The sequence below is a fragment of the Rhizomicrobium sp. genome, from assembly GCA_037200045.1.
GTDB lineage: Bacteria > Pseudomonadota > Alphaproteobacteria > Micropepsales > Micropepsaceae > Rhizomicrobium.
In genome coordinates, this window is the sequence record JBBCHM010000001.1 from 1 (window position 1) to 230,686 (window position 230,686).

The following is a 230,686-nucleotide window of genomic DNA, read 5'->3' on the forward strand; positions in this document are numbered from 1 at the left end:
ATGAAAAACACAAGACGGCCGCAACGGTCGTTCGGCCAGGGCCAGCGGCCCGCCAAATCGCAGCCGGCCGACAACGGCCGCAGATCGGACAACGATCAGGAACTTTGGCAGCGGCGCCGCCAGCACTATCTGACCCTCGCGGAAAGCACCGGCGCCGGCGACCGCGTCGACCGCGAGAACGCCTGGCAGCACGCCGAGCATTTTCACCGCCTGATCGCCGCCGCGGCGGCCTCGCGCCGCGACGCGAATGTCCCCGCGGCCGTCACGCCCAATCCTTAACCCGGCCGGCGCCATACTCGCCAGGCGCCGTGCTTTGCGCCGCGGCCGCAAGGAACAAGATGACCAGTGAAGCGTCCACCCAGTCCACCAAGCCGCCGACCGACAGCGGCGGGTCTCTCTCGCGCAGCGAGCGGGTGACGCTGGACGAACTCGTCGAAGTGCTGTCCGCCCGTCCCGGCGGATTGCGGCGCTGGTCGGTGATGCGCGCGATCCGCGCCAGCCGCACCCGGCGTGGGCGCGACATTCCGCAGAAGTTCGAAGACGAAGTGGAGCGGGCCTTCCGCCGCCATTGCGCCGACAGCGCCGAGATGCGTTCGGCGCCGCCGGGCCGCGTGCTTTTCTACCGGCCCAAGGAAACCGCCGGCGAGGTGTGGGCGGTCCTTCCGGCGCCACGGGACTGTCCCAAGCCGTCGGAATAACGGCGCGGCGGACGGCCTAATCGCAATGCAGCGGAGGATCGCCCCCCGCTCTCGCGCGACGATGACGTACTTCCCGAAACGGGAGTGCGTCTGTTGATTTCGAGAAGACCTTACGTCTCGGAGATTCCGAGCTGCGAAGGGCTCGGGCGACACAAGCCGTGGCATCCCTCTATTTGCGCGCGAGGGCTTCGCGAACGGATTCGATCAGCGTCTGGCCATCGAACGGCTTTGCCAGGAACGCGACCGCGCCGGCGGCAAGCGCGCGCCTTCGCGTCGCATCGTCGGGAAACGCGGTCAGGAAAATGAACGGCAGATCGTGCCGCTGGTCCAGCAGCCGCGCCTGCAGGTCGACGCCGCTCATGCCCGACATCCGCACATCCGTGATGACGCATTGCGTCGTCTCGGCTTGCGGCGAGGCCAGGAACTCCTCCGCCGACGAAAACGACGAGACCGAAAAGCCACGCAGGCGCAGCAGCCGCCGCGTTGCGTTCAGGACGGCCGGGTCGTCGTCGACGATCGAAATTGAGGGCGCGCCGGTCAGGGTGCCATTCCTTCTGCCATGCGCCGAACCGCTCCGACGCCAAACGTCCGCGTTACCTGCGCCGTCCGACCCTGCCTGGCAATTCATACAAAGGTTTGGATCACGGCTTGGGGCGGGAAATCCCCAGCGCCTCGGCCATCTTCACCAGATCGGCCAGCGATTTGGCGCCCATCTTCTTCATCACGCTGCCGCGATGGATCTTCACCGTGATCTCGCTGAGCCCAAGCTCATGGGCGACCTGCTTGTTCATCAGCCCGGCGGTGACGAACGCCATGACCTCGCGCTCGCGCGCGGTGAGCGAATCGAACAGCCCGCGCAAGCCCACCAGCTGCTCGTCGTGCTTGCGCCGGACCCGGTCCTTCTCGATCGCCGCCGCCACGGCGTCCAGCATGTCCTGGTCGCGGAACGGCTTGGAGAGAAAATCGATGGCGCCCGCCTTCATGGCGCGCACCGACATCGGGATGTCGCCATGCCCCGTCATGAAGACGATCGGCAGGCGGATATTGAGCTTCGCGAGATCGCCCTGAAGATCGAGGCCGCTGACGCCGGGCAGCCTCACGTCGAGCACCAGGCAGCCGGGCGCATTGGGCAGCGCGGCCTCCAGAAGCTCCGCGGCCGATCCGAACACTTCGGTCTGAAGGCCGACCGTGCGGAAAAGCCGTTTCAGGGAGTCGCGAAACGGGCGGTCGTCCTCGACGATGAAGACGACCGGTTCGTCGCTGGCGGCCTCGGTCTGCGTCGTCACGGATGCGCCCCCCGGTAAGGCGGCAGGGCGAACTGCAAGGTCGCGCCGCGGCCCGCATTGTTCGTCGCCCACAATCTGCCGCCATGACTTTCGATGATCGTGCGGCAGATGGCCAGCCCCATCCCCATGCCGTTCGGCTTGGTGGTGAAGAAGGCGTCGAACATCTGCCTGGTGTCCTCGTCCCTGAGCCCGGGCCCGCGGTCGACGATCTCGACGGCGGCCTCGCCGGACTCGTCCTGCCGCGAGCGGATCACCACCTCGCGGATATCGTCCGCGACGGGGGCCATGGCTTCCATGCCGTTGACGATCAGATTGATCAGAACCTGCTGCAGCTCGATGCGGTCTCCCCAGATGGGCCTGAGCCCGGGCGTCGGCTCCAGGCGCAGCGACAGCTGGTATTTCAGCGCCTCGCCCCGCAGCAGCGGGATGACTTCTTCGATGACCTCGTTGAGGTCGAGCGGGGACTTCTTGGTCCCCTCCTTGCGGGACAGCGCGCGCACGCGCGTGATGATCTCGCTGGCGCGGCGGCCGCTGGCGATGATGTCACGCGTCGCCTCGCGCAATTCCTCCTTGTCGGGCGGCTCCAGCTCCAGCAGGCGCAGGCACACTTCGCCGTTGGTGACGATGGCCGCTAGCGGCTGGTTGACCTCGTGCGCGATCGATGTCGTGAACTCTCCCAGCGTCGTCATGCGGGTCACATGGGTCAGCTCCGCCTGCGCCTTATGGAGGGCTGCCTCGGCGCGCTTGCGATCCTCGATGTCCATCGCCGCGACATAGCGGGCGACGACGTGCCCCTTGTCGTCGCGGACCGGAACGGTGCGGCTCGCCAGCCAGCGATAGTCGCCGTCGGCGCGCTGCAGGCGCATCTCGGATTCGTAGGCCTCGCCGGTCGCCAGCGATTGCGCGCGCTTCTCCGCGATCGCGGCACGGTCGTCCGGGTGCACCAGGGCGAGCCAGTCGGCCCGCAGATCCGTCTCGGAGAAGCCCTGGGCCCGCCAGCACGCGTTCATGAAGGCGACCGCGCCGTCCGGTCCCGTGCGCATCACGAGCGCCGGAATCGTGTCGAGCGTGGCGCGCAGTTCCGCCTCGGCGGCCCGCAGCCCGATTTGCGAAGTTTGATTGCGATAGGCCAGGAACCCGGTGATCCCGATGGCGGAAAGGCTCATCGCGAGCCGCGCGAACGGCGCGTCCAGCTTCAAGGGGCCGTGCTGCACCAGATAGCTGACCACGGCGAGCGCCGCGCATCCCGCCGCCACATAGAATGTTCCCTGGCGCGAAATGACGTTCGCGGACAGCAGGATGACGATCACATAAAGCACGGCCACTGCGACGCCGGAGGGCGTATAGGTGTCCACCGCATATATCGCGATGGCCAGGAGCGCGGCGACTACGGCAAGGCTCCAGGAGCCGGACGGGGTTTCCAAAGACGATTGCATCGCCGGCACGGCATCCTCATCCTGGCATCGCGCCACATAATTATATAGGGCCCGGCGGGCAAAAACACCGCTGAGGCGAAGGCCCGCAGCGTGCGGACCTTGTCGCGCCCGGCAATCGCATCTAGGTATGGGGCCGGCATACCAAGTCGGTAGGCCATCATACGCCGGTTCAATCGCGGCGCCTGCGCCGGTGTATAATCTCGCGGCATCGAGTTGGGCTTTCGGTATTCGAAAGCCGACAGGCGCAACAGGGAAATTGAGACATGACCGCCACAACGGCAAAGAACGCGATGTCCGCATCGCTGCGCACGCCCACCGATCTGGGAGCCAACGCCACGAAGGACATCGCGGCGGCGCTGAACCTGCTTCTGGCCGACGCCTTCGCGCTCTACCTCAAGACCAAGAATTTCCACTGGCACATGTCGGGTCCGCATTTCCGCGACTATCACCTGCTGCTCGACGAGCAGTCGGACCAGATCTTCGCGACGACCGATCCGATCGCCGAGCGCGTGCGCAAGCTCGGCGGCACGACCTTGCGGTCGATCGGCGAGATCGGCCGCCTGCAGCGGATTCTCGACAACGAAGCGGACTACGTCTCGCCGCTCGACATGCTCGCGGAGCTGCGCGACGACAACCGCCAGCTCATCGCCGCCATGCGCGGCGCGCACGCCACATGCGAGGAGCACGGCGACGTCGCGACCACGAGCCTGCTCGAAGTGTGGATCGACGAAGCCGAACGGCGCGCTTGGTTCCTGTACGAGTCCAGCCGCACGGCCGAGGCCGCGGGGCGCTGAACCCCGGCCGCGTCCACGCAAACGGCGGAGGACGGACGAATGCTGGATGCCGCGAGAACACTGCGACCGCGGGGGCTCTCGCGGCGTATCGGCCGCGCCGTAGTTGGCCTTGCCGCCCTCTGGGGCGCGACGGCGGCGGCGGGCGCGAGCCAGGACGCGCCCCCGCTGTCGGAGATAGCCGAGGCATCGCGGGTCGAACTGGGCTCGGCTGGCGTGCTGTATCTCTACACTGCGTATCTGCGAACGCGGGTGCTTCCCAACCGCGATGACGTGGTGTCGGCGCTGGTCGTGATCCACGGCTATCCGCGCGACGCCAATCGGACACTCGACGCCGGGGCCAGCGCGGCGAGGCGGGCGGGACACGCCTCCGACACCGTGGTGGTCGCGCCGCTGTTCCAGGTGGCGGCGCCCGCCGACAAACGCTGCCGATATTCCGGCAATCCCGCGGCGCAGCTGGGCGACGTCTTGTGGAGCTGCGCGTCCTGGCTCGATGGCGGCCTGGCCACGGGCGGCGGGACGACCTCGTTCCAGGCGCTGGACAAGGTCGTCGCGGGTCTGCGGGAACGCTGGCCCCGCTTGCGGACGATCACCGTGGCGGGCTTTTCCGCCGGCGCGCAATTCGTCCAGCGCTATGTCGGCTTCGCGCGGCCGCCGGCGGGCGTGCATTTGCGCTACGTGGTTTCCGATCCCGGGACGTGGCTCTATTTCGACCAGCACCGGCCGGCGCCCCAGGGCGGATGGACGGACTGCGATAGTGCCTCCTGCCGCTTCGCATGGCGCTTGGTGGGCGCGTCGGCCGACTGCCCCCGGCCCAACCAATGGAAGTACGGAACCGATGGGCTTCCCGCCGTTCTCGGATCCTCGGCCCGCGAGGCCCGGGCGCGCTACGCCGCCGCCGACCTGGCCTATCTCGAGGGCGAGTTGGACCAGGGCGACGGTCCCGGCACCTATTACGGGCTGCTCGACAAATCCTGCGCCGCCGAGCTGCAGGGACCCGATCGTCTGCGCCGCGGGCTCGCCTATGCCGCCTATGACGGGCGCTTCCTCTCCGCCGGTCGTCCGCTGACCATCGTCGGGGGATGCGCGCACGACGTCACTTGCGTGTTCCCATCGAAGGACGCGCGCCGGGCTTTGTTTCCCCGATAGGGCGAACGGTGCCGGTCGCCGTCGAGGGGCGCGGCGCCGCATTCGGTCCGGCGCAACGGGACACCGGCCTGGCGACCTAAACCAAGGTATCCCCCGGGCAAACCCAAAGGGGGGCCGCGCAGCCGCAAGTGCAATCGAAAGGCGGAGCGCCGCGTCTCATTCTCCTAGGCGTCACTTGTGTCCCCCAAGATCGCAAACCCAGGAGCCAGACCATGACGAAATCCAAAACCCGCTTGGCCATCGCCGCCGCCGCCCTCCTCGCCACCGCCGCGATTCCCGCGAGCGCCTCCCCGGTCAAGAACATCGTGCTGGTCCATGGCGCTTGGGTGGACGCGTCGGGCTGGAAGGCCGTCTACGACATCCTCACCAGACAGGGCTTCCACGTCGCCATGGTGCAGGAGCCCGAGACCTCGTTCGCCGACGACGTCACGGCGGCGCGCCGTGTCATCGACCAGCAGGACGGCCCCACGCTTCTCGTCGGGCACAGCTATGGCGGCTCGATCATCACCGAGGCCGGCGCCGACGCCAAAATCGTCGGCCTGGTCTATGTCGCCGCCCACGCGCCGAATGTCGGCGAAGACGAATCCGCCCTCGGAGCGAAGATGCCCAGCGTCCTCGCCAAGACGCCCGGCGCGGTCAAGAAGTCGGCGGACGGCTACACCTATCTCGACCAGGACACCTTCCTGAAGCATTTCGCGCCCGACCTGCCGCCGGCCGAGGCGAGGTTCATGGCCCGCTCGGAGGTCTTCGCCCAGGCCAGCGTCTTCGCGACCCCGCTCACCGCCGCCGCCTGGACCACCAAGCCGAGCTGGGGAATCGTCGCCGGCGGCGACCAGATCATCAACCCCGATCTGGAGCGCTGGTACTACACGCGCGCCAAGAGCCGGACGATCGAGATCAAGGGCGCCAGCCACTGCGTGTTCGCCTCCCATCCCGCCGAAGTCGCGGCGGTGATCGCGAAAGCCGCCCGTAGTTTCTAATCTCAAGCCGCCGGCATCGATTCGGGAGCAAACACGATGACCAATTGGCAACACGGCCGCGAGGCGCGCCGGGCCCGCGTCGAAGCCGGCGCGAGGCTGGCGAAGGGCAAGATTATCGAAGCGCGCGACGCCACGGCTCTGCTCGAAGCCGTCCTGCGGCCGGGCGACCGGGTTTGCCTGGAAGGCGACAACCAGAAACAGGCGGACACGCTGTGCGCCGCGCTGCTGGCCGTCGATCTCGCCAAGGTGCGCGACCTGCACATGGTGCAGTCCGGCGTCGTGCTGCCGGAGCATCTCGATTTGTTCGAGAAGGGCGTCGCCAGGAAGCTCGACTTCGCCTATTCCGGCCCGCAATCGGCGCGCATCGCGACCATGTTGTTCGGCGGCAAGATCGATCTCGGCGCCGTGCACACCTATCTCGAACTGTTCGCCCGCTACTTCATCGACCTGACGCCCAATGTCGCGCTGATCGCCGCGGTCAGCGCCGACCGCGACGGCAATCTCTACACCGGCCCGAACACCGAGGACACGCCGACCATCGTGGAGGCCACCGCCTTCAAGGACGGCGTCGTCATCGCCCAGGTGAACGAGATCGTCGACAAGGTGCCGCGCGTCGACATCCCGGCCGACCGGGTGCATTTCGTCGTCAAGGCCGACAAGCCGTTCTTCGTCGAGCCGCTGTTCACGCGCGATCCCGCCGCGATCACCGAAAGCCAGATCCTGACCGCGATGCTGGCGATCAAGGGCATCTACGCGCCCTATGGCGTCAAGCGGCTGAACCACGGCATCGGCTTCGACACCGCGGCGATCGAGCTTCTGCTGCCGACCTATGGCGAGAAGCTGGGCCTGAAGGGCAAGGTGGCGACGCGCTTCGCGCTCAATCCCCATCCCGCGCTGATCCCGGCGATCGAATCGGGCTGGGTCGAGCAGATCCATTCCTTCGGCTCGGAAGTCGGGATGGAGAACTACGTCCGCGCCCGGCCGGACATCTATTTCACCGGCCCGGACGGTTCGCTGCGCTCCAACCGCGCCTTCAGCCAGACGGCGGGCCTCTATGCCTGCGACATGTTCATCGGCTCGACCCTGCAGATCGACCTTCAAGGCAATTCCTCGACCGTCACGACCTCGCGCGTCTCCGGCTTCGGCGGCGCGCCGAACATGGGCGCGGATGCGCGCGGGCGGCGCCATCCGAGCGAACCCTGGCTGCTGGCCGGCAAGGAGGCCGATCCCGACGGCGCGCCGCTCTTGCGCCGTGGCCGCAAGCTGGTCGTGCAGATCGGCGAGACCTTCGGCGACAAGAACGTGCCGCTGTTCGTCGAGAAGCTCGATGCCCTCGAACTGGCGCGGAAGCTCAAGCTCGATCTCGCGCCGGTGATGATCTATGGCGACGACGTCACCCACATCGTCACCGAAGAAGGCATCGCCAATCTGCTGCTTTGCCGAAACGCGGAGGAGCGCGAACAGGCGATCCGGGGCGTCGCCGGCTACACCGCTATCGGCCGGGCCCGCGACGCGAAGATGGTGCAGCGCCTGCGCGAGCGGCGCGCGATCCTGCGGCCCGAGGACCTTGGCGTCGATCCGCTCGATGCCGACCGCGGCATGCTGGCGGCGCGTTCGATCAAGGATCTGGTCCACTGGTCCGGCGGGCTCTATGCGCCGCCCTCGCAATTCCGCAACTGGTGAGAGGGAGAATCCAGATGGAAGATCTCAGCATGCGCCACACCGGTTGCCGCCCGGCCGGCGGCACCCAGAAAATGGCGATCATCGGCGTGGTGGCCTCTGGCAATCTCGAAGTGCTCGCCGAACGCGTGCTGCCGCAGACCGAATGCGTCGTCGAGATCAAGACGGCGGCCGAAGGCTTCGGCGCGGTGTGGAACGCCGTGGTCGCCGATTTCGTGGAGCGCTATTCGCCGGGCGGGCTGAAGCTTTCCATCAACGACGGCGGCGCGCGTCCGGACACGGTAATGCTGCGCCTGGCCCAGGCGGTTCGTTTGATATCGGAGGACGGACAATGAGCGCGGCGACGACGAGCTGGTACGAGGCCTCGGCGCGCAAGCGCGTCCAGTTGCTCCTCGATGCGGACAGTTTCGAGGAATTCATCGGGCCGGAACAGCGTGAGGTCAGCCCGCATCTGAAAGTGTTCGATCTTCCCGAGGAATTCGACGACGGCATCGTCGTCGGGCGCGGCACGCTCGCCGGATCGCCGGTGTTCGTCGCGGCGCAGGAAGGCCGCTTCATGGGCGGCGCCTTCGGCGAGGTCCATGGCGCCAAGCTGACCGGCCTGTTGCGCGCCGCGCGCGAGATCAAATCGATCCCCGTCCTGATCCTGTTCGACACCGGCGGTGTGCGCCTGCAGGAGGCCAATGCCGGCGAACTCGCCATCGCCGAGATCATGCGCGCGGTGATCGAGGCGCGGCTCGCGGGCGTCAAGGTGGTCGGGCTGATCGGCGGCCGCGCCGGCTGCTATGGCGGCGGCGGATTGATCGCGGCCTGCTGTTCGGCGCTCGCCGTGTCCGAGCAGGGCCGCATCGCCGTCTCCGGTCCCGAGGTCATCGAGACCAATCGCGGCGTCGAGGAGTTCGACTCGCGCGACCGCGCCCTGGTCTGGCGCACCATGGGCGGCAAGCATCGCCGGCTGCTCGGCGGCGCCGATGCCTTCGCCGACGACACGGTGCAGAGCTTCCGCGATGCCGCGCTGGCGCTGCTCGGCCTGGCCGGCGGCTTCGGCCTCGACACGCTGCGCGCCGAACAGGCGCGCCTCGAAGATCGCTTGCAGCGTTTCGGCGCCTGCGCCGATGCGCTCGACATCTGGACGGCGGAAGGCATCGCCGATGCCGCCGCGATCCCGGGCATGCAAGCGGCGCAATTCATCTCAATCGCCGACACAGTGCGGAGGACCGGCCGTGACGCTCGATGACATTCTCGCCTCGCTGTTTCCCGGCGGCCACGACATCAAGAAGGATGGCGGCCTTGTGTTCGGCACCGGCGTGCTCAAATCCGGCGGCCGGGCCCTGGTGATCGGCGTCGCCGACCGCACGCCGCTCGGCGTGGACGACGCCATCCGCCTGTCCCGATATGTGCTCGACTCGGCCGCCGCCGGCCCGATTCTCGTCGTGGTCGACAGCGACAGCCAGCGCATGAGCAAGCGCGACGAGCTTCTCGGCCTCAACGAATTCCTTTCCCATCTCGCCAAGTCGCTCATCCTCGCGGACATCCAGGGCCGGCCGACCATCGGCATTCTGTACGGCCACACGGCAGCCGGCGCGTTCCTGGCGACCGCGATGGCGACGCGCGTGCTGGTGGGATTGCCGGGCGCCACCCCGGCGGTGATGGACCTGCCGTCGATGTCCAAGGTGACGAAGCTGTCGATCGAAGTCCTGGAGGCGAAGGCCAAGTCCACGCCGGTGTTCGCGCCGGGCCTGCGGAATCTCGCCCAGACCGGAGCGGTGCATCTGACATGGGACGTCACTGTCCCGCTGGCCGGCCAATTGGATGCGCTGCTGTCGAACATGCCCGACGCGCGCGACCGCCGCGGCGAGCTCGGCAAGCAGCGCGGCGGCCGGTTGAAGGCCCATGACATCGCGGAGCGCGTGCGTGAACTCGCCCTTCAAGCCCGTTGACCGGCCGATGCGGCGGCACGACCTGGTCTATCTCCGCCTGGCCGCCTGGCAGGCGCTGCTGGCGACGCGGCCCGACCTGGCCGCGGATCCGCTTGTTGCGTCCTGGGTCGGCAAGGGCTGGCCGCTGATCGGACGGCGCGCCGTGCAAGGCGAGAAGCCCGGCATTCCCCTGGGCCTGCCCTTGCCGCCCTTCGCCGGCAAGCGCCGGCTGTCCTTCGTCGCCGAGCCCGAACACATCGTCTCGGTCGCGCCGCCGCCGACCTTGAGCGCCGTCAGCCGGGCTGCGCCGCGCGCCTGGTGGCCCGCGCTCTACGATCTCGACGAACTTGCCGCCGACCACGGCGTGGACGCGCGCGTGTTCGGCAGCCTGGCCTGGCAGGCGCTCACCGGCCTGGACTATCTGACCTCCCGCTCCGACCTCGACCTTCTGCTGCACGTCCATCGCGACACCGATCTTGCCCGCCTCACCGCCGGCATCACGCGCATCGAGGAAACCGCGCCCATGCGGGTCGACGGCGAGTTGATCCGCGACGACGGCACCGCCGTGAACTGGCGCGAGATCCAGGCGGGTGCGCGCGAGATCCTGGTCAAGTCCGAAGGCGGCGTCGCCCTCGTCGAATCGAACCTGTTTCTTGGCGGGGGCATGCCGTCGTGACGACCGCTCTTGCACGCGGCACGCCGCGCGCGCGGCCTTCGGACACACCACGCATCTTCGAAGCCATCGCGGCGAGCGCCGTCGATTGCCTCCTGCTGGAGCTAGAAACCTGGCCGAAGCCCGGCCTGGTGAGTCATATCGATTCCGGCAGCCATGCCGACATGGACGCCGATACGTTCCGCCGCAGCGCTGCGGCTATCGCGCCATATTTCCGCGCCCTGGCCGAGGCCGGCGCCGATTGCGAAACAATGGGGCGTCTACGGATCATCGGTCTGCAAGCCGAAGCCGCGATGTTCACCGCGACCTCGGGGATCAACACGCACCGCGGCGCCATTTTCGGTCTGGGACTGCTTTGCGCCGCCGCCGGTGCCAAGGCCGCCGGGCGCATCGATCCCGCATCGTCGCTGGGCGACGCCGTCGCGCGGCTTTGGAGTGACGGTATCCTGGGCGGCCCCGTCCTGCTTCACAGCCATGGCAGCGGCGCGCGCCGCCGCTTCGGCGCCGGCGGCGCCCGGCTGGAGGCGGCCTTGGGATTTCCCACCGTATATAAAGTGGGCGTGCCCGCCCTGCGCCGGGGCGCCCGCAACGCGCCCGACGATTGCGAGGCCGCCCGCGTCGAAGCCTGCTTCGCGCTCATCGCGGTCCTGGAAGACACCAACCTGTTGCATCGCGGCGGTGCGTCCGGCCTTCGCTTTGCCCGCCGCGCGGCGCGGAGGTTTCTCGAAGAGGGCGGAGTCGGCCGGCCCGATTGGCGGGCGCGCGCCCGAGCGGTCCATGATAGTTTCGTCGCCCTGAGGCTCAGCCCGGGCGGCGCCGCCGATCTGCTGGCTATGTCCCTCTTCGTCCATGCAAATGAAAAGTCCTTGCCGCGATGACCGGCGCGATCCTGCTGGCATTGGCGCCGGTCTTTTTCGTGCTGCTGCTCGGCTACGGCGCCGGGCGCTATCGCGTCGTCGAGAACCATCACGTCGAAGGTCTCAATGCGCTCGTCATGAGCTTCGCCTTGCCGGCGTCGCTGTTCGTCGCGACGGCCTGCGCCCCGCGCCGCGAGATGCTCGAACAGGCGCCGCTCTTCGTCATTTTCGGCGGCATGATGCTGGCGGTGTTCGCCGCCTGGTATGCCTATGCGCGGGTCTATGCGAGCGCCTCCAAGGCGGATGCGTCGCTCCAGGCGCTGACCATCGCCTTTCCGAACCTCGCCGGCGTCGGCCTGCCGATCGCGGCGTCGGTGGTCGGACCGGGCGGCACGGTCCCGCTGGCGGTGGCGCTGGCCGCCGGCTCCATCATCATCAGCCCGCTCTCGCTGATCGTGGTCGAGATGAGCACCGGCAAGCCGGACGCCGCGGTCTCGCCGGCCAAGCGAATTTTCGGCGCGCTGCGGCGCGCGGTGACCAAGCCCATCGTGCTGGCGCCGGCGCTCGGCATCCTGTTCTCCCTGGCCGGCCTGAAGCTGGACCCCGTCGTGAAAGCGTGCCTCGTGCTGATCGGCCAAGCCGCGCCCGGCGTGGCGCTGTTCCTGACCGGCATCGTCCTGTCGTCGCAGCCGTTCCGGCTCGACTGGAACGTGGTCGGTGCCACGGGCCTCGCCAACATCGTGCGGCCGCTGCTGACGGCCGCCATCGTGTTCGCGCTCCCGGTGCCCATGGACGTCGCCAAGATCGCCATCCTGCTGGCCGCCGTGCCGTCGGGATTCTTCGGCATCCTGTTCGCCGTGAACTACCGCCTGGATTCCGCGCGGGCCGGATCGATGGTGACCGCCAGCACGATATTCAGCATCGTGACGATGGCGGTCGCGATCGGCGTGCTATACCCACGCTAAAGGCGGCGCCATGACGCTTGCGATCCTGTGTTCCGGACAAGGCCGGCAGCATCTCGGCATGTTCGCCCTGACCGGCGATGCGCCCGAGGCGGCCGGCCTCTTCGCGCGCGCGGCGGCGCTGCTCGGCGGCCGCGATCCGCGCGAGCTGGTCCGCACCGGCAGTCCCGACAGCCTGCATCACGATCGCATCGGTCAAATCCTCTGCACCGTTCAGGCGCTCGCGGCGATGGCGGCGCTGCGCGGCGCGATGCCGGACCGCCGCGTCGTCGCCGGCTACAGCGTCGGCGAGATGGCGGCCTGGGGCGTCGCGGGCCTCTTGGACCCCATCGACACGCTGGACCTCGTCGCGCGCCGCGCCGAAGCGATGGACGCGCATTCCCTGCCGGGAGACGGGATGTTGTTCGTGCGCGGCCTCTCCCGCGCCGCTGTCGACGATCTTTGCGTCCGGCACGGCGCGGCCGTCGCCATCATCAATCCGGGCGATGCATTCGTCATCGGCGGAAGCCGCGCCGCGCTGGACGGCCTCGCCGCCGAGGCGAAGGCGGCGAAAGCCGCGCGTGTCGTCGATATCGCGGTGGAGGTCGCATCCCACACCAAGCGCCTTGCCGCCGCCTCCGCCGAATTCCGCGAGATTTTGAGTCATGTTCCCGTAAAGCCCGCGCCGTTCGGCACGCGGCTGCTGAGCGGCATCGACGCCTCGTCGGTTCTCGACACGAAGACCGGTCTCGACAAGCTGGCGGCCCAGATCTCGCAAACCGTGCAATGGGCCGATTGCCTGGAGGGCTGCATCGAGGCCGGTGCGACGGCGTTCCTGGAACTCGGCCCGGGCCCGGCGCTGCGCGGCATGGCGGCCGAGGCCTATCGCGACGTTCCGGCGCGCAGCCTGGAGGATTTCAAGACGCTGCCGGGCGCCCGCGTCTGGCTGGCGTCGCTCACACGGAGCCGGTGATGTAGTTGAATACCGTGCGCACCGGCGCGCACCAGACGGGCAGGTGGCTCAGGCCTTCGAGGATTTCGCGATGCACCGCGACGCTGGTGTCGCCTTCGCCCCGGCGGCGGTCCACCACCTCGTGGAAGACGAGGATCGCCCAGTGCCCGTCGTTCACCGCCTTGCGGACATAGCGCAGCGCCATCTCGCGGTTGTCGATGTCGTAGGTCGGCTCATAGGCGTTCAGGAAATAGCGTTGCCGCAGGACGTTGCGCGGATCGTTGGGCGGCCCGTCGACGGTGCGCGCCGCCAGGAAGGTCGGGCTGAGCGCTTCGAGATATTCATGCACCCGCGCGCCGTTCGCCCCCCGGCCGAGGCCTTCGAATCCGCATGGATAGGCATAGCTGCGCGGCTTGGCGCCGCCGAAATGGGCGTCGAAATAGCGTTCCGCCGGCGCGATCTGTTCGCGCACGAACCGGCCGGCGGAATAATCCTTCAGCATGCAGGGATGCGTCAGCGTGTGGTTGCCGATCTCATGGCCTTTCCTGGACAGCGCAACCCAATCGTCGGCGCGCGCGTCGATGTTCTGCACGGTCAGGAAGAACGTCGCCTTGAACGCGAGCGCGTCCAGCAGCGGCGCGACGTTCTGGAGCTGGCTGTCATAGCCGTCATCATAGGTCAGGCTGACGGCCGCCCGCGCGCCTTGCGGCCAACCGAGCTTTGCGCTGGCGGGACCGGCGAAAGCGCTGGCAAGCACCGCCCCCGCACCGATCGTCAACCTCCGGCGCGTCAGCATGGGCCGTTCATCGTCGTCCTAGCGAGCCTTCGTTCTGGTGCGCTCGCCGAGCAGCCGGTCGAATTCCCTCTTCGACACGCCATAGCATTCGCAGGACAGCCGCTCCAGGCCGCGACGGTCGAGGATCGTGACGGTCCCGCGGCTGTAACGGATGAGGCCGGCGCGTTGCAGCGCGCCCGCCGCCGCCGTCACGCCGGTCCGCTGCACGCCCAGCATCATCGCGAGGAATTCCTGCGTGAGCAGGAACTCGTCGGTGTGCATGCGGTCATGCGTCATCAGCAGCCAGCGGCTGCAGCGCTGCTGCAGGGAATGGAAGTGATTGCACGCCGCCGACTGCGCGACCTGGTTGAAGAAGGCATGCGCGTAGCGCAGCATCACGGCGCGCAGCGAGGCGCTGCGCGCCATCTCCTCTCCGAACAACGCCGCCTTCATGCGCAAGCCGGAACCGGGAACCTGGACATAGACACTGGTCGGTGCCCGGTCGTCGCCCAGGAGCAGCGGCAGGCCCACGATGCCCTCATTGCCGATGGTTCCGACCTCGGCGGCATCGCCGTTCTTCATGGTGTTCACAAGCGAACCGACGCCGCTCTCGACGAAATAGACATAGTCCAGCGGCTTGTTCGCCCGGTAGAGCGATTGGCGGTACGCCAGCGCAACCGGCTGCAAATGCGGGCGAAGCCTGGCGCGGTCACGCGGCGGCAAGAGGGCGAGCAGGCGGTTGACAGCAGTCTGCGTGGCGCCGAGCGGGCGCGTATTGCTTTTGCTCGAACCGAGCTTTGACAGCGGCTTTTCCTCGTCTATCGCGAAATATGGGTGCCGGCGCGCCGTTCGCGCGTCCTTGGGCAAAACGCTGCGCCTTCGCAGCCGCAGTAGCAAGGACAATGTCCGATAGCCGACATTTTGCCGGGAACCGTCGTCTCGGCTGTATCTTACCGTCATGCCGCCGTGGTACGCGTAACCATCGCCGCGGTCTGACCGTCGGCGGCTGAGAGACATCAAGGGCCGCGAATGCGACGGCCCGCGCTCCCGACGCGACGGAGAGCCGATGCAGGCCTTCGATCACGTCACGCAATAGTTCCCCGCGCTTGATGCGGGTCAAATCACAAGCGCGCGTCCCGGGCGATAATCACATGGGCGATGTCGGATACCGGACACAAGGAGATCGTGATGAAACGTATAGTTCTGCCGGCCTTGTCGCTGGCCCTGCTGGCCGCAATGCCGGCGCAGGCATCGGCCCAGCCTTACATGCGGGTCGCCCAAAACGATGCCGATCGCGCGCATCGCGGCGACGTTCATCCGTCGCCTCCGACCCCTCCAGCGGGAGGCGCGCCGACTCCGTCCGCTCATGATCGGGTTCCTGGCGGCGGCCAGGCGGGCGGCGCGCATCCGGCCGCCGGCGGTGCGGGAGCAACGCACGGCGGTGGCAATGCGCATGCCGGCGGCGGCGCGCCGCCGGGCGGTGCGAACCCAACCGGTGGCGGACCGGCCGGCGGCGCAAATCATGGTGCGCCGATCGACAGAACGGCCGGCGGACTTCTCATCGGCGGACAGGGCGGTGCCAACCAGCCGGGAGGACGCACGCCGCCCGCCGGTCATCCGGGCGGAGCGCCAACCGGTACAGGCCATCCTGGCGGGCCGCCAGCCGGCGCCGGCCATCCCGGCGGCGCGGCAACGCCCGCTCGCGGGGGCAATTCGGCGTTCGGCACGCGTCCCTCCAACTGGAACCAGTTTCCCCGGACGTTCGATCGCGGCACCTATCAGCGCAATGTCACGGCATCGCGCCATTTCCATTGGCAGACCTACACGCAGCCGAGCGGCTGGTACTACCGCCGCTGGGTCTTCGGCCAGGTCTTCCCGAAGATCTTCTGGGCGCAGAACTACTGGCTGACCGATTATTGGATGTTCGATCTGCCGGTGCCGCCCTATGGCTATGTGTGGGTGCGCTATGGCGACGACGCGGTGCTGGTCAACAAGCAGACCGGCGTGGTCCTCCAGGTCGTTTACGGATTGTTCGACTGAGACCGCCGTTTCTGGAACCGGCGCTTTACAAAGGATACAGACATGAAAATCCTGATTGCTTCCGTTTTTGCACTGGGCCTGCTGGGCTCGACGGCGGCGAACGCCGAAGTCGGCGTCGGAGTCCACATCGGCGGCCTCGGCGCCGGCGTGCATCTGGGCATCGGCGACCGCCATCACCACGGCTATCGTCATCACCGGCGCTGCGTGAGCTGGGGCTATAGACACCACTGCCGCCGTTGGGGCTGGTAGATCGAACGCCATTCATAACGGCCGGGCATGTTGCCCGGCTCTTTCGTGGATCATACGACCAACAAAGAAGGAATGCTCCCATGGGACTCATACTGCTTATCGTCGTGCTGGTGCTGCTGTTCGGCGGCGGCGGCTATTACGGCTACAATCGCTTCGGCGGCGCCGGCCTTGGCGGCGTGCTCGGCACGCTGCTGATCATCCTGCTGATCCTCTGGCTGCTTGGCGTGCTGCCCGGCCTGCGCGTGTGACCGGCCGTCGCGCCGGCGTCAAATTCGTCGCATATAAAAGTTCCGCCTTGCCGGTGTGACGGGCAGCGAAGGCGCTATTCGGCGTTTTATTGCGGTCGTGCATCTTGCTGATGCACTTCGGCGATATGTCTGCTGCTAGACATTGCGCTCGACATGCCATGACTCGAAGCGTACGATAATCGCGGGTTGAGACGCTGCCATGGGCGGGTGCCAACCGTTTCGCTTCAATTCGAACCAGCGCAGCACTGGCGTGGGTCGCTTTCCGCCCGGAATTTTACCGAGGGATGGAGGTCGCGCGCGAGCGAGTGACGCTTCGTTTTCCGCGCCGGAGAAGCCCGGCAACGCGATGTTGATTACCGAAGGATCGTTTATCGCGCGTTGTCGGAGTCCGGAAGCGGTCATTGTTTGACCGGCATCAATCCGGCGCGGGCGCTCCGGCTACACTCTGCGTCGGCGGCTGGAGCGAGAATGGAATTTGCGGACCGAAGGGACGCGCGACATGAGCATGGAATCGCTGAAGAGCAGTCTCGATCCCGATCCGGAATTCGGATTGAAGGGCGTGCGCAGTGTCGCCAGTTACGAGCGCGAACTCTTCCAGATACGCACGACGGAGGCGCGGCTGCGCGAGGCGCTGGCGCGGGACGAGATGCTGCTCGGCCAGAAGGAGGCGCAGCTCCAGCAGCAGGCCCTGCTCAGCCGGGAATCCGATCACCGGCTGCTGAACGACCTGCAGATCATCGTGAGCCTTTTGTCGCTGCAAAGCCGGTCGGCCGGCAGCGCCGAAACCGCCGGCCAGTTGAGGGTCGCGGCCGACCGGGTCGCGATGATCGTGCGGGTTCACCAGCGTTTGCACTCCCATGACGGCGCGCAGACCGTCGCGTTCAAGCGCTATCTCGAGGAATTGTGCCGCGATTTCTCGGCGATGACCTCGGTGGGGGGGACCGTCGAAGTCGTCTTCGAAGACGCGACCGAAGTCGAATTGTCCGCCGAGATCGCGATCCCGCTCGGCTTCATCGTCAGCGAGCTTCTCACCAACGCCGCCAAGCACGGCAAGGGCCGGATCGCGGTGCGGTTCGGCGCCGATGCCGAGGGCGGTTATGTGCTGTCGGTCGCCAATGACGGCGTGCCGCTGGCCGAGGGCTTCGATCCCGCCGCCGGCAAGGGGCTCGGCATGAAGATCGTCAGGTCGTTCGTCGATCGGATCGGCGGCGAGTTGCGCTTTGGCCGCGGCGAGGGCAGCCAGGGCGCCCATTTCTCCGTGGCATTCTCCTGAGCCCACCGGCCTGGAACAACAAAGGTTCAAGCGATGTCGATCGGACTCGTTCTCGTCATTATACTGATCATTTTCCTGGTCGGCGGCTTCAGTGGGCGGTTCGGCGGCTACGGCTATGGCTACGGCCATGGCGGCATCGGCATCCTCGGCACGATCTTGATCGTTGTCATAATTCTCATGCTGCTTGGGCGGATATGATCGGTTCGCGTTGGCCGACGCCGGCCGTGAGCATCGCTTGAGATGACCGTGAACACGCCAAGTCTTCCCGCGATCGATGCATCGCTCCCCGCCGCCGTTCACGGCCGCTGGCTCCAATTGGTCGGCGCGGTGCGCGGCCACTATGTGATCGCGCTCGCCGTGCTGGCCGCGCTCATCCTGGCCGGTGTCGGCGCATGGTGGGTCATGGGATCGGGCGGGACCGCCACCTATGTCACGGCACCGCTGGCGCGGGGCGCCGTCACGCGCGCGGTGACGGCGACCGGCTCGGTCAATCCCGTCCTGACCATCACCGTCGGCAGCTACGTCTCCGGCGTGATCCAGGAGATCGATTGCGATTTCAACACCAAGGTCAAGAAGGGCCAGTTGTGCGCCAAGATCGACGCGCGGCCCTATCAGACGATCGTCGAGCAGAACCAGGCGAGCGTGGCGACGGCACGCGCGCAGCTCCTGAAGGACCAGGCCAATCTCGCCTATACGCAGGTCGCCGAGAAACGCTATGCCGGACTGATCGCGCAGAAGGCGACGTCGCAGGACAGCTACGACATCGCGGTCAACGCGCTCAACCAGGCGCGCGCCCAGGTCGCGGTGGACCAGGCGACGATCGGCCAGCACGAGGCCGAGCTCGATGCCGCGACCGTCAATCTCGGCTACACCAACATCGTCGCGCCGGTGGACGGGATCGTGGTCTCGCGCAACGTGACCATGGGCCAGACCGTCGCGGCAAGCTTTCAGACGCCGACCCTGTTCCTGATCGCCACCGATCTGTCCAAGATGGAAGTCGATACGAATGTCAGCGAAAGCGATGTCGGCGACGTGCATGTCGGCGACAAGGGGCGCTTCACGGTGGAGGCCTATCCCGACACGACATTCGAAGGCGTGGTAACCCAGGTCCGTCAGGCGCCGCAGACCGTCCAGAACGTCATCACCTATGATGTCGTCGTCACCGTGCCCAATCCGAAATTGCTCCTGATGCCCGGGATGACGGCGACCATGCGGGTGATCACGGCCGAGCGGCAGAACGTGTTGCGCGTTCCCGATACCGCGCTGCGCTATGTCCCGGGCGGACTTTCCGCCGCGAATGCGCAGGCCGAAGCGGCCGGGCCGGGCCTGTGGGTCATGCGCGACGGCCGGCCGACCCGCGTCGCCGTAACGACCGGCCTGGACGACGACACCAACACCGAAATCGTGGCGGGCGACCTCAAGGTGGGCGACAGCGTGATCGTCTCCGAGCGCGCCGGCACAGGCCGCAAATCGACGAGCGGCGGGCCGGCCATGCGTCTGCCGTGAGCACGCCTGGGCGCGAAGCCGTGATCCAGACGCGCGGTCTCGCGCGCACCTTCCATGTCGGGGACGTCGATGTGCGGGCGCTGCGCGGCGTCGATCTCACCGTCGCGCGCGGCGAGTTCGTCGCCATCATGGGTTCGTCGGGTTCGGGCAAGTCGACGCTCATGGCGCTTCTCGGCTGCCTGGACCGGCCCACCAGCGGGCAATATTTCCTCGAAGGCGTGGACGTCGCCGGCCTGCCGGAGACCGCGCTCGCCTCGGTGCGCAGCGAAAGGCTCGGCTTCGTCTTTCAGAGCTTCAACCTGCTGGCGCGGACCAGCGCCATCGAAAACGTCGAACTGCCGCTGATCTATGCGGCGTCGCCCTTGTCCGGCAGCGAGCGGGCGGCGCGCGCGCGCGAATCGCTGAAGCTGCTGGGGTTGGCGGAGCGCGAGAACAACACGCCCGGCCAGCTTTCCGGCGGCCAGCAGCAGCGCGTCGCCATCGCCCGCGCCCTGATCAATTCGCCCTCCATCCTCCTGGCCGACGAGCCGACCGGCAACCTCGACACCCGCACCTCACACGATATCATGAGCATACTGACGGCGCTCAATCGCGAGCGCGGCCTCACCATCGTGCTTGTGACCCATGAGCCCGACATCGCCGCCTATGCCGACCGCATCGTCACGATGAGCGACGGCCAGATCCTGTCGGACAAGCCCAATGAACGGCCGGCGTCCGTGGCGAAACTGGACGTCGGCACCGGCGGGCAGGCCAGTTCCGCGCGCCCCGACGGGGCGGTCAAGCTGGCCAGTTCCGCGGCCTTCGGGTTGATGATCGTCACCGCCGCCTTGCAGGCGATCTTCCGCAACAAGATGCGTTCGGCGCTGACCATGCTCGGCGTCTTCATCGGCGTCGCCGCGTTGATCGCGATGGTCGATGTCGGGCAGGGCGCTAACGACGCCGTCAAGAAGCAGATCGAAAGCCTGGGAACCAATCTGCTCGTCGTGCTGCCGGGCGCCACGACATCGGGCGGCGCCCGCGGCGGCTCGGGCAGCGCCTCGACGCTGACCGTGGTCGACGCCACGGCGATCCAGCGCGACGACAAAGCCGTCGGGCGGGTCAGCTATCTGATCCGCCAATCCGGGCAGATCCTCTACGGCAACCAGAACTGGACGACCAGCATCCAGGGCGTGACGCCGAACTATCCGCCCACCACCAACTGGACGATCGCCTATGGCCGCGGCATCTCCGACGCCGACGAGAACGACGCCGCCCTCGTCGTCCTGATCGGCCAGACCGTCTGGCACCAGCTGTTCGGCGAATACGCCAATCCGGTGGGCGCCATGCTGATCGTCAAGAACACGCCGCTGCGCGTCATCGGCGTGCTCGGCTCCAAGGGCCAGTCCAGCTTCGGCACCGACCAGGACGATCTCGTCATGATCCCCTTCACGACGGCGGAGCGCAAAGTGCTCGGCGCCGCGGCGCCCAGCCAGCAGAACGCGGCCAATGCGCTCTACGGCACGATCAGCAATCCCTACGGCATCCCGCCGCGCCTGACTGGCTACGTCAACCAGATCTATGTCCAGGCGGCGAGCCCCGACCTGGTGCAGCAGGCGGTCGCCGAGGTGACGCACACTTTGGCGCTGCGCCACCACATCCGCTCGGGCGACGCCAACGATTTCTCGGTGCGCAATCTCAGCCAGATCGCCAGTGCCGCCGAGGGCAGCAGCCAGACGATGTCCTATCTGCTCGCCGCCGTGGCCTCGATCTCGCTGCTGGTCGGCGGCATCGGGATCATGAACATCCTGCTCGTCTCGGTGACCGAGCGCACCCGCGAGATCGGGCTGCGCATGGCGATCGGCGCGCGCCGCGTCCACGTCCTGCTGCAATTCCTGACCGAAGCCGTGCTGCTCAGCGTCGTCGGCGGCATCGCCGGCATCATCGGCGGTCTCATAGCCTCGGAAGTGATTTCGCTCGTCGCGGGCTGGCCGACGCCGATCGTGTGGTCCGCCATCGCCGGCGGTTTCCTGTTCTCGGCGCTGGTCGGCATGTTCTTCGGCTACTATCCGGCGCGGAAGGCGGCGCATTTCGATCCGATCGAGGCGCTGCGCTATGAATAAGCCGCCCGCCGCGAACGAGCTTGCCGCCGAAGACGTTTGGAAACTGCCCGCGGCCGCGCTGCTTACGCGTCTCGCCGCCACGCCCACGGGCCTCACGGGCGCCGAGGCGCAAGCGCGGATCGCGACTTACGGTCCCAACACGGCGGCCGCGGCCAAGCACTCGCCGCTCTGGCTGCAATTCCTCGCCCGGTTCCGCAGCCCGCTGGTCATCATCCTGCTCGTCGCGAGCGCCCTGTCGGCGGCGACCGGCGACGTCGCGAGCTTCGTGATCGTGGTGAGCATCGTCACGATCAGCATGACGCTCGATTTCGTGCAGGAGGTCCGCGCCCAGAACGCGGTCGAGGCGCTGCGCCGCTCGGTCGCCGTCCAGGCCACGGTGCGGCGCGACGGCGCCAAGCTGTCGCTGCCGATCGACCAATTGGTCCCCGGCGACATCGTCGAGCTGATCGCCGGCGATCTCGTGCCGGCGGATTCGCGTTTGCTGGAAAGCCGCGATCTCTTCGTCAACCAGTCGCTGCTGACCGGCGAATCCTATCCGGCGGAGAAGCTGGCCGGCGATCTGGCCACCGGCGCCGAAAATCCCGCCGGTGCGTCGAACGCGGTGTTCGCCGGCACCTCGGTCGTCAGCGGCACCGCGACCATCGTCGTCTGCCGCACCGGCGGCCAGACCGCGCTCGGCGATCTCTCCACCAGCCTGGCGCAGAAGCCGCCGGCGACCGCCTTCGAGATCGGCATCCGCCGCTTCGGCATGCTGATCATGCGCTTCACGGTGCTGATGGTGCTGTTCGTCCTGGTCGTGAACATCTCCTTCCACCGGCCGGTGCTGGAGTCGCTGATGTTCGCGCTGGCGCTCGCCGTCGGGCTGACGCCCGAATTGCTGCCGATGATCGTGACGGTCACGCTCGCCCGCTCGGCGATGGAGCTGGCCAAGAAGAAGGTGATCGTGAAGCGGCTTTCCGCGATCCACGATCTCGGCGCCATGGACGTGCTGTGCACCGACAAGACCGGCACGCTGACCGAAGGCGCCATCCAGCTCGTCCACGTGATCGACGGCCACGGCGTCGAAAGCGCCCGCGCCTGCGCCAATGCCGTCATCAACAGCCGCTTCGAGAGCGGGATGAAGAGCCCGCTCGACGACGCGATCGTCGCGGCCCATCCCTTCGACATGACGGGCTGGAAGAAGATCGACGAAGTGCCGTTCGATTTCGAGCGGCGGCGCATCTCGGTCCTGGTCGAGCACGACGCCAAGCGCCGCCTCATCGTCAAGGGCGCGCCGGAGGATCTTCTGCGCCTGTCGGACCGCTATGAGGACGCGAGCGGCGAGGAACGCCCGCTCGATGCCGACACAAGGCGCGCCTTCGCCGCCACGCTGGACGGCCTCTGCGCGCAGGGCTTTCGTTCCCTGGGCATCGCCAGCCGGACGGCCGATGCCAGCCGGCAGACCGCCGCGATCGGCGACGAGGCGGATCTCGTCTTCTCCGGCTTCGCCGTCTTCCTCGATCCGCCCAAGGCAAGCGCCGGCGCCACCATCCAGGCGATGGCGGCGGCGGGCGTCCAGGTGAAAGTGCTGACCGGCGACAACGAGCTGGTGAGCCGGCACGTCTTCTCGCAGATCGGCATCCCGGTCACCGGCGTGATCACCGGCGACGTGCTCACCAATCTGTCGGACGGCGCGCTGATCGGGCAATTGCCGCAGGTCAATTTGTTCTGCCGCATCAATCCGCAGCAGAAGCACCGCATATTGCTGGCGCTGAAGCGGCTCGGCCATGTCGTCGGCTTCCTGGGCGACGGCATCAACGACGCGCCGGCGCTGCACGCCGCCGATGTCGGGATTTCGGTCGACGGCGCCGCCGATGTCGCGCGCGCGGCCGCCGATCTCATCCTTCTGGAGCACGACCTTGCCGTGGTGCACGACGCCGTGCTCGATGGCCGCGGCGCGGTGCAGAACGTGTCCAAATACGTCCTGATGGGATCGAGCTCGAATTTCGGCAACATGTTCTCCATGGCGGGCGCGGCGCTGTTCCTGCCCTTCCTGCCGATGCTGCCGATCCAGATCCTGCTGAACAACCTGCTCTACGACGTATCGGAGATCGCGATCCCGTTCGACCGGGTCGATCCCGAGGCGACCGCCAAGCCGGTGAAATGGGACATCAAGCTGATCGAGCGGTTCATGCTGGTGTTCGGGCCGGTCAGTTCGGTGTTCGATTTCCTGACCTTCTATGCGCTGCTCAACCTGTTCGGCGCCGGCCAGGCGCTGTTCCAGACCGGCTGGTTCATCGAGTCGATCACGACCCAGGTCCTGGTGGTCTTCGCCATCCGCACGCGGCGCCGGTTCTTTCGCAGCCGGCCGCGCGGCTTCCTCGTCGGCATGGCGTTCGCGGCGGTGGCTTTGGCGATCGCGCTGCCGCTGCTGCCTTTGGGCGGCTGGTTCGGCTTCGTGGCGCCGCCGCCCTGGTTCTTCGTCTACCTGATCGGCGCGACGGCGGGATATCTGGCGCTGGTGGAAGTGGTCAAGGGAATCTTCTACCGCTACGCGGCGCCGGGCGGCGTGTGATGCCGCGTTCGAAGAACATGCTCATCGCGGTCGGTGCTCCCTGCCATTGGCTTTCGGCGCCGAACAAGACGCCGCTCGCGGCGGCGCCTTCAGATTTGCGCCCAACCGCCGTCGGCCTGGATGTCGGCGCCATTGATGAGGCTGGAGGCGTCGGATGCCAGGAACGCCACCACTTTTCCGACCTCGTCGGCCGTGCCGAGCCGGCCGAGCGGCGTCTGGGACGCGATGTATGCCAGCCGGCGCTGAGCGGCATCCGCGTCGGGCGACGCGCCGAGTTGTCCCGGCGTCGCGATGGCGCCCGGGCTCATCACGTTGATCCGGATGCCGCGGCCCGCCAGATCGACGATCCAGCTGCGTGCGAGCGCCCGAATGGCCGCCTTCGTGGCCGCATAGATGCCGCGCCCAGCCAATCCCTTGTTGGCCAGGGTCGAGCCCGTAAGGATCACGGAACCACCCTCGCCCAGCAGGGAGAGCGCCTTCTGGACCGTGAAAACAATACCCTTCAGATTGGTCGACAGCATTGCATCGACCGCATCTTCCGTGATCTGGCCGAGCGGAGCCGGTATCAGAACGCCCGCATTGGCGAAGACGATATCGAGCTTGCCCTTGGTGTCCCGGATGGTCGCGTAAACGCGGTCGAGGTCGGCCGGAACCGACGAGTCCGCCTGAACGGCGACGACATCTGCGCCGACCTCGGCGACGGCCTTGTCCAATTCCGCCTGCCGGCGGCCCGTGATGAAGACGAAGGCCCCTTCGGCAACGAAACGTTTTGCCGTGGCGAGGCCGAGCCCGCTGCTGCCGCCGGTGATCACGGCGACTTTGCCCTGCAAGGATCCGCTCATGTGCGAAGGAACGCCAGCAGGTCGGCGTTGACCTGGCCCTTATGGGTCGTCGTCATGGCGTGCGGCGCTTTCGGATAGATCTTGAGCGTCGCGCCGCGGACGAGCTCGGCCGCGATATAGGCGTTCGCCACAGGGGCGATCTGATCGTCATCGCCGTGCAGGATCAGCGTGGGGACGTCGATCGTCTTGAGGTCTTCGGTGACGTCGGTCTCGGCGAACGCGGCGATTCCGAAATAGGCGGCCGGGAAGCCGGAGAGCATCGTCATGGCCCAGGTCTGGTCTAGATCGCTCTGCGGAACGGTCGACCCCGCGCGGTTGGTGGAGAAGTGCGCCGCGATCATCGCCTTGAAGTGCTGGCCGCGGTCCGTCAGGACCCTCTCCCGCAATCCGTCGAAATAGGCGGCCGGCGCTCCGTCCGGGTTTCCCGGCGTCTGCATGACCACGGGGACCGTTGCACCGATGAACACCGTCTTGGCGATGCGGCCGGTGCCGTACTTGCCGATATAGCGTCCGACGACCCCGCCGCCGGTGGAGTGGCCGACCAGGACGACATCGGTCAGGTCGAGGGCCTTCAGGAGTTCGTTGAGGTCATCGACATAGGTGTCGACATTGTTGCCGTCCCAGGGCTGGCCGGACCGTCCATGTCCGCGACGATCGTGCGCGACGACCCTGTAGCCCCTGGATGCGAGGAAGAACATCTGGTCCTCGAACGTGTCGGCGTTCAGGGCGTAGGCGTGGAGGAAGACGACGGGCTGTCCGGTTCCCCAATCCTTGACGTAAAGGTCGGTGCCGTCCTTGGTGGTGAAGTAGCTCATGGTTTCTCCACTTGGTGATCGTGAATGGCCCGGGGGTCAGCCGCGATGAAAAGAAGCCGCGGCGGTCAACGGAGGAAATCGAGCGTGGCCTTGCCGAACGCTTCGGAGTGCTGGAACAGAAAGGCGTGGCCGGCATCGCCGTAGAACAGCGCCGTCGCGTTCTTCATGCGCCGCACCATGGCGAAGGAATCGCCCGCATCCACCATTATGTCGTGGGCGCCGTTGGCAACGAGCACGGGAATAGCGATCTCTTCCAGGCGATCCCATGCGGAACCATCGCCGCGGGCCCATTTCATGATCGCCTGCAACTGCCGGCCCCAGGCGTCCGCGCTGACTTCGGCGTGCGACTTCGACAGACGCGGCTCGAGCCGCTTCAGCGATTCCTTGCCGACGCGCTGGCTCGCGTCATCAAGACCGAAGAAGAGATAGAGGAAGTCCGCCTCGGTGCTGACCGGAGCGGTCATCGTCTTGGCGACCTTCGGATCGAGCGCGGGCGAACCCGGCACGCCGCCCGGACCGCTTCCCACAACGAGCAGGCGCCGGACCAAGCCCGGATGATTCAACGCAACCATCTGACTGACGAACCCGCCGATCGACCAGCCGAGCAGGTCGACCTGCGTCAGGCCGAGCGCGGCGATGAAATCGACCGTGGTTTCCGCCATCTCCGCAAAGCTCGTTGCGACGTCACCCGTGCTCTCGCTGACACCCGCATTGTCGAAGATGATCACACGACGCTCGGCGGCGAGAACATCCAGGAACGCGGGATCCCAGTGATCCATGGTTCCCCGAAAGCGCGTGAGCAGCACCAGGGGCGGGCCGGCATTCGCGACGCCGAAGTCGCGATAGGCATAGATCGCCGACTTTCCTTGGATATGGCGGGTATCGACTGCGTCTGAGGCAAATCCCATCGCAACTCTCCTTTGACGGAAGTGGATTGGAAAAGACAACCCAAATGGTCAGACCACGTTGCGGATGTCGCGTCAATGGGTTGGGATTGCCAATCCACTAATCAGGCGATAAAAGACAAAAATGAGAGCTCCACGCATCGCCAACCCCCGAGTCTGTTCCATCGATGCCGCCATGAAGGTAATCGGCGAGAAATGGGCGCTGCTGGCTCTTCGCGAGATCGTCCTTGGCCAGCACCGCTTCGACGACATCGCGTTCAACACCGGTGCGCCGCGCGACGTCCTGGCCGCCCGGCTGAAATCGCTGGAGGCCGCCGGCATCGTGCGGCGGACGCTCTATCAGAAGCGGCCCGCCCGGCATGCGTATCATCTCACGGAGGCGGGCGAGCAGCTTTTCGCCGTCCTGCATGCGATCCGCGATTGGGGTGACCGGTTCATGCGCGACGATCCGGAAAACGTCGTCGTCTTCCGCCATTCCTGCGGCGCCGAGCTGCGCACGCAGATGTGCTGCGCCGCCTGCGGCGAGGTGGTTGCTCCGGAAGACGTGGCAGGCGACCGGGTGGTGCGTCGGTCGGACATTGTCCGCACCGAAGCCTGATCGGGCTTCCGTTTGTCTCTGTACCGCTTCAAGCCTAAGCGGGAACGCGGTAGCCAAGGCCGATGAAGGCATCTTCGCTCCAATGTCGCTTAGATTTCCCATCGACAAGCGGAGCGGATCATCATCACTTTTCGCTATGTCTATGACGATCAGGTATTCGCTTTGATACGGATTTGTGTGCCGAGTTCTGCCTTTGTATGCCTTTTCACGCCGAGAAGAACGAAATGAAACAGCAGGCAAACCCCTATTCTACCAGGATATAGATGGTGGGCGCGACAGGGATTGAACCTGTGACCCCTCCCGTGTGAAGGGAAGAAAGAATTCTCCTTGTTCAACGGCTTAGGGTCATTTTCGGCTTTTTTCCACGTCTTTTCCACGGATCCAAACGTTGCGACAAACGTCATAGGCTAGAACGTCGACCGTCTGCTTTCAGATGCTATGTCGATGATGAGGCGCGGCAGTGATCGGGCGAATTCGACCAATGCGACACGGCATTCACGCGATGCCGTGGAACCGCGCATATTAAGGGCTCTGGACGCCTTCAAGCTTTGAGGCTGAGATAAGCTCGGTTTGTAAGGGGGATCGGGATGTCGAGTGGCGTCACTGTGGACGATGTCCGGCGGGAGCTTAAGGACAGACCTCTTTTGGCATCGAATCGCGGTCTCCCTTGGATGGGCGTCGCGGTGGACGAGTTTGACGGCTATTTTGCGAATGACGTTCTGGCGCCGCCGCGCGACCACAACGCCATAACCATAAATCTCGGCGTGTCGCCATTGATCATCCAGCACCGCTGCGGGCGCAGCTTTCGTAGCCCGTCGCAAATCGGCGAGGCTTCCATCATACCGGCCGGCCATGAATCCCGCTGGCAAGGACGCGTGCCCGCCAACATATGTTTGCGATTCGCTCCGGAGATTTTGCGCCAAGCGGGTTACGACGCGCGCGCGACCGGCGAACCGAGGGTGAGGATGGCGAACGGCTTTCGCCTTCGCGACCCCATGCTGGCGCACTATGGCACGCTTTTCCGCCACGAGCTGACGAGGCCGGCGCATCCGACTCAAATTCTCTTGATCGAAAGCCTGACGACGACGCTGTTGATGCACCTGCTGCGCGGCTACACCGATGCGGTGGGCGTCGACGACCGGTGGACGACGTCGTCGCACAGCGCGGCCATTCGGCGCGTGCTTCGCTATATCGACGACCAGCCCAACTCTCGCATCGCTCTTGAGGAACTCGCCGATGTTGCGGGGGTGAGCCGCTTCCATTTCTGCCGCGTCTTCAAACGCGAATTGGGCATGACCCCGGCGAGCTATGTCGAGCGCGCGCGAATCGAACGGGCCAAGACTTTGATTCGCAGCGGCCAGTGGTCCCTGGCCGAAGTGGCGCATGAAATCGGATTCTCCGACCAGAGCCATTTCACACGCCGTTTCCAGAGTCACGAACGGTGCACCCCGGCTGCGTATGCGCGCGAATACGGACGGCGGTCGCCATCCCGGCGCAATTAAGCCGGTGGCCGAGCAATATCCGTCCAAGCGGCGCATGGCGCGGCAATCTTTCCAAGAGTTCAGCGGTCAATATGGCCACGTAACCGTTTTGAAAGGCTGGTTCTCATGAAGAATACGATCGCGGCGGCGCTCGCTTGTACCGCGCTCTTGGCGTTTGCACCGACACAGGCGGCACCTGTCAAGAATATCGTTCTCGTCCACGGCGCGTGGGCTGACGGGTCGGGCTGGAAGGGCGTCTACGACATCCTCAGGAAGGACGGCTACAACGTCAGCGTCGTCGCCAATCCCGATACCGGCCTCGCAGACGATATTGCCGCCACAGAGCGGGTGCTCGCGCGCCTTGACGGCCCCATCATTCTTGTCGGCCACTCCTACGGCGGCGTCGTGATCTCGAATGCCGGCCTGAATCCGAAAGTGGTGGGCCTTGTCTATATCGCGGCCTTCGCGCCCGATATCGGCGAGTCCGCGGCGCAGTTTCTCCCGAAGGGACCGCTTCCGGGTACGCCGACGAAGGATGGGCTTCTGTTCATGAAGCGGGATATCTACCTCAATGCGTTTGCGCCGGACGTGCCGCAGGATGTGAAGGAGTTCATGGCCGACAGCCAGGTTCCGATTCAACTCAGCGGCGTCACGGCGAAGGCCACCAAGGCGGCGTGGAGGAGCAAGCCCACCTGGTATCTCGTATCGAAGGATGACGCGATCATCCCGCCCGACAACGAGCGGATGTTCGCACGTCGCATGAAAGCGACGACCGAAGAAGTCGCGGGAAGCCATGTCGCGTTCATTTCCCATCCGGACGTCGCCGCGGCCCTGATCGAAAAAGCGGCGATGGGTGCTGCGAAGTAGCCTTGAACGCGCCCGGCTTTCGAAAGGCCAGCCGTGCTTCGCCCGATAAACGGGAGCGAGGAGCCTCTTGGACCCCAGTTATATTTCCGCCTTGTCAGGATTGGCCGGGGCGGCGATCGGCGGCTTCACCTCCATCTCGACGGCATGGGTCTCCCAATTCGCGCAATTTCGCGAGCGAACGCTCGCTGGCGAGCGCGCAAAGCGAGAGAAATTGTTCGGAGATTTCGTAACCGAAGCCAGCCGCCTCTACGGAGATGCGCTCACGCACGAACGGGACGACATCAAGAATCTGGTCGAACTCTATGCGATGGTTTCAAAAATGCGCCTGCTGGCATCGGAAGCCGTCGTTGCATCCGCAGAGCGGACGATGGACATCATCGTCGAGACCTATTTGTCCCCAAACCGGGGTCTTCAGGAGTTCCGCGATGCCGGAAAGAAAGGCGAACTGAATTTTCTGCGTGATTTCGCCGACCTTTGTCGAGCGGAACTCAATTTAATTCGGCCCAGGCGGCATCGACGCGCATGAAACATGTCGTTGGCCCTCGCTATGCCTCTCGACCCAGCCTCACGTGTCGAGCATTTTGCGGACCTTGCTCGTGAGTGCGGACAGCGCGAAAGGTTTGGTGAGCACTTCCATTCCGTGCCCGAGACGGCCGCTGCTGACCGTGGCGTTTTCCGCGTAGCCGGTGATGAAAAGGACCTTGAGGTCCTTGCGCTCCATGCAGACCGCGTCGGCCAGCTGACGCCCGTTCATTCCGCCGGGCAGCCCGACATCGGTGATCAGCAGCGCGATGGAAGGTTGGGACTGCGCGACGGCGAGAGCGGATGCGGCATCGCTTGCTTCCAATACGTTGTAACCGTTCTCCGTCAGCACCTCAGCCACAAGCATTCTCACGGTCGGCTCGTCATCGACGATGAGGATGGTCTCGCCTGAGCCGGGATGCGTCCGCTCGGCGGCCGCGCCGGTGGTTTCGTCGGGCGTCCCGACATGGCGCGGAAGATAGAGGCACGTGGTCGTGCCTTTCCCGACCTCGGTATAGATGCGGACCTGCCCGCCCGACTGGCGCACGAAGCCGTAGATCATGGACAGGCCCAGGCCGGTACCCTGGCCCAGCGGCTTGGTCGTATAGAACGGGTCGAAGGCGCGGGCCGCCACGTCGGGCGTCATGCCCGTGCCGGTGTCGGAGACGCACAGCGAGATATATTGTCCCGCGGGTAGTTCGCGCTCCCCTGCCGTGCGCTCGTCGAGCCATCGGTTGGCGGTCTCGATGATCAGCTTGCCGCCGTCCGGCATGGCATCGCGCGCGTTGATGCACAGATTGAGCAGCGCGCTTTCGAGCTGGGGCGCATCGACCCGCGTCGGCCACAACCCGCCAGCACCCACGACCTCGACGGCGATGTTGGGACCGACCGTGCGGCGGACGAGATCCTCCATGCCGGCGATAAGCCGGTTCACGTCGGTGGGCCGGGGATCGAGCGTCTGCCGCCGCGAGAAGGCCAGCAGGCGATGGGTCAGCGCCGCCGCCCGGTTGGCGGATTCGAGCGCGGCGTTGAGAAAGCGGTCTGCGTCGCCGGCGCGGCCTTCGGCTATGCGGTGCTGGGCGCGGTCCAGCGCGCCGGTGATGCCTTGCAGGATATTGTTGAAGTCGTGCGCCAGCCCGCCGGTCAGCTGTCCGACGGCTTCCATCTTCTGCGCCTGGCGGAGCTGCTCTTCGAGATTCTGGCGATCGGTGATGTCGCGTGCGGTGACCGCAAGACGGCGCTTCTGTCCGGCCTCCGCCGGGATTGGAGTCGCGACCGCCTCGATCGCGGAGTTTCCCTGCCGCCGGGAGTATCTATACGGCATATCCTGCCGCAACGCTTTCGCCAGATGCGCATTCAGGGTGGCGGCGCCGTCCGATGGCAAGACCTCATCGACCGTCCGCCCAATCACTTCTTCTCGCGCCATACCGTAGAGATTGAGCGTGGCGGGATTGATCTCGGCATATTCGAACCTGCCGTCCTCGCGCAGCGCAAGGATCGCATGGCACTCGGACGAGTGCAGGTAGAAAGTTCTGATGTTCTCGAGCTCCGCCGTGCGTTCTGCGACGCGGCTCTCGAGGGTTTCGTTCGCGATCTGAAGCGCGATCTCCATTTTCTTGTGCTCGGTCACGTCGACGCCTTGCACGAAAATGCCGATCACCGCGCCTTGGCTGTCCAGGATGGGCTGATAGACGAAATCGACATAGCGCTCGTCGACCGGTCCGTCCCGCGTCTCCTGTCGCAGATATTTGGAGCCGACTGCCGAATAGGCTTTTGCGTCGCGAAAGACGGCGTCCAGAAGCTCGAGATAGCCTTGGGCGACTGCATCGGGCAAAGCCTCGGCGATGGTTCGCCCGAGCACCGGCCGATGGCCCACCAGTTCGAGATAGCGCGGATTGACCAGCTCGATGACGTGTTCGGGCCCGCGCAGCATGGCCATGAAGGTCGGCGCCTGTTCGAACAGGAGGGCCAGCCTCTGCTGCTCCGATGCCAGGACTCGATTGGCGAGGACCTGGTCGGTGATCTCGATGCAGACGCCGAACAAGCCGGCGACGGTCCCATCGTCGCGCCGCGCCGGCGTATAGGAGAAGGCGAAATGCGCTTCCTCCAGCTTGCCGCGCCGGTCCAGCGCCAGCGAGATGTCGTCCATATGGATGGGCTGCCCGGCCCATACCTGGTCGAACAGCGGCTTCAGGTCGGTCCACGCCTCGGCCCAGACTTCGCTGGCCGGCATTCCGAGACAGTCGGGATGCTTGCGCCCCGCGATGGGGATGAAGGCGTCGTTGTAGAGCCAGGTCCTGTCGGGTCCCCAAGCGACGATCGGGATTTATCGCGCGTTGATCGCGCAGGGGCCGGCATCGCCGGAGGTCCATCTTTGGCTGGGCCATGCGCTCAGGGCGATCGGAAGAAGCGAGGAGTCCATCGAAGCCTATCGCGCCGCGACCGCAATGCGTGGCGATTTCGGGGATGCCTATTGGAGCCTCGCCAACCTGAAGACCTATCGGTTCGCAGACGAAGAGATCGCGCGGATGCGCCACGAAGAGGCCGCACCCGAGACGTCGCCGGTCGACCGCGCCCATCTGTGCTTCGCCCTCGGCAAGGCGTTGGAAGACCGCGATGAGATTGCCGCGTCCTGGGATTTTTATGCGCGCGGCAACGCGCTGATGCGAGCCCGCAACAGCCACCGGCCGCACGCGACGGAAGCGGCCGCGGCGGCGCAGATGAAAATCTGCAATCGCGAATTCTTCGCTCGCCGGAGCGGCTGGGGAAGCGCGCGTCCGGATCCGATCTTTATCGTCGGCCTGCCAAGATCGGGCTCAACCTTGTTGGAGCAGATCCTCGCGTCCCATTCCCAGGTCGATGGTACGCAGGAATTGCCGGACATTCCGCGCATCGTTCGAGGCCTTCAGGCGCACGGCTCCTATCCGGCGGTGATGGAGCGCCTGACTGAAACCGACATCGCCGCGCTGGCCGAGAAATATCTGACGGACACGGCAGTCCACCGCAGGGGACGGGCGTTCTTCATCGACAAGATGCCGAACAATTTCCGCCACATCGGTCTGATCCAACTCATGCTGCCCAATGCGCGCATCATCGATGCCCGGCGGGAGCCGATGGCGTGCTGCTTCGGCAATCTCAAGCAATTGTTCGGCGACGGTCAGGAATTTGCGTACGGCCAGGAAGACATTGCCCGCTATTATCGCAGCTACCTCGCTCTGATGCGCCATTGGGACGAGGTTCTGCCGGCGCGCATCCTGCGCGTCCATTACGAAGACGTCGTCACCGATTTGGAAGGCAGCGTGCGCCGCCTGCTCGCGTATTGCGGTCTCGCCTTCGAACCGGCCTGCCTCGAATTTCACCGTGCCCGCCGCAGCATTGCCACCCCAAGCTCGGAACAGGTGCGTCGTCCGATTTCGCGCGGCAGCCTCGACGCCTGGAAGAAATACGAGACTTGGCTATCGCCGTTGAAAACCGCTCTGGGGGACGCGATCTTGCGCTATCGCGACTGACGAGAAGCGGCGGACGACCGGGGAAGCGGCGGCAGACGCAATTTGCGCGGAGCCGCCGGGGCCGGCGCATCCTGCAGCGGAGCCAGTGGGACGGTGGGCTCGTTCTTGGCGACATGCACCGCAAACGCCGTCTTGACGGTCTCGACATTCGGAGCGGTCAGGAGGGACCGGGTGACGAAGGCCTGAAGTTCGGTCAAATCCCTGGCGACGCATTTGAGCAGGAAGTCGGTCTCGCCCGAGAGGGCGCAACATTCGCGCACCGTGGACCAGCCCTGCACGCGTTTCTCGAACGCCTTAACCTCGCGATCGGATTGGGACTTGAGCCCGACGGACACGAAGGCCAACACCGCAAAGCCGAGCTTCTGAGCATCCAGCACCGCATGATAGCCGCGGATGTATCCTCGTTCTTCCAGAAGATGGGTGCGCCGAAGGGCGGGGGGCGGCGTGACGCCGGCATATTCCGCCAGCTGCACATTTGTGGCGCGGCCATTTATTTGCAGGGCATGCAGGATGTGGAGATCGACGCCGTCGAGGCCGGGGGTGCCCTGGACCATCCGCTTTCCGGCGGCAGCCGCCTCGTCCGATCCCGCTTCGTGCTGCGCCATGCTTGAAGGACCTGACCAGTGCAGATGGAAAGGACCGCCGCATTCTTGCGAGATGCAGCGGTCAAGTCTTGGGGTTCCGTTCCGTGCCGAGGCAGGAACACAGCGCTCTTTGACTCAGCGCCGCACCTCTTAAGACGATGGGCGGGGGAATTTCCCTATGGAGAAGCTCGGTGATCGGCGCATGGGTGCCCCGCGCGCCCGAACAGGTGGGCGCGATCGGCGCCGCCCGCAGCCGAGGGCGGGGCATTCCCCGCCGTGAGGGCCGGATTGCCCAAATAATCGATTTCGATCAAGATCGGTATTAATCGCGCACCGCCAGGGCGTGCGAGCGGGGCTGGAATCTGGAATCATGAGCAAGGCACGACGCATCCTAGCCGTCATCTTCGGCTGCCTGGTGGCCCTTGCGGTCGTGCTGTTCCTGACCTGGGAACTGGCGGGCGACCGGTTGCTGGACATGGCTGTGCATCGCCTATTGGCCGACCGCTTCGACGGCATGCCGCCGGTGCGCAACGACATGCAGGCGATGCAATCGGTCAAAGTCCGCATGCGCGACGGCGTCAATCTCGCGACGCATATCTATCTGCCGGAGGGCAAGGGCCCCTGGCCGGCGATCCTGGTGCGCGACCCTTACGGGGTCACGCAATATATCTCTTGCCGGATTTTCGTCCGCTACGGCTATGCCTGCGTGCATCAGGATGTCCGCGGTCGTTTCGGCTCCGGCGGCGCTTGGTACCCGCTCGTCAACGAGCGCAATGACGGGATCGATACGATCGCCTGGATCCTCAAACAGCCCTGGCAGGACCGCAAGCTCGCGCTGTGGGGCGAGTCCTATCTCGGCCTTGTGCAATGGGCGATGGCGGACAAGCTGCCGCCCGAAGTGAAGACCTTCGTCGCCGGTGTTTCGCACGGCGATTTCTATCAGATGATCTATCACAACGGCATGTTCGTTCAGGGCATCGTCGGCGTGTGGTCGTCGGGGCTGTCGCAACCCCTGTTGAAAGCCCTGTCGTCGCAGGATCGCTGGAAGGACCATATCGCCGGGGCGATCCCCGCCGCCGGCGTCGATCCGGACGGCTTTCTCGCCGCCTGGCCGTCCTATCGCGACTATCTCCTGCATCCCGAACCCGACGATCCCTATTGGCATTCGCCGATCTACGATGCGATCCGCAATTCGTTTGCGGGCGTGCATGTGCCGGTAATGATGATCGGGCGCAGCTACGATTTCTTCCTGCCCGGCATGCTTCAGACCTTCCGCCGCCTGCCGACCCATGCGCAAAGCGTTCTCTTTCTCGGCCCCGGCGAACATGGCGGCGCGCCCGGCGATCTCAAGGTCGATCACCCGAACCGGCGCTATTTCGCCGACACGCTCGCATGGTTCGATCACTTCCTGAGGGGCAAGCCGCTGCCGGCGTCCCTGGCGCCCGGCTACGACGTCTACATCAACGGCGCCGATCGTTGGCAGCACTATGCCGAGTGGCCCGGGGCGACGCGGCCGCTCACGCTTCACCTCGGCGACCTCGCCCATTCGCATGGCTGCGAGCGCGGCCGGCTGACGCCGCAGCCGCCGGCCGTGCCGAGTGTCGCTCGGTATCGCTACGATCCGCGTCATCCGGTGCCGACACGCGGCTCGTCCTATTCCCTGTCGACCAGTCTGGTGCCCTCCGCTGTGGCGGAACAGAAGAACGATCTGTGCGGCCGGCCGGATGTGTTGTCCTTCTCCTCCGCGCCGTTCGCCAAGGCGCGGATGATCGCCGGCGGGATGCGCGTCAAGCTCCTGGTTTCCAGCGACGCGCCGGACACTGCGTTCACGGTCAAGGTCTCCGAACATTTCGCCGATGGCCGCGTCTACAACATCCGCGACGACATCAGCACGCTCGGCCTGCGCAACGGCGCCCGGCGGCGCCTTGCCTATCGCCCCGGCGACCAGGTGGAGGTCGATCTCGATCTCACGCCGGTCGCCTGGCAGATCCAGAAGGGATCGCATCTGCGCTTCGACGTCTCGTCGTCGAATTTCCCCGTGTTCAACGCCCACCCCAATCGTGCCGGCCTGTGGAGTACGGCGCCGTCGCCGGTTGTCGCGACGCAGACGCTCTACGGCGGTTCGCTCGAAATTCCGTTCGCGGATTGAGCGGCAGCCGAACCTCTGTGAAGGAGATCCCGATATGCGACGAACCCGAGCGTTTTTGGCCGGCCTCGGTTGTGCCCTGATCCTTGCCGTCGGCGGTGCCGGCTGCTCGGCTTCGGAAGGATCGAACGCCGTCACGGTCGATTCCGTCAAAAGCGACTCCGCCGCGCCACAGGAATTCGCGATCTGGCCGGGCACCGCGCCGGGCTCCGAGAAGTGGACGCAGCAGCCCAACGACTTTTCCCTGTTCGGCGCGCACGCCGTCTACAACCTCGTTCGTCCGACCCTGACCGCGTATTTTCCCGATCCCGGGAAAGCGACGGGCATAGCGGTGATCGTCGCGCCGGGCGGCGGTTTCCGCTTTCTCAACATCGACGTCGAAGGCACCAATATCGCGCGCTGGCTGGCGGCCCATGGCATCGCGACCTTCGTGCTCAAATACCGAACCGCCCAGATGCCCGACAGCACGCCGGGCTTTCTGATTGCGCTGACGCAATATCTGGGTCGCCTGAAGGACGCGTCGGAGCGCGCCGCCAAGGGCGAGATATCGCTGGCCGGCGGGCCGGACAAGTCGGGTTCCGACACGCCTCCCAACATGTTCGACTGGCCGGCCTATGCCGTGGCCGATGGCGTTCGCGCGATGAAACTGGTTCGCGGCCACGCGGCAGCGTGGGGCATTGCGCCCGACAAGATCGGCTTCATGGGCTTTTCCGCCGGATCGATGGTGACCTATGGCGTGCTGACCTCCGCGCCGCCGGAAGACATGCCGAGCTTTGCCGCGCCTCTCTACTATTCGCTGTCGCCGGCAGTGCCATTGCCGGCCAAGGCGCCGCCTCTGTTTCTCGCCGCGGCGAGCGACGATCCGATTTCCTGGGGCATGCCGCAAACCTATGCGCGCTGGATCGCGGCGGGGCACGCCGCCGAGATTCACATGTGGGCCAAGGGCGGCCATGGCCTCGGCATGACGCAGGACAGCCTCGGCGCGTCCAACTGGATCGGCTTGTTCGACGCCTGGCTGGGGACGGAGGGCTTCCGCGATCCCAAGACGCATTGATCGATTCTGATTATAACTATTGACATTATGACGCCTGTTGAGAGGATGCTTCGCCGCTGGGCATAAAGCGGCCACCGCCGATGGCGGATGGAAGGGGAAACGTGATGGATCGATGGTTCCGCAAGGGCGCGGCGATGCTTGCCGTCGTATCGGCCGTTTTTGCCGCTGCTTCGGCCGAGGGCCCCGCGACACCGCCGCTTCGCGATGTGATCCCGCCCGACGTCTCGCCGGAGGCACGCGCGATCTATGAAAAGCTGCTTCCTCCCGTCATCGCGCGCCGCAAGGACCTGAAGATCCCGCACACCCTTGCCGAGTTCGACGCGCGCAATGCCGCGATCGTCGCCGGCTGCACGCCTGGCGCAGACGCCACCATCAAGGCGATGGGTGTCGCGACGGCCGAACGTCGCTTGGGCGGTGTCGGCGTGTTCGAGACCACGCCGGCGCAATTCAAGGACGACGGCACCGTCCTGATCCGCGTCCATGGCGGCGGCTTCATCCAGGGCTCGGCGCATTCCTCGGCGGCGATGGATGCGGTCATGGCGAAGGCGCTGGGGCGGCGGATCTTGTCCGTGGACTATACGCTGGCGCCGCGCGGCAAATGGAACACCGTCACCGATCAGGTCATCGCGGTCTACAAGGCGGTGCTCGCGCAGGGCTACAAGCCCGAGAATATCGGCATGTTCGGCGACTCGGCCGGCGCCAATATCGTTCCGGCCTCCGTGCTCAAATTGCGCGATCAAGGTCTGCCGATGCCGGCGGCCGTCCTGCTGCTGTCGCCCTGTGTCGACTTCACCCGCAACAGCGACACCGAGGCCACGTTGCGCGATGCCGATCCCGTGCTGTGGAACCAGGACGACATGGTGGCCGGGCTCAGCGCCTATGCCGATCCGGCCGATTGGAAGAATCCCTATGTCTCGCCGATCTATGGCGACTTCACGAAGGGATTTCCGCCCGTCCTGCTCCAGGTCGGCACGCGCGAAATCCTCCTCAGCGATTCGATCCGCTTCTACCAGGCGATCAAGATGGCCGGCGGCGACGCCGAGCTCGACGTCTATGAAGGCATGGCGCACGTCTTTCAGTCCTACATGATGGGCACGCCGGAGCAGAAGGAAGCCTTCGCCGAGATGGGGCGCTTCTGGTCGCGGCATCTGCAGCCGCGCAAGCCGTGATCCGGGCCACCCGACATTCGAATCGAAGGGGCAATTGAACATGAAGACCTTTGCAGCCGCTGCCGCCGCCATGCTGGTCGTTGCTTTCGCGCCCGTGCGAGGCGAAGACGTTGCCGCGGTGCGTCCCTGGATGAACACGGCGCTGTCGCCCGATGCGCGGGCCGATCTCGTCATCGCGGCCATGACCCAGGACGAAAAGCTTCTCCTGGTGAACGGTTATTTCGGCGCCGCGCTTCCCGGTCTTCCGATGCCGCCCGGCGTCGCGGCGGCCGACCTGCCGACGGTATCGGGCTACATCCCCGGCATAGCGCGGCTGGGAATTCCCGCGATCACGGAAAGCGACGCGGGCATCGGCATCGCCAATCAGCTCCATCTGCGCAAGGGCGACCAGGCAACGGCGTTGCCGTCGGGGCTTCTCACCGCCGCGACGTGGAATACCGATATCGCCTTTGCTGCCGGCGCCGTGCTGGGCGAAGAGGCGCGCGATCGCGGCTATGATGTCGTGCTCGGCGGCGCGATGAACCTTGCGCGCGAGCCGCGCTCCGGGCGTACCTTCGAATATGCCGGCGAGGACCCGCTGCTGGCGGGCACCATCGTGGGCGAGGAAATCCGCGGCATCCAGGCGCAAGGCGTGATCACGACCGCCAAGCATTACGCCCTCAACGATCAGGAGACCGCGCGCACCTCGCTGAGCGCCAATATCGATTGGGCGGCGGCGCGCGAATCCGATCTGCTCGCCTTCGAGATCGCGCTGGAGCACGGTCATCCCGGCGCCATCATGTGCTCCTACAACAAGATCAACGGGGTCTATGGCTGCGAGAACCCTTACATCCTGACCAAAGCCCTGAAGCAGGATTGGAGCTATGCCGGCTGGGTGATGTCCGATTGGGGCGCGACCCACAGCACGGTGGCTGCAGCCAATGCCGGTCTCGACCAGGAGTCGGCCTGGATCGCCGACGGCACGGATTTCTTCGGCCCGCCGCTCAAGGCGGCGCTGGCAAACGGCACGGTGGCGCCGGCCCGGCTCGACGACATGGTGCATCGCTATCTGCGCAGCCTGTTTGCCGCCGGCCTGGTCGATCATCCGCTGACGGTCAAGCCGACGGACCTCGCCGCCCATGCCGCGACGGTGCAGGCGGATGCGGAGCAGGGCATCGTGCTCCTGAAGAACGACGGCGTGCTTCCGCTCGCGGCCAAGGCGCGGCGCATCGCGGTGATCGGCGGCTATGCCGATCGCGGCGTGATGTCCGGCGGCGGCTCGTCGCAAGTCGTTCCGGTCGGCAACACGCCCGACACGGAGATCCCGATCAGCGGCGCCGCCCATCCTTTCCCGGGCCTGGGCTATATCCGCATGGCCGCCATCACGCTCAGCCCGCCCGCGCCGCTGGCGCGGATTGCCGCGCTGGCGCCCAAGGCGCGCGTTGGCTTTGCTGCGGGCGACGATGTGGCAAAAGCAGTCGCCCTCGCGCGCAATTCCGATGTCGTCGTCGTGTTCGCGGTGCAGTGGATGACCGAGAGCGAGGATGTGCGCGACCTGTCGCTGCCGGATCGCCAGGACGAACTGATCGCGGCGCTGGCCGCGGCCAACAAGCATGTCGTGGTCGTGTTGGAGACCGGCGGGCCGGTGCTGATGCCCTGGCTGCCGAAAGTCGGCGCGGTCGTGGAAGCCTGGTACGCCGGCAACAGCGGCAGCGCAGCGATCGCGAATGTTCTGTTTGGCAAAGCCGATGCCGCGGGTCGCCTGCCGATCACCTTCCCCGCCGGCGAGGATCAATTGCCGCGGCCGCAAATTCCCGGCGCCGGCATCGTCTCCGACCCGTTCCAGCCGAGCCGGCCGCCGGAAGCGGTCGCCGTCGACTACCGCGAAGGCGCCGATATCGGCTATCGCTGGTTCGCCAAGCAGAGCGAGCAGCCGCTGTTTCCGTTCGGCTACGGCCTCTCCTACACGAGCTTCGCGTTCAGCGGTCTTTCCGCTTCCGGCGGCACCGCGCTCACCGCGCATGTCACGGTCGCGAACACCGGCAAGCGCACCGGTTGGGAGACGGCGCAGTTCTATGTCACGCCGCCGGCACCGGGCGCCGTGGCGCGGCTGGTTGGCTGGCGCAAGGTCCAGCTCAAACCCGGCGAGAAGCGCGATGTCGTGGTGACGGCCGATCTGCGGACGATCGCGCATTTCGACGATGCCGCGGATGTGTGGCGCATAGCGCCGGGCAGTTATCGCGTCGCGGCGGGCGGCTCCTCGGCCGACCTTCCCTTGGCGACGACGGTCACTCTCGACGCCGCGACGCTGAAGCCTTGAGGGCGTTCAATCGTCGGCGGCGATGATCACTTTGACGTTCGCCTTCTCAAGCATCTTCACATGCTTGTCGCCGATGGCGCTGTCCGTGATCAGGATATCGATATCCTGAAGGCCGCAGACCGCGTGGCCCGTCGGCGCGTCGAACTTGCTGCTGTCGATCAGCGCCACGACCTCGTCCGCGCGGTCGAGCAGACGCCGCTCCACCTGCACCAGCAAAACGTCGGTCTGCATCAGGCCGTGCTGCCCGATCGCCGCGGCACTCATGAACAGCTTGGAGGCATGGAACCGCTCCATCCCGTCGTCCTCGATGGGCGACAGGATGATGTTCTGCTCGCGGAAGATCGTGCCGGCCGGCACCGAAACCTGGGTTCCGGCCTGCGCCAGGAGCGCGCTCACGATGTGCAGCGAATTGGTCAGCACCTGCAGGCCGAGCGGCTCCAGCAGATGGCACATCTGCAGCGTCGTCGAGCCGCCATCGATGATCACCGACTCGCCCGGCTTGCACAGCGTCGCGGCGGCGCGGCCGATGATTTCCTTCTGCTTGCGGTTCTTGCCGATATTCTCCTGGAAGGGGACGCCGGCCAGGCCCGGCCGCGTTCCGTGCTCGCTCCCGATCAGCCGCGCCCCGCCGCGCAGCCGGGTGATCTTTCCGTCCTTCTCCAGCCGGTGCAGGTCGCGGCGCAACGTCGCCGGCGATCCCTGGATGCGCCGGTCGAGCTCCTCGAAGCGGATGAAGCCGCGCTGGCGCAGGAGCTCCAATATCAGTTGTTCGCGTTCGGCAGCGTGCATGAGTGAACTCGGTCGGGAGGCAACAGAGATTCGCTAGCATTCAAGCATAACCGCTCACGACGCAAGCCCGACAGCCGCTCAGACGATACCCGCGGCGGTGCTCGCAGCCTTGCGCTCCTGCGCCTTGCGGGCGCGCCAGCCGCTGGCGCGGTAGACGGCGAGCGGATCGATCGCGCCGCCGGCCTCGAGCCGGCACATCGCCACCAGCGGCGAGACGTCCGTCGCATAGGCCCGCCGCAGCGCCTGGAACGCCATCATCGCGTCGTTGGCGTCCTGGGCGGCATGCAGCGCCGCGCGGTCGACCAGGAGCGCCTTGGCATAGGCGCCGGCGATTGCCTCGGCCGAGGACAGAAGGCTCTCGATCGGATCGGTCACGTTGTGCGACTGGTCGATCATGTAGGCCGGCGCGAATTCGCCCTCGGCGCGGGCCTCGGCTTCCACCAGTTCGTTGAACACCAGGAACAGCTGATGCGGATTGATCGAGCCGCTGTCGAGATCGTCGTCGCCGTATTTGCTGTCGTTGAAGTGGAAACCGCCGAGCTTGCCGGCGCGGTCCAGCCGCGCCACGATCTGCTCGATGTTCACGTTCGGCGCGTGATGGCCGAGATCGACCAGGCAACGCGCCTTCGGCCCCAGCGCCTGCGCCGCCAGCAGCGACGAACCCCAATCCGAGATCACGGTGGAATAGAAGGCCGGCTCATAGAGCTTGTGCTCGAGCAGCATGTGCCAGCCATCGGGAAGGGCCGCGTGAATCTGCGACGCGCTTTCGAGATAGCGGTCGAAGGCGCGGTTGAAATCCTGCTGTCCCGGAAAGTTCGAGCCGTCGCCGATCCAAACCGTCAGCGCCGAGGAGCCGAGCGCGACGCCGGCTTCGATGCATTCGATGTTGTGCGCCACGGCCTGCGCCCGCGCACCGGCATCGGTCGAAGCCAGGCTCCCATTGCGGTAGGAGTGGGCTTGGCCTTTCTGGTCCTGGAAGGTGTTGGAGTTCACCGCGTCGAAGCCCAGGCCCAGCGCGCCGGCCTCTTCACGCAGCGCGCGATAATCGCTCACCCGGTCCCAGGGAAAATGCGGCGAGACGCGCGGCGCAACGCGGCAAAGCTGCTGTACGAGTGCGCAGTCCTCCAGCTTTTCGTGGATATTGGTCGGCTCGCCGGGAATCGGAAACTTCGCAAAGCGCGTGCCGCCGACACCGCTGCCCCAGGTCGGGGTCGCGACCGAGAAGCGGGCGAGCTTCGCCTTGATCGTCTCGATGTCCGTGCCGCGGCGGCGCAAGCTGCGGCCGAGGCCGCCATAGTCGTCCTCCAGCGCAGCCATCTGCGCCGCATTGCTGGCGGCGATCTGGTCGAACGAAAGAGGCGGGGCGGACGGCATAGGGCGATTGTCCCCCCGATCAGCGCGGAAATGCCAACGGAACGCCGGCGTCCACATTGAGGATGTTGCCGGTCGATTTCGCGGAGGCGTCGCTCGCGAAGAAATACACCGCTTCGGCGACATCCGCCGGCAGCACATGGCGCTTCAGCATCGAGCGGTCGCGATAAAAGTCTTCCAGTTCCTCGCCCTCGTCGATGCCGTAGGCGCCCGCGCGTTGCTTGCGCCAATCGCCGTTCCAGATGCGCGAGCCTTTGATCACCGCGTCGGGATTGACCACGTTGACCCTGATCCCGCTCCCGGCGCCTTCCAGCGCCAGGCAGCGCGCCAGGTGCAGCGCGGCCGCTTTTGCCGAGGCGTAGGCCGAGGCGTTGGGTGTGGCGGCGAGGGCATTCTTCGAGCCGATGAAGACGATCGCGCCGCCGCGCTGCTGCCGCTTCATCAGGCGGAAGGCGCCGCGCGCGGTCAGGAAATAGCCCTGTGCCAGCACGTCGTAATTGTGATTCCACATCTCGACCGTGGTGTCCTCGATCGCCGCGGAGGATGCGATACCGGCATTGGCGACGACGATGTCGATGCCGCCGAAGGCCAAGGCGCAGGCGCTGAACGCCGCGTCGAGCTGGTCTTCCTTGGTCACGTCACCGACGGCGCTCCGCACCAGATCCTTGCCGTAGCTCTTCTTGAGGCGCTCTTCGACCTCGGCCAGGGCGCCGGCTTCGCGGTCGGTCAGCATCACGCAGCAGCCTTCCGACAAAAGGCGTTCCGCCGTCGCCGCGCCGATGCCGCCGGCCGCGCCGGTGATCAGCGCGATGCGCCCGGCCAGCGATTTCGCCTTGGGCAGGCGCTGCAGCTTCAGGTCTTCGAGGATCCAGTACTCGATGCCATAGGCTTCTTTCTCCGGCAGGCCGACATAGCTGCCGATCGTCTCGGCGCCGCGCATCACGTTGATGGCGTTGGTGTAGAATTCGCCGGCCAGCCGCGCCGTCGTCTTGTCGGCGCCGAAGCTCATGCAGCCCACGCCCGGCAGCAGCACCACCGCCGGATTGGCATCGCGGATCTTGGGATCGTTCTGGACCGCGCAGCGCGCGTAATAGGCGGCATAGCCCTGCCGATAGGTCTCGAGCGCCTCGGACAGATAGGCGGCATCGTCGATGCGCGCCGGATCCAGCGCCAGCGGCGCGATCTTGGTGCGCAGGAAATGGTCGGGGCAGGAGGTCCCGATCGGTGCCAGCCTTGCGAAATCGCGGCTGCCGACGAATTCGAGGACTTCCGGCGCATCGGAGAAGTGCCCGACCCGGTGGCGCTCGCCCGTCATCAATCCCCGGAGCACCGGTATCAGGCGCGCGGCGATCGCGGCGCGTGCATCTGAAGCCAAGGGCGCGACCAGCGGCCCGCCGAATGCCGGACCCTGGGCGAGGCGGTCATTGAGGTACCGAGCAACATCGGCGATCAGGCCGATCGTGTTCTCGTAGCATTCCTTGGCGGTGTGGCCCCAGCAGATCAGGCCGTGATTGGCCAGCACCGCGCCGCGCGCATCGGGATTGCGGGCCGCGAAGTCGCGGATCTTGAGACCGAGATCGAAGCCCGGCCGCTGCCAGCCGATCCAGCCGACCGCGCCGTCCCAGATCTTCTTCGTGATCGCCTCGCCTTCCGACGACGCGGCGAGCGCGGTGACGGAATCGGGATGCACGTGATCGACATGGGCAAAGGGAAGGTAGGCATGCAGCGGTGTGTCGATCGAGGCCGCGCGCGGATTGAGATTGAAGGTGCAGTGCGGCAGATAGCCGACCATCTCGTCTTCCTGGGCGCGTCCGCGATAGATCGCCTCGAGACCGAGGAGCTTGTCCATATAAAGCGAGGCGAGACCATCGCGGGTCATCGTCCCGATGTCGCCGCCCGAACCCTTGACCCAGAGCACCTTCACCGCCTGGCCGGTAAGCGGATCGATCTCCGACGATTTCGCCGAGGTGTTGCCGCCGCCATAATTCGTGACCGTCAGGTCGGCGCCGAGCTGGTGCGAGCGGTAGAGCAGCAGCTCGACCTCCGACAGTCCGGCAGCGTCGGCATCGACCCACCGCGCGGCCGGAACCGCAAAGGGCAGCGCCCTGACCGCGAATGACGCATTCCCCATGCCGAACGTCTCCGATGAATAACTAATTGCTCGCAATTTATCGCGAGCTATGCCCTAATACAATCAAGATCGATAGAAATCGATCAAAATACATCGTCTGGAGGGATGCGTGACGGCCGGCTCCATCGCCGTCCTCGATATCGGGAAAACGCTGTCGAAGCTGACGCTGTGGGAAGTAAACGGGGCGCTGGTCGAACGGCGCACGCGGCGCAACCCGCAGGTCTTCCACGACGGCTGGGCGGTGCTCGACACCGCCGGCATAGAGGCCTGGCTCGCCAACACGCTGCGCGACTTCGCGCGCCTGTCGGAGGTCGTGGCGATCATTCCCGTGGGTCATGGCGCGGCCGCGGCCCTGGTGCGCGATGGTGCCCTTGTCGTTCCGCCGCTCGACTATGAGCAGACGCTGCCGCGCGGCGACTATGACCGCCAGCGCGACGATTTCGGCTTTACCGGTTCGCCGCTGCTCCCCGGTGGGCTCAATGTCGGGGCGCAGCTTCATGCGCTGGAGGCCAAGGATGGCTCTCTCTTCGCGGGCGCCACGATCCTGCCCTGGGCGCAATATTGGTCCTGGCGACTGTCCGGCATCGCCGCCTCGGAGGTCAGCAGCCTCGGCTGCCATACCGATCTGTGGAATCCGGCACGCAATGCGCCGTCGGCGCTGGCGGTCCGCCGCGGCTGGGCGGCGCGGTTGGCGCCGATCCGGCATGCCGGGGATGTGCTCGGTCCGATCGCGGCGCAATGGGCGGAGCGCACCGGTCTCAGCCCCAAGGTCCGGATCTATTGCGGCCTGCACGATTCCAATGCGGCGCTCCTGGCGGCGCGCGGTTTTGCCGAGATCGCCGACCGGGAGGCGACGGTCCTGTCGACCGGCACCTGGTTCGTCGCCATGCGCTCGCCGGCCGCCGACAGCGCTCGACCTTCCTTGTCGCCGGCGCGCGATTGCCTGATCAATGTCGATGTGAACAGCAGGCCGATCCCCTCCGCGCGCTGGATGGGCGGCCGCGAGGCCGAAGTGCTGCTGAGAATCGACACGCGCGACGCAGACCTCGCGGCGGATGGTTGCGCCGTCCTGGAGGCGCTGCCGCGCCTGCTGCGCGAAGACCTGTCGCTGCTGCCGAGTTTTGCGCCGGGGTCCGGCCCCTACGCCGACAGGAGCGGCCGCTGGTGCAATGCCGAGCCGCTCGATCCCGTGCTGCGCCGCGCCGCCGTTCAGCTTTATCTGGCGTTGGTGACCGATGTCTCCCTCGGGCTGATCGGCACGCGGGAACGGCTTTTGATCGAAGGACGGTTCGCCGGATCCGAATTGTTCGTCCGCGCCTTGGCGTCGCTGCGACCCGACCTGACGATCTACACCGCGAGCGCCCACAACGACGTGTCCTATGGCGCACGGCGGTTGCTGATGCCCGATCTGCTACCGCCCTCGGCGCTCGCGATCGTGCAGCCGCTCGAACAGGACATTTCCGCCTATCGGGACGAATGGCGGCGCGCGGTCAGCCGCGCGGGGTTCGGCGCATGATCGCGGCGTCGGTATCCGACTACCGCGAAAGCGCGCGGCGCAGGCTGCCGCATTTTCTGTTCGAATATCTCGATGGCGGTTCCCATGAGGAGCACACGCTGCGCCGCAATGTCGACGATTTGGCGCGGATCACCCTGCGTCAGCGCGTGCTGCGCGACGTTTCCGCGATCGATCTGTCCACGACCCTGTTCGGCCGGCGCTTCGCCATGCCGGTGGCGCTGGGCCCGATCGGCCTGGCCGGGATGAATGCGCGCCGCGGCGAGGTCCAGGCGGCCCGTGCGGCCGAAGCGGCGGGCGTGCCGTTCTGTCTATCGACGGTCTCGGCCTGTCCGTTGGAAGAAGTCGCGGCCGGCGTCGGTGCGCCGTTCTGGTTTCAGCTCTACATGATCCGCGATCGCGGCTTCATGTCCGAGCTTCTGGCGCGCGCCAAATCCGCCGGCTGCACCGCACTGGTGTTCACGGTGGACATGCCCGTCCCGGGAACGCGCTATCGCGATCTGCGCTCGGGCCTTGCCGGCGCGCCGGGATGGCGCGGTGCCGTGCGGCGTGGACTGCAAGCGGCGCTGCGGCCGGCCTGGGCTTGGGATGTCGGTCTGCACGGCCGGCCCCACAGTCTTGGCAATATCGCGCCGGCGCTCGGCCGCAATAGCGGGCTCGAAGACTTTTTCGCCTGGATGCGCGGCAATTTCGATCCAAGCGTGAGCTGGCGCGACATGGACTGGATCCGGCAAAGCTGGGACGGACCGCTGATCGTCAAAGGCATCCTGGATGTCGAGGACGCCGTCCAAGCCGCGGCGCTCGGCGTTGAGGGGATCGTCGTATCGAACCATGGCGGCCGCCAGCTCGACGGCGTGCTATCGACCGCGCGCGCCTTGCCGCCCATCGCCGATGCCGTCGGCGATCGCGTCACCGTGCTCGCCGATGGCGGCGTGCGTTCCGGTCTCGACGTGGTGAAGCTGCTCGCGCTGGGCGCGCGCGGCGTGCTGCTCGGCCGTGCCTGGGCGTTCGCCCTCGCCGGGGCAGGGGGCGCCGGGGTGGCGCATGTGCTGCGCCTGATCGAGGCGGAGATGCGCGTTGCCATGGCGCTCACCGGCACGACAAACGTCGCTGCGATCGGTCGCGATATTCTCGCGGAAACGAATGAGGCGGACCGCCGATGACACCCAATCCGCTGCTTGGCGTCTTCTTTCATTGGCTGGGCGGTCTGTCCTCGGCGAGCTTCTATGTCCCCTACAAGCGGGTGCGGCGCTGGTCGTGGGAGATCTTCTGGCTCACCGGCGGCATCTTCAGCTGGATCCTCGCGCCCTGGATCTTCGCCGCGCTGCGCACCAACGATCTGCTCGGCGTGCTGTCGGCCGCGCCGCAGGCAACGCTCGCCTGGTGCTATTTCTGGGGCGCGATGTGGGGTTTCGGCGGCCTGACCTTCGGCCTCACCATGCGCTATCTCGGCATGTCGCTGGGCATGGCGGTTGCGCTCGGTCTGACCACCGTGATCGGCACGATGGGACCGCCCATCTTTCACGGCACGCTCGGTGCGCTTGCCGCGACGTCCAGCGGCAAGATGACGTTGGCGGGCATCGCCGTGGCGATTATCGGCATCCTCGTGGTGGCGCAGGCCGGCCGTGCGCGCGAGCGCGAATTGACCGGCGAGCAGGCGCGGTCCGCGATCGCCGAATTCGATTTGCGCAAGGGTCTGCTGGTCGCCGTCTTCTCCGGCATCATGTCGAGCTGCTTCGCCTTCGGTCTCGATGCCGGCGGGCCGATCCGTGCCTTGACCCTGGCCGCGGGCACCGGCGTGCTGAGCCAGGGCCTGCCCGTCCTCTGCGTCGTGCTGGCGGGCGGCTTCACGACGAACTTCCTGTGGTGCGTGGTTCTGATCTGGCGCAACGGTTCCGCCGGCGAATTCATCGGCCGCAGCGGTCCCGCACCGGACGCGGATGGCGCGCGTCCGCCGCTGCTCGCCAATTATCTGCTCTGCGCGCTGGGCGGCACGCTGTGGTACTTCCAATTCTTCTTCTACACGATGGGCGAGAGCCAGATGGGCCGCTTCGGCTTCTCGAGCTGGACGCTGCACATGGCGAGCATCATCCTGTTCAGCACGCTGTGGGGCTTTGCCTTGCGCGAATGGAACGGCACCAGCGGTCGCACGCGGGGCCTGGCCTGGGGCGGCATCGCGATCCTGGTGGGATCCACCGTCGTCATCGGCATCGGCAATTATCTCGCTGCACCTGCGTAAGCGCCTTGTACAATTGAAGTCAGTATTGATCATTTCAAATCATGATCGCTATAGTCGAAACCGCTGACCTCTGCGAAGGATGCGTTAAGTGCCCAGTCTCTTGATGCGCCTAAGCACTGCCCTCGCCGCCTTATTGGTCTTCGGTCCGGCGGTCTCGGCGCCGCAGCCCAGCGCCCCGGTCGTCGCCGTCGATACGGGAAGACTCGCCGGGGAAGCCAATGGCGATATCGAAATCTTTCGTGGCATTCCGTATGCCTTGCCGCCGGTCGGCGCGCTGCGCTGGCATCCCCCGGTTCGCGCCGCGCATTGGAGCGGGGTGCGCGACGCGACCGCGTTCGGGCCGTCCTGTCCGCAAGGCGCCTCCGGCGACAAAAGCAACATCCTCACCTATGGCGGCGCGCCGGAGCCGACCAGAGAGGATTGTCTGACGCTCAATGTCTGGGCGCCGGCGCATGTCGCCAAGCGGGCGCCGGTGATGGTGTGGTTCCACGGCGGGGCAGGGCGCATCGGCGCCGGCTCGCTGCCCTATTACGACGGCGCGTCCTTCGCGCGCGACGGCGTCGTGCTGGTGACGCTCAATTATCGTCTCGGCCATCTCGGCAGCTTCGCCTATCCGGGCCTGGCCGAGGAGGCGGCGCGCAAGGGCCTCCATGTCGGCGCCTATGCCATGCTCGATCAGATCGCGGCGCTCGAATGGGTGAAGCGCAACATCGCGGCGTTCGGCGGCGATCCGGACAATGTGACGATTTTCGGCGAATCCTCCGGCGGCATCAGCGTGTTCTCCATGCTGGTGACGCCTGCGACCTGGGGGCTGTTCCACAAGGCCATCGTCGAATCCGGCGGTGGCTGGTTCGGACCGCCCAGCAGCCGCGCCGACGCGGAAAAGCGAGGCCTTGCGATCGCCGCTGCCGCCGGCGCGCCGCCCAGCGCGTCGCTCGACCAACTCCGCGCCATGCCGGCCGCGGCTTTCGCGCATGTTCCTGGCGACACGGCGCTCCAACCCGATCCCGATCTTGTGCCCAGCGGCATCACGCTCGCGATCGCGGCCGGGCGGGTTGCGCCGGTGCCCCTCATGATCGGCATCAACGACGGCGAGGATTCGCTCATCGATCGCGCCGTTGCGAAGGCGACGGGCCAAATCGACGACGACACGCTGTCCAAGTTGCGCGAACTCTACGGCATGCCGCTGGATCGCGAGATGGCGGCGCGGCTGCAATTCCGCGACGCGCTGGCGACGGCGCCGGCGCGCTGGGTCGTCGCGCGGTGGCCGGCGCCCGCCTATCTGTACCGTTTCGAGCACGTGACGGAGTCCTATCGCCCCGCCCGCCCGCGTGCGCATCACGGCGCGGAGATTTTCTATGTGTTCAAGACGCTGGGACACGAGCCCGACGTGACATCGCATCCGACGCCTGCCGATGAACGGCTTGCCGACGAGATGCATGCCCGCTGGGTCGCGTTCGCGCGCTCCGGCGCTCCCAATCCGCAGGGGCAGGCGAATTGGCCCGCCTATTCCGCCGGCGACGACCGCTGGATGGTCTTCGGCCAGCAGCACAGCTCGGTGCAGGCCCATGTGATGGCGAAACAGCTCGACTATTACGACGGAAAATTCGTCCCGCTGATCTGGCTTCTGCGCGTGAAGGACTTCTTCGCGCGCCTGTTCGCCTGGTTCTAGTTGCGTCAATAAAAGAAGGGGAGTCGAACCGTGAGACGTTCAGGGATATTCATCGCGATTGCCGGCCTGCTCGCCGCGAACGCCGGCCTGGCCGCGGATCTGCCGCCCGCGCCGCCGAACTTTCGGACGTTCGTGCCGGACTCGGTGTCGCCGGAGGCACGCGCGATCCTCGAAAAATTCGCGCCGATGGCCGCCGCGGCCATGGCATCAACGCCGCCGCTGCTGACGGACGCCGACATCATCGCGTTCCACGACAAGATGGAGGCCGTGCAGCTTCCCGGCGCGGAAGCGCAAGTCAAAGCGCTCGGCGTGACCTCCGTCTATTCGCAGATGGGCGGTGTCGGCGTCCTGACGACCGAGCCGCCGAACTTCGTCGATGACGGCACGATCCTCATTCGCGTTCACGGCGGCGGCTGGATCCTCGGCACGGCACGCTCGACCGCCGGCGCGGACGCCAAGATGGCGGTGGCGACGGGTCACCGCATCGTCTCCGTCGATTACACGGCGGCGCCGCGCGGCCGCTGGCCCCTGATCACCGATCAGGTGGTCGCGGTATACAAGGCGCTGCTGGCCAAGGGCTATAAGCCCCAGAACATCGGCATCTTCGGAGATTCCGCCGGCGCCAATATCGTGCCGGGCGCGATGTTGAAGGCGCGCGACGAAGGCTTGCCCATGCCGGCCGCGATGTTGCTGCTTTCGCCCTGCGCCGATCTGCATCTGAACGGCGATTCCGAAACCACCCTGCGCTACGCCGATCCGATTCTCGACATCCCGCCGGTGATCGCGGCGCTGAAGGCCTATGCCGGACCGCAGGACTGGAGCAATCCCTACGTCTCCCCGCTCTATGGCGATTTCAGCAAAGGCTTTCCGCCCGTGCTGATCCAGGTCGGCACCAAGGAAATGCTGCTGAGCGATTCCGTGCGCCTCTATCACGCGATCAAGGCTGGCGGCGTGGAGGCCGAGCTCGACGTCTACGAAGGCATGCCGCACGTCTTCCAGGGCTACATGAACGGAACGCCCGAGCAAAAGCAGGCATTCGACGAGATCAGCCGCTTCTGGAAAAGCCACCTCGTCCCCGCGAAACCCTAACCGCCGCGGGCGGCCGTGGTGACCGGAAAGCCACACAAATTATCGATTTTGATCGAAAATGCTTGGAAACTTGACTTTATTGTCGGTTTTGCGAACATGACGCCAAGAACGAACAACATGGCCAGGCCACCGGCCCGGCTGAGGAAACCTAGGGGAGTCATAGACATGCAGGGTCATGCGTTGGGCCGAGCAAGGACGCGTTGGATGCAGGGCGTCGCCCTGGGTGCGGTGACGCTGGCCTGGGCCGTGCCGGCCCTCGCCGAAAGCACGCAGATCGAAACCGTGGTGGTGACCGCCGAACGGCGCTCCACCGACCTGCAGAAGACCGCGCTGTCGGCCACGGTGCTGACCGGCGAGGATCTCAAGGCGCGCGGAATCGACTCGCTCGATCAGCTCCAGTTCTCCACGCCCTCGCTGACCGTCCAGGATTCGGGCTCCAACGTCCTCGTCAACATGCGCGGCATCGGCAAGAACGACGGCGGCATCCAGGTCTCGTCCGGCGTTCTCACCTATCGCGACGGCGTCTCGACCTCGTTCAACGGCTTTCTCGCCGACGAGCCCTATTACGACATCAGCAACGTCCAGGTGCTGCGCGGCCCGCAAGGCACCTTCGCCGGCCAGAACGCGACCGGCGGCGCCATCTTCATCACCGAGGCCGATCCCAATTTCGACGGCGTCAACGGCTTCGCGGAATTCCAATACGGCAGCTACAACGACGTCCGCCTGCAGGGTGCGATCAACATCCCGCTGTCCGACGATCTCGCCATCCGCATCGCCACCGACGACGAGAACCGTGACAGTTTCTTCCACATGTCCGGTCCGTTCACCGGCAATGCCGCCAATTTGCACACCACGAACTGGCGCGTGAGCACGCTGTGGAAGCCGACAGAGGCGTTCACCGCCGAGCTCAAGCTCGACTACAACTACATCGATCATGGCGCGCCGCTGGCGGCCCCTTTCACCGGCTCGACCAAGAACATCTTCGACGTCGGCTCGGACGCGCATCTGATGGGCGTCGATCAGCAGGGACGCGCCGTGCTGCGCATGACCTACCAGCTCGACAGCGGTATCCAGATCCGCTCGATCTCGGGCTATCAGTACGGCCGCATCTCCTATGCGCTCGACATGGACGGAACCGATCAGACCATCTTCTCGACTCCGCCGGTCGCCGGGCCCGAGGCGTTCTTCGCCCAGGCCAAGGACCAGGTCGTCTCGCAAGAGATCAACATCGTGTCGCCCGACACCGGTCCGTTCACCTGGATTTTCGGCGGCGTCTATCAGGACGATCTGCTGAACGTGCCGCAGTTCATCGTCTCGCTGGCACCGGGCGGCGGTCCCACGACCGGCCTCGCGCTCACCGCGCTGCACGACACCGCCATCCGCCAGAGCTGGGGCGTGTTCGGCCAGGGCAGCTATGCGTTGACCGACGCGCTGAAGCTGCAGGTCGGCTTGCGCTATTCGGAAACCAGCTTCAGGCAGCGCATTCAGGAAGGCGAGTTGCTCAACGGAACGGTCGTCGTGGCGCTCCCGCTCAGCAACAAGACACAGCGCGACGCGCGCCTGACCGGCAAGATCGACCTCGATTGGACGATCAACGAGAACAACTTCCTCTACGCCTTTGTCGCCACCGGCCATAAGGGCGGCGGCATCAACGGCGACGGCACGATCTTCGGGCCGGAAAACGTCACCGATTACGAAGTCGGCTGGAAAGGCACGATGCTGGACGGCCATCTTCTGACGCAGCTGGACGGCTTCTACGACGAGTACAAGAACTTCCAGATGTCCTTCTACGATCCGTCGAACTTCGGCGGCGAGGATCAGAACTCTCCGGGCACGACGAAGATCGACGGCATCGAAGGTCAGATCCAGGCGGTATTCGGCGGGCTGTCCGCCAACCTCGGCGCCTCTTACATCAACTCGCAGGTTGGGACCTTCTACGCGGTCGACAGCCGGCTCGCCGTGCCGCCCGGCACGGTCTGCAATTCGGCGACCGGGCCCGCGACAGCCTTCTGCGAGAATGTCACCGGCCGGCCGTTGCCCAACTCGCCGAAATGGACGGCGCAACTCGGCCTGCAATATGCGTTCGATCTGGGCAACGACCAGACGCTGACCCCGCGCATCGACTACGGCCTGACCGGCGCGCGCTGGGCCACGGTGTTCGAGGACGATCCGGTGGACCGCCTCGCCGCGCAAAACCTGTTCAACGCGCAGCTCACCTACACTCCGGACGACACCTGGCGCGTGACGGCTTACGGCACCAATATCTTCAACCTGCACTACGTCTCGACGCAGCTTCTGGGCAATCTCGGATTCCCCGGTCCGCCGGCACAATATGGCATCCGCGTGTCGAAGAGCTTCTAAGCCTGCCTGCGGGATGTGTCTCCCGTAAGCCAATGAAGGGAACATTCGGGCGCTGGCCTGGGTGTTCCCTTTTTTCTAGAAGAGCCGAAACCGGTCGACGGGAGGAATGAACGATGCGGCGTATGCGGACAGCATTGCACTTCGGCGCCGCGGTGGCGGCGCTAACGGCCGGTTGGGTCGCATTCTCCGCGAGCGGGGCCGGCGCCGGTCACGCTGCGCCTTCCGATCCGCTCGTCCAGGGGTTCGAGGCGCCGCCGCAATCGGCCAGGCCGCGCGTCTGGTGGCACTGGATGAACGGCAACATCTCCAAGGATGGCATTCGCAAGGATCTGGAATGGATGAAGCGTGTAGGCATCGGCGGCATCAATGCCATCGATGCCTCGCTGGCGACGCCGCAGGTCGTCGACAGGCGCCTCATCTACATGACGCCGGAATGGCGCGATGCGTTCCGCTACGCAGCCGGCCTGGCCGACAAGATGGGCCTGGAGATGTCGATCGATTCCTCGCCCGGCTGGAGCGAGACGGGCGCGCCCTGGGTCACGCCGCAGGACGCGATGAAGAAAGCGGTCTGGAGCGCCACGTCGATCGAAGGTGGCCATGCCTTCCATGGCCTGCTGCCGCAGCCGCCCGCGACCACGGGTCCGATCCAGAACGCGCCCATGCAGTGGGGTCTGCTCGATCCCAAGCCCAAAAGCGCCTCGCTGTCGTTCTATCGCGACACGGTGGTGGTGGCCTATCGCGAGCCGACGGTTCCGGCGCCGGTCGCGGCGGCGACGTCCGATGCCGGGGCGCTGGACGCCGCCGCACTCACCGACGGCGATCTGACCGATGGTCCGATCCTCACGCCGGCCGAAGGCAGCAAACAGGTTCAGATCCGCATCGCCTATGCCAAGCCGACGCCGGTGCAGGCGATCACCCTGTCGATCTCCGCCGATGGTGCGTTCGGCGCCGCCGTCACGTTGGAATCCAGCGACGACGGCAAGATATGGCAGCACGTCGCTGACATCGCCGCCACGAAAGTGCCGCTCCACACCGTGTCTTTTGCGCCCATCACGGCGCGCTATTTCCGCGCGACCTTGTCGCCGGCGCCATCGCCGATCCCTCCGGGAATCTTCTCCAACTTCGCTCCCGGCGCGGCGGCCCGCAGTCTGCTGGCGATGGTCTCGCCGTCGCCGGCGGCGCTGCGCTATCACGTCCATGAACTCGTCCTGCACGGCGACGCGCGGGTCAATGAGGCCGAGATCAAGGCCGATTACGGCATCGTGCCGGATTACTACGCTCTCGCAGCGCCGCCCGCCGCACCCGATACGGCGATCGCGCCCACCGACGTCGTGGTGCTCACCGACCGTATGAAGCCCGACGGCACGCTCGATTGGACGCCGCCGCCGGGACGCTGGACCGTGCTGCGCATGGGCTATTCGCTGCTCGGCACCGAGAACCATCCGGCGCCCGCCGAAGCGACCGGCCTGGAAGTCGACAAGCTCAACCGCGAGCATGTGCAAGCCTATATGCAGGGCTATTTCGATCTCTATAAGCAGGTGACCGGCCCCGGGCTTTTCGGCTCCCATGGCGTGACCGCGCTGACCGTCGACAGCACCGAAGTCGGCATGCAGAACTGGACCGAGACCATCCTCGCCGATTTCAAGGCGCTTCGCGGCTACGATGCGACGCCCTGGCTGCCCGTCCTCACCGGTGTGGTGATCCAGAGTCCCGAGGCGAGCGACAAATTCCTCTGGGACTATCGCCGCACGATCAATCAGCTCGTCGCCAAGAACCACTATGGCGAGATCGCCACGCTCGCAAAGGCGCAAGGCCTCGCCAATTACACCGAAGCGCTCGAGGATCATCGCCCGACCTTCGGCGACGATATGGAAATGCGCCAATACGCCTCCGTGCCGATGGCGGCGATGTGGACCTATGGCAAGCGACGCGAATCCTTCCCGACTTACGTCGCCGACATCCGCGGCGCCGCGTCGGTGTCGCATATCTACGGCCAGAATCTCGTCGCGGCGGAATCGCTGACCTCGGCGGTGCAGCCTTGGGCCTATGCGCCGCGCCAGCTCAAGCCGATCGCCGATCTCGAATTCGCGCTGGGCGTCAATCGCATCGTGGTGCACACCTCGGTGCATCAGCCGGTCGACAGGCCGCCGGGCCTGTCGCTCTTCGTCTTCGGCCAGTTCTTCAATCGTCTGGAGAGTTGGGCGGATTATGCGCAGCCCTGGGTCACCTATCTCTCGCGCTGCTCCTACCTGCTGCAGCAGGGACACTACGCGGCCGATATTGCTTATTTCTATGGCGAGGAAGCGCCCATCACCGGCCTGTTCGGCGAAAAGGACATCGGCGTGCCGGCCGGCTACGGCTTCGACTTCGTCAATTCGAGCGTCCTGCTCGATCAGACGTCGGTCGATGGCCATGAACTGGCGACCCGCTCCGGCATGCATTACCGCGTACTTTATCTGGGCGGCTCCAGCCGCTACATGACCCTTCCGGTGCTGAAGCGCATACGCGACCTGGTCTCGCAAGGTGTCGTGCTGGTCGGCGACGGACCGCTCGGCTCTCCGAGCCTGTCGGACGATCCGGCGCAGATGAAGGCCGTGGCCGACGATCTCTTCGGCGGCACGCCCGATCACGCCTATGGCAAGGGCCGGGTGATGTCCGGCATGCCGCTCGATGCCGCCCTCGCGGCGCTGAACGTCGCGCCCGACTTCCAGTACAGCAAGCCCGAAGCCGACGCGGAGCTGCTCGAGATCCATCGCAAGCTCGACCGCGGCGATCTCTATTTCGTCACCAACCGCCTCGACCGCGCCGAGCACGTGACCGCGACCTTCCGCGTCGCCGGTTTTGCGCCGGAGTTCTGGAACGCGGTGACCGGCAAGGTGACGCCCGCGCCTTATCGCATCGTCGACGGCCGCACCGAGATTCCGCTATCGCTCGGCGGCTATGGCTCGACCTTCGTCGTGTTCCGCCATCCCACCGCGGTGCGCGCGCGTCCGGACTTCGCGCTTGCGCAGACCGACATCGCAGACCTGGCGGGCCCCTGGTCCATCGCCTTCCAGCCGGATCGCGGCGCGCCGGCGACGATCACGCAGGCCGCCTTGGGTTCCTGGAGCGACAGCACCGATCCCGGCGTGCGGTATTTCTCCGGCACCGCCGTGTACGCCAAGCACTTCACGCTCCCGGCGAACGCGAAGGGCCGGATGACGCTCGACCTCGGCGATCTTCACGAGGTGGCGGAGGTGAGCCTGAACGGCCATCTCCTCGGCATCCTCTGGAATCCGCCCTTCACCCTGGACATCACGGGCGCCGCGCGCGGCGGCGAAAATGTGTTGCAGGTGAAAATCGCCAATCTCTGGGTCAACCGGCTGATCGGCGATATGCAGCCGGGCGTCACGAAGAAATACACCTTCACGACCATCCCGACCTATGAGCCCGACGCGCCTTTGCGCAGTTCGGGTCTGCTCGGTCCGGTCCGCATCCTGAAAAGCGTACCGTGACGCGAAGAGAGGGCGAAACCTGGGTTTCGCCCTCCCGTGATCGTGTCGGTCAGTGGTGCGTCCGGCCGGCCCCCGGCCCTTGGCACACATAGTTCGCGGCCTGATCGGCCGAGCCGGTTCCCGTCCAATGCGCCACGCTGGGATAGGCGCAGACCGGGCGCGTCGATGTCGGATCGCCGGCCGGCAGCCCGGCCAGCACGGCGAGCGGATTGGAATAATGGGCCGCGAGGATCTGCGCCGGCGCCACGCCCTGTTCGCGCCATTGCTCCAGCGCCGCGACGCAGTCGAGGCTGTTGGGTCCTGGTCCATCCCCGCAATGCATCATGCCTGGCGCGACGAACAGGCGGGCGAAGCCGGCTGTCGTCGCCGCGCCCATCTTCTTCTGGATGCTGCGATAATAGGCGATCGTCCCATAGGCGGTGACGGCGGCGTCGTCCCAGCCCTGGAACAGGATGAGCTTGCCGCCATGCGCCGCGAACGCCCGCAGATCGTCGCTATTGGAGTTGATGATGGGTCCGATCGTCGCGTCGGCCAGCACGACATCCTTGTGGAAGTCGAAGCTGCGATAGTCCCAATTGGGATCGCCCTTCACGATGGCGCCGAAGAACTGATTGGCGAACTGCGCCTGCGAGGAATCGGCCGCGGTGATCCACTGCGTCCAGTTCTTCGCCAGGCCCTCGCCGCCGACGGGAAAGCCCGGATAGATAGGCTTATGCGTCACGGGATCGATCGGGCCGCCGTAAATCTTCAGCAAGGCGTCGAGCTCGGCCTGGGTCAGGCAATCCGCGCCGTCGCCGGCCTTGCACAGAAGCTTGCGCGGATCGAAGCGGCAGGTCGAGGGATCGTTGATGATGCCGTCCGTGACGCCGTCCCTTGCGTCGCATTTCGCCATCACGGCGCTCTGCACCAGCGACAGCTTGGCGTCCGAAATCCGGCTTATCGCCGTTTCGCTCAGGGCGCGCTCGTTCCACAGGAAGTTGGTCATCAGATGGGTCCAGGAATTCGCCGGCGCGCCTGCGATGATACCGTCGTAATCGTCCGGATAGCGGATCGCCTCCATCATCGCCTCGTGGCCGCCATTCGAGCAGCCGCGGAAATAGGAATATTTCGGCGGCTTGCCGTAATAGGCGGCGATCAGCGCCTTGGCGAACACGGCGGTGACGTGATCGGCGCGATAGGCGAAGTCCTTCACCTTCTCGGGATGGCCGATCGCCCAGCTCGCATCGATCTTGGGAAAGGGCGTCTCGTGACCCAGATCGTCGCCCGCCGTCGCATAGCCGCGCTCCAGCGCCTTGCGCATGTCGAGCATCGGCGCGGCGACCGTGCCGCCGAAGCCGCCATTGCCGGCGCCGAGGAATTTCTGGTTCCAACCGGCCGCTTCGGGCAGCCAGACCTCGGCCATGATCGACGAATCCGGCGTCGGCGTCAGCGTGACCGCGACGCGGCAGAACTTCGCCGGCGCCGGCAGGCTGATGGGCAGGCCGGGCAGCGCGATCGCCGTGTTCGCCTCGACCATGGCCGCCGACGTGATCTTGCCGTCGACCACGGGAAATTGCGCCAGGTCTTCGCACGCCGCCTGTGCGGCGCCGGCGGCGAACAGCATGCTGAGGCCGGCCGCGATGGCGAGTGCGGGCCGGCGAAGCGCCGGCATGAATGTCCTTGAACGCAAGTTGAACCTCCCTCGATGTGTTTGACCTGAAGCGATGCGCTCAGGCCGTCTTGGCCTCGCTGAGCGCGAGTTCTTCGATCATCGCCTCGCGGATGACGAATTTCTGGATCTTGCCGGTGACCGTCATCGGGAATTCGTCGACGAAGCGGATGTAGCGCGGCACCTTGTAGTGTGCGATCTGGCCCCGGCAGAAGGCGAGGATCTCCTCGGCGTCGGCCTTTTCGCCGCTGCGCAGGCGGATCCAGGCGCAGAGCTCCTCGCCGTATTTCGCGTCCGGCACGCCCACCACCTGCACGTCCTCGATCTTGGGATGGCGGAACAGGAATTCCTCGATCTCGCGCGGATATATGTTCTCGCCGCCGCGGATCACCATGTCCTTGAGCCGTCCCACGATGTTGCAATAGCCGTCGGCATCGATGATCGCGATATCGCCGCTGTGCATCCAGCCGCCCGCATCGACCGCCTCCGCGGTCCGCTCCGGATCGTCCCAATAGCCGAGCATCACCGAATAGCCGCGGGTGCACAGTTCGCCGCGCGCGCCGCGCGGCGTGATGGCGCCGTTGCCGTCGACGATCTTGACCTCCAGATGCGGCAGCACGCGGCCGACGGTCGAGACGCGCCGCTCCAGCGGGTCGTTGGGAGCGCTCTGGAAGCTCACCGGGCTCGTCTCCGTCATGCCATAGGCGATGGTGATCTCGCGCATATGCATCTTGTCGATCACCCGGCGCATGATTTCGACCGGGCAGGGCGCGCCCGCCATGATGCCGGTGCGCAGGCTGGATAGATCGAACTCGGCAAAGCGCGGATGTTCGAGCTCGGCGATGAACATGGTCGGCACGCCGTGCAGTGCGGTGCAGCGTTCTGCCGCGACCGTCTCCAGCACCGACAGCGGATCGAACCCGGCGGCGGGAAAGACCATCGTCGCGCCGTGCGTGATGCAGGCGAGATTGGCGAGCACCATGCCGAAGCAATGATAGAGCGGCACCGGAATGCAGAGCCGATCCCCCGGTCCGAGATTCATCCGCAGGCCGGTGAAGTAGCCGTTGTTCAGGATATTGCGATGCGACAGCGTCGCGCCCTTGGGCAGGCCGGTGGTGCCGCTGGTGAACTGGATGTTGATCGGATCGCCGGTCGTGAGGCCGACGCCCTGCGGCATCTGTTCGTCGGCGGGCGCCAGGGTGGCGATCTCGTCGAAGGCGAACCAGCCTGGCCGCTTCGCGCCGCCGATGCGGATCACGCGCTTCAAGGCCGGCAATCTCGCGGCCGCCAATTGCCCGGAGGGGGATGTTGCGATCTCGGGCGCCAGGGTCTCGATCATCGCCGTATAGTCGCTTGTCTTGAAGCGGTCGGCGCAGATCAGGGCGGCGACACCGACCTTATTCAGCGTGTATTCGACCTCGGACAGCCGATAGGCCGGGTTGATCGTCACCAGGATGATCCCGGCCTTGGCGGTCGCGAATTGGGTGAGAACCCATTCGGCGCAATTGGGCGCCCAGATGCCGACCCGGTCGCCGGCCGACAGGCCCAGCTTGCGGAAGCTGGCGGCGAGGCGATCGACGCGCCGGCCGAATTCGGCATAGGACCAGCGGATGTTCTGATGCCGCGAGACCAGCGCCTCGCGCTCGGGCCAGCGCGCGATGGTGGCCGTCAGCGCCTCGCCGATCGTATAATCCAGCAGCGGCGGCGCATCGGCGCCGCGAACCAGGCTTTCCATCCCTCACCTATTATACAAAGCGTGCTGCCGCTTCTTTCGACCATAATAGACCATTAAATGTCATTTTCAATCATATTATATCTTGACCAATCGCCCCCGGCGGCCAAAAAGGCGTCGGCCACAGGATGACGATATGCGCACGCTCGACCACGACCTTGGCGACACCGCCAACATGATCCGCGATACGGTGCGTCCGTTCGCGGACGACCGAATCGCACCCATCGCCGAGGAGATCGACCGCAGCAACACCTTCCCGCGCCATCTGTGGCCCGAGATGGGGGCGCTCGGCCTGCACGGCATCACGGTGGAGGAGGAGTTCGGCGGCCTCGGCCTCGGCTATCTCGAGCACGTCATCGCGATGGAGGAGGTCAGCCGCGGCTCGGCCTCGGTGGGGCTGTCCTACGGCGCGCATTCGAACCTTTGCGTCAACCAGATCCGCCGCAACGGCACGAAGGAGCAGAAGCGGCGCTATCTGCCGGGGCTGATCTCGGGCGAGCAGGTCGGCGCGCTGGCGATGAGCGAGGCCGGCGCCGGCTCGGACGTCGTGTCGATGAAGCTCAAGGCCGAGCGCAAGGGCGACCGCTTCGTCCTCAACGGCACCAAGATGTGGATCACCAACGGCCCGCATGCCGACACGCTGGTGGTCTATGCCAAGACCGATCCCGCCGCGGGCCCGCGCGGCATGACGGCCTTCCTGATCGAGAAGACCTTCAAGGGCTTCTCGCATGCGCCCAAGCTCGACAAGCTCGGCATGCGCGGCAGCGACACCGCCGAGCTCGTGTTCGCGGATTGCGAGGTGCCGGAGGAGAACATCCTGGGCGGCCTCGGCAAGGGCGTGAACGTCTTGATGAGCGGGCTCGATTACGAGCGCGCCGTGCTCGCCGCGGGCAGCCTCGGCATCATGCAGGCCTGCATGGATGCGGTGGTGCCGTATGTCCACGACCGCAAGCAGTTCGGCGAGTCGATCGGGACTTTCCAGATCATGCAGGCCAAGCTCGCCGACATGTATGTCGCGCTCTCCGCGACGCGCTCTTACGTCTACGCCGTGGCGCGGGCCTGCGACCGCGGCCAGACCACGCGCAAGGACGCCGCCGGCGCGATCCTCTATGCCGCCGAGAAGGGCACCTGGATGGCGCTGCAGGCGATCCAGTGCCTGGGCGGCAACGGCTATATCAACGACTATCCGACGGGGCGGCTCCTGCGCGACGCCAAGCTCTATGAGATCGGCGCCGGCACCAGCGAAATCCGCCGCTGGCTCATCGGCCGGGAATTGTTCGAGGAGAGCGGGAATTGATGACGGCACTCAAATCCTCCCTCGCCCCCAGCTCCCCCGCCTTCAAAACCAACGCCGCGGCCATGGCGGCGCTGGTCGAGGAACTGCGCGCGCGTCAGGCGATCGCCGCCCTCGGCGGCGACGAGCGCTCGCGCAAGCGCCATACCGAACGGGGCAAGCTGCTTCCCCGCGAGCGGGTCGAGCGGCTGGTGGACCCGGGTTCGCCCTTCCTCGAACTGTCGCCGCTCGCCGCCTATGGCATGTACGAAGGCGATATCCATGGCGCCGGGATCATCACCGGCATCGGCCGTGTCGCGGGCCGCGAATGCGTCATCGTCTGCAACGACGCGACCATCAAGGGCGGCACCTATTATCCGCTCACCGTGAAGAAGCATTTGCGGGCGCAGGAGATCGCGGTGCAGAACCGTCTGCCCTGCATCTATCTGGTCGATAGCGGCGGCGCCAATCTGCCCAACCAGGCGGAGATCTTCCCCGACCGCGATTATTTCGGCCGCATCTTCTTCAACCAGGCCACCATGTCGGCCGCCGGCATTCCGCAGATCGCCTCCGTCATGGGCTCCTGCACCGCCGGCGGTGCCTATGTCCCGGCGATGAGCGACGAGACCATCATCGTCAAAGGGCAGGGCACCATCTTCCTCGCCGGCCCGCCCTTGGTGAAGGCCGCCACCGGCGAGATCGTCACGGCGGAAGACCTCGGCGGCGCGGATGTGCATGCCCGCCAGTCCGGCGTCGCCGACCACTATGCCAATGACGACACCCACGCCCTGGCCATCGTCCGCCATATCGTCGCTGGCCTGAACACGGCCAAGCAGCCGAACATCCCGCTCAAGACGCCGAGGCCGCCCGCCTACGACATCGCCGAGCTCGACGGCATCGTGCCGCCCAGCCTCGCCACGCAATACGACGCCCGCGAGATCATCGCGCGGCTGGTCGACGGCTCTGAGTTCGACGAGTTCAAGAAGCTCTACGGCACCACCATCGTCACCGGCTTCGCCCATCTCGAAGGCATCCCGGTCGGCATCGTCGCCAACAACGGCATCCTGTTCAGCGAGAGCGCGCTGAAGGCGGCGCACTTCATCGAGCTGTGCTGCCAGCGCAGGATCCCGCTTCTGTTCCTGCAGAACATCTCCGGTTTCATGGTGGGCAAAAAATACGAGGCCGGCGGCATCGCCAAGGACGGGGCCAAGATGGTGACCGCGGTCGCCAACGCCCAAGTGCCCAAGATCACGCTGATCGTCGGCGGCTCCTACGGCGCCGGCAATTACGGCATGTGCGGCCGCGCCTTCAGCCCGCGCTTCCTGTTCTCCTGGCCCAACAGCCGCATCTCCGTGATGGGCGGCGAGCAGGCGGCGGCCGTCCTCGCCACCGTCCACCGCGACGCCGACACATGGACGCCGGAAGAGGCGGAGGCCTTCAAACGGCCGATCCGCGAGCGCTTCGAGGCCGAAGGCAATCCCTACCACGCCACCGCCCGCCTCTGGGACGACGGCATCATCGCGCCCGCCGACACGCGCCGCGTGCTCGCACTCGCCTTCAGCGCCTGCCTCAACGCCCCCATCGCCGAAACAAAGTTCGGCGTCTTCCGGATGTGATGATGTTCCGCTCCCTCCTGATCGCCAATCGCGGCGAGATCGCCGTTCGCGTCATCCGCACCGCCCGCCGGCTGGGCCTGCGCACCGTCGCGGTCTATTCCGACGCCGATGCCGGCGCCGCCCATGTCGCACTGGCAGACGTGGCCCTGCGCCTCGGCCCGCCGCCGCCGCGCGAATCCTATCTCAACATCGCCGCGGTGCTCGCCGCCGCGAAGCAGAGCGGCGCCGAGGCCATCCATCCCGGCTACGGCTTCCTGTCGGAGAATGCGGAGTTCGCCGAGGCCTGCGCGGCGGCCGGCATCGTCTTCGTCGGCCCGCCGCCGGCGGCGATCCGCGCCATGGGCCTCAAAGACCGCGCCAAGGCGCTGATGGCCAAGGCCGGCGTGCCGGTGGTGCCGGGCTATCTCGGAGACGATCAGTCTGCGGATCGTCTCCAGGCCGAGGCCGACCGGATCGGCTATCCCGTGCTGATCAAGGCGGTCGCCGGCGGCGGCGGCAAGGGCATGCGCAAGGTCGAGCAGGCGGCGGAGTTCGCGGGCGCGCTGGAAGGGGCCCAGCGCGAGGCAAGCGGCGCCTTCGGCAACGATGCCGTGCTGATCGAGAAGTATGTCTCGCGCCCGCGCCATATCGAGGTCCAGGTCTTCGCCGACGCCCATGGCAACGCCGTCCATCTCTTCGAGCGCGACTGCTCGCTGCAAAGGCGCCACCAGAAGGTGATCGAGGAGGCGCCCGCACCGGGGATGTCGCCGGAGATGCGCGCCGCGATCGGCGCCGTAGCGGTCAAGGCGGCGAAGGCGGTGGCCTATGTCGGCGCCGGCACGATCGAGTTCATCGCCGATGCCTCGGACGGGCTCCGCCCCGACCGCATCTGGTTCATGGAGATGAACACCAGGCTGCAGGTCGAGCATCCGGTGACCGAGGCGATCACCGGCACCGACCTCGTCGAATGGCAATTGCGCGTCGCGTGTGGCGAAACGCTGCCCAGGACGCAGGATCAACTCGCCATCGACGGCCATGCGGTGGAAGTCCGCCTCTATGCGGAAGATCCCCAATCCGGCTTTCTGCCGTCGATCGGCACCCTCGAAAGGCTGCGCTTCCCGAGCGAGGTCCGCATCGATACCGGCGTTCGGCAGGGCGATACGGTCACGCCGTTCTACGATCCGATGATCGCCAAGGTGATCGCGCACGACGCGACCCGCAGCGGCACCATCGCCAAGCTGGCGCGGGCGCTCGAACAGGTCCGCATCGCCGGCCTCAAGACCAATAACGGCTTCCTGATCCGCACACTCCACCATCCGGAGTTCATCGCGGGCGAGGTCGATACCGGCTTCATCGCGCGCCATCTCGCGCAATTGCTGCCGCCTGCAGCCCCGCCGCCGCACATCCTGGCCGCGGCCACGCACTTTATCGTGCACGAGAAACCCCTACCGGGCGGCGACCCCTGGAACGCGCGCGACGGATTCCGCCTCGGCGCCTCGCGTCCGGCCGCGGTCGAGTTTTTGGTCGATGGCCGGCGCATCCTCGCCGAAGCACGGCCCGCGCCGGGCGTGGAGATCTTGCGCCTCGCCTCGGGGGCTCTCGCGGCGATGGAGAACGGCCTCACCTATATCGTGGCGCTCTACGATCCCTTCGAAGCGGCGGACGCCTCCGGCGCTCCCACCGATCGCGTCGTGACGCCGATGCCGGGCAAGATCGTCCAGCTCTTCGTGCGCGAGGGCGACCAGGTCGCCAAGGGCCAGCCGCTCGCCATCCTCGAAGCCATGAAGATGGAGCACACCCTGTCCGCACCCGCCGCCGCCACAGTCGAGGCTATCGCGGTGGCGCTCGGCGACCAGGTCGGCGAAGGCACCATCGTCGTGCGCTTCGCGGCGCCGGAACAAGTGTAGCGCTGCTGTCGTGGCCCGCTAAAACCTTCCTTTTGAAGTAGCGGCTTGGACGGTTGCGGCTTCGGACCGCCCGCCTCCGCGAAGGCCGCGTGCTGGAGGTTGCCCAAGGCGCGCGCCTGGCGCTTCGGCACAATCTCGGCCTCGGCGGCGCATGCGTCGTGACGCTCTACCCAGAGCAACCGAACGCGGGGCAACGCGGTCGGACGGGTCTCGCTCGTCAGGATGCCGCGCCTTTCTAGAGCTTCACCATCATTTTTCCCGTGTTCACGCCGTTCAGCAGCGCGATCAGCGCGGCGCTCGCATTCTCGATGCCATCCATGATCGTTTCCCGATACTCCACCTTCTCCGCCTTGATCCAGGCGGTCATCTCTTCCAGGAATTTCGGATGAAGGTCGTCGAAGTCGGTGGTGACGAAGCCGCGGATGTTGATCCGATTGTAGATGATGGAAGACAGATTGCGCACCCCGATCGGATCGTCGTTATAGGTCGAGATCATGCCGCACACGGCGACGCGGCCGAGGCTGTTCATGCACGCCAATGCGGCTTCGAGGTGCTCGCCGCCGACATTGTCGAAATAGACGTCGATGCCTTTGGGGGCCGCTTCCCGCAGGGCCTCCGCGATCGGTCGGCGCTTGTAATTGATCACGCCGTTCAGTCCGAGAGATTTGAGCCAGTTCGCCTTGTTGTCGCTGCCGGTGCTGCCGATCACCGTGGCGCCCTTCAGTCTGGCAACCTGCACCGCGATGGAGCCGACCGCGCCGGCCGCGGTCGAGACGAAAACCGTCTCGCCGGCCTGCATTTTCGCGATGGCCAGAAGCCCGCCATAGGCGACGAAACCGGTCCCGCCCAGGACGTGCAGATAGACGGTCAGCGGCAGCGCGGGATCGGGCGAAAGCTTGCCGAGATACCGCCCGTCGGCGACGAAATGCTCGCGGTAGCCGAAGGCGGAGCGCACGATGTCGCCCTCGCGGAAATCGGCGTGGCGCGATTGCGTCACCCGCCCGAGCGCAAATCCCATCACCGTCGTGTTCAGCGCGTGGCCGTGGGAGAGGCGCGGCCGCGTCGCCGGATCGATGCTGAGATAGACATTCTCGACCGCGACCTCGCCGTCCCGCGGTTCCGGCAGAACGGTCTCGACAAGCTTGAAGCCGTCCTCTTCCAGCGCACCCTTCGGCGTTCGCACCAGATGGAGTTCTCTCGTTGCCGTCATGGAATTCCTCCTCAAGGGAGGCCTGCCGTCAGGGGCAGGCCGACATAGTTCTCCGCCAGGGTCGTCCGGGCGGCTTCGGATTCCAGGATATAGGCCAGTTCGGCCCGCTGCATGCGCTGCCCGAACCCGTCCGTGCCGGGAAAGTCATGAGTCAAGGACGTGAACCACCAGCTGAACCGTTCCGCCTTCCAGACGCGCGCCGGCGCGCGGCGGGAATAGCCGTCGAGCGCCGCAGCGCGTCCGGCATAGAATTCGATCAACGCCTCGCCCAGAAAAATGGAATCCGTGACGGCGAGATTGAGGCCTTTCGCCCCGGTCGGCGGCACGATATGCGCGGCGTCGCCGAGCAGAAACAGCCGGCCATGCCGCATCGGCCCGATCATGACGCTGCGAAGCGGCGCGATCCATTCTGGGCGTTGATCGCGACACGAAGGTCAGCTTCATGCGCGTCGGCGCCATCAATGCCGTCATTCGCGGTGCCACGATCGTTGCTGAAATCGCGGCGGCGGAGGCGCGGGACACCGGCGGCCTGGCGGCGGGCAGGATGGATTTCGAGGAATGTGTGGCGTGCGCCGTCCTTTATTTCGAGACGATGGACGTGCTTGCCGCGATGTATGGCGACCGTGTCGATCCGGAGCTCGAGATCAGCCCGACCGGCGACGTGCGTTACGACCACGCGTTCGAACGGCGGGCGCTGGTGCCCAAGGGCGAACGGCGTTACGTGCGGGAACGCGACGATACGGCCGAAGACTATGCCATGCGCTTTGCGAAACAGGAAAGCGCGGGACAGACGAGCGCCGACTTCACTCACGCCTTTTGAGCGCATAGACGAACTGATTCTCGCAATAGGCGCCCGTCACTGATGTGATCTTGACCAGCAACAGCGGGATTGCGCGTGAACCCTTTGAGATGTCCGGCTTGCGTGTGATGGCGCCGATTATCGAGATCGAGGGCACCCTTGATGCCCAGGCCCTTCATCGCCGCGCCAATGCCGGCGAGCGTCGCAGTGTAATCGTTACCTCGTGCCACGACGGCGAAGCCGGGTTTCTTGAACAGGACGAAGCGCACATTCTTGGCGAGCGAAAGCGGCGCGGGCTGCACGATGCACGTCGAATGGAGCGGAAAGATGATAAAGCCGGGCGAGACCGACGCATTGGAACGCCGTTCGAGAACCTCCAGTCCGTAGTGTCGTCGCGGACCGCTCCGAGTACCAGCATGTCCAGAAGCGATACGCCGAAAATACGTCCTTGCGCCAAAGGTGACGCGCCAGTGCGGCGCGCAAATTTATCAGGTGGTGTTCGATGCCCCGTTTATCCTTGGGATCGAGCGATGTCTCGTCGACCGCAAAATCCTCGATCGACTCGAACCCCTTCAACATATTGTGTTTGTTCTCGAGGTATGTCTGGGCCGCCAGCGCCACATTGGACGCATGCCGGTCCGATTTCAGGTTCGTTTTGGCCATGCGATTGGACCGCGTGAAAGCGCCGGAGTCGGCGTATCCGCCCGGTCTGAACTCAATGGCTTCGAGTGCGAGTCATCCGCCGATTCTCGCCGTGAACAAATGCCGATTTCCCGCCTCGGATTTTTCCACGGATTTCGGTGCCGAAGTCTGCTTTTGTACGCCGTTCGGTGCCGAATAGAACAAACGGCCGATTTCAAAAGTCCGCGGGAACCCTGGAAATAATGGTGGGCGCGGCAGGGATTGAACCTGCGACCTATCCCGTGTGAAGGGAAGTAATAGCTATTATAGCTCAACGTGTTAACTCAAATTAACGGCCTTTTCCACGATTTTTCCACGGCCTGATGGATCGGGACGAACGCCATCCCGTGCGTGCTCGCTATCAATCGTAGGATGGCGCGGTTTTGATAAGATCAGCAGAGGATGGGGTTTCTGCTCGCATCGAGACGGTGCTGAAGATCGCGGCCGCTCGCGCCCGGTACGCGCACGTCGAGGATCAGGCCCCCCGGCGGATCCGTCGTGCCGGAGGTTCATCAGTTCCTCGGCGAGGCGAAGCCGAGCGGTTAGAGCCCCGCCGACAGGATGAGCTCCGAAGGGATTGACGATGATAACGAGCGGCGAAGTTATTTGCGTCAACTCGGATCGCCTGCCGTCCGCGGTTCGCTCTCGGTAGAGCCGCTGATGCGGGTGACGACACCGACGCGGTCGGTCAGGCGTAGTCGATTCGACGACCTGCAAGCTGGATGATTTTCGGCCGCAGATCGGAAAGTATAGTAATGGCGCGGACCTCCTCGCCGCGGAGCCGCCACGTCAGGGCGCTCATGAGTTGGAGCACCAAGGCGAAAGGCTCGTCGCCGTTCGTCGGAGCCTGGAGCCGCCACCAATCGCCCGCCTCTGCATACATCTTGTTGCGCAGGAAGAGCATGCCTTTGCGTAGGATGGATTGTTCTTCGACGCTCAGCCAGCCGATCTTGAGCAAGCGGTTGAGCTTGCCGCTTTCGTCGACCATATCGTTCGGGTCGAGAGAGAGTAACGCCTCGATCTGTTCCGGACTTGCGAAGGCCACAGCCTTGCTTTGGCCGAGTTGGGCCATATCGGGGAGCGCCGGCAGCGACAAGCCGGCGCTGGCATCGAGCTCGAGCGCGATCCTGTGACCGGCATCCGACTGCGCAAGTCGCCGGTCCATGATGAGCGAGTCGATATCCTGCACAAGCCGCGATTCAGCTGCATGCGCAAGCCTTCCGCGTTGGCGGTCGTGATCGTCACTGCTCATGCGTCTTCTCTCGAAAGCGAGCGACCACTTCCAGGTACGTTTCCGCGCTCAGGTCGCTGAGGCCGGATATGCTGTCGTGCACATCGGCGGCATCTCCGGAGCGCCAAGTCGGCTGACCTAGATTCGGCAAGCGGCCCATAAGGGCGCTGCGGAACGCCTTGGACCGGATGGTGGGCATCTTGCCGCCGTCCTGTTTGGCGGTGAGCTTCTTATCTTCGTCGGGCATGGTGCCGTCCTCCTAAATCATCGCAAGACTGCTGCTCAACTCGACAATGGCCGTGTGTTCGAGCGTCTTGATGGCGTCCATTGTCTGTTCGAGCGTCCGCAAATTGCCGCTGTATTCCTCTTTGAGATTGGCCAGGCGCTCGAAGCGCGCCATCTCGCCCCGCCGCAGAACGTCTTCCAGCAATCCGCTCAAATAACGCGCACGGTCGCGCAGGGCCGCGACTGTCGGCTCTTCGTGCTCATAGTCGGGCCTCGCACGCAGATCGATGAGCAGCGGTTCGAACTCCTGAAAGCGCCCGAGTTCGTTGACCAGCGCCCGCCGCGTCTCGGCGGCCAGCGTGGGGTCGCGCAGGAAGCGGGCGGACGCGGAACGAAACACGCCGAGCAGATCGCGTCGCCTTTCCTCCACGGCTTGATCCTGCATCAGGATCGCGCGTGCATGATGGCTGACCAAGCCCATGACGACCGCGGCCTCTATCCATTGGCGCGCGCGCGCGCGCATGTCGCGCTGCGTCCAATAGCAAAGGCCGCCCAAGGCCGCGAGCAGGTCTCGGTTGCGGGGATCGAGTTGAAGGCCGCGCAGCAGCGGATCGGCCATGCGTTCGAACGCCGTTTGAGACACTCTGCCAGGCTTTTCCGCCATAGCGCGGCCGAGCGCGAGGATGAAGAGTATGCCGCGATAGACATTGCGGGGAAATGCCAGGTCCGCATCCTCGACCGGAGAGAACACATCCTCGGCCGTATCGTAGTCGACCGGCGGCAAGCCTGAGGGCATATAGCGCTCGGCGAATTGTTCCGCTTCCGCAACGGCCGCCGCGGTATTGCCTTCGACCAGGGCCGCGCGCGTCGACAGGCCAATGCGCATCACCTCCAGCGCGGCTGACTGTTTTTCATCGAACCCCGGGAGCCGCGCGATATTGCTCAGGATGTCCAACGCCGCTCCGGCGGCTTTTCGCCTGACAGCCTTCGATAGGTCGCTCATGGCGATGTTCAGGCGCACCGGCAACACGGCATCTCTGAGAGAACCGAGCGCGATCACGCGGTCGAAGCAGATCTGCGCGGCTTCGACGTCGCCCCGCCCAAGGAGCCCCTCGGCCTTGTACAGCAGACAAACGCTTTCATTGTGGCTGAAGGGCAGCGACAAGCTCGCGAGCGCTTGCCTGCTTTTGTCGAAGCACTCGAGCGCTTCGTCGTACTTTCCTGCAAATCCGAGCGCCAGACCGAGCGTATACTGCGCCATCGCGTTCTTGGGCGCGGCAGAAACCACTTCGGTGAGATCGGCAACGACGCCATCCAGAAGCTTCTGGCGATAGTCGGCCGTCTCCCCTTCCGCCGGATAACTGTAAACCTGTAGCGCAGCATAGCTGCGCAGATAGAAGAATTCGAGCTGGTCGCTCTTTTCCAATTTCAGTTCCCGGATGTCCGCGGCCTTCACCAGGGCCGCGCGATAATCGGCGTCCCATACTTTTTGTGCCAGTTCGCCCAATCTGAGCTTTTGGGCCGCCCGGCCCGCGTCCCGGAACGGGCCGGGAAGCGAGATGACTCCGATCGACACCAGAAGTAGCGTCACATCGATGGCCAGGAGGAGGAACAGCGCGGTCAGCACGATGGCCTGGCGCTCGGGTGAAACCTCGACGAAGATTGCTTGAGACCCGTTGACCGGCTCGGGCAGTCGAGATGCGGCCTGAAGCCGTTCCTGATTGAGCTGAGCTTCCACTTCCGCGCGTTGCCGCTCGAGCTCGGCTTTGCGCGCATTCAGCCGCGCGATATTTTCCTCCGCCGGTGCGTTCCACCCGAATAGAGTGCCGACGGGCAGGCCTTTCGGCGTGGCGCCGGCGAAGAATATGACCAGTGTCGCGATGGCGAAGACCGCAATTGTCCCGAGCCTGCGCCCGGTCGCGCCTTCTTCCTCCGTGCCGCGTCTGAAGACGGCCACGGCAAAGACACCCGCTGCAGCCCATGCGATCCAAGCCAGGTAGATCATGGCGACGCCCTTTCAGATCCGATCACGCGAAAAGCCAGGCATCGTCCGGCCAAGGTACGGGGCGATCGATTTCGTCGTTGTCCGGAACGGCCAACCGGGACCTGGCGGCGCCCATTTCGACGACGATGGAATCCAGCCCGGCGCTTTCCGCCAAGCCGCGTAGCCCGCCAACCTGCGCTGCCATCGCTTCGGCCAGGGCTAGCGAGCGCGTGCGCGGCCACAGATCCATCGCCTGCTTGAGGCGGGTCCAGCCGTCTGCAACGTAATCGATGGAATGGCCCGCTCGAACGATGCCGACATGGGCGGCGACGTCGAGCATCAACGCAAAGCACTGTGCATAGCTGCCGCGATCGCCGCCGCGGTCGCCGGGAAGCGACTGGATCGCGCGCATGCACTCCCTGCAGTCCTTGGCGGTAAGCGTCCATTCGCCGCGTTCCAGATGGAGGCGCGCCAGCAAGAGCGCGCGGACCGCGCTGTTCCACGTGACGGCGCAAGGCGCGGCGAGGAATTGGCGCGCCGCGGCCGGCGCGTTCAGCCAACGCCCCATCGCATACGCGACGAACAGGCGCTCATTCTCCGGCAGAGCATGCGCGCCACGGTGGACAAGCTCCTCGATCATGGTGGCAAGCGCTTCAAGCCCTTCGGGTCCTTGTGCGAGCAGCGCATGCACGCGACCGGCCAGCGTCTCGGGCGGCCTCGGCGTTCCGGCCGTCGGCTTCGGCAGAGGCTCGGTCAAATCCTGTTCGGGCTGGCGTCCCCCCCGCAGCCTTTCGATGGTGCGCCATGGAACCTCCTCGGGCGGCGCGCTCTTCGCCATGGATTCCAGGATGGCAAGCGCGCGATCGGGACATCCTTCCATCTCCCAGCCGCCGGCCAGAAGCGGGGGGGATAGCTCGGCTTCCAAGCGCTGGAGAGCGGCGAGAGCCTGATTGGTCGTCCAGGAACGTCCATAAGGAGGGCTCACGCAACTGAGAACGAAATCGCCCAGGCGCTGTGCTGCTGCGGAGAGGCTGCGAGGTACGGCGGCAGCGGTCATGCTGCGGACTGCGCCGGTGCGGACCGACCGGTAGGACAGCTGGCGAAGCAGCAGCTTCATCGGCGCCAATCCAGCAGTGCTGTCGTCCGCGACCAGCGCGTGATGCAGCAGCGCTCCGGCCATATAGACGATATCGGTGCCGGAACGGCGCGCCAGTTGTTCGCCGCCCAGCCACGCGATCGCCTCGGGCGAGCCGGTTGCGAGGTCCTTGAACTGCACCGCCTCGAAGGGCAACGGCAGGAAGACCCAGCTCTCGCGTCCGCTATTGTCGGTCTCCAAAAAACATTGGGGAGGCGACAGTAGATAGGCGTGGGGGGCCAGTTGCTGAAGTTCGCTGGCGGCGCGGAAAAGGCCGAGCGCGGCCTTGATCGCCTGCGATAGATGAAGCGCGGGCTCGCGCCGCCATTCGGGCGCTAGCAGCGAGAGCGCCGTCCGCACGCCTTCGGCGGCGGGCCAGTTGAGCGTGTAGCCGAGCTCGCTGCGTTCGACAGTGGCCGGGCCGAAAACCGGCGGGCGCGCCAATTTCGTTATGGCATTGACCGCGCCGCCGATCGCCTCATCGTTGCGCAGGCTGGTCCGCAACAGGGCGGTGACGGCGCCGGACGGTGCCACGGACAGCTGTCCGGTGGGGGTCACCCATTGTGCGGGGACGTTTGCGGTCATCGCCCCGTCTCAGGCGGCGCTGTGCCGGTCGAGGATCGAGCGGATTCGAACGATCGCCTGGCCTTGTTGCTGGAGGTTCTTGGAGTGCTGCGCGAGTACCAGCTCGGCAAGGGCGGTGGTGAGATCGCCTTGCGCGGCGGCCGGAAGGCGGTTGAGCGCGGCTTGCGCTTGGGTGACGAGCTCGGCGACGCGGTCATCGCCGTCCTCCTTTCCGGCGGAAGTGTTCGGAAGGGTCATGACGTTGTTTTTTTCGATCATGTCGGCAAGATCGATCCGGCGTTTTTCGACGAGGGCATCCTGTCCGCGTTGCAGCTTGATGTCCTTGACCGCACCGGTTTCGGTGTGCACGACTTGGCCGTTGAAGATGCCGTTGGCATCCAGTGCGAATGTCACCTCGAAATGGTGGGTGCCGACGGGCGCCGGCGAAAGATCGGGGATCACGACCTCGCCGATCTGATAATTGAGACTCGCCTTTGGGTTGTCGCCCTGGAACACCGGAATCCAGATGCTGGTCTGGTTGTCCTCCGCCGTCGTGTAACCCTTCCTGTGGACGCGGGCGGGTATGTACTTGTCCTTTTCGATCAGCGCATCGTATTTGTCGTCTTTGAGGCCGATGCCCAAAGTATGGCTGACGACGTCTTTGATGTCGGTTGGGACCACATTGCCCGGCAGCTCGGCCGTCTCTTCGATGACGAGAGGCTTGTCCTCGTCGAACACCGGACCTTGACTGGGCTTGTAGTCCATAGCCAGACGCGCCGCCCCGATCGAAACGATCTCATCCGGATTGAGATCGGACTTGATCGGCTTCTTGTAGGTCTCGCTCAGCATGTCGCGCACGAAGGGTATCTTGCTCGAGCCGCCGACCAGCACGAAGGCGTCTACATCGTCCCAAGTGACCCCAGCCTTCTTTCCGGCGCTTTCCATCGCGACATCGACTTCGCGACGGGTCTTTTCGAGCAATGGCTGTATGCGGCGCTTGAGCTCTGCCGGACTGATGTAATAGCAGACTCTGTCGATGTCGTCCGCCGGATCGTCGAGTTCGAATGCCTGCTCGGTCATCGAGTTGCACAACGCAATCTTGACGCGCTCCGCTTCCAGCCGGACGCGCCCGCCAAGCTTGTCGTCGCCGCTGAAATTGCGGCTGTACTCGGCCTTCATCTGACCGAGGAACCAGTCGATCAGGATTTGGTCTATGTCGCCGCCGCCGAGATGGGAGTCGCCACCCGTGCCCAGGATGTCGAACTGCCGCCCATTGCGCACTTTGACGACGGAAACGTCAAACGTTCCTCCACCGAAATCGTAGACCACGAAGGTCAAGTCGTCGTCCTCGTCCAGGCCATAGGCCACCGCGGCAGCCGTCGGTTCATTGACCAGCAGACGCGGATTGAGACGCGCCAGACGGGCGGCCTCTTCCGTTGCCTTTTTCTGCGGCTCCTTGAAATAGGCCGGGACGGTGATCACGGCGTCGTGGATGGGCTCGCCGATGAACCGTTCGGCATAACCTTTTAGCTCTTTGAGGATCGCGGCCGAGACGAACTCGGGCTCGAACTCGCGGCCGGCGGCGGACTTCATCCTTTTCGCGCCGGTGGTTTCATCGCGCTCGCCCATCAGGCGCTTGGCTTCGATGATGACGCCGCCCGGATCTCTCTCGAGCTTGCGCCGCGCCGCGTCGCCGACGGAGATCTGACCGTTCTTGGCGATATAGACGACCGACGGCGTGGTCCTCTGGTTCTGCGGGCTCGGTATGACGACCACGTCGTTCTTGGTCGTCGAGAAAACCGAAACGACCGAAAAGGTCGTGCCCAGATCGATGCCGATGACTTTGTGATATTCCGCCACGATCATTCCCCTTTCGTCACATTGTCCAGGTCGCGCAGGGATATCCGGCTGTCCTCTGGCGCCGATGCCGCGGCCGTGCCCTGCGCAAGCGCATTCAATATTTCGAGAATGGCGGGATCGGCGCCCGACGGCGCCCAGAGCCTGCGGCAGCGCGGTGTCGGCAGCATTGCGTCCGGGCCCGCCGTCTCCAAGAGCCATTCCGACACCAGCCCGGCGCGGCTGTGGCGCCGCATCGTCTGCTCGACCGAGCCCGGCTGCACGGTCAGCAAGACATTCTGCGGATGTGCCGCGTCATAGGCCGCTCGACGGCGGTCGTCACCGATGAGTTCGCCGATCTGGTCGAGCTCCCGGATCAGCCTCTCGTCCGGATCGTCGGCGACGCGGCCGCCTTTGGCTTTGAGCCGCTTGTTGGCTTCGCCGCGCCGCTGGTCGATCAGGGCGTTGATTTCTTCGGTCTGCGCCGTCGGAGAGACGCCGAGCTGCGCATACGGATTGTCCTGGCTGATCGCCAGGAACAGATGCGGCCGCGGCCGGGACTGCACGCGGGAAGAGACGACGGGATCGTTAGCCATCGCGGTCCACCTCCCCTTCCAATCGTTCGAAAAGCTCCGCCATGTAGCTGGGGATGCTGGACCGGGTCATGTACGGATCGAGCAGGCCCAGCGCGGCTTGAAACTGGCCGATTGCACCCTTGGCGTCGCCCTGCTTGCGGCGCTCATAGGCTTTCATCGCCGTGGCGAAGGCGCGACGGAAGTTCAGTTCCGCACCTTCCGTTTCGTCGGGAGGCTCCAGATTCGCCAGCAGGTTCAGCGCGTCGTCCGCGTTGCCGTCGCGCAGCAGACGGCTTGCGAGAGCGATGTGCTGGCGGAAGGCGAGGCGGGGATAGCTGTCGACGAATTCTCGCAGTTCAGCGGTGCGGACTTCGCCGAATTGCGCTATGGCGAGATCGGCCTCGTCGAAGCGGTTGAGAGCCAGAAGCGCGAGAACGTACAGGCGGCGGATGCGCGGCTGTGTTCGAAGGTCTTCGTCCAGTCCTTCGATGAAAGTTTTGGCATCGTCGAACCGCCGTTCTCCCAGCAGCGTGCCGGCGTGTTCCAGGGCCGCGACCACGGCTTGTTGGTGCTGCTGCGCTTGCGCACGTTCGATGACCACCTGAGCGCGGTCTGCGCTCTCGGGCACGATCTCGCGCGCCAGCGCGGCGATCGCCAGAGCGGTCGCGGTCTCGTCCGGCTGGCGCAGCGCTTCGACGAGGTCGCTGCGCCAGGAGGCGGCAAAGTGACCGATATCGTCGATGCCGGCGGGTTTCTCTCTGCTGCCCCGGCGCGCGGAAACGCTGCAGAAGGTTCGGGCAAGGTCGATCAGCCAGGTCTGGGGGTGGTTCAGCCGCCCGATCACGCGGCAAGCCTCGGCGACCGCCTCATCCAGCCTGTCGTCTTTGATCGCCGTGTCGATCGTGCTCCGCGCGACCGAAAGATAGGCCTCATCGATATCTTCGGTGAGGCGCCGCAGAACCGGGCGATAGATGGTGCCGGCGGAAAGGGCGTAGGCTGCGCGAAAGCTCTCGAGCGCCTCCTGCGGCAAACCGGCTTCCAGCCGGCAGCGGCCATAAAGAAAGTGCAATCCGCAATCGAACGGAATCTCTTCCGATGAAAGCTCCTGCAACGCTCGCCGTCCGGCCTCAAATGCGCCCAGCGCATGGAGTTTTACCGCCCGGGGCGACCGCGTGGCCAATGTCCTCAGGCCGCGTGCTTCGAGCGCCAGTTCGCGTGCGCTGATCTGCGCGGTACGGGTCAGGCAGCGGGCGACGCAGCGGTCCGACCATTCGATGGCGTCGTCGAAACGATCCGCCAGCACCAATTGCCGGACGAGATCGGCATACAATCTCCAGGACGAGGGTGCGTCGGCGATCTCCGCCTGCAGCGCCTCGATCTTCTGCGGATCGCCGGCGCTGGTCGTTTCGATGTCCGTGGCCGCGAAGGCTTGTCCGGCCTCACCTTTGCGGCGATGCTCGGCAAGCGTCTCGTCCAGTTTCTCGATGCTGTCGCGCAGCCACTCGTTTTGGCTGTCGTCGAGCTGACGGAAGCGGCCGATGGCGCGGCGGGCCTCGTCGAAATATCCGCCAAGCGTGAACATTTCCGCGGCGCGGAACTCGTTTTTCGAATCGGACGGAGAGGCTGCGCGAGCGCGGCTTATGTAGGAGAGAGCGGCCTGTGCGCGCTCTTTCTGGTCGCGGGCCGCGCCCTCATAGGCGGCCAGCGACATGGCTCGGAGCAATGTGGCCTCGGCATCTGCGACCGCCGCGCGAAGGCCTTCCATGCTTGCCTCGCTCGCCAATCCCTTGGGGAGCGTTAGCCGACGCGCCGATCCCGCCAGCTGGCTCAGTGCATAGGGGGGCGAAGGCTGCCCTTGTATGCGATTGAGCAAGTCCGGATCGGCGAAGCAGAACTCATGCGCCAGCCATTCGCGCAGGTCCTCCGCCAAGCTCATCTGGCTGTAGTCGGGCGACCAGCGCCAGCAGATCAGGCAGGCTTCGGCGAGCGCGATAAGATGCTGGCGCAACAGGGCGCGCGCTTCGTCCCCGGCGAAGGCATCCGGCACGTCCGGCGATCCGGTGTCTTGTGCTCCGCGCTCGGTCATGGCGGCATAGTGAGTCGACGCAAGCGCCGCCGCGTCGCTCCACTGCTTCGCAAACAGCTGGGAAAGCTCGGCCCCTTCCTCCATCACGAGGACGGAAAGGGATTGACCGAGCGCGGTCAGCGCCGCCGCCCGGGCCGACGCCTGATCGCGGTCGGCGGGATCAAGAAGAACCGGACCTGCGCCGACGGCCAGCGCGAAATGCGAAAACAGCAGCTCGGCGCGCTTGTGATGGAACCATTGCGGCAAGACATCCGGATCGCCTTTGACGATGTCCTGATTGAAAATCAGATGACGATAGCCCTCCTCATCTTCCTTCTCGCTGAACAGCCCACGCGCGAACGTTCCGGCATGGAACGATTGTTCGGCAAACACGCGATGCGTCTTGATGATTTGGCCGACGAGCGGACCGGTCACGCCCAGCAGGAGGAGGCGATATTGCTGCCGGTTCAACATCTGCCAGGCGTCGTGATAAGCCTCCTGCTCGCGCATCAGCGTGAAAAGCGCGGCTTGGTTTTGCTGATACACGAGATCGTAGGGCGAGCCGCTCAAGCTGCGTTCCGTGAAGCGCAGCGCCCGCGGATAGTCTCCTTGTGAGGCCGCTTCGGCTGCCAGCCTCGTGTGAAAGCCGAGCGCCAACTGGCGCAGCGCGCCGCGATCGGGGAAGCGCGCGCAAAGCGCGCTCAACCAGCGGGCCACGCGCAGCTCGCTCGATGCGTTTGCGCTCGCGTCCGCGGCCAGCCTGTCGGCCATGATCTGCAGCAGGATAGCCTCGGCGCGCGATCCCGCGGCCTCGCCTGCCAGCGCTGCGGCAAGCTGATCGGAGCCGGCTGCCGTCCAATCCAGGACTTTGTCGAGGATGGCGTTCAATTCGGGACGGGGTCCGATACGCTTGCGGTGACGCATCGCGAGCGCCGGACCGTCCTTGGGATGGAGCAGGACCAGTTTAACGAGCAGATCCGCCCAGCAGGGTAGGAACTGATCCGCGTCCGGTAAACCTCGCAGATAGCGTTCGACCCTGGCGGCATTGGGAGCCAGGACGATCTGGGCTTCCGCGCGAAGGAAACGCGCCAAGCCGAAATCGGGATGGGCGGTTTCGATCGCGCTGGCAATCGCGCGGGCTTGATCGGCGCGTCCGGCGCGCATCGAGAACAGGGCGCGCAGATAGTCGATCAAAGGCGCGGACACGCCCTGCTCCTGCAGGTCGCGCAGGAGCGCGATGCCATCCGCGAAGCGGCCGAAGCGGGCATGGAACAACGCCGTGCGAACCTGGTGCAGGGGTTCGAAGGGTTCCGCCCTGTGCGCATCTGCGAGGAGCGTCCGGCCTGCCTCCCAACTTTCCATGTGCAGTGCCGCCAGGCTGCGCAAGCCTGGAGCGGCGGCCATCGCGTCCTGTCCGAGGCGCGTTGCAGTTGCCGCGAGGCCGAAGATCCCAGCTTGGCTCATGGCGGCACCATCCGCATGCTGAGGTCGCCGGCCGCGCCGGTCGTCAACACCGCAAGGGCGCGGGCGCCATGAAGCGGCGCGGCCATCATGACGCCGCCCTCGACGGCGCAGCGCGGGGCAGCGTCGATTTTTTCGATCACATAAAGGCGTCCCTCGCGTGTCCAGGCGGCGGCAAGCGCGGAACCGGCGGCTCGGCAGCAGCCCATGACCCATGCCTGAGGCGGCAGCGGCGCCGGCTGAAGCCGATCGAGCTCGGCACTCGCAAGAAACATCTTTCCGGCATCGGTCATGATCGCGAAAGGCCAACGCCCCGCACCGAGAAACAGGACCTCGCGGACTCCGTCCTCGATTTGAAGCGGCGCGACGCGAACGCGGTCGGTGGCCGCCTCGACGAAGCCCAGCCTGGTGGCGGAAAACAGACCGACACGTTGTATATCCACCGCCGGGAAGAAGCCGAACGGACGCCCCAGATCGGTCGCGTCCGCCCAGCGCGTCTCTCCCGTCCGGCTGCCGTCGAGTGCCACGCGTCCCAGCTGACCCTGCGCGCCCAAGGTGTAAAGGACGTCCTCGCCGGCCGCGGCGAGCGCGACGACCGCTTCGCGTTGCCGGCAAAAAATCTCGGCTTTCGCGTTGGCGATGTGCATCACGGCGCCGGAGACCGTGCCGGCATAGAGTCGGTCTGCGACATTGCACAGCGACAGGGCCGGCGCGGCGAGACGCCAATAGTCCCAGCAGTCGCGCTGTAGACAGGCCAACATGGAATCGCAGGTGCCGACGACGAGCTTGCCGGCCGTGTCTTCGATCCAGGCGAGCGCGTTTGCCAGTCGTGGCAGCGGAGCGAGCAGCCCCGTTTCGGTCATGCCGATCCATTCCCCGCGGTCGGTCACCACGAAAAGGTCGGCGCCAGACGACACCAGTTCGACAGGCTGGCCCTCGCCGGCGATGGACAACGACGCCGTCCGCTCGGTCGTCCGCGCCGGGCGGACGCGCGGCGCTTCCTTGCGAGCGCGGTCGGGCTGCGCGCCCCATTCGGCGATGGCCCGGCCCTTCGCCGCCCAGTCGCGTCGCGGACCGGGCGTCTCGCGTTCGATGCCGCAGAATATCTGCCAGAAGCGTGCATCGGCGTCATCGTCGTCCGGCTGCCAGTCGATGCGGAGCAATGGCGAGAGATACGGCCCCAATGCGCCGTAATCGACTTTCTCGCGTCCCAGCACGACCAGACGCACGTCTTCGCCCGCATTGCTGCGATCGCCGAACAGCTTCAGCTCGTGCCGCGTCCAGGGCCGGCGCGTCCATCTTTCCGTGACGACGAAAACCGCAGCCTCGGACTGCCGCGCCGCCGTCAATATCTGCTCGCCATAATCGCCGCCGGCAATCTGCTCTTCGTCCAGCCAGACCGAGAAGCCTGCCGTGGTCAGCCGTCCGGCGAGATTGCGCACGAAGGCTGCATTCTCCTCCGGCGTATGGGAGTAGCTGATGAAGACCTGCTTGCCGGCCCGCGCGGCAGGTGCAATCTGTTGATTGGGCGTCGGTTCGGCCACGCGTCAGCTCTTCTTGATCTTGGAGAAGGCGTTCACCGCGAAATCCGGCGTGATTTCGAATCTGTCGCGGAGCAATTCCTTGGCAGCCATCGACTCGCCATATTCGCCGCATCGGCGATGCCCCTTGGGCGTGACTATGCTGGCTACAAGCAGGCACAAGCCGGTGTATAACGCTCGGACAAGGTAGCCGATGCCGTTGACGATAGCCTGAATGATAGCGCCTGCGGGTATGGGGATCATATCTGCCTTCCACGGGTCGACGCCGCTTGCACGTTACCAGCCCTGCTCATTGTATCAGCGCTCTCGCGTTCTCTTCGATCACGGTGCGGTTCAGCTCGACGCCTGGGCTGATCTGCTCTTTCGTTTCGATCAAGTATTGCCGTTGCAGGCATTCGGCATCGTATTGGGCGAGAAATCCATTATAGAAGTCGACGTTGAGATTGTATGTGTTGACGTCGCTTAGCCTCATGTCGTCCATTCGTTGGGACATAGCGTGATTGACTATTTGTGCGACGAGGCAATAACGCAGCTCTGTTTCATCCAACTCGCCAGTGCCGGCCGTGGGGCGCCCAGTGGGGAAATTCGCGATGCCGGCCGTAACGCTGTGCACCGCACCCTCCAATGTCATGCCAGTCGCCCGCGGCTCCGTGGGAGGCATGCTTGCCCACGCATAAAGGCCTGCGACTATGGCGAGCCCCAGCACCAACATGAACGCTAAGGCGATCTGCCGCACATATTGGTGCAATTTGGCGCAGCGCGCGCAACGCAATACGAGCCGGTCGGTTATCGTATAGTGGTTCGTGGTCTGACCGAATTTGTGCGTTTGTCTTTCGAATCTCTTGCCGTGCAACACGACGCTGCGATCGTAGTCCGGCTCGTTCTCCTGACAAAAATAACAGACATGCTCGCGCTGCTGGTTCTGTTGCGTGCGCAGCGATGCGATCCTTTCGCGCAGCGATTGGGCGAAGGAGTTGGCGCTGATCTGTTGCAGCATCGCGTCGGTCTGTGCGTCCGGCTTGTCCCATCGCCGCAGTTGGAGAAACGCACGCTCCGCGGCATTGTCCAGCAGATCGACAAGGCCGAGGACATTCGTGCGGTCGGTTGCCTGCCAGCGCCGACGGATGACGGCCAGCCGGCGCAGATACCGCTGGAGCGGCTCGATCTTGTCGGTGCCGGCATCGTTCAACAGATGATCCAGCGAGGTCAGTTCATTCTGCATCACTTGCCGTACCGGCCGCATTGCGGGCGTCAGCTCGCGCAGGTCGAGCCCGCCTGCCGCGACCGCGGCGATCATCGCTCTCGCGAGGCCGTATTGGTTGCGAAGCAATAGCGCACGGATCTCTTGTGCCGAAACGTCGACCAGATGCGCACGGATGCTCGCGACCAAGGTCTCCGCGTCGTTCTGCTGTACGAAATCGTCGTCGATCGCTGCGATCCGCACGGCGATGTGGCTGACCAGCGCCGGCGATGACTGCAAGTCGCCCCAAGCTTCGAGCCCCGCCTGCCAATGCGCACGGATCGCTTCCACGTCCGGCGAGCGATCGTCTGCAATCGTGCGATGGACGTCCAGTCTGACGGCGGCCGTTTCCGGAGTCCGGCCGCTGCCTGCCGAGAGCGGCGTTGTGGCGGGCGTTGTGTCGGCCGGCCAGCAGCCGTTGAGGCGGCAGGCCGCCGCCAATAGATTTAGATTGGCCGCGTTGATCCGCGTAGCAATATTCACCGGTGCGGGAATGTCGGCGCTATCGTCTTTCGGCGGGGGCGGGATGGCGGCGAGATAATCGCACAGCAAGCTGTCGCTGCGCTCCGCCAGGATGCGCGCCAACAGCGCGCCATGAGGATCGCCTGCCGGGTCGAACCAGAGAAATTCGTTCTTAAGCCGCAGCAAAGGCTCTTCGATGGTTTGGGCGGCGCGCTGCATTTCCACCGGATCCGGCTGGGGCAGCCACGGCAGCAAGTCCGGCGTGTCGAGCGCCATGTCGGCGCGGGACAAGATCACCGCCTGTTCGGCCTCGAAAGCGGCTTGGGTTGTGGTCGTGCCTGCCGCGATGCGTAGAACGCGCAAGGGATTGAGCGCGAAGGTCTGCAGCGCAGGCGAGATGCTCGCTGAGCGGGCTTCCGTCGTGGTCGCCGGGGCGTCGGGATCACGCCACATGGGACATAACGGCGGCTGGTATGGCGACAGTCTCGGGCAAGAGGCGGAGCAGGGCGAAGCAAGCATCGATAAGGCCGGACAGGTCGTTGCGGATTATGGCCTGCTTCCCCGCCTCTATGGGCTCGATGCCTTCCGCAGCCCGAGGACTCTGCTGGACTTTGAGCAACAGGTCTTCGAATAGATCGCGCCAGAAGTAGGGCTCGCGTTGGAGCACGCGCCATTCCACCGCCTCTGCGGCCTTCAGGCGCGCCGCGGCTATGTCGAGATCGGAACGGTTGACCGCGTCGAAGAATTCGCTGGTGATCGCCTCCAGTTCGCGTGCGATCTCCTTGTCGCCGTCGCGCAGCAGCTGGGTCGAGCGGGCGTGGGAATCCCGGAACCGTTGGGCCAGTTCGCTCACGCGATCGCCCGACGCTATCGCATCGATCATCAAAGCCATTTTACGCAATAGGTCGCCGGCCTGCAGGCGCTCATCGGCGCCCCCGTCCTTCAGCAGGTCGTCGATCAATTGGACGTTCTCGTCGACGTCGTTCTGCGGTCCTTCGAGGCCAGTCACGAGACGCTCGAGCTCCGATAGCCGCTTCTTCTGGTCCTCGAGCGCGTCTTGGAGTTTTTCGCCGCTTTGTGTCGCCAGACCGAATGTGACGATGTCGGAGAATGTCATATCGAGCGCCGGGATGTAGGCCTCGGCGCGGGTGGTGGAATATTCGTCGACGCCGAGCGTTACCAGTACTTCCGAACCGGCCGGCAGATCGCGCGACAGCTCGACGGCGGCGATGCGTATTTCGCCGATCACCGTGTTACGGTCGCCCTGCTCGCTCTCGCCTTGGACCAGGGGAACGTGCACCGCTACCCCGGATTGACCGCGAACCAGGCGAAAGGTCGTGGCGTGGGTCTGGGACATGCGTGCCGGCAGCACGCTGCCCTTGCGCAGATACCAGCGAACGAATCCATCCGCGAGCATGACGCCCACCGATTGAGACAGTACCGGCTTGGCGATCGTCGTGCCATGCACCATCACAAAGGAGGCTTGTGTCAATGGCTGGCGTTTGCCGTCGCATTGGGCGACCAGCTCGAAAGCGCTGAGCCGGTTCTCGGCAAGGTCGAGCTGCAGAGCGAAGCTGCCATTGTCGCGAACCGGGGACCACGCTCTGGGTTCCGATTCACCGTCTTTCACGACACCGACCAGCCACGCGCCGGGGCCACGTGGCCCGGTCAGTTTGCCTGCGATCATCGGCCGCGGATTGTTCGTCATCGCTTCATAGGCGATTTCCGCCGATAGAGCTTCGCTCGAGACGCTGCGCGATACGTTGACTTTCTGAGTGGCGGCATAGATCGCGGCGCCGATCACGACGGCCTGGGTGGGATCGACATAATGTCGCGTCTCGATCCCGAGTTGCGCGGCCAGAAAGGTTTTTAGATAGGGCGTCTGGGTCGGCCCGCCGACCAGCACCAGTCGGTTCATCTGTGCCGCCTGCAGGCGGTTGCGTGCGAGTATTGCTTGGCAAATCTGGACCGTGCGCCCGAGAATCGGCTCGATCAGGCGCTCGAGCTCCGAGCGTTCGATCGAAACGGCGAAAGCCGCATGTCCCGGCGCCTCCACGTGCAGATCGGCGCTCTCGGCATCCGACAGCGCAATGCGCGTCCGCTCGGCTTCCAGTCGGAGGCGGCCGAAAGTCTCTGCATAGACCGGGTCGTTTCGCTCAAATGCTCCGATGCGGCCATCCGCGCGGATTAAGCCGACCACGTGACGGGCTACCACGCGGTCGAGGTCTTTGCCGCCCAGATGATTGTCGCCGTCATGGTCGATGACTTGGAGCCGCCCGCCGCGCGAGCGTACGAGCGATACGTCGAACGTTCCGCCGCCCAGATCGTATACCAACCAGTAGCCGTCGCGCAGCTCCGCCGATCCGACGCTGGCGATGGCCGCCGCTATGGGCTCCTGCAGCAAGGGCGCCTGCGCGATGCCGGCCAAGGCGGCGGCGCGGCGCGTCGCCTCGCATTGCGGCAGCTGAAACATTGCGGGAATTGTGATGACCGCCGCATCGATGGGAGAACCGAAACTTGCTTCGGCGCGCCTCACCAGCGATTTGAGTATCTCCGCTGACAGCGCTTCCGGCGAGTAGCTGCGGCCGTTGCTGAAAGGCACCTGTTCGCCCGTGCCCATCAGGCGCTTGAACTCCTGCGCGACGTTGGTGGTATCGTCGGCGCGGCGCGCCCGCGCTTCGCGGCCCACCATCACCTGTCCATCGGCACCGATATGCACGATAGAGGGCAGCAACACATCGCCGTCTGCTCCGATGACCTCGGTATGGACGCCCATCTGCCGAGCGATGGCGGAATTCGTCGTGCCCAGGTCGATGCCGAAGTCGATGGTTCGCAAATCGTCGCCTTTCTTCACGCGGCCAGTTGAAATTCCATCACCAGCTTGCCGTCACGCTCCGCGCGAGCCTCTTTGGGTACCGCCGCTGACGAAGGAGAGGTGTCCAGCATTCGGGGCGCCACGATGCAGCCGCCCTCGGCCAAGGAAAAAAACAGGGCTGCGTCGCCCTGTTCGGAGTCAACAAATAGGGTGAAGGCGTTTATTCTGACCTCCGCGCCCGGGTGGGACAGCTCCGCCTCGAGCGCGCGCAGATGTTCCCCCCAGCCGTTGGCGAAGCCCGCGTAACGTCCGATCGCGCGCGCATTCTCGAACCGCTCGGGAACGACGACGAAATAGGCATAGCCCTCCTCTGTGCGCGCCAGCACCGAGCTTGCGTCGTCCGTCGCCAGAGCCTTGGCGATCTGCTGGTCGATATCCTTGATCGCAATCTGATTCTTGCGCAGGCGCCCGAGGCAGGTGCCGGCCGAGTGGCCAACAGGCGTGCCCTCCGCCTCGATCCAGCTGCTGGCAAGGTTCAATATGCCGGAAGCGCCTATCCGGTCGGGAAGAAAAGTGGAGGCGGAGGTGGCAGACGCCGCCTGGGGAAACAAAGTCGGTTTAAGCCTGCGCCAGCTCCAGACCGACCAAGCTGCGGTGGCCCCCGCAACCAGCAACGTCAGGCCTAAGACAAGCGCGCCACTGCCCGACATAATTGGCCCTCCGATGACTTTGTAACCCTATAGTTGTAAGGGAGGCAAACCTTTTTGGCGACTTGCGGTTACTGTGCCTGCGAGATCAACAGATTGATCCGCCAGATTCTTTCATTGCAGTGCTCGACTCCGATATATTCCCGATGAAATCTCTTTCGTCCCGGACGCGAACATTCTATGCGCATTGTACCGTGACTATCGCGATAGGGCGGCTCGCCAATGCAAATGCATGCCACATCTCTGCTGATCGGCGTATCCGGCAAGCGTGAGCTGGGAAGCAACACGTCCGGTGTCTGCCGGTCCACGGTCGCTATTTTCGGCCACCTTGATCGGGAATTTCCGCACACGCCGAAGGTGCTGCTGAGCAGTCTGGCTGTCGGCGCCGACCGAATTGCCGCGCAGGAGGCGCTCAAACGCAACGGATGGAGCGTGGTGGCTGTTTTGCCTTTGGCGGCTGAACTTTACTGTGAAGACTTTGATGAAGCCGCGGCAATCGAGTTCCGCACACTGCTCGCACATGAGCGTGTCCGAACTTACGTCCTGCCACCGCTTCTGGATCCAGCCTCGGGCGTGCCGTTTGCGCGGGAATCGCTCCATCGCAAGGCCGGCATCTCCAATCCGTCCCGGTCGCAGCACTACGAACAGTCGGGCCTCTTCATCGCGAGAGCATCGATGCTCATGCTCGCCGTGATGGATGCATCCGAAATGCCCGGCCGCGTCGGGGGGACCGCGCGCATAGCCCGCTACCGCGTAACTGGCTCGATGGACGAGGTGGCCTGCGACGTCACGGAGCGCAGCGCGGTCCTCACACCGCCATCGCCGCTCGACATGGCGCATCCGAGGCCGCTGCTACTTATCGATCTCGCTGCAATGCCCACAACGCCGCCAGCGACGCCGTTTGCGATCTTCGACGGCGCCGGCAAACATCGCTTGGACGATCGACTCCAATCCCGGCGATGCTTTCAGCTCCCCCGCGCTCTGGAGCTCTTCAATCGTCAGTCCGCCAGTGGGCGGGCGGACGCAAATGCCCCGCAAGACTCGGCTCAAGCCCTGCGAAGCAGCCGCACGAGTGTAACGCGGCTGCAGGCTCGCGCCGTAACCCGCGTGCGCCAGTCGGTCTCGATACTCGCTGCCCTTTTCGCCGCGGCCGTCACGTCATGGGAGGTGTACGTGGAGCGCGCTCATATACATGACGGATATTTGGGCATAGGTTTTTACGTCGGCTTGGTCTGTGCGGCTATCGGGCTTTACCTGATTGCCCGCCACATGCTGTGGCAGCCGATTGCTGACGATTATCGCGCCGTCGCCGAAGCGTTGCGCGTTCAAATCGCGTGGTGGGAGGCTGGCTTAGCGGGACCCGATCACCGCGTCGATGCGCACTACCTGGCTCGCGGACAAGGTTCGCTCGGACTGGTTCGGCAGGCCATCGCCGCCATGATCGATGCGGCAACATTGCTGTTCGCACCGCCCCGGCGCGTCCCGGACTCCGAAGCTCTTTGGATCGACGCACAGATCGCGTTCTTCTGCGATCGTACAGCGCGGCGAGAAAGGCGACTTCTCATGGTAGAGCTGTCGAGCTGGTTTCTCTTTCTAAGCAGCTTGGGCGCAGCATCGGTCTTGCTCGTTTTGGAGGTCTTACGGATGGGAGGGCCGCTATCGATGGCCGGGCAAAGCGATGGACCGATACTCGCCACCATCTTCATTGGGGCCGCAGTGCCCCTGCTTGTCGTCCTGATCCTTCTCGCCCGATCGCGGCCCGGCGCAATCATGCATCTTACCGGCGTCGGCAAGCCACTTCTCAAGCCCCAAACATGGCTGCTCTCCCTGATCGTCGGAGCGGTCATCGCGACTGGTATCGCGCGCTTGTCCGTCGATCCGGATGTGGCAGAAACCGTCATTGGGGTTATGCTGATCTCCACGGCTGCCATCGGGGGCGCGATCCGCTACTTGGCAGACGCTTTATCTTGGGAAGCGGAATTGCACGGCTACTCGGACGCACTCGATGTCTTCAGGACAGCGAGGTCGGCGCTTGCCGACAATGCGGTGAGCGGGCGCGCCGAACGGGAAAAGGAGCAGCGTCGACGGGCGATCTTGACGGCTCTTGGCCGTAAGGCGCTTGCGGAGAACGAGAGTTGGCTGCGCGCCCATCGCGAGCGACCGCTGCAGCCGGTAGTGGGAGCTTAGCGCCATTTGGCTCCGCTATGGCCCACCTAGCCGCCGGAGGGCGGTATTGCTAAGCGCCTATTGCACCCACGGCGCGCTGCTGATCGCGCCTAGTCATATGTTAGCTGAAATGCTCAACCCTATCCGCGACTTTCCGCGGCTTGGACGATGGCGACGATACGTCGTCCCCTGCACCCTACTGGGTCCGCGCAATGAGCGCGAAGCGATCGAGTGAAAGGATCGGGGTTCCTTCGGCGACGACCGCCGGTGCCGGACCGCTGGGAAAGGACGCTTCGATCTCGTCCTGAAAGATCAGGGGTATCCGGCATCTTCATACATGTCTCGCGGAACGAGTAGCGAATTGAGCAACGCGGTGATCAAGGCGTCTGGTTGTTCCGGAAATGATGCTCGGGCGATTTTTTCAAACGCGCTTTTCGCCAGATACTCCGTCAAAATCCTTCCCCCATCGGCAGTCATCGCCCAAGCGACTTTTTCCATAAACAACATGGCGCGGGTGATGAAGTCGGCGTCAAACTGCCAATCCTGTGACGATCGGACCGCCTTGCGCTCAATGTCTCGCCGAATTTTGAAGCGAGACCATTCGAGAAGAAGGTTAGTTCGGCCGATTTGGCGCACGCCATGGGCCGCGACGTCATCCAAGATCAATCTTAGAAACAAGGGATGAGCGAAAAGGTCCTTGTAGAACGCTGCCACCGTCCCGTCGTCCAGCAATTGGACAAAACTACTTACTCGACTTGCCTCTTCGAATTTGCCATTGGATTTCAGTGTCTCCATGCTACCAAGAGCAAAATCACGTATCTGAGCTCTTTCCCAAGGCTCAAGTGAGAAGATGCGGATCGGGCGTCTCGAGCCGTGCTTCCTGCTCAAGATCATCAACCCTGATTCCAGGCTTTCAAAAGTTGCGATGAAATGCTCTCGCCTAGTCGTCAGAACGATCGGGCAATGCAAATCCCCTAGACACAACCCGCAATTTGCACACCGGGTCTGTTGTGAAAGGCGCGAGCGAAGTTCAACAGGTGACGGCGATATCCATCGACCTGGAGGCTCGGGTGAACGACTTGTACGGGACCGTTTCGCATCATGATGGTCAAGCGACCATCAGTCGACGAGCCCACGTTCGACCATTGCTTCAATTCGATAAGAACAAGTGAGGCCTGACCGCCGGCGCCCTGTCCATACAAGACGGCATCAATCCGCTCACTATAATAAGGTAGCTGCACCTCGAGCCCCACGAGAACGCTGTCCGAAAGCTCGCAGAGTTCGAGAAGCCCACTCAAACGTGGGAGACTGCCATTCCAGGAGGCCCGCTCTGCCTGGCTGACCGAGCAACCGACAGCGTCGCGATAGGCGGTCTCCAAGATTGCGAACAATCGGTTCGATTTGACTGCGTAGCAGAATTCTCGAACGGGCAGGATCAGTGTCGGTCTCATGCGCTCATCATAGGCCCCATCAAGCGAGCGAATTTCAATCTTCGGAAATGAAGAGCAGTGGCAGCATGGATCGGCTGTGACACCCGGAGCGCAGGAGTGGCGGTGGAATACGGTGTCACGCTCCGTGTTCCTTGAACGTGTCTGCGTAGAGGCTCTCGATGTTTGTCACCTCCTCGTCTGAAAGCGCTTTGAACTCTTTTTGCCTGGCGCGATTGGAGAGGCGACCGTCATTTTGTCGCAAGAACCCAAAGAGATTATCGAGGGTGCGATCGGGCATATCGATCAGCGACTGCACTTTTGCACGGAACTGGTCAAAGCGCTGGAGAAAGCGGCTCTCTTCGGGCAAATCCTGTTCGATCGTGACTTGTACGCAGCGATATAGAAACTCGGCGTGCGGAGTAGCGTCGAAGAAGCGATAAAAATCGGCCGTATCGTTGAGAACGTGAACGTTGCCGTCTGGCGTCGGCTCCCATTGAATGACGGGTAGCAACCGCGCTGAATAGCTTTCCAGTGCGTCCCGATATTCGTTGATGTGCTTTAGAATTGCGGCCGATATCGGAAAAATAACGCCCGGTGGATTGAACCCGCGATGCGCCAGTACATGATGGATCAGGTAGCGATGCAGTCGACCATTGCCGTCTTCAAATGGATGCGTGTAGACGAAGCCAAATGCCAATGCCGCGGCAGCGATAACGGGGTCAAGTTCTTCGACGGCCCCACGATCAAACGCAACCATACCTGCGATCAAGGGCGGTAGATCCTCCGGGCTGGCGCTAATATGGTCGGGTATGGGCACGCGGCTGTCGCGATCATGTTCGCCGACGAAGCCTCCGACTTTGCGCAAGCCCAGATGTACAAAGCGACTGTCGCCGATGACGATTTTCTGCAGCCGCGATAGCTCGTCCACATCAAGGCGGACCTTGCCGGCTAAACCTATGGCGCGGCCCCAGCGCTGGATTCGATCCTGGGGCGGGTGTTCCCCTTCGATGACGTAGCTGGACCTCGAATCCTTCAACAGAAGGAAGGACGCGGTGCGCGCCAGAAGATCGGCTGGAACATCCGCTATGACACTGCGTGCGCGCTCGGCCAAATTGAGGCTGGCAAATTGTTCGAGGGCCGGCGTTCGAAACACGAGTGGGCAAAATTCGGACGTCCCAGGCAGGTTGTCCCGCACGCGATGGCGCGGCGAATTTTTGCCGGTGGCTGCGGGGTACTGTAGGTCTGGATCAACGGCTAGGACGTAGGAGCCTTTCTCCGCGGCCGGCAGATCAAGGGTGCTCCCGAGAAGCCACTCGTAAAGGAACCAGAGGCGTCGAGCATAACTTCCGGTCGGCGTCTTACGGACGATCTCGGCAATATCGTTCGCCGAACAAGCTCTAAACAGCCGCTTGAGGACGGCCAAATCGAGCCCCTCATATTTCAGAGCGAAGGTCAGGTGCCCTTCAAGCGTGGGCTCGGGCGCGTGCCGGGGTGTGAGAATCCGCCAGTCGTCGGCCTGGAGGGTGCGGTGACGCTCGCTGATGGCGGATAGGGTTCGTGGGATAGGCACCGGTAGCCCGTAGGTGTCGATGAGCGCGGCATAGCCGACAGGGGTCGCCTGCTCCGGCAGGCGGCGATCATGAAAAACCGTAACCGGGCCTGAAAATTGATGTAATTTCTCGCTTGCCATGAAAAACAATTACCTGTGAAAAAGACGGAGTGCAAGTGAAAAATCGGTAGAATTTGATTGCCGGCATGAAATATTATGACTAAGGACTCAGGGCTGGCGAGTTCCAGCCGAGAGGCGCCACTGCAACCAGTGGTAATGCGCAAGGGCTGCCAATCTCAGCAATCCAGAAAAAAGAAGAGCAGCCGTGGCGACCGACACTGAAACCCCAAAGGACGACATCGCCACCGTCGGCCACGCGGTCGGTGAAATCGACGTCAATATCGGCCCGCGCTTTTTGAATCTGTTTAGCGAGCATCTCTATTCGTCACCGAACAAGGCTTTCGAAGAACTGGTCTCAAACTCCTGGGATGCCGGCGCCGAAGCCGTCTATATCGGCATTCCCGACGATTTGACCGCCTCCACTGCCGCGATCTGGGTTCTGGATGACGGCCAGTCCATGAACATCGACGGGTTTCGTGCGCTCTGGTCCGTGGCGACCTCCAACAAACGCGAGGCCCCGACACTCCACGGCCGAAAGCAAATCGGCAAGTTCGGTGTCGGCAAACTTGCGACCTACATCCTCGCCAACCAGCTCACGCATATCTGCAAGGCCGCCGACGGCAAAATCCGCGCGATCACGATGGATTTCCGCGTTATCGACAAGGCGGCGGCGTCCTCAGCGCTTCACATCGAAAAAATGCCGCTCACGGTGCGCGAACTCAGCCATGCCGACCTCAAACAGCTTTTGACCAAGAGCGTTGCCGGCCGCGCGGCCCTCGAACTGATCGAGGCGGGCATCCCGAAGCTCAACTCAGCCACCGACTATGACAATGAGTTTGGCACCCCCGATATCGCCCCCGCGAAATCGAAGGGAACCTGGACCCTCGCAATTCTGTCGGCCCTGAAGGACGACGGCCAGAATCTCCAGCAAGGATGGATCAAGCGCATCCTGCGCTCCGCTTTGCCGCTGGGAACGACGATCAGCGTCAAATTCAATGACGACGTTCTTTATTCCTCGAAATCCTCGGCTCCGATCCAGCAAGAATGGGTCCTGGGACCGGGGCTCGACATCGATGCCCTCGAAATCGGAGACAACGTCGTCCCCGTGGTGGCGAAGGCCACGCCTTATCCGCATTTGGAAATCGAAGGTCTCGGCACGGTGTCGGGCCGCGCGCGCATCTTCAAATCGCGCATCTCCGGTGGTAAGAGCGACCGGGTCGATGCTTCCAACGGCTTCTTCGTCAATGTCCGCGGCCGGGTCATCAAACCGGAAGACCCGTATTTCGGGATCGACAACCTCAACCACTCGGCATGGGCGAAATTTCGCGCCACCATACGGGCCGACGGCCTCGACGACCGCATTTCGGTGAACCGCGAGAGCATCGCCGACAGCGTCGAGCTGCAAATCGTGCGTGCCATCCTAAAGAAGCTGTTCAACAAGGCTCGCGGCGTCCATGACGCAGCCGGAGAAGCCGGCTGGCCGGATGCCGGCGCAGTTCTCGCGGAAAAATGGGGCACGGTGCCTTTTGAACCGCTAGTGCGGGTCGTCGGTGAACGTCTCTACGGAACGCTACCGGGGTTCGTCGACACGACTCACGTTAGCGATTTTGCCCAAACCCAACGCGAATGGGAAGCCAGCCCGCCGAAAGACGCGATCCGTGAAGTCGTCCTGAAGGACGGCGCAAGGGAAGACCGCCTCGTCACCTACGACCTCGCCACCCGCAGCGTGATCGTCAACAAGAGCCATCCGTTTGCGCGTGAACACGGCACCACGCACGAACAGCTCAGGCTCTTGCGCGACACGGCCTTTGTCGAATTGCTCACCGAAGCATTCATGGCCGACATCGGCATTTCCGATGACCGCATCAAGGAGATTTCCGATTACCGCGAGCGCACATACCGCCTGGTGGCCCAGGTCGGGCGACGTTCCGCAGCGCAGATCGCGTCCATGCTGGTCGAGGCAACTAATCACGAGAAGGGATTCGAACGTATCATCGGCGACGCACTGGAACATATCGGCTTCGCCGTCGAACGGCTTGGCCAGTCGGGGCAGCCCGAAGGCATCGCAACCGCAAACATCACGGCGGCCTCAAGCGGCAGCGGTGATGTGCGACAGGCGTACAGCATGACTTATGACGCGAAGTCGTCGGCAAGGGGCAAAGCATCGACGCACAATGTCGGCTTTTCGACTTTGGCACGGCACCGCATCGATGCGGGCGCGAACTACGCCTTGGTCGTTGCCCCGGATTTCGCAGAAGGCGCTCTGCAAAAGGAGGCCGCCGCGAGCGGGGTCACACCGATCCGTGCCAAAGACTTGGCCGCCCTGGTTATGCTTACCGTTGGATACGGTCCCCTCGACCTCGGCGCGTTCAAGTCGATCTTTGCGCTGCACGATCCGGATGCGGTAGCCGATTGGGTGCTGCAGCTCCAAAAGTCTTTGGCAAGCAAGCTTCAACTGCAGCTCGACACCTTGATCCAGGCGCTGGACCAAATCACCAAGGAGAACCCCGACCGGCCGGACGCTCTGAACTGCACGCTGATCGCCGAGGAATGCCGCAAGATTCTCAAGAACAAAACATTTCCCGCCAAAAACGATGTCGCCAATGTCATCCGCGGTCTCGCGGTCACCATTCCGAACATCATCAGCATCGCGGATAGCGGCTTCGAGGTCACGCTCAGTGCGCCGGCCCAGAAGATACGCGAAGCGCTCGCTCATCAGCTCAACACGGTTCCAGCCGACATGAAGTTCGGCATCGCGCAAGGAGTTTAGGCGTGCGGCATTACAATGTTCATCCATTTCCCGCGCGCATGGCCCCGGAACTTGCCCTGCGAAAAACAAAAAATCTCGAACGCAACTCGATTGTGCTCGATCCGATGGCCGGCTCGGGGACCGTGCTCAAAGCGGCGGCACAGAACGGTCATCGCTGCATCGGGTTCGACATCGATCCGCTTGCGGTCCTGATGACGACCGTGGCGACTGCGCGGCTCGATACGGTGCGGCTCGACCGCCTCGCGCAGACATTGATCGCCCGGGCATCCCGATTGCGCCTTCGTGATATCGACTTGCCGTGGTTCGACCGCGAGACAGAGGACTTCGCGCAATATTGGTTCGCAAGAGACCAACGCCATGCGCTTACGAAAATTGCCCACACATTCCACCACAGTCCGGCTTTGTCCGATGGCTCGGTTGAGGCCAGCGCGCTGCGCGTCGCGTTGAGCCGGCTCATCATAACCAAGGAGTCTGGCGCATCGCTGGCACGGGACGTTTCCCATAGCCGCCCGCACCGCGTGGCTGACGAAAACGACTACGACGTGTTCGAGCAGTTCGAGAAATCGATCGACCGGATCAAACAGCGCTTTGAGGAGAGCAGCTACGGCGTCCGCCCCCGGATCCGGCTCGGGGATGCGCGGCGGCTCACCTGGATACGCAATCAGACGGTCGATATGGTGATGACATCACCACCCTATCTCAACGCCATCGACTATATGCGCGGGCACCGACTGTCGCTGATATGGCTAGGCTACGGCATAGATGACCTACGTCGCATCCGCTCAGACAGCATCGGCGCCGAACGGGGACCGGATGATAGCGAGACCTCCGATGCCGTTCGAAGCGTTCGCGAGTCGCTGGGTGCAATCCACAAACTTCCGGCCCGCCACCAGCAGATGGTGGATCGCTACGCATTCGATCTGACCTTGATGCTGCGGCAAGTGGGCCGTGTTCTCAAAAAAGATGGTCGTGCCGTTTTTGTGGTCGGAAATTCCTGCCTAAAAGACGTCTTCATTTCCAATTCCCATGGGGTCCATATTGCGGCGCGCCTCGCGGGGCTGCGATTGGTCGCAGAGACCGAACGGAAGCTGCCTACGTCCAGCCGCTATCTGCCCATGCCATCTGACAAATCTTCCGCCCTGGGTCGGCGGATGCGCACCGAAACCATATTGACCTTCAAACCCTCTCAGCGGCGATCGCGCCAATGACCGACGCGTTCGACCTGACGAAGATCAAAGAAAAGGCAAAATTACCCAACCGCTATGCCAAACAGCTGGCGCGCCTGCACTCGGCGGGCACGGCCACGGGTTGCATTGAACAGGCGGTGGACGGCGCCATTGCCAATCTTGCGAAGGCCAAGAAGGCGTCCCTGGTCATCTACGGCGAGCCGCAAAGCGGCAAGACAGAAATGATGATCTGCTTGACGGCCAAGCTACTCGATCAGAGCCATCGCGTCATCGTTCATCTTCTCAATGACAATGTGGATCTGCTGTCCCAAAACCTGCGCCGCTTCAAAAGTTCCGGTCTTGCGCCATCGCCGAAGACGTCACCTGAAGTCGTCGGCTCCGATATCGACCTGTCGAAGCAGGAGCTCATCGTGTTCTGCAAAAAGAATGCGCGGGATTTGGAAAAGTTTATTGCCCGCATCGACGGGTTGAAGGGGGTCGTCGTGATCGACGATGAGGCGGACTATGCAACACCGAATTCGAAGATCAACAAGAAGCAGAAGAGCCCTATCAACAAACTGATCGAGCAGTTGATCGGCGACGATGGCTTCTACGTCGGCGTCACCGCCACGCCGGCGCGGTTAGACCTCAACCACACGCTGGGCAACGAAGCCGAATATTGGGTGCAATTTCCTGCTCATGAAGCTTACACCGGGCAGGACGTGTTCTTCCCGATGGAAGGTCCGCTTAAGTACAATCGCGTCTTGCTCGACCATGGCAACGACCCCAAGGCGGCGCGCGAGGCTCTATTGCGCTTCCTGGTACGTTCGGCATTCCTCAACAGCTATGCCAATACGCCGGAAAAGAATTACAGCTTTCTGGTCCACACCAGCGGCAAGAAAAACGACCATGAGGCCGACCGCATCGCGATCGAGGCGGCGATGGCAGTTCTTACCGATGTCGACCACGCCGAATTCTCAGACCTCATCCGCCGCATCTTCGAACTCGCCGGTGAACTCTATCCGCAGGCCGATCCGAACCGGATCGCGGAGTATGTCGTCGAAAACGCGTCGCGCGTCAGCACCATCGTTCTCAACAGCGAGCGGGATCGCAAGGCGGCCGGCGATAATCCGACGGAGCCCACGTCTCCATTCACCGTTATCATCGGCGGCAATATTGTCTCACGCGGTGTTACATTCCCAAACCTGCTTGGCATGTATTTCACGCGCAACGTCGCGCACAAGCTGCAGCAGGATACCTATATCCAGCGGGCGCGCATGTTTGGCGCCCGCGGCGAGTATCTCGAACACTTCGAACTGACGATTCCAAAAGACCTGTATCTGGATTGGCAACGGTGCTTCATCTTTCATCGCCTGGCACTCTATACCATCAAAGAAAACCTGGGGTCTCCGGTCTGGATCGGTGACGATCGCGTCTCAGTGGCCTCTGCCGCCAGCGTCGATCGCTCCACCGTCACGTTTAACAGAGGCGAACTGTCTTTCCAGATGTTCGACATGACCGCGGAATTGCAGAATCTGATGGCCCAGGCCAAAACCGGTACCAAGGCGTTGTGGGCCTTGCGCGACAAAATCGGCAACGCAGGACTCCCGGAATTTCTGATCAAATATATTGAGCGGACCAGTCCCCACGGCGATGACTCGGTTGTGTTCCACGCGCCATCCGATATCTCCGGGCAGACGAGCGCGGGAACAAATATCGACGCGATCGCGCGCGATAAAGGATTCATGGGTAAATCCCAATTGCAGGAAGACAAGTTTCCGAAGGCCGCCCATCACCTCAAAGTCTTCTTCAACAAGAATGGAAAAGGTCGCGTGTTTTACAAGTTGCGCGGCGTCGAATTCATTCAGCGAACGTGAACGTCCGCACATTTTTAGAATCTGTGCGCGAACAAATTGAACCTTCACAATTCTTGCAAGTCGGTGCCATGCGGATTTGAGTTCAAGTTACGTTTAAGTCGTCGGCTTCGCCTATCTAACTCGGTTGCGGTATTTGTACCGCCAAAGGTGGTCGTGGATCTGAGCTAGATACGCCGCTTTTTCCCGAGCAAACCCACTCGCGATGAGTTTGCCGCGCAACTCGCCTGTCGGAAATTCTTGGCGCCCCTCGGCGATTAGATCATAGAAACGATCCCAATCTCGTGGATGAAGCGATGATTTGTTCGCAAGAAGCGCAAATCGCTCAAACAGCTTTTCCGTTCTAACGGTCGGGACAAACCCCTTGGCACGCTTCTCAATTCTAAGCCTTAGACGCGTGCCACGCGCCTTGTTATACGATGCCAGCAACGGCCAGATGACCGTGCGAGTCGCCTCGCAATAGACTTCTCTGGACGGCGGATCTGGTTGCCACCTCTCAGCGCGCATCTTGACAATGATTCTGCGAGGGACGTCGGCGCGAGAAATGAGCTGGCCGCCTAGTTCGCGATGCGGTGTGGGCTTCAGATAGCGAAAATTGACAACGTGAAAGCCATCCTGGCGCAATGCATCGAAGTGCTCTTCGACATTATACAGGCAAGTCTCGCGACCGAGCCGCGCCATGGCTTGAAGGAAGATTTTGGGCTCCGTGGTGAGGGCAAAATCAATGTCGGGTAGCATGCACGCTCACGCTTGTTGAAAGCGGCTTGAGCCGGAACAAAGCATGATTCGAGCACTTCGGTCTTTCCACGGATTCCCCACGACTTTCGACCGTAAGACAAAGCAGCGCTGGCGGCGAAAATCTTGAACAAAGCTTGGTAGATCGTACAAATTTCGAGCTCTTATCCAATACAGTCCGTCGTTTCCTCATCACCTCAAGTCACTTGATCCTGCGCAATGACTAGCTGAGGTCCGGACGTCTGCAACTTGACATATTACTTCATCCGTCTAGATTTATTCATGGGGACCCGGAGTTACGTCAAAACTTCGAGGTGCGATTTGAGAAATCGCTTCGGGTGGGGCAATGCCGGGATACTCGACAGCGCTTGCGAGCGACGCGGCTCTACTTGGCGCAGTCAAAGCGCTTATTGAGAGAATGAAGGTTCGAGGCCCAGGTATTCCTGGACGCTTCTACACGGCTGCATCATGCCTCGAAGATGATTCCGAGATTGACACGCGGTGTTGGGTTGAAATTGCCACCTACTACAAAGATGTCGGAAGCTCGAAGGCCTTAACAGAGGTGGAACAATATCTCATTGGTATCTTCCGCCGTTTTCAACTTCAAGGCACCAAGGATCCCACGAAGCGAGACGACTACGGACGCGCCATCGCGCGTCATACGCTTTTGAGCACGTTGAGCAAATATGATTGGACTCCCGCATCGGTGGACGATGTGCTGACCAGTCTCACGCTTCTGCCTTTGGATGAGTGCCGTAAGACGCTTCGACTGGTGGAGTTGGGAAGTTATCTAATGTGGAGCACTTTCAGTGATACGGCGCCAGATCCGTTCGATCCTAGAAAACCCCATATCGAGTTGATCGATGACTTGGGTTTGGAGCTTGCTAGCGGCCTCGATTTCTTTCTCTTCTGGTACCAAATTCCTGATCCAATAGAGCTTCACCTTCCATCTTGCGCGGACGCGTATGGAGGCGAGGAACTCTTCTTTCCTTTTCGCCCCGGCGGTCGAACGTTTCCCATCACAAAGCAAGGCAAGCTCAGTGGCCGTCCCGAGCGCGTACACAAATTGATAACTGGCGAAAATCTGAAGGGCCAGGTTGAGGCGATTCCTTAGGGTCATTGGATGAACGACACACTCACGACAGTCGAACTCTTAAGAGTCATCGAGCGCGCCAACTCGCCGGAAGCGGTCGTGCCGACGATTGAAAATCTCTTGGTCGGGCAAATCGTTATTTATGAGCCGCGCCATGGCTCGTTGAGAATTGACGCGATCTTCAAGGCGATGTGGGCAGCTTTGCCGCCGGAGAAGAAATTTGCAGCTCTCGAGGCCGCGACAAACTTTGCTTTCCTATTTCTCAATAGAACCCAGATCGACGTTCGATCCGAGGCGACCACTACAAGAAACATATTCCGGCTCACGAAGCCGATCTTTGCAGATACGCCGAAGGTATTTCGACCAGCTATCGAATTGGCTAGGGCATTGCTCACACAAGACGACCTATCCCATGACGTCGATACGAATTTGGCAGCAGCACAGGTATTGGTGGATACCCGCACCCTCGGCACGGATAAGAACTTCTGGATAGCCCTCCCGACAAAGGCCAAGCAATCCCAATCCAGGTTCATACCGACCGTCGTCGTGGCCTTGCTGGCGAAATGGCCGGACAGTGGATTGGCTTTTCTCTTAACATACTCAATGCAGGTTACGGGTCGCGCGCTCACTGATATCGAGCGATTTGCGACTTTCTATGCTGTTCAGGCTGCCACATCACTCACACAGCAAGGTTATAGCGAAGCCATCAAAGAGTTTTACGAACATCTCTCTGAGGGTATGAAGGCCGCCGTTGAGCGCATGGGATCGGAACGGGGATGGCCGGTCGAAACGCAGAAGTATGTCCCGCCGCCTCAACTGCTTAGCAGCCTGTTCATCCCGACCTCAGATGTTGCGAAATACAGCAGCGAGAATCTCGACTCCTATTTCGTGGATGTTCCAGTCTCCCGCGCCGCATGGGAGGCTGCTTCCGACAAGGGGTCGCCACAACCTCTGATCGATCTGTCAACGGACAGTCCATATCTCAAGTATTTTGCATGGTTTACCGAACGAGCGGTTGAAGACGGTCATTTTGCCGACGCGGCAGAGGCGCAACGGAGACAACTCGAATATGTGCGCGCCATTGCGAAGAGCGACATCGAAAGGTGGGAGGAGCGCGATCCCTTCAATCCGTCGGAAAAACTGCTTGCGGCGATCTCAAAGTATGGCCGGATCAATGACTATGCCGGCGAAGTCACTAAGGCCTTGCGTGAATGCGGCTTCCGGGAGAAGCCCGTATATTTCCTCCATAGCGAGTATCATCAGGACCGATTGCTGATGCATTTGGCCGTTGCGGCACTTCGAGGGTTCCAGTTTCACAATGCGGAAACTGCCTCCCGCAGATGGGATGCGACCACCTTCAAGACCCGCGACAGACAACTCAGCGACGAAACGATCGATGGCCATGTGATGATGACCGCGGATCTCGTTGAGCGACCTTCGCCGCGAGGTATTTACAAGTATGTGGGCTTTCGGGTGTTCGGCCGCGTCGATGTTCTGCGAGAACTATTGACGGACGGGAGCGACAAGGAACTCCATTCTCTCGGGCGGCAGTTGCTAGAGATCGTCGATCGCGGAGGCGACCCTCTAAGAGACATGAGCCTAACTGATCGGGCGAAACTCACCCTGAAGTTAGGAACGGTAGGCTCGAAGGGGACGGTATTCGAATCAGTTCGGCCAGCGGTCGAGAGATTGGCGGCCATTCCACCAAAGAAGGGACGGTCCGCAAACACGACCAATGACGAAAGTCTCATGAAATTCGTCACCGGCGAAGCGGGCGTGTATTGCGGAGGAGCAATCAACGCAAGACTCATGGAAAATTGGTACTTGAAGCAGCAGCGAACCAACTTCGTCGAACTCATTCCTCATAGGGAGCTGGAGACGGGGTTGGGAGATGGACGAAGAAAGATGTTCATCGAGAACGGGCTGCGCTTCGACCACCTCAGCTCGAACAAGACGCAAGCTCGGCGTGCTGAAACGGCCATCACGCGCCTCATGCGTTCATTGGGAGATGCACTGCAAAGGTGGGCCCAAGATGTGTGCAGCGCGCCCCAATTGAATGGGCGTAGTCAGTCCTGTGATGCTGCTCGCCGCCTCCTGAAGCCGGCAAATAACTATCTCGAGGGCCGTTTCGCCTTCGCGACAACTCTTCGCGACCCTGCCGCGCTGCTGAGCTCGTCCGACCAGTTTTATTCAGTGGAGTGAAACGGCGATCCGATGATCAGATTTGAAGGTGTCGGATTCTCCTATGGAACGCGGCCGATCCTCGCGGATTTTTCGCTCACATGTGACGATAAAAAGACAACCGCCGTGCTCGGACCGTCGGGTTGCGGCAAGACCACGATCGTCCGATTGGTGTGTGGTCTCCTGAGACCCACGAGCGGCTCCATAAGCGTCGCCGATAATCGTTCCTCCGAACTTGGCTTGGTGCGTGGCGTGTTATTTCAAGACGATTCTCTAATTCCGTGGCTGACGGTTCTCAAGAATACAACGTTTCCAGGATCAGTACGGAAGGGTAAGAGGCAAGTGGACGCAGGCGTCTTGCTTTCGTCTTTCGGTCTGGGCCACGCGCTGGATTATCTGCCGTCGACATTGTCGTTCGGCATGCGCAAGCGCGTTGAATTTGTTAGAGCGTTGCTCGCTGATGATCGCTTCCTCGTCGGTGATGAGCCCTTTACAGGTCTCGATTCCGCACAGAAGCAAGTGCTGTGGGATGCGTGGCGCTCCCATACGCTTCGCGACCCCCGAATCAGCATACTGGTGAGTCACGACGTCGACGAAGCCATCTATCTATCCGACAAGATCGTCGTGCTTAGTGGATCGTCACCGACCAGTGTGGTGCTCGTGATCGAGAGAGGCCCCGATGGGTTTCCCGCCGGTACACGCGACAAGATAATGTCTGGAATTGCAGCGGCAGACGATCGGGTGCCGACATCATGAGACCTTTCCAACCAGTTTTGACGAAACCGCTTGCGACGAGCGCGCGACCGGTTTCGTTCGTCACGAGGCTGGTTTGGCTGCTCGTTGTAGGCCTTCTTTGGTGGCTCGCGACGCGCGGTCATGCTGTTTCCAACCTCATCCTACCGTCTCCGGAGGAAGTTATTGAAGCGGGGCACAACATAGGGTGGAACCTAGTGGACCATTTGCTAGCGACTTTATTGAGGACGACCGTTGGTGTCGTACTCGGCGGCGCGCTGGGAATGACGCTTGGTCTGCTCGTTCAGTATAGCCCTTGGGCACAGCGGGTGTTCGTTCCTTTTCTGGACGCAGCCCGACCCGTTCCCGTTATTGCGCTGCTGCCGGTGTTCATCCTGCTTTTCGGATTTTCCGAGATTGGACGGGTGCTCCTTATTGTCATAAGCACGGCGGTGTTTGTCTCGATCGCTACGAACGAAGCAATCGCAAAGATACCAGAGCAGTGGGTTCGTTTTGCGCGGATATCTGGCGCGTCCCGGCTCTTCATCTATCGGCACATCATTCTCCCGGGTTGCATTCCCTTCTTAGGAGGCGCATTCCGACTGTCGCTTGCGATCGCTTTTACTCTGACGATCGCCGCCGAATTCATGGGTGCACAGATCGGCCTTGGCTATTTGATCAATACGGCACGAGTCAATCTCGCAATCCCAACGGTGTGGCTAGCCATATTGATCCTCGGCCTGCTCTGTCAGGCATTGGACTTGGTACTGGATTATGTTTTCCGGGATCTAACGAGTTGGTATCGCGGAACAGAGGAATAGGAGAAGAGCATGCGCACTCGCAGCTGGATTCTATTGGCCGTTCTTGGAGTCCTTTTGGTGATAGGCGCCATCCGATTTTGGCCCCAATCCCAATCGGACTCACAACAGACTGTCCGATATGGAATAACGCCATTTCAGGATTCCGCGCTTCCCGTGGTTCCAGCCAAATTGGGTTGGTACAAGGACGATGGCGTCGATGTTCGACTTGTTGATTTAGGCTGGGGCGACGTTCCCTTGGCGCTCGCTAGCGGTTCGATCGATGTGGCGCTCTATAATTTCGATTCCTATCAAGCAGCGCTTCCGAGCTTGAAAGCAGGCGGAAAGGACATCGTGTTCTATGCGCCGCTATATGTGTGGAACGGCGCGGCGATCATGGTGCATCCCGGAGCGATGCAGACTGGCGGCGACCTTTCGCATCTATCAAAGGATGCGAAGTTGGCGCGCGTCAAAATTCTAATGGAGCAACTACGGGGAAAGAGAATTGGTGTTACGGAGGGAACAACCTTCGAACAAACCGTTCTTGATGCCCTTCGCGCCGCAGGCATGGATCCCAAGCACGACGTCCAACTCGTAAACGCGCGTCCCGAGGACAATTTAGCCGCCTTTATTTCCGGTGATCTGGATGCTTTTTCGGGCGGGCTAACCGAGCGGGTTCAAGCTAAGCGTCATGGCGCAGTCGAATTGTTGGTGGGACCTGATGTCAGTCTACCGGTCGTCGATGGCATCGTCGCTCGGAAGGACTTTGTAGATAGTCATCCAGAACTAATGCGGAAGCTCGTCGATTCGTGGTTCCGAACGATCCAATACATTAGCGCGGACATTCCCGGACGCTCCTCGGTTCTCAGAGACTACCTGCGAGGCAAGGCGAGCGTCGATTACACCGCTAACGAATACGCTATCGCTTGGACGTTTCAATATTTTCCAAAAACACGATCCGAGGCTAGCGATGCATTTCTGAAGCCTGGAACATATTATTGGCAGCCCATTTGGGCCGAGACATCAAACTTTCTTGTAAAACAGGGAAAGATAAAATCGTCGGTGCCGGAAGGCGAATTCCAAGGGACCACAACACTGCCTCCACGCTAGAGCGAACTTCGCTTAGTAGGCGTCGGTTTGAGCATCCTTTGGGGATCGCGAGTCTGATTCAAGAAGGTCGGCATGGATGGTGAGATCGGTACCGGTATTGCGCAGGTTGCTGTTCTAATCGGGTTGCGGGTTGCGCGGTGCATTCCTCAGCGGGTTTTCAGCTGCTCGCGCAGAAATCCACCGTCCGTCCGGACTGGGCAGCTCAGCGCGATCATGAGCCGTTCTCGCGTCCGCGCGCTGAACGTCAGCGTAGCGAGGGTTATGCACACGCAATCCGCTAAGTGATTGACGCGTATCGAAACTCGCTCCACTCCATCACTGGCAGTTGCCGATGTACGACCTCGACCTCAGGGAGATCCAAGTCCCGCTGGATGATCCTCTAGAAGAGCGCGGGGCGAACACGCCAATGTGGTGAGGCTAAACGCCGAACAGCAAACGGATGGGTTCGTTCGCCTTCTTCACCGTCAGCGGCAACAGGAAAACGATTTTGGCGAGGCAGAGCGCGTAAGCTCGGCGCGCCAAAAGCAGGTCCGGCGTGCCGTCGAAGCCGCCCAGATGCACAGCCTTGCCGCGTTTATCGAACAGCGATTGCACCGCCGTTTGGTATTTGGCGGCGGCGCTGTTGCCTTTCAGGCACGCACCCACCCGTGCGATGATCTTTGCGGTCACGCCCGGCGTGTAGAAATCCGACAGCAAGGTTTCAAACGCCACGGCGAGCGCGATGACCGCTTCACTGTCCCGCGCCGTCGCGCTGAAGGAACGCCGGTACCAGTCGAGCGATAACACCAGTTTGCGATAGATATTGGCATTGGCTGTCTTCTTGTCGCGCGGCAACATTACATGTTCGCGGTAGCCTTGTTCGATCGCCGTGATGGCTGCCGCCACTTTGGTAAGCCGAGTGGTGTTCTTCGCAAGCTTGAGCGCCTCCGTATCGATCGTGATCGGAACGTCCGACAGCTGTGCAAGATCGACCGCGTTGAGATTCATGGGCACGCGCCGCACGTCGATCTCGACGTGCGCGTTTGGCTTTGCGGGCTTGAACGCTTCGCCGAGCAGATAGTGATGAATATCCAAGGTCTGCCAATTGTTGATGCGCCGCGTGGTTGGCAGATCCTTGGTCTTTGCGCCGACTGCATTGAACGATGCCAGCATCATCAGCATGGCATTAATCAGACGCAGTTTGAGCGCATAGACGAACTGATTCTCGTAATAGGCGCCCGTCACTGATGTGATCTTGACCAGCAACAGCGGATTGCGCGTGAACCATTTGAGATGTCCGGCTTGCATGTGATGGCGCCAATCATCGAGATCGAGGGCTCCCTTGATGCCCAAGCCCTTCATCGCCGCACCAATGCCGGCAAGCGTCGCGGTATAATCGTTGCCTTGTGCCACGACGGCGAAGCCGGGCTTCTTGAACAGGACGAAGCGCACATTCGTGGCGAGCGAAAGCGGCGCAGGCTGCACGATGCCCGTGGAATGGAGCGGAAAGATGATAAAACCGGGCGAGACCGACGCATTGGAAAGCCGTTTGAGAACCTCCAGTCCGTAGTCCGCCGTGTTGTCGCGGACCGCTCCGAATACCAGCATGTCCAGAAGCGATACGCCGACAAAAACTTCCTTGCGCCAAAGGTGACGCGCCAGTGCGGCGCGCAAATTTATCAGGTGGTGTTCGATGCCCCGTTTATCCTTGGGATCGAGCGATGTCTCGTCGACCGCAAAATCCTCGATCGACTCGAACCCCTCCAACATATTGTGTTTGTTCTTGAGGTACGTCTGGGCCGCCAGCGCCATATGGGACGCATGCCAGTCTGATTTCAGGTTCGTTTTGGCCATGCGATTGGACTGCGCGAAAGTGCCGGAGTCGGCGTATCCGCCCGGTCTGAACTCAATGGCTTCCAGTGCGAGTCATCCGCCGATTCTCACCGTGAACAAATGCCGATTTCCCGCCTCGGATTTTTCCACGGATTTTCCACGGATTTCGGTGCCGAAGTCTGCTTTTGTACGCCGTTTGGTGCCGAGTAGAACAAATCTCGGTTTTCGAAAAGCCGCGGGAATTCAGGAAAAATTGGTGGGCGCGACAGGGATTGAACCTGTGACCCCTCCCGTGTGAAGGGAGTGCTCTCCCGCTGAGCTACGCGCCCGCCGGACGGCGGATGCGCGGTATAGGATTTGCCCCTGCGGCCCGTCAAGGCGGACGCGAATTTCGGGCACGCGCCGCGAGGATGTTTCCGAAACCGAACCAACCTAATAAGGCGGCTTCGCCTTCGCCCGCTGGGCCTTCGCGGCCTCCGTCCACCAGGCGAGATCGTCGGCGAAGCGCGTGAACGCCTTGTGCTGCACCGCGCCGGCATCGCCCACCGGCTTGCCCTCCGCGTCGATCACCTGGGTCAGCGTGCCGACGGTCAGGGTGCTCGAGATCACCACCATTCCCATCTCCGCCAGGATGCCGTGCCAGGTCGAGTTCACCCGCGCCCCGCCGAGCCGCCCCGGCGAATAGCTCGCGATCGCCGCCGGCCGCCAGAACCATTCCTCCAGGAAATGGTCGGTCAGGTTCTTGAGCCCCGGCTGGACGCCCCAATTGTACTCGCCGGTCACGAAGACGAAGGCGTCCGCCTTCCTGATCTTGCTCGCCAGCGCCTCCATCGCCGCCGGCGCCTGGCCTTTGGGATGTTCCTTGTACATCCGGTCCAGGATGGGCAGCCCAACCGCCTTGGCGTCGATCAGCTCGGCGTCCTCGCCGCGCGCCGCGAGGCCGTCGACGACGAATTTCGCGAGCCTTATGCCGATCCGGTCGATCCGGTAGGAGCCGTAGAAGACGAGAATGGACGGCATGAGGCTGCATCCTGCGTGGCGGATTGGATCGTACTGCCAATCCGCCTTCGTTGCGATTCCTCGCGACGGAAGCGCTGCCGCAAGCCCGCGCGCGGTGTCTCAATGGCTGAACAGGGATGACGAGCTGGCAAAATTGTACTTCAACTGGGTCAGCGCGAAGCCGCTCGTAGATCCACCATTGCTCTTCCTGTCCTCGCCTATTCCGAAGTCCAGAAATGTCTTGTCGGCGATCTCGAATTCGGCGCCGAGCGTAAAGGTCATTTCGTCGTTTCTCGGATGTCCAGCGCTTGGGTGATTGGAGACATAGACGAATTCCAGCGAAGCGAGCGTGTTCTTGAAGGTGAACGACGTGTCGGCCGCCGCCGCGCCATCGGCATCGGGCTCGTCCTTCATCGTGAAGAGGCGGCTGCGGAATTGCGTGCCGATCTGCCAGGAGTTCTGGCTGTAGAAGCTGCCCTTGTGTGCCGGGTCCGCGACAATCTGGCCTTGAACATATTGCGCGCCGAAAAGCAGTTGGGCGTTCTTGTACAGCCAGCCATGTCCCAGCCAATTGGCCATGCCGGTGGGCTGCTGCCCGAAATCGTCGAACCCCCAGGCGATCGTCGTGTTGAACGCATAGGACTACGCCTTCAGCAGGTTCAGCGCGCCCGTTGGCGTCGTCACGGCATAGGCGGCGGATACGTTCCAAGCCGACCGGTTCCACAGGCGGATCGCGCCCTTTTTGAAGCATTTCTTGAGAAGCGGCGTCTGCGACTGGTCGATATCGGCTATCGCCTTGGAGAGCTTCGCCACGCCCTCCGCGGTCGCGGTGTTGATGGTGCGCTCGGCCTGCGTCGTCCTGGTGTTGATCTCGTTATCGATCGCTTGAACGCAGCCATTGTCTGTTGCGGGATCGAGCTGGGACACGTCGCCATCGAGCATCGGATCGGTCCTGTCGATCAGCGATGTCGATATGCCGAAGCCGAGGCTGACGGGCGCGGCGCCGCCACCCGTGCCCTTGGCCGTGGCGAAGGAGAGTGTCGTGCGGCCGAGAATCCGCATGACGGGATCGTCGCGATATTCGGTGGGCGTGATCCAGCCGAAGACCGGCCATGGCGCCAGTTCCGCTCCTGTCCCGGCTTTGAGGTTTCCGCTCCCGTCCAGCCCGTTGAGGAGCGAAATGCCGAGCTGCGACGGCGAACCGGCATGTATTACGCCCTGCGTGCTGCCGCCGATGATCGATGCCGCCGCGCTTTCCGGCGTATTGAGATTGGTGCCGGCGATCGGAGCGTCGGCCAAGGCCGGCCGCACGGCAATGCACAACGCGGCGCATCCGAGGAGCAGAGCGCCGGCTCTCATGCAAACACCAGAGTCAGGACCGAATCGGCGTGATCGGCCTGGGCCGCCAAGTCGCCGCTGTCGTCGCTGCCGCCGATCGCCGCCAGATTCTGCATCGCGGTGAACGTCACGCTCCAATGCTGGTTGGCCGCCATGGCGGTGATTGCGACGTCGCAGAGCGCCTGAGAGCCGGGAAGCGTTGCCGCCGCCCCGGGAAGCGGCGCGTCGATGTCGGAACGCGGATCGGTCGACAGCAGGATTTGCGGGGCGCCTGCCTGCGGCTTGAACACGACCGACGTGGAGGTGTTGATTTGCGTGCCGGCGATGCGGACGTGCACGGTCACCGGTCCGCCGTCCGGATCGACCTTGACAATGACAGCTGGAACAACGGTCATGTCGCCTCCTTCCGGCGCAGAACGTTGCGCGCGGTCTCCTTGTCGAGAATTTGGGCAGATGCCGGATTATTGACGGAAGATTTGTATTCGAGCCCCAGATTGAAGCATTCGCCTTTACGTTGTTCAGTTCAATTGCAATATTGCCTTGTCCACAACTATGTCGGCGCGGCCGGCCGATTGTCAGCCGATCAGCCCGCGCGCCAGCGCAGGTATCCGCCTGAAATCTCCCGTCACCGCGTCGCCGCCCAGCCTGTGCGCCGGCTCGGGCGTATAGCCATAGGACACGAGGATGACCGGCGCCTTGGCGGCCCGCGCCGTCGCCACGTCGGTCACGCTGTCGCCGATCATGATGCCGCCCGCCGCGCCCAACTCGCGCACCACGTCATGGAAGATGCGCGCGTCCGGCTTGACGTAGCTCATCCGCCCCGCGCCATAGATCACCGAAAAGAACCGGTCGAGCTTCAGCGCCTTCAGCAGCAGGTCGGCCATCTCCTGCGGCTTGTTGGTGAGCACGCCGAGATGGCGGTCCTCGCCCAGCAGGGTCTCCAGCGTCTCCTCGACCCCCGGAAAGGCCACGCTCTCGTCCGCGATATGCGCCCGGTAGTGCACCAGGAAACGGTCGACCAGTTCCGCCAGCCGCGCGTCCTCCACCGGTGCCCCGGTCGCCGCCATCGCCTGGCTGATCAGCGAGCGCGCCCCGAAGCCGACCATGTGCCGAAGCGTCGCCGGATCGACCTCGCGCCGCCCCTCCGAGCGCAGCACGGCGTTGGTGGCGCCGAGCAGGTCGGGGGCGGTGTCGACCAGGGTTCCGTCGAGGTCGAAGATCAGGGCGGTTTGCATCGTTTACGATTCTGGCGGAAGAGTCCGGGCAATATAGCGTCGCAAATCGTCACTTTGTCCTTTTTCTGAGGGCCGCTAAGGGAATCCGCCATGGCGAGAGCAGCCGTCATTCTGGCAGCGGGGCAGGGCACGCGGATGAAATCCGCCAAGCCCAAGGTGCTGCACGCCGTCGCCGGCCTTCCCATCCTCGGCCATGTCATGGCCGCGATCCGCGCCGCCGGCGTGGAGCGCATCGTCGTCGTCAGCGCGCCGAACATGGATAGCCTGCGCGGCTATGTCTCCAGTCTTGGCGGGGAGAACGCGATCCAGGACAAGCCGCTCGGAACCGGCCACGCCGCGCTGGCGGCGGCCAGCGTGCTCGGCCGGTTCGACGGCGCGCTCCTGGTCAACAATGGCGACATGCCGCTGGCGCGGCCGGCGATGATGGAGGAAACGCTAGCCTCGGCGGAGAAGACGGGTCTCTCGCTCGTCGCCTTCCGCTCCAAGGATCCGGCGCAATATGGCCGTGTCATCCGCAACGCCGACGGCACGCTCGACCGCATCGTGGAATTCAAGGACGCGACGGCGGCCGAGCGCGCCATCGATCTGTGCTGCGCCGGCACTTATGCGGCGGCCGACGCGCGGAAATTCTTCGCCTGGGCGGGGCGGCTCTCCAACGACAACGCCCAGAAGGAATATTACATCCCAGAAGTCCCGCTGATCGCGAAAGCCGACGGCGTCGCCTGCGCCATCACGCTGGCCGACGAGATCGACGTCATGGGCGTCAACTCCCGCGCCGAGCTGGCCGACGCCGAACGCGCCATGCAGAACCGCCTGCGGTCCCGCGCGCTGGCCGCCGGCGTCGGCATGACGGCGCCGGAAACGGTGTTCCTCTCCCACGACACGGTGCTGGAGGCGGACGTGCATATCGGTCCATACGTCGTGTTCGGCCCCGGCGTGCGGATCGAGAGCGGGGCGGAGATCAAATCGCATTCCCATCTCGAAGGCGCCCATGTCGGACGCGACGCGCTGATCGGTCCCTATGCGCGCCTGCGCCCCGGCGCGCGGATCGAGGACGACGTCCATATCGGCAATTTCGTCGAGGTGAAGAACGCGACGATTGAAAAAGGCGCCAAGGCGAACCACCTGACCTATCTCGGCGACGCGCGGGTCGGCGCGGGCGCGAACATCGGCGCCGGCACCATCACCTGCAACTATGACGGCTTCGACAAGCACCACACCGACATCGGCGCGGGCGCCTTCATCGGCTCCAATTCCGCGCTGGTGGCGCCGGTCTCGATCGCCGACGGCACCTATATCGGCGCCGGCTCGGTGATCACCAAGTCGACGGCGAAGGACAGTCTGGCGGTGACCCGCGCCGAGCAGAAGGAAATCCCGGGCTGGGCGGAGAAGTTCCGCACAAGGAAGAAGGCCGAGAAGGCCGCCAAGAAGAAATAGCGTTCAGAAGCGGTTCAGGATCGTTCGTCTAGGAACGGTTTCTGCGAAAGGATTTGAGTATGTGCGGCATTGTCGGAATCGCGGGCACGCGCGACGTGGCGCCGGTCATCCTGGATGCCCTTAAGCGCCTGGAATATCGCGGCTACGATTCCGCCGGCATCGCCACGCTGGTCCATGGCCATATCGAGCGCCGCCGCTCGCCTGGTAAGCTCGACCGCCTCGGCGAGGTCCTGCACGCCCACCCGCTGTCCGGCCACACCGGCATCGGCCACACCCGCTGGGCGACGCATGGCGCGCCGAACGAAACCAACGCCCATCCCCATGCCAGCCGGCGCGTGGCCATCGTCCACAACGGCATCATCGAGAATTTCCGCGAGCTGCGCGACGAGCTGATCGCCAAGGGCCACGTCTTCGAATCGCAGACCGACTCCGAAGTCGCGGTGCATCTCGTCACCGATTTCCTCGACATGGGCCTGACGCCATCCGAAGCGGCGCAGGCCGCGGTGCGCCGGCTGACCGGCGCCTATTCGCTGGCGATGATCTTCTCCGGCCATGAGCGCCTCCTGATCGGCGCCCGCAAGGGCGCGCCGCTCGCCGTCGGCTATGGCGAGCACGAGGCCTATCTCGGCTCCGACGCCTTCGCGCTGGCGCCCTTCACCAACAAGGTCTCCTATCTCGAAGACGACGACGTCGTGGTGGTCGACGGCGCCCAGGTCTCTATCTTCGACCGCGAGGGCCGCCCCGCCAACCGCGAGGTGAAGGTCACCAGCGCCTCCGCCGCCATCGTCGACAAGGGCGGCAAGCGTCATTTCATGGCGAAGGAAATCCACGAACAGCCCGAGGTCGTCGGCCACACGCTGGCGCATTATCTCGATCCGGCCGGCCCCGTGGTGCAGCGCCAGGGTGTCGGCCTGCGCGGCGCGCTGTCCAAGGCCTCGCGCCTCACCATCACCGCCTGCGGCACCGCCTTCTATGCCGGCCTGGTCGGCAAATACTGGTTCGAGAAGCTGGCGCGCCTGCCGGTCGACGCTGACGTCGCGTCGGAGCTGCGCTACCGCGATCCGGTCTATCCGAAGGACGGCGCGGCGCTGTTCGTTTCGCAATCGGGCGAGACCGCCGACACGCTCGCCGCGCTGCGCGAGGCCAAAGTCCACGGCCAGACCACCATCGCCATCGTCAACGTCGCCGAAAGCTCCATCGCGCGCGAGGCCGACATCGTGCTGCCGACCTTCGCGGGGCCGGAGATCGGCGTCGCCTCGACCAAGGCCTTCACCTGCCAGCTCGCGGCGCTCGCCTCCTTCGCCATCGCCGCCGGCGTGGCGCGCGGCACGCTGAGCGAGGCCGACGAGAAGCGCCTCTGCGCCGCGCTGCTGGCCGCGCCGCGCCACATCGCGGAATTCCTCAAGCAGGAGCCGAGGATCGAAGTGCTCGGCCAGGAGATCGCCAAGGCCACCGACGTCCTCTACATGGGCCGCGGCCCGAGCTTCCCGCTGGCGCTCGAAGGCGCGCTGAAGCTGAAGGAGATTTCCTACATCCACGCCGAAGGCTATGCCGCCGGCGAGATGAAGCACGGCCCCATCGCGCTGATCGACGAGACGGTGCCGGTCATCGTCATCGCGCCGCACGACGCGCTGTTCGAGAAGACCGTGTCCAACATGCAGGAAGTGATGGCGCGCGGCGGCAAGGTGCTTTTGATCTCCGACGCGCAGGGCATCGCGCGCGCCGGCGACGCGGTATGGGCGACGATCCAGGTGCCGGAGGCCGATCCCTTCCTGGCGCCGCTGCTCTACGCGATTCCGATCCAGCTTCTGGCCTATCACGCCGCCGTGGCCAAGGGCACCGACGTCGACCAGCCCCGCAACCTGGCGAAGAGCGTCACGGTCGAATAGGCCAGCCGAATTTCGCGATGGGTACGCGTTGCGCCCTGCCGAGCGCCAGGTCCGCGAGCACCTCGCCGATCGCCGGCGCGAATTTGAAGCCGTGGCCCGAAAGCCCCGCGCCGATCACGATCCGGCGGTCGCGTGGATGGCGCGCCAGGATGAAGCGCTCATCTTTGGCCATCGGATACATGCAGACCTCGGAGCGCAGCCGCTTGCCCAGCCCCGGCATCAGGCGCCGCGCCAGCGGCGCAATCGCATCGATATCGGTTTTCGTCACGCGGCGATCCAGCGCGTCCGGCGTCGCGATGACCTGCACGCTGACATGCTCGGCGACCTTCACCTCGCCTTTGGCGTTGGCCGGAAAGCCGTAGATCATCTGCCCGTCCTCCGTGCCGATGGCGAACGGCGCAAAGCCGCGCCGGCGCGTGAACCGCCGCTCCGGATCGGCGAACCAGTGCAGCACCCGCCGCTCGACGAAGGTGGCGGGCTTCAGCTCCGGCAGCAATTCGCCGATCCACGCCCCCGTGGCGACGACCACGCGATCCGCCACGATGTCGCCGCGCGTCGTGCGGACGACGACCCGCTTGCCCGACCGGTCGATGGTTTCGCACGCGCGGTTCTTGAAGACGGTGGCGCCACGCCGCCGCGCTTCCTTCAGGAACGTCGCGATGGCGCGCTCGGGATAGACGAAGCCGCCGCCGCTCTCGCGAACCCGCCGCCAGTCGTCCGGCAGGTCGAACCATGCCTCCAGCCCGCGCGCCGGCGTCAGTCGCACCTGTTTGGCGTCCGCCGCGTCCAGCGTGCCGCGGATGAAGGGATTGCCGTCCGGCCCGGCATAGACGACGCCGGTCTGCTCGAACAGCTTGACCCCGCCCCGCCGCTCCGCCGCCTTCCACAGCGTGACGGCGCGCTTGACCAGCGGTACATAGAACGGCCCCTCGGCGTAAGCGGTGCGCAGCAGCCGCGTCTCGCCATGCGAACTGCCCAGCGCATGCGGCGGATCGAACCGGTCGATCCCGACGGCGCGCACGCCGGCCCGCGCCAGCGCATTCAGCGCCGCGCTTCCGGCGGCGCCCAGGCCGATGACGGCGATGTCGTAGTCCCTATGACGCTGCATTTTCCGGTTTCGTGGACAGACAACCCATCCAAACGCTATATTCCGCCTATGTCTACGCACAGCATCGCCGAGGCCAAGGACAAGCTCTCCGAGTTGATCGACCGCGCCCGCAAGGGCGAGGACGTCGTCATCACGCAGGACGGCGAGGTCGTGGCACAGATCAAGCCCGTGGCTTCGTCGGCGGTGTCCATTGCCGAGCGCCGGATCACGGCGGAAGACGTGGCGTGGCTCGACAGCCATCGGGTCGGCGGCAAGATGCCGAAGGAAGACGCCGGCACGTTCGTTTCGCGCATGCGCGACGAGGAATGGGCGCGTTGAGCGTCTACCTCGACACCAGTGTCATTGTGCCGCTTTTTCTGCCAGATCCGTTCATCGCGCGCGTGCGGTCCTTTTTGTCCACCGGGCCGTCCGGCTTGATCGTGGGCGTTTTGCCTCGGCCGAATTTGCCTCCGTTGTCGGCATTCGGCTACGCGTGAAGCTGTCGACCGAGGCTGAATCGCGAAGCGCATTCGCCAATTTCGATGATTGGGTGCGGCGGAAGACGACCGTGGTCGAGATGGACCACTCCAACTTGATTGACGCAGCCGCGATGCTGCGCCGCCTCGATCTAACCTTGCGGACGCCGGACGCCATTCACCTCGCCATCGCCCAGCGCCTCGGCGCCGAGCTCGCGACCTTCGACCAGCGCATGGCCGATTGCGCCCCGCACCCTGGGAATCCCCGTCGCCGCCCTGTGACGAACGCGCCGGCCTTCGCTAGACTGTCTCCATGACCGCCGATCCTTCCGCCCTCAAACGCGCCGCCGCCGCCAAGGCCCTCGAATATGTCCGGCCGGGCATGAAGCTCGGCCTCGGCACCGGCTCCACCGCCGAGATATTCCTCGAACTTCTCGCGCCCCGCATACGCGGCGGGCTCGATGTGATCGGCGCGCCGACCTCGGAGAAGACCGCCGCCAAGGCCCGCGCCCTCGGCATCCCGCTCGCCGCGCTCGACGATCTTGCGCCGCTCGACCTCACCGTCGACGGCGCCGACGAGGCCGACCGTGAACTGACCCTCATCAAGGGCGGCGGCGGCGCGCTGCTTCGCGAGAAGATCGTCGCCGCCTCGTCGAAGCGCATGGTGGTCATCGCCGACGACAGCAAGCTCGTCGCCCGCCTCGGCAGGTTCCCGCTGCCGGTCGAGGTCCTCGAATTCGGCCACAAGACCACCGCTGCGCGCATCGCCGCCGCGTCCGCCGCGCTCGGCTACGCTGACGTCCCGATCGCGCTGCGCAGCCGCGACGGCGCCGCGGTGCGCAGCGATTCCGGCAACGTGCTCTATGACTGCGCGTTCGGCGCCATCACCTCGGCCGCGAAGCTGGCCCAGGCGCTGGCCGACATCCCCGGCGTGGTCGAGCACGGGCTCTTCGTCGGGCTCGCCACCACGCTGCTCGTCGCCCATCCCGGCGAAGTCGAGGTCATTGAACGCGGAAAATGAGCGGCCACAGCGCGCGCAGCAGCCGCGTCTGGGTATCCGGTCCCCGATCCTTCGCCACTCGCAGCACATAGTGCTTGTCGCCGCAGCCCGGCGTGGCGCAGGAAAGCGTCGGCCCGCCCAGCGCGTCGGCGGCGGCGCGGCGCTCGATCGGCAGCCCCGACAAGACCCACATCATGTCGTCCATCATCTCATAGGAGAGGACGAAATATCCGTGCCCGAACGGATCGCCCGGCGCCGCGCTGGCGTCGACGATATCGACCTTTCCGTCCTTCAGATATTGTAGGTCGCGCTCCGGCACGCGGCCGGCGCGCGGGATGCCGCCATGCACGCCCTCCGACGTCACCAGGATCAGGTCATTATCCGAGGCATAGACCGTCGCGCGCATCACGCAAGGCGCGCCCTTCGCCAGCAGGTGCCCGAAATCGTCATTGTCGTGCTCGGCGCTCACGTCCGGCGCCACCAGCAGGAGCTCGTCGGCCACCGGCACGGCCCGCCGGTTGCACAAGGCCGCCAGCGCCGTCAGCGTCACCCGCGCCCCCATCGAATGCGCCACGACATCGACCTTCAGCCCCGCCGCGTTCAGCGCGCGCAACGCCTCGATCAGTTCCGGCACCGCATAGCCACTGCGCTCGATGTCGGCGGCATAGCGGTCGAACTTACCCTCGCTCGACCACGAGAACGCCGCGACCGCGCAGTGCCATTGCGTGTCCGTCGCGAGCTGCCCAACCCGTAGGATGGCCGTGTTGAAGGTCTGGTTATAGCCGTGCACGAACAGCAGCACCCGGCCGCAGCCGCGCGCCCGCGCCGCCACGGCCTCAGCGAATCCGTCCATGTCGGTCTTGACGTCGCAGGCGATGGGCGGCTGCGCCAGCGTCGCCTTGGGCCAGCGCGGCGTCTGGCCCAAGACGAAGGCGCCGGGGACTTCGAGCTCGGCCACCCCGCAATGGATCGCCGCGTCCCAGTGCAGTCCATAGCCCAGCGCGCTCCCATCCGCCTGCCGGTCGGTCGCGAAGACCACGGCCTGCCGCGTCACCGTGTTCGGCGGCTGGGTCCAGACCGAGCGGATATCGTCATGCCTAAGCGAATCGGACAGCGTGCAGCCGCCGAGCGACACCCCGGCGCAGAACAGGCCCGCGCATAGCCGTATTGCGGCGCGCATCCCTCCCTGTCGCATGCTAATTTGGCCCCCATATCGGGTTCGGATAAACCCGTCCCCGCGACGCCCGCAAGGCAGACCATAAGGCAGGCACATGGCACAATACGACTACGACCTTTTCGTGATCGGCGGCGGCTCTGGCGGCGTGCGCGCCAGCCGCATGGCGGCGCTCGGCGGCGCCCGCGTGGCGCTGGCCGAGGAATGGCGCATGGGGGGCACCTGCGTGATCCGCGGCTGCATCCCCAAGAAGCTGTTCGTCTATGCCGCGCAATTCCACGAGGATTTCGAGGATTCCGCCGCCTATGGCTGGACCATCGGCACGCCGAAATTCGACTGGCCGACGCTGATCGCCAACAAGGACAAGGAGATCGCCCGGCTGGAGGCGATCTACACGCGGAACGTCAAGGCCGCCGGCGTGACCATCTTCCAGGACCGTGCGGTGTTCGAGGACGCGCACACCATCCGCCTCCTCAACGACGACCGCCGCGTCACCGCCGACAAGATCCTGATCGCCACCGGCAACCGCCCGACCCGCGAGCTCGGCACCACGCATATGATCCCCGGCGGCAATCTCTGCATCACGTCGGACGAGGCGTTCCACCTGGAGCAATTGCCCAAGCGCATCCTGATCGCCGGCGGCGGCTATATCGCGCTGGAATTCGCCCACATCTTCCACGGCCTGGGCTCGAAGGTCTCGCTGCTCTATCGCGGCCGGAAGGTGCTGCGCGGCTTCGACGAGGACATCCGCGACGCGCTCGCCGAATCGATGGTGACCAAGGGCCTGCATGTCGCGCTGGGCTGCGAGTTCACCAAGATCGAGCGGCGCAATGGCTGCCTGCACGCCGAGACCAACAAGGGCGACGTGATCGAGTGCGACGAGATCATGCTCGCCATCGGCCGCGCCCCCAACACCGATGCGCTGCATGTCGCGAAGGCAGGCGTCGAGCTCGGCAGGCGCGGCGAGGTCCTGGTCGACCACTATTCGAAGACCAGCGCCGACAACATCTACGCCATCGGCGACGTGACCGACCGCATCCAGTTGACGCCCGTCGCGATCCACGAGGCGATGTGCTTCGTGAAGACCGTGTTCGGCGGCGTCCCGACGCCGGTCGACCACCAGAATATTCCCACCGCCGTCTTCACCACGCCGGAGATCGGCGTCGTCGGCATGACCGAGGTGACGGCGCTGGGCCTCGGCCACAGCATCGATGTCTACAAATCGGTGTTCCGCCCCTTGAAGCACACGCTGAGCGGCCGTGACGCGCGCACGACGTTCAAGCTGATTGTGGATTCGAAGACGGACAAGGTGCTGGGCTGCCACATCTTCGGCGACCACGCCGCCGAGATCATCCAGATCGTCGCCGTCTGCGTGAAGATCGGCGCGACCAAGGCGCAGTTCGATTCGACGATCGCCTTGCATCCGACGGCCGCCGAGGAACTGGTGACGATGCGCACGAAGAGCTACAGCAAGACGCCGGCTGACCTCGATTAAAAATTAAAGGTGTCATGCCCCGCGAATGCGGGGCACCCAGTTGACGCCTGCTCCGGCGGTACAAGTTTCACCTGGGTCCGCCGCATTCGCGGCGGATGACAAGGGGTGAGTTGAACTTTAGCTTCGACCCAAGCAAAGCAAGAGTCAGGTGAGGCGATGTTCTTGCGCAGCATGCTCCACATCGCATTCCTCGCCGCGATCACGGCGGCAAATGCGGCGCCGACCCCCTGCGTCACGCTCGCCGCCCAACTCGTCCCCTCCGCCGGTCCGGTCTTCCTCGCCAGCTACCCCGGCACCACGATCCGCGAACTGAAGGACGCCGCGTTTCTCTACGACAACGCCGCCGCGACCATCGCGCTGATCGGCTGCAACGATATCGCGCATGCCCGCCGCATCGGCGACGCCATCCTGGCGGCGCAGGATGACGACCGTTTCTGGCACGACGGTCGCCTGCGCAACGCCTATCTCGCCGGCGCGCCCGCGAGCCCGGTGAAACTCGCCGGCTGGTGGGACGCCAAGCTCAACAAATGGGTCGAAGACCGCTACCAGGTCGGCAGCGACACGGGAAACCAGGCCTGGGCGATGCTGGCGCTGCTCGCCCTCGACCGCGCGACACATGATCCGCGCTATCGCGCCGGCGCGCGGCGGATCGGCGCGTGGCTGGAGCGCTGGCGCGACGCGCGCGGCCCCGGCGGTTTCATCGGCGGTGTGTTCGGCCATGAGCCCACGCCCGATTTGCTCACCTGGAAATCCACCGAGCACAACACCGATCTCGCCGCCGCCTTCCGCGCCCTGGCGCAAGCGAGCGGCGACGAGCATTGGCTGGCCGACGCGGCCGCCGCCGAGGCGATGGTGCGCGCGAGCTGGCTGGCCGATTGCCGCTGCTTCGCCGCCGGCACCGGCCTGGACGGCGCCACGCCCAACCGGTTCCTCGCGCTCGACGCTCAGGTCTTTCCGCTGCTCGCGCTGGACGACACGGCACGCTATCGCGCCGTTCCCGCCACGCTGCGCAAGCGTCTCGCGCGCGACGGCGGCTACGCCTACAGCGAAGCGCGCGCCGGCCTCTGGACTGAAGGCACTGCCCAGGCCGCGCTGTTGATGAGAGTTCTGCATCGCGACGCCGAAGCGGCGGCTCTCGATCGCGCCATCGCCGCGATGCGCATGCCCGATGGCGCCTACTACGCCGCCGACACCGCGGCGCAAGCGACCGGCTTCATGCTCGACACCGATCCGACACAGCCGCGCGGATATTTCCACATCCCCGCGCTGGCGCCGCTCGCCTGGGCCGCGCTGGCGGAACGCGGGTTCAACCCGTTCCGCTGACGCGCGCCTACTTGAACGCCTTGCAATCGGTCGCGAGGATTCGCTTCAGGTTCTTCAGCAGGTCGTCGGTGCCGCGCGTATCCTGGATGCGGATATTGCTCACGCCCCAGCGGCGCGGCAGCGGCGCGTCCTGGTACAGCTTCATGTCATAATGGATCACGACCGGCTTCGGCCCGCCCTGCGAGAACATCGCGCGCACCGTCGCACGGTCCTTCGCCGGACTGCCCTCGAACGTCACGGCGAGGTTCCTGATCACCGGGTCCTGGGAATCGCTCGGCCAGTCATAGTCGATGACCTCGCCGTCGCCGGAGCGCTGGCAGGTGTCGACACGTCCGATCAGCCGGCCGGTGTCGATGTCCCACGGTACCGTCTCGAAGAAGCTCTTGCGCTCGTTCGCGCCGTTGTCGTAGCCGGCATAGAGATATTGGATCAGCCCCACCACGCTGCGGACATCCTGCGGGCCGACAGCCGAAGCCGCGCCCGCCGGCGCGCCAAGCGACAGAAACACCAGTGCGGCGGCGACAAAGCGCGATCTCATGAAAGTCCTCGCTGGGAAATCGCGGTGACCATAGGGCCATGGTGCCCTAATAGCGAACGGCTCCGTTTTATCTGTGCTCTACGCCCGTTCTTTCGCCACGCCCCGCCCGCGCGCCGCGACTAGGACGGCGGCGACGCCCGCCAGCACGACGGCCGTTATCCGCGGATCGTAGTGGGAACCGAAATTCGGAAACAGGAATATCGAAACGTTGCTCATCGCGTGGAACACGATGGCCGCGAACACGCTCCGCCCGCCATAAGCATAAAGCCACACCATGACGATACGCAGGAACACCGTGACAACGCATTGCCATGCGACCCAGGCCCAATCGTGCCCGGTCTGGAAGAACGGGATGACGTGCCAAGCCGACCATATCGCGCCCAGGATCAATGCGCTCGCGAGCACGCCGTGGCGCTTCTCCAGTTCCTCGAATGCGAAACCCTGCCAGCCGAGTTCCTCGCCGGCCGCGCCGACCAAGAACATCGCGAACATCGCCGGCGCCGTCGCGTAGGCGATATGGGCATCCGGCATCCGGGTGCCGGACAGCAGCATCAACAGGAACGATGTGATCATCGCCAGCGGCATGGTGAGGAACGCCGCCGCGAGCCACACGGCCGACCGGATGCGCCGCGCATCGAAGGTCCGCGCCAAAAGCGAGCCCACCGCGGTCCAGCCGCCGCGCCGATAGAGCACGGCACACGCCGACAGCGCCGGCACGAACGTCATCAGCGCACTGACCGGCAGGGCGATCGGAATGCTCCTGGGCAGGAATCCGTGCCACACGAACCCCGCGAACCAGAACGGCACCGAGACCGCGAACAGGATCGCGACAAACAGCGCGAGGGGACGCCCGACCGCCATGACGAAATCGCCGAGGATGCGCGCCGAACTTACCCCCCCGCCTGGGCGCCCCGTCTTGATTGCCGTCAAAGCGCCCTAGATCTGCACCTTGCGTCCGTCCCAGAACGGCCTGCGCACATCGCCGCGCTTGATCTTGCCCGCCGCGCTGCGCGGCAGCTCCGCCACGAAGTCGATCGAGCGCGGCACCTTGAAGCCCGCCAGACGCGGCCGCACGAAGTCGATGATCTCCTGCTTCAGCGCCTCGCTCGGCGCCACGCCCGGCTTCAGCAGCACGACGCTCTTGACCTCCTCGCCCCATTCGGCGTTCGGCACGCCGATGGTGCATACGTCCTCGACCGCCGGATGCTGGATGATTTCGTTGTCGACTTCCTGCGGATAGATGTTCACGCCGCCCGAGATGATGATCTCCGCCGAGCGGCCCGTCAGGAACAGATAATCGTCTTCGTCGAAATAGCCGATGTCGCCCAGGGTGAAGAACTCGCCGCGATGCGACGCCGCCGTCTTCTTGTCGTCCTTGTAGTAAGTGAACGGGTTGAGCTTCGCCGTCTCGTGATAAATCAGCCCCGCCTGGCCGGCCGGCAGCTCGTTGCCCTCCTCGTCCAGGATCTTCACGCGCATCAGTGCCGGCCGCCTGCCGACGCTGCCTGGCTTCTTCAGCCATTCGTCGGCATGGATATAGAAGCCCGCGCCGCCCTCGCTGCCCGCATAGTACTCGAATAGGATCGGCCCCAGCCAATCCATCATCGCGCGCTTGACCTCGGGCGGGCAGGGCGCCGCGCCGTGCACGATCATCTTGAGCGACGACAGGTCGTAGCGCGCCTTCATCTCCGCCGGCGCCGCCAGCATGCGCTGCATCATGATCGGCACCAGATGGGCGTGCGTCACGCGCCGCGCCTGGATGGTGCGGAACACTTCCTCGGTGTCCCAGCGCTCGCCCATAAAGGCGATCGGCACGCCCGAGGCCTGCGGGATCGCGATGTCGAAGGCGAGCGGGGCCGCGTGATAGCCCGGCCCGGCGCACATCTGAACGTCCGTGTCCGGATCATATCCCGCGTTCGAGCCGGCGAATTGCGGCGGCGTGGCGACGCCGTGCGGCCGGTGCACGCCCTTGGGCCGCCCCGTGGTGCCCGAGGTATAGAGCATCTGGCTGCCCATCACGGGATCGTCCAGATCGGCGCCGTCGATGCCTTCGAGCGCCCCGTCGTAATCCTCGAACCCGTCCGCCAATCCGCCGACCGAGAGTTTCAACCCGATGCCCGGCGCCTTGTGCACCGCCTCGCGGACGGTATCGAACTTGGTCTCCGCGATCAGCGCCTTGGCCTCGCAGTCGTTCAGGATATAGGCGATCTCGTCGGTCTTGAGATGCCAGTTCACCGGCGTCACGCGCAGCCCGGCGCGCCGCGTCGCGTTCAGCGTCTCGATGAACTCCGCGCGGTTGGTGCAGAACAGCGCCACCGCGTCGCCGGGCTTCAGGCCCTCCTCGCGCAGCACCCGCGCCAGCCGGTTCGACTGCGCGTTGATCTTGGCATAGGAGTGCTCGCCGAAGCGGTCCCAGATCGCCACGCGCTCGGGTTTCACCTGGGCCCAGAAGGCGCTGACCATGCCGGCGCCGGCATAGCCCATCAGCCGTTCGAGGAATGCCGGATCGCGCGTGTCCATCGTGCCTCCCGCGCTGCCGTCCCTGCCGGCGGCTCGCGCAAATATCGCTGGCGCAACGCTACTGAAACGCGCCGCCCAAGGCCACGGGTTACGCCACCGCCCCAGATTGTCGCGGTTTAACCATGGCCTGAGCCGCGCCGCATCGTGTAGGCTGGCGCCGGCAGGGGGAGAGCGGCATGAGGGTTATTGCCATCGCGCTGATCGCGTTCGCGACGCTGTCCGGCCCCGCCTTCGCCGCCGATGGCGACGATGCGGCCGCGCCCGCTTTGGTCGACGACGCCACCTTCGATGCCGCCTTCCAATGTCCCGAAACCCTCGCCGGCGCGGACGCCCGCGAGGACGAATTGCAGCGCTATGCCGCCTGGGCCAAGGCAATGCATCCCGACTGGAATTTCCGCAAGCGCCTGGACGTCCGCTACGGCCTCCTGCGCCGCCATGCCTGCGCCCAGACCATGGCCAACATCGCCGCCGCGGCGCGCCCGGCGTTCGGGCCCTAGCCGGCCGACCGTTCACCAGCGTCGCGCCTGCCGCTGGCAAAGCCGGGCGGCTTCTCCTATATCCCCGTGACCCCTTTGGAGGTTTTCCGCGTGGCCCAGCCCTGGTCCCCGCAAAGCTGGCGTTCCAGGCCGATCCGTCAGGTTCCGGACTATCCGGACAAGGCGGCTCTGGCGGCCGTGGAAGCACGCCTGAAGACCCACCCGCCGCTGGTGTTCGCCGGCGAGGCGCGCAATTTAATGTCCAGCCTGGCGGAGGTCTCCCAGGGCCGGGCTTTTCTGCTCCAGGGCGGCGATTGCGCCGAGAGCTTCGCCGAATTCACCGCCAACAACATCCGCGACACGTTCTGCGTTTTCCTCAGCATGGCGACGGTGCTGACCTTCGGCGCCAATTTGCCGGTGGTGAAGATCGGCCGCATCGCCGGGCAATTCGCCAAGCCGCGCTCCGACGATTTCGAGACCCAGAACGGCGTCACGCTGCCCTCCTATCGCGGCGACAACATTAACGGCGGGGAGTTCACCGCCGCCGCCCGCACGCCCGATCCCGAGCGCCTGATGCGCGCCTATTACCAGGCGGCGGCGACCGCCAATCTGGTGCGCGCCTTCGCGACCGGCGGCTATGCCGACCTCGCCCGCGCGCGGCACTGGAATCTCGACCACCACCACGCCGATCTCAGCCGCCGCTACAGCGAAGTGGTCGACAAGATCGACCAGGGCGTCGATTTCATGAAGACGTTCTCGCTGGCCGACGCGGTGAAGCAGCAGACCAGCCGCGTCGATTTCTATTTCAGCCACGAGGCGCTGCTGCTGCCTTACGAGGAAGCGCTGACCCGCCAGGATTCGATCACCGGCGAGCACTACGCCACCTCCGGCCACATGGTCTGGATCGGCGACCGCACGCGCCAGCCCGACGGCGCCCATGTCGAATTCTGCCGCGGCGTGAAAAATCCGATCGGCCTCAAATGCGGCCCCAGCCTCGCCGAGGAAGACCTCATCAAGCTCTGCGCCACGCTGAACCCGGAGAACAAGCCCGGCCGCCTGACGCTGATCGCGCGCTACGGCTCCGACAAGATCGCCGCCCATCTGCCCAAGCTGATCCGCGCGGTGCGCCGCGAGGGGCTGAACGTCGTGTGGTCCTGCGATCCGATGCACGGCAACACGATCAAGCTGCAATCCGGCTACAAGACGCGCCCCGTCGACCGGGTGTTCGAGGAGGTGAAATCCTTCTTCGCCATCCATCGCGCCGAAGGGACCCATGCCGGCGGCATCCATCTGGAGATGACCGGCCAGGACGTTACCGAATGCCTCGGCGGCGCCCAGGCGATCAGGGAGATCGACCTGTTCGACCGCTACCAGACCGCCTGCGACCCGCGCCTCAATGCGAGCCAGGCGCTGGAGCTCGCCTTCCTGCTCGCCGACACGATCCGCGCCGAACGCGTCAAAAGCGACCGCCTGGCGGCCTCGGCGTGAACGGGCAATAGGGCGCGAACCGCATGGGCGTGGCGCGGCTTCTCGCGAAAGGGTGGGTCGTGTTCTGCCTCTTCGCGGCGGCGCATGGCGTCAACCTCGCGCTCAGCCGCGGCGATACCCCGCTCGCCGCCGTGCAGGACGTCGTCGTCTGCGTGCTTCTGTTCGGCGCCATGGGGCTGTTGTTCGTCGGCGGTTTCGGCGCCTCGTCGGGTGGCACCTCGACGCTTCTCGCGCGGCTGAAGCCGCGCCATCTCATGCCGGGCTTCAACGAGACGGTGTTCGTCGCCTTCGTGATCCTGAGCTTCCTGGCGCAGATCTTCCTCAGCTCGCCCGCCAAGGGCGGCCCGGTCGGCGACGCGCTGCAGAACGCGATGTATTTCGTCGTGCCCGGCCAGCATGCGCTGGCCGCGCGCCTCATCGCCTGCACGCTCGGCCACGACCGCATCTACGCGCTGGCCTTGTCCTCGGCCTTCGCCTGGCTGCTCGGCGTGATCTTCGTCGCCTCGGCGGTGTCGCGCATCGGCCTGACGGCGGGGATTCTCCGGCTGGAGCGCACACTGCGCCCCTCCTCCTTCGGCCCGACACTGCTGGCGGCAGTCTATGGCCTCGTCGCCATCGTGAGCTTCCAGCTTCTTTATGTCGGCACGGCCTATGGCTGGCTGGGCTGCGGGATATTCACCGGCATCGCCGGCTCGCTGCTGACCGGCCTGGCGCCGCTGCTGCTCGCCTACCTCGTCGTCGCCGCGCTCGCGACGCTGAAGGCGAGTGGGCCGGAGACCTGATCGGGCCGCGTGAAAAGGCCATCGGGTCAGGCCGAGGTGGGGAACTTTCCCGCCAACCGTTCGTATTCCGCGGCGTCTATGACAACCGCCACCGGCCCGCCATCTTCGACAACCAGTTGCGGCGACTTGCGAGTGGCCATGATGAACTCGTCGAAATGCTCCTTCGCATCCTTGAGCGACCATTCCGTCATGGCGCGAGCCTATCCGAAATCGCCCGCGAAGTCACCGACACGACGAATGGGTCAGCGCTTGTAGACCCAGCCGAGATGCTGCTTGAGGTAGGGTATCGTTGCACCCCACCCGTTCTTGACGGGATCGGGACACCATTCGAGAATATCTTTGGCCTTGTCGGAGTTCGCAAAGATATCGACTGCGGCTTCCATCTCGCTTCGCGGTGGGAGCGATGCATAGGTTCGCGACAGCAAGTCCATGAGAACGGCATAGGCTAGCAGAATGCGTCCAAGGACGGGACGTGTATCGAATGAGAAATCTCTCAGTATGTCCGCCGCAGGTTCGTAGGCGTCGAGAAACTCCGCCTTGCCCCCCGTTACGGCAGCCTGAAATTCGCCGAATGTCATGGGACGCCGCTGCGCTCCTTCAACGATGATCATCGCATCCAGAAATTGCTCGAGGTGGCCGATGACGAGCCCCTGCCGCCAAATCGTGGCGGACGCCGTCAAGCGCGCCGTCGCCCAGTCGGTCCTCGACGGCTCGTATTCGAGGGCCGGTGCAACCTTCGCGATTTCGTAGTCGTCCGTGAGAAGGACGGCCGCGGCCTTGAGCAGGTAGTATTTCGTCCTGATGTCGGCATCGAGCGACAGGTCGAAAAAAGTGGCCGATCTCTGGATGAGCCTGTAAATCACCAAAGGCAGAAAAAGCAAGTAGATCGTTGACGTTGCATAATATCTCGGACCGACACTGCCGCCGCGGCCCTCGCTCAGCCAGCTTTGCGGGGCGGCTCCCAATTTGCCTGCCTTCTGCGTGCGGACGAGACTGACGACACGATAGTAGGCGCCCTCGGTCGCCTCGCCGAGTTGGAACAGCAACGGCTCGAACTCCGCGTAAAGCCGCTTGCGCGCCTCGAACTCGTATTCTATGCGGGCGCTGCTACGGGCAAACTGTTTTGCGAGCTCCGTCTTGAGGCGCTCAAGGTTCCTTGCCGCGAACGGATTGAACGCGGCAACGGCCACCGAAGCCGCCGCACCGCACAAGCTTATCACCGCCGCGATCACTGTGGCCTGTGCGTCTGACATCTTTCCAATCCAGTCGAGCGCCGAGATCGAAGTATTCCGACCCATAAGCACAAGTATTTCACAAGAACTCTGGCGCGAATACTGGAAAATTCACATGCGTGCAGGGGGGCGAAGCTTAGGAATTCAACAGGCGGCGAGCGCCCTCACACCGCCTTGTCCGGTCCGACCCGCACCACCATCTTGCCGATATTCTCGCCCTTGAAGAGTCCGATGAACGCGGCCGGCGCGCTCTCCACGCAGTCGACGATCGTCTCGCGCCATGTCATCTTGCCTTCCGCCACCCATTTCGCCATGTCGCGGTGGAAGTCGGCCAGCAGGTCGTAGTGGCTCGGCACCACGAAGCCCTTGATCGTCAGCCCCAGCCCGATCGCCAGCGCCAGATTGCACGGCCCCGGCGGCAGCTCCGTCGCGTTGTACATGTCGATCATCCCGCACAGCGCGATGCGTCCGCCCGGCCGCATGTTGTAGATCGCCGCTTCCAGATGCGCCCCGCCGACATTCTCGAAATCGACGTCGATGCCTTGCGGAAACGCCGCCGCCAGCGAGGCGTTGAGGTCGCCGCAGGTCTTGTAGACGATCGCCTTGTCGACCCCGAGCGAGACCAGGTAATCCGCCTTCTCCTGCGAGCCGACCGAGCCCACCACGTAACAGCCCTTCGCCTTGGCGATCTGGCACACGACCTGGCCGACCGCGCCCGACGCCGCCGACACGAACACCCGCTCGCCGTCCTTCAGCGCGCCGACGCGCAGCAGCCCCGCATAGGCCGTCAGCCCCGGCATGCCGAGCGCGCCGAGATAGGCCGACAGCGGAGCCGCCGGCGCGAATTTCTGCACCTCCGCGCCGTTCGCGACATACCATTCGCGCCAGCCATACATGCTCTGCACGATGTCGCCGACCTTTACCGCCTCGCTGTTGGAGGCGACGACCTGGCCGATGGCGCTGCCGGTCAGCGCCTCGCCGATCTGGAACGGCGGGACATAGCTCTGCCGGTCCATCATCCGCCCGCGCATATAGGGATCGACCGAGATGTAGCTGTTGCGGACCAGCACCTGGCCCGGCCCCGGCGTCGGCACGGCGGTCTCGACCAGCTCGAAGTTGTCGGTGGTCGGCAGCCCGTGGGGCCGGGACTTCAGACGGATTTCACGGTTCTTTTGGTTGTCCATGGGACGCTCCTTAACCCTTGAAATGGCGGAAATATTGGGAACCGGCAGCCTATCAGCGGCCCTTGGTGTAACAAGACGAAACATTTTATGAGTCGCGCCCGGCCGGCCGGACTGACCTTATGTCACTGTAATTCCGGCGAGATTCCACTTGGTCCCGTACCGTCTGCGTTCCAGAGGGCCGCTCAGGGCCGCCGTGATCGGCGCCGGCGCGTTCGGCCGGCACCACGCCTCCAAATACCGCCATATCGACGGCGTCGAGCTTGTCGCCATCGCCGATCCGCATCCCGAAGTGCGCAAGACCTCGCTGGCGAACCACGGCGTGCCCGCCGTGGCCGACTGGCGCGAGCTGCTCGGCAAGGTCGATCTCGTCAGCGTCTGCACCCCGGCCCAGACCCATGCCGAGATCGTGCGCGCCTTCCTGAACGCCGGCGCCCATGTCCTGGTCGAGAAGCCCATCGCCACCTCCGTGGAGGAGGCCGACGCGCTGATCGCGCTCGCTGCCTCCACCGGCCTGGTGCTGACCGTCGGCCACCAGGAGCGTTTCGTCTTCGCCGGCACCGGCCTGCTCGACCACAAGGAAGTGCCGCTGGAGATCGCCTGCTGGCGCATGGGTCCGTGGACCGGCCGCAGCGCCGACGTTTCCGTCGTGCTCGACCTGATGATCCACGACCTCGACCTGGTGCACCAATTGGTGCCGGCCGAGGTGTTCGATGTCGAGGCCACCAGCCGCGCGCTGCACAGCCGCCTCGCCGACGAGGTGAGCGCCGACGTGACCTTCACCAACGGCACCATCGCCCATCTGGAGACCAGCCGCATCTCCGACGCCCGCCGCCGCGGCATGCGCGCCGAATATGCCGACGGCGTGATCGAGATCGACTTCGTCACCCGCAAGATCAGGAACACCACGCCGCGTCCCTTGAAGGCGCTGGAGCAGGGCGATCCGCTCGGCGAATCCGTGGCGGCTTTCGTCGCCGCGGTGCGCGACGGCGCCGCGACCTTGGTGCGTCCGGAGGAAGCCCGCCGGGCATTGGCCACCGCGCTCGCCATCGACGACGCCGCCGAGCGCGCCGAAGCCCCCCGCCGAGCCCTATGTGGCCGTCGCCGCGGCGCGCTGATTTATAGCTGATGTCATGGCCCGCGAATGCGGGCCACCCAGGTGACGCTTGCGCCGTCATTGTTTTTCCTGGGTAGAGCCCATTTGATCGGCAGCCCGTATGTTTCAACTGGGTGGCCCGCATTCGCGGGCCATGACACTTTTGGATGACGGACGCGCGCCGTTCGCCGTCTTTCGCGCCGCCGCCGCTCGCGCTAAACCTTACCCATGACAGACCGTTTCCGCATCGCGCTCGCCCAGCTCAATCCGGTCATGGGCGACATTCACGGCAACCTGAAGAAGGCCCGCGCCGCCCGCGCCGAGGCCGCCGCCGCCAAGGCCGACGTGATCCTGTTCCCAGAACTCTACATCGTCGGCTATCCGCCGGAGGACCTCGTCCTCAAGCCGGCGCTGCAATCCGACGCGATGGAAGCGATCGGGAAATTCGCCCGCGACACCGCCGATGGCGGCCCTGCAATCCTCGTGGGCTCGCCCTGGGTGGAGAACGACAAGCTTTACAATGCCTGCCTCCTGCTCGATGGCGGCGCCATCGCGGCCAAGACCTTCAAGGTCGATCTGCCGAATTACGGCGTGTTCGATGAGAAGCGCGTCTTCGTTCCCGGCCCGATGCCCGGCCCGTTCAACATCCGCGGCGTGCGCATCGGCGTGCCGATCTGCGAGGACATCTGGACGCCCGACGTCGTCGAATGCCTGTCGGAGACCGGTGCCGAGATTCTGCTGGTGCCCAACGGCTCACCGTTCGAGGCCGGCAAGGAAGACGTGCGCCTGAACCTGATCGCCGCGCGCGTCACCGAAACGAAATTGCCATTGGTCTATCTCAACCAGGTCGGCGGCCAGGACGAGCTGGTGTTCGACGGCGCCTCGCTGGTCTGCAACGCCGACCGCTCCGTCGCCTGGGCGCTGCCCGCCTGGGAAGAGAAGATCGTCGTCACCGAATGGACCCGCGGCCTCACCGGCTGGGTCTGCAAGCCCGGCGAGCGCGCCCCGTCGGAGGAGCGTTCGCGCCAAGTCTATCACGCGATGATGCTGGGCCTGCGCGACTATGTGAACAAGAACCGCTTCCCCGGCGTGGTGCTGGGCATGTCCGGCGGCATCGACAGCGCGCTCAGCGCCGCCGTCGCGGTCGATGCGCTCGGGCCCGACCGCGTGCGCTGCGTGATGCTGCCGAGCAAATACACCTCCGCCGAAAGCCTCACTGACGCCGCCGAATGCTCAGCCCTGCTCGGCGTGCATTACGACACCGTCGCCATCGAGGACGTGGTGAACGCCTTCGGCGCGGCGCTGGCGCCGACCTTCGCCGGCAAGCGCGTCGACACGACGGAGGAGAACATCCAGTCGCGCGCCCGCGGCGTGATCCTGATGGCGATCTCCAACAAGTTCGGGCCCATGGTGCTCACCACCGGCAACAAGAGCGAGATGAGCGTCGGCTACGCCACGCTCTATGGCGACATGTGCGGCGGCTACAATGTGCTGAAGGACGTCTACAAGATGGAGGTCTTCGCGCTCGCCCGCTGGCGCAACCAGGCGAGCCCGCGTGGCTGCCTGGGCCCCACCACGCGCGTCATCCCGGAACGCATCATCACCAAGCCGCCGAGCGCCGAATTGCGCGAGAACCAGAAGGACGAGGATTCGCTGCCGCCCTACGAGATTCTCGACGGCATCCTGGAATGCCTGGTCGAGCGCGAGATGACCTTCGAGGACACCTGCGCCAGGGGCTATCATCCGGCGACCGTGAAGCGGATCGAGCAGCTCCTTTACACGAGCGAATACAAACGTCGCCAGGCCCCGCCCGGCGTCAAGATCAGCGCGAGGAATTTCGGGAGAGACCGCCGCTATCCGATCACCAATGCGTTTCGGGACGCGCGGGATTGAGCCGGTGGACGCCCCCGCGAAAACCTGCTACCTCACAGCCCGCCGCGCGATTTCCGCGCCAAAGGGACGTGACGTGAGCTTTGCTCGCCACATTATCTGCTCGATTTGCGGCTGACGCCGCGACACTCCCTGTTGCCTATCCACATCGCTAAAGTGCCCCTCACCCGAAAAACGCTACGCGTTTTTCGACCTCTCCCGCAAGCGGGAGAGGTTAGCGCGACCTACCTCTCCCGCTTGCGGGAGAGGTCGAAATCGCGAAGCGATTTCGGGTGAGGGCCCGGCCCCAAATCGCTGTATGAGTAGTGCCATGACCATCCGCCTCCACAACACCCTGACCCGATCCAAGGACGTCTTCGTCCCGCAGGACCCCAAGAACGTGCGGATGTATGTCTGCGGCCCGACGGTCTACGACTTCGCCCATATCGGCAACGCGCGGCCGGCCATCGTGTTCGACGTGCTGTTCCGGCTGCTCCGCCACACTTACGGCGAAGGCCACGTGACCTATGTCCGCAACATCACGGACATCGACGACAAGATCAACGCGCGCGCCGCCGAACGCGCCGCCGCCGACAACCGCAACATCCCTATCCTTCAGGTCCTGCGCGAACTCACCGACGCGACCTACGGCATCTACCGCCAGGATGTCGCCGCGCTCGGCTGCCTGGAGCCCAGCGTCATGCCGCGCGCCACCGAATATGTCGCCCCGATGATCGCGATGGTCGAGGCGCTGATTGCCGCCGGCTATGCCTATGCCGCAGAGGGCCATGTCCTCTTTCGCGTCAAGAACAAGGCCGACTACGGCAAGCTGGCGCGCCGCAGCCTGGACGACATGCTGGCCGGCGCCCGTGTCGATGTCGCTCCGTACAAGGAAGACCCGATGGACTTCGTCTTGTGGAAGCCGTCGGACCCCGCGCAGCCCGGCTGGGACAGCCCCTGGGGCCGCGGCCGCCCGGGCTGGCACCTGGAATGCTCCGCGATGATCGAGGCCACGATGGGCGAGACCATCGACATCCATGGCGGCGGCATCGACCTGGTCTTCCCGCATCACGAGAACGAGATCGCGCAATCCGAAGGCGCGCATCACGGCCATGCGCTCGCCCGTTATTGGCTGCACAACGGCTTCTTGAATGTCGAAGGCGAGAAGATGTCGAAGAGCCTCGGCAATTTCGTCACCATCCACGAGTTGCTCGCGGACTGGCCGGGCGAGGTGCTGCGCTTCAACATGCTGCGCAGCCATTACCGCCAGCCGATGGACTGGACCGTCGCCGGCATGAACGAAAGCTGGAAGACGCTGGAGAAGTGGTACGCCGTCACCGAGCCGCTGGCCGATCCGCCGATCGGCGCCGCCTTCCTCGAAGCGCTCAGCGACGATCTCAACACGCCGCAGGCGATCGCCGAACTGCACAAGGGCAGCGACCACGAGCTGGCCGGCGGCCTCGGCCTGCTCGGCTTCTCCAATGTGCAGCTCAATCTCGCCGCGAAGAAGGCGGTCGACGACGTCGCCATCGCCGACGCCATCGAGGCCCGCAAGGCCGCCCGCGCCCGTAAGGACTTCAAGGAAAGCGACCGCATCCGCGACGAGCTTCTCGCCCAGGGCATCGTCCTCAAAGACGGCCCCACCGGCACGACGTGGGAGGTGAAGCGGTGAGCGCCAGCATCCCCTCACCCGAAAAACGCTGTGCGTTTTTCGACCTCTCCCGCAAGCGGGAGAGGTTATCGGCGTCAACCTCTCCCGCTTGCGGGAGAGGTCGAAATTCGCGGAGCGAATTTCGGGTGAGGGCGCGCGCGATCACAAACTTATCCAACAGCGCCGAAACGGGCTTATCTTCCTTGGCGGCGTCGCGCCGTTGCCGCGGGAAAGCGCCCCTCCGCGCGAGACCTCGAGAACAATTATATTGCCGAAAGTAGCATATGTATTTGGAAAGATTATATATTTTCGACACCACCCTGCGCGATGGGGCGCAGACCCAGGGCGTCGATTTCTCGGTGGAGGACAAGCGCCAGATCGCGCTCGCGCTCGACGGCCTCGGCATCGACTATGTCGAGGGCGGCTGGCCCGGCGCCAACCCGACCGACACGGCGTTCTTTGCGGAGCGTCCGCCGCTTGCGAAGGCCCGCTTCACGGCGTTCGGCATGACCAAGCGCCCCGGCCGCAGCGCCGCCAACGATCCCAGTCTCTCCGCCGTGCTGGATGCGAAGGCCGACGCGGTGTGCCTGGTCGGCAAGACCTGGGACTTCCACGTCGACGTCGCGCTCGATATTCCGCGCACGGACAATATCGACGGCATCGCCGAATCCGTCGCCGCGATCGTCGCGAAGAAGCGCGAGGCGCTGTTCGACGCCGAGCATTTCTTCGACGGCTACAAGGCCAATCCGGAGTACGCGCTCGCCTGCATCCGCGCGGCGCACGACGCCGGCGCGCGCTGGCTCGTGCTGTGCGACACCAACGGCGGCACGCTCCCCGAAGACGTCTACGAGATCGTATCGGAGGTGAAGCTCGAACTGCCCGGCGCGGCGCTCGGCATCCACGCCCACAATGACACCGAGCAGGCGGTCGCCGTCAGCCTCGCGGCGCTGCGCGGCGGCGCGCGCCAGATCCAGGGCACGCTGAACGGCCTGGGCGAACGCTGCGGCAACGCCAATCTCTGTGCCCTGCTGCCGACCCTGCTGCTGAAAGAGCCTTATGCCACGCGGTTCGAAACCGGCGTGACGACGGACCAACTCAAGCAACTCGTTCACGTCTCCCGCCTGCTCGATGAGATCCTCAACCGCGCCCCCAACCGCCACGCCGCCTATGTCGGCCCCTCGGCCTTCGCGCACAAGGGCGGGCTGCATTCCTCCGCCGTGGCGAAAGACCCGCGCACCTATGAGCACGTACCGCCGGAAACGGTCGGCAACCAGCGCAAGATCCTGGTCTCGGACCAGGCCGGCCGCTCCAACCTGCTGGCGCGGCTCTCCGAGGTCGGCATCGATCTCGACGCCAAGGACGAACGCATCTCCCGCCTCTTGGAAGACATCAAGCAGCGCGAATTCCTCGGCTATGCCTATGACGGCGCCGAAGCCTCGTTCGAGCTTCTCGCCCGCCGCGCGCTGGGCGAATTGCCCGACTATTTCGATGTCGACTCGTTCCGCGTCCTGGTCGAGCGCCGCCACAATGCGCGCGGCGAACTCGTCACGGTCTCCGAAGCGGTGGTGAAGCTGACGGTCGGCGGCGAGCCGCTGCTCACCGTCGCCGAAAGCGGCAACGGCCCGATCGACGCGCTGGACCAGGCGCTGCGCAAGGACCTCGGCAAATACTCGTCCCATCTCTCCGACCTGAAGCTGGTGGACTACAAGGTCCGCATCCTCACGAGCGGCACGGAAGCCGTGACCCGCGTGATGGTCGAAAGCGCCGACGGCAAGGGTAATCGCTGGTCCACGGTCGGTGTGTCGGAAAATCTTGTCGATGCCTCTTTCGAGGCGCTGACGGATTCGGTCCGCTACAAGCTCTTCCGCGACGGCGCCGGTGCCTAACGCGGCGCGCGGCCGAGCAGCGCCTCGAGCCGCGCCATGGCTTCGGCCGGCGTCTTCACGACGTGATAGAGGCTTCCGATGCGCGCATGCGCGAAGCCCTCGTCGATGATCTTCGCCAGCATCGGCCACAGCGGCGCGAAGAAGCCTTCCGTGTCGACGATCAGGATCGGCTTGTCGTGCACCTTGAGCTGGGAGATCGACAGCACCTCGAACAGCTCGTCCAGCGTGCCGAGTCCGCCCGGCAGCACGACGAAGGCGTCCGACGCCGCCAACATCTTCTGCTTGCGGATCTGCATGTCCGGCACGATGACGAGTTCCTCGGATTCCGGCTCCAGCGGCACCTCGATCTTCTTCAGGAAGTCCGGCAGGATGCCGACCACTTTCGCGCCCGCGTCATGCGCCGACCGTGCTACGATGCCCATCAGGCCGTTGTTCCCGCCGCCGAACACCACCGACCAGCCGCGCCCGCCGATCCCGCTGCCAAGCTCCCGCGCGGCGGCCGCGTAAGCCGGCTTGACGCCCGGCGAGGAGCCGCAGAAAACGCAGATGGCAGGAGTGTTGTTTTCCATGACGGTTCAAGGGTTGCACGTCCGCGCCGCAGTTCCTAAACAGATTCGGACAGAAAGGTTAGCCGTGCGCGCCGCCATCATACTGGGCATCATCGCATTGATCGCCGTCGTCGCGGGGTTCCTCGCCTTCGGCGGCGGGAACATGGGGCACTGATGACGCACCCCGCGGTCGAGGAGGGCGACGGCGCACCGTCCTTCCGTCCCTTGTGGATGCTGATGCCCTATCTGTGGCCCAAGGGGCAGCCGGAGCTGCGCCTGCGCGTCGTGGTGTCGCTCGTCTTCATGGTGCTGGCGACCGCGGCCACCAGCGTCTCGCCCTTGTTCTTCGGCGACGCGGTCGATTCGCTGACCGGGCCGGCCACGAAAATCGTTCTCGCCATCGCGCTGGCCTGGATCGGCGCCTATGTCGTGTCGCGCATCCTGATGCAGGCGCTGGCCCAGCTGCGCGACGGCATCTTCGCCAAGGTGCAGTATCACGCCATGCGCGAAGTCGCGGTCTCGACCTTCGCCCATGTCCATACGCTGTCGCTGCGGTTCCATCTGGAGCGCAAGACCGGCGGGCTGTCGCGGGTGATCGAGCGCGGCACCAAGGGCATCGACACGCTGCTGTCCTTCGCGCTGTTCAGCATCTTTCCCACTGTCCTACTGCTCGTCTTCTACACCTTCATCCTCTTGGACCGGCTCAATCTGTGGGTCGCCGTCGCCACCTTGGCGATGACGGTCGGCTATGTCTGGTTCACCTTCGCGATCACGCGCTGGCGCATCCAGTTCCGCCGCGACATGAACCAGAGCGACCAGGACGCGAACACCAAGGCCGTCGACAGCCTGCTCAATTACGAGACCGTCAAATATTTCAACAACGAAGGCCACGAGACGCGGCGCTTCGACACGTCGATGGAGAAATACGCGCGGGCCTCGATCCAGGCGCAGATCTCGCTCGCGCTGCTCAACACCGGCCAGGCCGTGATCATGGCGGTGGGGCTCGGCGTCGTGCTGTGGCTGGCCGCCATCGCCATCAAGCAGGGCCTCATCACGGTCGGAACCTTCACCGCCGCGAGCGCGATCCTCATCCAGCTCTATCAGCCGCTGAACCTGCTCGGCACCGTCTATCGCGAGATCACCCAGGCCATGGTCGACATGGAGGCGATGTTCCGCCTCCTGCACCAACCCATCGAAGTGAAGGACAAGCCGGGCGCGCCGGACGTGAAGGTCACGGGCGGCGCGATCGAATTCAAGGACGTGGTCTTTTCCTACGAACCGGCGCGCACCGTCCTCAAGGGCATCAGCTTCACCGTCCCCGCCGGCAAGACGGTCGCGGTGGTCGGCCCGTCGGGCGCCGGCAAGTCGACCATCAGCCGCATCCTCTACCGTTTCTACGACATCAAATCCGGCAGCGTGACGATCGACGGCCAGGACATCCGCGACGTGACGCAGGCCTCGCTCCGCCACGTCATCGGCATCGTTCCGCAGGACACGGTGCTGTTCAACGACACGGTCCGGTACAACATCGCCTATGGCCGCATCGGCGCGAGCGAGGCCGAAATCAAGGAGGCCGCCCGCCTCGCCCAGATCGACAAATTCATCCGCGAATTGCCGCTCGGCTACGACGCCATGGTCGGCGAGCGCGGCCTGAAACTTTCCGGCGGCGAGAAGCAGCGCGTCGCCATCGCCCGCACGATCTTGAAGAACCCGCCGATCCTCCTGCTGGACGAGGCGACCTCGGCCCTCGACACCCATACCGAACGTGAGATCCAGGGCGCGCTCTACGAAGTCTCCCGCAACCGCACCTCGCTCGTCATCGCCCATCGCCTCTCGACGGTGATCGACGCCGACGAGATCCTGGTGCTCGACCATGGCGAGATCGTCGAGCGCGGCCGCCATGACGAACTCGTCGCCCTGGGCGGCCACTACGCCTCGATGTGGAACAAGCAGAAGCAGGCCGCCGAGGCGCGCGAACTTCTCAAGGCCGTGGAGGACGATCCCGAAGTGGCGCCCGGCGTCGCCCGCGCCACGCCGGTTGCCGCGGACTGATCACTCCGCCGGCTGGGCTTCCGGCTCGGCGCCGCCGCCGCGCCAATCGCGCACCGCCTGCGCCGGCGATTTCGCCGCCGCCAGGCGCGCCCGCCGCGCCTTGAGGCGATAGGGCAGGGCGAGCATCGCCGGCACCAGGCCGAGCGTGATCATCTTGGAGAACGCCAGGCCGAACACGATCGCGGTGGAAAGCGCCACCCACATCAGCCCGTTCGGCCCGCCGATCGTCACTTCGCGGGTCGCGAAGTTGATCTCGACCGCGAACATCATCGGCAGCAACCCGCCGATGGCCGTGATCGTCGTCAGGAACACCGGACGCAGGCGCTGCGCGCTGGAGCGGATCACCGCCTCGATCGGGTCCATGCCGGAAATCGCGCAGGCGATGGAAGGTGTCGATCAGGACGATGTTGTGGTTCACCACGATGCCCGCCAGCGCCAGCATGCCGGTGCCCGACATGATGATCGAGAACGGCTGCTGCATGACCACCATGCCGAGCAGCGCGCCGATCATCGCCAGCACGACCGCCACCAGGATGAGGCCGGCGTGATAGAAGCTGTTGAACAGCGCCAAGAGCACCATCGCGATCAGGAACAAAGCGAGGAACGCCGCCTCGAGCAGGAACAGTTGGGATTCATCCTGCTGCTCGCTGCCGCCCTTGAACGCGACATGCACGTCGTGCGGGAAAGGCTGGGTCGCGATCCATTTGCGGATATCGGCGATCTCGGCATTGGCGTTGATGCCCGGCTTGACGTTGGCGCGCACGTGATAGACGCGGCGGCCGTCGACCCGCTCGATCGTGTTGACCTGCTGCGCCGGCTTCAGCGTGACGAAATTGCTGATCGGCACCATGCTGCCGTCGGCGGCGGTGACGCGCAAATCGTCCAGCGCATGGACGCCGCGCGCCTGGCTTGGATAACGCACGCGGATGTCGACCTCGTCCTGGCTGTCATCCGGGCGGTACTTGCCGACCAGGATGCCGTTGGTGACGAGCTGCACCGCGGTGCCGATCGACTGCGCGTTGGCGCCGAAGCGGCTGGCGATCGCGCGGTTGATGTCGAGGTCCCATTCGATGCCGGGCAGCGGGCGGGTGTCTTCCACGTCGCGCAGCTCCGGCATCTTGTCCATATGGCCGCGGATCGCGGCGGCCACCTGGGCGAGTTCGAGATAGTCGTCGGAACCGACATCGATCATGATGTCCTTGCCGGTCGGCGGGCCGTTGCTCGGCTCGCGCACCTCGACATGCACGCCGGGGATGTTGGCCGTCTTCTGGCGGATCTGTTCCTCGATCCATTTGCCCGGATTGCGCTCGCGGTAGTCCTTCATCTCGATGCCGAGCTGGCCGATATTGTCCACCGGCGTGCCGCCATTGCTGTTCAGATTATTGCTCTGGCCGCCCGAGGACGCATAGATCGCGCGGATGCCCGGCACGGTCTGGGCGATGTTCGAGATGCCCATGACGATGTCGCGCTTCTCCGCGGCGGAAAGATTGCCGCGCGCCGAAACGAAGACCTGGGCATAGCCCGGATCCGCGTCGGCGAAGAAGATCGAGCCCTTGTTGAACACGACGAACAGCGTGATCACGGCGATCACGATGCCGAGGGCGCCGAGCACGACGCGGCCCGGATATTTCGTCAGCCGCTCGGAGAGATGCGCGTACCAGCCGGTGATGCCCGGAATGTCGCGCCAATCGCCGGTCTCCGACGCTTCGATGGCGCGCTCATGTTCCGGATCGGGCGGCGGCGCCTTGCCGAAGATGCCGCCCAGCACGGGCAGGAAGATCAGCGCCACGACCATCGACGCCGACAGGATGACGATCAGCGTGATCGGGAAATAGCTCATGAACTTGCCGGCGACGCCCGGCCACAGCAGCATCGGCAGGAAGGCGCCGATCATGGTCGCGGTGGCGCTGACCACCGGCCAGAACATGCGCAGCGCCGCTTCGGCGAAGGCCTGCCGCGGCTTGTGGCCCTCGGTCATCTTGCGTTCGGCGTACTCGACCACGATGATCGCGCCGTCCACCAGGATGCCGACCGCCAGCAGCATGCCGAACATGATCATCATGTTGAGCGTGTAGCCGATGCCGTTCAGCACCATGAAGGCCATCAGGAACGACGTCGGGATGGCAACGCCGACCAAAAGGCCGGAGCGCAGGCCGAGCGCCGCCACCACGATGATCATGACGAGCACGATGGCGAGGATGATGGAATCCGACAGCGATCCCAGCATGTCGCGGATGTCGGTCGAATTGTCGAACAGATAGGTGACGTGCACGCCTTGCGGCCAGTTCTTGGCGGCCCGGTCGACGATCTCGCGCACCGCCAGGTTGTTGGCGATGATGTTGGAACCGATGCGCTTGGAGACGTCGAGCGAGATGGTCGGCTGGCCGTTCACCCCGCGCAAAGGTCGTGGGATCGTAGAAATTGCGCCGCACCTGCGCCACGTTCGACAGCGTGACGGTCGAATTGCCGTTCGAGCGGATCGGGAGGTTGAGCAGGTCCTCGGCATTGGCGATGACGCCGGGCACCTTGACCGCGAAGCTGCCGTGACCGGTGTCGATCAGGCCCGCCGCGATGAGCTTGTTGTTCGTGGAAACCGCGGTGAACAGCTCCTGCTGCGTCAGGCCATAGGCTTCGAGCTTCGCCGGATCGATGACGATCTCCAGCTGCTCCTTGCGCTCGCCGTCGATGTCGACGTCGAGCACGCTCGGCACCAGCTTGATCTCGTCCTTGAGGTCGCGGGCGAGCTTCAGCAGCGTGCGCTCCGGCACGTCGCCCGACAGCGCGACCGAGATGACGGGCTGCAGCGCGATGTTGAATTCGCGTACCACCGGCGGGTCGGCTTCGGCCGGCAGCAGCGAGCGCGTTTCGTCGACCTGGGCGCGGACGTCCTCCAGCGCCTTCTGCTTGTTGAAGTTGACGTCGAACTCCAGGATGATCACCGCCACGCCCGAATAGGCGCGCGCCGTGATGGTCTTGAGGCCCTCGACCGAGCGGAGCCCGGTTTCGAGGGGCTTCACAAGAAGCCGTTCGCTATCCTCCGGGCTGATGCCCGGATAGGTGACCTGAACCAGAAGGACCGGGATCGGGATGTCCGGCTGGGCTTCCTTCGGAATCTTGATGAACGCCACGACGCCGGCGATGATCACGACCAGGATCAGCGCGATGACCACGCGGGTGTTGTTGACCGCCCATTCGACTATCCTGGTCATGACGATTTTCCGCCCTTCTCGGCGACCGCCTGGACATGCTGGCCGTTATTGACGAATTCCTGGCCGACCGTGATGACGTTCACGCGCTCCGGAAGGCCCGCGACCCACATGCCGTCCGGCCCGTCGGACACCACCGACACCGGAATGAACTGCACCGTGCTCGCAATCACCGCGCGCACGCCGACCCGGCCGGAATCGTCCAGCACCAGTATGCCGGGCGAGATGTGCTGCGCCCCGGATCTTCTTGACGGCGATATGGATGTCCACGCTCACGCCGTCGCGCAGTTTCGCGTCCGGGTTGGGAAGCTGGACCTCGATCCGGAAGGCGCGCGTCATCTGATCGGCGCGGTCGGCCACGAAGGTGACGGTGCCGGTCACGGTCTCGCCGGTGACGAGATCGACCGTCGCGCGGTCGCCGAGGCTGATCTGCCCGACTTCCTGCTCCGAGACGGTGCCGACGGCGAGGAACGGCTCGGGCGCGATCACCATCTCGCACTTGTCGCCCGGGCGCATATAGTCGCCGGCATTGACATAGCGGTCGTCGACGATCCCGTCGAACGGCGCCTTGATATGGGTGTTCTCCAGGGCGACGTTCATGGTCGACAGGCCAGCCTGGGCCTGGGCATAGGCGGCCTCGGCCTGGGCGAGTTGGGTCTTGGAGCGGAAGCCTTCCTTGTACAGGTCCTGCGCGACCTGAAGCTCCTTCTGGGTCTGCGCCACCATGGCGGCTGCCTGCGCCACTTTCGCGCCGCGGTCGTTGTTCTTGATCTCGCAGAGCGTGTCGCCCTTCTTCACCCGGTCGCCCTTGTCGAAGCGGATCGCCTGGACCACGCCCTCGACTTCAGCGCGGACGTCGACTTCGTTCTTGGCCTGCGTGCGGCCGCGCACATTGATCGTCGCGTCGCGCTCGGTCGCCACCAGCGTCGCGACGCTCACGCGCGGCACGCCCGAGGTGTTGGCCGCCGCGTCGGCGTCCTTTGGCGTGGCGTGGCTGCCGAGCAGCCCGGTCGCGACCCAGATCGCGACGAGCAGCGCGATGCTGGCCGCCCATTGGTAGCGGGGTTTCAGGCGCAGCCAGAAGCCGGGCATGTACGTGTCGTACAGCCGGCTCACCGTATTTGCGATCTGGCGGAACATGAGAGGCCTGAACTCCGTTATTCGGCCGCTTGGGCCGCTTGTTGTTGTTCCTCGATCTCGGCGCGGTGCGTGGTCAGGAAGTCCAGCACCGCCGTGTAGACCGCGCGGCCGAATCCGGCCACGAATCTCTCGCCGCCCGAATGGGATGCATCGTCATGGCTGTTCAGCTGCGCCAGCTTGCGTTCGACCTGCCCGATATAGGCATCCAGCATTCCGCCGACGCGACTTTGCGGCAACAGATCGGCGAAAAGCATCGCGAACACGAAGGGCGAACGGTGCCGGTCTTCCGGCAGCGGCTTCAGCAGCGAGGCAATGAAGGCGCTGCGTCCCGCCGGCGTGATCGAATAGACCTTGCGGTCGGGACGCTTCTCCTGCGCCTCGGAGCGGACGGAGACATAGCCCTCGTCGGTCAGCCGGTTCAGCGCGGGATAGATCGACCCGAAGCTCGCCTCGACGAAATGCTGATAGCCGTCGTCCTCGAACAGCTTCTTGATCTCGTAGCCGGTGGCGTCGCCACGCGTGAGGATGCCGAGACAGATTGTGCGAACGTCCACGACGCAGGCCCCGCCGATCTATATAGGTCCGATATAGATCGCCGCTATATATGTTCGCAGGTGCAAAATTCAAGCTGACAGCGCAAATTTACCGCGCGGAACGGGATTGCGTGGCGGGCAGGCGTCGCAACTAGCTAACGAAGGCTTGCAAAAAGGTCCTAGATGACCTCGACCCGGTCGACTTCGACACCCTTCTGGCCCTGGCGGGTGGAATAGCGGATACGCTGTTCCGGCTCCAAGGCCTGGACGCCCGAGCGCCGAAGCGCGCTGGCATGGATGTAGACATCGCCGCTGCCGGAATCCGGCATCACAAAGCCGAAACCCTTCTGGTCGTTGAAGAACTTGACCTTGCCCTCGACCATCGGGCCGCTGGGACCCGCGTCGCGCTCGCGATGACCGAAGCCGCCGCCGCCTCCGCCGAACCGGTCGCCGCCGCCGCCGAAACGGTCGCCGCCGCCGAAGCGATCGCCACCGCCGAACCGGTCACCGCCGCCACCGCCAAAGCGATCGCCGCCGCCGCCGCCGAAGCGGCCACCGCCGCCACCCCTGCGTCCGCCGCCACTGTCGCCGCCGAAGTCGCGGCGCGGCCCGCGCGGTCCCCCCGCCGCCGCCACCGCCGGTATCGGCCGTGCTGGTATCCACGCTATGGACCGCGACGACCTGAAGGCCGCGTGGCGAGTCCTGAAGATCGCAGACGATCGTCGCGCCTTGTGGAAGTTCCGAGTGCCCCGCCGCCTGCAGCGCCGATGCGTGACAGAACGCATCGCCGCCGTTCTCAAGAGTAACGAAACCGTAGCCCTTGGTCGCATTGAACCACTTGACCGTGCCTTTTACGGACGCCTGCGCGAGAGAGCGCGAGCCGCCATTATCGTAGTTCGCCATGATGCCGAATGCCGTACCCCGCCGGAATGCCCAGTCGCTCGCCCGCCCACCGGCAACGGCCGGGCTCGTCCCAGCTATCATGCGCAAAACTACGGTGAATCCGCAACAGGGGTAGGGCCGTTGTGTCGATCGCCGGCGCCGGATTCTGCGGCGGGCGAAGGCTTGGCCGCGCGCTCCGGGGCACACCGCCGTGCATCTGGCCTCGCCGCCGACCCACCGAATGGAACCCGCGGCGCACCTCCGCCGGCCAAGTTTATCAAATGATGAAATCAATGAAGCGCCGGGCTCTATTGCTCTTTTTCGGCTTTTCCTTCGCCAATATTTGGCGGCATGGACCCCTGCATGCGCCGGCGCCAGGTGCAGCCGGGGCTGGTCACCGTGACGGACAATCGGCTTGCCCGCGGCACCGCCCACGATCCGGCCATGGCCGCTGGCCTTGGCGAGCGGTGGGCCGGCGCTAAACGAGGAATTCGAGCAGGATGGCGTTGACGCGCTCCGGCGCGTCGTGCGCCACCCAATGCGTCGCCTCGGGCAGGTAGGTCAGCCGCACATCGGAGCAAAGCGCCTTGCTCGCTTCGGCGAGCGCGGGCAGGACGTAGGAATCGTTCTTTCCCCAGATGATTTGCACGGGTGCCGCAATGCTCGCTGCCGGGATGGGCGCGAACCTCCGCAGGCGGATGGCCCGATACCAGTTGATCATCGCCGTCAGCGCGCCGGGCTGGCTCCAGGCCTCGCGATAGCGGGCAATTTCCGCGTTGGAGACCGGTGCTCTCGCCTCGCGCAATGCGCCCACCAGGGCGCGACAGTTGCGCGCCCGCAGGAGCGCTTCGGGAAGCCACGGGATCTGGAAGGCGCGGACATACCAACTCGCACGGCGCTGCACCGGATCCTTGTCCATCGCCTCGCGCCACACCGCCGGATGCGGACAGTTGAGCACCGCGAGCTTGCGGATCCGCTCTGGCGACCGCGTCGTCGTCCACCACGCCGCAACCGCGCCCCAGTCATGTCCGACCAGACGGAACGGCTCGCCCGTGTAATGCGCCGCCAGCGCCACGACATCGGCGGCGAGACGGTCGATGTCGTAGTTCTCGATTCCCCGCGGCTTGTCCGAAAGATTGTAGCCACGCTGGTCGGGCGCCACGACCTGATATCCGGCGTCCGCCAAGGCTCCGATCTGATGGCGCCAGCCGAACCAGAATTCCGGAAAACCGTGCAGCAGGATGACGAGCGGACCGTCCCGTGGCCCCGCCTCGGCGACGTTCAATGTAATGTCGCCGCTTGCCACGCGGCGCGTGAAGCGGATGTCGAACAGATCGGTCATCATGTGCCTCGCTGGCGCTTAGCTTGACATTAAGACCGTCTGCCGCCATATACCCGCCATCGCTTCGCGGTCGCACGCGGCGTGCATGGCACGCTCTCACCGCAAGCTTCATGAAAACTCCCGTTCGCTCCAGATGTGCGTGGAAGACGGCAACAAGCCGTTATCAGCGCGTGCATCCCGCACGTTCATGCGGTTAAGGAACATTTTTTGAACACGACATTCGAATCCCTCGGCCTTTCCGAGCCGCTTCTGCGCGCCCTCGCCACCGAGAACTACGCCCACCCCACCCCGATCCAGACGCGCGCCATCCCCACCCTGCTCGGCGGCCGCGACCTGCTCGGCATCGCCCAGACCGGCACCGGCAAGACCGCCGCGTTCGGCCTGCCGCTGCTGCAGCGCCTGGCGGAGAACCGCAAGCCGCTCACGCCGCGCGGCGCCCGCGCGCTCATCCTCGCGCCGACGCGCGAGCTTGCGATCCAGATCGACCAGAGCCTGAAGACCTATGGCCGTCACCTGAACTTCCGTCAGGCGGTGATCCTCGGCGGCGTCAACCAGAGCCGCCAGATCGCGGCGATGAAGGGCGGCGTCGACATCCTCGTCGCCACGCCCGGTCGCCTGCTCGATCTCATCAAGCAGAACTTCGTCCGTCTCGATGGCGTCGGCATCCTCGTGGTGGACGAGGCCGACCGCATGCTCGACATGGGCTTCATCAAGGACGTCAGGCGCATCGTGGCGATGCTGCCGAAGGACCGCCAGTCCATGCTGTTCTCCGCCACCATGCCGGGCGAAGTCGTCCAGCTGATCGGCGACATGCTGCGCCAGCCCGAGCGCGTCGAAGTCTCGCCGCCGACCATGACCGCGGACCGCATCGAACAGCGCGTGATCCACATCGCGCAGAAGGACAAGCGCGTCCTGCTCAGCCATCTGCTGCGTGACGAGAAGCTGAAGCGCGTCATCGTCTTCACCCGCACCAAGCACGTCGCGAACCGGGTGTCTGAGCATCTGGAGCGCTCCGGCTTTTCCGCCGACGCCATCCACGGCAACAAGTCGCAGAACGCGCGTCAGCGCGCGCTCGAGGGCTTCAAGTCGGGCGATGTCCGCATCCTGGTCGCCACCGACATCGCGGCGCGCGGCGTCGATGTCGACGGCATCACCCATGTGATCAATTTCGAGCTGCCCAACGAGCCGGAGAGTTACGTCCACCGCATCGGCCGCACCGCGCGCGCCGGCGCGCAGGGCATCGCCATCTCGTTCTGCGATCCGGCGGAACGCAGTCACCTGCGCAACATCGAAAAGCTGGTGAAGCGCCAGATCGAGGTCGTCGCGCACGATCTGCCGGCGGAAGCGCTGACGGCGGCGAACGTCAACGAGCTGCCGCGCTCCTTCGGCCATCAGAAGCCGGCGGAGAACAACTATCGCCGCCCCAAGCGCCGCTTCAATCCGCGCGGCAATCGCCGCGCCGCCTAACCGGGCGTCGGATCGACCGTGTAGGGAAAAGCTATGTCCGGCGACCAGTCGCGCCGGACATAGCCCGCCGCCTTCATGCACGCGACATAGGCGCGGTTGAAAATCTCGTGGCGCTCGGCATGGCTGCCGGTGATGCCGCCGACATCGTAGTTGCGCGCGACGTCGGCCTTGGCCGCGCAGTCGGCGCTGTCGAAGGTGAAGTGCGTTTGCGTGGCGTTGCCGGGCGCGAAGGCGTCCGACGTCAGGTCGCCGTAGGATTCGCACCCCGCCAGCAACACGCAGGCGGCGGCGAGAAGCGCCGGTCTAAGCACTGCGCACCGCCTTTTCCACCGCATCGTAGGTGAAGCGCGCGATCGGCTCGATTTCCTTGATCACTTGCCTGAGCTGCACCGCGTTCTCCTGGATGAAGCTGAAGCTGCTTTCGCGATTTTCCTTGAGCCGCGTCAGCCGCGCCTCGATCCTGGCCTGTTCGTCGGGTCGCAGATCGCGTGCGTCCAGTTGCGGTTCGAGCTTGGCGATGGTGTCGCTGGCGTCGAAGATGCCGTCGATCGACATGGAGATGCGCAGGATCAGCGTGTGGACGCGGGCGCGCAGGTCGGCGCGACTGAGGTCGTACAGCGTCTCGCGGTTGCGATTGTAGATGTCGACCTCTCCCATCGCGGAGCGCAGCATGCGTGTCGTGATGGGCCCGTAAGGATCGCCGATCTGCTTGGTGTCTGCGGCATAGCCGATGATGATGTTGAGCGTGGTCAGGACCTCGCCGAAGAACAGGGCGGCGTTGCGCTCGCGCCGGCGCCGTTCGATGTACCATTCCAGCTGCGTCGCCGCGAAGCCGCCAAGCGTCGCCAGCACGGCGCCCAGGAACACCGCCCAGATCGTCGAGAAGTTCGAGATGAAATCCATGTCTTCTGGAGCGAGCGCCACGCCTTCCTCCCGGCAGCCGTCCTCTTATAGGATGGGCGCACGATGAGGCCAAACCGTGCTTGAGATATTCGTCGACGGCGACGCCTGCCCGGTGAAGGCGGAAGTGGAGCGCGTGGCGGAACGCCATGGGCTCGCCGTCGTCATCGTCAGCAATGGTGGCCTGCGCCCCAGCCGCCATCCGCTGGTCCGGCATGTGACCGTGGCGGCCGGCGCCGACGCCGCCGACGACTGGATCGCCGAGCACGCCGGGGAGGGCGATATCGTCGTCACCGCGGACATCCCGCTCGCCGCGCGCGCCTTGAAGAAGGGCGCCCGCGCGCTAGGTCCGGCCGGCAAACCGTTCACCGAAGCCGGCATCGGCATGGCGCTGGGCATGCGCGATCTGCAGCGCCATCTGCGCGAGGCGACCGGCGGCCAGACCTACAATGCGGGCTTTACCAAGGAAGACCGCTCGCGCTTCCTGGGCGCTCTGGAGAATGAGATCCAGGCCGTCCGCCGCGCCTTCCGCAACGCCACGCCGGAAAACGACGCATCCTCGTGACTGCAACTTCCCACCGCGCCGGCCTGCGTGCCGAAGGAACGCCGGTTTGGCTCAGGCGCCCGCGATCGTCGCGCGCAGGGCCGCGAGCCCGTCGGTCAGCGCTGCGGGACCGGGTTGAAGGATCAGCGGCGATTTGATCTCGACGATGCGGTTCTGCGTCACCGCCGGGATGTCTTCCCATCCGGGACGGCCGCGAATCTTCTCGCGCGAGACCTTCTTGCCGCACCACGACGCCACGATCACATCGGGCCTGGCAGCGATCACGTCTTCGGAGGAAACGATCCGATCTTTGGCCGCCTGCCGTCCGCGCAGATGCGCGAAGCAGTCGACGCCTCCGGCGATCTCGATCAGTTCCGACACCCAGCCGATGCTGGTGATCAGCGGGTCGTCCCATTCCTCGAAATAGACGCGCGGCCTCGGCCCGAACGCCGACGCGCGGACGGCGTCCACTTCGCGCGCGAGCCGGACCGCCAGCGCCTCACCCTTTTGCGGCGCGCCAACCAGGGCACCGGTCATGCGAACCATCGCCAGGATGCCGGCGATGTCGCGCTGGTTGAAGAGATGCACCGCGACGCCGGCGCGCGCGAGTTCGGCCAGGATGTCCGCCTGCAGATCGCTGAAGGCGAGCACGAGGTCCGGCCTCAGCTCCACGATCTTGGCGATATTGGCGGTGGTGAACGCGGCGATGCGCGGTTTCTCTTTGCGTACTTGTGGCGGACGCACCGCATAGCCGGTGACGCCCACGATGCGATCCTGTTCGCCGATCAGATAGAGCGTCTCGACGGTCTCTTCCGTGAGGCAGATGATACGGCGTGGCGGGAACGGCATCGGATGGGGCTCGGGCGAATCCAGCGGGACAATACGACGCTCTGTCGCCCGACGCGCTATCGACATTAGGCCCTGAGGGAAAACCTGCTACGCTGATGCAGAGAGCGGTGGGGATCGCATGTTGCGCTTGAGGGAATTGGCGGGCGCCGCCGCCGCGGGCATCGTTGCGATGGGCATCGCCGCTGCCGTGCCTTTCCTGGCGAACGTTCACGTCGCCTTCCGGCCGGACATCGCCGTCCGCAACGTGCAATTGGCCTCGGCCGAAGCCAATACCGCGTTGCGCGTGGTCATGGACGGAACCCTGCCGCCGGCGCCGCGGAAGCAGCCCCCCGCCGTTCCCGATCCGGCCGTGGCGCAGCAGGCCGATGCCGCGGATCGCTTGCGCGGAAAAATCCCGTCCGAACTCTTCGGCTATTTCGACGTCTATCTCTATGTCAGCAAGGCGGCGTCGGGATCGCTGGCGCAGCACATGTACGTCTTCCACCGGGATGCCGCGAACGGCCTCGTCTTCGAACAGAGTTTCCCGGTCTCCACCGGGCGCGAATTGCACGAGCGCTATTTCACCTCGACGCCGGTGGGATTGTTCGAACTCGACCCCAATCGCTTCGAGCGCATGCACTACTCGCACACCTGGCACGGCGCGGCGATGCCGTGGGCGATGTTCCTAAACGCGACGCTGCACGGCCGGCAGACCGGCGTCGCGCTGCACTCGGCATCGGTGCACACCGCCGAGCTCGGCCGCCGTGCCTCGGGCGGTTGCGTCCGCCTGCCGCCCGACAAGGCGGCTGAGTTGTTCAACCGCTTCCAGTCGCAGGAGCGCGGCATGGTGCCGGTCTTCGCCTATGACGCCGCCCACAACCGCACCAGCGGTGACGGCGTCGTGCTGCGCGACGGCCAGGGCCATCCGATCCTGACGCCGGGCTTTCGCGTGCTGGTGTTCATCGAGGATTATGAGGGCGGACCGGCGCTGGTCGCCGTCGTCGCCTGATCAGCCGGCGATGCTTTTCGCCACCGCTTCCGCGATCTTGATGCCGTCGACCCCGGCCGAAAGGATGCCGCCGGCAAAGCCGGCGCCTTCGCCGGCCGGATAGAGTCCCCGCGTATTCGTGCTCTGCAAATCCTCGCCGCGCCGGATGCGGATCGGGGAGGAGGTGCGAGTCTCCACGCCGGTCAATATCGCATCCTCCATGGCGAAGCCGGGGATCTGCCGCCCGAAGGCCGGCAGCGCCTCGCGGATCGCGGCGATGGCATAGTCCGGCAAACAGTCCGAAAGATCGGTCAGGTGCACGCCCGGACGGTAGGACGGCGTCACCGCACCGAGTTCGGTCGACGCGCGCCCGGCCAAGAAATCGCCGACCTTCTGCCCCGGCGCCTGGTAGGTGCCGCCGCCCGCCTCGAAGGCCTTCGCTTCCCAGCGCCGCTGAAGCGCGATCCCGGCCAAGGGATGCTCCGGATAGTCGGTGGGCGTGATGCCGACCACGATTCCGGCATTGGCGTTGCGCTCGTTGCGCGAATACTGGCTCATGCCGTTGGTCGCGACGCGCCCCACCTCGCTCGTGGCCGCCACCACCGTGCCGCCCGGGCACATGCAGAAACTGTAGACCGAACGGCCGTTCGCGGCGTGGTGCACCAGCCGGTACTCGGCCGCGCCCAGCTCCGGAATCGAGCGCCCATAGCGCGCCTTGTCGATCAGCGATTGCGGATGCTCGATGCGAAAGCCGATGGAGAACGGCTTGGCCTCCATGTCGACGCCGCGGTCGTGGAGCATCTGGAACGTGTCGCGGGCGCTGTGACCCACCGCGAGCACGACGTGATCGGCCGCGACCCGCTCGCCGTCCGCCAGCACCACGCCGCGCACCCGGCGCTCGGCGTCGAGCTCGATGTCCGTGACGCGACTGCGAAAGCGATATTCGCCGCCGAGACTTTCGATGGTTTCACGTAGGCTCTCGACCATCGTCACCAGCCGGAAGGTGCCGATATGCGGATGCGCCTCGGTCAGGATTTCCTCCGGCGCGCCGGCCTTGACGAATTCGGTCAGCACCTTGCGGCCGAGATGGCGCGGGTCCTTGATCTGGCTGTAGAGCTTGCCGTCGGAGAACGTTCCGGCGCCGCCCTCGCCGAACTGCACGTTGGATTCCGGATCGAGCACCGCGCGTCGCCACAGCCCCCAGGTGTCCTTGGTACGCTCGCGCACCACTTTGCCGCGTTCCAGGACGATCGGGCGGAACCCCGACTGCGCCAGGATCAGCGCCGCGAACAGTCCGCACGGCCCGGCGCCGATCACAATCGGCCGCTTTTCCAGGTTCGCGGGCGCGTGCGCGACGAAGCGGTATTCCATGTCGGGCGTCGGCGCGACATGCGGCTCGCCTTTCAGCCGTTTGAGGACCGCGGCCTCGTTCTCCACCTCGGCGTCGACGATGTAGACGAACAGGATCGCCGATTTCTTCCGGGCATCGTGCCCGCGCTTGAAAATAGAAAAACGCTTCAGCGCCTGCGCCGGAATGCGCAGCCGCTTGAGGACCGCGCCTTTCAGCGCCTCCGGCCCGTGATCGAGCGGCAGCTTGATTTCCGTCAGTCGCAGCATGGCCGAGAGATAGGCGAGGGCGCCCGCGAAGGGAAGGGCGCTTGCGCTCCAGGGTCCGGACACCGATACAGGCACGATGGACAAATGCCCGACGATAGCCGTGATCGGGGCCGGGCCCGCTGGGCTGATGGCGGCCGAGGTGCTGGGCACGGCGGGCGCCACGGTCACGATCTATGACCGCATGCCGTCGGTGGGCCGCAAGCTGCTGATGGCCGGCCGCGGCGGCCTGAACCTCACCCACGCCGAGCCGTTCGAGCAATTCCTTTCGCGCTACGGTTCCGCAACGACGCGCCTGCGCCCGATGCTCGAAGCCTTCCCACCTTCGGCGCTGATCGAATGGGCGAATGGCTTGGGCGCAGAGACCTTCGTCGGCTCCAGCGGCCGTGTGTTTCCCAAGGCGATGAAAGCCTCGCCGCTTCTGCGCGCCTGGCTCGCACACCTTGACCGCCAGGGCGTCCAATTCCGGCTCCGGCATATGTGGCGCGGATGGAAAGACGGTTCGTTGCTCTTCCAGACGACGGAAGGCGAGGTCGCCGTCAGTCCGGACGCGACGGTGCTTGCGCTCGGCGGCGCCAGCTGGCCGCGTCTCGGTTCCACCGGCGATTGGACCGCGATCCTCGCGCACAAGGGCGTCGCCATCGCGCCCCTTAAGCCCGCGAATTGCGGGTTCTCGGTCCGGTGGAGCGATGTCTTCCGCGAACGCTTCGCCGGCCAGCCTCTGAAGAATGCGCGGTTCTCGCATGGCGGCCGTTCGGCGCGGGGCGAGGCCATGCTCACGGCCTATGGGATCGAGGGTGGTGCGATCTACGCGCTGTCCGCCGCGCTGCGCGAAACCATCGATGCCGACGGCACGGCCGCGCTGGACATCGATTTGCGTCCCGATCTTGCGGTCGAGGAACTGGCGCGCAGGCTCGCTAAGCCGCGCGGCAAGGACTCGCTGACCAACCATCTGCGCAAGGCGCTGAACCTGTCGCCCGTGGAGATCAACCTGCTGCGCGAAGGCTCGCCGCTCGGGTCCGATCCCGCGACGTTGGCACACCGCGTCAAGGCCGTGCGGCTGACGCTGACCGGCACGCAAGGTCTCGAACGCGCCATCTCGACCGCGGGCGGCGTCTCTTTCGATGCGGTCGACAAGAACCTGATGCTGAAGGCCGTCCCCGGCGTCTACGTCGCGGGCGAGATGCTGGATTGGGAAGCGCCGACCGGCGGCTATCTGCTCCAGGCCTGTTTCGCGACCGGCGCGTTTGCCGCGCGCGCCATCCTGGCCGGGATCGACGCATGACGCAGCCTGCGGGAACTCGCAGGCGCCGCTGTCCTCACCGTCCGAGCATCAGAGCCCGCCGAGCAGCAGGTATTTGATCTCGAGATACTCCTCGATGCCGTATTTCGAGCCTTCGCGGCCGATGCCGGATTGCTTGACGCCGCCGAACGGCGCGACCTCGGTCGAGATGATGCCTTCGTTGATGCCGACCATGCCGTATTCCAGCGCCTCGGCGACCCGCATGACGCGCCCGATGTCGCGGGCATAGAAATAGGCCGCGAGGCCGAAATCGGTCGCGTTGGCGATGCGGATCGCCTCGGCTTCGTCCGTAAAGCGGAACAGGGTCGCGACGGGCCCGAAAATCTCCTCCTTGGCGATGTCCATTTCGGGCCTCACCTCGGTCACGACGGTCGGTTCGAAGAACGTGCCGCCCAGCGCACTGCGCTTGCCGCCCAGCACGACCTTGGCGCCCGACGCCGTCGCCTGGCCGAGCAGGCGCTCGACCTTCTCGACCGCCTCCGCGTTGATGAGCGGGCCTTGCGTCACGCCGTCGTCGAAGCCGCTGCCGACCGTCAGCGCGGCCGCGCGCGCCTTCAGCCTGGCCGCGAAGGCGTCATAGACCTTGTCCTGCACCAGGATGCGGTTCGCGCAGACACAGGTCTGCCCCATATTGCGGTACTTCGAGACCATGGCGCCCTCGACCGCGGCATCCAGATCGGCATCGTCGAACACGATGAACGGCGCGTTGCCGCCGAGCTCGAGGCTGACCTTCTTGATGGTCGAGGCGCACTGCGCCATCAGCAGCCTTCCGATCTCGGTCGAGCCCGTGAAGCTGAACTTGCGCACCAGGGGATGGGTGGTCAGCACCTTGCCGACCTCCGGCGCCTTGTCGGACGTGACGACGTTGAACACGCCCTTGGGAATGCCGGCGCGATGCGCCAGCTCGGCCAGCGCCGTCGCCGACAGCGGCGTCTCCGCCGCCGGCTTGATGACGAAGGTGCAGCCCGCCGCCAGCGCCGGCGCCGCCTTGCGCGTGATCATCGCATTGGGAAAATTCCACGGCGTGATCGCCGCCACCACGCCGACCGGCTCCTTGAGCACCACGATGCGCTTGCCCGGCGCGAAGCTTGGGATCACGTCGCCATAGACGCGCTTGGCCTCTTCGGCGAACCATTCGATGAACGAGGCGCCATAGCCGATCTCGCCGCGCGATTCGGCCAGCGGCTTTCCCTGTTCCGCCGTCATCAGCCGCGCCAAGTCTTCCCGGTTGGCCAGGATCAGGTCGAACCATTTGCGCAAGAGGCCGGCGCGCTCCTTGGCCGTCTTGGCCTTCCAGTCGGGACCCGCCGCATAGGCGGCCTCGATCGCCTTGCGCGTCTCCTCGGGGCCGTGATCGGCGATCTGCGCGATCGTCTCGCCGCTCGCCTTGTCGGTCACCGCGAAGCGCGTTTCCGATCCGACCCAGGCGCCGTCGATATAGGCATCGGGCCGGAGCAGCGTTTCGTCTTTCAGTTTCAGCATCGGGAAATCCTCGGTTGCATCGGAAACGCCCGGAAGCGCAAAGTGGCGATGTCCGGCACAAATTCAAGCTGGATAGGCACCTTGCGCCGCAGCATGCCGCCGCGGTCTCCCGCACCTGGACGCGCCCGTCCCAGCCTAGCGGATGGCAGCGGTCTCCGCTTCGGTATAGGCCGGCGCCAGGATGCGGCCGAACAGGAATTTGACGACAAACAGCACCACGGCCGCGCCCAGGATCAGGGCGACGTGCAGCGCCCAGAACGACGTCGCGTTCATCGTCGTCAGCAGGCCGCCGACCCAGCCGACGAAGAAGTTTCCGGCGAACAGATGGAGGAAATAGAGGCCGATGATGGTGCTGGTCATGCCCTTGGGCGCCGCGCGCGAATAGAGCGCGAGCCCCACCGGCAGCACATTGGCGAAACCGAGATCGTTCAGGAGTTCGAACCCGATCGCCCAGGCCAGGCTGATCTTGCCGCCATGCGCGGCGATGATCGACGCCGCCAGAACGAGCAGCAGCGGCGCCGTCGCGCTGATCGTGACGCCGATCGCGATTTTCGTCAGCTCATCGGGCTCGGGCCAGCGCGCCGCCCACCAGCGCCAGAACGCAACGGAGACCGCGATGGTCGTGGCGCTGATGATCGAGCCGTAGCCGAGAAGGTCGGTGATCGGCATGTGCATGCCGAACAGCGTGAGCTGGAAGTTCGCCTCGCCCCACACCAGATAGGCATTGAAGACCTCCTGATTGCCGACGACGGAGACCGCCAGCACCGGCAGCAGGCCGATCAGGAGCACGATCTTGGTCCAATCGTCGCGCGTGAGCGGCGGCCGCGCCGGCCCACCGCCGCGCGCTGTCCTGGGTGCTTCGGGCGGCAGCGTGCGGCGGCCGAGCAGGTAGGTGGCAAGCCCGATCAGCATGCCGACGCCGGCCGCGCCGAAGCCGTAATGCGAGCCGAAGCTGTCCGCGAGACGGCCGCATACGAAGGGCGACGCGATCACGGCGATCTGCACGAAGAACAGGAAGACTTGAAAGGCATCGGCGCGGCGCGGATCGCCTTCCTTGTAGAGGGCGCCGACCTGGCTCGAGATATTGCCCTTGAAACAGCCGACGCCGAGCAGGAGGCAGAGCAGCGCCAGCAGGAAGGTCGCGTCGAACGCCATCAGGAAATGGCCCACCGCCATCAGGATCGCGCCGGCGGTCACCGCGTTGGTGCGGCCGATGAAGCGGTCGGCGAGGAAGCCGCCGCCGATCGGCGTGAGATACACGAACGCCGTGTAGAAGCCGTAGATGTGCGAAGCGAGGGCCTGTCCCGCCGCCGGTCCGTAGATCAGTGCGATGAACGACTGGAACGGCCCAAAGCCCAGAACGTGGCTCATATGCTGCGGCGTCAACAGACTGTGCGTCATGTAGAGCACCAGCAGCGCCGTCATGCCGTAATAGGAAAACCGTTCCCACAATTCGGTGAAGGCGAGCCAGCCGAGGCCGGCCGGATGGCCGAAGAACGCGGCGTCGCCGCGCGCGGGCTTGGTGTCGAAAACGGCTTCGGTCACGGGGCTTTTTCCGGGTGCCACCCCGCCTGATTAGCGCAAGTCGGCGCCGCGCGCGCGGCTTTCGCCGTCTCCAGCGCGATTTTTGCCGGGGTTTTTAATCGGCCGCCGGCCCGCCCAGCAACGCCACGCCCGCCGCCACCAGTACCGCGCCCGCGCCCTTCTGCAGAAGTGCCCGCCGCGACAGGTCCTCGCGTCCCAGATGCGGGAAGAACAGTGTCAACACGATGCCGATGGCGAAGACGAACAGCGTCGAGGTCGACGATACCGCCGAGACCAATGCCACCGGCGCCAGCAGCGACGCCGCCCGCACGCCAAGGCTGCCGCCGAGGTTTATCAGTTCGTTGGCGCCGTTGATCGCCATCACCGCGCCGGGACTGCGGCGGAACAGGGCAGTGAACTGCCGGCGATAGCGGGGAATGGCGATGATGCCGAAACCGAACACGCCCTCGCCGGCATAAATCCAGAAGGTCGTGACCCAGTAGGAATCGCGCACCGCGAACAGCTTGAAGAGAACGGACGACAGCGCCAGCACAAAGGTGCAGGCGAGCATGAGAAGCACGAAGCGCGGCTTCCAGCGCTTCAATCGGAACGACGAATCGAGCGACAGCGACAGCACGCCCGCCACGACCAGCGCGCCGCCGCCGGCCTGGATCCAGTTCAGCGTCTCGCCGAGCAGGACATAGGCGATCAGGAAGGTGAAGAGCGTCGACATCTGGAACAGCGGCGCGACGACGGAGGCCTCCTCCGTCTGGATCGCGCGCAGATAGAGCAGCATCGCGCCCATGTAGAGCACACCGGAGGCCGCCATCACGAGGATGTCGGTCGTCCGGATGGCGAAGATGCCGTTCACGAAGATTGCGATGACCGGCAGCATGATGAGCCCGATCAGCGCGGTGAACACCATCAGGACGGCGGTATCGCTGTTCTTGAAGAACCGCTCGACGAGATATTTGTCGATATGGGTGGAGACCGCCCAGAGGATGGGACCGGAAAAGGCGAGGAGGAGCCACATCGGCGGATTATATCGGCGTCCCTTCGCCAGCGCGCGGCCCGCACAAGCCACCTGCGGCCGTGACGGTTGGCTGGGGGACTAGGAGATTTCGGGTAGGCGCCTGATTGCTGAATAACCCAAACATCTTAGCATGTTAGCTCGGAGGATGGTACACAAGAGTGGTACACACTTTGTAGCGATGCTATGAGCGCGTGCGGACGTTCGCGGGGTCAAGTCGAGCAACAGACCCATTTGTCTCCGACACTGCCAAATCGTTTCCAGCATTCGGTGACGCGGACTCGTGGAGACCGGGTTCGCACTCGGCGGAGACTGGTTCGATCCTCAGATGGTTCAGGAGGCCTAAAACCGAGCCGGAAGGCCAAGAGCCTCTTTTTTTCTTGGCCCAGCTCAGCGGCAGCCTCGACGATATCGGGTGCGACGAAGGCCAGCGAGATTATCATGTGCACGGAGCGCGTGCCGCGGCCTCGCGTTTCGCAATACCGTCTGCATCCTTTGCTCCACCACCGATCAGTTGCTGCTGCCACTTACGCCAAGGGCGATGGCGCAGATGCTTTGCGCGCCTCTCCGCATGCATAGGTCGTGGATTAGGATTGTCACTGTTGGCGGGCAATCCGTGCGTCAACCGCCTCTCTTCCGGGGGAGTCGGGCGGAGGCGTGCAACCTGCCTTTGGAGGGCGGTTTTGCGTGCCGGCTACGTTTGATGCAATGCCGGGGCGGGAACTCGTGGATTGCGAAGTCGACAACCGACAACACCGCGCGCTCGAGATCCTTGTATCGGCGCCCCAGACGGACGTTGCGGGCCATCCCGTAATTCCCGGCCACCAGGAGTCCCGCAAGGGCGATCGCGTAAAGGTCGGATCTGGGATCAACGCCAGCTTCACGGCTCAGCGCCTCGGATAAAAGCTCCTGATATTGGTGTTCGAGCGTGAGCGCATAGGCAAGCACTTTGGGATCGCTGTCGAAGATGCGGTAGCTTTGGGCGAGCCCGTCCCTCGCCACCAAGCGCTTGGCCGAGCGTTCGACATGAGCTCGCCAAAACTCGATCGCGCTCTCACGCCTGTGCGTGTTGAGCAGCCCCTTCTTGAATTCCTCGAAGGCGCGAAGTTGATAGGCCAGCGCGATCTCTTCCTTGGTCTTGAAGTAGCGCAGCACGGTCTGCTTGTGGATATCGGCCAGCTCGGCGATTTGTTCCAGCGTCGTGGCACCGAACCCCCTCTCCAGGAACAGCTTGGCTCCCGCCGCGGCGATGGCGTCCCAAGTTCTCAGTTTCTTGCGGGTGCGAAGTGATGGTTTGTTCGTCATGGACCCATGCTCGTCATCCGCCGGACGGCGCTCGTATTGTCGCGTGGAACAGACCGAGGCGGCAGCAACCCTATACGATTCGATACGGCGGCATCGATATTGAACAACGTAACCGGGATCACCGCACGGGTAAATTCGCTCTTTCGGCCCGCTGAAGCACCAACCTCTTTGCGATGAGCTTCTGTTTGCTGCGCGTCAAGTCGTACGCGACCATGACCGTTAGGCCGATCACTGCAATAACACCAATTGTCGGTCCGTAAACGACCGCCAATTGATTGAGCGTTACCTGTTCTACCCCGCCCGGTTCGACGTGACGGGGGAAGCGGATCCAGTCGATGGCGATTCCGGCGATGGCGCCGCCCAGCCCGATGGAGGATTTGCGGGTCACGGCATTTAGGCCGAAGAAAAAGCCTTCCGTTCGATAGCCGTTCTTCAGCTCGAACTCGTCCGTCAGGTCGGCGATCATCGCCGCCGAGACTGTCAGCGGCATAGCGCCGACGACGCCGGCGAGAAAAATCGCAATGGCGAGGAATGTGGGCAGTCGCGGATCGGTAGGCCCTGGAAAATCGCCCATCAAGCGCAAGCAGGTTGGCCCGACGGTGAACACGAAAAACAGCAGAATGCCGCTCCAGAACACGCGGGGCTTGTCGAATATTCGCCCAAGCCGGCTCGCGATGGGAACGCCGATGATATAGCCCGCAACCCCGGACATCGCGACGAGTTGAATCTGCGTCGTCTTTAGCTGCCAGAAGAACGTGTTCATGTGTAGCGCCAGCGCGCCCTGCACGCCCGTCGTGACGTAGAGGATGAGCAGCGAGACGAACAGGGCACAGAACGAACGCGACTGGAACGCGCGACCAATGTTGCGCGGGATATGTATTAGGCTGAATCGATCCGGCAGCGGTGTTCGCTTGTACATCAGCACGGCCCGGCTGAGCGTGCCGCGTGCCGAAATCAGGATGGCCAGCAGAATGACCCCGGAACAAAACAGCGCAAAGCCCGGATAGGCAGCGGGATTGAGCTGGCCGTTGGCGAACGATGTGGTCTTGTGGAAAAAGAATGCGTAGGCGGCGAACAGCGCGATCAGGCGTCCCAGATAGGAGAAAACGACCCGGAACGCCGCGACGGACAGACGGCCGTCGAAGTCTGCCGTCAGCTCCGCGCCCAGCGCCATATGTGGGATGAAATAATTGGCGAACGCGATGCGGCACAGGATGGCGAAGCCCAGAAGCCAAGCGGTCAAAAGCAGCGTTGAACCGCCGGCGGGTGGGCTGAACAGCAGAAACAACGCAATGGCGAGCGGCAAAGGCGCAGCAAAGATGAAGGGGTGGCGCCTTCCCATTCGGGAGCGCAGGCCGTCAGAGAGCGCGCCGACCAGTGGGTTCGTGATGCCGTCGATCAGAAGAGCGATGAAGACGGCCGCGCCGACAGCAGCGCCCGACAGGCCGATGACCTGAATGTAGAAAAAGAACAGGAACGCGTCGAGCGCGGTGCCCTCGAAGCCCTCGCCGAATTCGCCCAGGCCGTAAAAGATGCGCGTCGCGCGCGGCAATGCGGGCTCCGCGCCGGATGGCGCGACTTCGGTCGGGTTGGAGTCACTATGCGGTAAGTCTGGCGATTGCATCATGGACCGATGTCATCGCGTCCGCGTCGTCAGGACGTTGGCCGATGGTTCTCAGCTTGCCGGCCGCTCTGGTCGCCGCGCCCAGTGCGGCCAGTTCGGCGGCGCGAGCGGGATCGCCTTTTGTGTCGAAACGGCCGAGCGGCACGATCGCCTCATAGTCGCCCAGGACCTTGAACCGGACATCGTCACGCTCGCGAAGCTGGAAGTCGACCTTGCCGCCTGCGATCACGCAGCTCCAGGCAATTTTGCCGTCTTTGTCGGACAGATGCGGCGGTGCGTTGTAGAACACTTCGCAGATCGACATGTGCAGGTTGGGCTTGGTCTTGCTCTCCCACGCCGCGCGCTCGACGATGATGCCGTGGATGGCGGCCAGCCAGCCGGGGCTGGCAAATGAATATTTCACGAAAGCCTCGTTCGCGTTGCGCACTACTGCCCTGCGATTGCCCGCAGGGCTGCAGCGCATCAGCCAAAATGGACGCTGATCAGGACTGCCAGGTTTGGCCCGCGGGCATAGCGGCGCGTGCGCTCATCTTGGGGCCTTCGTCTTTCCAGCCATTGAAGCTGTTGAGTCCCAGCAGCTGCGCCATCCGCGAATCGCGGCCGTAGCGCTTCAGGAGATCTTCGGGCACCGCGTCGCCATAGACTTCCTGCGGCGCCATATACTGGCGGCAGAAATACATCGACAGATTGACCCTGAGGCCCGGCATCTTGCGCGGGAACGAGCCGTGCCACTGGTTGCCGTGCCAGATGATCGCCGTGCCGGCTGGGACTTCCACCGGAATCACATGCGGGTTGCGCTCATTGCCGACCAGCTTGTTCTCCATCGCGGTGGGCTGACGAAAATACCGGTGGCTGCCGGGCACCATCGCCAGGGCCCCGCCCTCTTCGGTGTAATCGGTCAATGCATAATTGCAGTTCGCGACATGCGAATAGGGCGAGAAAGGCGCCGGTACGCCATTGCCGGTGTCGCTATGCAGCAGCAAGCCGACTTCGCCCGGGCCCTTGACGTGACTGGTCAGGCTGCTCAGCCAACAGCTATAGCCGAGCAGATAGCTGATGATCGCCAGGGGCTTGGGATTGAGCAGCGCTTTCTCGAACAGCGGGTCCTTGTAGAGCAGATAGGGCGCCAGCTTGTATTCGTGCAGCTCGGTCTCCTTCTCCAGATCGAGCTTCTTCTTGAAGCTGGTCTCCGCCGAGCGCAGCACGGCTTCGCGCAGCTTGACGGTGAGCTCTGGATCCAGCGCATCGCGGATCACCGTGAAGCCGAAAGCCTCAAGTTCCGCGAGATTCGATTCCAGACCGAGCGCGCGAATGTCGCGATAGATCCTGTTCAGCTCCGGGGTCGACGTCCATTCGCGCGCCGCCGTCCATTCTCCGATTTCCATGATGCGTTTGCCTTTCCTCGTGCGGTTTTCTGTTGTCGAGCCGCGTTCACCGCAAACTCGAAAGTGTTACTCGTTAACAATTCTATGCGATTGCGGCGGCATCTGTAAATCCGCATCCGCGGCCCTTGGCGATTTTCCGCGACGCCTATGGCAACGTTCGATTGTGCGATGCAAGGTTGACTTGATCTTGAGACCGATACTAACCTGTTACGGAGTAACATAATATGTTTCGTTACTAAACCGCAAAAGCGGCGGGTTTCGGCCCGTACAGAACGAGTAGGGGGAGTAAATATGCGCAGGATCGAAACGCCCGCACCTCGTGCGGCGCGGGGGGTATATCCGTTCGGTTTGCTGGCCATGGCGGGGTTGCTGCCTCTTATAGGATCGCCACCGGCGCTGGCCGCCGCCGCGCCGCCTGACACGGTCGTCGGCAAGATAGAAACTGTCGTGGTCACTGCACGTCGCCGCGAGGAAGATATCCAAACGGTACCGTTGTCCGTGACGGCGATCGGCGCGGAAGACCTCAAGACCAAGCACATCGTCTCGCCCAATGACCTGCAATATAACGTGCCGTCGCTGAATGTCGGCGGCGCCTATGGCCACTTCCAGGGCTCCTACGCGATCCGTGGTCTGCGTACCGGCACGACATCGTATTTCTCTGAAGTGGAGGGCGGGCCGACCGATGCCGGCGCGCCGATCTTCGACATGGCCTCCATCCAGATACTAAGAGGGCCGCAGGGCACGCTGTTCGGCCGCACCAATACCGCGGGCGCGATCCTGTTCACGCCACAGCATCCCGAATTCAACAATTGGGGCGGTAGCCTCGAGATCACCCAGGGCGATCTCGGCCGCAGCGAAATCACCGGCGTGCTGAATATCCCGCTGATCGACGATCATCTGGCGATGCGCGTCGCCGTAAATCGGCAGCAGCTCGACGGCTACACAAAAGTCATCGGCACGAATATCGGTCTCGACGGCACCGGCAACGAGTCCGTGCGGATCGGCCTGGAATGGAAGCCGGGCTCGGGCTGGTTCACCAACTACACCGCGGTGAACCAATTGCATGTCGACGAGACGCCGGGCTCGTTCGTCCTATCCGCCTACAATGCGAATTTTGCGTTGTTCAATCTTCCCGCCAATACGTCGACCCCGGCCGGCGCGGCCGCAGGCACGGCGACGTTCGGCGCGGTCTGCGCGACCGCTGTCGCCAGCGGCCTCAGCCCGAGCCTCACGTCTTGCGAAGATCAGCGCCTTGGCATCCTGGCCCAATACAAGCCAATCCTGGCGACGGAATATGCCCGCATCCTGCAAGGCGGCGAGGCCCTTCGCCACACGGGCTCCAGTACCGACATACCCTATAGCGAAAAATATGAAGGGTTCACTTTCGTCAACAAATCGACGGCCGATCTTGGCGATCTTGGCTTCTCGAAGGTCACGCTGACCAATATTTTCGGCTATCAAACCGTGACCGGCGCCAGTCTGTGGGATGTCACCGGCACGCGGGGCGATCTGGAAGCCGCTGTGGCAATCAACTCCGCTGGCGGCAATGTCGCCTTCACGCCGTCCGGCAATGTCGTCAATGCTACCACGCCGATCGCCAAGCCCGGCCCGGCGCTTGCGACCTATACCGAAGAATTTCACATCGACGGTAACTATGGCGACAATCTGCTGACTTGGATTGTCGGTGCCTATTATCGCGGCCAGCCCTATGTTCAGAACTTGGCGGGCATCGCGAACATCACGCGGCTCTATGGCGGAGCGCTGCAGCCGAATCTCGGGTACAACGCCAACTACGCGTTCCAGAATGGCGGCTTTACACGAGCCAGGGGCGAATTCGCACAATTCACACTCGATCTTTCGAGCTTTGTTCTGAATGGCTTGAAGTTCACCGCCGGCATTCGCGACTCGCGCGACGGTTCCAGCAAGTACCAGCTTTCGGCGGTGAAAAACGTCGTTACAGGCGTGTTCACGCCGGGCGCCGCGTCGGCGCCGGCCTATTCGGATAGTTCGGGCTTGGGCTGGACGGCGGCGCTCGACTACACACCCGTCGATAACCTCCTGCTCTACGCCACGGCCCGGCGCGGCTATCGTCCCGGCGGCCTCAACCTCGTTCTGGGCTGCAGCGCCGTTCCCAACTGCACGCCGTTCTACGGACCCGAGACGGTCAAGGATGTCGAGTTGGGCGCGAAATACACATTCGATGTGTGGGGCGTGGTGGGCATCCTCAACATGGATGTCTATCGCGACTGGTACAACAATATCCAGCGCTCCTTCCAGTTTACCACCGCGACGCAGAACACGGTATTCACCGAAAACGTCGCCGGCGCGGTGCTGCAGGGCGTCGAACTCGAAACCACGATCGTACCGTCCGAAAGCTGGGAGATTTCTGGCAACTACTCCTATAACGGCGCGCGCTATACCAACTGGGTGTCGAGCGATCCGTTCAACGTCGCCATGCCGGGCAACCCATTATGCCTGCCGTCGTCGCCGGTCGGCGAGTGCCTGCTCGATCTGCGTAACAATCCATTTCCCCAGGCACCCGCGCACAAGGGAACGCTGTCAGTGCGCTATCGCGTACCGATCGAACCGGCGGCCGGCGACTTGACGGGCCTGTTCACCGTCTTCGCCCAGAGCCGCGATTGGCTGGCCGAGGGCGCGGTGCGCACGCTGCAGCTCGCGCCGTCTACCGGTTTCACCGCCGACGCACTCAAAAAGGCGATCAGCCAGCCGACCTTCGCCTCGCTCAATTTCCGCATCGACTGGCACGGGATCTATGGTTCGGATTTTGATGGTGCGGTGTTCGTGAACAACATAACGAACCAGGAACACGCCACAAATGCCATCAATCAGCTGTTCACGCTTGGCGTCATCGGAAAAATCTATGCCGAGCCGCGTACCTTCGGGGCCCAGGTGACCTATCGCTTCGGAGATTAGACACAGTCGCCGGAGGCGGACCGTGCCGCCTCCGGAACCGGAGCCATCACGCCGCAGGAAAATCCGCCGCGAGGCTGCTTGCTTTCCAGTGCTCCACCTCGTGCAGCATGGACGTAAGTTGTTTCTCCACACCGTCGAAGCCTTCGCGGCCGAGCACGAGATGCATCGGCGGCTTCGGCGATTGCAGCGCCTTGATGACGGTCTCGGCGGCACGCGCCGGATCGCCGGCCTGCGTGCCGCTGAAGTCCGCCATCTGACGGCGGCGCGCGCCGGCGCTCTGGTCGTAGTCCTCGATGAAATTGGAGGATTGCTTGAGCGAGCGTCCCGCCCAGTCGGTCCGGAACGGGCCGGGCTCGACCAGCATCACATGGATGCCCAGCGGTTCGACCTCTTTGGCGAGCGATTCCGACAAGCCCTCAACCGCGAATTTCGTTGCGGCGTAATAGCCTGAACCCGGAAAGCCCATGATGCCGCCGACCGAGGCGATATTGACGATCGTCCCATGCCGGCGCGCCCGCATGCCCGGAAGCACCGCGCGGATCATCGCCGCCAGACCGAAGAAATTCGTCTCGAATTGTTCGCGGATGTCCTTGTCCTCGCCTTCCTCGACTGCGGCCATGTAGCCATAGCCGGCATTGTTGACGAGAACGTCAATGCGGCCGAAGGCGCGCTCGGCCTCCCCGATCGCGCGTTTGATCTGATCCGGCTTGGTCACGTCCAGCGCGAGCGCACGGGCGTTGTCTTCGTGGCCCTCCATGAGGGAATCGAGCGTCTTGGGATCGCGCGCGGTCGCGACCACGCGGAAGCCGTGCGCCAGCGCCGCTCGGGCGAATTCACGGCCGAAGCCGGTCGAACAGCCGGTGATGAACCAGACGGGGGAATCGATCTTGGTCTTGGCCATGAAAGGCACTCCTTTGATTGCAACGCAGGGGCAGTTCTCGATTTCTAGCGGACCGGAAAATGCCGCCGCGCGCAGGCCCGGACGCGGTCCATGTGCTGCGCCGCGACGGCGGCCGACAGGTCCGGCGCGACCTGATCGAAATGCAGATGCTCCAGAAGGTCGAACCCGGCCGAACGGAAGATGTGCGTATCCTGAAGGGCCTGCACAGCGTTCCAGCCGCCGCTCTTGACCAGCAGCGGTAGCGGCGCACCCGAAACGGTGATCAGGACGGCTTTCTTTCCGGCCAATAGCCCGTGCACGACGCCGCTGTCGGACTCATAGGCAAAGCCGCGCGCGAACACGCGATCGATATAGCCCTTCATCATCGCCGGCATCGACAGCCACCACAGCGGATAGATCACCGTCAGAACATCGGCCTCGCGGATGTCGTCCTGCGCCTTTTTTGCATCGGCCGCGGCGCCGGAGATGAGCTCGCGCGCGGGCAGGGCGGGATCGAACCCCATCCGATAGAGATCGCATATGCGCTGCCTGTGCCCGAGATCTTCGAGTTCGGCGGCATAGGCCTGCGTCAGGCCCATCGTGAAACTGTGTTCGGCGGGATGGGCGACGACAATGAGATGTTTCATGCAGTTTTCTCCATGGCGCTGCCCGGGCCGGTCGTGACGATGGCGATCGTGTTTTCGAGGGTCATGACGGGCTCTCCGCCGCGAGGATCGCGCGGCGGATCAGGGTTTCGAACAGCGGCAGCTTGTAGGCGTTCTTGCTCAAGGGCGTCGCATCTTCCATCGCGGCGTGCGCGGCCTGCAGTGCCAAAGCGTCATCGATATGCTTGCCGGCGAGGATGTTCTCAGCCGTCTTCGCGCGATGCGGGGCAGGCGCCGCCGCGCCGAGAACAACGGCCGCCGTCTTGCATCTGCCGTCGCGGTTGAAATCGAGCACGACCGCGACGTCGGCGAGCGGCCAGTCGAAGGAGTCCTTTTCGCCCTGCTTCAGATGCGCCATCCGGACGCTCGCAGGCAGTATCGGCAGCCGGATGGCGGTCAGGATCTCGTGCGGCTTCAGATCGTTTTCGCGATGGATATCCTTGTCCGGCGGTCCGAAGAAATCTTCGAGCAGTAGCTTGCGCACCGTGCCGTTCGCGTCGGTCAGCTCCACGCTCGCGCCCAGCGCCACCAATGCGGTGGCCGCTGTCGAGGGATGGACGATCGCGCAGGGCATGTTGTCGAAAATCGCGTGATATTGATTCTCGCCGGGGATCGCGAAGCAGTGAGTGCCGCCTTTTCGCAGGCAGTGAAATTCCGCCGCCCGGAAATACCAGCAGCGCGGCCGTTGGAGCAGATTGCCGCCCAAGGTCGCGACATTGCGGATTTGCGGGCTCGCCGAACGCTGCACCGCGTCGGCCAGGGCGGGATAGCGCATTCGTATCGCGGCGTGACCGGCGAGCGCGGCGAGCGTGACCATCGGTCCGATGCGCAGGCCGCCGCCTTGGTCGTCGGCGATGATATCCAGCCCGGGAACCGCGCCGAGATTCACCAGCGCGTTCGGCGCCAGCAGGTCTTCCTTCAACAGATCAAGGAGATCGATGCCGCCGGCCTTCACCACGGAAATGTCGCCCATGGGGGACGTCGACATCGCATCGGCCACGATGGCCGAGGCGGCCGTTGCGGCCTCGGAGACCGTTCGGGCGCTCATCCAGGCGAAGCGGTTCATGGCTCAGCTCCTGACCGGAATCTTGCCGAGCGCGGCGAGCACGGCCGCCGGCGTCATCGGCAATTCGCGCAGGCGCACGCCGATGGCGTTGTAGACCGCGTTGGCGATCGCCGGCGCGGTCGCGATATTGGCGGGCTCGGCGATGCCATAGGCGTCGGTCGCGCTCTGGCCGAGATAGTTCTCCAGCACGATGACATCGATCACGGGCGTCTCGCGCGGTCCGGCGAGCTTGTATTGCTCGAGATTGGGATTGACCATCCGCCCGGTGTGCCGGTCGAGGATGCGGTTCTCGAACAGGGCATAGGACAGCCCCATCAGCACGCCGCCCTGGATCTGGCTTTCGATCTGGCGGGGATTCATCGGCCGCCCGCAATCGTGCACCGCGACGACGCGTTCGACGCGGACGATGCCGGTTTCGGTGTCCACCACGACTTCGGCGAATTGCACGCCGCCCAGATCCTGCTGGGCCATCGCGGCGTCGCCCATGGTGCGGCGAAAGCCGCCATAGTCGTCGCTGCGCGTCGCAATGGCGCTGATGCTGTCGGTGCGCAGCCGGGCCGCGGCCGCGCCGAAGTCCATGCCGCGGCTGGGATCGGTGCGGACCAGGATACGTCCGTCGCGCGCGATCAGTTCGTCGGTCCCGGCGTTGAGGACAAGGGCCGCCTCGCGGAAAAGCATCTGCAGCACGCGCCACGCAGCCGTGCGCGCCGGCGGCGTGATCGAGGCCGTCGTGCGGCTGCCATAGGACGGCGGACCGGCCGGAAAATCCGTATCGCCGATGCGGACGACGATCGTTTCGGGTTGCAGGCCGAGCACTTCCGCGACGACCTGCGCCAGCACGGTGGTGATGCCGGTTCCGATGTCCTGCACGCTTGACAGCACTTCCACCGAGCCGTCGCGCATCACGCGCACTTCGCAGGCGGAATTGATCTGCACATTGGCGCCCCACAGCGATTGCGCCATGCCCATTCCGCGCTTCACCGGACCTTTGTCCACACCCGGCGCGTGCCGCTTGTGCCAGCCGATCCGCTCGGCGCCGATGCGCCGTTCCTCGCGCCGCGTCGGACTCGTATCGATGCGGTCACGCAACGTCACCGGATCAATGGCAAGCTTCTCGGCAACTCGTCGATCGCCTGCTCGAAACCGAAGGCGCCCGGCGTGTTGCCCGGTCCGCGCATCGCGCTGCCCGGCCCGGCATCGGTGAACACGTCGTATTGCGCGCCCTGGAAATTGGGACAGACGTAGAGCGCTTCCGCGACATTGCCGACACCGGCACCCAGCGCCACGCCGGCCGTGCCATAGCTCTCCAGCGAGACGGCGGTCAGCGTGCCGTCATGCTTGGCGCCGATGCGCAGATGCTGCCATGTGCCGGGACGATTGCCGGTGTCCATCTGCTCTTCCTGGCGGTCGAGGATGAGGCGCACCGGTGCTTTGGCCTGACGCGACAGGCCGACCGCGATGCGGCCATAATTGCCGAGTGTCGATTTCGAGCCGAAGCCGCCGCCCATGCCGTCCACGACCACGCGCACGCGGCTCAAGGGCAGGGCGAATGTCTGCGCCAGCTCATGCCGCACGCCTGCGGTGAACTGCGTGGAGATGTAGACGGTCAATCCGTCCGACCGCCAATCGGCGACGAGGCCGTGCGGTTCCATGCAGCAATGGGTCTGCGTCTGCGTGCGGTATTCGCCTTCGACGATGACATCGGCCTGCGTGAAGCCTTGCGCGACGTCGCCGCGCGTGACCGTCGCCGGCCCGCGCACATTGCCGTTGGTGGCAAGACCGGTCGCCGCGATGATCTCCCCGGCCTGGCTGCCCGGCGCCGTCCCGCCGTCGAACACCAGGGGCGCCGCTGGCTTGCGCGCCTCGTCCATGTCGACGACGAAGGGGAGCGGCTTGTAGGTCACGCGGATCAGGCGGATCGCCTCTTCGGCGGCGGCGGCGGACGTGGCCGCAACGGCGGCAACCGGCGCGCCGAAATAGCGCAAGATCGAAGTCTTCGGATCGTCCGGCTGTGCCAGGATCGAGACCGCGCGGACGCCCGGATGCGCTACGGCGGCCGAGATATCTATCGCGAGAACCTGCGCATGCGGCTGCGGCGAGCGCAAGATCCGTCCCTGCAACATGCCCGGCAGGCCGACATCGACCGTGTAGTGGATCGCGCCCGTCACCTTGGCGCGGCCGTTCTGCCTTGGCACCGGCTTGCCGATCACTTTGAGTTCGGCATTGGGCGGCAGCGGCGGCGGCTCGCCGGCGGGAACCTGCCGGCTCACCTGGCCAAGACCGACGCTGGCGATGCCGTAGGTCAGCGTTTCCGTCAGCGGTGCCGGATCGGTCATGTCTTCCGCGCCTTGGATGCCGCCAGCGTCGCCGCGATGACGTGCGGATAGGTGCCGCAACGGCACAGATGGCCGCTGATCGCGGCGCGCACGTCTTCATCGGTCGGATGGGGATTGCGATCGACCAGCGCGGCGCAGCTCATCACCATGCCCGGCGTGCAGAAGCCGCACTGCATCGCGTCATGCGCGATGAAGGCCGCCTGGACCGGATGGAGCGTTTCGCCCTGCGCCAAGCCTTCGATCGTTGTCACGCTGCGCGTGCCGACATCGACGGCGAGCATCATGCAGGACGAAACCGTCACGCCGTCGAGCCAGACCGTGCAGGCCGAACAGGCGCCGCGGTCGCAGGCGATCTTGGTGCCGGTGAGCCCGAGCGGGCCGCGCAACGCTTCGGCCAGCGTCGTGCGCGGCTCGATCTGTATCGTCTGTTCCGTGCCGTTGACCTTCAGCGTGATCGCGGTCGCTTCCGGCCCAAAAACCGGCGGGCCGATCATCTGCGCCCGCGCCTCTCCGCCATCGCAAGAGCGGTCGTCGCGACCGTCGTCAGCGCCGAACCGTGGAGAAAAAAGCGACGCGAAACGCCATGATCATCGAGAGGTGGCACGCAAAACCTTTCCTATCAGTGTCCGCTTTGATTCTGAAGATAGGCTGTGATCAGCGCCGCTTGGCCGGCGTCGAGACCGGCGTTGGAAGCCTGCGTCTTCATGATGGCCGGCCACTGGGCGGCCGAATAGGACGTCGCCGCGGGAAGCGCGTGACAGGACGCGCAGCTTTTGGCGTAGAGATCGCCGGCGCTTTTCCACACGACCTGAACGTCGTCGATCAGGACACCGGTCGGAACCCAGCCCTTGATCGTAACCGCGGTGTAGACCGAACCGTTGACCGTCTGCGACGTGCCGGTCACGGCTTGGCCGGAGAATCCGCTCAGCATCACGATGTGGCGATCCGGCGCGACGAAAACGGTCGCGTCGGCGCCCTGCGCGGACCAGCCATGGATCGCGATCTGCGTCGCGCCGCCCGATTGGCCGAGCACGTCCACCGCGGCGCCGGGATCGAGCGAGCCGATCGTCTTGCCGCCCACCGCATCGAGCAGAGGCGTCAGTGCATTCGCGTAATGCTGCGCGCTTTGCGCGGATGCGTGGCTCGCGACGGCGAGCATAACGAGAAATGCGAGACAGGAAATCTTCGACATCCTAGATCCTTTCGGCGGCCGCATGCGTGCCCGCGATGTAGCCCTGGCATGTGGCGCGGGCCAGACCGTGCTGGCTGAAGCCGCCGGCGGATTCGCCGCCGCAATAAAGGCCGGGGATGACTTCGCCGTTCATGTCCATCACCTGGCAGCGCGCGTTGATCCGCAATCCGGCGCGGGTGTCGTGAACGACGGGCGTCGACCACGCGGCATAGAAGGGCGGCTTTGCGATCTTGTAGAGCGGCTTGGGCTTGCCGAAGTCCGCGTCCGCCCCCGTATCGACGAACGAATTGTAGCGCGCCACGGTCTCTTCCAGATTCGCCGGCGGCATCGGCACGCGCTGATGTTTCATCCGGATTTTCTGCGCCAGACCGGCAAGCGTGTCGGCCTGAAAGAAGAAGCCGCCCGCGATATCGACATTGGGCGGTGTCGGATCCCATTTCTCGCGCGCGGCGGCGTCGGCATCGAAGATCGCCCAGATCGGGCCGCCGCCATTGTGTCCGTCGCCGATTCCGGCGAGCGCGGCGTTGAGGAAGTTGTTCGGGCTGTATTTGGCGTTCTTGGCGTTCAGATAGCTTCCGGACACATAGGGATCGACGGAGCCGTAATCATTGGCCGTGAAGCCCGGCGAGGTTTCGTCGTAGAAACGCCGGCCCAGCATGTTCACCAGGATGACGTCTTGCCAGTCGCGCACGCGCAGGCCGGTGGCGCCCGCCTTGTCGAACACCTCGCTGCCCGGCATCCAGGGCAGGATCACCATCACCATCGGCAGATAATTGTATTGGCAGCCGACGAAGCCGGCCTTGCTCAGCACCGAACCGAATTCTCCGGTCTGGTTGTACAGGCCCCACAATGAGGCGCCGACCGCCATCGCCGCGCGCTCGCCGCTGGCGTCCTGGTTCGACCACGGCATGCCGGCCAGGCCGCAATATTCCTCCGTCAGGCGCGGATCGAACATCCGCCGAAACTCGACATTGCCCGTCGAACCGCCGGTGCCGATGATTACCGCCTTGCGCGCATGGATGTTGTAAGTCTTCCCGCCGCTCCGCACCGCGATGCCGTTGACGCGGCCGGAATGCTCGCGATGGAGTGCCGTCATCCGGTGCTCCAGCAGGATTTGCACGCCGGCTTTCCTGGCCGCGGCCTCCAGCGGGCGCATGAGGCCGGCGCCGATCGCCGTGACCGATTGGATTTCCGGATCGAGCGGCTTGCCGGTCTGCACCATCGGCCAGTTCATCGCCGCGACGTGCATCGAACGCGGTGCGGAATTGCCGGACGATACGCCATCGAACGCGTCGGGCGCCTTGTCGATGAAGACGACGCCATGCGCGACCAGAAATTCGAACGTGGCCGCGCTGTTGTCGGCGAAAGCGCGGACGATTTCGCGGTCGTTGTAACGATAGTCGGGAAAGCCGTTGGGCTCGACCACGGACCAGTCCGTTAGGTCGCGGAAGAGCAGGTCCGGTGAATCGACGATGCCGTATTTCTTTTGCGCGCTTGTTCCGCCGCCAAGCGGAACAGTGGCGCCGCTGACGATCGCATGGCCGCCGATATGATTTTCGGCCTCGACCACGATGACCGACGCGCCGGCTTCCCGCGCGACGATGGCCGCCGGCAGTCCGACGGCGCCCGCGCCGATGACCACGACATCAGCTTCGCGATCCCAACCGGTCGAAGAAGCCTGCGCGGATACGCGACTCGCGAGAACGGTGCCGGCAACGCCGGCGACCGCGGTTGTGGCAAGCAAATTGCGGCGCGAAAACCCGGTCATTTGGCCACTCTGCTCGAAGAAGCGACACGCTATGCAGCGTGATGTCCGCGTCGTTGATCCAGAACAATTCGGAGAGACGAAGCGCGAAGCGATTCATGTTTCCGCCGGTCGCGCCGTCGCCGATCGCCGTAACGCATGTTCGCTTTTCGGGAACGTTCGGCTCTGCGTCCCGTTCCATCCTTGGCTCCGAATGCCGAGTGGATGTCGAATCTCGTTATCGCGATGCAACCGGCTCAGCATTTCCATCGTTGTCGCCGCGCCGATTGCGTCCATGCGTTCGTCACTTGACCTTGATCGTGTCCGGAAGCATCTCGACCGCGTGGTGCAGCGCTCCGAGAAAGAGGAGCCCGGTCTCGCCGCGCCGCAACGTCGCATCGATCCGTTGCGCGATGAAGCGGTCGCGGCGTTTCAGCAGATCGCGCAGGACGACATGGGTTGCCAGGACGGCATAGGTTGCATCGTCGACGGCTTGGCCCACCCCGCCCGAGGATGCGGCTTTCAGGGCCTCCCGCAGCAGCTTCGGGTCTCCCGTTCTTTCGATGACGGCGCCGCGTTCGGCGAGCTTGAGAAGTATCCGGTAATTGGCGCCGCCTCCTTCATCGCCCGATCCGCGGGCGGGCGATGCAGCAGCCGGTTTCCAGTGCTCGTCAGCGCTGTGTTCACGGCTTCAGCCGCACGCCAATAGCGTCGTCTTCCGCATGCTCAGGATCGAATGCCAGATCGATGAAGGATGCCGGGATGAGTCCTGGAAGCCCAGGGCGCGAGCGGATTCGAACCCATCGAACGTCGTAGCGACTACGCGAAGCGGTCTCCATTATGCAGCAAGCACACCTAGACGAACTCAATCGTTGCAGGGCCGGGGAGCGGTGCATCCACCAACGCGTGAACATTCAACGGGTCGGTAGCATAGAGACGGGCAATAGTAGGGGTCGCTAGGATTCGGATTGAGCCTAGGATTTGCTGGGTATCGCAGCTGGGCGGCTTGTGCCGTGTCATATCCTGTTAGCTCCGTACCAAGGCGCAGTGCCTCCTCTTCATTCGAGGCCTCAACGCAGCCGTCGCCGCGACCATGAAAAACGACCCAGTAGTATGCCATCAGGATGCTCCCTCCACTGCGCTAGGTGAGCCAACTACTTAGAGCCGATCCGGAAAGAACTGAATCATTTTGAGGGATTTGCGGCAAGTCGCCTGAGCATGATGCGGATCATGGCGAGGCGGATGAAGGCCGCGACGGTTGTGGCGTAGCGCTCGAAGTCGCGCGCCAGGCGTCGGTTGCGGCTGATCCAGGCCAGGGTGCGTTCGACGATCCAGCGTTTTGGCATGACCACGAAGCGGTGGGCATCGCTGCGCTTGACGATCTCGATGACCCAGGTTCCGGTGGCGGCGACGGCATCGGCGGTCTTTTTGGCGTTGTAACCGCCGTCGGCGAAGATACGTTCGATGAAGGGAAACGATCGCCGCGTCCGCTTGTCGAGGACCAGCGCTGCGCCGTCGCGATCCTGGATGTCGGCGCTGTGGACGGCGACGCTCAGCAACAGGCCGAGCGTATCGACGAGGATGTGCCTCTTGCGGCCCTTGACCTTCTTGCCCGCGTCGTAGCCTGAAGGATCGAGCAGAGCCCCCCTTTGAGCGCTCCCTTGGCGCTCTGGCTGTCGATGATGGCGGCGGTGGGGCTGGCCTCGCGGCCTTGGCTCTCGCGCACTGCCACATAGAGCGCGTGATGGATGCGCTCCAACGTCCCGTCCCAGTTCCACAGTTCGAGATAGTCGTGAACCGTGCTCTTGGGCGGAAAATCCTTCGGCAGCGCCTGCCATTGGCAGCCCGTCCAAAGCACATAGAAAATGGCGTTCAAGACTTCACGCACATCCGTCGTGCGCTTGCGCCCGCCGCGCTTGGCCGGGGGTATCAACGGCGCCGCAAGTGACCATTCCTCATCCGTCATGTCGCTGGAATAGCGAAGACCATTGCGTCTCGCCGACAGCCGGTGCTCCGGCTTCCACATCGGGTGCTCCTGTTGCGAATCAGCACCCACAACGGAATCACAACCGATTCACCCGACTCAACTTCTTTCCGGATCGGCTCTTAATGCCCGACGATTTCCGACTCTGGCACGCACTAGGACGCGGATTTGACTCGGACGACTTTGGATATCGTACACCGATGGTGTCTGGAGGTTTTCGTATGGCTTGTTGGGCCAGATTCCGCCCTCAAATCGAGGCCGATTTTGGGTCAAAAACCGTTGGAACTATCTTGCAAAATATCGGTCGGAACGGTAAAGACAGGGCGCTTTACCGTTCCGACCCTCGACTCGCTTTCAAAAACGTCGAAAATACACAATACTACAAGCGGTTACGAGCTTCCGGGTCTAGACCGATTTTCATTGAAACTTAGGACCTAGTGCCCTAGTTATAGGGCATAGGAAAAGCTTGCAGAGGTGAGAACGGCCTCCTCACGCACCTAGCGATAGGTAATTAACTGCCCGCAAGGGTAGCCAAGAGATCCGGGATGGCTTCCGGCTCAAGCTTTTCAAAGGCCCCCTAACCCGGGGCCTTTCTTTTTGGCGAAAGCAGGTGCTTGCGGATAATGCGCGCGGTGACCTTTTCCTCGGTCAAACGGTAAGCAGAGTGCACGTTGTAGTTCCCAAAATCGTTCCTGATCATATTCACGGCAGCCAGGATGATTTCATCGCCACCAGGAACGGCCAGCCGTCGCACCATCTCAAATGCCGCGCCGTGGTTTGGTGACTGGCCGATATATGTCGGCTGAGAAATCACCAGCCTGAGGTTGGCAATCACCAAGGCGTAATCGCCGGAATGATCCTTGGCGATATGCCTATGAGCGACTGCTGTGAGAATAGCATCCCCGGGCTCCAATTCCGTAGCGAGCGTTCGATTAATTAGATCGATCGGCAATGGGCCTAACAAAATTAGAGGGTGCTTGGCGCTCACACGTCACCATTCCGCCGCAGGCGGTTCGGAGATGGCGGCCGTCCCATGCGTTTCCCGGTCTTTGAGAATTTTGGTCCCGGCGATTTGTTCGGCGTCGCCAAACCATTCTTGATTAGCCAGCGCTGCCGATAGTTATTGATCGAGCCAACGGAAAGGCCGCCCATATCAAGACCCATCTGTTTGCGTGTTTTCTTGCCCTCCGCGAACCAGCCTTCCAACGTCTCGATTTGAGCGGGGGTGAGCGTCCGAGCGCGGCCAACGGGGCGTCCCTTGCCTCGATCAACTGAGGCGCGTCCGGTCATGGTGCGCTTCGGCGGCTTGCCAGTCTTGACGATTGAAGGAATTGGTTCGTCTGCAAGCCAATAGCCCCAGCCCTTAATATTGATCAGGACGCCACGCTTTTTCGCGTCCCAAAGTCGATTCCATGCGGCGCGTGTTTCATTGCCGCCAATTGGGTGCCCTCTCTCGCGGAACGCTTCGATGATCTCTGGGCTTCTCATTGGGCGTCCGGCCTCAAGCAATGCGGCGCGCGTAAGCTGCTCAAACATTGGCTGGGTCTGCCCCACACCGACACGCCCAAGGATGTAATGCTGGCGGCCTGCGCTGTCCACTCCACTATTATCCACAGTACCATCAGTCGAGAACTGTCGGTACATACGGAGAAAATCTTCAAGCTTTTCAAGCTCTTTCATAGAATTTTTAATTATGTCTTGAAGCTCTTTGCGCCGCTTCACAGCACGGGAGACAGGAGTGTCCTCCTGTGGCGTCTCGACTAGTGGCTTTGTTTCAGCGCTTCCCGACATGTGCGCAATATGGCGATGTCGACGCCCAAAGTAAATATCGCTCCTTTGTAGTTGCACGCCGCCTCTGAAAGCGTTAATCATTCGGCAGGCAACGAATCCACCCGAGACCGTGAGGTCCCGGGTGCTAACAAATCGGAGGTGTGACTGAGCGGTTGAAAGTACCGGATTCCTAATCCGGCGGCCTGTTAACGCAGGCCCGAGGGTTCAAATCCCTTCACCTCCGCCAACTCACCGGGGTCCACACCCGGCGGGGAGAGTAAGAGAGACCGAACAGCCTGGGATTCCACCCCCAGGCTGTTTGGCTTTTATGGCGGTCCTGGAAGGATTGCAAGCGAAATAAATGATTCTAGTGTTTCCATACCCTTTTTCGGTACGGTCCTTAGATATCCGTTATTGTAATTTTCTTGCCGATAGCTTCGAGAACTTGGAGCATGAACACGGCGCTGAAGCTGCCCCGGCTCAACTTGTTGGCGATGTTCTGCTCGGTCTCTTGAACGTCGATCTTCGCGAGGCGCTCGACTAGATCGCGCCGCTTGATCCCATCGCCGGCCAATTCGCGCTTCAGGATCGCCCGGGCCTTCGCCTGCCAAGCCTCATCCGTGACCATGAAAATCCCTATTTCGAGTAGAAATATACCTTAAACGTGTTTTTTCTAATTGACAACGGTATGTTCCATACCTAAATTCGTTATGTTGATAACGGAAATGAGTATATGTCTCAGCACTTCCTCCTTTCTAGCAAGGCCCGCACCCTCAGCCTCGCCCAAGTCCTGCGGCTGACCGAGGAGCAGGCGTTCGCGATGTTCGTCACGATCCGCTGGGCGAACAACGGCGGGGAGCCGGTCTGCCCGAAGTGCGGCTGCGTCGAAATCTACAAGTTCACCACGCGCCGGATTTTCAAGTGCAAGGGATGCACGGCCCAATTCTCCGCCACGTCCTCGACCATCTTCGCTTCGCGCAAGCTTTCGTTCCAAGACATGCTCGCCGCGATTGCCGTTTTCACGAACGGCGCGAAGGGTCATAGCGCGCTCCAACTCTCGCGCGATCTCGACGTGCAATATCGGACGGCGTTCGTCCTGCAACACAAGCTCCGCGAGGCGATGGCATCCGAAGTTGCCAATGCAACGCTGTCTGGCACGGTCGAAATCGACGGCGCGTATTTCGGTGGTCACGTCAAACCCGCCAATTACAAAGAGGACCGCAAGGACCGTCGCCTCACGGAAAATCAAACCGGCAAGCGCAAGTGCGTCGTTGTCATGCGCCAACGCAAGGGCCGCACGATTACGCATGTTGCGCAGTCTGAGCGCGCCGCTGTCTCGGAAGTGATGAAGCGCGTTCAGCCCGGCACGGTCATCCATGCCGACGAAGCGATGGCATGGGATAGTCTGCACGACCATTACGAAATGCGCCGCATCAATCATTCGGTCTGCTACAGCGACGGGCAGGCCTGCACGAACGGCGCGGAGTCGTTTTTCTCCCGCCTGCGTAGGGCCGAACTCGGCACGCATCACTCGATCAGGAAGGCGTATCTGTCCGGTTACGCGGCTGAAATGGGATGGCGCGAAGATCACCGCCGCGAGGCGAATGGTGCGCAGTTCGTTCGGATTGTGAACCTGTCGGCAACGCAGCCCGTGTCACGCCAGTGGAAGGGCTACTGGCAGCGCCACCTTCCGGTGTGAGTTGCCAAATGCAAACGCCGCGCCGCCGTAAGGAGCCGTCTATCCCTTGGCGGCGCTTGGCGCGCACCCGGAGCGTTTGAACGACCCGGAGCGCAATCGCTTGCGCCAGCACCTTGTCATTGGCGTCTAGACCCTTCGCGACCATGACGCGCTGGGTAAGCTGGCGCGTGTCCAGCGGTCCCTCAGCCATCAATGCGGCCATGCAAAGCTGCGTTGTCTCTCCGCGATAGAACACGCGGTTAAGGTCCACATAGGGCGTGAAGTCGATTGGCTCGCCGCTGGCTTCAAAGAGCCTCAGCGTAGACAGGACGGCAGCCAGGTCCGCGCGCGCCTCGCGTAGCTTCGCCTCATAGGCCGCTATCGTGTCGCGTATCTGATTGCGCTTGCGGCGCAGCATGAAAACGGAAAGTGGAATCGCCATGCGGGCAACAATCGGGCCGTTCGGCCCCGAAACCTAGACTCTATCTAGGTGTGCTTGCTGCATAATGGAGGAAGCGGTGGCTGGGGGACTAGGCGCTGTTTACAAAGTTATTGACGCATGACTCGAAGCTTGATTCAAGAATGCCTCTTGAAGGGAGGCACGATTGAGTCGCGGCGATCTGAACGAAGCCGAGTGGCGCCTGCTGAAGGATTTTTTGCCGGCGGAGCGGGGTCGCAAGAGCCGTCCCGCTTTCGACAACCGCATGATCGTCAACGGCATTCTGTGGCGTATCCGAACCGGTGCGCCTTGGCGCGATCTGCCCGAGAAGTACGGCAAGTGGATGACGGTCTATCAGCGCTTCCGACGCTGGAGCGAGGCCAGGGTCTGGGAAGCCGTCGCAACGACGCTGGCCCAGGCGATGGCCGACAATTCTCGCCACAGTGTGGATTCGACGACGGTTCGAGGTCATGTCTCGGCCGCCGGCGCAAAAGGGGGACTCGCGAGCAAGCTTTTGGCCGCTCGCGGGGCGGGTTCACCTGTAAAGTTCATTGTCTCAGTGATGCCAAAGGCATCCCGCTCGTCTTCCATCTCACGCCCGGCGAAGCCGCGGACTGCACGGCGTTCGAAGATGTGATGGCGCTCGCCGACGAGCGGCCCGCCTATCTCCTCGCCGACAAGGGCTACGACACCGATGCCATCCGTACCGGCTTGCACGACGCCGGCATCCGCTCCTGCATCCCGCCAAAATCCAACCGCAAAGCCAAAATCCGTTGGAACAGGCGCATCTATCGCGAGCGCAACCGCATCGAACGCATGATCGGGCACCTCAAGATCAACCGCGCAATCGCCGCCCGATATGACAAACTTGCTCGGTCCTTCCTCGATGTTCTTCATCTCGCTACAATCCGCAAATGCTTACGTCATGCAACTTTGTAAACAGCGCCTAGGATTCACAGCCGTTGAATTTATTGAACAATATAGCACGGTACCGTCGAAAATACCGTCGAAAATTTTTCGTGCAGTCGGCGGAAATTTCGCGGCGCCGGCGGCGTCAGATACTCAAGAGTGAGATACTTTGTGCGTACCGATAAAGCAGGGCGAGAACGAAGCCTTCGTAACGCGGCCCCGCGCTGTTCGACAAGTGCTTGCCCCGTCTTCAAACGATCAAGCACTGGCAACATCTCGCTCGGCTCGCCGTCGGCGTTCTTCTTGCTTCGGGCCTGGTGAATAGCTGGTTCTCAGTCGGTTCCTTCGACCATCTATTCGGCACGCTCTATGGAGGTTTGCTATGCCTCAAGCTCGCATTATTCTTGCTCATGCTTGGACTTGCGGCAGTGAATCGCCTTTGGATTACACCGCAGTATGCGCTCGCGACACAAGAGAACCCGGTACTGGATAGCCGACTGCGGCGGCACATCCTGTTTGAGCAACTATTGGAACTTCTCGTGCTTGGCGTCGTCAGTTGGCTAGGCACGTTGCAACCGCCCCTCGTCGGATGGTCCATGTGATTGCGCACGCCTTCAATCTCTGAACGGCGAAAGGTCAATCCGAAGCTTCTTCGGTCTTTTTGGCCGTGCGCTCGTAGGCTTCGCGCTCTGCATAGTGGGCGGGGCGTGCGGCTCGGATGTCGGCAAGGATCTCGTCCGGCCTGCGCACGACCGATCTGGGGTTCTTGAACGCTGGGATGACGTGGTTTCCGAACAGCTCGATGGACTTCATCATCTCCCGGTGCGGGAGGCCGTCGATGCGCATCGCGATTGCGTCGAAGCCTAGGTCGACGAACCGCTGGACCTGGGCGATGCAAGTCTTCGGATCTCCAACGATGAAGCAAGCCGACTCATCGAACAGGTAGCGCGGGTTGCTGAAGTCGATTTTTTTGACCTTTCCGAGGGAGGCGAAGTCGCTGGATAGCTTCGAGAGGCGCTCGTAGGAGTCGACGGACAGGGCGACGGACTCGGCCAGCGTGGACATCCACCGTTCCGCCTCCTCAGTCGTCTCGGCGCAGTGCATCCCGCCCGATATGACCGCGACCTTCTGCGCCTGCACGGGCCAGACGTGCTCAGCGTTCGCCAACTCCTTCTCATAGAGGTCGACCATCTTGTGCAACAAGCCGAACCCGGTATAGCCACCACCGATCATGGCGCCGATGCCCATCCGCGCTGCGGCGGTAACCGACTCCGGGCTGCCGGTCGCCATCAGCATCGGCGGATAGGGCTGCTGAATGTGCTTGGGAACCAGGCCGCGCGGCGGAATCTTGTAGTGCTCTCCGACGAAGGAGAAAATGTCGTTGGCCATGGCTCGGCGGATGACCTCTATGCCTTCGATTTCCTGTGACCTGGTCTCTTTGGGATCGACCTCAAAGGCGTGCAGCGCGAGGGTTGTATTCCCGCGACCGACACCGAGCGCGACGCGGCCATTGGACAGGATGTCCTCGGTCGCCAGCCGCTCCGCGACTCGCAGCGCGTGGTTGATATTCTTGGGCAGCAGCGTGATCAGGTGGATGAACTGGATCGTGCTCGTCAGCGCCATCAGGTAAGGATAAAGCACCTCGGGGGCGGAGACCGAGGCCGTGCCAATCGCGAGGTGTTGTTCAGAGGTCCCGAACGCGTCGAATCCAACTTTCTCTGCCAGGAGCACCTCGTCGATGAGCTCGCGATAGCGCTGCGCGTGGGTGTGTCCCGGATGGGTCTCTGCCTCGCTCAGGTAAATGAACCGCATGGCGTTGTAGCTCCTTCGAATGTTAATGACAATTTACATTGCTCCTAACCCCCGCCGTCCGTCGTTGATCCAGATCAAGGTCGGCCTCGCCGGAAATTACTGGGTGGCCTTTGTCGTCGGTCGGAAGGGAATGCCAGTCGCCCGGCCGTTGATGCGCGCATCGCGTCTAGTCAACAGCCGGATTGCAGCGCGTGAGCTCTGGTCCGCTGGAGCGCTACGGCGAAGTCCTGAGCGGCGCAGTCATTGCGCTCACGGGACTGGCGTTTTGGGTTTGGCCCGTGATGTGATCGCTGTGCGCAACTAGCGGCGATGGATGCGATGACCTCAGTATGCCGCTCAACCTGACTACTGAATCTCCGTGGGTGACTTGCTCAAGGTCCTGAGGCCGATTCATGCCCGGGTTGGCTTGCTCAACCAGGTCGGAGAAATGCTGCCCCGCATTCCCGGAATCATCGCGGTCGATGGCAACCACATCTAGCGGATTGCCGGGACGGCGTCCGGTATCGAGGCAAAGCGGACCCGCGCTACTATGCTCGTGTATCCGTCGTGCAGCGCCGAATGATGCAGTTTCACGACATGTGGACTGCCCCAGACATGTTAAATGTCGCTGCGGCCGAGAAGCGCGCGCAGCGCGGCCTGCCGCATGGTGGAGAAGATCGACTCCTCGTCCAAGCCCTTCTTGAGCGTCGCCGCTGTGTTGAGCATGGAGAACACACCCTGGGTCAGCAGTCGTGCCTCGGGTTCGGACAGGTCTGGCCGCAGCGGGATTACGACGGAGACCCACTCCTCGGCGTATAGCGCCATCTCGCGTCGAATCCGTCTGCGATCTTGTTCGGGAAGAGCGTGCTCGTTCTGGGCAAAGATGAGCGTGCTCGGCGGTCCTTGCAGAATCAGCCGGATGTGGGACTCGACCATCCCCACGATGGCTGCTTCGGGTGCGGTCGTCGTCTCGGCGATCCGCCTTGCGGCCTCGTGCACGGCCTGCGTCGGTTCCTCCAGAACCGCGATCAGGACTGCCTGCTTGTTCTTGAAGTGGCGATAGAGCCCGGGACCGCTGATGCCAGCGCGCGCCGCGATCATCTCAACAGACACCGCATCGTAGGAGTGCTGCAGGAAGAGCTCGGCGGCGACCGCGATCAACTGTTCGCGCCGCCCGCTGCTGTATGCCCGCTTGATCCGCAACGGCTGACCACTCATCGGAACGAACCATACCACGCGGCTGCCAATAGGCACTGTGCCATCCGTCGCTCGCTGCTCTGAAAGAATGCGTGGACAACGTCGACATATTCTTCGATCACGACTTTCGCCAGCACATCGCACTGCTCGGTCAGCTTGAACGCCAATGCGCTCAAAATCGCCTGCGAGATCGAGTCGATGCGTTCGAGTTTCCAATCCGTCGAAAGAATATGAGGCTTCATGCTTTCGCCTTGCCGCGAATGGGATGCGTGCCGACGATCTCGATGCCATATCCATCCAGGGCAACGATTTTCTTTTCCGGCGTATCGGTCATCAGGATCATGTTTTCGATACCGAGATCCAGGAGAATTTGTGCCCCGACACCATACTCTTTCACACGGCGGCGATCGGCATCTTCGTTGCTGCGGCGCGTCAGGACATCGGACACAAACGTCGGCCGCGTCGTTCTAAGTAGCACAACGACCCCGCGCCCCTTCTTTGCGATGATGCGCATGGATTCGCCGAGAACATCTCTCTCATAAGGCCTCCACTCCAGCATATCCAAAAAAATATTCACGGCATGCATGCGGACGAGGACCGGCTCTGGTGTAGTGATGTCGCCTTTCACAATCGCGATATGTTCCGCATATTCAAGTGTGTTCACATACACGAACATCTTCCATTCACCGCCATTGTGGCTCTTGAAGACCGTTTCGACAGAACGTTGCACGAAGTGATCGTAGCGGCGGCGATAAGCGATGAGATCAGCAATGGTGCCGATTCTCAAATTGTGAAGCTGCGCGAACTGAACAAGGTCTGGCAAGCGAGCCATCGTGCCGTCGTCGTTCATAATCTCGCAGATGACGCCGGCGGGGTTGAGACCAGAAAGTCTTGCTATATCGACGGAGGCTTCCGTATGCCCTGCTCGAACCAACGCGCCACCGTGGCGTGCGACCAGCGGGAATACATGGCCCGGCGACACAATATCGTTCGGACCTTTGGTGGGATCGATCGCAACAGAAATCGTATGTGCGCGATCATGTGCCGAAATGCCGGTGGAAATGCCTTCTTTGGCCTCAATGGAAACAGTGAACGCAGTTTGATTGGGCGTTCCGTTTACCTGCGTCATCATCGGAATGTTCAGGGCGTTGGCGCGTTCCTGCGTCAGCGCAAGGCAGATGAGGCCGCGGCCATGCGTCGCCATGAAGTTCACTGCCGCTGGCGTGCACATTTGCGCCGGGATGACGAGATCGCCTTCGTTTTCGCGGTCGTCGGCATCCATGAGAATGAACATCTTGCCGTTGCGGGCGTCTTCGATGACGCCCTCGATCTTGGCGATATAATCGTGGAAGACGCTGATCTTCATGCCACCACCAACTGCGCGACATGTCGCGCCAGAAGATCGATTTCGAAACTGACCTTTGGGCCTGGTCTCTGACGACCGGCGAACATGATTTTGCCTTTGGACCTTCGCCGCCTAGGCCGAGCCGGCCCCAGCGAACGGGTTACGCAAGCATCTCGCTTCATCTTCGTGTAAATCATATCTAACTTTCTATATCGCCCTATATCGCCGCTGACCGCGAGTGCGACGGCCTGAGCCCCTGTGGTGCGTACCCTTCGGTGCGGTGACCCTTTGTGGGACGGTCATATTTCATTGCGCTTGCGCTGGGGTGGTTTAAAAGCCGTTTACCAAACACACGTCTCAATGTTATGAAAGATTAACATTCTAGAATGGCGCTGAAAACATCTTTGTTGGCAATGCCGTATCGAGCCGAACTCGGTTGCTCGTGGTTATCGTCTCACTTACTGGGCGCTGTTACTCCCCTTGTGCGCTCATTCTTAACTGCCCCGGGGGATCCCTGGGGCGGTTCTTTTCACCTAAGTTATCATCGGCCGTGCTCTCCCCGTGCTCGCCTTCCAACCCATTTCAAACAGCCCATGACACCAATATCGACCGCTGTGTGGCCGCCTAACCACTATCTTTAAGTCACACTACGAAGTGCCCGCCCCCATGATTAGCGCATCCCATTCGAGCGGCGAGCCATTCGATTGCACGCACGTATATCCAGTGTGAGTTCATCGACGAGACGTCGAGTTGTGGTGTCCGCTGTGATTCGCGATCCCCGTCGTTGCATGCGCACGTCCGGCGCAGCCCCTGAAGGAACCGCGTAATCGCTGGAGTCGACCTAACGAACCGAGAATTCGAAGAACTCAGCGACAACCGAGATCAACTGCTTGCGCCCGCGTAGCGTGCGCCAGGCCCGGCGAACGGATCATGCATCTCGCTTGTTTCTATGTGAATTAATCATAACTTCATGTGGTGCCGCATGGATACTGAGAGCGACATCCGAGCCTCTTTTAGCACGCACCATTCGCGCAAATGCACAGGTAAATGAACAAATCTCGCGAAGTGCGTGCCGCAGATGGGCAATTCGAGAGCCATTGACAAACCGTCGCATCAAGTTCAATGTTATTTCATATTCACTTTCATAGCGGTGCCGGGGGTGATGGCACGACACAAGGGGGGTAAATATGAGTTCGTTTCGTATCGCAATCCTTTCCACCTGCGCACTCGCGGCCTTGTCGCCGGTCGCTCGGGCCGGCACACCGGACACGGTCGAAACCGTGGTTGTTACGGCCCTAAAGCGCACTGAGTCGATCCAGGCAGTGCCTGCCTCAATCACCGCGCTCAGCGGAGCGGGCCTCGAAGAGCGCGGCATTAGCGACATCGAAGGATTGCAATTCGCTGTCCCGAGCGTAGAGACGGGCGCACTCTTGGGCGATACACAGATCACCATTCGCGGCATTGGCGAAGGGCCTGGCGGTGCTTCGACGGCCATCTATGTGGACGGGGTCTATCAGCCCATCGCGGCGCTGGCCGATTTGACGGCCATTGACATGGGCCGCGTCGAAGTTCTTCGAGGGCCCCAGGGCACCCTCTATGGTCGGAACGCGATCGGCGGTGCGGTCAACTTCATCAGCAACGCCCCGACGCAGGAACTGGGCGGGAATGTCTCCGCCCAATACGAGACCTATGACGAATACAGGCTTCAGGGGGTGGTCAACGTCCCTCTGACTTCCACGATCGCGGCTCGTGCGACGGTGAACTACGACGATCGCGAAGAGGGATTCATCAAGAACGTGATTCCCGGACAAGAAGACCTGGACAAGGGCAAGGTCCTCTCGGGTCGGCTCCGGATTGGCGGCCAAGTCACTGATAATTTCAGCATCGACCTCAATCTGCAGGGCAAGCATGCTAACGGCCCGTTCCAGTACTTCTCCTTGCAAAATCCGATAAGCGCTGGCGCGATTGCTGGTTTCCCCGCCCTTGGCGGTGCCATCGTTCCGCTTCAGCCCTGGCGAACTTCGGCGAATGGTCCTAACGACGTTCATGAAAACTACGGCGTCGCAGCCCTTACGGCCGACTGGACGGCCTCCTTCGGGGACGTGAAGTCGATCACGGCTTACCAGAGTTACGACATCACCGCGGCCACCGACCAGGATGGCACTAACGTGGACGCCTTCCCCAATACGACCAAGCAATCGGATCGTACCTTCACCGAGGAGCTGAACCTCAGCACGCATATCGGACCGGTCGATAGCATCTTCGGCGCCTTCTACATGAACGAGAAGGGGACGAGAGATTCCTTCTATCCATTCCCGATAGGGTACCCCGCGTTTTTCTTACCGCCGGGTGGCTACGCCGACTACCAGTTGCCTCAGAAAGATGTCGACTCACGGGCGGTCTACGCCGACCTGACTTGGAATCTGTCTGATCAGTTGCGGCTTATCGGCGGCCTTCGCTACTCGGAGGACAGGCAGACGTACCGGATCAACCAATCGTTTGGGGTAATCGTCGCCGGGACGCGAATCCCGTTTGGTCCGGCGCTCACGACCTGCCCCACCGCCGTCACGAAGCTCCAATTCGACTCGCTGACGGGGAAGGTGGGCGCCCAGTTCGACGTTGCGCAAGACCAGAATGTCTACGGCACGGTGGCGACCGGCTATCTGTCCGGCGGTCTCAACGATCTCAACTGCTCGTCGGGGCAGGACACCTACAAACCCGAGAAGATCACGTCCTACGAAGTGGGCTATAAGAGCCGTCTTTTTGACGAACACCTGATCTTCAACGTCGCCGCCTTTTATTACGACTTCACGAACCTGCAGGTTACGCAGCTCGAAGGCTTCAATAGAGTAATTGAGAACGCTGCCAGTTCCACCGTGAAGGGGGCCGAGTTGGAGACGGACTGGGTCCCGGACAGTCATTGGTTGGTCAGCTTCAGTGGCACCTACCTTGATGCGCATTACTTGAAATACCTGGCCAATGATAGTCTAAACCCATCGGCCCCAGATGTGGACGTTGCTGGCAATCGCTTGTCAAACTCACCAGGCTTCAGCGGCAATCTGAGTGTTGCGTATCGCACCGACACGTTTGACTGGGGCCAACTGGTTTTGCGTGCGGATTCGGCGGCGCGCAGCCGCATCTACTTCCGGCCGTTCAACCAGCCGCTTGACTCTCAATCGGGTTATGGCCTCTTGAACCTCGGCGTAACGTGGTACACGCCGAACGAGCGTTACAGCGTCCGGGTGTTCGACAACAACGTCACCAACACCGCCTACATCGTGACGCAGGACGCCACGGATTCTGTCGGATCTCGGTATGTAACCTACGGCACGCCGAATCAGATCGGGGTTCAACTCAAGGCGAACTTCTAATATCTCCGCCCGCAGGGCGTCACCCTGCAGCAATTATTCGCCCCGGCCATCAAGTGGCCGGGGCCGGCGCGAAGTCTCTGGTGCCGTGCTGAGCGCCGGGTCGTTAGCGGGACGGATCGCAGGTCGCGTTGAATTAACTAGGAGCACGGCCTTACTCCCTAGTGTCGTGCTTCACACTTCTGCCCCGGGATCCACCCAGGATCGCCGGGGCAATTTTTTTACTGCGAAGCTTGTGCCGAACGATTGAGCCTACGCTGGTGAATGGTCCAATGTAATACGCGCTGACGCGGCTTTGCGGTACACCGATCTGCTGGTCGAGGTCGCGGCTCGCGACGCCGACGACCTCTACGGGATTGCCGGGACAAGTGCTCGGTATCGAGGGGGACAAGCGGACCAGCAGCGCGCTAGTCATGCGGCCCATGGTGCTGCGCCGCGCGGTGCAGTTGCTCAACGTCGATCGGCCGCCGCAGTGCGCAGGCAGGGCGGGGAGCTGGTGAAGTTCGAGGGTTAACCTGACAGGCCTCAGAGGTCGCTGCGGCCGAGCAGCGCGCGCAGCGCGGCCTGCCGCATGGTGGAGAAGATCGACTCCTCGTCCAAGCCCTTCTTGAGCGTCGCCGCTGTGTTGAGCATGGAGAACACGGACTGAGTCAGCAGTCGTGCCTCGGGTTCGGACAGATCGGGCCGCAGCGGGATCATGACGGAGACCCACTCCTCGGCGTACAGCGCCATCTCGCGCCGGATCCGTCTGCGGTCGTGTTCGGGAAGAGCGTGCTCGTTCTTGGTGAAGATGACCGTGCTCGGCGGTCCTTGCAGAATCAGCCGGATGTGGGACTCGACCATCCCCACGATGGCTGCCTCGGGTGCGGTCGTCGTCTCCGCGATCCGCCTTGCGGCCTCGTGCACGGCCTTCGTCGGTTCCTCTAGAACCGCGATCAGCAGTGCCTGCTTGTTCTGGAAATGGCGATAGAGCCCGGGACCGCTGATGCCGGCGCGCGCCGCGATCATCTCAACAGAGACCGCATCGTAGGAGTGATGCAGGAAGAGCTCGGCGGCGACCGCGATCAACTGCTCCCGCCGCCCGCTGCTGTATGCCCGCTTGATCCGCAACGGCTGACCACTCATCGCAACGAACCGCACCGCGCGGCTGCCAATAGGCACTGTGCCATCCGTCGCGTCCGCGTAGCCCGCGTCGGCCTCAGGGAACGGGTCATGCACCCCCGTTTCATTTCCATGTGAGCCATATCTAACTTTCTATTTGCCACCAATCTCGAATGCGACGGCGTGATTTCTTGTAGTACGCAACCGTCTCATGCAGCTAGCCCCTGTGAAACCGTCATATTCCGTGGCATGCGCGCTTGGGTTCGGGCTGCTTAAAACCCGTTGACAAATGGCGCCGCACGTTCAATGTTAGTCACGATTAACATCTGGAGGAGGCAATAGCCCGATGCGGTTCATTTTCATGAGCGAGGGAGAGACCCATCCGGGACACACCCACGCGCAGCGCTATCGCGAGCTCATCGACGAGGTGCTCCTGGCAGAGAAAGTTGGATTCGACGCGTTCGGGACCTCCGAACAACACCTCGCAATTGGCACGGCCACGACCTCCGCGCCCGAAGTGATCTTCCCATACTTAATGGCGCTGACGAGCAGGATCCAGTTCATCCACCTGATCACGCTGCTGCCTAAGAAGATCAACCACGCGCTGCGCGTCGCAGAGCGGCTCGCGACGGAGGACATCCTCTCCAACGGCCGCGTCGCGGTTGCGTTTGGCCGCGGGAACACTACCCTCGCGCTGCATGCCTTCGAGGTCGATCCCAAGGAGACACGGTCACAGCAGATCGAAGGCATCGAGGTTATCCGCCGGGCAATGGCGAAGGACATCTTCTCCTTCGTCGGAGACCACTACAAGATTCCGCCGCGCGGCCTGGTTCCCAAGCACATTCAGCAGCCCTATCCGCCAATGCTAATGGCGACCGGCAGTCCGGAGTCAGTTGTCGCCGCGGCGCGGATGGGCATCGGCGCGATTATGGGCGGAGGCTATGGCGGATTCGGCCCACTAAAGAAGATGGTCGATCTTTATGAGAAAGAATTGGCCAGCGCTGAGCACGTGTGGCCCGTGCAGGCGCAGAAGGTGGCTGTCATATCGGGTGGGATGCACTGCGCCGAAACGACTGAAGAGGCAGAGCGGTGGGCGTCAACCTTGGCCGATACAGTGGCCCTGTCCATTGACTCCTACGAGCGTCTCTCGAAGCAGTCCAGCGACTACGCCAACATGGGAAAGATCAAGAAGGTCGACTTCACAAACCCGCGCTACCTGTTCGATGACTCAGCTTGCTTCATCGTCGGAGATCCGAAAACCTGCATCGCCCAAGTCCAGCGGTTCGTCGACATAGGCATCGAGGCGATCGCAATTCGCATCGACGGTCTCCCGCACAAAGAGATGATGAAGTCCATCGAGCTGTTCGGCAACTACGTCATCCCAGCGTTCAAAAACCCTAGGGCGGTTGTGCGCAGGCCGGACGAGATCCTTGCCGACATCCGAGCCGCTCGTCCCGCCCACTACGCCGAGGTCGAGGCCCACGCCAAGAAGACAGGAGAGGCCGCCGCCGATGCCGTGATGGGAGAGAGTGTCCGTGGCACTGGGGCTTCGGCCTGACGTCTAGTCGAACAATCTGGAGACCAAAATGAGCGACAAAAAATACGAAGGCCTGCTCGTCGAGATACGCCCGAGCGGTGTGGCGGTAATAACGATGAATCGGCCCGAAATCCTCAACGCCATCAATTGGCCGATGCACGCCGCGCTGGAAGAGGTGTTCGTGGACCTCGACAACAATCCGGCGGTGAAGGCGATCGTGCTCACCGGCGCGGGTCGCGGCTTCTGCTCAGGCGGCGATCAGAACTCAATCGATGTGGGCGGGAGCCAAGGTGCGCATGCGCTGTCGCCGACGCGCGGCGGTCGACACCTCATCAGGAATATCCTCGAAGTGGAGTGCCCTGTCGTCGCCGCCGTGAACGGCGTGGCGGTTGGGCTAGGCGCCACACTCGCCCTGTTTTGCGACGTTATCTTTGCCCAGCCGAGCGCCCGGTTCGCCGATACGCATGTCACGGCCGGCGTCGTCGCTGGCGATGGCGGCGCTGTGATATGGCCGCTTCTTCTGGGTCCGGCGCGGGCCAAACATTACTTGATGACCGGTGAGTTTATTTCGGCGGAAGACGCGGCCGCCGCGGGGATGATCAATAAAGTCGTGCCGGAAGGCACTGTTCTTGAATACGCGATTGGGTATGCCGAACTACTCGCGACTGGTCCGCGAAACGCTATCGCTTGGACAAAATACAGCGTCAACAAGCTGATCAAGGAACAGATAAACCTCGGTCTCGACACCGCAATGGCGCTTGAGGCGCTTACGTTCAGGAGCCCCGAGCGGAGGGAGGCCGTCGCTGCGTTCCGGGAGAAACGTAAGCGCTTCGCAGAAGGCAAAAGCTGACGTGCTCGTTGCGATCGAGCGACATCCAGCGCCGGCGATGACCCCGGGGCGACGTGGAGTATGCGTTCTTGGCGGGCGCAGTGCTCGCGGCGTCTCACGCCGGTTCGGATTCCCTGAATTCAGACAGAGACGCATTCGATGACGCTTCCATCGGCACAATACGAGAGCGAGACGGCCGCCGGGCTGCGCCGGACCGACCGCGACGGCGTCGTGGTCGCAATCCTCGATAGGCCTCCGGCCAACGCGTTGAATCGTACACTGCTGCTCGCAATGACGGCTCTCTTCCGGGACAATGGAGAAAGCAATCCGCCGCCGGTGGTGACCACGGGCGCCGGAGAACGTTTCTTCTGCGCGGGTGGCGACATCAAGGAGGTCGACGGGACGACCGCCGATCCAGTCAAAGATCGGATGCGGGGATTTCACAACTTGCTCGTCGCGATGGATCGTTATCCTGCTCCGGTGATTGCCGCCGTTAATGGCGACTGCGTCGGAGGAGGCCTGGAGTACGCGCTCTTTGCGGATGTGGTGCTCGCCGTTCCGCACGCCCGGTTTGGCTTTCCCGAGATCCGCCATGGCCTTCTCCCTGCCGACAAAGGCATCCAGCGTCTTGTTCGATTAACTGGCATACGGCCCGCGCGGGAGCTGCTTCTGAATGGCGAGCTCGTCGACGCCGAGCAGGCGGCGCGGTGGGGTCTTATCGATGCCATCATCGAGCCGAGTCAACTGATGGCAGAAGCAATCAGCCGGGCCCGAGAAGCTGGTCGCCGGGCGCCTGTCCTTTATGCAGCGCTTAAGCATGCCATCAACGACTACGACGACATTGCGGATCAGAAGCGAGCTGATGCGACGTTAACCAAGGCTGCTTCCTGGTTTGCAGACCCTGTGGCGCGAAGCCTTCGTGACGGATGGAGACACGCAAAGGCGTCGCGGCCGCCTGCTGAAACGATGCCAGGCCTGAAGACCGCACCATACGAAAGTCCTCAACGCCTGCACCACGAACCGGAGCGATAAGCATGGTTACAAATACCGTCCCCGCAGCCACTGAACGACCACGGCAGATGCCAGTACTGAGCGGTATCACCGAGACCGGCGCAGCTAACTTTAAGGCCGTCGAGCGTACCTTTGCGCAGATGGTGCAGGACCGAGCAGAGGTCGAACCCGACGAGGTCGCGTTCTGTCAATGGGACGGTACGCATGCTGCTCCGACAACATGGGCGCAATATGCGTCGTCTGTGCGGGAGGTAGCGCTTGGCTTGGCGGCCCTCGGCGTCGCCCCGGGCGACAGGGTCGCCATCATGTCTCCAGGCCGTTCCGAGTGGGTGATAGCCGCGCTTGGAATACTATCCGCCGGTGCGATTCCAGTCGGCGTTTATCCGACGAGCGCTGCTGCGGAGGTGAAGCAGCTTTTGGACCACAGCGGTGCCGTTGCTATCGTTGTGGGCGATGCTACCGATGCTGCGAAGGTTGCCTCAGTAGCCACTCAGCTGTCCGCGCTCCGGGCCGTGATCGGTTTCGATGATACGCCGTCGGGGCTTCCCGAAAGGATCATTTGTAAGTCGTGGGCCGATCTGTGCGCTACAGGTCGGAAGATGGACACTGTCGATCCTTCGCTGTTCAAAAAGCGTCTCGACGACGGGCAAATCGATCAGGCGGCCGTCTTGTTCTACACGTCCGGCTCCACCGGAGCTCCCAAAGGCGTCATCCACACTCATCGGACCTTGCAATACTCAATCCTTAGCTCGGTCTTACTCAGTCCGAACCTCGCCAAAAGCCGCCGGGACTCGCTTAGCTTCCTGGGGCTGTCCCATGTTTCTCCAGCTTTGTCCGGTGTCTTTGTGCCGATCATGACTCGATCGGTGGTGACGTTCTGCCGATTGGACCAAATGTCAGAGGTTCTCCGTGGCCTACGACCCGGTGGGTTCGTTTGGCCGCCGCGGCTTCACGAGAAGACGCTCAGCGGAGCGCTGGCTGTAATTAAGACGATGCCGGCGTCGTTCCAGAAATCCTACGAGGATGCGATGGAGGTGGCACGAGAGGTCGCCGACTTGCGATGGCAGAGCCAAGCGGTGCCCGCCGATCTCCAAGCACGCTACGACCAAGCCTTGGAGCGAGTGTTCCTTCCCATTCGCGCGAAAATGGGCCTGGACAAAGTCAGAGTCGCTTGGACCGCATCGGGCGCGATGACCCCCGAGGTGCATGCCCTGTGGCAGATGTGGGGCGTGGATTTGCGCGAGATGTACGGCACTACCGAAACGTGCGGCTGGGTCCTGGCGCAGTGGGACCGTTCCTTCCCGCGTCCGGGAACGATCGGAAAAACGCCGCCTGACCCGCGGTACGCGATCAAGACCAGTAGCGAGGGCGAGCTACTCGTTAAAGGTCCTTCGCTTTTCCGAGGTTACTGGAACGACCCGGAGGCGACAGCGGAAGTGATGGACGGGGAGTGGTATCGCACCGGCGACCTTGTCGAGATCGACGCTGCCGGTGAGGTCAAGCTCGTCGGCCGGGCCAAGGACCTCATCATCACCAATGGCGGCAAGACCATAAGCCCACAGCCAATCGAGATGCGACTTAAAGCCAATCCGCTCATCGAGGACGCCTTAGTTGTCGGCGACGGCCGCAAGTACCTCACTGCACTCATTTGGCCCAGCGAGAAGGGCACGGGCCTCGGCAGAGAAGGTCTGCAAGCTACCCTGCGCGCGTCAATCGAGGAGCACAATAAAGACTACTCGCCTCCTCTTCAGATCAAGGATTTTCGTATCGCGCCGCGCGCGCTGGGCGAAGGTGAACTGACGGCCAAGGGCACGATCCGTCGCAAGCCGGTGCTCACCGCGTTCAGCTCCCTCGTGGATGAGATGTACAGCGCTGCGGAACACGACGAGTTCGCTCGCCAGGCGGGACTCCACGGGTGAGACTTGAGATGAAGCATCGCGAGCGGCCGCGGGAGCTGCGGATCGAGCGCCTGACCAGCGCCGAGATCGCTGAGGCGATCGCTGTCGGCGCTCGCACTGCGATACTTCCGCTTGGCGCGATAGAGCAGCACGGGCCACATCTGCCGCTGTCGATGGACAGCGATCACGCGGACGCGCTTGCGCTCCGCATCGCCGAAGGGCTTGGCTCTGCGCTGGTTCTGCCCACGGTCAGGGTCGGATACTCACCGCACCACCTTGGCTTCTCCGGCACTCTCTCGGTGCGTCCTTCCACCCTGGAGGCGATCTGCCTGGACTACTGCAGCAGCCTTGCTGCGCACGGGTTCACCCGCGTCGTCCTATTCTCAGGCCACATCGGCAACTACCCGATCATGCGTGAGTTCGAGCCGCGGCTGGTCGCGGCGCTCGCCCCAGCGCTACAGGTCATCGTCTATCGAGACAGCGCCGCGATCCTCAACGCATGGCGTGAGTCCGCGCAGTCGGTCGCTGGTCTGGGAAGCCATGTCGGTGGTCACGCAGACGTGGCGGAGACCTCGGTGATGCTCGTCCTGCACCCCGAGAGGGTTCGGGCCGACCGAGCCGCGGCGGGGTACCTGGGCAAGGTCGACGAAGCGTTTCTGCGTCGGGTGTTCGTCGAGGGCATCGATGCGGTCTCGCCCAACGGTGTCCTCGGCGATCCCACCGGGAGTTTGGAGGCGATCGGCCACGCCGCGTTGGACGCCGTGACCGATCTCGTCGTCGAATACGCCGCCGCGCAGGGAGCATGAGTCGCATGCTATCCATGAGCGAGCAGATCGACGACAGGATGCTGCGTGACGCCTTTGGCGCGTTCCCGACGGGCGTGGTGGCCGTGGCGGCACAGGTCGACGGGAGGCTGGTGGGTCTCGCGGCCTCCTCGTTCACCACGGTCTCTCTCGACCCCCCGCTAGTGTCGTTCTCTGTCGCGAAAGGCTCGACCACATGGCCCGAGCTGCGCCGAGCCAAGCACCTCGGCGTCACCGTGCTCGCCGAGGATCACGGCGCATTGAGCCGCCAGCTCGCCGGCCCGGCCCGGGAGCGGTTCATCGGCGTCGCCTTCGAGATCACCGACAGCGGCGCGGTGATGCTCGCCGAGGGGATCGCTCAGTATGACTGCACCGTCCGCGAGGAGTTCGAAGCGGGCGATCACGTCATCGTGCTGCTCCAACTCCATACCGTCGTCGTCCATAGCCGCGGGCAGCCTCTCATATTCCACCGTAGCGAATTCCGAAAGCTTGCCCCCACGATGACGCGAGGCAACCCTTCCTGAGGCGAGCAACGGGAAGTGATGTGAATAACCATGTTCAGCAGGGGAGTAGTGAAATGACGAAGCTAACTGCGGGGGTCGCCATCGCCCTGCCCACCCAGCGCGGGTTCCTCAATAAATACAGGTCTCAGGTGCTGGCCCTCCTGACACTGGGCTTCACCCTCAACTTCATGGATCGCATGATCATGGCGGCCATCGGCATCCCGATCCGCATAGACATGCACCTGACTTCCACCCAACTCGGGCTCCTCAACGGGCTCTATTTCGCCCTCACCTACGTCGTGCTCGGCCTCCCGGTCGCGCGTATAGCCGATCGGATCAACCGAGTGGGCGTCATCGGGCTCGCCCTGTTGGTCTGGTCGGCTTTTACGATGCTTTGCGGAACGGCGGCGAACTTTGCCTCACTGGCGTTCTTTCGCTTCGGCGTGGGCGTCGGCGAGGCCGGCTTTTCAGCGCCGTCGCACTCCCTGATCTCGGACATGTACGAACCGCGAAAGCGCGCCAGCGCGCTGTCGGTCTTCAACCTTGGTATCCCGCTTGGCGGCATATTCGGCGCCGTGCTTGGAGGCTACTTCGCCGATTGGTTCGGTTGGCGTGCGGCCTTCTACTTGGTAGGCCTGCCAGGCATGATGGTCGGCGTCCTCACTTGGCTCTTCGTTAAGGAGCCGCGGAGAGGTGCCACCGATGGGCCCGCGACCGCGCTGGATCAAGCCGAAGCGGTCAAGCCCAAGTTGAGCTTGGGGGGCGAACTTAAGGAACTCGGGAGCATCGCTCGCACGCTGTTCCTGCAGTGGCCGATGGTCAACATTTTGCTGGGCATGACCCTCGTCTCCTTCTCCGGCTACGGCATCTACAGCTTCGTCTCGCAGTACGTTAACGCCAGATTCGGGTTGAGCCTTGGTGCCACCGACGTACTGGTCGGCTTGGTGATGGCCACAGCCGCCGGCGTCGGTACGCTCGCCGGCGGCTTCATCACCGACTATATGGCGAAGCGTTCGCCGAACTGGAACGCGCTGGTGCCGGCGATCGGACTGATAATCTGCGTTCCGCTCTACGCTCTCGCCTACACCAGTAGCGACTGGCGGATCATGTTCTTGATCCTGGGTGCTCCCGCCGCCCTTCATTACCTCTATATGGCGCCGTCCTTTGCGTTGGCCCAGAATGCGGTGCCAGCGTACCGGCGCGCGACGATGGCAGCACTCGTGCTCTTCGTGGTGAACTTTGTCGCGCTGGGCGGCGGTCCGACCTTCACGGGCGCACTGGTCGACTACTACGCCAACCTCACCTACGTCGACCCCAGCGTACACAGCTTTTGGCCGTCGCTAGGCGATGCCCTGCCGTACGCCCTTCGCGAGATGGTCATGGCCTATGTCGACCTCGTAACCTTCTCGTCTCATTCGACTGTCAACGCGGCGACGCAAGTCTTTGCCAATGCCTGTCCGGGCGGAACGGCGCCCGAGCACGCAAGCCTGGCCGCGGTCCATGCCTGCAGCAGAGCGCTGTCCTGGGGCAGCCAGCAGGCCATCCTCATCGGTCTGGGCGCCTACGGCTGGGGAGCACTGCACTACGTGCTGGCCACTTTCGGCTTGGCGAAAATGCTCAAGATGCAGGCTGCGACCAGCTCTGCCGGTGCGCACTAGGCGCGGGTGGAAGAGAAACGTAACAGGAGGCGACAAATGATCGAGGCAAAGGCGCTAAAGAAGCAGTTCGGGGAAAATATTGCCTTGCGCGGTCTGAACCTGCGTATCGAACGCGGTGACATATACTGTCTCCTCGGCGCAAACGGGGCCGGTAAGAGCACAACCATCAACCTGTTCCTCGATTTCCTGAAGCCGACGTCCGGCCAGGCGCTGATCGACGGACTGGTCGCGCAAGACAACCCCATCGAGACGAAGCGGGCGCTCGCCTACATCCCCGAGATCGTCATGCTCTATCGCAATTTAACGGGGCTTGAGAACCTGAGGTACTTCACCGGTCTTGCGGGGCGCGGCGACTACACAAGCTCCGATCTCTTGGGCTTTTTGAAGCGCGCCGGCCTGCCCGGGGACGCCACACACCGCAGGGTTGGCGGATATTCGAAGGGGATGCGCCAAAAGGTCGGGATCGCGATTGCGATCGCCAAACAGGCGAAAGCGCTCCTGCTCGACGAACCGACGTCTGGTCTCGACCCGAAGGCGTCTAACGAGTTTTCCGAGCTGCTCGTTGAATTGAGCAAGAGCGGCGTCGCTGTGCTGATGGCGACCCATGATCTCTTTCGAGCGAAAGAGACGGGCACGCGGGTAGGCATCATGAAGCGCGGCGAGCTTGTCGATGAGCTGAACACCAGCGACATCGGGCACGCGGACCTTGAAGCGCTTTATTTGAAGCATATGCACGATTGATTCGGAGAAATGACGTGATCTTGCGTATTGCAAATAAAGAGTTCACGGAAATCGTCCGTGACGGACGTTTCGTTTGGACGAGCCTTATCCTGGCTGTTCTTTTCATAGTTGCGATGGCCACAGGCGCGCAGCGTTATTCGGCCGATCGCCACATGCGCGATGCGGCGGCGGCCGAGGAGCGCGGCAACTGGCTTAATCAAGGCGCGCAAAATCCCCACACGGCGGGGCATTACGGCGTTTATGCTTTCAAGCCGGCTACGCCGCTTGCGCTGTTCGACCCTGGCTATGACGACTACACCGGCACGCTTCAATACCTTGAAGTGCACGTGGAGAATCGAGCGTCCTTTCCTCCGGCCGCGGACGGGACGTCTTTGCAACGCTTCGGTGCGTTGTCTGGCTCTACGGTTATGCAACTCCTGACGCCGTTGCTCATAATCCTGCTGACGTACGCCATGATCGCCGGCGAGCGCGAAGACGGAACGCTGCGTCAAGTGCTGAGTGTCGGCGTGCCGCGCTCAACTTTGATCGCCGGCAAAGCGCTCGGCGCGTTGATGGGCCTTGGCGTCGTGCTGGTGCCCGCCGCATTGATCGGAGGAGTAGGAGCGGCGCTGACGGCGGGCCAGACAGACGTGCACGCTCTCGTCGATCTTCCTGAGAAGATCGCGGTCCTCGCAGCGGCCTATGTCGTGTTCTTCATCACGCTCATCTGCTTTTCCCTGGCGGTGTCTATGCTGTCGAGGTCGTCTGCGGTTGCTCTGACCAGCCTGGTCGCGTTCTGGATTGTTACCGCTTTGCTGATCCCGCGGGTTGGAGGGGACCTCAGCCGAGTGCTCTATCCTACGCCTTCGTCCTTTCAGATCGAGGCCGAGATCGAACGCGGTCGTGAGGCCGGTCCGCATCCTCACGAGGCTACGCACCCCAATCACATAGCGTTCGAACAGCGCATGTTGCGCAAGTACCATGTCAAGCGCGCCAAGGATTTGCCTTATAGTCTCACGGGCCTTGCGCTGCAGGCCGACGAGGATTGGGCCTCGCGGGTATTCGACCAGACCTACGGAAAGGTTCGTCGAATCTTCGCGGCGCAGAACCGTGTGCGTCAGGCGCTCGGCACTTTGTCGCCTTTCGTGGCGATCAAGGCGATCTCAAGTTCGCTTTCGGGAACCGACGTTGAGTATTCAAACGACTTCTCCACGGCGGGCGAACAATATCGCCGTTCAATGGTGCGCGTCCTCAACCGAGACATTATGACCAATACAGCGCACATGGATAACTTCTCGGCAGAGTGGGGCTACACGGCAAACGGGTCGCTGTGGAGTAGGATCCCTCCATTCGATTACGACCCGCCGCGTATAGGAACGATCTTAGCGCGCAACATAACTGCAATCGCGTGCCTAGCCGGTTGGCTGTTGGCCAGCCTCGCCTTTCTTACCGTGGCGGTTCGGCTCGGCGGACGCAAAGTTTAAGGTGATACTCTGATGCTTCGTCGGATCATGATGAACGAATGGCGTATCCTCTCTCGCGAGCGGATATTGCACCTGGCTCTGCCCATCTATTGCGTCATGCTCGTCTTCGGCGTCATGGATGGAACGGCGTGGCGGAGTTTCCTTGAGTCGAACGTCGCCGCTGCACAGCGCTTGGTCGACGATCAGTTCGCTTCGGTGCGGAAGCAAGTCGATCGCATCGAAACGGGGCAGGTGCGGCCGCCTAACGTCCTCGAAGATCCGCGGATGCCCGCGGCAATGGCGCGTACTAAAAACTATGAATACGCTACGAAGCCCCCAGGCGTGACGGCCGCGATCGCCATAGGCCAGAGCGACCTTCTGGCTTCCTACGTTAAGGTACAGTGGCGGCCCATGTTCCGGCAGTCCAACGCGGGTGAGATCCAGAATCCGGAAACGCTCGCGACCGGCGTCTTCGATCTTAGTTTCGTGCTCATCTATCTCTATCCCCTGCTGATCATTGCGCTGAGCTTTAACGTGCTGTCGGCTGAGCGAGAGAGCGGAACCGAGGTTTTGTTGCTGTCGCAGCCTGTGACGGTCTCGACATTCGTTCTCGGGAAGGTGGCCCTTCGCGGGAGCATCGTGATTGGCCTCGCGGTGATCGTTTCTACCTTTGGCGTGCTGTTCGCGAATCCGGAAATCTTGTCACATGACGGCCTTTGGCGCGTTGGCGCTTTGGGCGTTTTGCTCATCCTTTACGGGGCTTTCTGGTTCGGGCTGTCTGTGCTCATAAATGCGCTCGGCTGGAAATCTGCCACGAACGCCTTGGCGATGATGTCGGTCTGGATCGCGTTGGTGCTCGTCGCACCGACAGCGTCAAACCTCATCGCCACCGAGCTCTATCCTCTGCCATCGCGCGTGGATTTGGTTGAGGCTTTGCGGAGGTCCGACAAGGAGGCGCAGCGCGAGGGTGAGGCCGGTCAAGCCCATGGCTCTGCCTCCAACCTGTTGCGAATGGGCCAAGAAGCTTCGCTCGACGTGCTCGCCCACAATTTCTATATGCAGGTGATGCAGGTCGAGCAGCAGTCCGAGGCTGAGGCGGCGCCGGTGTTCCGCCGCTTCAATGCGCAAAAGCAAAGGCAGCAGGGATTGGCCGAACGGCTCAAATATCTCAGTCCTGCGGCGATTATGCAGGTCGCGCTTACGGAATTGGCCGATACGAGCGTTCGCAGTTTTACAAGCTTCAGCGCGCAGGTTGAGCTTTATCACTCGGAGTGGAGGCGCTACTTCCTAGCGCTGGTTGAAGCCAACAGGCCCATGACGTCGGAGGAGGTCGCGCAGATTCCGCGCTTTCGATACCAGCCGGAGGCTGACTCCGTGGTCGCCCAGCGCGTTGTGGCCAATATCTTAGCGCTCAGTGGAATAGCCCTTATTGTTGTCGCAGCTGGCTTTTGGCGCCTTCGGCGATACTTGCCCGGTGCCAGGTGAAGGGCTTCCAAAATCGCATCGAGCGCAGGCTCAGACGATGCTGGCTAAGGTTTCGCCGGGAGCTTCGTGGTGTGCACAATCGGTATGCGAGCTTCCATGCGCTGCGCGACGTGAAAAAGGAACGTGGCTCCCATTTCTCGACAGAATCCGCGCGACCATCGTGCGTTGCGGCATCGAGACGACGCGCCCCGCGCCCTCGACCTGTTGAAATGCAGGCGCATCTGGATTGTGGGCTGATCTGGTCGCACAGCTTGAGAAAGACGCGACCCATGGCGTCTTCATCATTTGAGATTTCGCGCGGTAGAAGATGAGAGATGTGGACATGAATGCTCGAACGCGACGGGGATTTGGGGAGGATCGGGCTGATCTGGATCCGGCCGAAACCCTCGAATGGCGCGAATCGTTAGAGGCCGTGGTCCGCGACGGCGGAGCGGAGCGCGGTATCTTTCTGCTGCGCAAACTCGAGGAGAAGGCGCGCGAAATCGGCATGCTTTCGTCCATGCAGTCCTATTCGGCCTATCGCAACACGATTGCACTGGAGAAACAGGGAGCCTATCCGGGCGACTTAGCGCTTGAAGAACGGCTTACCTCCATCATGCGCTGGAACGCGCTGGCGATGGTCGAGCGGGCCAACAAAGCCTATGGTGAACTGGGCGGCCATATCGCGAGTTATGCCTCTGCGGCCGAAATCTTCGAAACTGGCTTTAACCATTTCTTCCGCGGCGGCGAAGACGGCGATCTCGTTTATTACCAGCCACATTCGGCCCCCGGCGTTTATGCGCGTGCCTTCCTGGAAGACCGGCTGAGCGAAAGTCAATTGGCACATTACCGCCAGGAGATCGATGGCCCCGGCCTTTGTTCCTATCCGCATCCCTGGCTGATGCCGGACTTCTGGCAATTTCCCACCGGTTCGATGGGCATCGGCCCCATCAATGCCATCTATCAAGCGCGCTTCCAGCGCTATCTCGAACATCGCGGCCTCAAGGATACGTCCGCGCGCCACGTATGGGGTGTGTTCGGCGACGGCGAGATGGACGAACCTGAAGCGATCGGCGGCCTGACGTTGGCCGCGCGCGAAGGGCTCGACAACCTCACCTTCATCATCAATTGCAATTTGCAGCGCCTCGACGGTCCGGTGCGCGGCAACGGACAGATCATTCAGGAGTTGGAAGGGCTTTTCTCGGGCGCCGGCTGGAACGTGATCAAGGTGCTGTGGGGCTCGGAATGGGATGCTCTGTTCGCACGCGACAAAAACCATGTCCTACTGCGCCGTTTCGCGGAAACGGTGGATGGCGAATACCAAAATCTCGGCGCCAAGGACGGCGACTACAATCGCTCCAAATTCTTCCAGCGCGATCCCCAATCCGCAGCGCTCGTGGCCCATATGTCTGATGCGGAGATCAACGCGCTGAAGCGCGGTGGTCATGATTTCCGCAAGCTCTATGCCGCGTTCGCCGCGGCCCGCGCTCATAAAGGACAGCCCACGGTGATCTTGGCCAAGACCAAAAAGGGCTACGGCATGGGCGGCGTGGGCGAATCGCGCATGACGTCCCACCAAGCCAAGAAGCTCGATGCCGATGCACTCCTTGCCTTCCGGGATCGCTTTGCGCTGCCGCTCTCGGATGCGGATACGACGGCGCTGCGCTTCTACAAGCCGGCAGAGGACAGTCCGGAGATGGAATATCTGCGGGCCCGACGCAACGCGCTGGGCGGCTTCATTCCCACGCGCCGCCGCAGGAGCGAAACGCCGCTTACCGTCCCGGCGCCAGACAGCTATGCGCAGTTCGCGCTTGACGCGAACGGCAAGGAAATGTCCACGACTATGGCCGTCGTGCGGATGATTGGCGCCCTGGTGAAGGACAAGGAGCTCGGGCCTCGCATCGTGCCGATCGTGGCGGACGAGGCACGCACCTTCGGAATGGCCAACCTCTTCCGCCAGATCGGCATCTACGCCCCCTTCGGCCAACTCTATGAGCCCGAGGATGCCGGCTCGCTGCTCTATTACAAAGAGGCCCAGAGCGGCCAATTGCTCGAAGAAGGCATCACCGAAGCCGGTGCGCTCTCCTCTTGGGTCGCGGCCGCCACGTCTTACAGCGTGAACGACCTCCCGATGCTGCCGGTCTACATCTATTATTCGATGTTCGGATTTCAACGTGTCGGCGATCTGATTTGGGCGGCGGCCGATCAGCGTGCCCGCGGCTTTCTCCTCGGCGCCACAGCCGGCCGCACCACGCTGGGCGGCGAGGGTCTGCAGCATCAGGACGGCACCAGCCATGTCGCCGCGACCATGATTCCCAATTGTCGCGCCTACGATGCTGCCTTCGCCTATGAGCTTGCCGTCATTTTGGACTACGGCATGCGCCGCATGCTCGAAGAGCAGAAAGATGAATTCTTCTATCTGACCGTAATGAACGAAAACTACGCGCAACCCTCGATTCCGGCGGGCGTCGAAGCCGATATCGTCAAGGGACTTTATCGTCTCGCAGGCAAAGGCGAGGAGACGACCGCGCCGCGCGTTCGCCTGCTTGGCTCTGGGACCATCCTGCGCGAGGCGATCGCCGCGGCTGAATTGCTGCATGCCGATTTCGGCATCGCCAGCGACATTTATAGTGCCACCAGCTTCGGCGAATTGGCCAAGGAGGCGCGCGGGGTCGAACGCCAGAATCGTCTCGATCCCCAGGTCGAACCGGTCAAGAGCCATGTCGAAACAATGCTTGCCGGGACGGTCCCAATTGTTGCGGTCACGGATTATGTGCGCGCCTATCCGCAACTGATCGCGCCGTATCTGACCGCGCGCTTCACGGCGCTCGGCACCGACGGTTTTGGGCGCAGCGACACGCGGGCCGCGCTGCGCCGCTTTTTCGAAGTCGATCGTCACCATATCGTGTTGGCTGCGCTCGATACGCTGGCGCGCGAGGGGCTCGTCGAACGCACGCTGCTGAAGGATGCCATCGCGCGCTATAGCATCGATACGACGCGACCCGCACCCTGGACCTGTTAAGATGAGGCGCTCCCAGTGACCGTCATGCAAGACATCACTGTTCCCGACATCGGGGATTTCAAGGACGTTGAGGTGATCGAGATCCGGGTGAAGCCGGGCGACACCGTTGCCGTCGACGACACGATCATCGTCCTGGAATCCGACAAGGCCACGCTCGACGTACCAGCGCCCGTCGCCGGCCGCATTGCCGCGGTCATGACCGCACAAGGCGATCGCGTCAGCCAGGGCTGTGTGATCGTAACGATTGAGTCCAGCGACGCAACGCCGATTAAGTCCTCAAATGGGCCCAAGCCGGTAGCTGCGGTCCTGCCCCCGACGCCGGCGATCGCTGCGGTGCCGGCCACGCCTGTGAGCCAAGCCCCTACCGTCGAACCGGCATCCACCCGCGACTCGGCAAATGTCTCACTGCCCCACGCATCGCCTTCGATACGAAAATTCGCGCGCGAATTGGGCGCCGACCTTGGCCGCGTGACCGGCAGCGGGCCGAAGGGCCGTATCCTCAAGGAAGATATCCAGGCCTTCGTCAAAACGCGGCTTGCGCGCGGCGATGTGCAGACGGGTGGCATCGGCGGGCTCAACCTGCTGCCCTGGCCGCAAATCGATTTCGCGAAATTCGGCCCTGTCGAACGGGTCGCGTTGTCGCGCGTGCGCAGGATTTCCGGCCCCAATCTCGCGCGCAACGCGGCCATCATTCCTCATGTCACGAATTTCGACGAGGCCGACATCACCGAGCTGGAGGTGCTGCGCAAAACGCTGAACAAAGAAGACCCGGACATCAGGCTCACGCTGCTTGCCTTCGTCATCAAGGCTGCAGTCGCGACGCTGAAAGCCTTTCCCGCCTTCAACGCTTCGCTCGACGGCGAGGACGTGGTTCTCAAGCGCTATTACAATATCGGCTTCGCGGTCGATACGCCCGACGGGCTCGTGGTGCCGGTGATCAAGGACGCGGACCGCAAAGGTATCCTGGAGATTGCAGGCGAAACCGCCCGCATCGCCGTCGAAGCGCGCGCCGGCAAGCTCAAAGTCGCCGATATTCAAGGTGCGACCTTCACGATCTCGTCGCTGGGCGGAATTGGCGGCACGGGCTTTACGCCGATCATTAACGCGCCGGAAGTCGCCATTCTGGGGCTCACGCGCGCGCAGATGAAGCCGGTATGGAACGGCGAGGCGTTTCTCCCGCGGCTGATTCAACCGGTCAGCCTTTCCTGGGATCACCGCGTCGTGGATGGTGTCGGGGCCGCGCGCTTTCTCGTTTACCTCGGCAAGCTGCTTGCCGATTTCCGACGGATTGCGCTGTGAAGACGGGCATTACAATTCCCGATATCGGCGACTTCAAGGACGTGCCGGTGATCGAAATCCTCGTCGCGCCCGGCGCGCGCGTGGACATCAACACCCCGCTGCTCGTTCTGGAAAGCGACAAAGCCACGCTCGAAGTGCCATCGCCCGCTGCCGGCACCATCACGGAAATAAGCGTGCGCAAGGGCGACAAGGTCAGCCAGGGTACCCTCGTCATGACGCTGCAGACGGTACACGACGCCGTGGCGACGGTTTCCGCTGCGTCGCCTGCGCCAAACGCCGCCCCCGATGCCGATCTGCATGCCGAAATTCTCGTCGTCGGTGGTGGACCGGGCGGCTATACGGCGGCCTTCCGCGCCGCCGATCTCGGCCACAAGGTCGTACTGGTCGAGCGCCGGCAGACGCTTGGCGGGGTATGCCTCAATGTGGGCTGCATTCCCTCCAAGGCGCTTTTGCATGCCGCCAAGGTGATCGACGAAGCAAAAGAGTTCTCGGCCCACGGCATTGCCTTCGGCGAGCCGGCAATTGATCTGGCCGCCTTGCAAAAATGGAAAGACGGCGTGGTCGGCCGGTTGACGTCGGGGCTGTCGGGTCTTGCGCGCAAGCGCAACGTCACGGTCGTAACCGGCGAGGCCATGTTCGTGACGCCGCACAGTGTCAAGGTTTCCGCGGGCGGCGACGTCAAGACGATCGGTTTCGATCAGGCGATCATCGCGGCGGGTTCAGAGCCGGCGACGCTGCCGTTCCTTCCCAAGGATGATCCGCGCATTATCGATTCCACGGCCGCGCTTTCGGTCGCAAGCGTTCCAGACAGGCTGCTCGTGATCGGCGGCGGCATCATCGGCCTCGAGATGGCGACGGTCTATCACGCTCTGGGTGCGAAGGTCACAGTGGTCGAGGCCACCGATCAGCTCATTCCCGGCGCCGATGCCGATATCGTTGCCCCGCTGATGAAGCGCATCTCCAAGAAATATGAACGCGTCGCGCTGAACACCAAGGTGGTCTCGGTCTTCCCCGACGAGAAAGGCATTGCGGTCCGCATTGCCGGGCCGGCGGGCGAAGAGACGGCTGTCTTCGACCAGGTGCTTTGTGCCGTCGGGCGCAAACCAAATGGCGCGGGGATCGGCGCGGAAGCGGCCGGCGTAAAGATTGACGTGCATGGCTTTATTGCAGTCGACGAGACCATGCGCACCAACATACCGCATATATTCGCCGTGGGCGATGTGGTTGGGCAGCCAATGCTGGCGCATAAGGCCACGCATCAGGCAAAAATCGCCGCCGAGGTTGCCGCCGGTCAAAACGCGGCCTTCGCGCCGCGCGCGATTCCCTCAGTGGCCTACACTGATCCGGAAATCGCCTGGGTCGGTGTCACCGAAACCAAAGCCAAAGCCCTCGGCATCGACTATGGCAAGGGTATGTTTCCCTGGGCCGCTTCGGGGCGTGCGCTATCCTTGGCGCGGAGCGAAGGGCTGACGAAGATCCTCTTCGATCCGGCCACGCACCGCATCATCGGCGCTGGGATGGTCGGCCCCAATGCCGGCGAATTGATCGCCGAAGCGGCTTTGGCCATCGAGATGGGCGCCGACGCCACCGACATCGGCTTGACAGTCCATCCCCACCCGACTTTGTCGGAAACATTTGCGTTTGCGGCCGAGGCTTTCGAGGGCACGCTGACTGACCTCTAATAGGCTGTTGAAGAAGTCCCTAGCGGGCGGTCTTTGATCGTGATTCCCTTTGGAGGTGTTTTCCGAGGGGCTGACGATGCGAGGGAGCGACGAACGGTCTGGGGCGCTTTTCAGCTACGTTGATTTGGAAGCACGGGTCCGTAAGGACCATCCTCTACGGGTGATCCGGGAGCTCGCGAACGCGGCGCTGAGCGATCTGTCGAAGGAGTTCTCCAAGCTCTACACGGACTTCGGCCGGCCCGGGATCGCGCCGGAGAAGCTGTTGCGGGCGATGCTGCTGCAGGCGTTCTACGGGGTGCGTTCGGAGCGGCAATTGATGGAGCGGATGGAGTTCGACCTTCTGTTCCGCTGGTTCGTGGGGCTCGGCGTGGACGATGCGGTGTGGGACCACTCGACCGTCTCGAAGAACCGCGACCGGCTTCTTGAGGGCAAGATCGCGGCGAAGTTCCTGAACGCGATCTTGGCCCAGCCGCCGGTGAAGCGCCTGTTGTCGAGCGAGCACTTCTCGGTGGACGGGACGCTGATCGAAGCGTGGGCATCGATCAAGAGCTTCCGCAGGAAGGACGGCAGCGACCGGGACGGCGATGGTCCCGGACGCAATGCCGAGCGCAACTTCCACAAGGAGAAGCGCTCCAACGAGACCCACGAAAGCACGACCGATCCCGATGCCCGGCTGTACAAGAAGGGCGACGGCCAGCCGGCCAAGCTCTGCTACATGGGTCATGCGCTGATGGAGAACCGCCATGGCCTGGCGGTTGGGGGCGGGGCGAGCCAGGCCACCGGCACGGCCGAACGCGACGAGGCGCTGATGCTGGTCGGTCGCCGTCGCGGGCGACGAAGACGGCGGATCACGCTGGGCGCGGACAAAGCCTATGACGTCGAAGTCTTTGTCCAGGCGCTGAAGGACCGTTCCGTCACGCCGCACATCGCCATCGACGGGCATCTGAGCAAGACTGGCAAACCGCGCAAGACCGCCATCGACGGGCGGACCTTGCGTCATGCGGGCTACGCGATCAGCCAACGCTGCCGCAAGCGCATCGAGGAGGTGTTCGGCTGGATCAAGGGTGCGGCCGGGCTCGCCAAGGTCAAGGTCCGAGGTCTGGCGCGCGTCAACGCCACCTTCGTCATGGCTTTGTCCGCCTACAATCTCGTCCGCCTGCCCAAGCTCCTGGCGGTGCAATCATGACGCTGAAGGGCAAGTGGCGCATCACCGAGATGCCGGATTATGAGGCCGACTTCCTGGACATGATGGAGCATGCCTTTATCCTGTTCGACGGCAACGGAGGCGGCGAGTTTGCCTTCGGTTGCGTCACCGGCGCCATCCAGGCAGCCGGCGACACCGACAACGTCGAGTTCTCCTGGGCCGGCAACAACGAGATGGACGAGGCTTGCGGCGAAGGATGGGCTGAACTTCAGCCCAACGGCACCCTCGAAGGCCAAATCTGCTTCCATAACGGCGACGAAGCCGACTTCAGAGCCAAACCCTGGAAGACTTCTTCAACAGCCTGCTAGACCTTGTTTTGTCGCCGGTGACTGGGTGAGAGTTGTGCGACCAATTTGCGTAAGGGGAGAAAATTGGATGACCATTGTCCTTGTCCATGGAAATCCCGAAACGGACGCGATTTGGAACGATCTCTTACCGCATCTGCGCGATGATACCATTGTTCGTCTGTCTCCACCCGGATACGGCTCGCCCATTCCTCCGGGCTTTGACTGTTCAGTCGACGCCTATCGCGACTGGTTGGCAGGCGAGCTGAAGAATTTCGCGCAACCGGTAGATCTCGTGGGGCACGACTGGGGCGGTGGACATGTCATGCGCATCGCAATGGATTATCCAAATCTAATACGGTCTTGGACGAGCGATGTGCTGGGTGTCTTCGACGGGGACTATGTCTGGCACGATCAGGCGCAAATCTGGCAGACGCCGAAGGCCGGAGAACTAGCGGTTCGGCAGATGCTGGGCGCGCCGTCCGATATGCTGGCCCAACGATACGAAAGCTTCGGTATGACCCCGCCGATTGCTCGGAAAATGGCGGCTGGTACTAACCGCGACATGGGAAGAGCAATGCTCGCATTATATCGATCGGCGGCTCAGCCGGTGATGCGCGATCTTGGTAACGGTTTGCCAAGGGCGAACGGCAAACCCGGATTGGCGCTGATCGCGACCGAAGATACCTACGGCGGCGGGGAGGAACTCGCGCGCCGTTCTGCCGAGCGCGCCGGTGCGAAGATAGCCGTCTTGAAAGGGGCGGGACATTGGTGGATGTGCCAACAGCCAAAACAAGGTGCCGACGCGATTAATGCGTTCCTGGAAAACCTGAATTAGATGGACAATGTTCTTCGTGGCGCGCCGATTGGAGCCGGCTGCCGCGTTGGGAGAAGTCCACGACCTCCCGCCACCTCGCCATGGCCGTGAACTTGCCGCACATCTACCAGCCGCCCGGATGCGTGTGGGTGCATGTGATGGTGACGCTTACCTTGCTCCGGCACGTCTTACAGAAGATTCCCGGTAGGACCGCGTTGTGCAGCGCGGTGGTCAGCCGCTTGTGCGCTTGAATGAGCCTGTACGGGTGCATTTGCCGCCGCGTCTCGCATCGCTCGCATCTTACGATGACAAGATAGTCGGCTTCGCACGCATCCGCGAGTGTCACGACCACGCCGTGAAAATTGTGCCGTCCTGTGTCTTCTACAATCAGTCGCGGTCCAGGCGACGCCCAATGCCGGTAGCGCGTCTTCCAACGCCTTGGCACCGTCGCCCCCTAAGAACCGGCATAGGTGCCGCCCATTGAAAGGGTAATTGGTTCGTGGGACAGCGTATGGCAGCAGCTTTCGTCGTCCGACGGACCATCGTGCGGACGAGCCAGAACGCGGGTCGTTCCTGGTGTCCCCGAAGGGATAGCTGGAGATGCGTCGCTGGCGGTCGGAGAAACGGCACCGCCGGACTCAGTCGTTCAGCGAAAACTCGATCGGAACGATGGCGTCCAGCTTGTTCATTCCGGCGGGCAGCGGCGGCAGCGGTTGGGCGCGCTGAATCAGCGCCAGCGCTTCGTTGTCGAGGACGGGCCGGCCGCTGCTCTTGGCGATCTCGAAGGACAAAACCCTGCCGTCGGGGTCCATCACAAAATGGAGCATCACCGTGCCTTCGATGTGCGCCTTGCGCGCTTCCGGAGGGTAGCGCTTGAAGCGGTTGAGCTGGTCGAGCAGTCGGGCGATGAAAGCATTGCGCCCTTCGCCCGTTGCGTGCGCGGGCGTCGGCACGGTAGGGGGGGATGGCGCAGGCGGGGCTGGTGCCGCGACGAAGGGGCTGGGCGTCGTCTCAATCATCACCTCCGGCGGCGGCATTGTGACCACGGCCGGCTTGGTCAGCGCCGGCGGGGGAGGCGCCAAGTCATCGAGCTTCTTCTTGACCGGATCGAGATGCACGGTGATCGCCTGCGGTTGCACGATACGCGCTGTGTGCACGCCGAAGACCAGGCCGGCCAGTACGACAATATGAGCGATGACCGTAATCAAGATGGCGCCGATGCGGTTGCTGGCGGGCGCCTGGGACTGCTGGAACCGCGCCAGCGGATGGCCCGTATCCATGTCGAAGGCCTCGCCGGACACTTGCATATTCATTTCGCCGCTCCCCCTTCGACCCATTGTGGGGCCAGGGGCTCATTCATGGTGACATGCCGCCGACGCTTTTTGACCCACATCGTGATGCCGGTGACGACGAACAAGGCCGGGGCAAAGCCGGTCAGGAAGACCAGAAAGCGCCAGATCGGATGGAGCGTCCCCTGATGAATCGGGCGTTGCCAGCCGAGGAAGCTGCCGGAAGGATCGCGCCGCGCGATCACCGTCGCGCGATAAGGATCGACGAGCACGGTCGCCGGAACCGACCCGTGGCTGAGGAAGGCGACGCTGATCGGCTGATCGGGATGCGCCGGCAGCGTGATGCTGCGCGGCGTGGCGTCCGGGAGCGCCGCTTCGGCGAGCTTGAGGGCACCGTCGGCCCCGATGGCGTCAACGCCTTCTATCGGTTCGACGTGGGGTGGGGAGGAAGGCCCCGCCGGACTCATGCCCATCGCTTGCGGCCATGCGAGAACAACGCCTGAAAAGCTCACCGCCATGAATACCGCGAATATCCAAATGCCCGCCGCCGCGTGCAGCTCGCGATGAAAGCGCAGACCTTTGGCGGTGCGCCGCACGAGGAAAGCGTATTTCCACTGGCCCCCGCGCGGCCACCACAGAACCAGGCCGGTCGCGCCGAGGATGAGCATCGCAACGCCCAGCCAGCCGACGACGAGGCTGCGGCCGTCGCGGCCCATCAGGAAATTGCCGTGCAGTTGATGCGCAAAGACCAGAAAGGGCGGCATCGCTGCCGCGCGAGTTCCGAGCACGCTGCCGCTGACCGGATCGAGGAACAACAGCTTGCTTCTGCCTGGACCACCCTCGGGAGCCGCGCCGCCCTCGCTCCTTGCGGCGTGACGATGCCGCCTTCCTTCGCGACCGCCCGTTTCTGACATTGGCCCCATGCGGGAGATTTGACCGACGCGCATCAACACGGGCTGACCCGCTATCACGGGCAGAGCGATCTGCAGCTGGTCGTGCTTGGCGATGGCCCGTGCCACATCGACGATCGCGTCGAGCGACAACACCGGACCCGTTGCCACCGCATGCGGTGGCGGATCGAGAAAATCGGCGATTTCCTGGTCGTAGACGATCGCGCTGCCCGACAGGCCGAGCAGCGCCGCCAAGATGCCGAGCACCAGGCCGATCCACATATGAACCAGGAACAGCAGCTGGCGAATTCTTATGAAGCTCATGGCATCCTCACGCATCCGCCCAGCGGCGGATGAGGTTGTGATAGAGGCCGGTGAGCCGCACCACCTCGTCGTTGTCGCCCAGCGCCTTGCGCAGGCCCTGGATGGCGGTGTCGAGATCGAACAGCAGGGTGCGGGCGCTTTCGTCGCGCACCATGCTCTGGATCCAGAAGAAGCTTGCCCAGCGGCTGCCGCGCGTCACCGGCGTGACGCGGTGCCGGCTGGTCGCCGAATAGAGTACCATGTCGCCCGCGGGCAGCTTGACGCTGTGCGTGCCATAGGTGTCCTCGATGACGAGATCGCCGCCGTCGTAATCCTCAGGGTTGGTGAGGAACAGCGTCGCCGACAGGTCGGTGCGCACGCGGATAGGCGCGGCGCTGCCCAGCGAGGGTTTCACAAAGCGGATCGCATTGTCGATGTGATTGCCGAAATTCATCCCGCCGTCATAGCGGTTGAACAGGGGCGGAAAAACGCGAAGCGGCAGCGCCGCCGAGGTGAACAATTCGTTTCGGCCAAGGGCGCGCAGGATAACCTCGCCGAGGGCGCGTGCGGCGGGCGCGTTCTCCGGAACCTGGAGATTGTATTTCGCGCCCGCCGATTGCGTGCCTGCCGTCACCTTGCCGTCCACCCAATCCGTTCCGGCCAACTGGCCGCGCATGTCCGCGACCTGGTCGGCGGAAAGGAGCTGGGGAACGTGCACCATCATGGCTAGAGCGCAGCTCCCACCGAGAAGATGAAGGTACGCCCGGCCGCCGGCGTGGCGCGGTTGCCGAAGGACTGGGAATAATAGAGCCGGTCGGCCAGGTTGTTGACGTTGAGCTGGAAGTGCAGCTTGTCGATCTTGTAGGCGATCACCGCATCGAGCTCCACAGTCTCCGGAATTTCGACGACGCGGCCGAGCGGATAGCCTGCTGCGCTCGGCGCGGTATAGGCATTGAACAGATGGCTCTGATAGAATAGGCCGCCGCCGAAGGACAGGCCCGGCAGCAGATCGACGGCATTGTAGTCGGCCCATACCGAGGCGGCGTTCTTCGGCACGAAGGTGATCTGCTTGCCGATATTGTAGGCAGTGGTGTCGAACGTCACGACGGGGCTGAGATAGGTATAGGAGGCGGTCAGGTTGAGGTGTTCCAGCACCTCGCCGGTCGCCGAGCCCTCGAAGCCCTGCACCCGCTGCTTCTGGCTGGATTCCAGCAGGATGTCGCCGGTGTTGGGATCGGTCTGCAGCGCGTTCGACTTGGTTTCCTGGAAGATCGAACCCGAAAGCCCGAGCACGCCGTCGAACAGGGCGAACTTGGCGCCCACTTCGATATTCTCGCTCTTGTCGGGCGCGAGCGCCGCTAGGGCGGCGGATGGCGGGTTGGGCGCGCCGACCACCGAGGTGCCTTCCGGCGTCACCGCCTTGCCCCAGGAGAAATAATAGGTCTGCGTCTCGTCCGGCTCGAAGACCAGGCTGGCGCGCGGATCGAACAGGAAGGACGGCATCTTGAGGTTGGTGTAGGGATAGGGCGCGGCCGGCGTCCCCACGGTCACCGTCTTCCAGTTGGCGCGATATTCATCAACGCGCAGGCCCGCGATCACGGAGAGCGTATCGAGGATCCAGAAGCGATCGGTGGCGAACGCCGCCAAGTCGGTCGCCGCGGCGCTGGAATAGAGCACGCTCGTGGCCGTGTCGCTGCCCAGGTTGGTGGGCGTTGGCAGGATCGGCGCATAGCCCGGCGGCGTCTGATGATTGAAACCGAACAGCGGGAAGCCGATATTCCCGCGCGACGCGACGTTGGTGCCGGGCGGACTCAGTTGGTAAACATAGGTCGCCGGATTGGGCAGCGAATAGGCGTAAACCGTGCGGTCCGAACTCTGATAAGAGGCGTCGATGCCGACGATCAGCACGTTGTGGAACCGGCCGATATGGAATTCGGCATTGGCGCTCGCAATATCCTGCACGCCCCAACTCGCCTGGTGATAGGGGCCGCTGCCGCCGGTGCGTACCAGCGTCTGGGTGGGATCGAACGAACCCGGTGCGGCGCCGGGGCTAGCGATGCCGAACAGGTGCAGGTTGCAGTAGTGCGTCGTGATCGTATTATCGCAGGAGTCGGTTGGGGTGTAGCGGAAATCGCGGGAATAGACGGCCACGCGGGTGTCGTTCTCCAATGTCAGCCAGTCGCTCGCGGTGTGGCTGAGCTTGGCGGTGACGAGGTCGGCGGTATTCTTGTCATGGTCCACCTTGAAGCCCATGTAGGTGCTGCGCGGTACGCCGAATTCGGTTGCCGGCTTGGCATAGATCGAGTTGGGCGGCGAGGCGACCACCACGCCGTAGTCCTGGCGCGCCGCAGTCTGTTGGTGCAGCCAGTTTAGAGTGAACACCGTGTCGGTGCCCAAGCCCAACGCGACCGAGGGCGCGATGCCGAAGCGGGTGGAATGGGTGAGGTCGCGGTCTACCACGCCGGTATCCGTCTCCATTATGTTGAGGCGGAAGGCACCGGTGTCGCTGAACTGGTAATTGATGTCGGCGGTCCCACGGTAATGATCGCCATTGCCGATCTCGCCGTTGACGAGATAGCTGTCGCCCAGATGCGGCGTCTTGGTGATGGTGTTGATCGCGCCGCCGGTGGTGCCACGGCCGAACATCAGACCGGACGGGCCCTTCAGCACCTGCACTTCTTCATAGTCGAAGCTGTCGCGCGTGTAGGCAGCGAAGTCGCGCAGCCCATCGAGATAGACGTCGTCCTTGGCGTCAAAGCCGTTGATCTTGAATTGGTCGCCCGCCAGCGTACCACCCTCGCCGATCGCGATGGTGATGCCCGGCACGTTCTTGAGAGCATCGCCCAGCGTGGTGGTCGCCTGCTGCCGCATGACCTCGCCGGTCACCACCGACACCGCCTGGGGCGTGTCCTGGATGCTGGTCGTGGGCATGGTGGAAATTGGTGGCGTATGGTTCTGCGCGTTGTGGTCCGCGTCGTCTTTGACCGTGACCGGCCCCAACGTCACCGGACCCGTATCGCTCTGCGCCAGGGCAGGCGTGGAAAGCATGAGCGCAATCACACCCAGCGAAGCGCCTGTGCGCAGCTTGGCGGCGGAAGTGTCGAACATGGAATATCCCCTCGAAGTTCAGCGTTTGATTGGACCTGGCTGGCTTCCGACCGCTGAGCGCGGATAAGGGGCTGGCTTGGCATGTGGAGAAGCAAGGCGATCCCGCTACTTGGTCAGGATCAGCTTGCGGTTGCTTGTGAGGCGAAGTCGGTACTCGGCCCCGTCATGGACCAAGACTGCTTCGCGCCCTCCGGCCAGAAGATCATTGACGCTGATCCGCGGGACCGGGCGGCCGGGCGTGACAGGAGCCTTCGAACTGGGCGACTTCCTTGCGTCCCTGAAATTGCCCGGCACGGCTCTGCCGCTCCCCCTCGCTTTACGCTGCTACAAAGCATGCTACCTAATATGCTGCAAGTGCGTTTTAGTCGCAAATGTCAGACAAAAGCCGCGCTCGCCGTCCGCGTAATGGCGTATATTGCGATTGACACTCAATATCAGATGTGATGCCTTGAAATTCCTTTTGCGAGTTATTCGTAGCTGGAGGTCGCTTTGAAGGGCCAGCAACGCGTGTTTCTTGCCATTTGACACATCGTTTGGGGCCGTCAATGGGGCTGGCTTCCCGGAAGTTGCAGATCGTTTGGCCGACGAGACAGGCACGGTGAGCGCATGAGCGGTCCCGCAAAGGCGCGTTTTGAGTTGACAGAACGACGATCGCCGCAGGCCTTCATCGATGAGTGCAAAGCTGCCGGCATCCGCATGGGGAGCAAGCGGCGCGCTATTGCAAAAGCTCTCGCCGGCATCGAAGGCCTATTCGACTTCGACTCCGTATGGGCGCGCATACGCGGCGTCGAGCCGGCGATTTCGCGCGGCACGGTCTACCTGTCGCTGCGCCGGTTTCGCGGGGCAGGTTTGATCCGAAAGCCGCATAGCCATTCCAACCAAACGGTCGAATGAGGTTCGTCATGCTGCCATCAGCGCCGGCGGAATCGGATGGTGACCGCGCCGAACATCTGCTGGTCCTCGCGTGGCGCATGCTGGTTGCCGGGCGGGCGCGTTGCCCGATGCTGCATGAACAGCTCGCGGCAGAGGTAGGGGATCACGCGATGGGCCTCTTGTCGGTGCTCAGCGTCTTTCTGATGACCCTGGGAAACGGCAATCGGCGGCGACTGTCGGTCGGCCCTTCCGGCATGTCATCACCGCACCGGCGACGAACAGGGGATGCTGACGCTTATCGCCGCCGCGCAGAGCGGGGATGACGAACGTGTCGCCGCGCATCTGCGTTGGCTGGTGCGGCCCGGCCGGCAAACTGCGGCACTGCAAAGCTTGCGCGCTCTCGCACGCCTCACCTGCGACGCTGGCCTTCGGATTGATCCCTGTTCGCTCTCCGATACAGAACTTGCATGGTGGTCCGAGGCCCAGGGGAAATGCTGACGGCGCCCGCCAGCTTTGGACTGTTTCTCAACGCGGGGGACACTGCCCGTCTGCTGGGCAACACGTAGCGAATCCGGTCGGCACAGCCGCGACGCTCGCGCCGCTGTTCATGGAAGCGATCGGCGAACGGCGCGATATATTCTCGTCGATCGACCGTTTTGGCCACGAGATGCCTCCGCGCTTTGCAGACGCATGAGCCGTCGAATGTGTCTCCGCCAACACGGATCGGCAGAAAGAGCCGCTGCTTGCAAATGCATTGCAATACTATTAGGCCGACAAAGCTCAAAGCGCGACGTTCTCCACCGCGCCAATTCCATCCTGGAGCATGTGCATGACCGTTCTTCATGATTCGAGGCTGGAAGCATTGCTCGCCCGCCTGCATGATGAGAGCGACGCACAGGCCGCGAAAATGCGGATCGACTTCGCCGAGCGCCAGAAGGATCAGCGTCCGATCGATGCCGACGAACGAAAACATTACCTTGCGGACAAGATGGTGGCGCTGGATCGCGACAAGGCCGAGTTCTGCTACCAATTATGCCGCGCCAAAAATGCGCGGCGGGTCGTCGAAATCGGAACGTCCCACGGCGTTTCCACACTCTATCTCGCGGCAGCTATCCGCGACAATCTGGGAAGCACCGGCGGTAAAGGGCTCGTGACTGCCACGGAATACGAGCGGGAAAAAGCGCGTGTCGCGCGCGGGCATTTTGAAGAAGCGGGCCTGGCCCGCCACATCGAACTTCGCGAAGGCGATCTGCGCGAGACCCTCGCGTCTTTCGATAGCCCGGTGGATTTCATGCTGGTGGACATCTGGATTCCAATGGCGCGGCCGGCGCTGGAACTGGTGGCGCCGCATCTGAAACCCGGCGCCATTGTGATCTGCGACAACACCGAACAGTACCGGGTCGAATATGCGGACTATTTTTCATACATCAACGATCCGGCGAACGGGTTTCGCACTATGACGCTTCCCTTTGCGGGCGGCCTGGAGATGTCCGTCCACTGCGATGTCTGACCGCGCGATCTGTCGTTCTGGCGGCCACCCGGAGAATCCATCATGACGCTTGATCGACGCCATCTCCTCCAGCTTGGCGCCGCCGCGGCGCTCTCGGGCGTCACACGTGCGGGCGCCGCTCACCCAAGTCCTGCTCCGCGGTCTTTGCCGCATGGCCAGGCCGCGGCCGACCACACGATCCGCATCGCGACCGGCCTGGTGGAATTGGGACCGGACGCGGCGGTCTCGACCAAGCTCTATAACGGCCAGTTTCCCGGCCCGCTGCTGCGCCTGACCGAGGGCAAGCGCGTCGTCGTCGATATCCACAACGACACCGATACGCCGGAGCAGCTTCACTGGCACGGCCAGTTCCTGCCGGCCGATGTCGACGGCGCCGCCGAGGAGGGCACGCCGTTCATTCCGCCGCATGGCATGCGGCGCGTCGCGTTCACGCCCAAGCCGGCGGGCCTTCGCTTCTATCACTCCCACCTTGCAGCCAAGACCGATCTCTCGGCCGGTCTGTACAGCGGACAGGCCGGCCTGGTTTACGTCGAGCCGCGGCAGAACCCCGGCGCCTATGACCGCGAGGTCTTCCTCACGCTCAAGGAGTTCGCGCCCTATTTCAACCGCATGGAAATGGCGCTGGATTTCCTGTCGCCGACCAACATCGTTCCGGAACTCCGCGCCGCTGCGCTGAAGGCGCTCGACGCCTCGACCAAGCGCGGCCTGCCGCAAGCCTTTGAGCTTGGCTACGACTTCCTGACGATCAACGGCCGCATGCTCGGGCAGGGCGCGCCGATCCGCGTTCGCGCCGGCGAGCGCGTCCTGTTCCACATCCTCAACGCCAGCGCCAGCGAGATCCGCAGCCTGGCCTTGCCGGGGCATGTCTTCACCGTGCTCGCGCTGGACGGCTATCCCGTGCCGCGTCCGGCGGCGGTGCCGGTGCTGTGGCTCGGCCCGGCCGAGCGCATCTCGGCGATCGTCGAGATGAAGCAGCCGGGCGTGTGGACGCTCGGTGAGCTCGACGACGACGCAAGGGCGCACGGCATGGGGATCGTCGTCGAATATGCCGGCCAGAAAGGCGGGCCGGCTTGGCAGAAGCCGGCGCCGCTCCGCTGGGACTATCGGCGCTTCGGCAGGGCGGCCGGCGCCTCGCCGCCGCCGGACGAGACCATCACCATGACCTTCGCGGCGCGCCCGGGCGCGCGCGACGGCTTCGACGAATTCACCGTCAACGGCGTGCCGTTCTCGATGGAACGGATGGAGCCGCTGTTCCACATCGCGCGCGGCCGGCACTACCGCCTGCGCCTGCGCAACGCCACCGACGACATCCATCCTTTGCATCTGCATCGCCATGCTTTCGAGCTGACCAGCATCGCCGGCTTTCCCACGGCGGGCGTCATGAAGGACGTCGTCATGATCGGCGGATTCCAGGAGATGACGGTCGACTTCGTCGCCGACCAGCCGGGGCTCAGCCTCTTCCACTGTCACATGCAGCAGCACATGGACTATGGGTTCATGGCATTGTTTGCGTGTGCGTAAGCGAGACCTCGGCCGCTCTTTCACGGGGCGGCACTCGCCTGCGTCTCAATAGAGATTGTCCTTATAGTCTTTGTCCAAGCCCTTCTTCAGAAGCCCTTGCACACCTGGAATCGATAACGCCGCTTTGGCGAGACTTGCTCCCAGCCCCTCGTCGCGATTGAGCTTGATATGCTCGACGAAGAGCTTCGCGGGCTCGATCGGCGGCGGCGTTCCGACCGGCCAGAGATTGGCCCGATGGAGAGCGGCGCTGTCACGGAGCGTAATGGCACGCGTTTCGACCTGGACTGCGAGCAGGGGGATCTTGCTCTGCACCGCAAATTTGCCGCGCAGGGTTTCGTCGGCCGTGAGTGTGGCTTCGCCGCGTATCACGGCGACAATGGTCGATCCCGGCACCAGCAGCGCGAGCGCGACATCGGGCTGGGCGAGGATGTTGCGAAAGCTGTCCACACGCCGGTTTCCCGGCCGGTCCGCAAAGGACAGAACGGCGCCGTGGAGATGTGCCAGGGAGCCCGATGGATCCCCCTTGGGACTGAGATCTGCTCGGCTCTGCGTGCCGAGCGTCGCCAGCGCCATGAACCGGCTTGCCGAAACAAAGGCGGCCGGATCATCGGACACCTGTGTCGTCGGTTGTGCTGCCCAAAGGTCGGAACGGATCAGCGCCTTGGCGCAGTGGCCATAGCATTCTTCGACGGTGATGCGGACGTCGTTCGCATCTATCGCGACGACCTTGCCGTTGATTCGCAGTGTCTCGCCAATGCCCGGAATCAGGAAGAGTGAACCGAACGCCTTGCCCGGTTTTGCCAGAGCGGGATCATCAAGCGCGGCGACCGGGAGGCGCAGCTCGCGCATATTGCCGGACGCGAAGCCCATCTTGCCGCCTCCCAAGGTGACTGCGATGCCCGCCGCGTCCTGAAAGGCTGCAAACATCAGGGGCGCCAGTCCGATCCATCGGAGGGCGCCGGCATCGAGATGATCGATGACCTTGAGATGCATGGCGCCCGGTGTCTTGCCCACCACGCCTTCGAGGGCTTCTATGCTATCAATTACGGATCTGTTCATCGAAACCTCTCAGCCGGCGACCGTCGAGGAGACCGATGGATTCCGAAGCGCACGCCGGCCATCATGCTTCCGCTTTGAATGGGCTTTCTCATTCGAGCACCCGTCCAAGCCGCCAATAGCCCATCAGGTTCGTGGCCGTGCGTGACATGGCGCGCTCCTTGATCAGGATTTGGCGTATGGCTTTGACCGCGCCGGCTTCGCCCGCAACCCAAGCGTAAAAGTGATCGTCCTTCGGCGGCGTCTGAGTCTCCCAAAGGATGCTTCGATCGACGTCGACCTCCGACAACTCCAAGGCCCCGGCTGGAGATAGCGCGGTATGAGGCACATCCGCGTTGCGCGCGGCATCGACCAGGAAGCTGCCCGGGGCACGGCCCGTGACCTCCCGCACCGACCAGCACAATCGCAGCGACGGCAATGCCGGGACTGCCAGACGATCCCTGGTCGTCGGCACCTCCAGATAGAGCTGTGTGACAGTTGGCGTGGCCGTGGCGGCCAATTCTTCCAGAATGCCCGCGACGGCAGGAAGCGCCGTCTCGTCCACCAGCAGCAGCAGGCGATCCATCGCAGGCGGCGGCCGCCACTCATAACCGCCGGGATCGCTGTCGAACGACTTGTCGGGCGCAACGATCTGAAGTCTGTCGCCCGGTGCCGCGCCCAGCGCCCAGCGCGACGCCGGCCCGGTGCTCCCATGTAGGACAAAGTCGATGTCGACCTCGCCCGCTTCGGTGCGCAGGGCACGGATGGTGTAGGTGCGGCGTGGCAAACGATCCGCCGGACTCATTGCCTGATAGTCCGTGAGCCAGGTGTCGCGCGAGAGCGCCGGTGGATGGCCGGCGGCATCGGGAAAGAACAACTTGATGCGCTGGTCGGGCGCGCAGGTCCGCATGCCGGCGACTTCGGCGCCGCCGAAGGTGAACCGGCACAGCGACGGAGACAGCAGCGTCCTTCGCCGGAACGTCACGTTGAACAGGCGATAGGGGCGCGGACTTGTCATGGCGGCCCAGCGTGTTCGTGCGGACCGCGGATCGCCGGCTGAGACGTCAAGCGAATCCGGTCGTTGGCCTTTGCCGCGCGGCCGATGAGAGCGCGCAGCGAGGCCACCGATACCGGCCCGATATGCGGCAGCGAGAGAAGGTCGCGATCCGACCATTCGGCGGCGTCCTCCAGCGTGAGGATTCCGCCGCGCCGCAGCGCATTGAGCGCCCGTTTCGGCAGTTTCAATCGCGCCAGCGCGCATTCCTTGCGGTCGTCGTTCGCCATCGGTCCTCCGACATTCGTCTCAAGCGTTTGAGTTCCGCGCGTTGCCGTCGCGCACCGGCATTCGAGGCCTCCCGTGAGAGGCTGCCTCATGCTCCCGCGTGCCTCATGCGACGGCGAGCTTGCGTTCGCAGACGCTGGGCATTTCCTGTGCGGGCAGCGCGATGTGCAGATCGTTGGTCGAGAGCGCGCGTGCCAATGCGCCGGTCGCAATCTCAAGGAGATGCCGCTTCTCGGGGACTGCGATCCATCGCAGATGCGCTTCGAGCAGCGCCGGTGTATCGGCCTGGGCCGCTGCAACAAGGATCAGGACCTGGCGCTCGTCCGCCGTGACGGCGAGACAGCCCGGCGCGCCGATCGCGAAACGCCGGCGGCCGGCCATCGCGAGCGCTTTGAGGAAGGTGCAGTAGGTGGCAATCACCTCCGGTCCGTCCTCGCCGCAGGCGCTTGCAAACTCGTCCATCATCAACGGACAGCAGGCTTGGCCGGCCGCAATCCGACGCCAGGACCAGACGAGCAAATGTTCAGCATAGCCGAAGCCGCGCACGTCCCCGGTCACAAGCGGTGCCGCATATCCCATTCTAATTACCCGTCAGCGAATGTCTCCCCGACAGTATAATTGCGATTGATTTTCATTCGCAAGTACATTATTCGATCGGGTGCTGCCTTTCAGGCGGCGGTTCCCCCCTGAAGTTGGCGGCCCGGCCATCCGGTCCGCTTTTTTATCGGGATACCCTAAATCTTCTCGTCGTCAGGCCGCCATGATGAACGCGAGAGGTTCAATCAGATCCGCAACTCCGGCTTCCGCACGATTCTTCGCGCTTGAAGGCCGCGGCACAGCAAGTCGATCAGCCAACCCTGGCCCCGACCGACTGGGATCGGCTTATCGCGGCAGTGATGAGTGGAAAAGGCGCCTTGCTTTCACTGTGGCATATGTCAGTCGTCCTCGCCGCCCTGACGTTGTTTGGTCTTCTAGCTGGGTTGCTAGTCGGCAATGGAACTGATGGGATTCGCACCCGAGCGCGTGACACATCTCGGGCCTGTCGACACCACCGTTCAGCCCGACACGTTCACTTCCGCCGCGTGTCGACGTCGAATTGCGTCGTGTGCTGATGGCCTGCGTCGGCGCCCGAATACGCGCGCGGCACGGCGCGGCTTGTCGAGGCGGCTGCTTCGCGGTCGCCTAACGCCCAGCCTTGACCGTCCGCCTTGTGCGCTCCGGCGGGGCTTCGGACAATCCGGCTGGCTCCAAACTGGCCGTTTGCTAGGAAGAGGCTCAAAGGGCATCAGCCATCCCTCGGGCGATGCTTTGGCTAGACACCAGCGGCCCGCGCTATCCAACTTAACCGCGATGGTCGCTTTGATCCTCCGCTTGCAGTGCCTGGCACCATAAGACGCTTGAGCCGTGAAACCCCTCCAATTCCAAACAAAAATTTCCTGCCGCGCCCGGGCTGGGACAGCGTGCTAAAATGCCGTGCTTTCAAGGTTGGAACGATGTCGGCGGGCGGCAAACCAAAGGACACGGCGACGTTGATTGCCGCGCTCGATGTGCGGTTTCGCGGACCTTTGATGGCCTATTTCCTGCGGAGGGTAGGCAACCGCAGCGAAGCCGAAGATCTGACCCAGGAGACCTTCATCCGCTTGATTGGCGCCCAATCGCTTGAGCATGTCGAACAGGCCGATGCCTACGTCTTCCGAACCGCCAGCAACCTGCTGCGTGACCGGGCCCGGGCGGCGGCGCGCTGGAGGAAATACCCGGTCTCGCCACTCGATCCGCTGCTGATTGATGAGCTTTCCCAGGAAATCGTGGAGGATCGCGGTCCCGAGCGCGTCTTGATAGGCAGGGAGGATCTGGCGGAGGTGCTGCGGTCGCTGGGCGAGTTGGGCGAACGCACCAAGTCGATCTTCGTTCTCTTTCGCCTCGAAGGCATGAAACAAAAGGACATCGCCGCGCTCTATGGCATGGGTGTCTCCACGGTAGAGAAGCATGTCATGCTGGCGACCCTGCACTTGGCAAAACGCTTTGGACCCAAACGGCCATGAGCGATCTGGGTGACATTGCAGGCGAAGATCGCCGTCTGGCCGAAGCCGCGGCTTGGCGTGTCCGTCTGACCGAGATCGAGGCCGAGTCGACGCCCGAGTTCGAGACCTGGCTCGAGGAGCCGGGAAGCGACCGCGCCTGGGCGCGGGTCACAGGGCCCTGGAATTATCTTAGCGAGCATGCCAATGCGCCGGAACTCGTCGTGGCACGCAAGGCAGCCTTGGGCGATGCGCAGCGCGCAGGCGAGTTGAGCCGCATCCCGCGCGACTGGCGCAGGATCGCTCGTGCCTGTGCCGCGATGTTGGTGATCGCCATCCTTGCCGTGGGCGGCGCCTACTGGTGGCAGAGACCCGCGGACTACACCACGGCCTTTGGCGAACGCCGGGTAATCACGCTCGCAGACGGTTCACGCATATCCCTCGATTCCGACAGCGAAGTGACGGTACGCTATAGCCGCAATGCCCGCGAACTCGCATTGCTGCGCGGCCAGGCCCGGTTCGACGTCGCTCATGATGTCGAGCGGCCGTTCTCCGTGCTCGCGGACGGGCAGAAGGTCATTGCCACCGGCACCGCTTTCAACATCGACGTCACCGGTGCCAGGGTCGTGGTCACGCTGATCCAGGGCCACGTCGTGGTGCTCAACGAATCGGCACAAGAACGCGAACTGCCCGGCCCCGAGGCCCCGTCACCCCGGCATCATACGGTCGAGCTCGCCGCCGGTCAGCAATTGGCCGTAACGCCCGACAAGCCACCCGCGATCGCGCACGCCAATATCCAGCGCGTCACCGCTTGGACCAGTGGTCAATTGATGTTCGACAACGAACCGCTCGCCGATGTGGTCGCACGAGTGAACCGCTACAGCGCCACGCCAATCATGATCACCGATCCGAAGGTCGCCGCCTTGCGCATTAGCGGTGTTTTCAACACGGGCGACGTCTCGGGCTTCGTCGACATTGTGACTCGCTATCTTCCGGTCGAGGCGGTGACTGAGGATTCCGGCGCCATTGTGCTTAAGACAAAGGCGTAATGCTTCGATGACGAATTGTTGGAGGGTTTTCCAAGGCAGAGCGTCTTTCCTCTTCGACGGGCTTTGCGAGGGGCGCGAGGTCCATCCCAAGGGGGTGTGTCGAAGATGGGTGTGCGTCGCGTTCTTCTGCGGAATTCCGCGCTGGTGGGTAGTCTGTGCGTAATGTTGTGGGCGGGCGGCGCAATGGCGCAGCCGCAGACCTACACCTTCGACATTCCGGCGGAACCGCTGTCGTCGTCCTTACGCGCGTTCGCGCAGGTCTCGGGACAACAGATCATCTTCACCGACGATCTGGTTGCCGGAAAATCGGCGCCGGCGCTGCACGGTAGCTATTCCGTCGAAGATGCGCTGAAACAACTTCTCGCCGGCACCGGCCTGGTCATTGAGCGGGCACCCAATGGTGCCATCATGGTCCGATCAAAAAACGCCCAAGCCGCCTCAAATGAAGGGGCGGCTTTGGAAGGCGACTCTGACAAGGCGGTTGAAACGGTTGTCGTCACCGGAACGCTGATAAAGGGCGTGACACCGGCGTCCCCGTTAATCGTCCTTGATCGTCAGGCCGTCGACCAGTCGGGTGTCGCGACGATCGGCGAACTGCTGCGCATCACGCCAGAAAGTTTCGGCGGCGGTCAAAATCCCGGCGTGAATGGCACGGGTCAGGTGGGCGATGCTTGCAACTACGGGGATATTTCGACCGCGAACCTGAGAGGCCTCGGCTCCGACGCGACCCTCACGCTGATAAACGGCCATCGCCTGGCCTTCAATGGCGTCCAGAATGCCGTCGACTTATCCGTCATCCCCTTGGCGGCAGTGTCCAGGGTAGAAATCATAACGGATGGCGCGTCCGCGTTATACGGTTCAGACGCTATCGCCGGCGTGGCCAATGTTATCCTCAGGCCGGACTATGACGGGGCCGAAACCACGGTCCGCTGGGGCGAAAGCAGCGACGGCGGCGGCGGTCAACGCCAAGTCAACCAGATTGTAGGCTATTCCGGGAGCGAGGGCGGATTTGTCGCCGACTACGAGCACAATGATCAGCTCATGCTGTCGGCCGGCCAACGATCATTCGCCTCTCAGGCTGCTGCCAATACAACTTTGCTCCCGGCGACAACGCGCGATAGCGGCCTCATCAGTGGTCACTGGGATATCTCGCCTGTGTTCTCTGTTTTTGCAGATGCGCTTTATTCCCACCATAGCAATGTCGACTTTGAAACGCAGCTCTACGATTCGAGCATTCTCTACTACGACGACAGAGGCACGGGCGATCAATACAGCCTCGATGGCGGCGTCAAAGCCCAGCTCCCCTTCGATTGGACGAGCTCGCTCACGGCCGGGATCACCCGGGACGCCGAGAAGTCCTACAGTCTGCTGACGTCGCCCTTTTATGCCGGGACAACGAACTTTTCGCTCCCATCAGAATCCGACTTTGCCGACGAGACCTACTACTTCGAAGGAAGCGCCAGCGGCACGATTCCGTCTCCGTTCGCCAGTCCGATCGGCGTTGCGCTGGAAGCCGGATATCGTCACGAAGGAGAACTCGATAATTTTGGTCCAACGAGCGCCGGGCGGGCGATCACATATGGCGCAATTGAGCTCAATATTCCGCTCGTTTCTCCCGGACATGGTTGGGAAGGCCTGAGGCGGCTGGAGTTCAGCGGATCGGTTCGATACGAAGACTATAGCGACTTCGGGAGCACCACCAATCCGAAATTTGGGGTCATCTACAATCCGGTCGACGACCTCGCGCTAAAAGGCACCTGGGGAACTTCGTTCCACGCTCCGAGCCTTTATCAGGAAGACTCGATACAATATACCTACGCTGAGTCCGCGTCGGGCTGCGGCGACAACTTTCCCGGCAAAGTATGTCTGTATGGGATTGGAGCCAATCCGACGCTCAAGCCGGAGACCTCTATTGGATGGACTCTGTCGCAAGAATACACTCCGGAATGGGCCTCCGGCTTAAAGGCAACCATCACCGAATGGTCGGTGCATTTTAAGAACCGTATCACGGTCCCGTTCAACACAACTTTCGGAACGTTCGATAACCCGATTTATGCGCCATTCATTGCTAAAAATCCGGATGCGTCGACGATAGCGACCCTGACAAGCCCGCCTTACGTCTACTACAACATTTCAGGCCTCCCGGTTTCAGCGAGCACGGTCTACGCCTACTACAAGTCATATTACCAAAATGCGGCGCGGCAAAACGCGGCCGGCTTTGACGTCACAATTTCGGATGTGATTCCAATGGCCGGCTGGTTGGTGACGCCCAGTGTGAACCTGACACATATGAATTTGGACCAATATGCGACCGCGACATCTCCGGCGAATGAACTTTCCGGAACGATATATAACGTTCCGTCTTACCGCGCTCGTGCGGGCCTTGCCCTGACGCAGGGTAGGTTGGGCATTGCCACATTTCTAAATTACACAAGTGCCGAGATCGACAACACGGGCAATTATATCCACGGATCGACCACGGTGAATGGCCATATCAGTTCGTGGACCACATTCGACGCCCAGATTTCATACGATTTCGCAGCCCTGGGTCCGTTGAGCGATTTCAAGGCAGCTCTCTCGGTCCAGAACCTGTTTGACGCCGATCCGCCCTTTGTCTCGGCAACCTCGACAAACGGGGAATTCAACGGGATTGGATATGATTCGTCCAACGCCTCCCCACTGGGGCGGTTCATCTCTCTCAGCATCAGTGCACACCTTTAACCTCGCGCGAATGTCGGCTGGGAGCATGCAAATCATGACCAAGGCTCGTCTAAGAGGCGTTTTCTCTATCCTGATCGTGTCCTGCTGCCTTTGCATGACGGCGAACAGCGTGCAGGCCGAGCCCGTTTCCCTCAAAGAATTGGCGGAGACGGCCGACATCGCGCAAATCTCGGTATCGCCGGACGGAAATTATGCGAGCTTCAACGTCGCGCGTCCGTCGATAACGACGAATGTGACCTCCCTGGAAATCGTCGTCGTTGACCTGCGCACGGGAAAACAATGTGTGCGGGCAGCGAACGGGACACAGATTCTGAATAGCGAGAACTGGCTGGAGGTGGACCCTCCCGTCTGGGCGAAGGATTCAAAATCGCTGTTTGTTCGCACGTTTGAGAACGACCAAATTCAAATTTCAAGAATTGACATCGCGACCGGCCATCGCACTGTCGTCACCTCCGACGACGCCGACATCGAGCGATTTTCCTTGAGCTCGGACGGAAACGCGATCGACTACTAGGTTCGGCAAACACGGGCGGAGTTCGAAGCTGGGCAGAAGGAGATCGGCAGCAAGGGATATCTCGCGGACGATTCTGCAATGCTCTATACGCCGATCGAGAAAAACAGCTGGTTCGAGGGCCGCCGCGTCACGATGCGGATCAATTTCAACAATCTCGATGGCTACAACAATTCCGAGACCCCCCTTGTTTATCTCAACGAAAGCCCGTTGCGCGCCAAGAGGTTGGATCTCGATACCGGGACGACGGCATACACGCGTTCATCCGATGCGCCGCTTCCATTTTGGATCGGTAATCTCGTACGCAACCCGACCGAGAGCGCACCGCGGTGGCTGAAGGGTGACCTGATAAGTTACGACGTAAGCCCCGGCAGAGATGCCGTGGTCATACGTCAGTCGCAGTCAACAGCCGGAATTTTCGGTCTGGGCGTTCTGCAACTGGTCGATGCCGAGACCGGCGTTGAGAAGGCCACCTGCAAGAGCGACTTGTGCACCGGGATTCTGCGCGACGCAGAGTGAGATGCGGCTACGAATTCGATCGTCTTTCTCAAGAGAGCATCTCCTGGCACCGAAACTTTGATAGGCCGTTGGAATCCCGTTACCGGAGAGGTCACGAAGGTAGGTGAGCTTTCCGGAATTCTATCGGGTGGCGTGGAGCGGCGCGGCGCGTTTGGCCGCTGTCCAATTTCACGCGGCTCACTGATATGTGCCTATGAGGATTCGATCTCTGCTCCCAGGCTTGTGAGCATGAACCTCAAGACCGGCCGCGTGATCGAACTGTTCGACGCAAATCCAACGCTCAAGCCGTCCCGGTTTCCGAAAGTGGACACGTTGGAATGGAAGGACGCGCTCGGCAATTCGTTTTTCGGAAAGCTCGTTTATCCGGCGAATTATCGACCGGGCAGGCGCTATCCCCTCGTGATTTCCACATATATGTGCAGAGGATTTCTCCGGGGAGGATCCGGCGATGAGTTTCCCGAGCTCCTTTTCGCTCAGGCGGGGATGGTTGCTCTCTGCGTGAACTACTCGGGTGTCGGCGATTTTTCGGCAGCACATGCGGCCCAAGCCCGTGAAATCCCGGTGCTTAGGTCCGTGGTGTCGCAATACGAACGCATCGTCGATCAACTGGATCGCCGGGGTTTGATTGATGCCACCAGAGTCGGCATCGGTGGATTAAGTCTCAGCTCGCAAGCCGTGGAATGGGCGCTCTGGCATTCTCATAAGTTCTCAGCCGCGTCGATTTCCGGTCCTGCGGCGGTGGACCCGGTATGGGAGGATTGGATGTCGGTGACCAGGTGGGAGCAGGTTAGAGCTCATTACGATCTGCCTGCGTCCGACAACCCCAACGATCCGGCTTGGATGGCGGTGTCGCCGGCGTTGAACGTGTCGAAGATGACGACCCCTATCATAGTGAACAGCGCGGAGAACGAGGCGCTCGCGGGAATCCAACTCTATTCGAAGCTGCGACGCGCCGGCATACCGCTCGAGTTGTACATTTACCCCAGGGAAGAACATCAGTTCGTCATCTACCCGAAGGACAAAGCCGCAGTATATCAGAGAAACCTCGATTGGTTCGGGTTCTGGCTTCAGGGACACGAAGATCCTGATCCGGCAAAGCGCGAACAATATTCTCGGTGGGAAAAGTTCTGCGATCTGCAGATTGCGAAAAAGATCGAACGACCGACATTTTGTACTTCTACAAAGCACTAGGGCCGAAACCCAAAAAAGTCATTGTCGGTTGAATCGGTTGATGATTCCGTTGCTTCGTGATTCGGAGGCATTGGGATGCGGAACAACCTGTTTTGGCTGAGCGACGAGCAATGGCTTCGGATCGCGCCGCACTTGCCGACGGACGTGCGCGGCAAAGATCGTGTGGACGACCGTCGCGTGATCAGCGGCATCCTACATGTCTTGAAGAGCGGCTGCCGGTGGTGCGACTGCCCGCCGGAATACGGCCCCCATACGACAATCTACAATCGCTTCGTGCGCTGGGCCGAGCGCGGCATCTGGGAGCGGCTGTTCCGCAAATTGGCGGAGCGCGGACGATCCACCGATACCCAGATGATCGACTCGACGCATGTCAAAGCCCACCGCTCGGCCTCGGGCGCAAAAAGGGGGAGCTTAAGCAGGCGATCGGCCGCTCGCGCGGCGGGCGAAACACGAAAATCCACGCAATCGCAGATGCTAAGGGCCGTCTTCTTTCCATCCTCCTGACCGGCGGCCAGGCGCACGATTGCCCGCCGGCCCAGCGTCTCATCCGCCGAAGCAAGATCGCCAAGAGGCTGCTCGGCGACAAAGCCTACGACAGCGAAGAACTGCGATTATGGCTGACGGCGCGCGGCACCAAGCCCGTCGTGCCCAACAGATCGAACCGCAAGCAGCCCTTCAGCTTCGACAGAAAATCCTACAAGCAGCGACACAAGATCGAGAACGCCTTCTGCCGCCTCAAGGACTTCAGGCGCATCGCCACACGCTACGACAGGCTCGCCAGAAACTTCCTAGCCTCCGTATGCCTCGTCGCTGCTATCGTGTGGTGGACTTTATGAGTCTGGACCCTAACCCAAGCAGTCCACTTCGTTCGACATCCAGGCGCTTATTTCGGCGTCATCCCTCCGGCACGGCCTTCCGCCGTTGCTCGGCCGGTCGGATAGGCTCGGACCGGCCGGGTGCGTGCTTCGGAAGCGGCGGCTGGAACACGTTCTTCGGTCGCGCCAGATTCGCCCGATTAGTCTGCTCTTTCACCACCATCCATCATCGGTGGGACACGCGGCACGCGAGTGGCACGCACTTTCTTGTAAGTGTTGGAAATTGCATTGTACGCTATTGAACGATATTGCATGCAAAAGGCAGCGTTTCCGCCGATTTCCTCTTTGGAGCACACCGCTCAAAAGGGTCTGGCCGCAGATTCGAGTCCTAGGCCCAACACTCACTGTCCCGCCGACACGCTGCTGCGTTTCATGACTTCCTTGTGGGGAAGACCTTGAAAGATCAGGCGATGGACCTCTTCGCGCTTGGTGTCAAAAATGCCTGGCTGCGTCCTGCTCGGGATCGTCTTCGCCAGCATTTCGATATCGAGGACGGCTGCGTCGATATCGGCCTGCTTGAGGTGCGATCGAATCTTCGTCATCACGGCTCCGACGACAACGATAGCCTCGGAGCATGTAGCGAGGCCGGCAAGATCGACCCTGATCGACCTCGCGATATAGTCGTTGGCGGTATCGTTATGTGTAGGCCGCCACCGAGCCAGCGTTCTATCGTATAGGCGCATTCGCGATGCCGATTGGTACGGCACCAAATACTGTGCACGTCCACTGTGCAGCGGCGGATAAGAATTGTGCAAAAGCTGGTTTTGTGAGCAGGGGCAGCACCCATCGCTGGCACTGCGACAAATTTCCCTTTTCAGAATGATATTAAACATTACCGTTTATATATTCGGTACTTTCTAATATCGTTTGTGGCAGTTGCGCAAGGGAGGGGTCCACAAGTGAACATGCGTAAATCATCGGCTTCGGGTGTGGTTCTTGGGGTGTTGCTTTCGACGACGGCATTGTGCCGACCCGCCGTGGCGCAGACCGATCCTGCGCCGGCTGCGGCAAGCCCCGGCGAGCAACTGGAAACCGTCATCGTCACCGCGCAGAAGCGCGAGCAGAATCTCCAGGACGTTCCCATCGCGATAACCGCGCTCACCACGGAACAGCTTCAGGAACGGCACATCAACAACACCAAGGACCTTACGGGTGTCGTGCCCGGTCTTCAGATCAAGGCCGGCGACGCATCCGCATCTCCGCAGATATATCTGCGCGGCGTGGGCTCGAACGACTTCAACCCGACCTCCAACAATTCGGTCGGCATTTATGTCGACGGGGTCTATCTCGGCTCCCCGCTGTCGCAGATGGCCCAGTTTTACGACCTCGAGCGGGTCGAGGTGTTGAAAGGGCCGCAAGGCACGCTGTTCGGCCGCAACACGACCGCCGGCGCCATCAGCGTCGTATCCAAGGGTCCCACGCGCGATTTCGAAACCGACGCTTCGGTCGAATACGGAAATTACAATTCGGTGGTGCTTGAAGGCGGCATCGGCGGGCCGATCAGCGACGAGCTGGCCTTTCGCGTCGCCGGCACCTTCGACCGGAACGACGGCTACACGCTCAATACCTATACCGGCAACCGCGTGAACAACATCAATCGCTGGGCCGGCCGGGCAGAGCTTCTCTATACGCCAAGCGACGACCTCAACATCCTCTTCCAGGTCCACAACAGCGAGAACAGCAGCGGTTCGATCAAGGGCCAGATGCGTCCGCTCGATCCGCATACGGCCGCGGCGACCGGCGCGGACGGGCTGTGCAAGCCTGGCTATTACTATAGCGGCCAGTGCACCAACGCCCTGGGCTATGCGGATCTCGACGGCAGCCCGTTTGTCGGCGCCTACGATCTCGACGGCAACGACAACGTCACCTCCATCGGAGGCTCGGCAACGGCAAACTGGGATCTGGGCGAGGTGTCGCTTGTATCGATCACCGCCGTCGAACTCACGACGCGCAACAATTGGGAAGACACCGACGACAGCCCCCTGAATCAGCTCGAGATCAATTACCTGGCGCGGGACAACGAATATAGCGAAGAGCTGCGCCTGCAATCGAACACCGATCAGCCCCTTACCTGGGTGGCCGGCCTCTACTACGGCTACGACCACCTGAACACGAACAGCAACATCGATTACTACGACACGGTCTGGCTGGGCTATCCGTATTCGCAGAACACGAACACCTACGCGATATTCGGCCAGGCCGACTACAAGATCACGGACAAGCTGACCGTCACGGGCGGGTTCCGGTATTCCTACGACCACAAATCGTTCGACTACAGCAGCAACTACAATTTCGGGGCTCTGGACCTCTTTACGACGAACCAGAAAAAGGGCTTCGGTGGGCCGTCCGCGCGTTTCGGGCTGAACTATGAGTTCGAACCGGATCAGCGCGTCTACGCCACCTACAACCGGGGTTACAAGAGCGGCGGATTCTTCGGCGGCTATGCCGGAGACCTTTCGCAGGTGGCGCCCTATCAGAACGAAACCGTCAACGCCTACGAGGTCGGCTACAAGGGCATGTTCCTGGATGATACGCTGCGCTTCAACGCCGCCGCCTTCTACTACGACTACCAGGACATGCAGGTCTACACGATGGTCCAGGAAACCGGACCGTTGGGGCCGGTCGACGAGCAGGTTCTCGACAACGCCGGCGCGGCCGAGATTTACGGCGCGGAGTTCGAGGTCGAGGCGCGGCCGATCAAGAACCTGACGCTCAATGCCGGTGTCGCGCTGTTGCATGCCCGCTATACGCAATACCGCTCGGCCCTGGCGTCCTCCGACTATACCGGCAACACGCTACCGTCCTCGCCCGAGTTCAGCTTCACCGCCCAAGCGAATTACGTGGCCGATCTCAACAATGGCGATGCGTTGCTGTTCGAGGCGGACTCCACCTATCGCACCAAGCAGTTCTCCGATACCGCCGACACCACGCGCCTGGCCTCCGGCCCGGTGTTCCTGCTGAACGGCGAGATCGGTTACCGCTTTCCGGGCCAGAAGGTCGAACTGGGCGTCTGGGGCCGCAACGTCCTGAACAAGATCTATTTCGAGAAGGCGAACTCCATGGCAGGCGACGGTTTCGACGCGCTGATCTATGGCGCGCCGCGCACCTTCGGCGTCTTCCTGCGCTTCAACGACTAGGCGGAGGAAGCACCATGGCGCTCAGCGCACGGGGCGATGTGGTGGCGGCCAAAAGCAAAAGGCTTTCGCTGAGCGCATGGAGCTGGGCGCTTTATCAGGGCGCCCGCGATCCCTACATCATCCTGATCGCGACCTATATATTCACGCCCTATTTCACGCAGGTCGTGATCGGCAATGCCGTGCGCGGCCAGGCGCTGGTGAGCACGTTAAATCTGGTTGCGGGCCTTGCGGTGGCGCTGACCGCGCCCTTCCTGGGGGCCGCGGTCGACAGGCTCGGGCCGCGCAAGCCGTGGCTCCTGTTCTGCACGGCCGGTTCGGTGCCGCTGATCTGCGCGTTGTGGTTCGTCGAGCCGAACGGGACGGGGCTTTCGGTCGCCGCAGCCATGGCTTTCATGGCCGTGATCACCGTTCTGATCTCCTATACCGAGGTTTTCTACAACGCGATGCTGGTCGGCGCCGCAGGAGCGGCAGAGCAGCCGCGCGCATCTGGGCTCTCGTTGACGCTCGGCAACGTCACGACCATCTTCATGTTCATCTTCGTGCTGGTCGCCTTTGTGCTGCCCGGCAGGACAACCCTGCCCTTCATCCCGGCACATCCGCTTTTCGGCCTTTCGC

197 protein-coding genes, 2 tRNA genes and 4 pseudogenes (1 of these 203 cut by a window edge) are annotated in these 230,686 nt (G+C 63.6%); 107 read left to right on the forward strand and 96 right to left on the reverse strand.

Annotated features, from left to right (window positions below; all coding sequences use genetic code 11):
- Together WDM86_00005 and WDM86_00010 are read left to right on the forward strand one after the other, a co-directional pair.
- A partial coding sequence (locus WDM86_00005; protein ID MEI9988395.1) for a DUF4167 domain-containing protein occupies window positions 1–279 on the forward strand: 279 nt, incomplete at its 5' end.
- A gap of 59 nt (window positions 280–338) precedes the next feature.
- Complete coding sequence (locus WDM86_00010) at window positions 339–698, forward strand: hypothetical protein (GenBank protein ID MEI9988396.1); 360 nt, start codon at window positions 339–341, stop codon at window positions 696–698.
- Window positions 699–867: 169 nt separating this feature from the next.
- Here WDM86_00010 and WDM86_00015 read toward each other — a convergent pair whose 3' ends face one another.
- Genes WDM86_00015 through WDM86_00025 form a run of 3 tightly spaced genes read right to left on the reverse strand, consistent with a single transcriptional unit; the run spans window position 868 to window position 3,420 of the window.
- A complete protein-coding gene (locus WDM86_00015) occupies window positions 868–1,326 on the reverse strand; it encodes a response regulator (GenBank protein MEI9988397.1) in 459 nt (152 codons plus the stop codon).
- A gap of 13 nt (window positions 1,327–1,339) precedes the next feature.
- The gene (locus tag WDM86_00020) at window positions 1,340–1,984 is read right to left on the reverse strand and encodes a response regulator transcription factor (protein MEI9988398.1); all 645 of its coding nucleotides are present in this window, start codon (window positions 1,982–1,984) and stop codon (window positions 1,340–1,342) included.
- Complete coding sequence (locus WDM86_00025) at window positions 1,981–3,420, reverse strand: ATP-binding protein (protein MEI9988399.1); 1,440 nt, start codon at window positions 3,418–3,420, stop codon at window positions 1,981–1,983. The genes WDM86_00020 and WDM86_00025 overlap by 4 nt, the downstream gene beginning before the upstream one ends.
- Before the next feature lie 263 nt (window positions 3,421–3,683).
- Here WDM86_00025 and WDM86_00030 point away from each other — a divergent pair, with 263 nt between their 5' ends.
- From WDM86_00030 to WDM86_00080, 11 genes are all read left to right on the forward strand, one after another.
- A complete protein-coding gene (locus WDM86_00030) occupies window positions 3,684–4,214 on the forward strand; it encodes a DNA starvation/stationary phase protection protein (GenBank protein ID MEI9988400.1) in 531 nt (176 codons plus the stop codon).
- A gap of 39 nt (window positions 4,215–4,253) precedes the next feature.
- On the forward strand, window positions 4,254–5,360 hold the full coding sequence (locus tag WDM86_00035; protein MEI9988401.1) for a hypothetical protein: 1,107 nt from the start codon (window positions 4,254–4,256) through the stop codon (window positions 5,358–5,360).
- Between the two features lie 212 nt (window positions 5,361–5,572).
- Window positions 5,573–6,340, forward strand: a complete 768-nt coding sequence (locus WDM86_00040; GenBank protein ID MEI9988402.1) for an alpha/beta hydrolase — start codon at window positions 5,573–5,575, stop codon at window positions 6,338–6,340.
- Between the two features lie 36 nt (window positions 6,341–6,376).
- On the forward strand, window positions 6,377–8,023 hold the full coding sequence (gene mdcA / locus WDM86_00045; GenBank protein ID MEI9988403.1) for a malonate decarboxylase subunit alpha: 1,647 nt from the start codon (window positions 6,377–6,379) through the stop codon (window positions 8,021–8,023).
- 14 nt (window positions 8,024–8,037) lie between these two features.
- The gene (gene mdcC, locus WDM86_00050; GenBank protein ID MEI9988404.1) at window positions 8,038–8,355 is read left to right on the forward strand and encodes a malonate decarboxylase acyl carrier protein; all 318 of its coding nucleotides are present in this window, start codon (window positions 8,038–8,040) and stop codon (window positions 8,353–8,355) included.
- Window positions 8,352–9,257, forward strand: a complete 906-nt coding sequence (locus WDM86_00055) for a biotin-independent malonate decarboxylase subunit beta (protein MEI9988405.1) — start codon at window positions 8,352–8,354, stop codon at window positions 9,255–9,257. The genes mdcC and WDM86_00055 overlap by 4 nt, the downstream gene beginning before the upstream one ends.
- Window positions 9,244–9,960 carry a biotin-independent malonate decarboxylase subunit gamma gene (gene mdcE, locus WDM86_00060; protein ID MEI9988406.1) on the forward strand — a complete coding sequence of 239 codons (717 nt, stop codon included), beginning with the start codon at window positions 9,244–9,246 and terminating at the stop codon, window positions 9,958–9,960. The genes WDM86_00055 and mdcE overlap by 14 nt, the downstream gene beginning before the upstream one ends.
- Window positions 9,935–10,615 (forward strand): malonate decarboxylase holo-[acyl-carrier-protein] synthase, encoded by a 681-nt coding sequence (gene mdcG / locus WDM86_00065; protein ID MEI9988407.1) that lies wholly within the window; start codon window positions 9,935–9,937, stop codon window positions 10,613–10,615. Before mdcE ends, mdcG begins: the two co-directional genes overlap by 26 nt.
- A complete protein-coding gene (gene mdcB / locus WDM86_00070; GenBank protein MEI9988408.1) occupies window positions 10,612–11,490 on the forward strand; it encodes a triphosphoribosyl-dephospho-CoA synthase MdcB in 879 nt (292 codons plus the stop codon). Before mdcG ends, mdcB begins: the two co-directional genes overlap by 4 nt.
- Window positions 11,487–12,434, forward strand: a complete 948-nt coding sequence (locus WDM86_00075) for an AEC family transporter (GenBank protein MEI9988409.1) — start codon at window positions 11,487–11,489, stop codon at window positions 12,432–12,434. The genes mdcB and WDM86_00075 overlap by 4 nt, the downstream gene beginning before the upstream one ends.
- Before the next feature lie 10 nt (window positions 12,435–12,444).
- On the forward strand, window positions 12,445–13,383 hold the full coding sequence (locus WDM86_00080) for an acyltransferase domain-containing protein (GenBank protein MEI9988410.1): 939 nt from the start codon (window positions 12,445–12,447) through the stop codon (window positions 13,381–13,383).
- On the opposite strand, the gene WDM86_00085 is transcribed toward WDM86_00080, so the two are convergent.
- Window positions 13,367–14,158, reverse strand: coding sequence for a polysaccharide deacetylase family protein (locus WDM86_00085; GenBank protein MEI9988411.1), 792 nt, complete (start codon window positions 14,156–14,158; stop codon window positions 13,367–13,369). The two genes, WDM86_00080 and WDM86_00085, sit on opposite strands and share 17 nt — an antisense overlap.
- Before the next feature lie 18 nt (window positions 14,159–14,176).
- Window positions 14,177–14,824 (reverse strand): Crp/Fnr family transcriptional regulator, encoded by a 648-nt coding sequence (locus tag WDM86_00090; GenBank protein ID MEI9988412.1) that lies wholly within the window; start codon window positions 14,822–14,824, stop codon window positions 14,177–14,179.
- Window positions 14,825–15,325: 501 nt separating this feature from the next.
- Between WDM86_00090 and WDM86_00095 the strand changes: the two genes are divergently transcribed.
- The 8 genes from WDM86_00095 to mgtA all read left to right on the forward strand — a co-directional run bounded on the left by WDM86_00095 (window position 15,326) and on the right by mgtA (window position 24,106).
- Window positions 15,326–16,177, forward strand: coding sequence for an RcnB family protein (locus WDM86_00095; GenBank protein MEI9988413.1), 852 nt, complete (start codon window positions 15,326–15,328; stop codon window positions 16,175–16,177).
- A gap of 42 nt (window positions 16,178–16,219) precedes the next feature.
- Complete coding sequence (locus WDM86_00100; GenBank protein ID MEI9988414.1) at window positions 16,220–16,426, forward strand: hypothetical protein; 207 nt, start codon at window positions 16,220–16,222, stop codon at window positions 16,424–16,426.
- Between the two features lie 80 nt (window positions 16,427–16,506).
- Window positions 16,507–16,674: a DUF3309 family protein gene (locus WDM86_00105; GenBank protein ID MEI9988415.1), complete on the forward strand. Its 168-nt coding sequence runs from the start codon at window positions 16,507–16,509 to the stop codon at window positions 16,672–16,674.
- A 499-nt stretch (window positions 16,675–17,173) separates the two neighbouring features.
- A complete protein-coding gene (locus tag WDM86_00110) occupies window positions 17,174–17,947 on the forward strand; it encodes a sensor histidine kinase (GenBank protein ID MEI9988416.1) in 774 nt (257 codons plus the stop codon).
- A gap of 33 nt (window positions 17,948–17,980) precedes the next feature.
- Complete coding sequence (locus tag WDM86_00115; GenBank protein ID MEI9988417.1) at window positions 17,981–18,145, forward strand: DUF3309 family protein; 165 nt, start codon at window positions 17,981–17,983, stop codon at window positions 18,143–18,145.
- Between the two features lie 48 nt (window positions 18,146–18,193).
- The gene (locus WDM86_00120) at window positions 18,194–19,453 is read left to right on the forward strand and encodes an efflux RND transporter periplasmic adaptor subunit (protein MEI9988418.1); all 1,260 of its coding nucleotides are present in this window, start codon (window positions 18,194–18,196) and stop codon (window positions 19,451–19,453) included.
- Window positions 19,450–21,552, forward strand: coding sequence for an ABC transporter permease (locus tag WDM86_00125; GenBank protein ID MEI9988419.1), 2,103 nt, complete (start codon window positions 19,450–19,452; stop codon window positions 21,550–21,552). The genes WDM86_00120 and WDM86_00125 overlap by 4 nt, the downstream gene beginning before the upstream one ends.
- Complete coding sequence (gene mgtA, locus WDM86_00130; GenBank protein MEI9988420.1) at window positions 21,545–24,106, forward strand: magnesium-translocating P-type ATPase; 2,562 nt, start codon at window positions 21,545–21,547, stop codon at window positions 24,104–24,106. Before WDM86_00125 ends, mgtA begins: the two co-directional genes overlap by 8 nt.
- A gap of 89 nt (window positions 24,107–24,195) precedes the next feature.
- Here mgtA and WDM86_00135 read toward each other — a convergent pair whose 3' ends face one another.
- The 3 genes from WDM86_00135 to WDM86_00145 form a co-directional block, all read right to left on the reverse strand.
- Window positions 24,196–24,936 (reverse strand): SDR family oxidoreductase, encoded by a 741-nt coding sequence (locus WDM86_00135; GenBank protein MEI9988421.1) that lies wholly within the window; start codon window positions 24,934–24,936, stop codon window positions 24,196–24,198.
- Window positions 24,937–24,944: 8 nt separating this feature from the next.
- Complete coding sequence (locus WDM86_00140) at window positions 24,945–25,763, reverse strand: alpha/beta hydrolase (protein MEI9988422.1); 819 nt, start codon at window positions 25,761–25,763, stop codon at window positions 24,945–24,947.
- Between the two features lie 65 nt (window positions 25,764–25,828).
- Window positions 25,829–26,671 carry an alpha/beta hydrolase gene (locus tag WDM86_00145; protein MEI9988423.1) on the reverse strand — a complete coding sequence of 281 codons (843 nt, stop codon included), beginning with the start codon at window positions 26,669–26,671 and terminating at the stop codon, window positions 25,829–25,831.
- A gap of 121 nt (window positions 26,672–26,792) precedes the next feature.
- On the opposite strand from WDM86_00145, the gene WDM86_00150 reads away from it, so the two are divergent.
- The 4 genes from WDM86_00150 (at window position 26,793) to WDM86_00165 (ending at window position 30,140) form a co-directional block, all read left to right on the forward strand.
- Window positions 26,793–27,266, forward strand: coding sequence for a helix-turn-helix domain-containing protein (locus WDM86_00150; protein ID MEI9988424.1), 474 nt, complete (start codon window positions 26,793–26,795; stop codon window positions 27,264–27,266).
- 671 nt (window positions 27,267–27,937) lie between these two features.
- Window positions 27,938–28,768 (forward strand): AraC family transcriptional regulator, encoded by an 831-nt coding sequence (locus tag WDM86_00155; protein ID MEI9988425.1) that lies wholly within the window; start codon window positions 27,938–27,940, stop codon window positions 28,766–28,768.
- Window positions 28,769–28,873: 105 nt separating this feature from the next.
- Window positions 28,874–29,614 carry an alpha/beta hydrolase gene (locus WDM86_00160; protein ID MEI9988426.1) on the forward strand — a complete coding sequence of 247 codons (741 nt, stop codon included), beginning with the start codon at window positions 28,874–28,876 and terminating at the stop codon, window positions 29,612–29,614.
- Between the two features lie 67 nt (window positions 29,615–29,681).
- Window positions 29,682–30,140 carry a hypothetical protein gene (locus WDM86_00165; protein ID MEI9988427.1) on the forward strand — a complete coding sequence of 153 codons (459 nt, stop codon included), beginning with the start codon at window positions 29,682–29,684 and terminating at the stop codon, window positions 30,138–30,140.
- A 39-nt stretch (window positions 30,141–30,179) separates the two neighbouring features.
- On the opposite strand, the gene WDM86_00170 is transcribed toward WDM86_00165, so the two are convergent.
- The gene (locus tag WDM86_00170) at window positions 30,180–32,462 is read right to left on the reverse strand and encodes a PAS domain-containing protein (GenBank protein MEI9988428.1); all 2,283 of its coding nucleotides are present in this window, start codon (window positions 32,460–32,462) and stop codon (window positions 30,180–30,182) included.
- Window positions 32,463–32,664: 202 nt separating this feature from the next.
- Between WDM86_00170 and WDM86_00175 the strand changes: the two genes are divergently transcribed.
- Window positions 32,665–33,645, forward strand: a complete 981-nt coding sequence (locus tag WDM86_00175; GenBank protein MEI9988429.1) for a sulfotransferase — start codon at window positions 32,665–32,667, stop codon at window positions 33,643–33,645.
- Here the strand turns inward: WDM86_00175 and WDM86_00180 are convergent.
- The gene (locus WDM86_00180; protein ID MEI9988430.1) at window positions 33,633–34,250 is read right to left on the reverse strand and encodes an Lrp/AsnC family transcriptional regulator; all 618 of its coding nucleotides are present in this window, start codon (window positions 34,248–34,250) and stop codon (window positions 33,633–33,635) included. The two genes, WDM86_00175 and WDM86_00180, sit on opposite strands and share 13 nt — an antisense overlap.
- Before the next feature lie 349 nt (window positions 34,251–34,599).
- On the opposite strand from WDM86_00180, the gene WDM86_00185 reads away from it, so the two are divergent.
- From WDM86_00185 to WDM86_00200, 4 genes are all read left to right on the forward strand, one after another.
- Window positions 34,600–36,378, forward strand: coding sequence for a CocE/NonD family hydrolase (locus WDM86_00185; GenBank protein ID MEI9988431.1), 1,779 nt, complete (start codon window positions 34,600–34,602; stop codon window positions 36,376–36,378).
- A gap of 34 nt (window positions 36,379–36,412) precedes the next feature.
- Window positions 36,413–37,429: an alpha/beta hydrolase gene (locus tag WDM86_00190; GenBank protein MEI9988432.1), complete on the forward strand. Its 1,017-nt coding sequence runs from the start codon at window positions 36,413–36,415 to the stop codon at window positions 37,427–37,429.
- 104 nt (window positions 37,430–37,533) lie between these two features.
- On the forward strand, window positions 37,534–38,598 hold the full coding sequence (locus tag WDM86_00195) for an alpha/beta hydrolase (GenBank protein ID MEI9988433.1): 1,065 nt from the start codon (window positions 37,534–37,536) through the stop codon (window positions 38,596–38,598).
- Between the two features lie 40 nt (window positions 38,599–38,638).
- Window positions 38,639–40,897 carry a glycoside hydrolase family 3 C-terminal domain-containing protein gene (locus tag WDM86_00200; protein ID MEI9988434.1) on the forward strand — a complete coding sequence of 753 codons (2,259 nt, stop codon included), beginning with the start codon at window positions 38,639–38,641 and terminating at the stop codon, window positions 40,895–40,897.
- Between the two features lie 6 nt (window positions 40,898–40,903).
- On the opposite strand, the gene WDM86_00205 is transcribed toward WDM86_00200, so the two are convergent.
- The 3 genes from WDM86_00205 to WDM86_00215 all read right to left on the reverse strand — a co-directional run bounded on the left by WDM86_00205 (window position 40,904) and on the right by WDM86_00215 (window position 45,188).
- A complete protein-coding gene (locus WDM86_00205; GenBank protein MEI9988435.1) occupies window positions 40,904–41,686 on the reverse strand; it encodes a DeoR/GlpR family DNA-binding transcription regulator in 783 nt (260 codons plus the stop codon).
- Between the two features lie 78 nt (window positions 41,687–41,764).
- Window positions 41,765–43,060, reverse strand: coding sequence for an L-rhamnose catabolism isomerase (rhaI, locus tag WDM86_00210; GenBank protein MEI9988436.1), 1,296 nt, complete (start codon window positions 43,058–43,060; stop codon window positions 41,765–41,767).
- A gap of 19 nt (window positions 43,061–43,079) precedes the next feature.
- Complete coding sequence (locus WDM86_00215) at window positions 43,080–45,188, reverse strand: bifunctional rhamnulose-1-phosphate aldolase/short-chain dehydrogenase (GenBank protein ID MEI9988437.1); 2,109 nt, start codon at window positions 45,186–45,188, stop codon at window positions 43,080–43,082.
- A 109-nt stretch (window positions 45,189–45,297) separates the two neighbouring features.
- Between WDM86_00215 and WDM86_00220 the strand changes: the two genes are divergently transcribed.
- The 7 genes from WDM86_00220 to WDM86_00250 all read left to right on the forward strand — a co-directional run bounded on the left by WDM86_00220 (window position 45,298) and on the right by WDM86_00250 (window position 57,556).
- Window positions 45,298–46,704: a hypothetical protein gene (locus WDM86_00220; GenBank protein ID MEI9988438.1), complete on the forward strand. Its 1,407-nt coding sequence runs from the start codon at window positions 45,298–45,300 to the stop codon at window positions 46,702–46,704.
- The gene (gene lldD / locus WDM86_00225; GenBank protein MEI9988439.1) at window positions 46,701–47,864 is read left to right on the forward strand and encodes an FMN-dependent L-lactate dehydrogenase LldD; all 1,164 of its coding nucleotides are present in this window, start codon (window positions 46,701–46,703) and stop codon (window positions 47,862–47,864) included. The genes WDM86_00220 and lldD overlap by 4 nt, the downstream gene beginning before the upstream one ends.
- Window positions 47,861–48,940 carry an L-rhamnose/proton symporter RhaT gene (gene rhaT / locus WDM86_00230; GenBank protein MEI9988440.1) on the forward strand — a complete coding sequence of 360 codons (1,080 nt, stop codon included), beginning with the start codon at window positions 47,861–47,863 and terminating at the stop codon, window positions 48,938–48,940. Before lldD ends, rhaT begins: the two co-directional genes overlap by 4 nt.
- Window positions 48,941–49,028: 88 nt before the next feature.
- Window positions 49,029–50,612: a carboxylesterase family protein gene (locus WDM86_00235; protein MEI9988441.1), complete on the forward strand. Its 1,584-nt coding sequence runs from the start codon at window positions 49,029–49,031 to the stop codon at window positions 50,610–50,612.
- A 30-nt stretch (window positions 50,613–50,642) separates the two neighbouring features.
- On the forward strand, window positions 50,643–51,701 hold the full coding sequence (locus WDM86_00240; protein MEI9988442.1) for an alpha/beta hydrolase: 1,059 nt from the start codon (window positions 50,643–50,645) through the stop codon (window positions 51,699–51,701).
- 204 nt (window positions 51,702–51,905) lie between these two features.
- Window positions 51,906–54,062 (forward strand): TonB-dependent receptor, encoded by a 2,157-nt coding sequence (locus WDM86_00245; protein MEI9988443.1) that lies wholly within the window; start codon window positions 51,906–51,908, stop codon window positions 54,060–54,062.
- 122 nt (window positions 54,063–54,184) lie between these two features.
- On the forward strand, window positions 54,185–57,556 hold the full coding sequence (locus WDM86_00250; GenBank protein MEI9988444.1) for a glycosyl hydrolase: 3,372 nt from the start codon (window positions 54,185–54,187) through the stop codon (window positions 57,554–57,556).
- Between the two features lie 49 nt (window positions 57,557–57,605).
- On the opposite strand, the gene WDM86_00255 is transcribed toward WDM86_00250, so the two are convergent.
- Together WDM86_00255 and WDM86_00260 are read right to left on the reverse strand one after the other, a co-directional pair.
- Complete coding sequence (locus WDM86_00255) at window positions 57,606–59,207, reverse strand: tannase/feruloyl esterase family alpha/beta hydrolase (protein ID MEI9988445.1); 1,602 nt, start codon at window positions 59,205–59,207, stop codon at window positions 57,606–57,608.
- 58 nt (window positions 59,208–59,265) lie between these two features.
- Window positions 59,266–60,939 carry an AMP-binding protein gene (locus WDM86_00260; protein MEI9988446.1) on the reverse strand — a complete coding sequence of 558 codons (1,674 nt, stop codon included), beginning with the start codon at window positions 60,937–60,939 and terminating at the stop codon, window positions 59,266–59,268.
- 133 nt (window positions 60,940–61,072) lie between these two features.
- On the opposite strand from WDM86_00260, the gene WDM86_00265 reads away from it, so the two are divergent.
- Genes WDM86_00265 through WDM86_00275 form a run of 3 tightly spaced genes read left to right on the forward strand, consistent with a single transcriptional unit; the run spans window position 61,073 to window position 65,711 of the window.
- Window positions 61,073–62,233 carry an isovaleryl-CoA dehydrogenase gene (locus tag WDM86_00265; GenBank protein MEI9988447.1) on the forward strand — a complete coding sequence of 387 codons (1,161 nt, stop codon included), beginning with the start codon at window positions 61,073–61,075 and terminating at the stop codon, window positions 62,231–62,233.
- Window positions 62,233–63,825: a carboxyl transferase domain-containing protein gene (locus WDM86_00270; GenBank protein MEI9988448.1), complete on the forward strand. Its 1,593-nt coding sequence runs from the start codon at window positions 62,233–62,235 to the stop codon at window positions 63,823–63,825. The genes WDM86_00265 and WDM86_00270 overlap by 1 nt, the downstream gene beginning before the upstream one ends.
- A 2-nt stretch (window positions 63,826–63,827) precedes the next feature.
- The gene (locus WDM86_00275) at window positions 63,828–65,711 is read left to right on the forward strand and encodes a biotin carboxylase N-terminal domain-containing protein (GenBank protein ID MEI9988449.1); all 1,884 of its coding nucleotides are present in this window, start codon (window positions 63,828–63,830) and stop codon (window positions 65,709–65,711) included.
- Between the two features lie 235 nt (window positions 65,712–65,946).
- Here the strand turns inward: WDM86_00275 and WDM86_00280 are convergent, their stop codons facing one another.
- Window positions 65,947–66,921, reverse strand: coding sequence for an NADP-dependent oxidoreductase (locus WDM86_00280; protein ID MEI9988450.1), 975 nt, complete (start codon window positions 66,919–66,921; stop codon window positions 65,947–65,949).
- A gap of 11 nt (window positions 66,922–66,932) precedes the next feature.
- Window positions 66,933–67,325: an FAD-dependent monooxygenase gene (locus WDM86_00285; GenBank protein MEI9988451.1), complete on the reverse strand. Its 393-nt coding sequence runs from the start codon at window positions 67,323–67,325 to the stop codon at window positions 66,933–66,935.
- A 38-nt stretch (window positions 67,326–67,363) separates the two neighbouring features.
- On the opposite strand from WDM86_00285, the gene WDM86_00290 reads away from it, so the two are divergent.
- Window positions 67,364–67,741: a hypothetical protein gene (locus WDM86_00290; GenBank protein ID MEI9988452.1), complete on the forward strand. Its 378-nt coding sequence runs from the start codon at window positions 67,364–67,366 to the stop codon at window positions 67,739–67,741.
- Here WDM86_00290 and WDM86_00295 read toward each other — a convergent pair.
- The 13 genes from WDM86_00295 to WDM86_00355 all read right to left on the reverse strand — a co-directional run bounded on the left by WDM86_00295 (window position 67,729) and on the right by WDM86_00355 (window position 86,245).
- A complete protein-coding gene (locus WDM86_00295; protein MEI9988453.1) occupies window positions 67,729–68,022 on the reverse strand; it encodes a hypothetical protein in 294 nt (97 codons plus the stop codon). The genes WDM86_00290 and WDM86_00295 overlap by 13 nt on opposite strands.
- Window positions 68,023–69,089: 1,067 nt before the next feature.
- Window positions 69,090–69,653: a hypothetical protein gene (locus tag WDM86_00300; GenBank protein ID MEI9988454.1), complete on the reverse strand. Its 564-nt coding sequence runs from the start codon at window positions 69,651–69,653 to the stop codon at window positions 69,090–69,092.
- Window positions 69,643–69,879, reverse strand: a complete 237-nt coding sequence (locus tag WDM86_00305; protein MEI9988455.1) for a hypothetical protein — start codon at window positions 69,877–69,879, stop codon at window positions 69,643–69,645. Before WDM86_00305 ends, WDM86_00300 begins: the two co-directional genes overlap by 11 nt.
- Window positions 69,880–69,891: 12 nt before the next feature.
- Window positions 69,892–71,862, reverse strand: a complete 1,971-nt coding sequence (locus WDM86_00310) for a tetratricopeptide repeat protein (GenBank protein ID MEI9988456.1) — start codon at window positions 71,860–71,862, stop codon at window positions 69,892–69,894.
- Between the two features lie 22 nt (window positions 71,863–71,884).
- Entirely contained in the window at window positions 71,885–73,561 is a 1,677-nt protein-coding gene (locus WDM86_00315) for a hypothetical protein (GenBank protein ID MEI9988457.1), read from the reverse strand.
- Between the two features lie 9 nt (window positions 73,562–73,570).
- The gene (locus WDM86_00320; protein MEI9988458.1) at window positions 73,571–75,406 is read right to left on the reverse strand and encodes an Hsp70 family protein; all 1,836 of its coding nucleotides are present in this window, start codon (window positions 75,404–75,406) and stop codon (window positions 73,571–73,573) included.
- Window positions 75,403–75,972, reverse strand: a complete 570-nt coding sequence (locus WDM86_00325; GenBank protein MEI9988459.1) for a hypothetical protein — start codon at window positions 75,970–75,972, stop codon at window positions 75,403–75,405. Before WDM86_00325 ends, WDM86_00320 begins: the two co-directional genes overlap by 4 nt.
- Complete coding sequence (locus WDM86_00330) at window positions 75,965–79,480, reverse strand: hypothetical protein (GenBank protein ID MEI9988460.1); 3,516 nt, start codon at window positions 79,478–79,480, stop codon at window positions 75,965–75,967. Before WDM86_00330 ends, WDM86_00325 begins: the two co-directional genes overlap by 8 nt.
- On the reverse strand, window positions 79,477–81,021 hold the full coding sequence (locus tag WDM86_00335) for a TIR domain-containing protein (GenBank protein ID MEI9988461.1): 1,545 nt from the start codon (window positions 81,019–81,021) through the stop codon (window positions 79,477–79,479). Before WDM86_00335 ends, WDM86_00330 begins: the two co-directional genes overlap by 4 nt.
- 3 nt (window positions 81,022–81,024) lie before the next feature.
- On the reverse strand, window positions 81,025–81,261 hold the full coding sequence (locus WDM86_00340; protein ID MEI9988462.1) for a hypothetical protein: 237 nt from the start codon (window positions 81,259–81,261) through the stop codon (window positions 81,025–81,027).
- A 46-nt stretch (window positions 81,262–81,307) separates the two neighbouring features.
- On the reverse strand, window positions 81,308–83,173 hold the full coding sequence (locus WDM86_00345; protein MEI9988463.1) for a hypothetical protein: 1,866 nt from the start codon (window positions 83,171–83,173) through the stop codon (window positions 81,308–81,310).
- The gene (locus WDM86_00350; GenBank protein MEI9988464.1) at window positions 83,163–85,574 is read right to left on the reverse strand and encodes an Hsp70 family protein; all 2,412 of its coding nucleotides are present in this window, start codon (window positions 85,572–85,574) and stop codon (window positions 83,163–83,165) included. The genes WDM86_00345 and WDM86_00350 overlap by 11 nt, the downstream gene beginning before the upstream one ends.
- Complete coding sequence (locus tag WDM86_00355) at window positions 85,571–86,245, reverse strand: hypothetical protein (GenBank protein ID MEI9988465.1); 675 nt, start codon at window positions 86,243–86,245, stop codon at window positions 85,571–85,573. The genes WDM86_00350 and WDM86_00355 overlap by 4 nt, the downstream gene beginning before the upstream one ends.
- Window positions 86,246–86,464: 219 nt before the next feature.
- Here WDM86_00355 and WDM86_00360 point away from each other — a divergent pair, with 219 nt between their 5' ends.
- A complete protein-coding gene (locus tag WDM86_00360; GenBank protein MEI9988466.1) occupies window positions 86,465–88,429 on the forward strand; it encodes a hypothetical protein in 1,965 nt (654 codons plus the stop codon).
- A 291-nt stretch (window positions 88,430–88,720) separates the two neighbouring features.
- Here the strand turns inward: WDM86_00360 and WDM86_00365 are convergent, their stop codons facing one another.
- The 3 genes from WDM86_00365 to WDM86_00375 all read right to left on the reverse strand — a co-directional run bounded on the left by WDM86_00365 (window position 88,721) and on the right by WDM86_00375 (window position 91,528).
- Complete coding sequence (locus WDM86_00365; GenBank protein ID MEI9988467.1) at window positions 88,721–89,296, reverse strand: hypothetical protein; 576 nt, start codon at window positions 89,294–89,296, stop codon at window positions 88,721–88,723.
- An 86-nt stretch (window positions 89,297–89,382) separates the two neighbouring features.
- Window positions 89,383–89,859, reverse strand: coding sequence for a hypothetical protein (locus WDM86_00370; GenBank protein MEI9988468.1), 477 nt, complete (start codon window positions 89,857–89,859; stop codon window positions 89,383–89,385).
- A gap of 115 nt (window positions 89,860–89,974) precedes the next feature.
- Window positions 89,975–91,528, reverse strand: coding sequence for a Fic family protein (locus WDM86_00375; GenBank protein MEI9988469.1), 1,554 nt, complete (start codon window positions 91,526–91,528; stop codon window positions 89,975–89,977).
- Between the two features lie 184 nt (window positions 91,529–91,712).
- Between WDM86_00375 and WDM86_00380 the strand changes: the two genes are divergently transcribed.
- Genes WDM86_00380 through WDM86_00390 form a run of 3 tightly spaced genes read left to right on the forward strand, consistent with a single transcriptional unit; the run spans window position 91,713 to window position 97,320 of the window.
- A complete protein-coding gene (locus WDM86_00380; protein ID MEI9988470.1) occupies window positions 91,713–94,277 on the forward strand; it encodes an ATP-binding protein in 2,565 nt (854 codons plus the stop codon).
- Window positions 94,278–94,279: 2 nt separating this feature from the next.
- Window positions 94,280–95,485, forward strand: a complete 1,206-nt coding sequence (locus WDM86_00385) for a DNA methyltransferase (protein MEI9988471.1) — start codon at window positions 94,280–94,282, stop codon at window positions 95,483–95,485.
- Window positions 95,482–97,320 carry a Z1 domain-containing protein gene (locus tag WDM86_00390; protein ID MEI9988472.1) on the forward strand — a complete coding sequence of 613 codons (1,839 nt, stop codon included), beginning with the start codon at window positions 95,482–95,484 and terminating at the stop codon, window positions 97,318–97,320. The genes WDM86_00385 and WDM86_00390 overlap by 4 nt, the downstream gene beginning before the upstream one ends.
- A 111-nt stretch (window positions 97,321–97,431) precedes the next feature.
- On the opposite strand, the gene WDM86_00395 is transcribed toward WDM86_00390, so the two are convergent.
- The gene (locus WDM86_00395) at window positions 97,432–98,055 is read right to left on the reverse strand and encodes a hypothetical protein (GenBank protein MEI9988473.1); all 624 of its coding nucleotides are present in this window, start codon (window positions 98,053–98,055) and stop codon (window positions 97,432–97,434) included.
- A 343-nt stretch (window positions 98,056–98,398) separates the two neighbouring features.
- On the opposite strand from WDM86_00395, the gene WDM86_00400 reads away from it, so the two are divergent.
- The 5 genes from WDM86_00400 (at window position 98,399) to WDM86_00420 (ending at window position 103,965) form a co-directional block, all read left to right on the forward strand.
- Entirely contained in the window at window positions 98,399–99,166 is a 768-nt protein-coding gene (locus tag WDM86_00400; protein ID MEI9988474.1) for a hypothetical protein, read from the forward strand.
- A gap of 9 nt (window positions 99,167–99,175) precedes the next feature.
- A complete protein-coding gene (locus WDM86_00405) occupies window positions 99,176–101,347 on the forward strand; it encodes a hypothetical protein (GenBank protein ID MEI9988475.1) in 2,172 nt (723 codons plus the stop codon).
- A gap of 12 nt (window positions 101,348–101,359) precedes the next feature.
- Entirely contained in the window at window positions 101,360–102,082 is a 723-nt protein-coding gene (locus WDM86_00410) for an ATP-binding cassette domain-containing protein (protein MEI9988476.1), read from the forward strand.
- A 260-nt stretch (window positions 102,083–102,342) separates the two neighbouring features.
- Complete coding sequence (locus WDM86_00415) at window positions 102,343–102,879, forward strand: ABC transporter permease subunit (GenBank protein MEI9988477.1); 537 nt, start codon at window positions 102,343–102,345, stop codon at window positions 102,877–102,879.
- Window positions 102,880–102,888: 9 nt separating this feature from the next.
- The gene (locus tag WDM86_00420; GenBank protein MEI9988478.1) at window positions 102,889–103,965 is read left to right on the forward strand and encodes an NrtA/SsuA/CpmA family ABC transporter substrate-binding protein; all 1,077 of its coding nucleotides are present in this window, start codon (window positions 102,889–102,891) and stop codon (window positions 103,963–103,965) included.
- Window positions 103,966–104,382: 417 nt separating this feature from the next.
- Here WDM86_00420 and WDM86_00425 read toward each other — a convergent pair whose 3' ends face one another.
- The 7 genes from WDM86_00425 to WDM86_00455 form a co-directional block, all read right to left on the reverse strand.
- Entirely contained in the window at window positions 104,383–105,798 is a 1,416-nt protein-coding gene (locus tag WDM86_00425) for a hypothetical protein (protein ID MEI9988479.1), read from the reverse strand.
- Window positions 105,799–106,031: 233 nt separating this feature from the next.
- Window positions 106,032–106,106 (reverse strand) — tRNA-Val (locus WDM86_00430).
- 103 nt (window positions 106,107–106,209) lie between these two features.
- On the reverse strand, window positions 106,210–106,797 hold the full coding sequence (locus WDM86_00435) for an NAD(P)H-dependent oxidoreductase (GenBank protein ID MEI9988480.1): 588 nt from the start codon (window positions 106,795–106,797) through the stop codon (window positions 106,210–106,212).
- A 99-nt stretch (window positions 106,798–106,896) separates the two neighbouring features.
- Window positions 106,897–107,355 (reverse strand): hypothetical protein, encoded by a 459-nt coding sequence (locus WDM86_00440; GenBank protein MEI9988481.1) that lies wholly within the window; start codon window positions 107,353–107,355, stop codon window positions 106,897–106,899.
- A gap of 63 nt (window positions 107,356–107,418) precedes the next feature.
- Window positions 107,419–108,075, reverse strand: coding sequence for a hypothetical protein (locus tag WDM86_00445; GenBank protein MEI9988482.1), 657 nt, complete (start codon window positions 108,073–108,075; stop codon window positions 107,419–107,421).
- A 56-nt stretch (window positions 108,076–108,131) separates the two neighbouring features.
- Window positions 108,132–108,509, reverse strand: coding sequence for a hypothetical protein (locus WDM86_00450; protein ID MEI9988483.1), 378 nt, complete (start codon window positions 108,507–108,509; stop codon window positions 108,132–108,134).
- A 180-nt stretch (window positions 108,510–108,689) separates the two neighbouring features.
- The gene (locus tag WDM86_00455; GenBank protein ID MEI9988484.1) at window positions 108,690–109,349 is read right to left on the reverse strand and encodes an HAD-IA family hydrolase; all 660 of its coding nucleotides are present in this window, start codon (window positions 109,347–109,349) and stop codon (window positions 108,690–108,692) included.
- 90 nt (window positions 109,350–109,439) lie between these two features.
- Between WDM86_00455 and glmU the strand changes: the two genes are divergently transcribed.
- Window positions 109,440–110,786 (forward strand): bifunctional UDP-N-acetylglucosamine diphosphorylase/glucosamine-1-phosphate N-acetyltransferase GlmU, encoded by a 1,347-nt coding sequence (gene glmU / locus WDM86_00460; protein ID MEI9988485.1) that lies wholly within the window; start codon window positions 109,440–109,442, stop codon window positions 110,784–110,786.
- 59 nt (window positions 110,787–110,845) lie between these two features.
- Window positions 110,846–112,675, forward strand: coding sequence for a glutamine--fructose-6-phosphate transaminase (isomerizing) (glmS, locus tag WDM86_00465; GenBank protein ID MEI9988486.1), 1,830 nt, complete (start codon window positions 110,846–110,848; stop codon window positions 112,673–112,675).
- Here the strand turns inward: glmS and solA are convergent.
- Entirely contained in the window at window positions 112,662–113,783 is a 1,122-nt protein-coding gene (solA, locus tag WDM86_00470) for an N-methyl-L-tryptophan oxidase (GenBank protein ID MEI9988487.1), read from the reverse strand. The genes glmS and solA overlap by 14 nt on opposite strands.
- Before the next feature lie 48 nt (window positions 113,784–113,831).
- Here solA and WDM86_00475 point away from each other — a divergent pair, with 48 nt between their 5' ends.
- The 4 genes from WDM86_00475 to rpiA are packed head-to-tail and all read left to right on the forward strand — an operon-like array spanning window position 113,832 to window position 115,259.
- Window positions 113,832–114,101 (forward strand): type II toxin-antitoxin system prevent-host-death family antitoxin, encoded by a 270-nt coding sequence (locus WDM86_00475; GenBank protein MEI9988488.1) that lies wholly within the window; start codon window positions 113,832–113,834, stop codon window positions 114,099–114,101.
- Window positions 114,098–114,259 (forward strand): hypothetical protein, encoded by a 162-nt coding sequence (locus WDM86_00480; GenBank protein ID MEI9988489.1) that lies wholly within the window; start codon window positions 114,098–114,100, stop codon window positions 114,257–114,259. Before WDM86_00475 ends, WDM86_00480 begins: the two co-directional genes overlap by 4 nt.
- Window positions 114,256–114,555, forward strand: a complete 300-nt coding sequence (locus WDM86_00485) for a PIN domain-containing protein (protein MEI9988490.1) — start codon at window positions 114,256–114,258, stop codon at window positions 114,553–114,555. Before WDM86_00480 ends, WDM86_00485 begins: the two co-directional genes overlap by 4 nt.
- Window positions 114,552–115,259: a ribose-5-phosphate isomerase RpiA gene (gene rpiA / locus WDM86_00490; protein ID MEI9988491.1), complete on the forward strand. Its 708-nt coding sequence runs from the start codon at window positions 114,552–114,554 to the stop codon at window positions 115,257–115,259. The genes WDM86_00485 and rpiA overlap by 4 nt, the downstream gene beginning before the upstream one ends.
- Here the strand turns inward: rpiA and WDM86_00495 are convergent.
- Window positions 115,240–116,418 (reverse strand): alpha/beta hydrolase, encoded by a 1,179-nt coding sequence (locus WDM86_00495; GenBank protein MEI9988492.1) that lies wholly within the window; start codon window positions 116,416–116,418, stop codon window positions 115,240–115,242. The genes rpiA and WDM86_00495 overlap by 20 nt on opposite strands.
- Window positions 116,419–116,509: 91 nt before the next feature.
- On the opposite strand from WDM86_00495, the gene gor reads away from it, so the two are divergent.
- Both gor and WDM86_00505 read left to right on the forward strand, forming a co-directional pair.
- On the forward strand, window positions 116,510–117,907 hold the full coding sequence (gene gor / locus WDM86_00500) for a glutathione-disulfide reductase (protein ID MEI9988493.1): 1,398 nt from the start codon (window positions 116,510–116,512) through the stop codon (window positions 117,905–117,907).
- 162 nt (window positions 117,908–118,069) lie between these two features.
- On the forward strand, window positions 118,070–119,230 hold the full coding sequence (locus WDM86_00505; protein ID MEI9988494.1) for a hypothetical protein: 1,161 nt from the start codon (window positions 118,070–118,072) through the stop codon (window positions 119,228–119,230).
- Between the two features lie 7 nt (window positions 119,231–119,237).
- Here WDM86_00505 and WDM86_00510 read toward each other — a convergent pair whose 3' ends face one another.
- The 3 genes from WDM86_00510 to WDM86_00520 all read right to left on the reverse strand — a co-directional run bounded on the left by WDM86_00510 (window position 119,238) and on the right by WDM86_00520 (window position 122,288).
- Window positions 119,238–119,768 (reverse strand): hypothetical protein, encoded by a 531-nt coding sequence (locus WDM86_00510; GenBank protein MEI9988495.1) that lies wholly within the window; start codon window positions 119,766–119,768, stop codon window positions 119,238–119,240.
- Between the two features lie 78 nt (window positions 119,769–119,846).
- Window positions 119,847–120,629: a type II CAAX endopeptidase family protein gene (locus tag WDM86_00515; protein ID MEI9988496.1), complete on the reverse strand. Its 783-nt coding sequence runs from the start codon at window positions 120,627–120,629 to the stop codon at window positions 119,847–119,849.
- A gap of 75 nt (window positions 120,630–120,704) precedes the next feature.
- Window positions 120,705–122,288: an AMP-binding protein gene (locus tag WDM86_00520; GenBank protein MEI9988497.1), complete on the reverse strand. Its 1,584-nt coding sequence runs from the start codon at window positions 122,286–122,288 to the stop codon at window positions 120,705–120,707.
- A gap of 176 nt (window positions 122,289–122,464) precedes the next feature.
- Between WDM86_00520 and WDM86_00525 the strand changes: the two genes are divergently transcribed.
- The 3 genes from WDM86_00525 to WDM86_00535 all read left to right on the forward strand — a co-directional run bounded on the left by WDM86_00525 (window position 122,465) and on the right by WDM86_00535 (window position 125,034).
- Window positions 122,465–122,785, forward strand: coding sequence for a hypothetical protein (locus WDM86_00525; protein ID MEI9988498.1), 321 nt, complete (start codon window positions 122,465–122,467; stop codon window positions 122,783–122,785).
- A 90-nt stretch (window positions 122,786–122,875) separates the two neighbouring features.
- Complete coding sequence (locus WDM86_00530; GenBank protein MEI9988499.1) at window positions 122,876–124,252, forward strand: 3-deoxy-7-phosphoheptulonate synthase class II; 1,377 nt, start codon at window positions 122,876–122,878, stop codon at window positions 124,250–124,252.
- A 59-nt stretch (window positions 124,253–124,311) separates the two neighbouring features.
- Window positions 124,312–125,034 carry a hypothetical protein gene (locus tag WDM86_00535; GenBank protein ID MEI9988500.1) on the forward strand — a complete coding sequence of 241 codons (723 nt, stop codon included), beginning with the start codon at window positions 124,312–124,314 and terminating at the stop codon, window positions 125,032–125,034.
- Window positions 125,035–125,060: 26 nt separating this feature from the next.
- On the opposite strand, the gene WDM86_00540 is transcribed toward WDM86_00535, so the two are convergent.
- From WDM86_00540 to WDM86_00550, 3 genes are all read right to left on the reverse strand, one after another.
- Window positions 125,061–125,225 (reverse strand): type II toxin-antitoxin system prevent-host-death family antitoxin, encoded by a 165-nt coding sequence (locus tag WDM86_00540; GenBank protein ID MEI9988501.1) that lies wholly within the window; start codon window positions 125,223–125,225, stop codon window positions 125,061–125,063.
- Window positions 125,226–125,276: 51 nt separating this feature from the next.
- Complete coding sequence (locus tag WDM86_00545; GenBank protein MEI9988502.1) at window positions 125,277–126,287, reverse strand: hypothetical protein; 1,011 nt, start codon at window positions 126,285–126,287, stop codon at window positions 125,277–125,279.
- 143 nt (window positions 126,288–126,430) lie between these two features.
- Window positions 126,431–127,450 carry an NADP-dependent oxidoreductase gene (locus tag WDM86_00550; GenBank protein ID MEI9988503.1) on the reverse strand — a complete coding sequence of 340 codons (1,020 nt, stop codon included), beginning with the start codon at window positions 127,448–127,450 and terminating at the stop codon, window positions 126,431–126,433.
- 193 nt (window positions 127,451–127,643) lie between these two features.
- Between WDM86_00550 and WDM86_00555 the strand changes: the two genes are divergently transcribed.
- The 4 genes from WDM86_00555 (at window position 127,644) to cimA (ending at window position 133,949) form a co-directional block, all read left to right on the forward strand.
- Window positions 127,644–128,576 carry a Gfo/Idh/MocA family oxidoreductase gene (locus WDM86_00555; GenBank protein ID MEI9988504.1) on the forward strand — a complete coding sequence of 311 codons (933 nt, stop codon included), beginning with the start codon at window positions 127,644–127,646 and terminating at the stop codon, window positions 128,574–128,576.
- Between the two features lie 195 nt (window positions 128,577–128,771).
- A complete protein-coding gene (locus tag WDM86_00560) occupies window positions 128,772–130,436 on the forward strand; it encodes an NAD+ synthase (protein MEI9988505.1) in 1,665 nt (554 codons plus the stop codon).
- 307 nt (window positions 130,437–130,743) lie between these two features.
- On the forward strand, window positions 130,744–132,084 hold the full coding sequence (gene cysS, locus WDM86_00565; GenBank protein ID MEI9988506.1) for a cysteine--tRNA ligase: 1,341 nt from the start codon (window positions 130,744–130,746) through the stop codon (window positions 132,082–132,084).
- 263 nt (window positions 132,085–132,347) lie between these two features.
- Window positions 132,348–133,949 (forward strand): citramalate synthase, encoded by a 1,602-nt coding sequence (gene cimA, locus WDM86_00570; GenBank protein ID MEI9988507.1) that lies wholly within the window; start codon window positions 132,348–132,350, stop codon window positions 133,947–133,949.
- On the opposite strand, the gene WDM86_00575 is transcribed toward cimA, so the two are convergent.
- Window positions 133,946–134,518 carry a TIGR00730 family Rossman fold protein gene (locus tag WDM86_00575; GenBank protein MEI9988508.1) on the reverse strand — a complete coding sequence of 191 codons (573 nt, stop codon included), beginning with the start codon at window positions 134,516–134,518 and terminating at the stop codon, window positions 133,946–133,948. The two genes, cimA and WDM86_00575, sit on opposite strands and share 4 nt — an antisense overlap.
- Before the next feature lie 153 nt (window positions 134,519–134,671).
- On the opposite strand from WDM86_00575, the gene WDM86_00580 reads away from it, so the two are divergent.
- Window positions 134,672–136,549, forward strand: a complete 1,878-nt coding sequence (locus WDM86_00580; GenBank protein ID MEI9988509.1) for an ABC transporter ATP-binding protein/permease — start codon at window positions 134,672–134,674, stop codon at window positions 136,547–136,549.
- Here WDM86_00580 and WDM86_00585 read toward each other — a convergent pair.
- From WDM86_00585 to WDM86_00615, 7 genes and pseudogenes are all read right to left on the reverse strand, one after another.
- The gene (locus WDM86_00585; protein MEI9988510.1) at window positions 136,479–139,055 is read right to left on the reverse strand and encodes an efflux RND transporter permease subunit; all 2,577 of its coding nucleotides are present in this window, start codon (window positions 139,053–139,055) and stop codon (window positions 136,479–136,481) included. The two genes, WDM86_00580 and WDM86_00585, sit on opposite strands and share 71 nt — an antisense overlap.
- A pseudogene (locus WDM86_00590) lies at window positions 138,958–139,758 on the reverse strand (efflux RND transporter permease subunit). The gene WDM86_00585 and the pseudogene WDM86_00590 overlap by 98 nt, the downstream one beginning before the upstream one ends.
- 45 nt (window positions 139,759–139,803) lie before the next feature.
- Window positions 139,804–140,895: an efflux RND transporter periplasmic adaptor subunit gene (locus tag WDM86_00595; GenBank protein MEI9988511.1), complete on the reverse strand. Its 1,092-nt coding sequence runs from the start codon at window positions 140,893–140,895 to the stop codon at window positions 139,804–139,806.
- 17 nt (window positions 140,896–140,912) lie between these two features.
- Complete coding sequence (locus tag WDM86_00600) at window positions 140,913–141,449, reverse strand: PadR family transcriptional regulator (GenBank protein MEI9988512.1); 537 nt, start codon at window positions 141,447–141,449, stop codon at window positions 140,913–140,915.
- Between the two features lie 158 nt (window positions 141,450–141,607).
- Complete coding sequence (locus WDM86_00605) at window positions 141,608–142,063, reverse strand: cold shock domain-containing protein (GenBank protein ID MEI9988513.1); 456 nt, start codon at window positions 142,061–142,063, stop codon at window positions 141,608–141,610.
- Window positions 142,064–142,097: 34 nt separating this feature from the next.
- Window positions 142,098–142,331: pseudogene (locus tag WDM86_00610) on the reverse strand (cold shock domain-containing protein).
- Between the two features lie 457 nt (window positions 142,332–142,788).
- Entirely contained in the window at window positions 142,789–143,652 is an 864-nt protein-coding gene (locus WDM86_00615; GenBank protein MEI9988514.1) for an alpha/beta fold hydrolase, read from the reverse strand.
- A gap of 207 nt (window positions 143,653–143,859) precedes the next feature.
- Here WDM86_00615 and WDM86_00620 point away from each other — a divergent pair, with 207 nt between their 5' ends.
- On the forward strand, window positions 143,860–145,119 hold the full coding sequence (locus WDM86_00620; protein ID MEI9988515.1) for a DEAD/DEAH box helicase: 1,260 nt from the start codon (window positions 143,860–143,862) through the stop codon (window positions 145,117–145,119).
- On the opposite strand, the gene WDM86_00625 is transcribed toward WDM86_00620, so the two are convergent.
- Window positions 145,116–145,430, reverse strand: a complete 315-nt coding sequence (locus tag WDM86_00625; GenBank protein MEI9988516.1) for a hypothetical protein — start codon at window positions 145,428–145,430, stop codon at window positions 145,116–145,118. The genes WDM86_00620 and WDM86_00625 overlap by 4 nt on opposite strands.
- Window positions 145,423–146,043: a hypothetical protein gene (locus WDM86_00630; GenBank protein MEI9988517.1), complete on the reverse strand. Its 621-nt coding sequence runs from the start codon at window positions 146,041–146,043 to the stop codon at window positions 145,423–145,425. The genes WDM86_00625 and WDM86_00630 overlap by 8 nt, the downstream gene beginning before the upstream one ends.
- 55 nt (window positions 146,044–146,098) lie before the next feature.
- Here WDM86_00630 and WDM86_00635 point away from each other — a divergent pair, with 55 nt between their 5' ends.
- The gene (locus WDM86_00635) at window positions 146,099–146,584 is read left to right on the forward strand and encodes a YaiI/YqxD family protein (protein ID MEI9988518.1); all 486 of its coding nucleotides are present in this window, start codon (window positions 146,099–146,101) and stop codon (window positions 146,582–146,584) included.
- A gap of 51 nt (window positions 146,585–146,635) precedes the next feature.
- Here the strand turns inward: WDM86_00635 and WDM86_00640 are convergent, their stop codons facing one another.
- Entirely contained in the window at window positions 146,636–147,412 is a 777-nt protein-coding gene (locus tag WDM86_00640; protein ID MEI9988519.1) for a cobalamin-binding protein, read from the reverse strand.
- A 118-nt stretch (window positions 147,413–147,530) separates the two neighbouring features.
- Here WDM86_00640 and WDM86_00645 point away from each other — a divergent pair, with 118 nt between their 5' ends.
- Window positions 147,531–148,400: a L,D-transpeptidase gene (locus tag WDM86_00645; GenBank protein MEI9988520.1), complete on the forward strand. Its 870-nt coding sequence runs from the start codon at window positions 147,531–147,533 to the stop codon at window positions 148,398–148,400.
- Here WDM86_00645 and WDM86_00650 read toward each other — a convergent pair whose 3' ends face one another.
- Window positions 148,401–150,059 carry an NAD(P)/FAD-dependent oxidoreductase gene (locus WDM86_00650; protein MEI9988521.1) on the reverse strand — a complete coding sequence of 553 codons (1,659 nt, stop codon included), beginning with the start codon at window positions 150,057–150,059 and terminating at the stop codon, window positions 148,401–148,403.
- Between the two features lie 37 nt (window positions 150,060–150,096).
- Here WDM86_00650 and WDM86_00655 point away from each other — a divergent pair, with 37 nt between their 5' ends.
- Window positions 150,097–151,278, forward strand: coding sequence for a TIGR03862 family flavoprotein (locus tag WDM86_00655; protein ID MEI9988522.1), 1,182 nt, complete (start codon window positions 150,097–150,099; stop codon window positions 151,276–151,278).
- A gap of 48 nt (window positions 151,279–151,326) precedes the next feature.
- Here WDM86_00655 and WDM86_00660 read toward each other — a convergent pair whose 3' ends face one another.
- From WDM86_00660 to WDM86_00690, 7 genes are all read right to left on the reverse strand, one after another.
- The gene (locus WDM86_00660; GenBank protein ID MEI9988523.1) at window positions 151,327–152,778 is read right to left on the reverse strand and encodes an NAD-dependent succinate-semialdehyde dehydrogenase; all 1,452 of its coding nucleotides are present in this window, start codon (window positions 152,776–152,778) and stop codon (window positions 151,327–151,329) included.
- A 135-nt stretch (window positions 152,779–152,913) separates the two neighbouring features.
- On the reverse strand, window positions 152,914–154,323 hold the full coding sequence (locus WDM86_00665; GenBank protein MEI9988524.1) for an oligopeptide:H+ symporter: 1,410 nt from the start codon (window positions 154,321–154,323) through the stop codon (window positions 152,914–152,916).
- A 94-nt stretch (window positions 154,324–154,417) separates the two neighbouring features.
- The gene (locus WDM86_00670; GenBank protein MEI9988525.1) at window positions 154,418–155,335 is read right to left on the reverse strand and encodes an EamA family transporter; all 918 of its coding nucleotides are present in this window, start codon (window positions 155,333–155,335) and stop codon (window positions 154,418–154,420) included.
- A gap of 618 nt (window positions 155,336–155,953) precedes the next feature.
- On the reverse strand, window positions 155,954–156,637 hold the full coding sequence (locus WDM86_00675) for a TetR/AcrR family transcriptional regulator (GenBank protein ID MEI9988526.1): 684 nt from the start codon (window positions 156,635–156,637) through the stop codon (window positions 155,954–155,956).
- 118 nt (window positions 156,638–156,755) lie between these two features.
- Entirely contained in the window at window positions 156,756–158,189 is a 1,434-nt protein-coding gene (locus tag WDM86_00680) for an MFS transporter (GenBank protein MEI9988527.1), read from the reverse strand.
- Between the two features lie 46 nt (window positions 158,190–158,235).
- Window positions 158,236–158,688: a hypothetical protein gene (locus WDM86_00685; protein ID MEI9988528.1), complete on the reverse strand. Its 453-nt coding sequence runs from the start codon at window positions 158,686–158,688 to the stop codon at window positions 158,236–158,238.
- 55 nt (window positions 158,689–158,743) lie between these two features.
- Window positions 158,744–159,646, reverse strand: a complete 903-nt coding sequence (locus WDM86_00690; protein ID MEI9988529.1) for a phytanoyl-CoA dioxygenase family protein — start codon at window positions 159,644–159,646, stop codon at window positions 158,744–158,746.
- Between the two features lie 447 nt (window positions 159,647–160,093).
- Between WDM86_00690 and WDM86_00695 the strand changes: the two genes are divergently transcribed.
- On the forward strand, window positions 160,094–162,580 hold the full coding sequence (locus WDM86_00695; GenBank protein MEI9988530.1) for a TonB-dependent receptor: 2,487 nt from the start codon (window positions 160,094–160,096) through the stop codon (window positions 162,578–162,580).
- 46 nt (window positions 162,581–162,626) lie between these two features.
- On the opposite strand, the gene WDM86_00700 is transcribed toward WDM86_00695, so the two are convergent.
- The 9 genes from WDM86_00700 to WDM86_00740 form a co-directional block, all read right to left on the reverse strand.
- Window positions 162,627–163,481, reverse strand: a complete 855-nt coding sequence (locus WDM86_00700; protein ID MEI9988531.1) for an oxidoreductase — start codon at window positions 163,479–163,481, stop codon at window positions 162,627–162,629.
- 44 nt (window positions 163,482–163,525) lie between these two features.
- Entirely contained in the window at window positions 163,526–164,107 is a 582-nt protein-coding gene (locus WDM86_00705) for an NAD(P)H-dependent oxidoreductase (GenBank protein ID MEI9988532.1), read from the reverse strand.
- A gap of 61 nt (window positions 164,108–164,168) precedes the next feature.
- A complete protein-coding gene (locus WDM86_00710; protein MEI9988533.1) occupies window positions 164,169–165,191 on the reverse strand; it encodes an FAD binding domain-containing protein in 1,023 nt (340 codons plus the stop codon).
- Between the two features lie 3 nt (window positions 165,192–165,194).
- Complete coding sequence (locus WDM86_00715; GenBank protein ID MEI9988534.1) at window positions 165,195–166,286, reverse strand: molybdopterin cofactor-binding domain-containing protein; 1,092 nt, start codon at window positions 166,284–166,286, stop codon at window positions 165,195–165,197.
- Complete coding sequence (locus tag WDM86_00720) at window positions 166,283–167,527, reverse strand: molybdopterin cofactor-binding domain-containing protein (protein MEI9988535.1); 1,245 nt, start codon at window positions 167,525–167,527, stop codon at window positions 166,283–166,285. Before WDM86_00720 ends, WDM86_00715 begins: the two co-directional genes overlap by 4 nt.
- Window positions 167,524–168,021, reverse strand: a complete 498-nt coding sequence (locus WDM86_00725) for a (2Fe-2S)-binding protein (protein ID MEI9988536.1) — start codon at window positions 168,019–168,021, stop codon at window positions 167,524–167,526. Before WDM86_00725 ends, WDM86_00720 begins: the two co-directional genes overlap by 4 nt.
- A 125-nt stretch (window positions 168,022–168,146) precedes the next feature.
- Entirely contained in the window at window positions 168,147–168,719 is a 573-nt protein-coding gene (locus WDM86_00730) for a hypothetical protein (protein ID MEI9988537.1), read from the reverse strand.
- A gap of 1 nt (window position 168,720) precedes the next feature.
- Window positions 168,721–170,361 carry an FAD-binding protein gene (locus WDM86_00735; protein ID MEI9988538.1) on the reverse strand — a complete coding sequence of 547 codons (1,641 nt, stop codon included), beginning with the start codon at window positions 170,359–170,361 and terminating at the stop codon, window positions 168,721–168,723.
- 4 nt (window positions 170,362–170,365) lie between these two features.
- On the reverse strand, window positions 170,366–170,665 hold the full coding sequence (locus tag WDM86_00740) for a hypothetical protein (protein ID MEI9988539.1): 300 nt from the start codon (window positions 170,663–170,665) through the stop codon (window positions 170,366–170,368).
- A gap of 93 nt (window positions 170,666–170,758) precedes the next feature.
- Here WDM86_00740 and WDM86_00745 point away from each other — a divergent pair, with 93 nt between their 5' ends.
- Window positions 170,759–171,172 (forward strand): hypothetical protein, encoded by a 414-nt coding sequence (locus tag WDM86_00745; GenBank protein MEI9988540.1) that lies wholly within the window; start codon window positions 170,759–170,761, stop codon window positions 171,170–171,172.
- A 475-nt stretch (window positions 171,173–171,647) separates the two neighbouring features.
- Here the strand turns inward: WDM86_00745 and WDM86_00750 are convergent.
- From WDM86_00750 to WDM86_00760, 3 genes are all read right to left on the reverse strand, one after another.
- Window positions 171,648–172,489, reverse strand: a protein-coding gene (locus WDM86_00750) for an IS5 family transposase (GenBank protein ID MEI9988541.1) whose coding sequence is annotated in 2 segments (ribosomal slippage) — window positions 171,648–172,102 and window positions 172,102–172,489 — 843 coding nt in all. Because the reading frame shifts where the segments join, the coding sequence is not laid out codon by codon here.
- 535 nt (window positions 172,490–173,024) lie between these two features.
- The gene (locus WDM86_00755; GenBank protein ID MEI9988542.1) at window positions 173,025–173,435 is read right to left on the reverse strand and encodes a hypothetical protein; all 411 of its coding nucleotides are present in this window, start codon (window positions 173,433–173,435) and stop codon (window positions 173,025–173,027) included.
- A complete protein-coding gene (locus WDM86_00760) occupies window positions 173,432–174,127 on the reverse strand; it encodes a hypothetical protein (GenBank protein MEI9988543.1) in 696 nt (231 codons plus the stop codon). Before WDM86_00760 ends, WDM86_00755 begins: the two co-directional genes overlap by 4 nt.
- Window positions 174,128–174,372: 245 nt before the next feature.
- On the opposite strand from WDM86_00760, the gene WDM86_00765 reads away from it, so the two are divergent.
- Window positions 174,373–174,464: transfer RNA gene (locus WDM86_00765), tRNA-Arg, on the forward strand.
- 153 nt (window positions 174,465–174,617) lie between these two features.
- Here WDM86_00765 and WDM86_00770 read toward each other — a convergent pair.
- Complete coding sequence (locus tag WDM86_00770) at window positions 174,618–174,845, reverse strand: DUF6471 domain-containing protein (GenBank protein ID MEI9988544.1); 228 nt, start codon at window positions 174,843–174,845, stop codon at window positions 174,618–174,620.
- A gap of 105 nt (window positions 174,846–174,950) precedes the next feature.
- Between WDM86_00770 and WDM86_00775 the strand changes: the two genes are divergently transcribed.
- The 4 genes and pseudogenes from WDM86_00775 to WDM86_00790 all read left to right on the forward strand — a co-directional run bounded on the left by WDM86_00775 (window position 174,951) and on the right by WDM86_00790 (window position 177,845).
- The gene (locus WDM86_00775; protein ID MEI9988545.1) at window positions 174,951–175,916 is read left to right on the forward strand and encodes an IS1595 family transposase; all 966 of its coding nucleotides are present in this window, start codon (window positions 174,951–174,953) and stop codon (window positions 175,914–175,916) included.
- Window positions 175,917–176,500: 584 nt separating this feature from the next.
- Window positions 176,501–176,752, forward strand: a pseudogene (locus tag WDM86_00780) (transposase).
- Window positions 176,674–177,273, forward strand: a complete 600-nt coding sequence (locus tag WDM86_00785; GenBank protein ID MEI9988546.1) for an IS5 family transposase — start codon at window positions 176,674–176,676, stop codon at window positions 177,271–177,273. The pseudogene WDM86_00780 and the gene WDM86_00785 overlap by 79 nt, the downstream one beginning before the upstream one ends.
- A 209-nt stretch (window positions 177,274–177,482) precedes the next feature.
- On the forward strand, window positions 177,483–177,845 hold the full coding sequence (locus tag WDM86_00790) for a CopD family protein (GenBank protein ID MEI9988547.1): 363 nt from the start codon (window positions 177,483–177,485) through the stop codon (window positions 177,843–177,845).
- 34 nt (window positions 177,846–177,879) lie between these two features.
- Here WDM86_00790 and WDM86_00795 read toward each other — a convergent pair whose 3' ends face one another.
- The 4 genes from WDM86_00795 to ribB all read right to left on the reverse strand — a co-directional run bounded on the left by WDM86_00795 (window position 177,880) and on the right by ribB (window position 181,597).
- Complete coding sequence (locus tag WDM86_00795; GenBank protein MEI9988548.1) at window positions 177,880–179,055, reverse strand: LLM class flavin-dependent oxidoreductase; 1,176 nt, start codon at window positions 179,053–179,055, stop codon at window positions 177,880–177,882.
- A 597-nt stretch (window positions 179,056–179,652) separates the two neighbouring features.
- Complete coding sequence (locus WDM86_00800; protein ID MEI9988549.1) at window positions 179,653–180,252, reverse strand: TetR/AcrR family transcriptional regulator; 600 nt, start codon at window positions 180,250–180,252, stop codon at window positions 179,653–179,655.
- A complete protein-coding gene (locus tag WDM86_00805) occupies window positions 180,249–180,473 on the reverse strand; it encodes a transcription antitermination factor NusB (GenBank protein ID MEI9988550.1) in 225 nt (74 codons plus the stop codon). The genes WDM86_00800 and WDM86_00805 overlap by 4 nt, the downstream gene beginning before the upstream one ends.
- On the reverse strand, window positions 180,470–181,597 hold the full coding sequence (ribB, locus tag WDM86_00810; GenBank protein MEI9988551.1) for a 3,4-dihydroxy-2-butanone-4-phosphate synthase: 1,128 nt from the start codon (window positions 181,595–181,597) through the stop codon (window positions 180,470–180,472). Before ribB ends, WDM86_00805 begins: the two co-directional genes overlap by 4 nt.
- A gap of 1,166 nt (window positions 181,598–182,763) precedes the next feature.
- On the opposite strand from ribB, the gene WDM86_00815 reads away from it, so the two are divergent.
- A complete protein-coding gene (locus tag WDM86_00815) occupies window positions 182,764–184,947 on the forward strand; it encodes a TonB-dependent receptor (protein ID MEI9988552.1) in 2,184 nt (727 codons plus the stop codon).
- Window positions 184,948–185,469: 522 nt separating this feature from the next.
- Here WDM86_00815 and WDM86_00820 read toward each other — a convergent pair.
- Entirely contained in the window at window positions 185,470–186,162 is a 693-nt protein-coding gene (locus WDM86_00820) for a TetR/AcrR family transcriptional regulator (protein ID MEI9988553.1), read from the reverse strand.
- Between the two features lie 229 nt (window positions 186,163–186,391).
- Here WDM86_00820 and WDM86_00825 point away from each other — a divergent pair, with 229 nt between their 5' ends.
- The 16 genes from WDM86_00825 (at window position 186,392) to WDM86_00900 (ending at window position 206,260) form a co-directional block, all read left to right on the forward strand.
- Window positions 186,392–187,603 carry an LLM class flavin-dependent oxidoreductase gene (locus tag WDM86_00825; protein ID MEI9988554.1) on the forward strand — a complete coding sequence of 404 codons (1,212 nt, stop codon included), beginning with the start codon at window positions 186,392–186,394 and terminating at the stop codon, window positions 187,601–187,603.
- Between the two features lie 28 nt (window positions 187,604–187,631).
- Window positions 187,632–188,432 carry an enoyl-CoA hydratase-related protein gene (locus tag WDM86_00830; GenBank protein MEI9988555.1) on the forward strand — a complete coding sequence of 267 codons (801 nt, stop codon included), beginning with the start codon at window positions 187,632–187,634 and terminating at the stop codon, window positions 188,430–188,432.
- A 138-nt stretch (window positions 188,433–188,570) separates the two neighbouring features.
- Window positions 188,571–189,443, forward strand: a complete 873-nt coding sequence (locus WDM86_00835) for an enoyl-CoA hydratase/isomerase family protein (GenBank protein ID MEI9988556.1) — start codon at window positions 188,571–188,573, stop codon at window positions 189,441–189,443.
- A 47-nt stretch (window positions 189,444–189,490) separates the two neighbouring features.
- Window positions 189,491–191,341: an AMP-binding protein gene (locus WDM86_00840; protein ID MEI9988557.1), complete on the forward strand. Its 1,851-nt coding sequence runs from the start codon at window positions 189,491–189,493 to the stop codon at window positions 191,339–191,341.
- An 8-nt stretch (window positions 191,342–191,349) separates the two neighbouring features.
- Window positions 191,350–192,126, forward strand: coding sequence for a creatininase family protein (locus WDM86_00845; protein MEI9988558.1), 777 nt, complete (start codon window positions 191,350–191,352; stop codon window positions 192,124–192,126).
- A 14-nt stretch (window positions 192,127–192,140) separates the two neighbouring features.
- Window positions 192,141–192,647, forward strand: coding sequence for a flavin reductase family protein (locus WDM86_00850; GenBank protein MEI9988559.1), 507 nt, complete (start codon window positions 192,141–192,143; stop codon window positions 192,645–192,647).
- 53 nt (window positions 192,648–192,700) lie between these two features.
- Window positions 192,701–194,284, forward strand: a complete 1,584-nt coding sequence (locus WDM86_00855) for an MFS transporter (GenBank protein ID MEI9988560.1) — start codon at window positions 192,701–192,703, stop codon at window positions 194,282–194,284.
- Between the two features lie 36 nt (window positions 194,285–194,320).
- Window positions 194,321–195,025, forward strand: coding sequence for an ATP-binding cassette domain-containing protein (locus WDM86_00860; GenBank protein ID MEI9988561.1), 705 nt, complete (start codon window positions 194,321–194,323; stop codon window positions 195,023–195,025).
- Between the two features lie 14 nt (window positions 195,026–195,039).
- Window positions 195,040–196,488, forward strand: coding sequence for an ABC transporter permease subunit (locus WDM86_00865; GenBank protein ID MEI9988562.1), 1,449 nt, complete (start codon window positions 195,040–195,042; stop codon window positions 196,486–196,488).
- 12 nt (window positions 196,489–196,500) lie between these two features.
- The gene (locus WDM86_00870; protein ID MEI9988563.1) at window positions 196,501–197,952 is read left to right on the forward strand and encodes a DUF3526 domain-containing protein; all 1,452 of its coding nucleotides are present in this window, start codon (window positions 196,501–196,503) and stop codon (window positions 197,950–197,952) included.
- Window positions 197,953–198,274: 322 nt separating this feature from the next.
- On the forward strand, window positions 198,275–200,953 hold the full coding sequence (mdeB, locus tag WDM86_00875; protein MEI9988564.1) for an alpha-ketoglutarate dehydrogenase: 2,679 nt from the start codon (window positions 198,275–198,277) through the stop codon (window positions 200,951–200,953).
- A gap of 24 nt (window positions 200,954–200,977) precedes the next feature.
- The gene (locus WDM86_00880) at window positions 200,978–202,252 is read left to right on the forward strand and encodes a dihydrolipoyllysine-residue acetyltransferase (protein ID MEI9988565.1); all 1,275 of its coding nucleotides are present in this window, start codon (window positions 200,978–200,980) and stop codon (window positions 202,250–202,252) included.
- Window positions 202,249–203,934 carry a dihydrolipoyl dehydrogenase gene (gene lpdA / locus WDM86_00885; GenBank protein ID MEI9988566.1) on the forward strand — a complete coding sequence of 562 codons (1,686 nt, stop codon included), beginning with the start codon at window positions 202,249–202,251 and terminating at the stop codon, window positions 203,932–203,934. The genes WDM86_00880 and lpdA overlap by 4 nt, the downstream gene beginning before the upstream one ends.
- A gap of 76 nt (window positions 203,935–204,010) precedes the next feature.
- Entirely contained in the window at window positions 204,011–205,120 is a 1,110-nt protein-coding gene (locus WDM86_00890; GenBank protein ID MEI9988567.1) for an IS5 family transposase, read from the forward strand.
- The gene (locus WDM86_00895; GenBank protein ID MEI9988568.1) at window positions 205,117–205,446 is read left to right on the forward strand and encodes a hypothetical protein; all 330 of its coding nucleotides are present in this window, start codon (window positions 205,117–205,119) and stop codon (window positions 205,444–205,446) included. The genes WDM86_00890 and WDM86_00895 overlap by 4 nt, the downstream gene beginning before the upstream one ends.
- 67 nt (window positions 205,447–205,513) lie before the next feature.
- Window positions 205,514–206,260 carry an alpha/beta hydrolase gene (locus WDM86_00900; GenBank protein MEI9988569.1) on the forward strand — a complete coding sequence of 249 codons (747 nt, stop codon included), beginning with the start codon at window positions 205,514–205,516 and terminating at the stop codon, window positions 206,258–206,260.
- Window positions 206,261–206,877: 617 nt separating this feature from the next.
- Here the strand turns inward: WDM86_00900 and WDM86_00905 are convergent.
- From WDM86_00905 to WDM86_00925, 5 genes and pseudogenes are all read right to left on the reverse strand, one after another.
- The gene (locus tag WDM86_00905; protein ID MEI9988570.1) at window positions 206,878–207,552 is read right to left on the reverse strand and encodes an energy transducer TonB; all 675 of its coding nucleotides are present in this window, start codon (window positions 207,550–207,552) and stop codon (window positions 206,878–206,880) included.
- Window positions 207,549–208,742: a PepSY-associated TM helix domain-containing protein gene (locus tag WDM86_00910; GenBank protein ID MEI9988571.1), complete on the reverse strand. Its 1,194-nt coding sequence runs from the start codon at window positions 208,740–208,742 to the stop codon at window positions 207,549–207,551. The genes WDM86_00905 and WDM86_00910 overlap by 4 nt, the downstream gene beginning before the upstream one ends.
- 7 nt (window positions 208,743–208,749) lie before the next feature.
- A complete protein-coding gene (locus tag WDM86_00915; protein MEI9988572.1) occupies window positions 208,750–209,445 on the reverse strand; it encodes a Fe2+-dependent dioxygenase in 696 nt (231 codons plus the stop codon).
- A gap of 2 nt (window positions 209,446–209,447) precedes the next feature.
- Window positions 209,448–211,829, reverse strand: coding sequence for a TonB-dependent receptor (locus WDM86_00920; protein MEI9988573.1), 2,382 nt, complete (start codon window positions 211,827–211,829; stop codon window positions 209,448–209,450).
- A gap of 105 nt (window positions 211,830–211,934) precedes the next feature.
- A pseudogene (locus WDM86_00925) lies at window positions 211,935–212,054 on the reverse strand (hemin uptake protein HemP).
- Between the two features lie 381 nt (window positions 212,055–212,435).
- Here WDM86_00925 and WDM86_00930 point away from each other — a divergent pair.
- The 4 genes from WDM86_00930 to WDM86_00945 all read left to right on the forward strand — a co-directional run bounded on the left by WDM86_00930 (window position 212,436) and on the right by WDM86_00945 (window position 215,733).
- Window positions 212,436–212,723, forward strand: coding sequence for a transcriptional repressor (locus WDM86_00930; GenBank protein ID MEI9988574.1), 288 nt, complete (start codon window positions 212,436–212,438; stop codon window positions 212,721–212,723).
- A gap of 8 nt (window positions 212,724–212,731) precedes the next feature.
- A complete protein-coding gene (locus tag WDM86_00935; protein MEI9988575.1) occupies window positions 212,732–213,025 on the forward strand; it encodes a hypothetical protein in 294 nt (97 codons plus the stop codon).
- Between the two features lie 506 nt (window positions 213,026–213,531).
- Entirely contained in the window at window positions 213,532–214,212 is a 681-nt protein-coding gene (locus tag WDM86_00940; protein ID MEI9988576.1) for a class I SAM-dependent methyltransferase, read from the forward strand.
- 42 nt (window positions 214,213–214,254) lie between these two features.
- Entirely contained in the window at window positions 214,255–215,733 is a 1,479-nt protein-coding gene (locus tag WDM86_00945) for a multicopper oxidase domain-containing protein (protein MEI9988577.1), read from the forward strand.
- A 45-nt stretch (window positions 215,734–215,778) separates the two neighbouring features.
- On the opposite strand, the gene WDM86_00950 is transcribed toward WDM86_00945, so the two are convergent.
- From WDM86_00950 to WDM86_00965, 4 genes are all read right to left on the reverse strand, one after another.
- Window positions 215,779–216,792, reverse strand: coding sequence for a pyridoxamine 5'-phosphate oxidase family protein (locus tag WDM86_00950; GenBank protein ID MEI9988578.1), 1,014 nt, complete (start codon window positions 216,790–216,792; stop codon window positions 215,779–215,781).
- Window positions 216,793–216,880: 88 nt separating this feature from the next.
- Window positions 216,881–217,753, reverse strand: a complete 873-nt coding sequence (locus tag WDM86_00955) for a siderophore-interacting protein (protein ID MEI9988579.1) — start codon at window positions 217,751–217,753, stop codon at window positions 216,881–216,883.
- 29 nt (window positions 217,754–217,782) lie between these two features.
- Complete coding sequence (locus WDM86_00960) at window positions 217,783–218,052, reverse strand: DNA-directed RNA polymerase subunit alpha C-terminal domain-containing protein (protein ID MEI9988580.1); 270 nt, start codon at window positions 218,050–218,052, stop codon at window positions 217,783–217,785.
- Window positions 218,053–218,155: 103 nt separating this feature from the next.
- Window positions 218,156–218,629 carry a hypothetical protein gene (locus tag WDM86_00965; GenBank protein MEI9988581.1) on the reverse strand — a complete coding sequence of 158 codons (474 nt, stop codon included), beginning with the start codon at window positions 218,627–218,629 and terminating at the stop codon, window positions 218,156–218,158.
- An 818-nt stretch (window positions 218,630–219,447) separates the two neighbouring features.
- Between WDM86_00965 and WDM86_00970 the strand changes: the two genes are divergently transcribed.
- The 7 genes from WDM86_00970 (at window position 219,448) to WDM86_01000 (ending at window position 226,895) form a co-directional block, all read left to right on the forward strand.
- On the forward strand, window positions 219,448–220,092 hold the full coding sequence (locus WDM86_00970) for a sigma-70 family RNA polymerase sigma factor (GenBank protein MEI9988582.1): 645 nt from the start codon (window positions 219,448–219,450) through the stop codon (window positions 220,090–220,092).
- Window positions 220,089–221,117, forward strand: coding sequence for a FecR domain-containing protein (locus tag WDM86_00975; GenBank protein MEI9988583.1), 1,029 nt, complete (start codon window positions 220,089–220,091; stop codon window positions 221,115–221,117). Before WDM86_00970 ends, WDM86_00975 begins: the two co-directional genes overlap by 4 nt.
- Before the next feature lie 183 nt (window positions 221,118–221,300).
- A complete protein-coding gene (locus tag WDM86_00980) occupies window positions 221,301–223,838 on the forward strand; it encodes a TonB-dependent receptor (protein ID MEI9988584.1) in 2,538 nt (845 codons plus the stop codon).
- 25 nt (window positions 223,839–223,863) lie between these two features.
- Window positions 223,864–224,352, forward strand: a complete 489-nt coding sequence (locus WDM86_00985) for a hypothetical protein (GenBank protein MEI9988585.1) — start codon at window positions 223,864–223,866, stop codon at window positions 224,350–224,352.
- 78 nt (window positions 224,353–224,430) lie between these two features.
- Complete coding sequence (locus WDM86_00990) at window positions 224,431–224,868, forward strand: hypothetical protein (GenBank protein MEI9988586.1); 438 nt, start codon at window positions 224,431–224,433, stop codon at window positions 224,866–224,868.
- A gap of 228 nt (window positions 224,869–225,096) precedes the next feature.
- Window positions 225,097–226,059 carry a prolyl oligopeptidase family serine peptidase gene (locus WDM86_00995; protein MEI9988587.1) on the forward strand — a complete coding sequence of 321 codons (963 nt, stop codon included), beginning with the start codon at window positions 225,097–225,099 and terminating at the stop codon, window positions 226,057–226,059.
- Window positions 226,060–226,134: 75 nt separating this feature from the next.
- A protein-coding gene (locus tag WDM86_01000; GenBank protein ID MEI9988588.1) for an IS5 family transposase occupies window positions 226,135–226,895 on the forward strand; the annotation gives its coding sequence in 2 pieces (ribosomal slippage) (window positions 226,135–226,462 and window positions 226,462–226,895; 762 coding nt in all).
- 380 nt (window positions 226,896–227,275) lie between these two features.
- Here WDM86_01000 and WDM86_01005 read toward each other — a convergent pair.
- The gene (locus WDM86_01005; protein MEI9988589.1) at window positions 227,276–227,476 is read right to left on the reverse strand and encodes a hypothetical protein; all 201 of its coding nucleotides are present in this window, start codon (window positions 227,474–227,476) and stop codon (window positions 227,276–227,278) included.
- Window positions 227,477–227,896: 420 nt separating this feature from the next.
- Here WDM86_01005 and WDM86_01010 point away from each other — a divergent pair, with 420 nt between their 5' ends.
- Both WDM86_01010 and WDM86_01015 read left to right on the forward strand, forming a co-directional pair.
- Window positions 227,897–230,071, forward strand: a complete 2,175-nt coding sequence (locus tag WDM86_01010) for a TonB-dependent receptor (GenBank protein ID MEI9988590.1) — start codon at window positions 227,897–227,899, stop codon at window positions 230,069–230,071.
- 14 nt (window positions 230,072–230,085) lie between these two features.
- Window positions 230,086–230,686, forward strand: partial view of an MFS transporter gene (locus WDM86_01015; protein MEI9988591.1) — the 5' portion only. 806 nt of this gene lie beyond the right edge of the window; only the first 601 of its 1,407 coding nucleotides appear in the window; it begins with the start codon at window positions 230,086–230,088; its stop codon lies off the right edge, out of view.

Coding starts and splice junctions, on each gene's coding strand:
- WDM86_00155 (MEI9988425.1), top strand. CDS start 27,938: ATGGGCGTCGCGGTGGACGAGTTTGACGGCTATTTTGCGAATGACGTT.
- WDM86_00105 (MEI9988415.1), top strand. CDS start 16,507: ATGGGACTCATACTGCTTATCGTCGTGCTGGTGCTGCTGTTCGGCGGC.
- WDM86_00040 (MEI9988402.1), top strand. CDS start 5,573: ATGACGAAATCCAAAACCCGCTTGGCCATCGCCGCCGCCGCCCTCCTC.
- WDM86_00640 (MEI9988519.1), bottom strand. CDS start 147,412: ATGCCGTTCCCGCCACGCCGTATCATCTGCCTCACGGAAGAGACCGTC.
- WDM86_00160 (MEI9988426.1), top strand. CDS start 28,874: ATGAAGAATACGATCGCGGCGGCGCTCGCTTGTACCGCGCTCTTGGCG.
- mgtA (MEI9988420.1), top strand. CDS start 21,545: ATGAATAAGCCGCCCGCCGCGAACGAGCTTGCCGCCGAAGACGTTTGG.
- WDM86_00725 (MEI9988536.1), bottom strand. CDS start 168,021: ATGATCGGCCCGCCGGTTTTTGGGCCGGAAGCGACCGCGATCACGCTG.
- rpiA (MEI9988491.1), top strand. CDS start 114,552: ATGACCGCCGATCCTTCCGCCCTCAAACGCGCCGCCGCCGCCAAGGCC.
- WDM86_00455 (MEI9988484.1), bottom strand. CDS start 109,349: ATGCAAACCGCCCTGATCTTCGACCTCGACGGAACCCTGGTCGACACC.
- WDM86_00415 (MEI9988477.1), top strand. CDS start 102,343: ATGACGCTTGGTCTGCTCGTTCAGTATAGCCCTTGGGCACAGCGGGTG.
- mdcA (MEI9988403.1), top strand. CDS start 6,377: ATGACCAATTGGCAACACGGCCGCGAGGCGCGCCGGGCCCGCGTCGAA.
- WDM86_00830 (MEI9988555.1), top strand. CDS start 187,632: ATGAGCGACAAAAAATACGAAGGCCTGCTCGTCGAGATACGCCCGAGC.
- cimA (MEI9988507.1), top strand. CDS start 132,348: ATGTATTTGGAAAGATTATATATTTTCGACACCACCCTGCGCGATGGG.
- WDM86_00975 (MEI9988583.1), top strand. CDS start 220,089: ATGAGCGATCTGGGTGACATTGCAGGCGAAGATCGCCGTCTGGCCGAA.
- WDM86_00110 (MEI9988416.1), top strand. CDS start 17,174: ATGAGCATGGAATCGCTGAAGAGCAGTCTCGATCCCGATCCGGAATTC.
- WDM86_00205 (MEI9988435.1), bottom strand. CDS start 41,686: ATGCACGCTGCCGAACGCGAACAACTGATATTGGAGCTCCTGCGCCAG.
- WDM86_00580 (MEI9988509.1), top strand. CDS start 134,672: ATGACGCACCCCGCGGTCGAGGAGGGCGACGGCGCACCGTCCTTCCGT.
- WDM86_00890 (MEI9988567.1), top strand. CDS start 204,011: ATGCGAGGGAGCGACGAACGGTCTGGGGCGCTTTTCAGCTACGTTGAT.
- WDM86_00705 (MEI9988532.1), bottom strand. CDS start 164,107: ATGAAACATCTCATTGTCGTCGCCCATCCCGCCGAACACAGTTTCACG.
- WDM86_00355 (MEI9988465.1), bottom strand. CDS start 86,245: ATGTCGGGCAGTGGCGCGCTTGTCTTAGGCCTGACGTTGCTGGTTGCG.
- WDM86_00245 (MEI9988443.1), top strand. CDS start 51,906: ATGCAGGGCGTCGCCCTGGGTGCGGTGACGCTGGCCTGGGCCGTGCCG.
- WDM86_00475 (MEI9988488.1), top strand. CDS start 113,832: ATGTCTACGCACAGCATCGCCGAGGCCAAGGACAAGCTCTCCGAGTTG.
- WDM86_00255 (MEI9988445.1), bottom strand. CDS start 59,207: ATGCCGGCGCTTCGCCGGCCCGCACTCGCCATCGCGGCCGGCCTCAGC.
- WDM86_00145 (MEI9988423.1), bottom strand. CDS start 26,671: ATGGGATTTGCCTCAGACGCAGTCGATACCCGCCATATCCAAGGAAAG.
- WDM86_00880 (MEI9988565.1), top strand. CDS start 200,978: ATGCAAGACATCACTGTTCCCGACATCGGGGATTTCAAGGACGTTGAG.
- WDM86_01005 (MEI9988589.1), bottom strand. CDS start 227,476: ATGACGAAGATTCGATCGCACCTCAAGCAGGCCGATATCGACGCAGCC.
- WDM86_00895 (MEI9988568.1), top strand. CDS start 205,117: ATGACGCTGAAGGGCAAGTGGCGCATCACCGAGATGCCGGATTATGAG.
- WDM86_00395 (MEI9988473.1), bottom strand. CDS start 98,055: ATGCTACCCGACATTGATTTTGCCCTCACCACGGAGCCCAAAATCTTC.
- WDM86_00745 (MEI9988540.1), top strand. CDS start 170,759: ATGCGTTCGTCACTTGACCTTGATCGTGTCCGGAAGCATCTCGACCGC.
- WDM86_00100 (MEI9988414.1), top strand. CDS start 16,220: ATGAAAATCCTGATTGCTTCCGTTTTTGCACTGGGCCTGCTGGGCTCG.
- WDM86_00300 (MEI9988454.1), bottom strand. CDS start 69,653: ATGAGCAGTGACGATCACGACCGCCAACGCGGAAGGCTTGCGCATGCA.
- WDM86_00265 (MEI9988447.1), top strand. CDS start 61,073: ATGCGCACGCTCGACCACGACCTTGGCGACACCGCCAACATGATCCGC.
- glmU (MEI9988485.1), top strand. CDS start 109,440: ATGGCGAGAGCAGCCGTCATTCTGGCAGCGGGGCAGGGCACGCGGATG.
- WDM86_00175 (MEI9988429.1), top strand. CDS start 32,665: ATGCGCCACGAAGAGGCCGCACCCGAGACGTCGCCGGTCGACCGCGCC.
- WDM86_00855 (MEI9988560.1), top strand. CDS start 192,701: ATGACGAAGCTAACTGCGGGGGTCGCCATCGCCCTGCCCACCCAGCGC.
- WDM86_00870 (MEI9988563.1), top strand. CDS start 196,501: ATGCTTCGTCGGATCATGATGAACGAATGGCGTATCCTCTCTCGCGAG.
- WDM86_00615 (MEI9988514.1), bottom strand. CDS start 143,652: ATGACCGATCTGTTCGACATCCGCTTCACGCGCCGCGTGGCAAGCGGC.
- WDM86_00710 (MEI9988533.1), bottom strand. CDS start 165,191: ATGAACCGCTTCGCCTGGATGAGCGCCCGAACGGTCTCCGAGGCCGCA.
- WDM86_00850 (MEI9988559.1), top strand. CDS start 192,141: ATGAGCGAGCAGATCGACGACAGGATGCTGCGTGACGCCTTTGGCGCG.
- WDM86_00085 (MEI9988411.1), bottom strand. CDS start 14,158: ATGCTGACGCGCCGGAGGTTGACGATCGGTGCGGGGGCGGTGCTTGCC.
- WDM86_00915 (MEI9988572.1), bottom strand. CDS start 209,445: ATGATGGTGCACGTTCCCCAGCTCCTTTCCGCCGACCAGGTCGCGGAC.
- rhaT (MEI9988440.1), top strand. CDS start 47,861: ATGACACCCAATCCGCTGCTTGGCGTCTTCTTTCATTGGCTGGGCGGT.
- WDM86_00405 (MEI9988475.1), top strand. CDS start 99,176: ATGAACGACACACTCACGACAGTCGAACTCTTAAGAGTCATCGAGCGC.
- WDM86_00115 (MEI9988417.1), top strand. CDS start 17,981: ATGTCGATCGGACTCGTTCTCGTCATTATACTGATCATTTTCCTGGTC.
- lldD (MEI9988439.1), top strand. CDS start 46,701: ATGATCGCGGCGTCGGTATCCGACTACCGCGAAAGCGCGCGGCGCAGG.
- WDM86_00275 (MEI9988449.1), top strand. CDS start 63,828: ATGTTCCGCTCCCTCCTGATCGCCAATCGCGGCGAGATCGCCGTTCGC.
- WDM86_00805 (MEI9988550.1), bottom strand. CDS start 180,473: ATGAAGCCTCATATTCTTTCGACGGATTGGAAACTCGAACGCATCGAC.
- WDM86_00775 (MEI9988545.1), top strand. CDS start 174,951: ATGTCTCAGCACTTCCTCCTTTCTAGCAAGGCCCGCACCCTCAGCCTC.
- WDM86_00190 (MEI9988432.1), top strand. CDS start 36,413: ATGCGACGAACCCGAGCGTTTTTGGCCGGCCTCGGTTGTGCCCTGATC.
- WDM86_00280 (MEI9988450.1), bottom strand. CDS start 66,921: ATGACGGCAACGAGAGAACTCCATCTGGTGCGAACGCCGAAGGGTGCG.
- WDM86_00520 (MEI9988497.1), bottom strand. CDS start 122,288: ATGGACACGCGCGATCCGGCATTCCTCGAACGGCTGATGGGCTATGCC.
- WDM86_00440 (MEI9988481.1), bottom strand. CDS start 107,355: ATGGCCAATTGGCTGGGACATGGCTGGCTGTACAAGAACGCCCAACTG.
- gor (MEI9988493.1), top strand. CDS start 116,510: ATGGCACAATACGACTACGACCTTTTCGTGATCGGCGGCGGCTCTGGC.
- WDM86_00840 (MEI9988557.1), top strand. CDS start 189,491: ATGCCAGTACTGAGCGGTATCACCGAGACCGGCGCAGCTAACTTTAAG.
- WDM86_00900 (MEI9988569.1), top strand. CDS start 205,514: ATGACCATTGTCCTTGTCCATGGAAATCCCGAAACGGACGCGATTTGG.
- WDM86_00200 (MEI9988434.1), top strand. CDS start 38,639: ATGAAGACCTTTGCAGCCGCTGCCGCCGCCATGCTGGTCGTTGCTTTC.
- WDM86_00690 (MEI9988529.1), bottom strand. CDS start 159,646: ATGGAAATCGGAGAATGGACGGCGGCGCGCGAATGGACGTCGACCCCG.
- WDM86_00435 (MEI9988480.1), bottom strand. CDS start 106,797: ATGCCGTCCATTCTCGTCTTCTACGGCTCCTACCGGATCGACCGGATC.
- WDM86_00345 (MEI9988463.1), bottom strand. CDS start 83,173: ATGTGGCGTGATCCCGACGCCCCGGCGACCACGACGGAAGCCCGCTCA.
- ribB (MEI9988551.1), bottom strand. CDS start 181,597: ATGAAGATCAGCGTCTTCCACGATTATATCGCCAAGATCGAGGGCGTC.
- WDM86_00250 (MEI9988444.1), top strand. CDS start 54,185: ATGCGGACAGCATTGCACTTCGGCGCCGCGGTGGCGGCGCTAACGGCC.
- WDM86_00740 (MEI9988539.1), bottom strand. CDS start 170,665: ATGGAACGGGACGCAGAGCCGAACGTTCCCGAAAAGCGAACATGCGTT.
- rhaI (MEI9988436.1), bottom strand. CDS start 43,060: ATGCCGTCCGCCCCGCCTCTTTCGTTCGACCAGATCGCCGCCAGCAAT.
- WDM86_00700 (MEI9988531.1), bottom strand. CDS start 163,481: ATGGCCAAGACCAAGATCGATTCCCCCGTCTGGTTCATCACCGGCTGT.
- WDM86_00845 (MEI9988558.1), top strand. CDS start 191,350: ATGAAGCATCGCGAGCGGCCGCGGGAGCTGCGGATCGAGCGCCTGACC.
- mdcC (MEI9988404.1), top strand. CDS start 8,038: ATGGAAGATCTCAGCATGCGCCACACCGGTTGCCGCCCGGCCGGCGGC.
- WDM86_00310 (MEI9988456.1), bottom strand. CDS start 71,862: ATGATCTACCTGGCTTGGATCGCATGGGCTGCAGCGGGTGTCTTTGCC.
- WDM86_00550 (MEI9988503.1), bottom strand. CDS start 127,450: ATGGACAACCAAAAGAACCGTGAAATCCGTCTGAAGTCCCGGCCCCAC.
- WDM86_00980 (MEI9988584.1), top strand. CDS start 221,301: ATGGCGCAGCCGCAGACCTACACCTTCGACATTCCGGCGGAACCGCTG.
- WDM86_00080 (MEI9988410.1), top strand. CDS start 12,445: ATGACGCTTGCGATCCTGTGTTCCGGACAAGGCCGGCAGCATCTCGGC.
- WDM86_00575 (MEI9988508.1), bottom strand. CDS start 134,518: ATGGAAAACAACACTCCTGCCATCTGCGTTTTCTGCGGCTCCTCGCCG.
- WDM86_00340 (MEI9988462.1), bottom strand. CDS start 81,261: ATGATCCCCATACCCGCAGGCGCTATCATTCAGGCTATCGTCAACGGC.
- WDM86_00660 (MEI9988523.1), bottom strand. CDS start 152,778: ATGCTGAAACTGAAAGACGAAACGCTGCTCCGGCCCGATGCCTATATC.
- WDM86_00325 (MEI9988459.1), bottom strand. CDS start 75,972: ATGGCTAACGATCCCGTCGTCTCTTCCCGCGTGCAGTCCCGGCCGCGG.
- WDM86_00770 (MEI9988544.1), bottom strand. CDS start 174,845: ATGGTCACGGATGAGGCTTGGCAGGCGAAGGCCCGGGCGATCCTGAAG.
- WDM86_00195 (MEI9988433.1), top strand. CDS start 37,534: ATGGATCGATGGTTCCGCAAGGGCGCGGCGATGCTTGCCGTCGTATCG.
- WDM86_00290 (MEI9988452.1), top strand. CDS start 67,364: ATGCGCGTCGGCGCCATCAATGCCGTCATTCGCGGTGCCACGATCGTT.
- WDM86_00075 (MEI9988409.1), top strand. CDS start 11,487: ATGACCGGCGCGATCCTGCTGGCATTGGCGCCGGTCTTTTTCGTGCTG.
- WDM86_00545 (MEI9988502.1), bottom strand. CDS start 126,287: ATGTCAGACGCACAGGCCACAGTGATCGCGGCGGTGATAAGCTTGTGC.
- WDM86_00730 (MEI9988537.1), bottom strand. CDS start 168,719: ATGTCGAAGATTTCCTGTCTCGCATTTCTCGTTATGCTCGCCGTCGCG.
- WDM86_00920 (MEI9988573.1), bottom strand. CDS start 211,829: ATGTTCGACACTTCCGCCGCCAAGCTGCGCACAGGCGCTTCGCTGGGT.
- WDM86_00420 (MEI9988478.1), top strand. CDS start 102,889: ATGCGCACTCGCAGCTGGATTCTATTGGCCGTTCTTGGAGTCCTTTTG.
- WDM86_00095 (MEI9988413.1), top strand. CDS start 15,326: ATGAAACGTATAGTTCTGCCGGCCTTGTCGCTGGCCCTGCTGGCCGCA.
- WDM86_00360 (MEI9988466.1), top strand. CDS start 86,465: ATGCAAATGCATGCCACATCTCTGCTGATCGGCGTATCCGGCAAGCGT.
- WDM86_00585 (MEI9988510.1), bottom strand. CDS start 139,055: ATGCCGAGGACCTGCTCAACCTCCCGATCCGCTCGAACGGCAATTCGA.
- WDM86_00985 (MEI9988585.1), top strand. CDS start 223,864: ATGCAAATCATGACCAAGGCTCGTCTAAGAGGCGTTTTCTCTATCCTG.
- WDM86_00035 (MEI9988401.1), top strand. CDS start 4,254: ATGCTGGATGCCGCGAGAACACTGCGACCGCGGGGGCTCTCGCGGCGT.
- WDM86_00795 (MEI9988548.1), bottom strand. CDS start 179,055: ATGCGGTTCATTTACCTGAGCGAGGCAGAGACCCATCCGGGACACACC.
- WDM86_00010 (MEI9988396.1), top strand. CDS start 339: ATGACCAGTGAAGCGTCCACCCAGTCCACCAAGCCGCCGACCGACAGC.
- cysS (MEI9988506.1), top strand. CDS start 130,744: ATGACCATCCGCCTCCACAACACCCTGACCCGATCCAAGGACGTCTTC.
- WDM86_00185 (MEI9988431.1), top strand. CDS start 34,600: ATGAGCAAGGCACGACGCATCCTAGCCGTCATCTTCGGCTGCCTGGTG.
- WDM86_00960 (MEI9988580.1), bottom strand. CDS start 218,052: ATGGCGAACGACGACCGCAAGGAATGCGCGCTGGCGCGATTGAAACTG.
- WDM86_00940 (MEI9988576.1), top strand. CDS start 213,532: ATGACCGTTCTTCATGATTCGAGGCTGGAAGCATTGCTCGCCCGCCTG.
- WDM86_00015 (MEI9988397.1), bottom strand. CDS start 1,326: ATGAATTGCCAGGCAGGGTCGGACGGCGCAGGTAACGCGGACGTTTGG.
- WDM86_00495 (MEI9988492.1), bottom strand. CDS start 116,418: ATGCGCGCCGCAATACGGCTATGCGCGGGCCTGTTCTGCGCCGGGGTG.
- WDM86_00945 (MEI9988577.1), top strand. CDS start 214,255: ATGACGCTTGATCGACGCCATCTCCTCCAGCTTGGCGCCGCCGCGGCG.
- WDM86_00990 (MEI9988586.1), top strand. CDS start 224,431: ATGCTCTATACGCCGATCGAGAAAAACAGCTGGTTCGAGGGCCGCCGC.
- WDM86_00450 (MEI9988483.1), bottom strand. CDS start 108,509: ATGACCGTTGTTCCAGCTGTCATTGTCAAGGTCGATCCGGACGGCGGA.
- WDM86_00860 (MEI9988561.1), top strand. CDS start 194,321: ATGATCGAGGCAAAGGCGCTAAAGAAGCAGTTCGGGGAAAATATTGCC.
- WDM86_00270 (MEI9988448.1), top strand. CDS start 62,233: ATGACGGCACTCAAATCCTCCCTCGCCCCCAGCTCCCCCGCCTTCAAA.
- WDM86_00760 (MEI9988543.1), bottom strand. CDS start 174,127: ATGAAAGAGCTTGAAAAGCTTGAAGATTTTCTCCGTATGTACCGACAG.
- WDM86_00905 (MEI9988570.1), bottom strand. CDS start 207,552: ATGAATATGCAAGTGTCCGGCGAGGCCTTCGACATGGATACGGGCCAT.
- WDM86_00645 (MEI9988520.1), top strand. CDS start 147,531: ATGTTGCGCTTGAGGGAATTGGCGGGCGCCGCCGCCGCGGGCATCGTT.
- WDM86_00515 (MEI9988496.1), bottom strand. CDS start 120,629: ATGGCGGTCGGGCGTCCCCTCGCGCTGTTTGTCGCGATCCTGTTCGCG.
- glmS (MEI9988486.1), top strand. CDS start 110,846: ATGTGCGGCATTGTCGGAATCGCGGGCACGCGCGACGTGGCGCCGGTC.
- WDM86_00720 (MEI9988535.1), bottom strand. CDS start 167,527: ATGACCGATCCGGCACCGCTGACGGAAACGCTGACCTACGGCATCGCC.
- WDM86_00370 (MEI9988468.1), bottom strand. CDS start 89,859: ATGAGACCGACACTGATCCTGCCCGTTCGAGAATTCTGCTACGCAGTC.
- WDM86_00800 (MEI9988549.1), bottom strand. CDS start 180,252: ATGAGTGGTCAGCCGTTGCGGATCAAGCGGGCATACAGCAGCGGGCGG.
- WDM86_00315 (MEI9988457.1), bottom strand. CDS start 73,561: ATGACCGCAAACGTCCCCGCACAATGGGTGACCCCCACCGGACAGCTG.
- WDM86_00410 (MEI9988476.1), top strand. CDS start 101,360: ATGATCAGATTTGAAGGTGTCGGATTCTCCTATGGAACGCGGCCGATC.
- solA (MEI9988487.1), bottom strand. CDS start 113,783: ATGCAGCGTCATAGGGACTACGACATCGCCGTCATCGGCCTGGGCGCC.
- WDM86_00930 (MEI9988574.1), top strand. CDS start 212,436: ATGAGCGGTCCCGCAAAGGCGCGTTTTGAGTTGACAGAACGACGATCG.
- WDM86_00180 (MEI9988430.1), bottom strand. CDS start 34,250: ATGGCGCAGCACGAAGCGGGATCGGACGAGGCGGCTGCCGCCGGAAAG.
- WDM86_00330 (MEI9988460.1), bottom strand. CDS start 79,480: ATGAGCCAAGCTGGGATCTTCGGCCTCGCGGCAACTGCAACGCGCCTC.
- WDM86_00025 (MEI9988399.1), bottom strand. CDS start 3,420: ATGCAATCGTCTTTGGAAACCCCGTCCGGCTCCTGGAGCCTTGCCGTA.
- WDM86_00560 (MEI9988505.1), top strand. CDS start 128,772: ATGACAGACCGTTTCCGCATCGCGCTCGCCCAGCTCAATCCGGTCATG.
- WDM86_00815 (MEI9988552.1), top strand. CDS start 182,764: ATGAGTTCGTTTCGTATCGCAATCCTTTCCACCTGCGCACTCGCGGCC.
- WDM86_00965 (MEI9988581.1), bottom strand. CDS start 218,629: ATGGGATATGCGGCACCGCTTGTGACCGGGGACGTGCGCGGCTTCGGC.
- WDM86_00030 (MEI9988400.1), top strand. CDS start 3,684: ATGACCGCCACAACGGCAAAGAACGCGATGTCCGCATCGCTGCGCACG.
- WDM86_00670 (MEI9988525.1), bottom strand. CDS start 155,335: ATGTGGCTCCTCCTCGCCTTTTCCGGTCCCATCCTCTGGGCGGTCTCC.
- WDM86_00935 (MEI9988575.1), top strand. CDS start 212,732: ATGCTGCCATCAGCGCCGGCGGAATCGGATGGTGACCGCGCCGAACAT.
- WDM86_00320 (MEI9988458.1), bottom strand. CDS start 75,406: ATGATCGTGGCGGAATATCACAAAGTCATCGGCATCGATCTGGGCACG.
- WDM86_00595 (MEI9988511.1), bottom strand. CDS start 140,895: ATGTTCCGCCAGATCGCAAATACGGTGAGCCGGCTGTACGACACGTAC.
- WDM86_00215 (MEI9988437.1), bottom strand. CDS start 45,188: ATGGGGAATGCGTCATTCGCGGTCAGGGCGCTGCCCTTTGCGGTTCCG.
- WDM86_00525 (MEI9988498.1), top strand. CDS start 122,465: ATGAGGGTTATTGCCATCGCGCTGATCGCGTTCGCGACGCTGTCCGGC.
- WDM86_00425 (MEI9988479.1), bottom strand. CDS start 105,798: ATGGCCAAAACGAACCTGAAATCAGACTGGCATGCGTCCCATATGGCG.
- WDM86_00305 (MEI9988455.1), bottom strand. CDS start 69,879: ATGCCCGACGAAGATAAGAAGCTCACCGCCAAACAGGACGGCGGCAAG.
- WDM86_00835 (MEI9988556.1), top strand. CDS start 188,571: ATGACGCTTCCATCGGCACAATACGAGAGCGAGACGGCCGCCGGGCTG.
- WDM86_00390 (MEI9988472.1), top strand. CDS start 95,482: ATGACCGACGCGTTCGACCTGACGAAGATCAAAGAAAAGGCAAAATTA.
- WDM86_00150 (MEI9988424.1), top strand. CDS start 26,793: ATGAGAGCTCCACGCATCGCCAACCCCCGAGTCTGTTCCATCGATGCC.
- WDM86_00910 (MEI9988571.1), bottom strand. CDS start 208,742: ATGAGCTTCATAAGAATTCGCCAGCTGCTGTTCCTGGTTCATATGTGG.
- mdeB (MEI9988564.1), top strand. CDS start 198,275: ATGAATGCTCGAACGCGACGGGGATTTGGGGAGGATCGGGCTGATCTG.
- WDM86_00825 (MEI9988554.1), top strand. CDS start 186,392: ATGCGGTTCATTTTCATGAGCGAGGGAGAGACCCATCCGGGACACACC.
- WDM86_00995 (MEI9988587.1), top strand. CDS start 225,097: ATGAACCTCAAGACCGGCCGCGTGATCGAACTGTTCGACGCAAATCCA.
- WDM86_00375 (MEI9988469.1), bottom strand. CDS start 91,528: ATGGCAAGCGAGAAATTACATCAATTTTCAGGCCCGGTTACGGTTTTT.
- WDM86_00260 (MEI9988446.1), bottom strand. CDS start 60,939: ATGGAAAGCCTGGTTCGCGGCGCCGATGCGCCGCCGCTGCTGGATTAT.
- WDM86_00140 (MEI9988422.1), bottom strand. CDS start 25,763: ATGAGCTACTTCACCACCAAGGACGGCACCGACCTTTACGTCAAGGAT.
- WDM86_00510 (MEI9988495.1), bottom strand. CDS start 119,768: ATGAGATCGCGCTTTGTCGCCGCCGCACTGGTGTTTCTGTCGCTTGGC.
- WDM86_00055 (MEI9988405.1), top strand. CDS start 8,352: ATGAGCGCGGCGACGACGAGCTGGTACGAGGCCTCGGCGCGCAAGCGC.
- WDM86_00400 (MEI9988474.1), top strand. CDS start 98,399: ATGCCGGGATACTCGACAGCGCTTGCGAGCGACGCGGCTCTACTTGGC.
- WDM86_00540 (MEI9988501.1), bottom strand. CDS start 125,225: ATGACGGAATGGTCGCTCAAGGATGCGAAGGAGCATTTCGACGAGTTC.
- WDM86_00675 (MEI9988526.1), bottom strand. CDS start 156,637: ATGACGAACAAACCATCACTTCGCACCCGCAAGAAACTGAGAACTTGG.
- WDM86_00950 (MEI9988578.1), bottom strand. CDS start 216,792: ATGAACAGATCCGTAATTGATAGCATAGAAGCCCTCGAAGGCGTGGTG.